Genomic DNA, 190,575 nt, shown 5'->3' on the forward strand with positions numbered 1-190,575 from the left:
CCGTATGCGGGAAACCCGCACGTACGGATCTGTGAGGGGTAGGGGGCGCAATCCATGATAGGAGAGGCCCCGCCTACTCGACCATTTTCGCGAACAGCCGCAGGCAGGAACTGGGATGTCGGATCGGTCGACCCCGAGAGTAACAAGGGCCATGGGTATGATTGCTTCATTATGGAAATCCGCCAAAAGTAAAAGGACCGGAGGCAAAGCCTCCGGTCTTTCTTAGATCGACTGTCCCGTCGCGAATAAGCGGGCGGAGAGGAGAGAACGATAGAAGAATGCCGGAGGCTGTCTGGAACGGCGCGAAACGGGAGGAATGACATTGGCTAATTTGAATAAGCAGCAAGAGGAATTGCCGACCGCGTCGGCGGAGGACGTCGAATTCAGCGAAGAAATGGCGGATTCGGATGACCGGGAAGCGGCGGAGCGCGCGGCGCAAGCGGATCGACGGGCCGAGGGGGATTAGCCGGTGGACATGCAAGCGCTGCATGCCGGATTCGAGACGCAAGACCAGGCCGAATCCGCCATTCGTAAGCTAGCCGCGCTTAGAAGCGACCGCTTTCGATTGTCCCGCGCTACCGCGGGGGAAGCGTTCGGGTCGGAAACGGACTTGGCCGACGCCAGCGCGGAATTCGCCGAGGAAATCGGGCTGACGGCGACCGGCTTCGCGGGCAACGCCATCGCTTTCACGCTGTCGGCCAACGTGCCGGACAAAGCGAGGGAACAAGCGAGAGCCGTTATCGAGCAAGCGGGCGGCCGCATACTGTAAATGGCGTTCGCGCATAGTGCATATCCACCCTGATCGTCGGGCATCGCGCCCTTAGCGCGATGCTTTTTATTTTTTGCCGGCTTCCTGTATAATGGGAGCATTACGGGCATGGAAGCATCAGGGGAGGAAATTCGGTTGCGCTGGCATGAATTGACCGTTCTTGCGACGGAGACGTCCCAAGAGATGGTAACGCATTACTTAACGGAGCTAGGGGCGGGAGGCGTCTCGGTAGAAGAAGCTTGGTCGGCGGACAAACCGCGGAACGACGCTTACGGAGAACTGCACGACACGCCGACTAACGATATTAGGCCGGGTTACGCGTTGTTCAAGGCGTATTTCTCGGAGGACACGGAAATGAAGCCGATCGCCGATCAATTGAAGGAGTTGCTAGTCGGCCTGCCGGAATTCGGCTACGATGCGGGAGAGTTCGCGATCTCGATCGGCGACGTGCACGAAGACGATTGGGCGGATGCTTGGAAGCAATACTTCAAGCCGGTGCCGATAACGGAGAGGCTGACGATCAAGCCGACGTGGGAGGACTACGAGCCGACCCGGGAAGGCGAGCTCATCATCGATATCGACCCGGGCATGGCGTTCGGCACGGGGACGCACCCGACGACATCGCTTTGCTTGAAGGCGCTCGATCGGGCCATCGACGGCGGAGAGACCGTCATCGACGTCGGCACAGGGTCCGGCGTGCTCGCGATCGGCGCGATGAAGCTCGGCGCTTCGAAGGTGCTGGCGCTCGATCTGGATCCGATGGCGGTAAAGGTGGCCGGCGAGAACGTCGCGCTGAACGGCTACGCGGACGACGTCGAGACGAAGCTGAGCGATCTGCTCGGCATTCTGAACGAAGGAAACGCGCGTCCGGATGACGGCGTCAAGCCGCCGGTCGATATCGTCGTCGCGAATATCCTCGCGGAAATCATTTTGTTGTTCATCGGGGACGTCATGGAAGTACTTAAGCCGGGCGGTATCTATATTACGTCGGGCATTTACAAGAACAAAGAGCTGATCGTGGAAGCGGGTCTGCTCGCCGCGGGCTTCGAAATTATCGAAGTGCTCCGCCAAGAAGAGTGGATCGCGTTCGTGGCCGGCAAACCTAAGGGGGATGGCTGATGGACATATTTTGGTTCAAGTTCGAGCATCTGCCTGTTATTATTTTAGTCATGCTCGTCGCGTTCAGCGTGCACGAATTCGCGCACGCTTGGACGGCCTGGAGATTCGGAGACGACACGGCCTACAACGAAGGCCGGGTTACGCTGAATCCGATGGCCCATCTCGATTGGATCGGGATGCTGTTCCTGCTCATCGGCGGCTTCGGTTGGGCGAAGCCGGTGCCGGTTCGCCGGAGCCGGTTCAAGAACCCGAAGTTCATGAGCATCGCCGTGTCAGCGGCCGGACCGATCAGCAATTTGCTGCTCGCTTTTCTGATGCTGTTCGTCTTGGAACTCCTTCATTCGATTAACGTCATCGATGGATTATCGGACCAGATGTGGATTTTCACCACGTATTGGATCACGATCAACTTGAGCTTGTTCTTATTTAATTTGATTCCGATTCCTCCTCTTGACGGTTACCGGATTATCGAAGAATTCCTGCCGGTCCGCTGGCGGATCAAAATCATGGAATATTCGCAATGGACGACGTTCATCTTCTTGCTCATCATTTTCATTCCGCAATTGCGCAACATGACGATCGGTCCTTTGCTCGATCAATGGTATCCGATTTTCGAAAATATGGTGCGGTTGTTGGACGCCTTGTTCGGCGGCAGCATGTTCTACGCAAGCTGAAAATGCCAGCATTGACTGGTGGCGCGGGCATCCGCGACGCGTTATGATAGAGGACGGAGCAACGACGGGAGGCTATACGGAAATGCAGCGTTATTTTGTGCCGGAGGCGCAGATGGGGGAGCATACCGTCACGCTCGAGGGCGACGACGCCAGGCATGCGGCCGCCGTCATGAGATCGAAGCCGGGAGACTGTTTCGTCGCCTGCGACGGAACGGGCCGCGACGTGCTCGCGAAGATCTCGTCGGTCGACAAGGAACTCGTTCGGGCGGAAATTATCGAACGGCTCGCGTCGAACGCGGAGATGGCTTGGCGGGTAACGGTCGCGCAAAGCCTCCCGAAGGGAGACAAGCTGGAGACGGTCATCCAGAAAGGAACCGAGGCGGGCGCGATCGCGTTCGTTCCGTTCCTGTCGAAGAGAACGGTCGTCCAATACGACGAACGCAAGGAAGCGAAACGGGTCGACAGGTGGCGCAAAATCGCAAAGGAAGCGGCGGAGCAAAGCCACCGCAGCGTCGTGCCGCGCATCGATTCCGTCGTTTCGTGGAAGGCTTTGTTGAAGTCGGCGGGTGAACAAGATCTCGTGCTGTTCTGCTACGAGGAAGAAGGACGCTCCGGGGGCGGATTGAAGAACGCGCTCTCGGCTTTCAAGGGAAGTTACGCGAAGCCGGACGCCCCGAAGGTGATGGTCGTCGTCGGACCCGAGGGCGGGTTCGATCCGAAGGAAGCCGACGAAGCGGCGGCGGCCGGCGCGATACCGATCGGGCTCGGAGCGAGAATATTGCGGACGGAGACGGCGGCGTTATACGCGCTCGCTTGCCTCGCTTACGAGTCCGGAGAGTTGGGAGGAAACTAGAACATGCCGAACGTGGCATTTTATACGCTGGGCTGCAAGGTCAACTTTTACGATACGGAAGCGATCTGGCAGCTGTTCAAGAACGAAGGCTACGAGCAGGTCGACTTCGAGCAGAAGGCCGACGTGTATTTGATCAATACGTGCACGGTCACGAACACGGGCGACAAGAAAAGCCGCCAAATCATCCGCAGAGCCGTGCGCCGCAACCCGGACGCCGTCATCGCGGTAACGGGCTGCTACGCGCAGACGTCTCCCGCGGAGATCATGGCCATTCCGGGCGTCGATCTCGTCATCGGCACGCAGGACCGGGAGAAGCTGATGTCGTTCGTAGGCGATATTCAAGCCGATCGCAAACCGGTCAACGCCGTCCGCAACATCATGAAGACGCGCGAATTCGAGGAACTCGACGTTCCCGACTTCTCTGAGCGCACGCGGGCGTTCCTCAAGATTCAAGAAGGCTGCAACAACTTCTGCACGTTCTGCATCATTCCGTGGTCGCGCGGACTGTCCCGCAGCCGCAAGCCGGAAAGCGTGCTGAACCAAGCCAGGCAGCTCGTCGAATCCGGCTACAAGGAAATCGTGCTGACGGGCATCCATACGGGCGGTTACGGGGACGATCTCGAGAACTACCGATTGGCGGATCTGTTGGCCGATCTCGATAAGATCGACGGGTTGGAGCGCATTCGGATCAGTTCCATCGAAGCGAGCCAGATCGACGAGAAGATGATCGCGGTTCTGAACGGCTCTCCGAAAATGTGCCGCCATCTGCACATTCCGCTTCAAGCGGGCGACGACGCGATCCTCAAGCGGATGCGCCGCAAATATACGACGGCGGAGTTCGCGGAGAAAATCCGCCTGCTTCACGAAGCGATGCCGGGCGTCGCCATTACGACCGACGTCATCGTCGGGTTCCCGGGCGAGACGGAAGAGCAGTTCGAGAACGGCTACAAGTTCATGGAACAGATGAAGTTCGCGGAAATGCACGTGTTCCCGTATTCCAAGCGGACGGGGACGCCGGCGGCGCGCATGGACGAACAAGTGGACGAGGAGCTGAAGCACGAGCGCGTGCATAAGCTGATCGAATTATCCGAGCGGATGCAGGCGGCGTACGGCCGCGAGTGGGTCGGCCGCGAGCTCGACGTCATTCCGGAGCGCGAAGCGAAGGGCGCGGAAGGCGAAGGGCTGCTTTCCGGGTACACCGACAACTACATTCAAGTCGTTTTCCGCGGAGACCCCTCCCTGATCGGCGCGTTGTGCCGCGTGCGGGTGACGGATTCCGGCGTCAACGAATGCAAGGGCGAGCTGCTCGAGGTGCTGGCCGCGGACAACCGCGGAACGGCCGAGACGTCCCGTCCGGTAGCGATGCAAGCATAAAGGCAACGGGCTAAAGATTTCACCGCCGGGGGATCGCGGGAGCGTTCCGCGCCTCCGGGGCGAAGTCTTTTTCCTATACATAGGCGCTCGAAAGGGGAAACGGACGATGCATCGGGAAATATCGGCGGGCGGAGTCGTATATAGAGTCAGGGAAGGCAAGACGGAGATTCAATTAATCAAAGACCGGTTCGGTCGGATGACGCTCGCGAAAGGGAAGATGGAGCCGGGCGAGACGATCGAGCAAACCGCGCTTCGGGAAATCGACGAGGAGACGGGCATAGCGGGACGAATCGTTGCTCCTCTCCAGGAAATCTCCTACGTCTACGATCACCGGGAACTGGGCCAAGTCCGCAAGGAAGTGCATTATTATTTGGTCGAGGCCGAAGAGGGACCGTTGCGCGCGCAGATCGAGGAGATCGCGGGCGTCGAATGGTACGAGCCTTCCGAGGCGTGGAGATTGCAGCGGGATTCGGGATACGATAATAACGACGAAGTGCTTCGGCTCGCTTACGAGAAGCTTGGGCTGGAAAGCGAGTAAAGAGGCGCGTTTCGAAAAAATGTTCCGAGGTGAAGCTCATGCGGGATAGGCATCCGTTTCCGGATTGGCATCCGGACGCGCAGCTCGCCCCTTATATCGATTATACGGTCGCGACCGCGGACGCCGGAGCGCGCGAGATCGCTTCCCGATGCGAGGAAGCGGCCGCTTTCGGCTTCCGCAGCGTCTGCGTTAACGGCGGATGGGTCCGATTATGCCGGGAGAGGCTGGGCGGCACCGGCGTGAAGGTGAGCGCGGCCGTCGGTTTTCCTCTCGGGGCGCAAGCGACGAGGGCGAAAGCGTTCGAAGCGGGCGCCGCCCTCGACGACGGCGCTTCGGAGATCGATATGGTCATGGCGATCGGCAAGCTGAAGGACGGGGACCGGGACGCGGTGGAGCGGGATATCGCCGCCGTCGTCCTCGCCGTGCAGGGAGGCGCCCTCGTGAAAGTCGTGTTGGAAACGGGGCTGCTGACGGACGAGGAGAAACGGCTCGCCGCGCGGATCGCGGAGGCGGCCGGCGCCGATTGCGTGCAGACGTCGACCGGGTTCGCGGGATCCGGGGCGAACGCCGGCGACGTCGCTCTGCTTCGGGGGGAGCTATCGGCCCGCATGGGCGTCAAGGCGGCGGGCGGCATTCGCACGGCGGATGCGGCGATCGCGTTGCTTCGGGCCGGAGCCGGGCGCATCGGCAGCAGCGCGGGCGTCGCCATCGTCAGCGGAATTTAGGCAGGTAGGCGATCGGGAGCGCGATGAGGGAACAAGCGACGTTAAAGATCGTCTGCGCGTGGGCGATCTGCGCGGACGGGTCCGTCGGTGCGATCCAGGCGGCGGCCGAATGAAGCGCGCCGACAAGCGGGAAGAACAGCAGCGCGCCGCCGACGTTCAACGCGAGCTGCGAGAGGGCGACGAAGCGGCCTCCTTTGCCGCCTCCGAGCGAGGCGACGAGGCCGGTGAAGCAGGTTCCGACGTTCGAGCCGAGGACGATGGCGATGCCGGCTTCCGGGCTCAGCGCGCCAGTTGCCGCGAGTCCCATGCTCATGGCGATGACGGCGGCGCTCGAATGGACGAGCGCGGTAAGCGCCGCCCCTCCGAGCAAGCCCCATATCCAGGCGTCGTTCGTGCGGTTCATGAGCATGTCGAAGGCGCCGTTGTCCCTCATGGCCGGGCCGATGCCTTGCAGCAGCTTGAAGCCGATCAGCAGCAGCGCGAATCCGCATAGGGCGACGGATATATAACGCAAGGAAAGGGCAAGACGAGGGGCGGATGATGAATCCCGGCCTTCGTTGAGCAAGTACGTCGCGAACCAGCCAGCGGCGCCGACGGCGAGCAACGGCAAGCCGTAGCGGTGAAGCTGCAAGCCCATGAGCTCCGTCGTGAAGCAGGTTCCCACGTTCGTGCCGAGGATGATGCCGAAGCTTCGGGGCAGCGACAGCAGGCCCGCGTTGACGAAGCCGATCGTCAAGACGGTGACGGCGGAGCTGCTCTGCAGTAGCGCGGAAGCTGCCGTTCCGACGGCGAAGCCGCGGATCGGGGTGGCGGTAGAGCGGGAGATCCAGGCGGCTAGCTTGCGGCCGGCCCAACGTTGCAGGGACGACTCTACCGCTTTCATGCCGGACAGGAGCAAAGCGAACCCGAGCAGGGAAGGGACGAGCAATTGAGCGAACATAAGGCGCACCTCCCCTAATGACTATGCGCGCTAAGGACAAGTTTATGAACGGAGAAGGAGTGGACGGCGAATGGGTAATCAAGCGGCGGTATGGTTGAACAAAGGAAGGCGGCCTCGGTTGGAGGAAGGCCATCCTTGGATATACGCGAGCGAAATCGCGAAGACGGAAGGCGAGGCGACGCCGGGCGATCTCGTGGAAGTGAGAGATCACCGCGGGCTGTATTTGGGGACGGGGTATTGGAATCCGGCCTCCCAGATGACCGTGCGGCTCGTGTCGTACGAGCCGCTGGAGAAGATGGATGCCGAATTTTTCAAGCGGCGTTTCGAACGCGCGGCCGTCCATCGTACCCGGTTTCTGGGGGATAGCGTCTCGTGCCGTCTCGTGTACGGGGAAGCGGATTTCGTTCCTGGCCTCGTCGTCGACCGGTTCGGGAACGTCTTGGTCGTCCAAGTGCTGACGTTAGGCATGGAAAACGCCAAGGAAGCGTGGCTCGAAGCGTTGATAGAAGTGTTCTCCCCGCAAGGCGTCTACGAGCGGAGCGACGTCGGCGTCCGCGTGCTGGAAGGGCTGGAAGAACGGACGGGCGTCCTGTACGGGGAATGTCCTCGGCATATCGAGATCGAGGAGAACGGGCTCAAAGTGCAAGTCGATATCGTAGGCGGACAGAAGACCGGCTACTTCTTCGACCAACGGGAAAACCGGGCGTCCATCGCCCCGCTGATCAAAGGCTGGGGAGCGCGCAGCGGCATCAAGCTCGAGGAACGAGAGACGGCGGAAGGCGGGATGGCGAAGGTGCCGGTGAACGCTAACGGCGGCTTGGTCACGTTCCCTTATTGGGACGGCGCGACCGTGCTAGAGTGCTTCGCCCATACGGGAAGCTTCACGTTGCACGCATGCGATTACGGGGCGAAGAAGGTGACGTGCCTCGACATCTCCGAGCACGCTTTGGAGACGGCCCGCCATAACGTCGCGATCAACGGCTTTACCGACCGCGTCGAATTCGTCGCGGCGGACGCGTTCGAATATTTGCGAGGCCAGGTTTCGGGACGCGACGAACGCCAAGCGAGGGCGAACGCCAAGGCGTCGGGCGCCAAGGTGGACACGTCCAAGCCGCTCGGTTCCGAAGGACGGACGTGGGACGTCATCATTCTCGATCCGCCGGCTTTCGCCAAGACGAAGAGAGCGGTCGAAGCCGCTTGCCGCGGGTATAAGGATATCAACCTGCAGGCGATGAAGCTGCTGAACGAGGGCGGATATCTCGTGACCGCGAGCTGCTCCTACCACGTTCGGCCGGAGCTGTTCCTCGAGACGATCCAGGAAGCGGCGAAAGACGCAGGCAAGATTATCCGCCGCGTCGAGTGGCGCGGGGCGGGCAAAGACCATCCGATGCTCGCCGGCGTGGAAGAAGGCCATTACTTGAAATTCGGCATTTTCGAGGTTCGCAGCCGCAAAGAATTGTAAGAACGGCAAATCGTTAAGAAAATGTTAGCGTTCGGCAAAGGAATTTCATCCCTCTCCGGTAACATTCCTAACGCCTTCGGATTACTTTTAGATCATAGGCAAGGAAACGGGAGGGATGTAGCATGGTGAACGAGGTCATCTTGTTCGGCAAAAGGGCGGTGCCGCTCGATAACCGGGCCAAGGCGCCGAGCAGCCGAAGCCGGTTCGACAGCCGGATGAGACTTCTGAAGAACGATTTGGATTTCCGGCGCCGCTGGAAACACGTCGCTTACGTCGAGCTATGGTCGGACGCAGCTATCTTCAAGTACGACGACGGCACGAAGTGGTATATGAATATTTCGTAAAGCAAAGCGCATCAATTCCGACAACCTGCAAAAGTGCAGTTTATTCGGTGAAAAATCGTCAAAACGACTCAACCTGCAAAAATGCAGTTTGCTGAGTCGAAATGGACTGTTTTGCTGGAAAAGCCGTAAACAACCTGCATATTTGCAGGTTGTCCTTGAACGTTGAATATACGAGCCAAACAACCTGCATATTTGCAGGTTGTTTGGCTTTTTCGTTAGCCATAGTAGCCCTCGAGCTTCTTTTATTCGTCGCCTTATCCAATTTGTGTCGTTTGAGCGAACGCCTGTGCGCCTAAGGGGCGCCTATGATACAATGGAAAAGTTGAGATTTTCGTCGGAAAAGATAGATTCAGAAGGAGGTGCGCTCCATGTCGCTCAGGCTGATCACGGGCCGTTCGGGCAGCGGAAAGACGACATTCGTATTGGACGAAATCAGGGAGAAGATCCGACGGGACCCGCTCGGACCTCCGCTCGTGCTGCTCGTTCCCGAGCAGGCGACGTTCCAAGCCGAATACGCGATGGCGACGACGCCCGGAATGACGGGCTTCATGAGGGCGCAGGTGCTAAGCTTCCGCAGGCTCGCTTTCCGGGTCATGCAGGAAACCGGCGGCGCCGCCGTCGTGCCGATCCACGACAACGGCAAAGCGATGCTCTTACATAAAGTTCTGGAGGCGCGCCGGGAAAGTTTGCGCCTGTACCGGGGAGGCAAGTCCGAGAACGGCTTGATTACGGGAATCAACGGGCTGCTGACGGAGATGAAGCGTTACGGCATCGACAGCCCGAAGCTGGCCGATCAAGCGGCCGCGGCGGCCCGCCGGGCTTCCGGCGACCCGCGGGCGGCGTTGCTCGCGGACAAGCTGCACGACTTGTCGCTCGTCTACGCGGACATGGAGAAGGAATTGTCCGGCCACTGGCTGGACGGGGAGGACATGCTCGGCTGGCTAGCCAAAGGAGCGGCGACGGCGCCGTTCCTCGAAGGCGCGGAAATCTGGGTCGACGGATTCCACGGCTTTACGCCGACCGAATTCGACGTCGTCGAAGCGCTTCTGCGCAAAGCGCCTCGGGTGAGCGTCGCGCTTTGCTTGGACCGATTTTATGCAGCGGGGGAAAGACCGGACGAACTGGAATTGTTCCATCCGACCGCGGAGACGTCCGCGCAGCTATGCGAAATGGCGGAAGCGACGGGAGCCGGCATCGAAGCGGCCGTCGAGTTGTCCTCCGAAGCCGGGGGCGCGGGTCCCCGATTCTCGAATAACGAGGCGCTAGCCTTCTTGGATCGCCATTGGAGCAATCGCCGGCGCTGGGACGAATCCGCCGGACCTCGGCCGGGATCGTCGGGCTTCGGTCTCTCCTTGCACGCGTCGGCGAACCGCCGGGCGGAGGCGGAAGCCGTCGCCCGCGACATGCTGTCGCGCGTCAAGGAGCAGGGCGGGCGCTGGCGCGATATGGCGGTGTTCGTCAGGAAAATGGACGACTACGCCGACTTGCTCGCCACCGTGTTCGGCGATTACGGCATTCCTTATTATTTGGACGGCAAAGCCGGCGTTTCCCACCATCCGTTCGTGGAGTTTATCCGTTCGGCGCTGGAATGCGTCACCGGAGGCTGGAAGGCGGAAACCCTGTTCCGCTGCGCGAAAACGGACTTGCTCGGCACGCCGGACCGGCGCGTAACCCGCGACGAGGTCGACCGGCTGGAGAACTACGCGCTCGCCGTCGGCATCGACGGCTGGCGCTGGCGATCCGAGCAATCGTGGCGGCCTTTGTTCCGGGGTGATCTGGAGGACGAACGAACGGCGGCGGACGACGAGCCCGACGAAGAGCATCGGAGGCTGATAGAAGTCCGGGACGCCCTTCTGAAGCCGTTGATCGCTCTTCAGGAGCGAATGGATCGCGCCGAATCCGTCAGGGAGCAATGCGAGAGCTTGTTCGACTTCATGGACGAGACCGGCTCGGCCGACATGCTGGAAAGCTGGGCGGAAAGCGACGCGGCGGAAGGCAAGCCGGGGAAATCGGCCGCGCATCGTCCGCTCTGGGACGCGGCGATGACGCTGCTGGATCAGCTCGTCGAGCTGATGGGCGACCACGCCGCGGACGCGCAGTTGTTCGCCGGGATGGTGGACGCGGGACTCGAAGAGCTCAAGTTGGGCGCGGTGCCGCCGACGCTGGACGGCGTGCTGGTCGGCAGCCCGGAGAGAACGCGTTCGGACCGCGTCCGGATCGTCTATTTGCTGGGCGCGAACGACGGCGTCATGCCGATGCGGATTCCCGAGAACGGCTTGCTTGCCGAAGAGGAAAGGGATAAGCTCGCGGCCTCGGGCATGAAAATGGCTCCCGGATCGCGCCGCAAGCTGCTGGACGAGCAGTTTTTGGCGTATTTGACGCTGACGACCGCTTCGGACCATTTGTGGATCAGCTACCCGATCGCCGACGAGGAAGGGCAAGGTCTGCTGCCCTCGGAGTGGATCGGCAAGCTGCGGAAGAGATTTCCGGGTATCCCGGTGCAAGCGGAGGCGGCGGAACCCGCGGAGACGCAGGGCGAGGCGGAGCAACTGAGCTTCGCCGTCAGACCCGGAAGGGCGATGACGCATCTTCTGGCGAGATTAAGAAGCTGGAAGCAGGGGGAAGCGCTCGCTCCCGGCTGGTGGACGGTATACAACTGGCTGGCGGGACGCGACGAATGGCGATCCAAGCTGTCCACGCTCATCTCGTCTTTGAATTATACGAACCAGGAAAAACCGCTATCGGCGGAAACGAGCCGGTTGCTTTACGGAGACAGGCTGCTGGCGAGCGTCTCGCGAATGGAGCGCTTCGTCGCGTGCCCGTTCCAGCACTTCGCTTCGCACGGGCTGAAGCTGCGGGAGCGGAAGCTGTTCCGGGTCGATGCGCCGGACATCGGCCAGTTGTTCCATGCGGCGCTACGACAAACGACGGAGAAGCTGTTCGCGGAAGGCCCGGCGGGGCTCGACGCCGCGCGTTGGCAGAGCGAGGCCGCCGCCGCGGTGGACAAGCTGCTACCTCGCGTCCAATCGCAAATTCTGCTGTCGACGCACCGCCATCAAGTGATGGCCCGCAAGCTGCGCGACATCGTGAAGCAAGCGTCGGCCGTGCTCGGCAACCATGCCGGGCTGTCCAGCTTCAAGCCCGTAGGGTTGGAGCTCGATTTCGGGCCGCAAGGGTTGCTGCCGCCGTTGTCCCTGGAGCTGGGAAACGGGCGATGGATGGACATCGCCGGCAAGATCGACCGCGTGGACGCGGCCGAATCTTCGGCGGGCTTGTTGCTGCGCATTATGGACTATAAGTCCAGCGCCATGAAGTTGAAGCTGGACGAAGTCGCCCACGGGCTATCGCTCCAGATGCTTACTTATTTGGACGTCGTCGTCACGCATGCCCCGCACTGGCTCGGCCGTCCGGCGGAACCGGCGGGAGTGCTCTATTTCCACGTGCAGAATCCGTTCCTGCATACGCCGAACGGCTTGCCCAAGGACGAGGCGCGCGAGGCGCTGCTGCGGCAATACCGGATGCAAGGTCTCTTGCTCTCTGACGGGGAGTCCGTCAAGCTGATGGACGAGTCGTTGAACCATAGCGGCAAATCCGTCGTCGTTCCCGTCGAATTCAAGAAGGACGGGACGTTCTCTGCGCGCTCGCAAGTGGCGACGCCTACCGAATGGGCGGTACTCAGAGGCTCGGTCCGCAAGCAAATCCGACGGATCGGCAAGCGGATTACCGAAGGCGACGTCGCCATCTCGCCTTACCGGCTGGATAAGCGAAGTCCTTGCACGTTTTGCGATTTCCGTCCGGTGTGCCATTTCGACAGCCAAGTCGAAGGCAATGCTTATCAGACTTTGAGAAAAACGACAGACCGAGACGAGTTGTGGAGACGGCTATCGGGCGAAAGCGAACAAGGGAGGGGAACCGAATGACCGGCATGACGGCGAACGAACGGCAGAGCGGTTGGCCCGGGAAGCCGGAAGGAAGCCGCTGGACGAACGAGCAATGGGCGGCGATTCAAGCGGACGGCTCCCATTTGCTCGTTGCCGCGGCGGCCGGCTCAGGCAAGACGGCGGTGCTCGTCGAGCGGATGATTACCCGGATCGCCGACGAGAACAAGCCTCTCGACGTCGACGCGATGCTCGTCGCCACGTTCACGAAAGCGGCGGCGGCGGAGATGAAGGAACGGATTCGCCACGCGCTCGAAGAAGCGCTCGAGAATCGCCCGGAATCGAAGCACCTGCGCAGGCAGATCGCGCTGCTGCCGCGGGCGGCGGTGACGACGTTGCATTCGTTCTGCCTCGAAGTGGTCGAACGGTACGCGCCGCTCATCGGGCTCGATCCCGGTTTCCGCATGGCGAACGAGACCGAAGCCGAGCTGCTGCGCATGGACACGCTCGACGAATTGTTCGAAGAGCGTTACGCGGAAGAAGGGGAAGAGGGGGCGCTCTCCTCTCTCGCCAACCGGTTCGGCGGAGAGAGGAGCGACGAGCCGCTGCATAAGCTCGTGCTGGAGCTTCACGAATTCGCGGGCAGCCATCCTTGGCCCGAGCATTGGCTCCGGATGCAAGCGGGGGAGTTCTCCCATGCGGAAGCGGACGCGTTGCTTCGCTCGCTATGGGTCGACACCCTTAGACGCGATGCCTCCTTGCTGCTGGACGGCACGATTCGCCTGCTGAAGGCGGCGCTGCGCGTCGCGCACGGCCCGGGAGGGCCGGAACCGTATATCGAGACGCTGTTCGCGGACATCGACGGACTCGAACGGGCGTCGGAGGCGTTGACCGGCGGAAATTGGGAAAGCTGGCAATCGGCGGTCGCGGGCATCTCGTTCGGCAGGCTGAAGCCTTGCAAAGGGGACGATTACGATTCCGCCTTGATCGACAGGGTCAAGAGCATGCGGGACAACGCCAAGAAGTCGGTCGCGAAGCTGTCGGAAGAATGGCTCGTCCGCTCTCCGGAGCAGTACGCGGCCGAGCTTCGCGCGCTCGCGCCGGATATGTCTCGTCTGTCGGAGCTGGCGGTCGCGTTCGGAGAACGTTACGAGCAGGCGAAGAGGGCCAAAGGCTTGCTCGATTTCGGAGATCTCGAGCACTACGCGCTGCGCATCTTGCGGGACGCATCTTCTACGCCCGAGCTTAGCGAGCCGTCTCTTGCGGCGTTAAGTTTCCGCGAGCGCTTCTCGGAAATCTATTTGGACGAATACCAGGATACGAACGAGGTGCAGGAAGCGATCGTCTCTCTGATCGCGCGCCGGGATCCCGGCAACGTGTTCATGGTCGGGGACGTTAAGCAAAGCATCTATCGGTTTCGTCTCGCCGAGCCCGGCTTGTTCCTGGGCAAATACAAAACATACGAAGCCTATTCGGACGAGAACGGAGACGGCTCGTCCGCGGGAACGCCGGCGCGATCGGACGCCGACGGATTGCGGATCGACCTCGCGCGCAACTTCCGAAGCCGAAGGGAAATCTTGAACGCGGTCAACCACGTCTTTCGGCTGATCATGAGGGAGCCCGTCGGCGAGATGGACTACGACGGCAGGGCGGAGTTGATCTACGGAGACGGGTATCCTTCCGATGCGGCGATTACAGCGTACGGAGCCCCGGCGACGGCATCGGCCGACAATCCTTACGCGGTGGAGATGATCGTGCTGGACGCCGCCGCGCCGGCGAAAGAAGATGGCGACTCGGCCGCATCGGCGGAGTCCGATGACGGTTCCGCGCAAGGGGAAGCGGCGGACGAGACGGAGGAACTCGAAGCGGCGCAATTGGAAGCCAGATGCATCGCGGACGAGATCCGCAAGCTGATCAAGGGCTCCGATGAAGGAGGACAACCGTTCGCCGTCTACGACGGCAAAGCGAAGCTGTACCGTCCCGCGCAATACCGCGATATCGTCATTCTGCTGCGGGCGGTATCGGCGCTCGCGCCGACGTTCCTCGACGAGCTGAAGGCCGCCGGCATTCCGGCTTACGCGGATTTGGCGACGGGGTATTTCGCGGCGACCGAGGTCGACGTCCTATTATCGTTGCTATCCGTCATCGACAATCCCCATCAAGACATTCCGCTGGCGGGCGTGCTTCGTTCCCCGATCGGCGGATTCGACGCGGAGGAACTCGCCCGCATCCGGCTCGCCCGGCGCGGCGGCTCGTTCTGGGAAGCGGTCAACGCCGCCGCGGCTTCGCCAGGCTCCGGCGAGCCGGAAAGGAAAATCGCCGCTTTCGTCGGCCGTCTCGAAAGCTGGCGCGATTTCGCCAGAAGGGAGCCGCTTGGCGACCTGCTATGGATGCTGTACCGCGAGACGGGTTATTACGATTTCGTCGGCGGCATGCCGGGCGGAGGCCAGCGGCAGGCGAACTTGAGGGCTCTCGTCAACCGGGCGGTGCAATACGAGCGCTCGTCCAGGTTCCGCGGGTTATTCCGGTTTTTGCGTTTCCTCGGAAGAATGAAGGATACCGGCGCGGATCTCGGCGCCGCCCGCGCGCTGGGGGAAAGCGAGAACGTCGTGCGCATCGTGTCCATCCATAGAAGCAAAGGGCTGGAGTTCCCCGTCGTGTTCGCGGCCGGTCTCGGCAGGAATTTCAACCGGCAGGATTTGAACGGCGCGTTCCTCAAGCATAAGAAGCTCGGCTTCGGGCCGAGAGTCGTCGAGGAAGACACGAGGGTGACTTACCCGACGTTGCCGCAGCTCGCCATCCGGCGCAAACTCGCCTCCGAGATGCTCGCGGAAGAGATGCGCGTCCTCTACGTGGCGCTGACGAGGCCGAAGGAAAAGCTGTTCCTCGTCGGAACGAGCAAGGACGCGGACAAGCAATTGGCGCAATGGAACGAAACCGCCGAAATGGCTGACGGGACTTTGCCGGCCCACGCGGTCGCGGCGGCAGGCAAATATTTCGACTGGCTGGGGCCGGCGGCGATGCTCGCGAGCGATTCGGATGATGCCGGGACAAGATGGATATGCCGCGTCGTCCGATCTTCGGAATACGCCCGGTCCGCGGCTCAAGGCGACACCGACGCGGCATCGGACGACCGCGAACGTTGGGACGCCGTGACGAAAGGCGAGCCGGTCGCATCGGGCGATGCCGTCGAGGCGTCGCGAATCGCGTCGGCGCTCTCCTGGCAATACGCCGACGTTCCCGCGACGCAGGTCGGCGCCAAGACGTCGGTCACCGCGCTGAAGAACAGAGAAGCGGCGCTCTATGTCGAACCGTTGCCCGATAATCCGGCGGAAGAACGAATGGCCGGGGAAGCGACTTCGGAAGACGGCGCGCCGGACCGGTTATCGACGTTCCGCTTGAGGCGTCCGCGCTTCATGTCGGAGAAGCGTCTGACCGCTGCCGAACGCGGCACCGCCTATCACTTGGCGATGCAGCATCTGCCTCTCGGTCCGGATTTCCGTTCGGAGCATGTGTCCGGCCTGTTGGACGGACTCGTGGAGCGTCGGATTCTGTCGGGAGAGCAGCGCCATGGCATCGATGATGCCTCGATCGCGGCATTCCGCGAATCGGCGCTGTGCGAACGGATGAGAGCGTCGGCCAAAGTGTGGAGGGAAGTTCCGTTCACGCTCGGGATGGACGCGGCCGACGCGTATCCGAAAGCGATGCCCTTCGGCAGCGGGGAGACGGTCATTATTCAAGGGGTCATCGATTGCCTTTTTGACGAGGACGGCGGACTCGTCCTCGTAGACTACAAGACGGACGAGCTTCGGGGCGGGGGCGCGAAGGAAGCGGCGGAGAAGCATCGTTTCCAAGTGGAGAAGTACGGCGAGGCGGTCGAGCGAATCGTAGGGAAACCGCTGAAGGAAGCCTACGTATATTTCTTCGACGGCGGCCAAGCCGTTCGGCTCGTTTGATTCATATTTATCGCAATTCGGGAGGAATCGCCATGGCTGACGAAACCAAAGCCAAAAGATCGTATACGGTGCCGGTGCTCCTCATCATGATGATGGTGATGATGACGCTGATCATCGTGTTTTATTCGAAAAACTTGCTGATCGGGCAAGCCCGCGAAACGGAAACGGGACAGCGGATCGCCGAGCGGTACGGATTCGCCGAGATGTTCGCGGATCGGCTGCAGGGCGGCGCGGAAGGCATGCTGAACGCCAAGACGACGGCCGACAAAGTGAAAGCCGCCGAATTGCTCGGGGGCGCTAAAGTCGCGGCGGGCGAAGCGATCGTCTTGTTCGCCGACGCGGATCGCCAAGCGACCGGACAATCCGCCGAAGAAGCGATCAAGCCTTACGCGGAAATCGCGAACCGGATTTTCGGCGAAGGAGGCGCGTTGGACGGCGTCGGCCAACGCGAAGGCGCGTTGACCGAACGACAAGTCGAAGCGTTGACGCTGGCTCGCGACGTCGCGGCTGACGTCCAGAAGAAACTCGGCGCCTATCGTCCGCTGACCGGAGAGGCCGGTTACCGCCAGATGGAAGCGGGCGGACAATGGATTCCGAGCGCGGCGGAGGCGGGCAAAGCTTATCTCGCATACGGCAAGTCTCGCTAAAGCGAATGGGCGCCGCTCCGAGGCGCCCATTTTCATCTTGCGTGTAGCCATTCGCCTATCCCAGCATATGCTGTTGGGGAAAGCGCCCAAGGAGGAATGGCTCATGGAAAAGACGAAACCTTCTCAGCCTGCGGCCCATCAGCCCAAGCAACCGAACCAGCCGGTCGTCCAGCCGACGGTCACGATGCCCGCGAAGATGCCGTATGCAATGCCCGCGAAGATGCCGTATGCAACGCAGGCAGCGATGCCGGCGGCGAAACCCGCGGCTTACAAAATATCGAAAGAGACGTGCCTTAGCCATATGCACCGTTACGTGGAAGTCCAAGGCTCGGACGGGTATTGCTACGACGGCATCGTCGAACACGTGGACGATGAATGGTTGTGCCTGGCAGTGCCGGGATCGGCGGACCACATGCGCTCTTTTTTCCCGGGCGCGGGCTTCGGGCCGTTCTATCCTTACCGCCCGAGACGCTTTAATCGCCTCGTGCTGCCGCTCGCGAGTCTCGTGGCGATTTCCCTGCTGCCATACTACTGGTGACCGGCGGAAGCCGATCCGGGCCTGCGGTCGCAGGCCCGTTTTCGTTGGCGGAAAATTGGACGGGCGCCATCCTTATCGGGTATGATGAACCTATATAACCGATACGATGAGGTGCCCCATGTCCGATTGCCTGTTCTGCAAAATCGTCGAAGGAACGATTCCCGCGCGCAAAGTATACGAAGACGACCGGGTCGTCGCGTTTCACGATATCCAGCCGCAAGCGCCGGTCCACTTGCTCGTCATCCCCAAAAAACACATCGCATCGATCAACGACGGAACGCCCGAGGATGTCGAGCTGCTCGGCCGAACGCTGCTTGCGGCGCAGCAAGTCGCCCGGGAAGCTGGACTCGCGGAGAATGGCTACCGGCTCGTGAACAATTGCGGCAAGGACTCCGGCCAAATCGTGTTCCATCTGCATTGGCACGTGCTCGGCGGCGAGAAACTCGGAGCGTTGAACGTGAAAAACAACGTTTCCGACAATTGAAAGCACGAGGAAAGCACGAGGAAAAACTTAGCTCGGACGTTTCGCAATTTTTCGTCCCGCCCAAGTTGACACTCCCTTTCCTCATCACCTATAATATAGTTTGATAACCGTGTTGGGTCTGTTGCGGAGGGAGGGAAAACAGGTGGCCGAAACAAAAGTTCGTAAAAATGAAACAATCGACGCTGCACTCCGCCGCTTTAAGCGTTCCATTGCCAAAGATGGCGTTCTCGCGGAAGTGAAGAAACGTAAACATTACGAGAAACCAAGCGTTAAGCGCAAGTTGAAATCCGAAGCTGCGCGCAAACGTAAGTACTAGGAGGAATCCGCACTCATGAATCTTGCGGACCGTTTGAACGAAGACATGAAACAGGCGATGAGGAACGGCGAGAAGTTCCGCCTTCAGACGATTCGCATGGTTCGCGCTTCGATCAAAAACCAAGAAATCGAGCTGCGCCGCCCGCTTGACGAGAATGAGACGCTTAGCGTTTTCAGTCGCGAGCTCAAGCAACGACGCGATTCTCAAGCCGACTTCGAAAGAGGCGGCCGGGACGACCTCGTGGCGACCGTAAAAGCAGAAATTGAGATCATCTCGGAATATCTCCCCCGACAGCTGACGGAAGAAGAAATCAAAGCTATAGTTGTACAGACCATGCAAGAGACCGGTGTCTCTTCTAAAGCTGAGCTAGGGAAATTGATGGGTGCCCTGATGCCTAAGGTAAAGGGAATCGCGGACGGCAAGCTCGTCAATGCGATCGTCCAACAATCTCTGCAATAATTCCGACGAACGACAGGCACTCCCCTCGGGGAGTGCTTTTTGCTTGTAACCCGAGTAGCTTGACTTCATAATGAATGGTAAATACTCTCAACGATGCGATTGCGCTGGAAGCGGCCGTGAAACGCCGAACCTCATGAAACGTATTACCGATCAAGTTGGAAAACGCGCAAGGAGGAGGGATGGGTTTTGAATCCAATGAAGACGCTTCGTAGCGCAAACAAGCGCCGGTCGAGATTTGCGAAGCCGTCGATATCGGTCATGCTGCCGGTTTTGCTGATGTTGTTCGGGCTCGCGGGCATCGCGCAGGCCGAAGGGAAGGCGTCCGAAGGTGCCGTTTACGTCGTGCCCGTGCAGCAGACGGTCCAAAGCGGGCTTGCGTCGTTCCTCGATCGCGCGCTGACGGAGGCGGAAGAGGCGAAAGCGTCGCTCGTCGTGCTCGATATCGATACGCCGGGCGGGAGGCTGGACACCGCGGAGCAGATCGGTAAGCGCATCCGCGAGAGCGCCGTTCCGACGCTGGCGTTCGTCAGCGGCAAAGCGGCGTCGGCGGGAGCGTACATCGCGCTGAACGCGGGCGATATCGCGATGGGGCCGGGGACGGTCATCGGGGCGGCGATGATCGTGGACGGCAACGGCGACCCCGTCGACAATCCGAAGCTCGTCTCGTTCTGGAGCGAAGAGATGAACGCGGCGGCGCAGTTGAACGGCAGGGATCCGAGCATCGCCGTCGGCATGGTCGACCCGAACCGGGTCGTCGAGATGAAAGCGATCGGGGAAACGAAGGAGAAAGGCCAGATCATCTCGCTTAGCGCGGACAAAGCGGCGAAGGTCGGATATGCCGACCACATCGCGAAGACGGCGGAAGAAGCGATCGCTTGGAAAGGATTGTCGGACAGGACGGTCGTCCATTTCGAGCCTTCCTTGGCGGAACGACTGGCGGCTTTCGTCACCGGCGCCGGCATCAGCACGTTGTTGCTCATCCTCGGCATCGCCGGCGTGGCGATCGAATTCCTCGTGCCGGGATTCGGCGCTCCGGGCATCCTAGGGTTGATCTCCTTCGGCTTGTATTTCTTCGGCCAGTCGATCGCCGGATTCGCGGGGATGGAATCGCTTGCCGTGTTCATCCTCGGCATCGTGCTGCTGATCTTGGAAGCGTTCGTGCCGAGCTTCGGCGTGCTCGGCCTCCTCGGCATAGCAGGCGTCGTGGCCGGCATCTCGATGGGGGCCTACGACACGGGCAACGCGCTCCGGTCTCTTGGCATCGCCGGGCTCGTCGCGATCGTTATCGTCGGGGTCGTCGCTTACGTATTCCGCAAGCGGGGAATATGGAACAAGTTCATTCTCAAGGAACAACTGACGACGGACAAGGGCTTCGTGCCCCAGCAGCCGAGAGAGCGCTGGATCGGGAGGGAAGGCGTTACCGCTTCGATGCTCCGGCCTTCCGGGCTGGCGGAAATCGGAGGCGAACGTCTCGACGTCATAACGACGGGCGAGTTCGTCGAGAACGGCAAACCCGTTCGCGTCGTCTCCGTAGACGGGACGAGAATCGTCGTGAAAGAAATTCGCGACTAACGAACGATACAATTAGAACCTTCGGAGGTTAACCATGGATAACGCGCAAATTCAATTGCTAGTCATTATCGCTTTGGCCGTCGTGGCCGTTTCCGTATTCCTCAGCTTCTTCCCGTTCATGCTCTGGATCTCGGCGCTCGCGTCCGGCGTCCGCATCAGCATTATCACGCTCGTCGCGATGCGTCTGCGCCGCGTCGTTCCAAGCCGGATCGTCAACCCGATGATCAAGGCGACGAAGGCGGGTCTCGGCCTGAACATCAACCAGCTTGAAAGCCACTTCCTCGCCGGCGGCAACGTCGACCGCGTCGTGAACGCGTTGATCGCCGCGCAACGCGCGGACATCCCGCTCGTGTTCGAGAGAGCGGCGGCGATCGATCTCGCCGGACGGGACGTTCTTCAAGCGGTGCAAATGAGCGTGAACCCGAAAGTCATCGAGACCCCCGTCGTATCGGCGGTCGCGAAGAACGGCATCGAAGTCAAAGTCAAAGCCCGCGTAACGGTCCGGGCAAACATCGACCGTTTGGTCGGCGGCGCCGGCGAGGAAACGGTGCTGGCCCGCGTCGCGGAAGGCATCGTCAGTACGAACGGCGCTTCGGAGACGCACAAGGACGTGCTCGAGCATCCCGATTTGATTTCCAAAACGGTCCTGAGCAAAGGGTTGGACGCGGGCACCGCGTTCGAAATCTTGTCGATCGATATCGCCGACGTCGATGTCGGCAAAAACATCGGCGCGCATTTGCAGACGGAGCAAGCCGAAGCCGACAAGCGCATCGCCCAGGCGAAAGCGGAAGAACGCCGCGCGATGGCGGTCGCGCATGAGCAGGAAATGAAAGCGCGCGTCGTCGAGATGCAGGCGAAGGTCGTCGAGGCGGAATCCGAAGTGCCTCTCGCGATGGCGGAAGCGCTGAAGAGCGGCAAGCTCGGCGTCATGGATTACATGAATTTGAAAAACATCGAAGCGGATACGCAGATGCGCGGCTCCATCGGCAAGCAAGGCGACGAGGGCGCCCAGAAGCCTTAAGCCGCCATCCGGAATCGGAGGCCTTCTCTGCCGGATAACGGACTTACGAGCAAGGAGGATGATGCATGGAGCAATTGATTTCGTTCGTGGCGCATAACTTTTATTTCGTGATTATCGTCGTCGGGGTCATCTACTCGATGTTTTTTCGTAAATCGCCGCTCGAGCGGAAGCCGAACCGGATGCCGGATTTCGGCGGGGCAGGGCGCCCCGCGCCTCAGCGGCAACGTCCCCCGGCGCAGCGGCCGGAGCAGACGCAGGCTTCCCGTCCGCCGGCTCCCCGCGAGCAGCCGCGTCCCGCGGCGGCTCCCGCGCGGGCGGACGTTCCCCTGTCGCAAGCGGCGTCCGTCGCCGCCGTCGTCGCGCCTCAAGGCCCGCAAACCGCGCCGCAAGCGCGCCGCGCGCAACCTCGGAGCCCCGCGGCGGCGTCGTCCGGGGTCCTCAGCCGGCAAGACTTGAAGCGCGCGATCGTCTGGGCGGAGATCGTCGGACCGCCGCGGGCGAGAAAACCATACGGAAAATAACGGCATAACCAAAAGCGAGTCCCCCGGGACTCGCTTTTTCGTTCTTTCTTTCCGAAGTCGCCGCGGGTTTTACGGAAGGCTTGACCGCCGATCGCTTCATAAAGGATGACTAAGGCGCATATGTTTTATCGTATAGGAGGGAGGACCGCCCAATGATGCGTGTAAGTCGGAAGCTGCGCAAATGGACCGCGACGATTCTCGACCTGCCGCAGGATGTGGTGCTGGACTTGCCGCGCATCACGATGATCGGGGGCCTTCAGGTAACGGTGGAAAACCACCGCGGGATCCTCCATTTCTCTCCGGACAATTTGCGGCTCGCGATGGACAACGGGGAAATGGAAGTGACGGGACAAAATTTGATCATCCGCAATATCGGCGCGGAGGAAGTATTCGTCGAAGGCAACATTTTAGGCGTTCAGCTGTTGGTCAAGGGAAAGAACAAGACGCCGGGATGAAGATGAATCTTCCCGGCGCGTTTTCCGCGCGTTCGCGGAGGACAAGCGGGGGTAGGGGGTAGCGGAGATGAAAGGAACATGGTTGGCCAACGTACGCGGCTACGTCGGCGTGAAGCTGATCGGGGGAGAGCCGGAGAAGTTCCTGAACGCGGCGACGGAGCAAAGGATCGGTCTGTGGAACATTTCGTTCGCGAAAGGCGGGGAGCTCAGCTTCGGCGTGACCGTGCCGGATTTCTTTAAGCTGCGGCCGTTGCTGCGGGACAGCGGGTGCCGCTCCCGCATCTTGTCCAAGCATGGGCTGCCGTTCCGAATGGCGAAGCTATCGAGGAGAAAAACGTTCGCGGCGGGCATGTTCGCGTTCGCGATCGCGCTTTTCGCGTTGTCCACGTTCGTCTGGAACGTCAAGATCGAAGGTAATTCCGCGATACCGCCGGAGAAAATACGGGCGGCGGCAAGGGAGGAAGGCCTATACGCGTTCCAATCGTCGTTCCGGCTGAAGAGCCCAGACGCGCTCGCGAAGAAGCTGGCGCTTCGGCTGCCTGAGGCGGCCTGGATCGGAGTGGACAAGCAAGGGACGACGGTCACGATTACGGTCGTCGATTCGACGCGTCCCGAGAAGAAGCCGCTCGTCGGTCCGAGTAACCTCGTCGCCTCCGACGACGCCGTCGTCACCCGCATTATCGCGGAGAGCGGCAGGCCGAAGGTAGAGCGCAACGACAGGGTGCGCAAGGGAGACGTTCTTATCTCCGGCTTCATCGGCAACGAAACGAACAATAAAGTCGTCTCGTCCAAGGGCAAAGTCATGGGACTCGTCTGGCACGAATATCGGATCGAGTCGCCTCTGGAGACGAAGACGAGAAATTATACGGGCACTTCCCAAGAGCGCAAGTTCCTCGTGATCGGCGGCCGCGCGCTGCAGATTTCCGGTTACCGCGGGGATACGTACGAGTTGTCCCGGACGCTCACGACGGTAAAGCGGGCGAAGCTATGGGACCGCTTGCTGCCCTTCGGGACGATGACCGAGCGGGAGCAGGAAGTGTCGGAAACCGGGAAGAAGCTGACGCCGGCGGAAGCGAAGGAAACGGGACTCGCTCAGGCGCGCGCGGAATTGCTGCTTAAGAGCGGTCCGGAAGCGTCGATCAAAGAGGAAAAAATTTTACACGAGCGTACCGAGAATGGTAAAGTGATGTTAACCGTGTATTTCGAAGTGGAACAATCGATAGCGGTCGAACGTCCGATAGGATAAGCGTTTTTCGAGCAGGGGGAATGAGTTTTTTTGACGGAGCTGAAAGCTTACACGACGATCCCGTTACGCAACGCGGCGGAAGGACTGGCGTTGTTCGGCCCGCAGGACGTGTTCCTGAGGCTGATCGAGAAAGAAACCGTTTCGCTGATTCATTCCAGGGAAGCGGAGATTCATATCGAAGGTCCGTCCGACGAGGTGCGCTCGCTAGAGCAGCTGTTCGAGACGCTCATCCAACTGATCCAAGACGGCATGCAGCTGTCGGAGCGCGACGTGCGCTACGCGCTGAAGCTGTCCCGGGAAATGAAAGCGGACGAGCTTCTTTCCTTGTTCAAAGGGGAAATCACGTCGACGTTCCGAGGCAAGCCGGTCATTCCGAAGACGCTCGGACAACGACACTACGTGACGACGATCCGTAAAAAAGATATCGTGCTCGGCATCGGACCCGCGGGCACGGGCAAGACGTACTTGGCCGTCATGTGCGCGGTCGCCGCGCTTAAGGGCGGCAAGGTGAAGCGAATCCTGCTCACCCGTCCCGCCGTCGAAGCCGGGGAAAGCCTGGGCTTCTTGCCGGGCGACATGCAAGAGAAGGTCGATCCGTATCTTCGTCCGCTGTACGACGCGCTGAACGACGCGCTTGGCGTCGAAGGCGTCGCTAAGGCGATGGAGCGCGGGCAGATCGAAATCGCGCCGCTCGCCTACATGAGGGGCAGAACGCTCGACGATTCGTTCGTCATTCTGGACGAAGCGCAGAACACGACGCCCGAGCAGATGAAAATGTTCCTGACTAGGCTCGGTTTCGGATCGCGCATGATCATCACGGGAGACGTCACCCAGATCGATTTGCCGAAGGGCAAAAAATCCGGGCTGATGGAAGCCGAACAAGTGCTCAAGAACATCGAAGAAATCGGCATCGTGTATTTTACCGATCAAGACGTCGTTCGCCATGCCCTCGTCCAGAAGATTATCTTGGCGTACAACGCGTTAAACGAACAATAACGATCAGGGAGGGGAGCGCCGGATGAGTCGTCGCAACAACGGCCAGGCCAGCCATCCATCGACCTTGACCCGGGCAGCGGCAGGATGGAAGCACAGCGCGGCGATGCGCTGGCTCCTGCTCCTGCTTTTTGTATTTTTGTTTTACTTCAGCCTGTCGTCCCGGCTCGTGCCGGAGACGTACGACATTACGCTTAACGGCAAGAGCGAGAAAGACATCCGGGCTCCCCGCCAAGCGGTCGACGACAAGGCGACGCTGCAGGCGCAGGAAGAAGCGGCGGACAAAGTCGGCTCCATCTATTCGATCGTGGCGCTTCGCAACGAGACGCTGATCGACGAAATATTCGCCCGGGTCGAAGAGTTGAATCAAGACGATCAAATTCTCGAAAGCGACAAAGTCGACATCTACCGCAGGGTCATTCCGGAGCGGGTGCAGCAGTACGTGTCCGCGTTCGTCGCGGCGAACAAAGGCAGCGAGACGTACTCCGCGGAATTGCTCGCCGAGATGGAGAAGGTCGTCTCCGCGCAAGCTTACGCCATTCCGGAGGAAACCTACTACAAGATTCCGAAGTTGACGTCCGACCAGATCGCGAGCATGCGCATCGTCGGGCGCGACATCGTGCGCAAGCTGACCGGCGAACCGCTCACCCAGGCCGAGACGGCCCGGACGAAGGTCGCGGAGCTCGTTAACGCGAGCTCGCTCGCGCTCAAGACGGAACGGGAGATCGTGCAGGAACTGGCGCGCATCTCGATCTTGCCGAACAAATTCTTCGACCGGAAGGCGACCGAAGACGCCGAAGTCGAAGCGAAGCAGAATACGACGCCCGTGCTCGTCATGCAAGGCGACGTCGTCGTCAAGGCGGGGCAGGTCATTACCCAAAGCCTCTACGAGAAGCTCGATGCCCTCGGCCTTCTGCAAGAACGCCAAAGCGATCTGCCGAAGCTCGGCGTGCTGCTGTTCGCCGTCATCTTTACGCTGGCGCTGTACGGATACGGGGAATTGACCGCCGCCGGCTCGCCGTCGGACAAACGGACGAACGTCCAGTGGGTCATGCTGCTGCTCATCTTCGCGCTGAATATTCTGTTCATGCATCTCGCGGCGTTGGCGCATAGCCAAGATTGGCCGTACGCCGGTTATTTGGCGCCGGTCGCCTTGGGCAGCATGCTCGTCACGCTATTGCTGGACTTCCATCTCGGTCTCGTCAGCTCGTTCCTGTTCACCCTTCTCGCGAGCATGATTCTGAATGTGGAGCAGGAGCATATTTTCGACTTCCATTACGGATTCGTGGCTGCGGTCGTCTCGTTCACCGCCGTGCTGGCGATTCACCGGGCGAGCCAGCGCTCGTCCATCCTAAAGGCGGGCATAATGGTCAGCCTGTTCGGTTCGGTGGCGGTGCTGGCGCTTATGCTCGTCGATCCGGAACCGAGCCGGGCCGCGCTCGTCCAGTCGGTCGGGTTCATGTTTTCCAGCGGCTTGCTGACCGCGGTGCTCGTCATCGGACTGATGCCGTTCTTTGAAGTAACGTTCGGCATCCTATCGGCGCTAAAGCTGGTCGAGCTGTCGAATCCGAACCATCCGCTGTTGCGCAAGCTGCTGACGGAGACGCCGGGCACGTACCATCACAGCCTGATGGTCGGCAACTTGTCGGAAGCGGCGGCGGAAGCGGTCGGCGCGAACGGCCTGCTCTGCCGCGTCGGTTCTTTCTATCACGACGTAGGCAAGACGAAAAGGCCGCTTTATTTTATCGAGAACCAGAACGGTTCCGGCAATCCCCACGACAAGCTTGATCCGAAGGTGAGCGCGTCGATCATTATCGCCCACGCGAAAGACGGCGCGGACATGCTGAAAGCCCATAAGCTTCCGAGGCCGATCAGGGATATCGCGGAGCAGCATCACGGCACGACGTTCTTGAAGTTTTTCTTCTACAAGGCGGCTAAGCTCGCGCAAGAAGCGGGAACGGACAACGAATGGACGGAAGACGATTTCCGTTATCCCGGGCCGAAGGCGCAATCGAAGGAAGCGGCCATCGTCGGCATCGCCGACTGCGTCGAGGCGGCCGTGCGCTCGCTTAATCATCCGACGGTCGAGCAGATCGAGGGCATCATCGGCAAGATTATTAAAGACAGGCTCGACGATAACCAATTCAACGAATGCGATCTGACGCTCCGGGAGCTCGATAAAATCGCCGAGACGCTCAAGGAAACGGTCATCGGCATGTTCCATTCGCGAATCGAGTATCCGGACGACAAGGAACTGAAAAAATTGAAAGAAGCGAAGGAGACCAAAGAATGACGTTAAGCCTGGAATGGATCGACGAACGCGAAGGGGGCGCAGGCCCTAAAGAAGAGAAGTGGATGGAGCTGTTGGAGCAGCTGCTCGCCATCGCAGGCAAGAAGGAAGAAGTGGAGACGGGCATCGTCACGCTGACGTTGACGGACGACGAGGGCATTCGCGAATTGAACCGCCAATACCGCGGCCTGGATAAGCCGACGGACGTTCTCTCCTTCTCCTTGATCGAAGGGGAAGAGCCGGAAATTCGGTTCGACGGCGAATACGAAGCGTCCGAGGAAGGCGAAGAGGAGTGGCACGACGAAGAGAAGGCGGGCAATCCGTATTCGGAACTGCTCGGCGACATCGTCATATCCGTTCCGCGGGCGGAAGCGCAAGCGGAGGAATACGGCCATAGCTTCGAGCGGGAACTCGGTTTTCTGTTCGTGCACGGCTTTCTGCACGTGATCGGTTACGACCACGGGGACGAAGCGCAGGAAAAGGAAATGTTCGCGAAACAGGAGCAAGTGCTGCTGGAAGCGGGACTGACGCGATGAGCGGCCGGCGCTCGAAGGAGCTTCGCTCTTTTCGCTGCGCCATGGAAGGCATCGCCGGCGCGGTGCGAAGCGAGGGACACGTTCGGTTCCATCTCGCCGCGACGATTCTGGTCGCCGCGGCCTCCGCTTGGCTGAAGGCGACGGCAACCGACTGGTTATGGATCTTGACGGCCGTCGCCGCCGTCTGGGTCGCGGAATTGTTCAATACGGCGCTAGAGCGGCTCGTCGACCTGGCTTCGCCGGGACAGCATCCTCTCGCGAAGGCGGCGAAGGATACGGCGGCCGGCGCCGTGCTGGTCGCGGCTTTGTACGCGGCGGCCGTCGGGGCGATCGTCCTCGGTCCGCCGCTATGGGACAAATGCATGGGCTAGGCGCTATTCGGGCCGATGCCGACAAGGACGGAGGAACGCGAAATGAGCTTCAGCGAGATCGAAGCCGGCTATTCGGCCGACAGGCTGCTGCAAGAAGCGAAGGAAGCCCGCTCGAAGGCTTACGTGCCTTATTCGGGCTTCGCCGTCGGCGCGGTCGCCGTAGATGGCGAAGGGCGGCTTCACCATGGCTGCAACGTCGAGAACGCGGCCTACGGACCGACGAATTGCGCGGAACGGACGGCGCTCTTCCGCGCGATCGCGGACGGCAGGCAGGCCGGGGAATTCAAGGCGATCGCCGTCATCGGCGAGACGGACGATCCGATCTCTCCTTGCGGCGTATGCCGTCAAGTGATGATCGAGCTGTGCGATCCGGACATGCCCGTCATACTCGGCAACATGAACGGAACGCATCGGGTAACGACGGTGTCGGAGTTGCTTCCGGGGGCGTTCTCTTCTCGGGATTTGAACAAATAGATAGTAAAATAGAAGCAATCGAAGCAAGCGAAGGAGTAGGTCTAAGCGATGCAAAAGAAAGGCTTCAAATCGGGCTTCGTCGCGATCGTCGGCCGGCCGAACGTCGGCAAGTCGACGCTGATGAACCAGGTGATCGGGCAGAAAATCGCGATCATGTCGGATAAGCCGCAGACGACGCGCAACAAAATCCACGGCGTGTATACGACGGACGACGTCCAGATCGTATTCCTCGATACGCCGGGCATTCATAAGCCGAACTCCAAGCTCGGCAATTACATGTTGAAAGCCGCCGAGAGCGCGTTAAACGAAGTCGAAGCGATCCTGTACTTGACCGACGTGTCCGAACCGATCGGCGGCGGAGACCGCTATATTATGGAGCAGCTGAAGAAGGTCAAGGACACGCCGGTCTTCCTCGTGCTCAATAAGATCGACAAGATCCATCCGGAGCAAATGCTTCCGGTCATCGAGAAGTTCCGCAAGCAAATGAACTTCGCCGAGATCGTTCCGGTATCCGCCATGAACGGCAACAATGTGAACGCGCTGCTGGATACGCTATCGAAATATTTGCACGAAGGCCCGATGTACTATCCGGCCGACCAACTGACGGATCATCCCGAGCAGTTCGTTTGCGCGGAGCTGATCCGGGAGAAGCTGCTGCAGCAGACGCGGGAGGAAGTGCCGCATTCGATCGCGGTCGAGATCGAGAGCATGAGCGTCGCCGAGAACGGCCTCGTCAACGTCGGCGCCGTCATCTACGTCGAGAGGGATTCCCAGAAGGGCATCATCATCGGCAAGAAAGGCGCGTTGCTGAAGGAAGTCGGCAGGCAGGCGCGCGCGGATATGGAGAAGCTTCTCGGTTCGAAGATTTTCCTGGAGCTTTGGGTGAAGGTCAACAAAGATTGGCGCAATCGCGATTCCTTGCTGAAGACGCTCGGGTATCGCGAAGAGTAAAGCCGGCGCCGCGACAAAATGTGTCAGGCATACCCCGCGTTCTCGGGTGGCATCCTATTCGGTGAAAGTGCAGTTCATTTTCGCCCGGAGAGGAAGAGGCGCAGTGCGGGATTTTACATGGCACGTGTTTAAGCAAACCGGCGATATCGAAGCATATTTGCTTTATAAAGAAATGCACAATCTCGGTGCCGCCGAGCTCGGCAGCTTGCCGGGCCCGGAAGACGACGAGGGGAATGTCGCGGACGAGGAATGATGGCCGTTGCTGTATCGAGTCGAAGGGTTGGTCATTCGCAGCACCGATTACGGAGAAGGAAACAAGATCGTTACCCTGCTTACGCCGGATTTCGGCAAGCAGGGCATTGTCGTGCGCGGAGCGAAGAAGCTGAAGAGCCGATACGGCTCGCTCGCGCAAGTATTTACATACGGAGATTATTCGTATTACAAGGGCGGAACGCTCGGGACGCTGAACAGCGGGGAAATCATCCGATCGTTTCATGAACTGAGACAGGGATTGGACGGGCCCGCCTACGCCGCCTATGCCGCCGAGCTGACGGACAGGGCGATCAACGACGACGAAGCGGCCGCTAATTTGTTTCACCAATTGCTCGCCTTCCAGTCGGCTCTCGCGGAAGGGAAAGATCCGCAGATCGTCGTTCGCGCATACGAGATGAAGGTCGTCGCGGCCGCGGGTTACGAGCCGAATCTGGACGAGTGCGCGGGTTGCGGCAAAAGCAACGTCGCTTTCCGTTTCAGTCCGCCAGCGGGCGGGGCGTTGTGCCATTCATGCGCTTACAGGGATCCCGGCGCGCTTGAGCTGGACGATGGCGCATGGCGCTTGCTTCGAATATTCGCCGGCATGGACATGAGAAGGCTGGGCAACGTCTCCGTGAAGGAAAGCACGAAGCTGCAGCTGCGGCTCGCGCTCCGTCGTTGGATGGATACGCACTTGGGACTGAACTTGAAGTCCCGCGGATTTCTGGATCAACTGGAGAAATACGGCGACATGCTTTCGCCCGACGTCGCCAGACCGGCGCCTCGAGTCAAACCGCAGCCGAGTCCGGACGAGGGTACGGACCGCTCCGACGACCCTTCCGTTTGACAGAGCGCGCCGGCATCGTATAGAATATTTTCATTATCAATATCGTCTCTGCGAAGGAGAAAGTCGCCGAACAACCGTGCGCTCAGCGAGCCGGGGATAGTGCAAGCCCGGAGGTTACGGATCGGCGAATGGCGCTCTGGAGGGATATCGCGATAGTTCGCGACAATCAAGGCGGGTTTCGGGGCTCGTCGGCTGCTGCCGGCGTCGCGTACGCGAAATCAAGTAGGGTGGAACCGCGGGAAACGATCGACTCCCGTCCCTATGTCTGCTTTAGGCAGACGTGGGACAGGAGTTTTTATGTTGTTCGGAAACACTCGGGTTCGTCAACGAAAAAGGAGCGAGATGGCAATGAACTTCCAGCAAATGACGCTTACGCTGCAGCAGTTCTGGGCGGAGCAAAACTGCATCGTCGTGCAGCCTTACGACACGGAGAAGGGCGCGGGCACTTTGAACCCTATGACGTTCTTGCGGGCAATCGGTCCCGAACCTTGGAACGTCGCTTACGTCGAGCCTTCCAGAAGGCCGGCCGACGGCCGCTACGGGGAAAACCCGAATCGCCTGTACCAGCATCACCAGTTCCAAGTGATCATGAAGCCGTCGCCGGACAATATCCAAGAGCTTTATCTGGAGAGTTTGAAACGATTGGGTATCGATCCGCTCGACCACGACATCCGGTTCGTCGAGGATAACTGGGAGCATCCCGGCCTAGGCGCTTGGGGTCTCGGCTGGGAAGTGTGGCTCGACGGCATGGAAGTGACGCAGTTTACGTACTTCCAGCAAATCGGAGGTATCGATTGCAATCCGGTTTCTGTCGAACTGACTTACGGCATGGAACGTCTTGCTTCTTACATTCAATCCAAAGAAAACGTGTTTGACCTGGAATGGGTTAACGGGGTTACTTATGGGGACGTCTTCAAGCAGCAAGAGTTTGAGCATTCCAAATATACGTTTGAAGTGTCTGACGCGCCGATGCTGTTCCAATTGTTCTCGACATACGAGGCGGAGTCCAAACGTGCTTTGGAGCAAAGCCTTGTCTACCCCGCTTACGATTACGCGCTGAAATGTTCCCATGCGTTTAACTTGCTGGATGCCCGCGGCGCGATCAGCGTTACGGAACGAACGGGATATATCGGACGGGTCAGAAACTTGACGCGAGCGGTAGCGGCAACGTATTTGAAAGAGCGCGAGCGGCTCGAATTTCCGCTTTTGAAGAAAGGGGCGGCGAACAATGGCTAAGGATTTGTTGCTGGAGATCGGCTTGGAGGAAGTGCCCGCCCGTTTCGTGAGGGCGGCGATGGAGCAATTGAAGGACAAGACGGAGAAGTGGCTTGCGGATAGCCGCATCGCCTATGCGGGCGTTCAAGCATTCGCGACGCCCCGCAGGCTCGCGGTGCTCGTCAGCCAAATCGCCGATAAGCAAGAGGACATCAGCGAAGAAGTCAAAGGACCGTCCCGGAAAATCGCCTATGACGAGAACGGCGAATTGACCAAGCCCGCGCTCGGTTTCGCCCGCAGCCAGGGTGTCGATCCCGCGACGTTGTTCATTCGCGAAGTGGCGAACGTCGAGTACTTGTTCGCGACGAAAAGCAGCGTCGGCGTCGAAACGGCGGGGCTGCTTCCGGAAGCGTTGCCGGCTCTCGTGACGTCGCTGACGTTCCCGAAAAACATGAGATGGGGCGACTACGAGCTTCGTTACGTCCGGCCGATCCGCTGGCTCGTCGCGCTGCACGGATCCGAAGTCGTGCCGTTCGAAATTACCGGCGTGAAAAGCGGCAACGTCACTCGCGGACACCGGTTCCTCGGCGGCGAGACGACGATCGGGAGACCGTCCGAATACGCGGCGAAGCTGCGCGAGCAGCATGTCGTCGCCGACGTGGCGGAACGCGAGAAAGCGATCGTCTCGGGAATCGAAAGCCTGGCCGGCGATAGAGGCTGGCATATCGCGGTGAAAGAGGACTTGCTCGAGGAAGTGCTCTTCCTCGTCGAGACGCCGACGGTGCTGTCCGGTTCGTTCGATCCGTCGTTCCTGAACATTCCGCAAGAGGTACTCATTACTTCGATGCGCGAGCATCAGCGTTACTTCCCGGTGCTCGACGGCGAAGGCAAGCTGCTGCCGCATTTCGTGACGGTGCGCAGCGGCGACGCCAGATCGCTGGACGTCGTCTCCCGAGGCAACGAGAAGGTGCTTCGCGCCCGCTTGTCCGACGCGAAGTTTTTCTACGAGGAAGACAAGAAGCTCGTCATCGCGGACGCGCTGGCGAAGCTCGAAAATATCGTGTATCACGAGGAACTCGGCACCGTCGCGGATAAAGTTCGCCGCATTCGCGGCGTCGCGGAGCGGATCGCCCGCCATCTTCGCGCGGACGAAGAGACGCTGGCGGACGTCGTCCGCACGGCCGACATCTGCAAGTTCGACCTCGTGTCGCAAATGGTGTACGAATTCCCTGAACTGCAAGGCATCATGGGTGAAGATTACGCCCGCAAAGCCGGCGAGCGGGAGTCGGTCGCCAAGGCGATCAACGAGCATTATTCCCCGCGTAACGCGGGCGACCGTCCGGCGGCCTCGCTCGTCGGGGCGATCGTCGGCATCGCCGACAAGCTCGATACGATCGCGGGATGCTTCTCGATCGGCATCATTCCGACCGGGTCGCAGGATCCTTACGCGCTTCGCCGCCAAGCGGCGGGCATCGTGAACACGCTGCTGGCCCACGAGCTGGAGATCACGCTGGAGGAACTGTTCGCGATGGGCCTTGAAGGACACGCGGCGCGCGGCCTGAAGCGGGAAGCGATCGACGTGACGAAAGACATGACGGAGTTTTTCTCCTTGCGCATCAAGAACGTGCTGTCGGACTTGTCGATCCGTTACGACGTGGTCGACGCCATTCTCGGTTCCGGCGTCAAGGACATCCGCCGCGCGGTGCTGCGGGCGCAGGCGCTGCAAGCCGTGCAAGAAGGAGAAGGCAAAGCCGACTTCCGACCGGCGGTCGAGGCGTTTAACCGGGTTTGCAATCTGGCGGCCAAAGCGGACGGCAAACAAGTCGACGCGAACCTGTTCGCCGATCCCGCGGAGAAAGCTTTGTACGAAGCTTGGCAGAACGCTCACGGGGAAATGCTCGAAGCCGCGGCGCAAGCGGACATGGCGGGCGCGCTGTCTTCCCTGTCCTCGTTGAAGGAACCGGTTTCCGTATTCTTCGAAGCGGTCATGGTCATGGCAGAAGACGAGGCGCTCCGCCGCAACCGGCTCGCGATTCTGGCGCTCGTCGCCGACGACGTCAAACAATTCGCGGACTTCTCCAAGTTGACGGGCTGAGCGAAGAGCCGGCCGGGAAGGGGCGAACCGAAATGACCCAAACTAGCGTAACGGTATACGTCGTATCCGATTCCGCCGGGGATACGGGCGAACTGGCTGTGCGGGCGGCCGCGGCCCAGTTCCATCCGCTCTCCGTCCACATCCGCAGGGCCGCTTTCATTCAGACGAAGGAAGGCATCGACGCCGTCCTCGCCGCCGCGAAGGCGGAACGCGGCATCGTCCTGTATACGCTCGTCATTCCTTTCCTCCGGGATTACATGGTCGAGCGGGCGCAGGCGGCGAGTTTGACGGCGATCGATCTGCTGGGCCCGTTGATCGATAACCTCGAGAAAACGTTGGGCCATCAGTCCCGGCACGAACCCGGGTTGAATCACGTGCTCGACGCCGACTATTTCCGCAAGGTGGAAGCGGTCGAGTTCGCCGTTCGTTACGACGACGCCCGCGACGTGACCGGCATCGCGAAGGCGGACATCGTTCTCGTCGGCGTATCGAGGACGTCCAAGACGCCGCTTTCAATGGTGCTCGCCCACAAAACGTATAAGGTGGCGAACGTGCCCCTTATTCCGGAACTGGTCCCTCCGAAGGAACTATATCTCGTTCCGCCGGAGAAGGTCGTCGGCCTGACGATCAACCCGGACTCGCTCAACGCGATCCGCAAGGAGCGGCTGAAGGCGCTCGGATTGCCGAATTCCGCGCCGTACGCGACGAACGAACGGATTCTCAAGGAATTGGAACACGCGAGGGCGGTCATGGACAAAATCGGATGCATCGTCATCGACGTCTCCAACAAGGCGGTCGAAGAAACGGCCAGCTTGATCATCGAGCATTTCCAGCGAGCTTAAGCGATCGATCGGAAAAGAGAACCGAAAGGTTCTCTTCTTGGTTTTCCCGAGCTCGCGTCGCGCCCGGAATAAGGGAGAATGAAATCGACGATGCTAGAAAGTAGCGCCAGTTGCGTCATGGGCACAGAGAACGATTATCTCTAATGAAAATAGGTCGAACGTCCGATAAAAGGATTATTAACCGCATGATTCGTCAAAATGTGAGCAATTTATGAACGATTGTCGAACGATGTAGGACATGCCCGCCTTCTTGGTGTATTCTGTAACACATTGAACTCGCGGAACGCCCGCCGGGCAAGGCGTTGCGAAGTGTTGCGCGGAGTTCCGTCCTCAAAGTCCGCCCGGCAGAAAAATTGATGGGCAAATGCAGGATTTCGGCTCCCGTTAGCGTATATAATATTACGGCAAACTTTGGGTGGATCGCGGGTGATGTCGATGGCTGTCCCACGTCTTCGCGTCGTGGTCGATGGCGACGCTTGTCCGGTTAAGGCGGAAATTGCCAGAACGGTAAGGGAATGCGGCGTTACGGCGCTGCTCGTGTCCAGTCACGCCCACTTCTTGCAGTCGGAGCCCTCCGTGGACGTCGTTACCGTCGACGCCAGTGATCAGGCCGCGGATTTATACATCGCGAACGTGCTGAAGAACAGCGATATTCTCGTTACCGGAGATTACGGGCTCGCGGCGCTCGGCCTCGCGAGAGGAGCGGCGGTGCTTACGCACAGGGGGAAGGAAATCCGGGAAGGCGACATCGAGGGCTTGCTCGAACAGCGTCATTTTTCGGCGCGAATGCGCCGGGGAGGCATGCGTACGAAGGGGCCGCGGGCGTTTACCGGAGAAGATCGCGAAAAGTTTCAACAAAAACTGACAAGTTTGCTGAGGGGGATGCAGGAGAATTCCGGCCTTTAGCGAAATGTATGAGGTGCGCGTAAACGGGCTGCGCCGGCGATGCCGGGACAATCCGTTTGCAAGGAAATCAGGTGAAAAGCATGATTAACGGAATGATCCCTCAACCGATCATCGACGAGGTGCTGCGGCGACACGATATCGCGGAAACCGTAGGCAAATACGTTCATTTGACGAAGAACGGGAAGTATTTGAAGGGCTTGTGTCCTTTTCATTCCGAGAAGACACCTTCTTTCACCGTAACCCCGGAAAAGCAAATCTATCATTGCTACGGTTGCGGCAAAGGCGGCAACGTCATCAAATTCGTCATGGAGATGGAAGGAGAATCGTTTCCGGAAGCCGTCAAGTCGCTGGCCGAGGAAGCGGGCATCCCCGTCACGTGGACGGCAGTGCCGGACGAGTCGTCGCCCCGGCAGAAAGAAAAGCACGCGCTTATCGAAGCGCACGCTTACAGCGCGAAGTTATACCATTATCTGCTTCAGAACATGGAAGTGGCGAAGCCGGCGAAAGCTTACTTGACTTCGCGGGGGTTCACGGACGCCCTGATCGAAGAATTCGGGCTCGGATACGCCCCGGCGAGATGGGATACGCTGACCCAGGCGCTCGAACGTAAAGGTTATGCCCTTGCAGAGATGGAAACGGGCGGACTGTTGTCGCGCAGGCAGGAAAGCGAAGGTTACGTCGATCGCTTCCGCGACCGGATCATGTTTCCGATCCATGACGCGAACGGACGCGAGATCGCGTTCGGGGGAAGGCTGATGACGGACGGCCAGCCCAAGTACTTGAACTCTCCGGAGACGCCGCTCTTTAACAAGAGCCGCACGCTGTACAGGCTCAGCCAAGCCCGACCGGCGATCCGGCGGACGAGGCAGGTCGTGCTTCTCGAAGGCTACGTCGACGTCATTAAAGCTTGGTCGGCCGGCGTTCATCAAGGCGTCGCCACGATGGGAACGGCGTTGACCGGCGAGCACGCGGCGCTGCTGAAGAGATTCGCCGACGAGGCGATCCTCTGCTACGACGGCGACGACGCGGGACAAGCCGCCGCGCATAAGAGCATTCCGATTCTGGAAGAGGCGGGTTTCCGCGTCAGGGTCGGCGTCCTGCCGAACCGGTTGGATCCGGACGAGTATATTTCGTCTTACGGGCCGGAGCCGTTCGTCAGGGAGATCATCGAAGGGGCCGTGTCCGCGGTCAAATTTCAGCTTATATATTTGAGGAAATCCCATATACTCCTAGAAGAAGATGGAAGGATTAGGTATTTGCGGGAGGCCGTCCGCCTCGTCGCAAGACGCGATTCTCCGACGGAACGGGAGTTGCTGCTGAAGGAATTGGCTCATGAGTTCGGCGTCTCGATCGATACGCTGAAGCAAGAGGCGGCGGACGTCAGGCAGCAGGAGAAATTGGGAAACGCAGGGGATATTCCGCCCGGATCGTGGAATAATGTATGGAATGAAAAAAAATCCGCGCCCAAGAACCCGCCGCTGGCTACGGCTAACTTCAGCGCGGAACGGCAGCTGCTCTCCTGGATGATGCTGAACAAGGAAACGGCGCAGCTCGTGGAACAACGGCTCGGAGATCGGTTTCATGTCGAGGATCACGCAGCTTTGGCTGCTTATTTATATGCATTTTACGCCCAGAACCATGATCCTGATGTCGGAAGGTTCGTCGCGACCCTGCAGGACGACCGGCTGGAACGCGCGGCTAGCGCCATCGCATTGATAGATATCCCGTATGGCGAACGGGAGCTTGAAGATTGCATCAGAACGATCGGCCGCGCTTCCCTGTCCAGGGAAGTCGAAAGGTTGACGGAAGAGCTGAATCGCGCTCAAAGAGAAGGCGATTACGCTCGGGCAACGCAAATGGGTATAGAGATTATCGCCCTGGAAAAGCAGCGTAAGCTATATTGAGCGCTGGGTTCAGGGAGGAGGGAGTCGGTAATGGCTAACGATCAACACACCGGACTTGAAACGGAACTGACGCTTGAACAGGTCAAAGCGCAGCTCATCGAACAAGGCAAGAAAAAATCTTCCTTGACCTATAAAGATATCATGGAGAAGCTGTCGCCCTTCGATCAGGATCCCGAGCAGATCGACGAGTTTTTCGAACAGCTGGCGGATATCGGGATCGAGGTGTCCAACGATCACGACGAGCTGGGCAGACACGGCAACGGAGAAGAGGAAGAACGCGACGAATTCAATTTCGACGACGACTTGTCTCTGCCTCCCGGCATTAAGATCAACGATCCCGTGCGGATGTACTTGAAGGAAATCGGACGGGTGCCGTTGCTCGGCGCGGACGACGAAGTCGAGCTGGCGAAAAAAATCGAGATCGGCGGACCGGACGGCGAGGAAGCGAAAAAAAGGCTGGCGGAAGCCAACCTTCGTCTGGTCGTCAGCATCGCGAAACGTTACGTCGGCCGCGGCATGCTGTTCTTGGATTTGATCCAAGAGGGCAATATGGGACTTCTGAAAGCCGTCGAGAAGTTCGATCACGACAAAGGCTTCAAGTTCAGTACGTACGCCACGTGGTGGATTCGCCAAGCGATTACGCGGGCGATCGCGGACCAAGCGAGAACGATCCGTATTCCCGTGCACATGGTCGAGACGATCAACAAGCTCATTCGCGTTTCCCGCCAACTGTTGCAAGAGCTCGGAAGAGAGCCTGCGCCGGAGGAAATCGCGGAGCAAATGGAGCTTAGCGTCGATAAAGTCCGCGAGATCATGAAGATCGCGCAAGAGCCGGTATCGCTCGAGACGCCGATCGGCGAAGAAGACGATTCCCATCTGGGCGACTTCATCGAGGACCAAGAAGCGCTCGCCCCGGCGGATGCCGCGGCGTACGAGCTTCTGAAGGAACAGCTCGAGGACGTATTGGACACGCTGACCGAACGCGAAGAGAACGTTCTTCGCTTGCGCTTCGGACTCGACGACGGCCGTACGCGCACGCTCGAGGAAGTGGGCAAGGTGTTCGGCGTCACTCGCGAACGGATTCGCCAAATCGAGGCGAAGGCGCTTCGTAAGCTGCGCCATCCGAGCCGCAGCAAACGCTTGAAGGATTTCTTGGAATAAGGCCGAAACCATATGGCGCTATTGAGACCTTTACCGTTACGGTTGAAGGTCTTTTTCTTCAAATGGCGCAAGGAGGCATGCCGGCATGGCCGATCCGAACGAAGAGAAACGCGATATGATCGTTAAGGAAATCGAATCATGGCGACGCAACAAGCTGTTGCCGGAGCAGTATTGCGACTTCTTGCAAAATATTTATTTGGATGATCTGAACGAACGTCCGCTCGGACCGATCGGGAACGCGGTGAAGAAAATCGGGCAAGCTTCGGGCAAGCAATGGCTTCTTTCTTTTGGAAGTTTTGCCTTGATTTGTGTTGTCGTACTTCATTTTAGCGCGTTTCACCCGCTATTGCAAATAGGGTTGACCGTCGCGGCGGCAGCGGCGCTGACCGTCATCGGAGCCCGTTTGCGCGAGTCGGCGCCGATTCGCGCTTGGCTGTCGACCGGCGCTGGCATGGCTTTCTTTGCCGGCGTCGGCTACGGCATCGTGGAGTTGAATGGCTGGCGATCCGAATCGGGAACCGAGTGGCTGATCGGCTGCTGCGCGTTCGTCTGGATCGCGAGCGGGTTAGCGTTGAAGTCGTCTATCCTGCAAGGGGGAGGTTGGCTCGCCGCCATTTCTTTGTATGCCTTGCTGCTGTCCAGCCACGTACCCGACCCGGGCATAGCGGAAGTTCAAGTGTTCTGGTTGCCTGCTTCCCTTCTTTTCGCATGGCTCAGTTGGTATTTGCACGTCAAGTTCAAGTCCGCGGGAGCGGTGCTGTTCGCGACGGCGCTCGTGTTATGGTTCATGCCCGAAGTCTATTCGGCCTTGTACGGAATCGGAGAGAAGTGGATTCAGGCGGAGATCGTCGCGAAAATACTCGTGGCGGGGCTAGGGATGTTCCGCTTAAGAAAACAATGGATGGAATGGGTTGCTTAAGATGAACGAGAATGAAACGAACGCGGCGGAACGCAAAGAACCGCCGAAGCTTTCGCGCAGGCTGACGGCGCTGGCCGAATGGGTGCCGCAGGGCGCTCGGTTCGCCGATATCGGAACGGACCATGCGCTTCTGCCGGTCTACCTGGCCACGAACGGCACGATCGTATACGCGGTCGCCGGGGATATTCACGACGGTCCCGTCGAAGCGGCAAGAAAGCAAGTGGCGGACGCGGGACTTAGCGATATCGTCTCCGTACGCAAAGGCGACGGACTCGCGGTGCTTAAACCGGACGAAGTGGATGCGGTGACGATCGCCGGCATGGGCGGCAGCTTGATGGCCCGCATTCTGGAACAAGGCAAAGACAAGCTGGGCGCGGCCAAGACGCTCGTGTTGTCCCCGCACGTGGCGGAAGAGGCGGTCAGGCGTTGGCTCGTGAAGCAAGGCTTCGTGTTGGACCGGGAGCAATTGCTCGAAGAAGATGGCGTGATCTACACGCTCCTTCGCGCGACGAAGGCAGAGGACGCGGAAGCCGCCGCCTTGGCCAACGGACGTCTATACGACGCCGGCAAGAAGGCTTCCGGCAACGAACGGATATCCGATTCGTTGCTCTACGATATGGGGCCGTTATTGCTTCAAGAAGCTTCGCCCGCGTTTTTCAAGAAGTGGGAACAGGAAATCTTGAAGCGGGAAAGAGTGATTTTGCAGTTAAAGCACGCGACCGCTCCCGAAGCGGCCGAGAAGGCGCGGGAATGGGAAGAGGACGTGCGGGAAATCCGGGAGGTGCTCTCTTGTTTGCGCGAGGAGAAAATATCATCCAACTGATGGAGCGTCTCGCTCCGAAGCACTACGCGGTGCCGGACGACAAGATCGGACTTCAAGTCGGTTCGGTCGCGAGGGAGATCCGCAAGGTGCTCGTCACGCTGGACGTGACGCAGGCGGTCGTCGAAGAAGCGAAGTCGCTGGGCGCGGAGCTGATTATCGCCCATCATGCCGTCATTTTCCGTCCGCTCGCCCATCTGAGAACAGATACGCCGTCCGGTGCTTTGACCGCGAACTTGATCAAGAACGACATCGCCGTCTACATTTCCCATACGAATCTGGATTCTGCCGACGGCGGCATCAACGATTGGATGGCGGATGCTCTCGAGTTAAACGGGCGGGACGTGCTGGAGGAAGTGCACACGGACCAACTATATAAGTTGGTCGTCTTCGTGCCCGAGTCCCACCATGAAGCCGTCAAGACGGCGCTGTTCAACGCCGGGGCGGGATGGACCGGCAATTATAGCCATTGCAGCTTCAACATCGAAGGGACTGGCACGTTCCTGCCGCGGGAAGGAAGCGACCCGTTCATCGGCAAGCAAGGTTCGTTGACCGAGACGAAAGAGATCCGGCTCGAGACGATCGTGCCGCTAAGCGTCAGGAAGAAGGCGATCGCCGCCATGCTGAAGGCGCATCCGTACGATGAGGTCACCTACGACTTGTACGCGATGGATCTGAAGGGGCGTTCGTTCGGTTTGGGCCGCGTCGGCAAGCTGTCCGAGCCGGAGACGCTCGATGAATTCGCGGATCGGGTCAAGAAGGCATTCGACGTTCCGTTCGTGCGCATCGTCGGGGACGGGGCGAAAAAAATCCGCAAAGTCGCGGTGCTCGGAGGATCGGGAGCCAAATACATGCGCCATGCGACTTTCGCGGGAGCGGACGTGCTCGTCACGGGAGACATCGACTTCCATACGGCTCAGGATGCGCTCGCGGCAGGAATGACGATTGTCGATCCGGGCCATCACGCCGAGAAAATCATGAAGCCGAACGTGGCGGAGTGGTTAACGGAGCAATTGGCGCGCCAAGGTTACAAGACGGAGGTCGTCGCTTCGGCGGTCGACACGGAACCGTTTCGCCTGAGATAACCAACATAACCATTGGATTCCGTTTGCAAGAACGACGGATCCGGGTTATACTACTCGTTGCTAACCGGAAGTTTGACAGACAATCGCTGGCGGCTTCGCGCCGCGAGAGGAAAGTCCGGGCTCCGCAGGGCAGAATGCTGGATAACGTCCAGTCGGCGCGAGTCGAAGGATAGGGCCACAGAAATGGACCGCCGATGGCTGCTTCGGCAGATCAGGCAAGGGTGGAACCGTGGTGTAAGAGACCACGAGGGGCACTGGCGACTTTGTCCCTGGTAAACCCCATTTGGAGCAAGACCTAGGAGAACGTGGGCAGCGATGCCAGCCCTTGCCCGGGGTGCGTTCGGGTTGGTCGCTTGAGCCCAGCAGCAATGTTGGGCCTAGAAAGATGATTGTCGCTTCCATACGTGGGAGGGCGCAAGCCCGTTACGACCACCGGAAGTACAGAACCCGGCTTACGGCAAGCTTCCCGGTTAACACAAATGAGCCGCAAACGACAAATCGCTTCCCTCTCGGCTATCGCTCGCGCGATAACGAAGGGAAGCGATTTTTTTGCGTTCCGATTTTTGCTCCCGTCAAGGTGCGGTCGCCGTCTGTAGTTTCTGCAGTTCCTTGCGGACCTGCTTCGGATAAAGCTGCAGCGATACGCTCGTACCGACCGCGGCTTGCAGCGCCGATCTAACGTCGATCTGGCCGTAGCCGAAGTCGTTGTCTTTGCCTTTCGTGCCGAGATCTTTGGCGGTGCGGCGAAGCAATTCCGCGATCTGCGCGTTCGTCAGGCTCGGCTTGGCGGACTTGACGAGCGAAGCGAGCGCCGCGACGTGCGGCGATGCCATCGACGTACCGGACAAGGCGGCGTATTGGCTTCCCGGATACGTGCTCGGGATGGACGTGCCGGGCGCCGCTACGTCGATATAGTCGCCGTAATTGGAATATTCGGCGCGCGTCTCGTCGGCGTCCGTGGCGGACACGCCGATCACTTCGGCGTAAGCGGCCGGATAACCGGGACGGTCGGTATTGTCGTTGCCGCTCGCGGCAACGATGACGACGCCGCGTTCGTAAGCGTATTTCAGCGCGTCGTGCAAAAATTCGGCTTCGGCATAGTTGCCCAAGCTCATGTTGATGACTTGGGCGCCGTGATCGGTCGCCCACAGAATGCCTTCCGCGACGGAATAAGTCGAGCCCGCCCCCGTGCTGTCGAGTACTTTGACCGGCATGATTTTCGTATACCATGTCATCCCGGCTACGCCTTCATTATTGTTGATTTCGGCGGCGATGATGCCGGCGACGTGCGTGCCGTGACCGACGTCGTCTTCCGGCGGAGCGGAAGGATCGACGATATTGACGCCTTCCACGATCCGTTCCTTCAAGTCCGGGTGGTCCGACTGCACGCCCGTGTCGAGCACGGCGACAACGACGTCCTTGCTGCCTTTGGTCACGTTCCAGCCGTTTACCGTCGCGATCTCGGGTAAGTTCCATTGATACTCGGAATAGAAAGTGTCGTTGGGAACGAATTCGGTTCCTCCTTCGGCCGCCGGCGTTTCTCCGTTCGTTAAATACATATAGTGAGGCTCGGCGTATTCGGGATTCCATTTTTCCTTGAAATAGGCTTTAAGGGCTTTTGTCTCGTGTTTCTTCGAACGAAACACGAACGTTCTGCCCGTATGGCGGACGACCGTCAGGTCCAGCTCCTTGCGGAGCTGAAGCAATTGCCGTTCCGTCGGAAGCTTGCGGAATTTAACGACGATTTCGTCCACGGCGTAGTGGCTCGCGTTGCCGTTGTCTTCGCCCTTGCGCACCGTAGTGTCTTTGTTCGTGCCCGGCGTGACGGACTCGATCCGGTACCTTCCTTCGGCCGGGTAAGGAACGATGCGAAGGTTGCGCCGTTGATGGCGCTCGACCGATTGAATGACGTTTGAGGAGACTAGCGCGACGAGCGAATGCCCGTTCTTCGCCTTGCGGGATAACGCGAAGTAACTTTTGCCGCCGTACTGGAACAACGGGGAAGAATATCCGGAAGAGGCGGCGTTCGGACCGACGGCGGTAGCTTGACGCCCGGCCAGCTGCCGCGCTTCCGCCAAATGAGGCTCGGCCGCTTTCATCAGTCCGGCGTCGACGGTTTTGTCCGACGCCTTATCCGTTTTGTTCCCGAAATTCCATTCGACGTATTCGATTTCCGGATGGGTCGTCAAGAGCGATTCGACGGAGCCGGGCTTGCCTCCGCCTCCCAGGAAGCGTTCGGCATCTCTTTCCACTTGCTTGCGCGATAACCTTTCGGTCGCCTTCATGTCTTGCGCGACGAGCTGCTGCTTGAAGCGGGTTTCGCGGCCGGCATCATGGCCGGCTTGCCGGTATTCGCGAACCGGCGAGGGCGAAGCGTCGGGTGCCGGGCGACCGGGCATCATTCTCGGAACAAAGGGAATGGCGAACAATACGGCGGCGACGGCGAACAACGTGCCGATCAACGTGTTACGGCGCAGGGCGGATCACTCCTTATGCCTTCGTCCGAAGGCGGTTCATTTCATTAGAATGAAGGGGGCGGGGGAAAAATATACGGTGCTATTTACCCTTGCCAGTACCTTTCCGGCTTGTTTTATGATACGATAGTGAAGGTTCTGCGTTCGAACAGCGGGACTATTTCGCTTTACAACCAAATTCAACCCATGGATAAGCTTCCGCGCTACGGAAAGGGGAACAATTATGCAAGCTAACAATATCAAGGCGCTTGCCGAGTCCAGCCGAGATAAACTTAAAACGGCGATCGAACCAATCGAACGGTTTCTGAACTACCACTCGCTGGAGCAGCTCGCCCAAGAGGACAATGCCGAGAGCGTCAGCTTCTACGCCGGACTGCTGTCCGACCTTCGCCACTTGCTCGTTTTTTCCGAAGTGGCCTACGAGAAACTGGGAGCGGTGCTCAGACGTCCGAACCTCGACGTCGAACTTGCCGAGCGCGCTTTGTACGACGTATACCATAACGGCGTCAATTCGTTCTTCTATCCGAAGAACGAATGCTATTCCGAAGACGGCCGCTACGCCTATACGGGTCAAGACGCGATCCGCTTCCGCGTGAAGCCGGTACGCGCCGCCCGCGACGTCATTCTCGGCATCTCCCGCGTGTACGAGGAGTTGCGCGACGATCTTTCTTACTACGAGAGCGACTACTTAACGCAGCGCCGCATGCATAGCCAATCCAAATAACAAAGCTGCCTGCAACCTCCACCCCCCTGTCCGCATACCCTCTCCGAAGGGGCGCACACTAGGACAGGGGGGTGATTTTATGCCGAATGGCGTAGCATGCAGCGTTAGCAATTGTTCGTATTGGAACCAAGGCAACCGTTGCGGGGCGAGAGAGATCGCCATCGAGATCGACGCGCACGCGAGCAACCAATGGAACGAAGAGTTCGCTTCGGAATTCGAGGCCCACAAAGACTCCGCGAATTCGTCGTCCGTCACTTGTTGCTTGACGTTTACTCCGAAAGGCGGCGACCGGGAAGATAGGTCCTAAGGACGAATCGCGCGAATGCTGTCGGGACTAGCCGGGTTTGGCCGGTTGTTGTACAATGGAAATATTCCATTATGACGACCGGGAGCTAAACGACGTGAACGTAACGACGGATCCGCGAATACTCAAGCAAATGCTTCTTACGCAGTGGACGACGGAATTAAACCCGCTTAGTTCCAAGTCCGTAGACGGTCAGAATAACGATACGGCCGGCCTTTTTCAAATGTTATTGAATCAATTGACGCTCGATTCTTCGTCGTTCCAGGCGGGAACGGACGGAGCGGCTCAAGCGTTATCCACGATCGGCTTGCCGAACGTGTCATGGAGCGGAGTGCTAGCCGGAGACAGCGGTTCAACCTCGGCATACGACGGCCTCATTTCGGCAGCAGGCGCGAAATACGGCGTGGATCCCGCGCTGATCAAAGGCGTCATTCAATCGGAATCTTCATTCAGGAGCGATGCCGTATCCTCGGCGGGAGCGAAAGGGCTAATGCAGCTGATGGACGACACGGCTCGCGGGCTCGGCGTATCGGATTCGTTCGATCCCGCGCAGAATATCGACGGGGGAACGAGATTTCTGTCGTATTTGCTTCGCAAATACGAAGGCAACGTCCAGACGGCGCTCGCCGCGTATAATGCGGGGCCCGGACGCGTCGACCGCCTCGGCATCGCGAACGATGCGGACATCGCATCCCATATGGACAAGTTGCCCGACGAGACGCAACGTTATATTCGCAAAGTACTGGATGCCGCGAGTCAATGGGGAGCGGGCGTCTGACGAGAAACGACCGTCGCTCGCCGTTCTTCGGAAAGCGGACTAACGGGATCATAACGGGTGGCTTCGGCCTGCTCGCGTATGATCCTTTTCTTTATATGGGGAAGGGAAGCGGAAATGAAAACCTATTATTTCGATCACAGCGCCTCTGCGCCGATGTGGCCTAAAGTCGTCGATACGATGACCGAGTTGATGAAGCTCCATTACTCGAACGCGTCTTCGTTGCATCGATCGGGCATCGAGGCATCGAAGCTCGCGGAGCGGGCAAGGGCGAGCGTCGCCGAACGGATGGGAGCGATGCCGCAGGAGGTCGTCTTCACGTCCGGCGGAACGGAAAGCAATAACTTGGCCTTGAAGGGACTCGTCGGCATATCGGCGAGAGCGACCAAACATATCGTCGTATCCGCCATCGAACACGCGTCGGTATTCGAATGCGCCCGCCAGCTTGAGGCGCAAGGCGTCCAATTAACGATCGTGCCCGTGGATCGAGAAGGCCGGGTCGACGTCGCGGAAGTCGTCAAGGCGATTCGCAAAAACACCGTTCTCGTCAGCGTCATGCACGTGAATAACGAGACGGGAGGGGTTCAGCCGATCGGCGAGATCGCCCGCGCGCTCGCCGAACATCCCCACGTCAAATTCCACGTCGACGGCGTGCAGGCGATCGGCAAAGTGCCGTTTTCATTCGCCGAATCCGGCGTACACTTGTATTCGGGCTCCGCTCATAAGTTCGGCGGGCCGAAAGGCACGGGCTTCCTTCTCGTCAAGGAGGGAGTCGAGCTGGCGCCGCTGTTCGGAGGAGGCTCGCACGAGCACGGCTTGAGAGCGGGCACGACTAACGTTCCCGCCGTCGTCGCGATGTCCCAAGCGCTTCGGCTGTCGCTGGAAAGCCTCGACGATAGACGCCTCCGCATGTTCGGTCTTAGGCGGAAGCTGCGCGACATCGTGGAAGGGATTCCCGAGCTATTATGGAACGGGATCGGCGTCGATCCGGATCGGGAGAACGACACCGCGCCGCACGTCGTCAACATCAGTTATCCGGGCATGAGGCCCGAAGTGCTGATCCACATGATGGAAGAGAACGGTATTCTCTTGTCGACCCAGTCGGCCTGTTCTTCCAAAAGCTTGAAGCCGAGCCGGGTATTGCTGGCCATGGGGCATGACGCCGACAGGGCATCCGGGGGTATACGAATCAGCTTCGGCGACGAGCATGAGGCAAACGACCTGGACGAGCTCGGGGAAAGATTAAAACAGGCGATCTCGCAATTGAAGGCGCTGGAGAAAAGGAGTCGGCCGGGATGAATTACGAATTGATAATCGTCCGCTTCGGGGAAATCACGATCAAAGGGCGCAACCGGAACCGGTTCGAGACGATGTTGCTCGATCAGATCAAAGTGGCGCTCAAGTCGCTGCCTTCGCTCGAATACGTGAGAAGCTACGCGCGGGTCTACATTCACTTGAACGGCGCAAGCTACGAGAAAGCGGCCGATAGGCTGAAAGACATCTACGGCATCGCTTCGTTCAGTCCCGTCATCCGCTCGGAGCATGGACTCGAGCAAATCCGCGAGCATTCTTTGCAATTAATCCGTCGGCTCGACAACGCGCCGGAGACGTTCAAGGTGAGCGTTCATCGCGGCTGGAAGCAGTATCCCCACGATTCGATCGAGATGAACCATCTCGTCGGCGCGCATATTCTCCGCAATACGCCCGGATTGAAGGTCGACGTTCGCCAGCCGGAAGTGGAGCTGAAAATCGATATTCAGCACGAAGCCGCTTACGTCTATTGCGAGAACGTGAAGGGGGCCGGCGGATTTCCGCTCGGCATGAACGGAAAAGGCATGCTCCTGCTGTCCGGGGGAATCGACAGCCCCGTTGCCGGCTGGATGGCGATGAAGCAAGGGTTGAGGATCGAAGCGGTCCATTTCCATAGCTATCCGTTTACTAGCGAGCAGGCCAAGGAAAAGGTCATCACCCTCGCTAGAAGGCTTGCTTATTACGGCGGCAAATTCCGCCTTCATCTCGTGCCGTTCACCGAGGTGCAGACGGCGATCGCGCAATCGGGCAACGATAGCCTGATTATTACCCTGATGCGACGCGCGATGTTGAAAATCACCGAGCGGCTGGCGGAACAGAACGGCGCGCTCGCGATCGTAACCGGGGATAGCCTCGGGCAAGTGGCCAGCCAAACGCTCGGAAGCATGAACGCCATCGGACGGGCGGCGTCGCTGCCGCTCCTGCGCCCGCTCGTCATGACGGACAAGATGGACATTATCGGCCTGGCGAAGCGGATCGGGACGTACGAGACGTCGATATTGCCGTTCGAGGATTGCTGCACGCTGTTCGTGCCGAAATCCCCGGCGACCAATCCGAGCGTGAAGCAGGTGGAGAAGATCGAAGCCGAATTGGGCGAACCGTATTCACGCTTGATCGAAGAGGCGATCGCTGGCACGGAAATCATGGATTTGAGGGAATCGGCGGAAGACGAGGAACGCAAATCCGAGGCGAAGACGGCGCCGGAAGACGATTGGTTCTAAGCGAAAGCGAACGAACAAAAGCCGCGAGACGCACTTCAGTGCGTTTCGCGGCTTTTGTTGACGACGAGCTTCTTCGGCGTCGACTGCCGTTCTCGTTCGTTTTTCAAGCGCTTCGCTTTGACGGCGTTCGTCCAGACGCCCGCGACGATGACGAGTACGACCATGGCGGAGATGAACGTCCAGGAGAGAGCCTCATTGTCCTTGAAGAAGCTTTCGAATTCCTCCGCTTGAGTAATCATTTTGGCCGCCGTATAGGCGAGCACGCCGGAACCCAAGTAAATGATGATCGGGAATTTCTCGATCAGCTTAATAAACAAAGTGCTGCCCCAAACGACGATCGGAATGCTGATGACCAATCCGAGCACGACGAGGAAATAATCTCCGTGCGCCGCTCCCGCCACGGCAATGACGTTGTCGAGACCCATCGCCGCGTCGGCGATGATGATCGTGCGCACTGCGCCCCACAGCGTCGACCCCGCATTGACTTCTCCATGGGGTTCTTCTTGTACGAGCAACTTATATGCGATCCATAGGAGAAGCACGCCTCCTACCGCCAATAGGAATGGAATCTTCAGCAGAGTCACGACGAGCATCGTTGCGACGATGCGAATGACGACCGCCCCGACCGTTCCCCACATGACCGCTTTCTTCTGCATTTCCTTCGGTAAGTTCCTGGCGGCCAATCCGATAACGATGGCATTATCGCCCGCGAGCAGCAAATCGATAAACACGATGGTCAATAGCAGCGACCAGAATTCCAAGCTCAGAACATCCCAGCCGAACACTTCCATGAGAGTCCCCCCCATTTATTGCGATTCGTTAGCGACTCACGGAGTAATACGTCCGAACTGTCATTAGGATTCAAAAAAATGCGTTCACATATCCGTTCCTGCTTGTACATAAATCTGGTAGGAGGGGGGATGCGAATGAACGCGGTGGAAACGTTGCTCGTATTTATGGAAATCGTCATGATCAACTTGCTGCTCAGCGGCGATAACGCTATCGTCATCGCGATGGCGGGAAGAAGACTGCCGCCGAATCAAAGAAGGAAAGCGGTATGGTGGGGAGCGGTCGCGGCGATCGCGCTCCGATGCTTGCTGACGCTCGGCGCGATCGCGCTGCTCAAAATTCCTTTCTTGCAAACCGCGGGATCGTTGCTGTTGTACGCGATCGCGCTTCAATTGCTGTTGGATAAACAGGAGCATTCGGCTTCGACGAAAGCGGCATCGACGCTTGCCGGGGCGGTGTGGACGATCGTCGTCGCGGACTTCGTGATGAGTCTCGACAACGTGCTTGCCGTCGCCGCCGTGGCGAAAGGAGATACGATCTTGCTGATCATCGGGATCGTCATGAGCATTCCGATCATCATTTGGGGCAGCTCGTTCATCATCCGGTTGCTCGACCGGTTTCCGGGTATGCTTTACCTTGGCGGAGGGCTGCTCGGCTATACGGCTTCCGAAATGCTGCTCGGCGATCCGGGATTGAAAGCGTTCAGCGAACGCCTGGCGCCGGAGGCGGAAAAGCTGTTCCCGCTTACAGCCGTAGCCGCTCTCATGATCGCGGCGCTATTGTTACGCAAAAGGAGCAGTGCGGGATGAATCGGGGGGACGCGGCTCGTCCTTCGCGCAGGCAAAATTTTGCTCCGCCGAACTAGTTTTTTCTCTCCGATTCCATTAAACTAATGAAAAAGGCGTCAAGTTCCGACAAAGGAATCAAGGCGTTCAGAGTTGGATGAAGCGGGGGAACTATCGTGAACAGACAATCCGCCGCAGTCGGGATTGGCGTCGCGGCTGTGGGATTGATCATTTTGTTAGGCAAGTTGGGCGTTTTCGCTTTTATCGGCTCGGTATTCTGGCCGTTGTTCATTCTGATCCCCGGCGTATTGCTTCACGTTCTCTACTTCGGCCGGATGGTTCCTTCGGTCACGCTGATTCCGGCGGGCACATTGACTGTCGTTTCGATCTTGCTGCTCATCGGCAATTGGTTCGGCTGGGGCCTAATGAAGGTTTTATGGCCGCTGTTTCCGTTCGCGATCGCCGTCGGCTTGTACGAATATCACGTATTCGGCTACGGTCGTTCGCGCCAAGTGTGGACCGCGGCCGTCGGACTGGCTTCGGTATCGATCGCGTTGTTCGCGATCATCCTGCTGTGGACATGGGGCATCTACTTGATCGCGGCCGCCCTCATCGGCATCGGAGCGTGGATCTTTATTCGCCGCCCAAGAAGCTGGAGATGAAAGGGTTGGCTTTTCGGCGCAAGTCACGTATAATAGAAGGGATGAAGATCGTGCGGGCTCTATGGTTCTCCGTAACGGATTTCGTACCAGGTCTTGTTAATCAACGTCGGCCTCGTGTCGGCGTTTTGTTTTGTGGATTTAGAGTACCCTAACGGTATCGGCGTTTCGCAGATCGCCAACGCGGGGAACGAGAGATAAATAAGGAGTGGAACTATGTTTCCGAGAGACAAAATTCGCAATATCGCCATCATCGCCCACGTTGACCATGGAAAGACGACGCTCGTCGACCAATTGCTTCGCCAATCCGGCACTTTCCGGGAGAACGAGCAACTGCAAGACCGCGCGATGGATTCCAACGATTTAGAAAGAGAACGCGGCATTACGATCCTGGCGAAAAACACGGCCGTTCAATACAAGGATCATTTGATCAACATCGTGGATACGCCCGGACACGCCGACTTCGGCGGAGAAGTGGAACGGATCATGAAGATGGTCGACGGCGTTCTTCTCGTCGTCGACGCGTTCGAAGGCTGCATGCCGCAAACGAAATTCGTTTTGCGCAAAGCGCTTCAACAAGGCTTAACGCCGGTCGTCGTCCTGAACAAAATCGATCGTCCCGCGGCCCGTCCGGCCGAAGTGGTGGACGAAGTGCTCGAGCTGTTCATCGAGCTCGAAGCTTCCGACGACCAGTTGGAATTCCCGGTCGTGTACGCGTCCGGTTTGAACGGCATCGCCGGCAACACGCCGGAAGACCTCCAACAAACGATGGAGCCGCTGTACGAGATGATTCTCGACCAAGTGCCTTCTCCTAAAGAAGACACGGAAGCTCCGCTTCAATTCCTCGTGACGTTGCTCGATTACAACGAATACATGGGCCGCATCGCGATCGGCCGCGTGAACCGCGGACGCATCGCCCAAGGCCAATCCGTTGCGGTCATCAACCGCGAAGGCCAAGTGAAGCAAGCCCGCATCGAGAAGCTGTTCGGCTTCCAAGGGCTGAAGCGGGTCGAAGTCGAAGAAGCGGCCGCGGGCGATATCGTCGCGATCGCGGGTCTTAAAGAAATCAATATCGGGGAAACGATCGCGGATCCGGCGAATCCGGAAGCGTTGCCGGTTCTCGCCATCGACGAGCCGACGCTGCAAATGACGTTCCTCGTCAACAACAGCCCGTTCGTCGGACGCGAAGGCAAATGGGTCACTTCCCGCAAGCTTCGCGAGCGTCTATTCAAGGAAATCGAGACTGACGTCAGCTTGAAAGTCGACGAAACCGAAAGCCCGGACATGTTCATCGTCAGCGGACGCGGAGAATTGCATCTCGGCATCCTGATCGAGAATATGCGCCGCGAAGGCTTCGAGATCCAAGTGTCCAAGCCGGAAGTCATTCTTAAAGTGATCGACGGCGTCAAAAGCGAGCCGATCGAACGCTTGCTGATCGACGTGCCGGAAGAAAGCATGGGCGCGGTCATGGAAAGCCTCGGCACGCGTAAAGCGGAAATGGTGAACATGATCAACAACGGTACGGGCCAAGTCCGCTTGGAATTCCTCATTCCGGCTCGCGGCTTGATTGGTTACCGCACGAACTTCCTTACGCTGACCCGCGGTTACGGCGTCATGAACCACGCGTTCGACAGCTACGGTCCGATGGTCGGCGGCCAAGTCGGCGGTCGTCACCAAGGCGTGCTGATCGCGAGCGAAACGGGCAAAACGACGATGTACGGCATGATGTCCGTCGAAGATCGCGGCATTTTGTTCTTGGAGCCTGGCCTTGACGTATACGAAGGCATGATCGTCGGCGAGCACACGCGCGATACCGACATAATCGTCAACATCTGCAAAGAAAAAGCGCTGAACAACATCCGTACGGCGAACAAAGAGGAAACGGTCAAGCTGAAGTCGCCGCGTCTCATGTCGCTCGAAGAAGCGCTCGAATATTTGAACGACGACGAGCTGTGCGAAATTACGCCGAAGAGCATTCGCCTTCGCAAAAAAGTGCTTAACAAAAGCGAACGCGACAGATACGAGAAGCAACGTCGCATGGCGGAATCCGGAGTCTAACCGCGAGGAGGGACTTTACCATGCAGGAATGGTTTCACGATCATGCGGTCATCGCTTACTTGTTGATCGTCGTCTGCACGGTCTATATTTTCAATACCGTCTTCCGGACGGGCAAGTTGCCCTTGGTCAAAGAAATCGCGGTGCACGTCGTGCTGGCGATCGGCTGCCTGGTGCTGCTCTTGTTGCAGCTCGACAAGCTTCCGATCATCCAATGCATGGCCGTCGCCGTCGCGATGATGGCGCTCTTGCGCATACGTCAAATGTACGACAAACGCAAAAATTATCGGCTGAAGAAAGCCGAGACGTCGCTCCATAAGCCCGTCGATCCGCAATAAGCGAACCGGCGGCTTGCTCGGAGCGGCAGCGGGGGCGACTTTTCCTTGGGAGAGGGGAAACGGCCGTGTCATTAATGGACGCGTTGTTTTATTGGCTGCAAATGAAATGGGTACTGGATGTTTTCCCCGAAGACGAGGCGGCTAAGGAAACCGCCCGCTTTTTCGCGCAGATTTTGTCGGAAGACCACGAATTGACCGAATTCGGCATCGAATCGGTCGACTCGGGCAAAGTCCATGTCGCGTACGCGAAGCGGGACGGCACTTCCCGTACCGTGTGGTTCGATCGGGAAGCCGTCGGACAATTGAGGCGCGACATGTTCGGGGATCGGGACGAACCCGAGGAAAAGGGCGGAGACGACGAGGAGGAAACGCATTGAGTCACGATACGCCATTGCCTTCCCGCGCGAAGAGCCGGCCCTCGGGGACGCCCAAAGCGTCCATGCCGAAGAAGCCGGGCAAAAAGATTCGATGGGGAAGGTTGATCGCCGTCGTCATCGTCGCGATTATCGTCGCCTTGGCCGGTTACGTCGCTTATTTGTATTTCGGATCGTACAAACCGAATTTGGCCAAAATCGCGAAACGCGAGGACGGCAAAAGTGCCAGCGCTCCGCTGACGAAGGAACAACGGGCCCAGGAAAAGCCGATCGCGATAGCGATTCTCGGCCTGGACAATCGTCCGGAGACGGGGAGCATGAACACGGACGTACTGATGGTCGCGGCGTTCAACCCGATTACGAAGACGGCGACCGTTATGTCCATTCCGCGCGACAGCGACTTGAACCTGGACGATTACAAGCGGCACAAAGCCAACGGATATTACGCGGCGTTCTATTCGCAAGCGCGCAAGAGCAAGGATTACGAGGGCGAAGCGATTCCGGCCTACGCGCGCGACCAGACGCGCAAAATGCTTTCCGAATTCGCCGGCATTCCGATCGACTATACGGCGGTTATCGACTTCCAAGGCTTCGTCGACGTCGTCGACGCGCTGAACGGAGTCAATGTCACGGTCGATAAGGACATGCGTTACGTCGATACGGCGGACGGTACGAATATCGACTTGACGAAGGGCGAGAAGACTCTGAACGGCGAACAGGCGCTCGGATTCGTTCGATACCGCAAGTCGAACCGCGGAACCGCGGAATCGAGCGATTTCGAACGTAACGAACGCCAAAGCCAAGTTCTCGGCGCGATCGCGGACCGGATGAAATCGTTTAGCAGCGTAACGAAGGTAGGCAAAGTGCTGGACGCCGTCGGGGACAACTTGAGAACCGATATTCCGGCCGCTCAGATCGAGAATATCATCAAGACTTACTTCGGCATCAACAGCTCGGACATTCGTTTTCTCCCGCTGACGGGCGAATGGAAAAGCCCTTACGTGATCTTGGATCAAGACCGGCTAGAGGAAGTCCGCCGCGCGCTTTCGGACGAACTGAGCCCGGCAGGGCGCCCCGCGGCGTCCGCAAGCGCGGCGGGTACTCCATCGGCATCCGCCATCGCCGAATAAACGCCCGCAACAAACAAAACTCCCGATCGAGCTCAGCGCTCTTTCGGGAGTTATTTTCGTTGTCGGGCGCCGCGGAGACGCATTCAGTGGAGTAGGGCGTTTCGCCACTGCTCGTAGGCATTCCAAGCGCCTCCGGAGTCCAGAGCGGCTTTGCACGCGTACAAGCCTTCCTCGACCGAATCGACTTTCTCCGCGAGGTGCAGGCGATAAGCGGAATTGAGCAGCACCTGGTGGAAGAATCCGAGTTCTCCGTCGCCTTTAAGCACGGCTTCGGCGGTCCGGATTTGCGAGGCGGGCGTCCATGCGACTTCGGGAACGGGAGTGTCGAGTCCCCACGTCTCCGGATCGACGACCTGCAGCGACGCCGTCCCGTCCTCTACGACGTACGTTCTCGTCGGGCGGTCGATGTGCAAGTCTTCGGATCCTTCCGTGCCTTGGACGATCAGGGCGCGGCGGTAAGCCAGCTTGGACATGAGCCGAGACAGCCGGTCGAATACCGTATTGTGGTATACGCCAAAAACCAAAAAAGGGGAGCTGCCGTAATCGATCAGCTTCTCCGCGCTGTTCAGCACCGTTCTCATGCCGAGCTGCTCGCGGATCGGGCGCAGTTCGAGCAGGGGCGGACACCATTGCTCCGCCGGGACGTACAGGACGCCGGTTTCTTTCGCGGCGCCTACGATCGTATCCTTTTCCAGCGAAGAAGGCCGAATGCCGATCTCGGTCAGCAGGTCGTGCAGCGTGATGCCCCATTTCGGAGGGAGGGACGCCATGCCGTGCAGCGTCACGGGAAGTCCCGCGGCGGCGAGCACGAACGCGGACGCGAACGTGGCGAAGAACGACTTCTTCCGACCGTCGTAGGGACCCGCCAGATCGATTCCGCCATGCTCGTACTCACGATAGGCGGCATTGCGGCATACATGGACGAATGCTTCGATTTCCTCTACGCTTTCCATTTTAATGCGTTCGGCGATGAAGAACGCGCCGACCTGCGCGGGCGTCGCCTTCTGATTCAATATTTGATCGGCCGCGTAAAGGGACTCCTCGTAAGTCAAATCGCGGGCCCCGCGTTTGCCTCGGCCGACTTCCTTCAGCAATGGGATCATTTTTTCTTCGCCCCTTTATCCTTGCTCTCTTGCAGCAATTGATACACTTTGACGATCGAGGTGGCGACGTCTACCATTCTTTTGCGTTCGTTCATCGCTTGCTTGCGAAGGATATCATAAGCTTCGGATTCCGTTACGTTCTTGATCTCGCATAGGATGCTCTTGGCCATGTCGACCCATTTGCGTTCTTCCAGCTTGCCGAGCAGCTGCTCGCGCTCGTTGTTCCATTGCCTGCGTTCCATGAACTGCTTGGCGCCGAAATGAAGGCCCCAGTGAAGCTCGTGGCCGCTCATGCGCGGGCCGAGCACGCCGTCGATCATTGTGTCGTCCTCGCACGCGTCGAGAGACTGGGAGGCGGTGAGTTCGTCGCACCACCATAATAATGGAAGAGGTTTCGCTTGCAGCAAAATTTTACCCCATGGCTTGATTGCCGACAGCGGCAAATGCAAGATCGCCGCATCGGCGGACGCGACCGTCAGCAGCGCTTGTTCCTTGTCATGGGTTCTGGAGACGATGTATCCGTTGGAGCGCAATACGAATTCCGGCGGCGGCGTCTCGGAATCGGAGAACGGCATAATATCCTTCGATTTCGTTTCATTATAGATAACCAATAATGATCGCATGTCGGGTTTCACCGCCTTCTGTCTTCGCTAATGTTACACAATCTTACGTAATTTTATATCACAGGACGATTCGGGCTGTCTATGTTCTTTTGCAATTTTAATGATGTTAGATATGTTGACACGTACGTTCAGATGAGGTATATTTTGAACAATAACCGATTTATTTATGACTTCATAAACGAGATACAACGGCGTATCTCTCCTGCGGCAATGAAGCCTGCTAACTCCTCGCGGATATTATCGTGGAGCTAAGCGGGCATTTGTGTTTTCCGACGTTGGTCGCACAGAAGAAGGGAGACGGAGAGAGATGGAGAGAGAGATGGAGAGAAAAAAGAAAAAACTCGTAATGGTAGGCAACGGAATGGCCGGAGTGAGGGCGATCGAGCATTTGCTCAAGCTCGCTCCCGACGCTTACGAAATTACGATTTTCGGCGCGGAGCCGCATCCGAACTATAATCGAATCATGTTATCGTCCGTTCTCGCGGGCGGAGCGGATATTAAAGACATCGTTCTGAACGACTGGGATTGGTACAAAGACAACGGGATCTGCCTTCACGCGGGCCACCGCGTCGAACGGATCGATACCGTTCGCCGGACGGTAACGTCGGATAAAGGGCTTACGGCCGAGTACGACTCCCTGCTTATCGCGACCGGTTCCGACGCCTTTATGCTTCCGTTGCCGGGGGCGGACAAAGAAGGAGTCATCGGCTTCAGGGATATCAAAGACTGCGAAACGATGATGGAGACGTCGAAGAAATACAAGAAGGCGATCGTGATCGGCGGCGGCTTGCTCGGTTTGGAAGCGGCTCGCGGATTGCTGAACCTCGGAATGGACGTCACGGTCGTCCATATCAATTCTTATATCATGAACCGGGAATTGGATCAGGCGGCCGGCTTGATGCTGCAGAAGGAGCTGGAGGAGCAAGGCATGAAGTTCCTCTTGCGTAAAAACAGCTCGGCGATCATCGGCAAGAAAAGGGTTACGGGGCTTGCGTTTACGGACGGTACGGAGGCGGAAGCCGATCTGATCGTCATGGCCGTCGGCATCCGCCCGAACGTCGCTCTTGGCGTCAAGGCGAACCTCGAAGTGAAACGCGGCATCGTCGTGAACGACTTCCTCGAGACGAGCGAAGAGAACATCTACGCGCTCGGGGAATGCGCGGAGCATCGCGGAATCACGTACGGATTGGTTGCTCCCCTGTACGAGCAAGGAGCGGTGCTGGCGAAGCGGCTGGCAGGCTTGGAGACGGCCGGCTATGCCGGTTCCGTGACGTCCACGAAGCTGAAAGTGTCCGGCGTCGACGTCTACTCCGCGGGCCGCTACGACGAGCCGGAAGGCTCCAGGTCGCTGAAGTACCAAGACGAGTTGGACGGCGTCTACAAGAAGCTCGTGCTCAGGGACGACAAGTTGATCGGCGCGGTGCTGTTCGGCGATACGGGCGACGGCGCGAAGCTATTCTCGATCATCAAGTCCGGAGAGTCGGTTAAGGGACGCGAGAAGGAGCTGCTTCTAGGCGCTCCCCTGGGCGCCGCCGGCGGATCGCAGGACGATCGCCTGGCAGCGATGGCCGACGACGAAATCGTCTGCGGCTGCAACGGCGTCACAAAGGCGGCGATCGGCGACGCGGTCGTGAACAAAGGCTGCACGAGTCTCGGGGAAATCAAGGCTTGCACGAAAGCTTCCGGTTCTTGCGGCGGATGCAAACCGCTCGTTGAAGGCTTGCTGACCTTGTACGCGGGCGACAACGCCAAAACCGCGGTCAAAGAAGGCATCTGCGGATGCACGACGCTCGATCGCGACGAGATCGTCGCCGAGATCAAGCGGATGGGATTGAAAACGGTCAAGGAAACGATGAACGTGCTCGGCTGGAGCAACGCCGAAGGGTGTACCAAATGCCGGCCTTCCTTGAATTATTATTTGGGCATGCTGTGGCCGGAAGAATACGCGGACGAGAAAGAGTCGCGGTTCACGAACGAGCGCTACCACGCGAACATTCAGAAGGACGGCACGTATTCGGTCGTTCCCCGCATCTACGGCGGCGTCACTTCGCCTTCGGAATTAAAGAAAATCGCCGAAGTCGCGGAGAAGTTCGACGTGCCGCTGGTGAAGTTCACGGGCGGGCAAAGGCTCGACTTGCTAGGCGTGAAGAAGGAAGACCTCCCGAAAATGTGGGAGGAGCTCGACATGCCTTCCGGCCATGCCTACGGCAAAATGCTTCGCACGGTCAAAACTTGCGTCGGTTCGACGTTCTGCCGGTTCGGCACGCAAGACGCGATCGGCATGGGCATTCGTCTGGAGAAAGAATTCGAACGAATGAACGCCCCGGCGAAAGTGAAGCTGGCCGTGTCCGGCTGTCCGCGGAATTGCGCGGAATCGACGATCAAGGATTTCGGCGTCGTCGCGATCGACGGCGGTTGGGAGCTGCACGTCGGAGGCAACGGAGGCGTGCACGTTAGGGCGACCGATTTGCTCTGCGTCGTGAAGACGGAAGACGAAGTCGTGGAATGGGCGGCCGCGTTCCTGCAGTATTACCGCGAAGAAGCGACGTGGGGCGAGAGGACGTCGCAATGGGTCGAGAGAGTCGGCATCGAAGCCGTGAAGAAGGGGCTCGAGAGCGCCGAAGAGCGCAAAGCGCTGTACGGCAGAATGCGGACTACGCTGGATAGAATTCCGGATCCTTGGAAAGAAATCGTCGCCGAGCCGGAACTTCGCAAAAATTTCGAACCGATCGCCGCTGCGCAAACGGTATCGCCATAAGAGGGGGAGATGCAGCATGAACAAAACAAAAGTACTCGTAGCCAACGTGAACGACATCGATCCCCTTGGCGCCCGTAAAATCCGGATCAAGGATACCGACATCGCCTTGTTCCGTTTATCGGACGGAGAGGTGCTCGCCGTCGAAAACAAATGCCCGCACAAGGGCGGACAGCTTTCGGAAGGAATGGTGTGCGGTAAAGTCGTCCACTGTCCGTTGCACGATTGGAGAATCGACCTTCGCAACGGGGAAGTGCAAAAGCCGGACGATGGATGCGTCAATACGTTCGAAGTCGAAGTCGACCCGGCTAGCGGATCCATTTACTTGAGCGTATAGACCGAACGGAGGGACGGATATGGACGACGCGAAGCCGAGCCGCGCGAAGCGCGCGAGGACGCCCGGAACCGTACGTATCGTCGGAGCCGGTCCGGGCGATCCGGAATTGATTACCGTAAAGGCGCTGCTGCGCATCCAGAAAGCCGACGTCATCTTGTACGACCGGTTGATCGACGATCGCCTTCTCGCGAACGCGAAGAAAGACGCGTTGCTCGTTTATTGCGGTAAAAGCCCCGGAGCGCACGCGATGCCGCAACAACGCATTCATCGTTTACTCGCGATGTACGCGGGAAGAGGGAAGGACGTCGTCCGGCTGAAGGGCGGCGATCCCTTCATCTTCGGACGAGGCGGGGAAGAGGCGCTCGCGATGGCGGAGCGGGGCATCCCGTACGAGATCGTGCCCGGTATCACGTCGGCGCTCGGTAGCGCCGCGGCGTCCGATATTCCCCTAACGCATCGCGGAGCGAGCGCATCGGTCGCGTTCGTGACGGGAAGCCGTTGCGCCGATCCATCGTCCGGTATACGTTGGGATCTGTTGGCGCACGGCGCCGATACGCTCGTCGTATACATGGGCATCTCCCATCTCGATACGATCCGCGGAGAGTTGCTATCGCACGGCAAAGCGGAGGATACGCCAGCGGCGATCGTCGAACAAGGGACGACGGACGAGCAACGAACGTTCGTCGGCACGCTCGCGACGATCGGAGACATCGCGCTGGAGATGGCCGTTCGCAATCCGGCTCTCATCGTCATCGGGGAATCGGTACGCGTCAGAGCGAGGCTTAGCGAGCTGTCGCGCCGTTCCGGCGCGGGACTAGGCAAGGATGCGTTGGAAAGCATGAACTCATATGCTATAATATAGCTAGCTACACCAAGTTCGAGGGGGGCTGCGGATGAGAGGAACGATAACCACTTGGACCGAAGCTTCGAACGAACGACTTGCGTCGACAATAGAGCCTCGCGCCGCTTGGATGTCCAAGCGTGCCTATGGCGTGCGGAAAAGCCCAGTGACTTTCACTGGGCTTTTTTTGTCCAACGATAGGGAAAAACGTCCCCGAGCCCGCCGATCGGAATCGATCAGCGGATGGCGGTCGGAGCAGGCGTTTCGCTCTGCCGTTTCGCCTTGCGGACGCTGTTAGCGCCGTAATTCTCGCCGGACATCGGCGGAATGACGTTTCGCGGAATTTGCGGGACGAGGCGTCCGACAATGTCGGCGAGTTCCTCTGCGAATCCGGCGATCGGCCGGCCGGCTCTCGTATCGGCGCGGATCTCCCGCAACCGCTGGGCCATGTCGATGTCCGCCGTAACGACGGCATCGATGCCGTAAGGATCTTTGCGGAACGCTTCGGCGACCGCGTACTTGATCGTTCCGACCTTCGAGCGCTCCATTTTCGAATCGACGTCGATGCCGACGACCGCGAACTTGCCGAACACGACGCAGTTGGCGCTTTTGACGCCTTCGACGCCGCGCGCAAGAGACTCCAGATGGGCGGACACTTGTTTCGGATTGCTTAGCGTCTTCTCGGTCGCGTTGCCGGCTTGTTGCGCCTGATAACGCACGCTCGAAGATTCCGGCGCGGACGATTTGCTGTTGTTGCCGCAGCCCGCAGGGCCGAGCGCAAGCGCGGAAAGCATGAGCGCGGCGGTCCCGCATGCGATCAACATAGATTGTTTCATTGCTGTTTCACCACCCTGGTTTGGAGGGATGCCCGTATTAGCCGACATGGCGACGGTTCGACGCCGGCGCGTTCGGCTGCCACAGAAAAGCTTGCGGTATCGTTAGTGTTCCCTGCCTTTCGAGAGCTATGTAATTCAAATCGCCGAACCTGGAGGGTCCCTCATGCGTAAAATTTATGTGCTGGACACGAACGTACTGTTGCATGATCCGCTCTCCTTGTTTTCCTTCGAGGACAACGAAGTCATTATTCCTTCCGTCGTGCTGGAAGAGATCGACTCCAAGAAAAGGCTGGCCGACGAAATCGGGCGCAACGCGCGGAACATTTCGCGGGAGCTTGACGGCATGCGGGCGCTCGGTCAGCTTCACGAGGGCGTGCGATTGCCGAACGGCGGATTGCTCAAGGTGGAAATGAATCATCGCCGCTTCGTGAAGGTTCAAGAATCGTTCGGGGAGATGACCAACGATAACCGAATACTCGCGGTGGCGCTGAATTACCATATCGAAGAACAAGAGAGCGGCAATCCCCGTCCCGTCATCATCGTCAGCAAGGACGTGCTCGTACGGGTGAAAGCGGACGTGTTGGGGATGCCGGCGCAGGATTACTTGTCCGACCAAATCGTATCCGTGCCGGACCAGTACGCGGGTCACTCGACGTTGCACGTGCATCCTTCGGTCATCGACGAGTTTTACTCGACGAGGTCGATCGGCGTGAATCAGCTCGGCCTGAAAGTTCAACTGCATCCGAACGAATTCGTCATCTTGCGCGACGAACTCGGGACGTCCAAGTCCGCTCTGTTGAAAGTGACGTCCGACGGTCATAAGCTCGAGCCGCTGCATATGAGCAACGATCCGGTGTGGGGCATTACCGCGAGGAACGCCCAGCAACGGATGGCGCTCGAACTGCTGCTGAACGACGAAATTCCCCTCGTGACGCTTACGGGGAGGGCGGGAACCGGCAAGACTCTGATCACTCTCGCCGCGGGTCTCATGAAAGTGGAAGACGAGCACAAGTTCAAGAAGCTGCTTATCGCGCGCCCCGTCGTGCCGATGGGTAAGGATATCGGCTATTTGCCCGGCGAGAAGGAAGAGAAGCTGCGTCCTTGGATGCAGCCGATCTACGACAACCTGGAGTTCCTGTTCGATACGAAGAAGTCGGGAGATCTCGATAAAATATTGATGGGAATGGGAAGCATTCAAGTGGAGGCGCTGACTTACATTCGGGGGAGGTCGATACCGGGTCAATTCATCATCATCGACGAAGCGCAGAACTTGAGCAAGCACGAAGTGAAAACGATCGTATCGCGCGTGGGGGAGAACAGCAAAATCGTGCTTCTCGGCGATCCCGAGCAAATCGACCATCCGTACTTGGATTCCCAAAGCAACGGATTGACCTATCTCGTGGAGCGCTTCAAGAAAGAAGGCATCAGCGGCCATGTCACCTTGGAGAAAGGCGAGCGTTCGAAGCTTGCACAACTGGCCACCGAAAGGTTATAACGCCGCCGGTAGAACTTCGTCCGCATGCGACGGCGCAGGCACCGCGAACGCCGCGGTCGTTTAATGAAAGAGCCATTCGACCGTGCAGCCGTAAGCGGAAGCGATGCGGACCGCAAGCTCGGACAACTGCCGGTCGATCGCGAATGCCGACGCGGCGGTTTCGGAACTTCCGTCGACGGAGGCGACAAGGTGTTCCCTCAATTGATGATAAGCCGGGACGGGTTCCGCTCCCGGCTTTGTCGCTTTTAAAGAAAAGACGGCCGTCAGCGCAAGATCGAGGAACGCGTTGCCGGCTTGCGAGGCGATGGCGTAATCGTCGTACAGCGATTCCCGACGCGTCCCTTCGAGCAGCAGCAGCAATTCGATAGGTTCCGCCAGCAGATCGCGGGCCGCCATACACTCCCTAGCGTAGAGGAAATGTCCTTCTTCGCCGAAGACGAGCATTTCGTTCGCCCGGTCGAACAACGGGACGTTCCTTCCGATAAGATCGACGGCATCCTCGAATTCGGCGGCGGCGCCACCGATCGGGAAAGTCGCCTCGAGCCCGTACAAACGCGTCCATTTCATTTCGTTGCCTCCAGTCGACAAAGTAGGGACGACGGCTACGAGAGAGCTCGTCCGCCGGGATAAAGCGCTTACGGAAAAAGCGAGACATCAACTCTCCGTCCTGTTATCATTAAAAAGACAGGTTAACGTTTAAGAGGAAATCAGGTGAAGCCTTGGCAAGACGCAAATCGGTTCTCGTCTTTCTTTTATTCGTTCTGATGGTGCTCGTTCTCTCGCCGTGGGCGAAGGCGCCTTCGCCGGAGCCGTCCGTCGCGACGTTCCATGTCGACGGCAAAGCCGAGGCGAACGACGATCCCGTCGTAACCCGGCCCGTATCCCGCCTCCGCGTCGAAGCGGCCATGACGGAGCCGCAATTCCGCGTGCTGCTCGGCGAGAACGAGCGGTTCTCGCTCAGCCACCCTGAAATTACGGTCGAGCTGACGCGCGTGGATCCCGAACGGGCCTACGATAGATATAAGGAAGCTTCCGCCATGAACGAGTCCGCCGACATCATGCTGTTCAACAACGAATGGGTCAAGCAGTTCGCCTCTTCCGGCTACTTGATTCCGACGGATCCCGCCTTCGTCGGCAAGGCGCTCGCAGAACAGTTCAACGCCTTAACGTCGCCGCTGAAGTGGAACGGCTTCCTGTGGGGCGTTCCGTTCGACATGGACCCGTACGTGCTGCTGTGGAACGACCGGCTTCTTCGCGAAGCGCTCGGTCCGGACGTCGCGTTGCCGCTTGCCCTCGAACAGTGGACCGCCTTGGCGGACAAGAGCGCGGCGTCTCCGACGCCGTACTCTTGGCTGGCCATCGACCGGGAAGATCCGTTGGCGTTGCTCGGCTGGCTCCAGAACGCCGGCGGGGAACGAAGCGACGGTCTGTGGGCCAAAGGAAGCGATCCTTGGGATTCCCCGGGAACGGGAGGCGCGCTGTCGTTGCTGGCGTCCCGGCTCTCGTACGTCCGATATCCCCTGGACGTCGCCGAGGCGATCGAATCGGTGAAGAGAGGGGAAGCGGCCGTCGCCGTCGTACCTTATTCGGACGCGTCGGAAGCGAACGCGGAGCCCCGCGGCTCCGCGGAAACCGAACTGGCGATCGACCATCAATCGTGGCGTATGCCATGGGTTTGGCCGCGCGGCCGAAGCTTCGTCGTATCGTCTTCCAGCGAATCCGAGGAAGCGGCTTACGTCTGGATCTCTGAAATGACGGGGGAGCAAACCCAGCTCGCGAACTTGGAGAAGCTGGGCAAGCTACCGGTATTCCGTACGATGTACGACAGCGATCGAGCGCTGTCCAACTTGCTTCCCGGTCGCAACGGGGCGAATTTCCCGAACCAAGCCCCGCTGTCCGCGGAGCCCGAATTGCCGGACGAATTGACGGCGTTAAGCGACATGTGGTCCCGACTGGCGGGGAGCGAGCTCACGCTCGATCAATGGAAAGAGCGGTGGAACGAAACGGCACAAGGCCGATCAGCCGCCGACGGCCAGTTGAACGACTAGTTTGCCGTCGTCCATGGACACGCTTTTCGCTTTGACGAATTTGACGAGCTTCTGCGGATAGAAGCCGAGGTCGAATTCGCGCTCGAGATCTTTTCTCGTCGTATCCGGAAGCTCGAGACCGTTGAACACGAGCTTGTCGACATGGAAGCGAATCGCGTTTTCGGGTTCGTTCTCGATTTCGTAGCGGCCTTGGATAAGCACCGTAATGTTCCCGTTGTCGCCTTCCATCGTGAGCAGCCCGTCGTCGAACTTGAACGCGAAGTCGTCGAAACGGCGGTCCTGAGAACGGAGAAACTCGTTTAGTTGGGCGTCCGTGATCGTCAGCTTCGCCTTGAAGCCGTTCGTCTCGAGAATGCCCGGCTTATCCTTGACGTAGTCGGGCAAGTTGCCCATCGCGTCCGCGAGCGCGCGGAAATGTTTTTTCACCTCGTAGATGCCGACGTTTTTCCAATAGGCGTTCAGTTCGTCCATCAGTTTGCGCAGCATGTCGGCATCGCCGCTCGAAGCGAGAGCCGCATCCACTTCCCGCTGAAGAGCCGCGATGCGCTCGCGCTGCCCGACGAGCTCCCGTTCGACGGAAGACAGGTCGTCTTTGTCTTGGCGCAGCCGGTCATACCCTTTTTTCAGTTTCCCGTATTCGGCCTGATAGCCGTTCATCGCGTTTTTGTCGGCTTGCACGATCATGTCCATCGTATCCCATACGTTGATCAGATCCGGAAGGGAATTCGCGTTCAATAAGGCGGACATCCAGAAATCCTTGTAGCCCATATAATAGGATCGGAGTACCCTTCCGGCTTTCTCGCGCTGGGCGGCGATCGCGATTTCCTGCTTGGCGAGGGTTGTCTCGCTTTCGTCGATCTGCTTCTGCGTCTGCGTCTTCAAGCCGGATATGCGTTCGATTTCCCGGTCCAGCTCGACGACGGACAAGCTCTTCTCGAGCAGCTTTCTCGTATTCTCGGGCATCGGTCCCGCGTGAACGGGAAACAGAGCGCCGGTTCTGGACATGAACAGCAGCGATACGATCGCCGCGATCGCGGCGAACGCGATTCGACGCATCGGAGTTCCTCCTCTCGGGCGCGCCGCCGAAGGCGTTCGGCTTGGAATGCTTTTGGAACAACCCCTATTATAATATGACGTCTCGATTCGGGGAAAGGTGCGGTAGGCATGGAAAAGAACAGGACCGAAACGCCGCTGGAGCCGGTATTGAAGCGATTGATCGCGAATAGCGACGTTCGCGGCCGGGCGGAAAACGGGGAGACGTTGTCCGCGATCCCCTTTCACCAGTATATGACGCATTGTCTCTATCATCCCGATTTCGGTTATTATCGTTCCGGCGCGGCGCGGGTCGGACGGGAAGGCGACTTCTATACGAGCGCTTTCGTCGGGGACGTCATGGGCGGCCAGCTCGCCTCGGAGCTGACGCGATTGGCGAAAGCCGAATTCCCGGGAGACAAGCTCGTTCGGGTGTTCGATTGGGGCGGGGGGACCGGCCGGCTGGCGAAACAGATGCTGGACGCCTGGGCGGCAATCCCCGAAGACGCCGGCCTCCGATTCCAATGTACGGTCGTGGACGGGAATCCGTCGCACCGGGAATCCGCCAGGGAAGCGTTGGCGCCCTACATCGTCGCCGGGTCTGCCGACGTTCTATCGGACTCGGAAGACGATAAGATCAACGGGCGATTCGCCTCCGGGCCCGTCATCGTCGTCGCCAACGAATTGATCGACGCGTTCCCGGTGCATCGCCTGACGTTGAGGCGCGGAGTAATAACGGAGCGTGGCGTCGCATACCGGGAGGGAGAAGGTTTCGTCCATTGCCTGATGGAGCTGACGGACGAACGCCTAAGAAAGAGACTGGGCGAATCGAAGGCGAAGCCGTCGGAAGGGCAATCTTTCGAAATGAACTTGGCGGCCGAAGCCTGGTTCGAATCGTTGTCGGACAGACTCGCTCGAGCGGACGCGAAAGCGCTCATCGTCTTCGTCGATTACGGGGACGAGACGGAGGAGTTGCTCGCCCCGCATCGAATGGACGGCACTTTGCTCGGCTATATGGGCCATCGCGCGCTGAATGATCCGTTCGCAAGGCCGGGGGAGCAGGACCTGACCGCGCACGTGGACTTCGGCGCCTTGCGGCGGGCGGCGGAACGGATCGGGTGGAAAGAACGATGGTACGGCACGCAGAAGCGGTTCCTCGTCGAATCCGGCGTCCTGGCGAAGCTTTCCGAACACGCGATCGCGGACCCGTTCCATCCGACAGTCCGGCGTAACCGCGCGATCCGGCAGCTGCTGCTATCGGATGGCATGAGCGAGCTGTTCAAGGTTCAAATTTTGTCCAACCGATAAACATAAAAGCGAAACCTCAAAAAGAGGCAGTCTCTCGTCCATGCGGACGGCGGGCTGCCTCTTTCTCCGTTGCGATATGTATCCGGCGGCCGGATATCGCTTGCGCTTGCGCGTTCGCGATTAAACCGGAATCCCCATCTCGAACACGGTCCAGTACGTGAAGCCGAGGAAGGCGAGAATCATGTATCCCCAGAACATCAGCATATACGTGCGTTCGGTGAAGTTCAGGTAGCCGAGCAAGAAGAAAACGGCCGTTTGCATGAAGAACAACATGGAAAATTCGAACATGTCGCCCGCAAACGCCATTAGGGCAATTACCAGTGTCCAGAAGCCGAGCACCCTAAACATTCGTGCCATCGTATAGTCCCCTCTCATACGCACAAGACGATTTCTAAAGCATATTATAACGGCTGGGCCATAACGTGTAAACCGACAACTCGTGACGAATCGGCAAACTTTTCAAGATGCCTGTAGCATGCCCGGCTTTCCGGATCGTATGCGTCGCAGCCGCGCGAAAGTCTCTCTTTCGGCGGTATTCTCCCTTCGGAAGGCGCGCTAACGTATAGTGAATCGAAAAATGGATATAAATAGAAGTATCCGATAGATTCTATGAATTCTACTACGGGCATAGGATGGAACAAAGCAGCAAAATATACGCGTATCGTAAGGAGGGAACCCCATGACGGCTGCAAGACAAGACGCATGGAGTCCGGATGACGACTTGATATTGGCAGAAGTCACGTTGCGTCATATCCGCGATGGCAGCACCCAGTTATCCGCATTCGAGGAAGTCGGCCAGCGTATTTCCCGCACTTCCGCGGCTTGCGGATTTCGATGGAACAGCTGCGTCCGCAAAAGGTACGACGAAGCCATCGGGCTCGCAAAGCAGCAACGCCAGAAACGGAATTATCTCAAGAAACAAGGGATATCCACGATCTCGGGCACGGAACGGCTCGTCGCGGAGGATACGGATAGCGGCAAAGCCGATCTTCTATCCGCCGAATCTTTGTCTTTGGAAGCGATTATCCGTTATTTGCGCCAATGGAAAGGCACCGTGCAAGAGATGAGCAAGCAAATTCGCCATCTGGAAAGAGAATTGAAAGAAAAAGAGGACCGGTTGAGCGAATTCAGGGAAATCAACGACAAGCTTTCCAAGGAAGTCAACGAGGTCCAGACGGACTACCAAGTCGTCAACGACGACTACAAAGCGCTCATCCGCATTATGGACCGCGCGCGCAGGCTCGCCTTCTTGACGGAGGAAGCGGAAGAAGACCGCGCGAGATTCAAGATGGACGCGAACGGCAATCTCGAACGAATCGAATAAAGCAAGGAAGCATGCGGCCCGCGGGGACTTTCCTCGCGGGTTTTGCTTTGGTATCGTAAGGTGACGCATAGTTGCCGCCGAAAGGCGGACGAAGGGGAGATAGATCACGATGGCGTGCGCTGCGGTCGCGGGAGCCGGATCGATGGGGTTGTTATTGGCGGCGAAACTGAACGCATCGGGCATCGCCTGCGAGTTATGGACGCGAACGGAGGAACAAGCGGAAGCGCTAGTGCGGGACGGGATTTCGCTGCAAGACGAGACGGGCGAAGAGTTGTCGCGCGTCGCCGTCAGGGCGATGCCGCTGGAGGAAGCCGCTACGGCGCGATCGGACGGACCGAAGGTCGTCTTCCTCGCGGTCAAGCAGACGGCTCTTAAGCCGCCGTTGCTGGCGCTTCTCGCCCGGGCCGTTCCAACGGACGGGACGATCGTCGCGCTTCAGAACGGCTTCGGGCATCTGGAGGCGCTGAAGGAAGCCCTTCCCGAGACGGAAGTCGTTCCGGCGGTGACGACGGAGGGAGCCCTTCGGAAGAGCGGTACGACCGTCAGCCATACCGGCAAAGGAGAGTTTCGCGTCGGGCTAGCGGACGAATCGGATCGACGATCGTCGGATCGGGTCGAAGCGATGCTGAAACAGGCAGGATTTACCGCGTTCGTGTCGAATGAGTGGGAAGAAGCTTTATTGCGGAAGCTTCTCGCGAACGCCGTCATTAACCCGTTGACGGCGATCTGGGGAGCTCGGAACGGACAACTGCTCGAATCTGAACGGAAGAAGGCGGTCATGAAGGCGCTGTTCCGGGAAACGTACGGCATTTTGCGGGGACGCAAGGAAATCGGCGAAGAGGACGAGCTATGGCGATCCGTTATGCGGGTATGCGAGAAGACCGCCGCCAATCGTTCTTCGATGCTTCAAGACGTGCTGGCGGGCCGCGAAACCGAGATCGATTACATCAACGGCGCGGTGTGCCGAATGGCCGAGGAGCAAGGTTTGCCTTCGCCCTGGAACGAGACGCTGACCGCGCTCGTGAAAGCCATACCTTAACGTAGGGGAGAGATTGTCGAATGGGCGCCATCTGGCATGCGTTAGTCCAATCATACGCGTTTATCGCGACGGTTCCGGTCATCCCGTTCCTGCTCGTCTATTTCGTAGGCGCCAGGGGCGGAGACCGCAAAGCCGCCGTTCGCCTCGCGATGGACGTCACGACGATTTTCCTGATCGGTTTCGTGGCGGGGGCGCTGAACACTCGCCTTCATTCGAATTTCAGCCTTTACTTCATTTTGCTTGTCATGCTGGTCGGAGGCGGGCTGATCGGCAACGCCCAGAACCGTCTGCGGGGCAAGGTGGATGCCGGGAAGCTCTTTCGGGCCGTATGGCGGCTCTCGTTTTTTTGCCTCGTTCCCGTCTATCTGCTCCTCATGCTTCTTGAAATCGTATTTCCCGCAAAAAGCGCCTAACGTACAAACAACTCGGCCCGGACGTAACGGGAATGGCCGACTTATACTTTTGACGTGTAATCTGTCGTTGTGTACAATCATTCTGATAGCACAATGACAGATCGGGGGAACGTTCCCTTTGAATATGACAACTTACGAAGAGTTGGATTTAAGAACGATCGCGGCAAAATACAGATCGGGAGACGAGTCCGTCGTCGGCTTGTTCGGCGGGCATCCCGAAGATCGGAAGGCGTGGGCGGCGAAAGCCGCGAAGCTTGACTCGGAGAGGGATTCCCGGGCAAGCCTGTCCGCCGTAGCCGACGCGATACGAGACTATCATTCGAAGCTTCCCGCTTCGGAAGAGACGGAACGCTCGCTCCGCAAGCTCGAAAGGGGCGACGCGCTCGTCGTCGTCGGCGGCCAGCAAGCCGGATTGTTCGGAGGCGCGCTTCTTATTTATTATAAGGCGCTGACCGTCATCCAAGCGGCCCGCGAAGCCGAGCTCGCGCTCGGAAGGCCCGTCGTTCCGGTATTCTGGATCGCGGGGGAAGACCACGATTACGACGAGGCGAACCACGTGAACGTGCTGTCCGCGGAAGGCGGCATCCGGCGCGTTCGCGTCGAGCGGCCGGACGGCCCGCGACTTGCGGTCAGCCGGACGCCCGTATCCTACGAGCAGTGGGAGTCGGCGCTTCAGGAATTGGCGGCGCAGTTGCCGGATACCGAATATAAGCCCGCGTTGCTGGAAAAGCTTCGCGCCCATTGCGCCGACGCCCCGACGCTCAGCCTAGCGTTCGCCAGACTGCTCGCGGATTGGTTCGGAAGCCAAGGGCTTCTGCTGCTCGACGCCGACGACGCCAAGCTTCGCGCGATCGAGGGGCCGATGTTCAAGCGGCTCATCGAACGGAACGGCGAATTGGAAGACGCTTTGAAGGTTGGAGAAAGACTTGTTCGGGAGCGCGGTTTCCCGTTACAGGCAGAGACGGCGCAAGGCGGGGCGAACTTGTTCCTGCATCACGAGCAGGGTAGGTTGTTGCTGTTCAAGGAAGGCGAAGCTTTCGCCGACCGTAAAGGCATCGTGAAGCTGCCGAAGGAAGAGATGACGGCCCAAGCCGCGGATTGTCCGGAGAAGCTGAGCACGAACGCGCTCACGCGCCCGCTCATGCAAGATTACGTGCTTCCCGTTCTCGCGGCGGTGCTCGGGCCTTCCGAGCTCGCGTACTGGGGCATTCTCGGGCCGGCTTTCGAGACGTTCGGCATGTCGATTCCGATTCTCGTGCCGCGCCAATCGTTTACGTACTTGGAGCCGGGCGTCATGAAGCTGATCGATAAGTTCGGATTGACGACCGTACAGGCGATGACCGAATGGGAAGAGCGGAAAGCGGAATGGCTCGCCCGTCAGGACGAGTGGCAGCTCGAGGAACGTTTCGCCGAAGTGAAACGGCAATTCGCGGAGCTATACGCGCCGATGATGGATACGGTGTCGTCCATCCTTCCTTCCTTGGCGAAGCTAGCCGAGACGAACCGCGATAAAATCATCGAGCAGATCTCTTATCTGGAATCGCGTTCGATAGATTCCGTCGCGAAGCGGCACGAAGCGTCGCTGAAGCAATGGGACCGTATTCGGCTGTCGTTGTCCCCGATGGACAAACCGCAGGAGCGGGTATATGGTACGATCCATTTCTTGAACCGATACGGTCCGGAATGGATGTCGCTATGGAACCGGGCGCCGTTCCAAGCGTCCGGCGGACACCGTCTCGCGGAAGGAATGCCCTGATGGTAATCAAAAAGTCCGATTTTGATCACGAAGCGCATTCACGGGGATTATTCGACGTCGAATCTTGAATTCAGCCGGGACTTCCGGTTCTCACGTAGGTTTGCCTACGCTCCGATCCTCATTCCCTAGCTTTATCCAACCTTCTCGGTGCTGAAAACCGAACTTTATGAAAATTAATTTTATAATAATTAGACATCAACGATACGGAGGAATTAATTAATGAAGACGCAATTGAACAGCATCGTGCGGGATCCGTCGCTGGCACCCGAAGGAAAATTGAAAATCGATTGGGTACAGGCGCATATGCCCGTGCTGAACGAGATCCGCAAGGAGTTCGAGCGCGATCAGCCTTTCAAAGGGCTGCGGGTTGCGATCTCCCTTCATCTCGAAGCGAAGACGGCTTATTTGGCCAAAGTGGTGCAAGCCGGAGGCGCGGAAGTCGTCATTACCGGCAGCAATCCGCTGTCCACGCAGGACGACGTATGCGCGGCGCTCGTCGAAGACGGCATCGCGGTGTACGCGAAATATAATCCGGACCCGCAGGAATACAAAGATCTGATGGTCAAGACGCTCGAGACGAAGCCCGATCTCATCATCGACGACGGCGGCGATCTCGTATCGATCTTGCATTCGGAGCGCCAGGACTTGCTGGCGCAAGTGCGAGGCGGCGCGGAAGAGACGACGACCGGCATCCTTCGCCTGAAGGCGATGGAGAAGGACGGCTCGTTGAAATTCCCGATGGTCGCGGTCAACGACGCTTACTGCAAATATTTATTCGATAACCGTTACGGAACCGGGCAATCGGTATGGGATGGCATCAACCGGACGACGAACCTCGTCGTCGCGGGCAAAACCGTCGTCGTGAACGGCTACGGCTGGTGCGGCAAAGGCGTCGCGATGCGGGCGAAAGGGCTCGGAGCGAACGTCGTCGTCACGGAAGTGGACGCGATCCGCGCCGTAGAAGCTTACATGGACGGCTTTACCGTATTGTCGATGGATGACGCGGCGAAAGTCGGCGAGTTCTTCGTGACGGTAACCGGCAATAAGGACGTCATTCGCGGCGCGCACATCGCGAACATGAAAGACGGCGCGATTCTGTCCAACGCCGGCCACTTCGATATCGAAGTGAATCTGGTCGAGCTGGCGGCCATGTCGGTGTCCAAACGCGTCGTGCGCCGCAACATCGAAGAGTACGTCCTGAAAGACGGACGCAAAATTTACGTTCTCGCCGAAGGAAGACTCGTCAACCTGGCGGCCGGCGACGGCCATCCGGCGGAAATCATGGACATGACTTTCGCGTTGCAGGCGATGGCGCTTCGTTACGTAAACGAGAATTACGAGAAAATCGGCAGCCAAGTCGTCAACGTGCCGTACGAGCTCGACGAGCTCGTCGCCCGCACGAAGCTGCAGTCCCTTGGCATTACGATAGATACGTTATCCGACGAACAGAAGGCTTACTTAGACAGCTGGGCTTCCCACTGAAGCCGACTGCCTGACGGATATAACAGAAATCCCGTTTCGCTTCGAGCGAACGGGATTTTTATTATTTTCGTATGCAATCGAAAGATTTCGTTAGAAGTTTTTCTTAGCGTAGGTAACAAATTCCACTTCTTTTGCGTTTAGGGTAGTAGAAAACGAAAAGGGGAGATTGGAATGAAAGAGACGACGGTCCGATCGATTCGCCGCACGATGCTTCTCGCCATTGCATTATTGCTTGCGCTGGGGCTTGCCGCTTGCAGCGGGTCCAACGACGATAGCGACAGCGGGAAAGCGGATGCGCCGATGGCGGATGCGATGGAGCTAAAGCAAGTGAACGGGGATCAAGCGAACGCGGCATTCTCGGAGGCTGCCCCCGCGGCGGAAGCCGCTGCTCCTGACCAGGAGGCGATGTCTTCCTCCGAACCGGTTGCTTCGGCGTCGACGACGGCCGCATCCGCTTCCGGCTCCGGCGAAGCCGGCACGGCCGGCATCGGCCAGATCGCGGACGCGAACGCAGGCTTCGACCGGAAAGTCATCTACAAGGCAAACCTCGTCATGAAGGTCGAACAGTTCAAAACCGCGGAAGTGCAGCTGACGGACTTGATCCATCTGTCCGGCGCTTACGTGCTGCAATTCTCCGATAGCCGCAACGTCGACGAGGTCGGCGCGACCTACGTCATCAAAGTGCCGTCCGAAGGGTTCTCGTCGTTCCTCGGCCGATTGCAGAAGATCAAGAGCTTGGACTTCCAGCGCCAAGTCGAAGGCAGCGACGTGACCGAAGAATACGTCGATCTCGCTTCGCGCCTGAAGGCGAAGCAGGTCGTCGAAGCGAGGCTGCTCGCCTTCATGGACAAGGCGACGAAAACCGACGATCTCGTCCGCTTCTCGAACGAGCTCGCCCAAGTACAGGAAGAAATCGAGCAGATCAAAGGAAGAGTCCGTTTCCTGGACCAGAACGTCGCGTTCTCCACGATCAGCCTGCGGCTCTACCAGGCGACAGGATTGGAACCGAAGACGGAAGTCAAGGAAGAAGAGAAGGACAAAGGCTTCGGCGACAAGCTTTCCGACGCGTTGTCGGGCAGCGCGAACGTGTTGCGCAAATTCGGCGAAGGCATCCTGATCGTGCTGGCCGCCTTGCTCCCCGTCCTGATCGTCGTCGCCGTCGTGGGCATTCCGGCCTACGTCGCCGTCCGTCGCCGTTCGGCGTCGCGGAAGCGTCTGTCGGAGGAGCGCCGGAAGTCATGGAACAACGCCGTTCCTCCGGCGGGGAACGCCGAACCGGACGCCCGGGACGACAATACCGGCATCGAGCGCAAAGAAGAAACGGAAGAGCCGGAAGACGGGGGTCGTTAATCCCCTAAAATATTTTTCGAAATCCTGCCCAAGCGGCAGGATTTTTATTTTATGGGGCGAATAATCATCATAAGTGGTCCAAAGTGGTGAAAAGTGGGTAAAGATGGGGGAGGTGTGGAGAGCTTATGTTTCTGGGGGAATTTCAGCACAGCATCGACGACAAGGGACGCATTACGATCCCGGCGAAATTCCGCGAAGCTCTCGGCACGGACTTTATCGTCACCCGCGGTTTGGACGGCTGCTTGTTCGTCTATCCCCGTTCGGAATGGACCCAGCTCGAACAGAAAATGAAAAGCTTGCCCTCCATGGCCGCCAACGCCAGGGCGTTCTCCAGGCTGTTGTTCGCCGGGGCGTCCGAATGCGAGTGGGATAAACAGGGAAGGGTAAACGTGCCCAGCCATTTGCGCGAATACGCCAAGCTGGACAAGGAATGCACCGTCATCGGCGTATCGAGCCGGATGGAGATTTGGGACAAGGCGACTTGGGAGGAATATTCCCGATCGTCCGCCGACTCCTTCAACGAGATCGCCGAGAAGCTCGTCGATTTCGATTTTAACTTCTAACGTACGAGTTCAAAAAGTTCGATTTTCAGCACCGAGAAGGTTGAAAGAAGCTAGGGAATGAGGATCGGAGCGTAGGCGAACCTACGTGAGAACCGGAAGTCCCGGCTGAATTCAAGATTCGATGCCGAATAGACTTCTTGAATCGCTTCGTGATCAAAATCGGACTTTTTGAACTACCTCTTTAAGCCGCTTACAACATCTGCAACCATACATAAACAAGAAAGACGGGCCCGAATCCGGGTGCCGGGAGGCAACAGCCATGTTTCACCACGTGACCGTATTGAAAGAACAATCCGTAGAGGCGCTCAACATTTCCCCGGACGGCGTATACGTCGACTGCACGCTCGGAGGCGCCGGGCATAGCGAATTGATCGCTTCCAAGCTCGGTCCGAACGGGCGTTTGATCGCCCTCGATCAGGACGACGCCGCACTTGCCAACGCTCGCGTGCGGCTTGCGCCTTACGGCAATATCGTGACGCTGGTGAAAAGCAACTTCCGGCACTTGAAGGCGGCGCTGCGTCAAGCGGGCGTCGAAGAGAAAGACGGCGTTCCGCAAGTCGACGGCATCTTGTTCGATCTCGGCGTATCCAGTCCGCAGCTCGACGAAGCCGACCGCGGCTTCAGCTATAACCACGACGCCGAATTGGACATGAGGATGGACCGGGACGAATCGCTTACCGCGAAAGAAATCGTCAACGAATGGGACGAACGGGAAATCTCGAACATCCTGAGAGATTACGGCGAAGAGAAATTCGCGAGGAAGATCGCTTCGAACATCGTCAAGGAACGGTCGAAGTCTCCCATCGAGACGACCGGCAGGCTGGCGGAGATCGTCAAATATTCGATTCCGGCGGCGACGAGGCGAACGGGGGGACATCCCGCCAAGCGTTCGTTCCAGGCGCTTCGCATCGCGGTCAACGATGAGCTCGGCGCTTTCCAAGACGCGCTCGACCAGACGATCGACTGCTTGAAGCCAGGGGGAAGGGCGGCGGTCATTACGTTCCACTCGCTCGAAGATCGCATATGCAAGACGACTTTCGCCAAGGAAGTCGCCAGCTGCAGCTGCCCTCCGGATTTTCCGTTATGCGTATGCGGCGGAGGCAACGGACGGCTCAGGCTCACGCCGCGCAAACCGATCTTGCCGACGGAAGAAGAATTGGAAGCGAACCCGAGGGCCCGTTCTTCCAAACTAAGAGTCGCAGAGAAGCTCTGAAAACAGAGCTCCCAATAAAACACAAACGAGAGAGGGGTACCGACAGATGGCATATTACGGAAACTTGGCTTTGCGCCCGGAACGGGTAGAAGAACGCGAACGCCGCGAACAGCCGGCCGTGCGCCGCGACCCGGTCAAATCGAAAGCCGTTCGGCGCCGCACGATTCCGATCGGCGAGAAGCTGCTGTATTTGGCCGCGGTCGCGGCCGTCGTGTTCGTCGCGAGTTTCGTTATTTTCCGCTATGCGCAAATCTATCAGATCAACGGCGAAGTGCAAGAGAAGAATCGCGCGATAGAGCTCGCGACGGAGCAGTCGAAGGAGCTTCAAAAGGAAGTCGAACGGCTGAGCGACCCTGAAAGATTTACGGCATGGGCAAGCGAAAAAGGGCTAGTGCCGATCGCGGGCAACGAGATCAAGGCGGCGGCCGGCAACGACGCCAACGCCGTCGCGATGAACCGATAGTCCGTCGGGAAAGTCGAGGGCAAAAGCATGACGAAAAGGATAAAGCTTCGGACGTTGCTGACGGGAGGGTTAATTACCCTCCTTTTTCTTGGTATTATCGTAAGAGTGTATTGGGTTCAGGTCGTGAAAGCCGATTTCTGGACAGAACAGGCGATGAAAACGTGGATCACGAGCGAAACGTTGCCGCAGGAGCGGGGCAAGCTGCTCGACCGGGACGGCAAAGTGCTGGCCGCCGACGCCCTCGCCTACACGGTGGCCGTCGGACCGAAGCGGATCGCCGAGCTCGAGAAGGACCACCCCGAGTGGAGATTGACGGACCAAATCGTCTCGAAGCTTCACGCGGTGCTCGGCACTTCGGAAGACGATCTTCGCAAGATGATCGCGTCGAAGAAAGATAACGGAGAACTGCGCGCTCAGCGGGAAATCCGGCCGGACGGCTGGAAAATCGACAAATCGGTCATGGACCGGTTGGCGGCGTTCCGGACGGAAATGCGCAAGCTGACCGGAGTCGACAACATCGGCTTGTATTTCATGAACGAGCAGAAGCGCTACTACCCGAACGACTCGCTCGCTTCCCATATTCTAGGTTACGAGGATAAGGAGGGCAACGCGATCGCCGGGCTCGAGAAGAAGCTCAACGATCAACTGAGCGGGACGCCGGGTTTCATGAAATACCAGAAGGACGGCGAACGCACGCAGCTGCCGAACGGACAGCTCGAATACAAGCAACCGGTGGACGGTAAGACGGTGACGCTGACGATCGACCTGGATATTCAATATTACATCGAAGAAGCTCTCCGGGCGGCCTTCGAAAAATACAAGCCGATCAGCATCACGGCCATCGCGGCGGATCCGTCTACGATGGAAATCTTGGGGATGGCGAGCTTGCCGGATTATAATCCGAACCTGTACTGGGAGAAGGCGAAAGACCAAGCGGCGTTCAGGGACAACAGCATCCAGTCGCTGTACGAGCCGGGCTCCACGTTCAAGATCGTGACGCTCGCCGCCGCGGTGCAAGAAGGGCTATTCAAGCCGGACGACAAATACAAGTCCGGGTCGATCAGCTTCAAGAACGTTCCGACGATCCGCGACCATAACGGATCGGGATGGGGCGAAATCTCGTACTTGGACGGGCTGAAGCATTCCAGTAACGTCGCGTTCGTTAAGCTCGGCTACGAGATGCTCGGCAAGGAGAAGCTCGTGAAATACATCAATAATTTCGGCTTCGGACAGAAAACGGGCATCGAGCTGCCTAACGAAGGTTCCCGTTCCGTCAATCTGCAATGGCCCAGCGACGTCGCCCGCGCGACGTTCGGCCAAGGCAGCGTGCTCGTCACGCCGATCCAGCAAGTGACGGCCGTCGCGGCCGTCGCGAACGGCGGGAAGCTGATGGTGCCGCATATCGTCAAGTCGATCAGCGATCCGGCCACGGGAGAGAAGCAAGTGACGGAACCGCAAGTCGTTCGGCAAGTGATCTCCGATGCGGCGTCCCGCCAAGTCGGCGAGTACCTCGAGACGGTCGTCAGCGACAAGGAAATCGGCACGGGCAAAAGCGCGTTCATTCCCGGTTATCGGATCGCGGGCAAGACGGGGACGGCGCAGAAGGTCGTCAAGAACGAGGAAACGGGCAAGAGCGAATATTCCAAAGACCGTTACGTCGTTTCCTTCATCGGTTACGCGCCGGTCGAGAATCCGAAGGTCGTCTTGTATATCGTCGTCGACGAGCCTCAAGTCGACAACGCGGGCGGCGGCGCGATCGCCGGGCCGATCTTCAAGGACATCATGGGCAAGTCGCTGAAGCATCTGGGCATTAAGCCGAATTTACCGAAGGAAGAGGAAGCGGGCAAAGCTTCCGGAACCCCGGAAAATACCGGAAATACCGACGACGTGACGGCGATTGTGCCGGACGTGACCGGAATGACCGTCGCGCAGGCGAAGGACCGGCTCAAGCAAGGCAAGTTCCCGGTCGGGGTGCACGGCAGTGGCTCGAAGGTGCTGCAGCAGCTGCCGAAGGCGGGAAGCGTGCTGCCGTCGACGCAACGGATTTATTTGCTGACGGACACGAAACCCGGCAACGTGCCCGAGCTGAAAGGGCTGAGCTTAAGAGACGCGATGGAAATGTGCATGCTGCTGAAGGTCGCGTTCACGGTCGAAGGCGAAGGTTACGTCGTCGGCCAGAAGGCCGTCAAGAACGCCGAAGGCAAATGGATTTTGCAAATCAAGCTCGCACCCGCGAACGAACCCGCGGCGTCTCCTTCGGAACCGCCCGATTTGGGTGCGTCCGAAGGGGCTTCGCCGGAAGGCTGAGGGCTTGTTCTAACCCCCTCGAAGCGGGAATAGTCTGGAACTAGGCGAAAGCACGTCCAGACGTTCCCTCGGAGGGGGTTTTTTCTTGTGAAAATTTCGCAGGTCACCGTTCGCAAAAGACTGTACGTCGCGCTCGTGTTCGCGGTGTTCGCGTTCGGAGCGCTCGTCGTCCGGTTAGGTTACGTGCAACTGGTCAAAGGGGAAGAGATCGCGAAGAAGGCCGAGGACTCGTGGCGGCGCAACATTCCGTTCCAGGCGAAGAGGGGCGAAATCGTCGACCGCAACGGCACGAAGCTCGCCTATAACGTGAGCGCGCCGACCGTCTACGCGATTCCGATCCAAGTCGTCGACAAGAGGGAGACGGCTCGCCGGCTCGCCGGACCGCTCGCCATGTCGGAGGACTCGTTGTTCAAGCTGCTGTCGAAGAGCGCGTCCAGCGTCGAGCTCAAGCCGGGAGGCCGCAAGCTGACCGAGGCGAAGGTGCAGGAGATCACCGCGCTGGAGTTGCCTGGCATCGTCGTGGCCGAAGACAACAAACGCTATTATCCGTTCGGCAATTTGGCCGCTCATGTTCTCGGGTTTACCGGCAGCTATAACCAAGGCCTCACCGGCTTGGAGCTTCGTTACGACAAGAGGCTGCTCGGAGCGAAAGGGAACATCTCCCAGTTGGTGGACGCGGCGGGACGCACAATGCCGAATTCGACGAACAAATTCGAAGCGCCGCAGGACGGGCTTACGTTGCAACTGACGATCGACCAGACGATCCAATCGATCGTCGAGCGGGAACTCGACCAGGCGATGCTGCAGTACCAGGCGAAAGACGTCATCGCGATCGCGATGAATCCGAACACCGGGGAAGTGCTGGCGATGGGCAGCCGTCCGACGTTCGAGCCGGATAAGTACCAGGAAGTGCCGACGGAAGTGTACAACCGCAACCTGCCGATCTGGATGACTTACGAGCCCGGATCGACGTTCAAGATCATTACGCTCGCCGCGGCTCTTCAGGAAGGCAAAGTCGACCTCGAGCACGAGCATTTCTACGATCCGGGCTCCATCGAGGTGGCGGGGGCGAAGCTACGTTGCTGGAAGCCGGGAGGACACGGCAGTCAGACGTTCCTCGAAGTCGTCGAGAACTCGTGCAACCCGGGATTCGTGCTGCTCGGCCAGCGGCTCGGCAAAGAAAAATTGTTTTCTTTTATTAGCGCGTTCGGGTTCGGCAAGAAGACCGGCATCGACTTGCAGGGCGAGGAGAACGGCATTATGTTCAAGCCGAGCCAGGTCGGCCCGGTAGAGCTCGCGACGACGGCTTTCGGCCAAGGCGTATCGGTCACGCCGATCCAGCAGATCGCCGCGGTATCGGCCGCGATCAACGGCGGAAAGCTGTATAAGCCGTTCGTCTCCCAATCGTGGATTCAACCGAACACCGGCCTCGTGCTCGAGCAGACGCAGCCCGAGCTTGTCCGGGAAGTGATCAGTCCGGAGACGTCCAAGAAAGTCCGGGAGGCGCTCGAGAAAGTCGTCGCCGAAGGAACGGGGGGCAAGGCGTTCCTCGACGGTTACCGCGTCGGAGGCAAGACGGGGACCGCCCAGAAGGTCGTGAACGGCCGCTACTCCCCGAACGAGCATATCGTGTCGTTCATCGGCTTCGCGCCGGCGGACGATCCGCAGCTCGTCGTCTACGTCGCCGTCGACAATCCGCAGGGCATCCAATTCGGGGGACTCGTCGCCGCCCCGATCGTACGCAACATCATGTCCGACGCGCTTCCGTACATGGGCATTCAACCTCGGAAAACGCAAGTGGACAAAAAATACAAACCTACCGATCTCGTCAAATACGTGACCGTTCCCAACCTCGTCGGCAAGACCGTATCGGATCTGTACGAGGACATGAACCAGAACTTCCAGCTGTCCGCTTCGGGCAGCGGCAGCACCGTTCTTCGCCAGGCTCCTGCCGCGGGAGCGAAGGTCGAGCAAGGCTCCGTCATCCGAATCTATTTGGGAGCGTCGGAGTAGCCGAGGCGAAGGCGCAGCATTAAAGTTTGTTCATCCTCTTGAATGAGAGGGAGTCGTTGGACCATAATGATGGTACGTTGTTCAAGAGAGTAGAGATCGTCTGGAGGCCGGTAGCCATGAAACTTAACGAATTATCGCAACAACTGCTCGTATGCCGGATCGTCGGCGATCCGTCCGTCGAGATCGGCTTGCTGCAATCGGACTCCCGCAAGGCATCGTCCGGCTGCTTGTTTTTCTGTTTGCCCGGATATAAGGTCGACGGGCACGATTACGCGCCCCAGGCGGTCGCGGCGGGCGCTTCGGCGCTCGTCGTGACGAAGGAGCTGCCGCTGGACGTTCCGCAGCTCGTCGTGCCGGACGCCCGGCAGGCGATGGCCCAGCTTGCCGACCGTTTCCACGGCAGGCCGTCCCATCGCTTGTTTCCCGTCGGCGTGACGGGAACGAACGGAAAGACGACGACGACCTATCTGATCGAGCGCATCTGGACGGACGCGGGCGTCGCGGCCGGCGTCATCGGCACGATCGAAGCGCGTTACGCCGGAGAGAGCGTACCGATGTCCGGCACGACGCCGGACGTGCTTCAATTGCAGGAGCTGTTCAAGGCGATGGTCGATGCGGGCACGGAGAGATGCGTCATGGAAGTGAGTTCCCACGCGCTGGAGCAAGGGCGCGTGAAGGGAACGAAGTTCCGGACGGCCGTCTTTACGAACTTGACGCAGGACCATCTCGACTACCATGTAACGATGGAAGCTTACCGGGACGCGAAAGGGTTGTTTTTCTCGCGGCTGGGCAACGCGTACGCCGAGCATCCTTCCGAACGGAGTTACGCGGTGCTGAACGCCGACGACGGCGCTTCCGCCGCGTTCGCGAAGCTGACGTCGGCCGAAGTCGTGACGTACGGCATCGAGAGCCCCGCCCACTTGAAGGCGACGAACGTGCGCATCTCCGCCGGCGGAACGTCGTTCGACTTGGAGACGTTCCGCGGCAACCGGAGCGTGAAGCTGCGGCTCGTCGGCAAGTTTAACGTCTACAACAGTTTAGCGGCGCTCGGCGCCGCCTTGTGCGAAGGCATCGGGCTGGACGAGGCGCTGCGGAGCCTCGAGAACATCGCCGGCGTGCCCGGTCGCGTCGAGCCGGTCGACGAAGGGCAGCCGTACGCCGTCGTCGTCGATTACGCGCATACGCCGGACGGCCTCGAGAACGTGCTGAACGCGGTCAAGGAGCTGGCGACCGGCGACGTGATCTGCGTCTTCGGCTGCGGCGGGGACCGCGACCGGACGAAGCGCCCGATCATGGGACGCATCGCCGCGCGGCTCGCCGACAAGGTGATCGTGACGAGCGATAACCCCAGGTCGGAGGATCCGCTAGCCATTCTGGCGGATATAGCGGAAGGTTTGAAAGCGGACGGCGTATCGCAGGACCGGTACGAGCTGGAGCCCAATAGGCGCGCCGCGATCGAAAAAGCGGTTGAAATGGCAAGCCCCGGCGATGTAGTATTGATTGCGGGGAAAGGGCACGAGACGTATCAGATCATCGGAGGAGTGACGCACGACTTCGATGACCGTCTCGTGGCGAAAGAAGCGATAAGGGGTCGAAGCTCGTGATGCAGGCAACGATACGGGACGTCGCGGCATGGGCCGGAGCCGTCGGAACCGTCGGAGATACCGGAGACGGAAGTCTCAGGCTCGCCGGCATATCCACGGACACGAGACGGATCAAGCCGGGACAGTTATTCGTTCCGCTCAGGGGCGAGAATTTCGACGGGCACGATTACGCGACGGCGGCGCGCGACGCGGGAGCGTCGGCCGCGCTATGGGACGAGAGAGTGCCGGTGCCGGCGGAGCTCGCGGACGGCGGATTTCCGCTCGTCCTCGTCGGCGATACGCTGACGGCGCTTCAGGCGCTCGCTTCCGGCTACGCGGGCACGCTGCGCGCGAAGGTCGTCGCCGTGACGGGAAGCAACGGCAAGACGACGACGAAAGATTTGATTTCCTCCGTGCTGTCCACCGCGCTGCGCGTGCACAAGACGGAAGGCAATTTCAATAATCATATCGGACTGCCTCTCACCCTCCTCGGCGCGCCCGCGGACACGGAAGCGCTCGTGCTGGAGATGGGGATGAGCGGCGAAGGGGAAATCGCGCTTCTCTCCGCGATAGGCCGGCCTGATATCGCGGTCGTGACCAACGTAGGGGAATCGCATCTGCTGCAGCTCGGCTCCAGGCGCAATATCGCCCGCGCGAAGCTCGAGATCGTAGACGGGCTCAAGCCGGGCGGCGCGCTCATCTATTACGGCGACGAGCCATTGCTTGCGGAGGAGCTTGCGGGCAAGAGACGAGCTGGCGGCTTTCGCGAGATCACGTTCGGGGAAGGCTCGGCCAACGATTGGAACGCGCGTTCCATCGCGGTTTCCGCCGAAGGCACGACTTTCGTCGCGGCGAATGCGGACGAAGCCGAGTTTACGTACGAGCTCCCCGTACCGGGCAAGCATAACGCGGTGAACGCGCTAGCGGCGATCGTCGTCGGCAAGCTTCTCGGCTTGTCGCCGGAAGACATCCGCGAAGGGCTGAAAAGCGCCAAGCTGACCGGCATGCGCATCGAGCGGAGCCGCGCCAAGAACGGCGCGATCATTCTGAACGACGCGTACAACGCGAGTCCGACTTCCGTCAGGGCGGCGATCGACCTCGTCGCGGGATTATCCGGCTACGGCAGGAAGTGGATCGCGCTGGGCGACATGCTCGAGCTCGGACCGGACGAATCGTCCTTGCACGCCGGCGTAGGCGCCTATGTGGATTCTACCAAGGCGGATGAAATACTTTTCTACGGACCTTTATCCAAAAACGGGTTCGAGGCGGCTTCGGCCAACTTCCCGGAGGGCGCGGCGAAACATTACGCGGACAAACATCAATTGGCTGACGAGCTGCTCGCCCGGGTACGACCGGACGATCTCGTGCTCGTCAAAGCATCCAGGGGTATGAAAATGGAAGAAATCGTAACGATTTTGCAGAAAGGGGACAGGGGGTAACGAAATGGACTACGCATCGATCTTCTGGACGCTAGGCGTCTCCTTCGTGCTCGCGGTATTGTTCGGGCCTCTGTTCATTCCGCTTCTGCGCAGGTTGAAATTCGGACAGCAGGTTCGCACCGACGGACCGGAAACGCATTTGAAAAAGACGGGAACCCCGACGATGGGCGGCATTATCATTCTGGTCGCGCTCACGCTCGCGTTCCTGAAGTTCGCCGACCGCGGACTGGAATACTGGGCGCTCATCACGGCTTGCCTCGGCTTCGGCCTCGTCGGTTTTCTGGACGATTATATCAAGATCGCATTCAAGCGCTCGCTCGGCTTGACCGCGAAGCAGAAGCTGTTCGGACAGCTGCTGTTCTCGGCCGTTTTTTGTTTTTTGCTCTATAAGATGGACCACAGCACCGTCGTCGGCATGCCGGGAACGGACTGGTCGGTCGATCTCGGCTGGGCGTATTATTTGCTCGTCGTCGTCATGTTCCTCGGTTCGACGAACGCCGTCAACTTCACGGACGGCCTTGACGGGCTTCTGTCCGGGACAAGCGCTTTGGCGTTCGGGGCGTTCGCGATCATCGCCGTGGAGGCGACGCAGCCGCAATCGGCCGTGTTCAGCGCGGCGGTCGTCGGAGCGGTTCTAGGTTTCCTCGTCTATAACGCGCATCCAGCGAAAATATTCATGGGCGACATCGGTTCACTCGGTCTTGGAGGCGGCATCGCGGCCGTCGCGATCCTGACGAAAACCGAGCTGCTTCTCGTCATTATCGGCGGCGTGTTCGTCATGGAAATGCTTTCGGTCATCATTCAAGTCATCTCTTTCAAAACGCGAGGCAAGCGGGTGTTCAAAATGAGCCCGATCCATCACCATTTCGAGCTGTCGGGATGGTCCGAGTGGCGCGTCGTGACGACGTTCTGGTTCGTCGGTTTGCTGCTCGCGGCGGCCGGCTTGCTATTGTTTAAGGCAAAGGGGCTATAGCGCAATGGAGCAATTGACATCGTACCGGGGGCGACGCGTCGTCGTTCTCGGCCTTGCAAGAAGCGGCGTGGCGGCCGCGAAGCTATTTCACGGCTTCGGCGCCGACGTCGTCGTTAACGACAAGAAAGAGCGGGATCAATGCCCCGAAGCCGACGAATTGACGGCTTTGGGCATTTCTGTTGTGTGCGGCCATCATCCTGACGATCTGGTCGGAACTGACACGGCGTTGCTCGTCAAGAACCCGGGCATCCCGTATTCGGCGCCTCCCGTCGTCGCCGCGCAGCGGTTCGGCGTCGAGATCGTCACGGAAGTCGAAGTGGCGGGCAAGTTGTCCCCGGCGCCGATCGTCGGCATTACGGGGTCCAACGGCAAGACGACGACGACGACGCTCACGGGCGTACTGCTAGAAGCGGCGGGCCTTAAGCCGCTCGTCGCCGGCAACATCGGGCGACCGCTCAGCGAAGCCTCGCTCGAGGTCGCCTCGGACGGCTGGCTCGTCGCCGAGCTGAGCAGCTTCCAACTGAAGGGAACGACCGATTTCCGGCCTCGGATCGCTTGCTTGCTGAACGTCGCGGAGACGCACTTGGATTACCATGGAACGATGGAAGATTACGTCGGCTCCAAGGCGAAAATATTCGATAACCAATCCGCGGACGATATCGCGGTGTACAACGAAGACGACGAAACGTGCCGAAAGGTTGCGCAAAACGCGAAAGCGCGTTTGTTGCCGTTCTCCGTGACGCGAAGCTTGACGAATGGCGTATGCATCGAACCGCCGTACGCGTCGACGAAGCCGGCCGAAGGCGAGCCCGAGCTTGAACGTTGGATCGTATACAAGGACATAGAGGGCAACGGGACACGTATTCTCCGCGTTGACGAGCTAGGCTTGCCGGGGCGGCACAATACGGCGAACGCGATCGCGGCGATCGCCATCGCGCTAGCGGCAGGTGCTGATCCGGAAGCGCTGATTGAGCCGCTTCGGGATTTCCGCGGGGTCGAGCACCGGCTCGAATTCGTCGGCACCTTCGGCGGCGTGAAATTTTACAACGATTCCAAGGCGACGAATCCGATGGCATCGACGATGTCGATCCTTTCGCTTCCGGCGCCGCTCGTGCTCGTCGCGGGTGGGCTCGACAGGGGCTCCGACTACATGGAGCTGCTGCCGATTTTCCGGGACAGGCTGAAGGGATTGGCCGCGATCGGGGAAACGCGGGAAAAACTCGGGCGCATCGCGGCTCTCGCCGGTTTAACGAACGTCGCAATCGTCGAACCTGAAGAGGACGCCGAGCGCACGTTGCGCCGTGCGGTGGCGGAAGCCGCCGCGATGGCCGGGCCGGGAGACATCGTGCTTCTGTCGCCTGCGTGCGCGAGCTGGGACATGTTCCCGTCCTATGAAGTACGGGGCCGCATTTTTAAGCAATCGGCGCATACGTTGTAAAAGGGGGCTCGTCCCCACTTTTGCATTCCGCGAGGTGTCCGGTTCATGGCTAAAACCCGTTCCGTTCCCGATTTATGGATGATCGCCGCCACGATAGGCATTCTGGCCATCGGCGTCGTCATGGTGTACAGCGCCAGCGCCGTTGCGGCGTTCCACGATTACGGGGACTCGTATTATTACGTCAAGAGGCAAGTCGTGTTCGGCGCGCTCGGCGTCGTCGCCATGTTCGTCACGATGAACGTGGATTATACGAGATGGCGCAAATGGGCGGTTCCCGGTTTGCTGATCTGCTTCGGTTTGCTCGTCATCGTGCTCATCCCGGGCGTAGGGGTGTGGCGCGGCGGCGCGAGAAGCTGGCTCGGCATCGGGTCTCTCGTCATTCAGCCGTCGGAGTTCACGAAGCTGGCGATGATTTTGTTCCTCGCCAAGTTCCTTTCGGAACGGCAAAACCATATCACTCATTTCACGAAAGGGCTATTGCCGCCATTGGCCATCCTCGGCGCCGCGTTCGGACTCATCATGCTGCAGCCGGATCTCGGCACGGGCATGGTCATGATCGGCGCTTCGCTGCTCGCGATTTACGTGTCCGGCGCGAGGCTTGCCCATCTCGGCGGGTTGGCGCTGCTGGGCGTCGCGGGCCTCGGCGCGTTAATCGCCGCGGCACCTTACAGGCTTCAGCGGATCACCGCTTTCCTCGATCCTTGGCAAGACCCGCTCGGCGCGGGCTACCAGTCGATCCAATCGTTGTACGCGATCGGACCGGGCGGCCTTGTCGGACTCGGTCTAGGCATGAGCCGTCAGAAATACAATTACTTGCCGGAGCCGCAAACCGACTTTATCTTCTCTATCTTGGCGGAAGAGCTTGGCTTCATCGGCGGTTCCTTGCTTATCTTGTTATTCCTGCTATTGATCTGGCGGGGGATGCGAACGGCGATCACGATTACCGATCCGTTCGGCAGCCTGCTCGCCACGGGCATCGTCGGCATTTTCGCCATTCAAGTGCTCATCAACGTCGGCGTCGTCATCGGCATGCTCCCGATCACGGGCGTGACGCTGCCTCTCGTCAGCTACGGAGGCTCGTCGCTGACGCTGCTGTTGACGGCGCTCGGCCTTTTGCTTAATTTATCCCGTTATTCGAGGTGACGAACATGCGTGTCGTGTTAACCGGAGGAGGCACCGGGGGCCATATTTACCCCGCGCTGGCCATCGGCCGGGAAATTTCGGAAAGAGAGCCCGGCTCTTCGACGCTTTACATCGGCTCCGGCCGAGGCTTGGAAGGCCGAATCGTTCCGGAACAAGGCATTCCGTTCGAAGCGGTGGAAATTACCGGGTTCCGGCGTTCTCTCTCTCTGGAGAACGTCCGGACCGTCTTGCGTTTTATGAAAGGCGTCAAGCGTTCCAAGGAACTGCTCAGGGCGTTCAAGCCGGACGTCGTCGTCGGCACAGGTGGATACGTGTGCGGACCGGTCGTGTACGCCGCGTCCAAGCTCGGCATTCCGACGCTCATTCACGAGCAGAATGTCGTGCCGGGTTTGACCAATAAGTTTTTGAGCCGCTACGTGGACGGCGTCGCTGTCAGCTTCGCGGAGTCGGTGCCGTTGTTCAAGCGATGCCCGGACGTCGTCCACGCGGGTAATCCGTGCGCGACGAGGGTGCTCGGCGCGGACAAGGAGGCGGGCTTCGAGTCGCTCGGCTTGAAGCCGGGAACGCCGTTCGTTCTCGTCGTCGGCGGTAGCGGTGGAGCTCGCGCGCTGAACGATGCGGTCGTTCAGATGGCGCCGCAGCTCGGCAAGCTGAACGGCGTCCATTACGTGTTCGTGACGGGAGAGCGCTTCTTCCGCGACGCGGAAGCCGTTATCAAGCGCCAGGCGTTGTCCGCGGCGGACCGCGTGACGGTGCTGCCGTACGTCGGCAATATGCCGGACGTGCTGGCCGCGGCGTCGTTGTTCGTCGGCCGGGCGGGCGCGTCCTTCCTCGCGGAAGTGACGTCCCTCGGCATTCCGTCCATTCTCGTCCCGTCGCCGAACGTGACGAACAATCACCAGGAAGCGAACGCGCGCAGCTTGTCTGACGCGGGAGCGGGCACGTTGATTCTGGAGCGGGACCTTACCGGCAACGTTCTTTTCGAGAAAATCGCAGGCATTATAAGCGACCCCGAGAAGAAGGAACGCATGGCGAAAGCCTCGCGTTCGCTGGGGATGCCGCGTTCGGCATCCGATATTTACGAGCAAATCGTCCGCATTCGCGGAAAGAGATAAAGCAATCGAGAGCAAGTTCCGAGAGGCGCCGCGAATAGGCGTTTGTCACCACCCTTGCCCGGACGTCATAAGATACAGCGTGATCGTGACGGCCGACCAGCGGCGGCGGCACCGACGGCTACGCGCAGCCCCGAAGGATTTCGTTAGGAGGATAATGCCATGCAGCAATTGGTCGCTGAGCTAGAACAAGCGCGAATCGGCCATGTGCGGATGAACGAACCGCTTGCCGGATATACGACGTGGAAGATCGGAGGCCCCGCGGATCTGTTTATCGTCCCGGACGACGAGAACGAACTCGCGGAGGCTTTACGGCTTTTGCGTCGCGAAGGCGTACCGTGGTGCATGCTCGGCAGAGGCTCCAATACGCTCGTGTCCGATAAGGGAATTCGGGGAGCCGTCATCAAGCTAGGCGACGGTTTCGACGAAGTGCGGTTCGAAGACGGTACGGTGGTTGCGGGAGCCTCGTATTCGTTTATCAAGCTGTCGGTCATGGCCGGCAAGGAAGGACTTACCGGTCTGGAATTCGCGGGGGGAATTCCCGGATCGGTAGGCGGCGCCGTGTACATGAACGCCGGCGCCCACGGTTCGGACGTATCATGTATCTTACAGTCGGCCGACGTCGTCTGGGAAGACGGAAGTCGAGAAACGCTCGGAAAAGCGGAGATGTCGTTTTCTTACCGGCATTCCGTGCTGCAGGAACGGAGGGGGATCGTGACCCGGGCGGTATTCGGACTCGAAGCCGGAGACCGCAAGGAGATCGCCGCGGCAATGGCGACCTACAAGGACAGACGCCGCAAAACCCAACCGCTGCAAATGGCCTGCGCTGGCAGCGTGTTCCGCAATCCGCCGAACGACCATGCCGCAAGGCTGATCGAAGCGGCCGGATTAAAGGGAATGCGCGAAGGCGCGGCCGAAGTATCGTCCGTGCACGCGAACTTCATCGTCAACCATGGCGGAGCGAAGGCCGAGGACGTCCTAGCCCTCATCCGACGAGTGCAATCCATCATCGAACAACGTAACGGAATTACGCTAATACCGGAGGTACTCTTGTTGGGTGAGCGGTAACCCGGAGGTGAAACCCTTGGACAATTTGGTGATTGAAGGCGGACAGCCGCTTTCGGGCACCATTCGTATCCACGGAGCCAAAAATGCCGCATTGCCGATTTTGGCCGCCAGTTTGCTCGCGGAAGGCAAAGTGACGATACGCAACGTGCCCCGTCTTCTCGACATCGAGGTGATGCTGGACATCTTGCGGGATCTCGGGTGCAAAGCCCGTCACGATGGGACGGTCGTTTCCGTCGACACGTCGCTTGCGACGTCGTCCCATATTCCGGAGACGATGATGAGGAAAATGCGTTCCTCGGTATTTCTCATGGGGCCGCTGCTCGCGCGCTTCGGGGAAGTACAGCTTTACCAGCCGGGCGGCTGCGCCATCGGCGAACGTAAAATCGATTTGCATCTGAGGGGTCTCGAAGCGCTCGGCGCGCATATCGAAGAAAAGGGCAGCAGAATCGTGTGCACGGCCCGGCGTTTGAGGGGGACCGAGATCAGCCTGGATTTCCCGAGCGTCGGCGCCACGGAGAACATGATGATGGCCGCCGTGCTGGCGAACGGACGGACGACGATCATCGGCGCCGCCAGGGAACCGGAAATTCAAGATCTGCAGCAGTTCCTGAACACGATGGGCGCGAAAGTGAGAGGCGCCGGCACTGACACGCTCACGATCGACGGCGTCGAGTCGCTCGGCGGTTGCGACTTCGAAGTGATTCCCGACCGCATCGTCAGCGGAACAGTCATGGTCGCCGCGGCGGCTTCGCGCGGAGACGTGACGCTCGAGAATACGCAACCCGCGCACTTGACTTCGCTCGTTCACATCCTTCGCAGGGCAGGTGTTCAAATCGAGTCGGGCAATGATATAATGAGAATCGTCTCGTCGAAGAGGCCGATCGCGGTAGATCGAATCGTAACGAGTCCGTATCCCGCGTTTCCGACCGATCTGCAGGCGCAAGTGATGACTTTGCTTTCGCTGGCCGACGGGGTGAGCGTCATGAAGGAAACGATTTTCGAAGGGCGTTTCAAGCACGTGGACGAATTGTGCCGCATGGGCGCCGACATTCGGGTCGACCTGAACAACGCATTCATACGCGGCGTTCCGGAATTGTACGGAACGACCGTCGAAGCGACGGATCTGCGGGCGGGCGCCGCGCTCGTCATCGCCGGATTGGCGGCCCAAGGCCGTACCGTCGTCGAGCAGGTGCATCATATCGATAGGGGCTACGACCGGATCGAAGAGATGTTCCGGTTGCTCGGAGGCAACATCACGCGCGAAGTGCATAAGAGCAAAGTATACAGCTAACGGCAAGCAAAAACGTCTCCGGCGTCTCTGGACATCGGAGAAGCTTTGCGGAGACCATACGGTTGAAACGTTCCCCGCCGCAGAACACATTCCGCGCGGGGATTTTTATGAGATCAATTCGGACAAGGGGGGGATGGAACGTGGCGGAGAAAATCCCGGCGTTAAAGAAGGAAGTCGTCGTTCCGCGTTCGCGAAGAGGGAAGAAGCTGCTCAGAATATTGATCGCGCTTGTGGCGATCGTGCTGATAGCCCTGTTCTTCCGTTCCCCGATGTCCAAAATCTCGGAAGTGCAAGTGTCGGGCACGAATTACGTCTCGGGCGAAGACGTAAAAAAATCGCTCGGCGCGGGTCCCGGCGATTCTTTCTTCTTTCCGGGTGTCGGGAAGTTAAAAAACAACATCTTGGCGCTCAAGCCGATCGAAAGCGTATCGATCTCCAAGCATTTTCCGGGCGTCGTGCGAGTCGAGGTCAAGGAGTATCCGCAAGTCGCCGTGCAGCTCGCGGAAGACGGGAAAGTGATCGCCGTTCTCGCGAACGGGACGGCGCTTCCGATTCCGGAAGGCAAGACGACGGACAAGCCGATCCTCTCGGGATGGAAGGCCGACGATCCGAATTTGGCCGAATTGTGCAATGCGTTGAGCGCGCTTCCGGCCTATTTGCTAGCGGACTTGTCCGAGATTCATCCGGACCCTTCCAACGCTTATCCGAAGCGGATCAAGCTGTACACGCGGTCCCGGTTCGAAGTGGTAACGGCAATCGACAAGTTGCAAGACAAGATTCCTTTTCTAAGCGATATCGTGCAAAATCGGGAGCCTGGAAAAATTATCATGTTGGATGCGGACAGTTATTTGCCTTATTCGGCGGAAAATGTTACAGACAGCGGTTCCGAAGCCGAGAAAGTTAAGGAAAAGGACTCTACTCAATAAACGAAAAGAATGCTAGAATTTCATTTATGGGCGAACCGGGAACCCTTCCGAGAGCGCGATCCGGAAACGGATACGAACATATAAAAAAATTGTAGAAAAAAGAGGGAAAACCTCGTACATGTGGAATAAGTAGAAGATGCATCCCTTGTACGCAGCCACTTTCATCGATTTACGGGAGGTGCCACCGGTTGAGCAACAACGACCTCATTGTCAGCCTGGATATCGGAACGTCGAAGATCCGGGTGATTATCGGGGAGATCAGCAACGGGGCCATTAACATCATTGGCGTTGGATCCGCGGATTCCGATGGGATCCGTAAAGGCGCCATTGTCGATATTGACCAAACCGTGCAGTCCATCCGCAACGCAGTCGACCACGCAGAACGCATGGTCGGCATCGGAATTAGCGAGGTTTACGTCGGGATATCCGGTAACCATATCGCCTTGCAAAGCAACCACGGCGTCGTCGCAGTCTCCAACGAAGATCGCGAGATCGGCGAAGAAGATATCGAACGCGTGCTGCAAGCGGCTAAAGTGGTCGCATTACCGCCTGAACGGGAAATCATCGGACTTGTCCCCAAGCAATTTTTAGTAGACGGACTCGCGGGGATCCAAGATCCGCGCGGCATGATCGGCGTAAGACTGGAAGTCGAATGCACGATCATTACCGGAACGAAAGCAGCCGTACATAACTTGATGAGATGCGTGGAGAAGGCGGGTCTACGTATATCGGGACTCATTTTGATGTCTCTCGCATCCGGTATGATGGCGCTGACGAAAGACGAGAAAATGATGGGTACGGTTCTCGCCGATATCGGCGCGGGATCGACCACGTTGGCGATTTTTGAAAGCGGCAGCCTGACCGCCGTGTCGACGCTGCCTATCGGCGGAGACTACGTAACCAGCGATATTTGTTACGGACTCAAAACGCAAACGGAACACGCTGAGAAGATTAAACTGAAGTACGGGTGCGCCCGTACGGACGATTCCGCCGAAGACGTGAAGTTCAAAGTCATGAGGGTCGGAAGCAACATGGAAAAGGAATTCTCCCAACTCGATCTCGCGAATATTATCGAGCCTCGCATGCAGGAGATTTTCCAAATGATTCGCCAAGAAGTGAAACGCCTCGGCTATCACGACAAGATCAACGGTTACGTGCTGACGGGCGGTTCTGTCTCCTTGCCGAGCGTGCTTCCGCTTGCCCAGATCGAATTGGAGTCCAACGTTCGCATCGCGGTTCCGGATTATATCGGCGTAAGAGATCCTTCTTTCAGCAGCGGGGTCGGCATGATTCAATACGTAACCAAATACGTACGGACACGCGGCGCGGTGGGAACCAAGCGAGCGACGAAGGCGAAAGTCGGAAACGCGAGCGCGGCACCCAAGCCTGGCATTGTTGAATGGTTCAAGAACATGTTCAAGGAATTCATTTAAGCCGCCGCATACGAGAGGAACCATTCATACGAAGCAAGGAGGAGTAAGCAATTATGTTGGAGTTTGATTTTGAAATGGAGCCTCTCGCGAAGATCAAAGTCATCGGTGTCGGTGGCGGCGGTAGCAACGCCGTTAACCGAATGATAGAGAACGGCGTCAAGGGAGTAGAGTTCATTACCGTTAACACGGATGCTCAAGCATTGCACTTGACGAAATCCGAGCAAAAGCTTCAAATCGGGGACAAGCTGACTCGCGGTCTCGGAGCGGGGGCGAATCCGGAGGTCGGGAAGAAAGCGGCCGAGGAGTCTCGAGAGTTTATTACGAATACGCTGAAGAGCGCGGACATGGTGTTCGTTACCGCTGGAATGGGCGGCGGAACCGGAACGGGCGCGGCGCCCGTTATCGCCGAATTGGCGAAAGAATGCGGTGCGCTTACCGTCGGCGTCGTCACCCGCCCGTTCACGTTCGAAGGCCGTAAACGTTCCGCTCAAGCGGATCTCGGCATCGAAGCTCTTAAAGAAAAAGTAGATACGCTGATCGTTATTCCGAACGACCGGTTGCTTGAGATCGTCGACAAGAAGACGCCGATGATGGAAGCTTTCCGCGAAGCGGATAATGTTTTGCGTCAAGCGGTACAAGGCATCTCCGACTTGATCGCCGTTCCCGGATTGATCAACCTCGACTTCGCCGACGTGAAGACGATCATGACGGAACGCGGCTCCGCCCTGATGGGCATCGGCCTCGCTTCCGGCGAGAATCGCGCGATGGACGCAGCCCGCAAGGCGATCATGAGCCCTTTGCTCGAGACGTCCATCGAAGGCGCACGCGGCATCATCATGAACATTACCGGAGGTTCCAACCTGAGCTTGTTCGAGGTCAACGAAGCGGCCGAGATCGTCATCTCCGCTTCCGATCCCGAAGTGAACATGATCTTCGGCGCGAGCATCGACGATAACATGAAGGACGAGATCAAAGTCACTGTTATCGCGACCGGTTTCGAGCACCGGAACTCGGCAAGACGCCCGTCCGTCGCGGCGTCGCATCCTCAACCGCAACAACAGCACGCGTCCGAACCTTCGATCTCGAACGACAACCGCCAATCGGGCGGAACGCTCCGTCCGTTCGGTAACCAGAACATGTCCAGCGATCAATTGGACATTCCGGCGTTCCTGCGCAACAAACCGAGAGATCGTTAATTCGGTCCTAACAAAAAGACTAGCCCCGACCCCTAATAATGGGATCGGGGCTTTTTTTGATCGACAAAAAAAGGCTTGGAAGGCCGGCAGGATTAGACAGACTCCGGATTTGAAAGCGATTATACTGGTTTCATCCATCCCGGGTGCTTAACGTTAAGAGATTCCGGGGCATGACGGATGGGGGCATTTCGATGACCGTCTATATCGATCTCGTATTTCTTAACAACTTGGCCGTAGACGCTTCCGTGTTGCTGCTGACGGCCAAGATGCGCCATCTGCACCCTTCCAGACTCCGCTTGTTTTCGTCTGCCCTACTAGGTGCATCGTACGCGGCGGCGATGTTCTTGGCCCACCTTCCTTACTTCTTTTCCTTAAGTGCGAAAGTCATCGTCTCGTTGGCTATGGTGTTCATCGCTTTCGGCTATGGCGGGCCTTTGCGTTTCGTACGGAACGTCGGCGCTTTCTACGCAGTTAGTTTCGGGACGTTGGGCGGCGTGATCGGCATCTCCTTCTTGCTGCAGTCCGCGGATTCCCCGTGGGGGGGCATGACCGTCACTTCCGGAGGCGGAATCGTGCTGACATGGCAATTGCAGTTGGGGCTTTACGCCGTTGCCTTGTTGTTGTCGATCTGGATATTGCGAAGCGCGTCGGAAACGAGGAAGAAGAGTCTCGAGCTGGACCAGCTAATCTGGGATATCGAAATTAGGATTGACGACGCAAAATGGCCAGTCAAAGCCTTGCTCGATACGGGGAACCGATTATACGATCCGTTGACGCGAACTCCCGTGTTGATCATGGAATCGGGAGTATGGGAAGATCAGCTTCCGGAAGGCTGGCACGATCGGCTCAAGAACGAATCGCCCGATCGGTTGCTGACGGACGCGACTACGGGAAGCGCGGCGGTCGATCAATGGAAGTGGGCGCACCGCATCCGGCTTGTTCCCTTCCGAGCGGTGAACGGATCTTCGAAGCTGATGCTGGCGATCAAGCCGGATTGCGTCCTGCTATCGCGGGAAGGACATCCCCCTATTCAAGTGAATCGCGTGCTTGTTGGGTTAGATGGAGGCACGATGTCATCAGAAGGCACTTATCGCGCCATCGTCCATCCGGACGTGGCCCAAGCCGGCGCAGAAGAGCCGGCTCCATCTCAACCTGCGTGACAGGAGGTTAGCAGAAATGCTCGTAAACCTGAAGTTAAAATCCCAGTTATCGTTGTATCGCCTGTTGTTCTGGTTAGGTTGGAAAAGCGAAGAAGTGTATTACATTGGGGGTAGCGAAGCGTTGCCTCCGCCCCTTACCCGCGAAGAAGAAGAATATTTGCTTGAGCGTCTTTCCACGGGAGATGCGGCGATCCGAGCGATGCTAATCGAACGGAATTTGCGTCTCGTCGTATATATCGCTCGCAAATTCGAGAACACCGGCATCCACATCGAGGATCTCGTCTCGATCGGCGCGATCGGCTTAATCAAAGCGGTCAATACGTTCGATCCGGACAAAAAGATCAAGCTGGCGACTTATGCTTCACGCTGCATTGAAAACGAGATTCTCATGTATTTACGACGCAACAGCAAAACCCGCACCGAAGTGTCTTTCGACGAACCGCTGAACATCGATTGGGACGGGAACGAGCTGTTGTTGTCCGATGTGCTCGGCACCGAGAACGATACGATTTATCGCAATATCGAAGAACAAGTCGATCGGAAGTTATTGCATAAGGCGCTTGACAAGCTGAGCGAAAGAGAGCGTACGATCATGGAACTCCGATTCGGTTTGGCGGACGGCGAAGAGAAGACGCAGAAGGACGTGGCGGACTTGCTCGGGATCTCGCAATCGTATATTTCTCGTCTTGAGAAACGCATTATTAAGAGGCTTCGGAAAGAATTCAACAAGATGGTTTAAGAGTTGAAAGAAAATTGGAGCAATTTTTCCAAGGGAATAAAAACCCCCTTCCCGGAGATACTTTACATTAATGCTGCTCCCCGGGAGGAATTGCCTTGACCCGCAACAAAGTGGAGATTTGTGGAGTGGACACCTCAAAGCTGCCCGTTCTGACTAACGCCGAAATGAGGGAACTATTTCTCGCTCTGCAAACCCGAGGAGAGATCTCGGCCAGGGAAAAATTGGTAAATGGCAACTTGCGGCTCGTGTTAAGCGTAATCCAGCGGTTCAATAATCGCGGGGAATACGTCGACGATTTGTTTCAGGTCGGCTGCATAGGCTTGATGAAGGCGATCGACAACTTCGATCTCAGCCAGAACGTTCGGTTCTCGACTTACGCCGTTCCGATGATCATCGGAGAGATTCGGCGGTATCTACGGGACAATAACCCGATTCGCGTGTCCCGCAGCTTACGCGATATCGCCTACAAAGCCTTGCAGGTTCGCGATCAGCTTACGAATCAACACTCGAGGGAACCGACCATTCTCGAAATATCGGAGGTTCTCAACGTTCCGAAGGAAGACATCGTCTTCGCCTTGGATGCGATCCAAGACCCGGTTTCCTTGTTCGAGCCGATTTACCACGACGGCGGCGATCCGATTTTCGTCATGGATCAGATCAGCGACGAACGGAACAAGGACATTCAGTGGATCGAAGAAATCGCTTTGCGGGAAGCGATGAGGAAATTAAACGATCGCGAAAAAATGATCTTGTCCATGCGCTTCTTCGAAGGCAAAACCCAAATGGAAGTCGCCGACGAAATCGGTATTTCGCAAGCACAAGTGTCCCGCCTCGAAAAGTCGGCCATTCAACAAATGCAAAAACACGTAAAAACATAGCAACGACCGCAAGAGGCGAACGGTTTATCGTTCGCCTCTTTACATGACCAAGCCTCAGTAATCAGCGGTACGAATCCATGGTAATAGAGCAAGCTAATCTACCTCACTCCCACCTCACTCCCACCTCACTCCCACCTCACTCCACTATCCCCCTCACTCAGGTTGACGAAGCTGTCTTTGTTTTCATTTTCAACTACGACCATTATCCCCTTGGCTAAGGTGCGTGAAGTGAATGTTTTCAAATTCCAACTCCGTCTATTATCCCCTTCGGTCAGGGGGGAGGGGGCGTGGGCGTGGACGTGGACGTGGACGGGGGATGGTAGCTAAGGTGGAGAGTAGGCAGAGCGGCAAGACGGCATAGTAGTAAGGTGGTAAGGAGGCATGAGGAGTACAGGGAGAGGAGAGAGGAGTCAGGAAATTTAGTAAGGCAATTAGTAAGGCGTTTAGCAATATAAATGCTGCTCGGGCCGAATCGATATCGAGTTTTTACACGGCCGTTCGGAGTAATCTCGCGTACTCGAGTTTGTTTCGAAGCGCGTTATTTTGACGTTGAATCAGCATGGGGTATGTTATCGTTCGCGTTGCGGAGCAAACGCCAAGCAACTTCTCGAAAGCGGAGATGCCGAGGTATGAACAGTTGTAGCTGAAGCAATATTGATCCAGATAGGCTTGCAGATGTTTGGGGCCAATACCATAAAAAGTACGATTAATCCAAGATGAAGCTTGGTTGGCGAGACGGATCAGCGTACGGTTGCGATTTCTGCTGAACTTCTGAACGACGACGGAAACATCGGTGACTGATCGGTCAACGTGTAGCTGCGTGAATAAGAAACCCGCATATGGAACGATGCGGTCATGGACTAAATGTTCTGCGGGCACTTGTTTGATTTTCAAATGAATCATTTCTTCGTTGCTATCGAGGCTACCGCCGACAAGCAGAGGTTGTTCTTGCGGATGTCGAAAGACAGTCGGGTTATGCGGATTTCCGTAAACGCCCCAATTGATTCGTACAGTACCCGTTAGAAGTTCTTCGGCATCCGACGCGGTCATGGCATGCCGGATTTTGTGGCAGATGAGCCACGCGGTTTTATAGGTCGTTCCGATGACGGAAGCGAGATGGGTCGCGCTCAGGCCTTGGGGAGCCGCGTGCAAATAAATAGCTTGGAACCATAGCCGGAGCGGCGTTCGAGTACGTTCCAGGATCGTGCCGGCTATTAGAGAGGTTTGGGCGTTACACGAGATGCATTCGAATAGCGGTATTTTGCGGGATCGAATCGGGTAGTAATGGCCGCAACCACAACGAGGACAGACGAATCCGTTAGGCCAACGGGAACGAAACAAAGTCTGGGCGCAGACGGCTTCGCTATAATAAATTTCACAAAATTGTTCAAACGTCATCATAAGGACATCACCGCCGACAGGAACATTTGTTCTCTTTTATTGTACTCGGGAATCAAGAAGAAATCAAGAATTTGGTAAAAATATGATTAAGAAATTCAGATTAATTTCACGTGCCTTTCCCTGCTCGAAGGGGATAATGGAGTCAGGCAATCGAAAAAAACAGTGCAATAGCCGCGCCTGAGCAAAAGGGATAATGGCCATAAGGGAGCCCGCGACGTTCATATTTCCAGCCAGGCTCATATATTGAGTAGTAGGGTTAAGAATGCCCGGTCGGCGGGAGGCGATGAGCTTGAAAATATCGGATTTCCAGACGAAGGACGTTATCAATATCGTGGACGGTAAAAAGCTCGGCCAAGTGAGCGATTTGGAGCTCGACTTGCGGCAGGGTAGGATCGATGCGATCGTTGTTCCGACGACGACGAGGTTGTTCGGCATGTTCGGCGGAGGGAACGAAGTGATCATTCCGTGGCGCAACATCGTGAAAATCGGGACAGACGTCGTGTTGGTTCGTCTGGACGACGCGAAAGTATACCGGCTAGAAGACGGGGAACAGCATTCTTCCGGAAGATAACCCCGTTATCGGGATGCTGGGGTTTTCTTCCGATCGATACAGGCCTGTGGTACACTTGTGACGGAGGTGTGGGCGGTGGATCCATTTCGAATGAACGGGCGGCAAACGGACGGCTCGCTCCTCATGCTGCAACATTGGAACGAGCGTTACGGCTTGACTGCGGGGTTTACGACTCGGCATGCCGGCAACGTCGCGCTCCACGTCGGGGACGACCCCGGAGCGGTCATCGGCCGAAGATCGGCGATCGCGGAAAGCCTCGGATGGACTTTCGAAGCCTTTACTTGCGCGGAGCAAGTCCATGGGTCGGACGTTCGAGTCATCGACCGTAAAGGCGCGGGAAGCGGACGCATGGACAGGGAGAGCGCCTGCCATCATACGGACGCGCTCGTCACGAACGAAGACGACGTCTTTCTGGCGATGTTTTACGCGGATTGCGTTCCATTATATTTCTACGACCCGGATACCGGGGCCATGGGCCTCGCTCACGCGGGATGGAAAGGGACCGTCGCGGATATCGTCGGCTCGACGGTATCCCGTATGAGCGACGTCTATGGGGCAAACCCGGCAAATATCGTCGCGGCGATCGGTCCTTCTATCGGGGCGTGCTGCTACGAGGTGGACGGGACGGTCCTTTCGCAAGTCATGCCCCTCGTTGCGGACGACCCGGCTACGGCAGCGATCGTCGTCCGTTCGGCCGAACGGAAGGGGCGTGCGATGCTCGACTTGAAACATTTAAACCGACATCTTATGATAAAAGCAGGAATTTTGCCGAGCGGCATCGAAGTTTCATCGTGGTGTACAAGCTGCCGTAACGATCTATTGTTCTCCCATCGCAAGGAGAACGGTACGACGGGACGGATGATGAGCTGGATCGGCAGGAAATCGAGGTGATCGTTTCGTGACGTTGCAACACCGTCTACGGGACGTGGAAGAGCGGCTGCGACAAGCCTGCTCGAGAAGCGGCAGACAACCAGAGAACATACAAATGATCGCGGTAACGAAGTACGTATCTGTCGCCACGGCGCAAGAGGCCGTACGGGCTGGCGTCACGCACGTCGGCGAGAATCGCTGGCCGGACGCGCGGCCTAAATGGGAAGCATTGAAGGATCAAGCCGTATTTCATTACATAGGCTCGCTCCAGACGAACAAAGTGAAGGACGTTATCGGCAAGTTCGACTACGTTCACTCGCTAGATCGCGAATCCCTTGCCGAAGCGATCAACGATCGCGCGGAGAAGCTCGGCATCGTCGTCCCGTGCCTGCTGCAGGTGAATGTGTCGGGAGAACAGTCGAAGCACGGATTGGCGCCCGAACAGGCGCTGCCTTTTCTCCACGGGCTTGGGAAGTACGATCGGATCCGTCCGGTCGGCTTGATGACGATGGCGCCTTACGAGAGCGAACCGGAAGAGACGAGACCCGTATTTCGGGCGCTCAGGCTGCTTCGGGACGAGCTCAACGGCAAGGCGATGACGACCGAACCGCTAACCGAATTGTCCATGGGCATGTCCAACGATTTCGAAGTCGCCGCTGAGGAAGGCGCGACGATGGTACGTTTGGGAACGGTATTGGTAGGGAAAGAAGAGATAGGAGTGGATTAACGATGGGCGTCATGAACAAGTTTTTGAATTATTTGGGCTTGCAGGAAGAGCAAGAACAAGAGCATGACCAAGACCGCGACAGATTCGTTGGCTTGGAAGAGCAAGAAAATGAAACGCCGTCCTTCGAAATGCGTAAACCAATAGCGAAGAACAACGTCGTCAGCATTCATTCCCAGAAAAACGCGCGAGTCGTGTTGAACGAGCCCCGTTCGTACGAAGAGGCGCAGGACATTGCGGATCAACTGAAATCCCGCCGTTCCGTCGTCGTAAACCTGCAGCGCGTCAGAAGGGACCAAGCGATTCGGATCGTCGATTTTCTGAGCGGTACCGTATACGCGCTTGGCGGACAAATTTCCAAAATCGGCCCTGATATTTTCCTATGCACGCCGGATTCGGTTGAAGTATCGGGAACGATCACGGAGATGCTGTCCGACGAAGCGGCCGACTATCCCAAAATGAGGTGACACCAGGTTGGATCAAGTCGAAAGTTATATTTGGTTGTTATATAACATCTATCGCACGCTGTTGATTATTTACGTTTTGATGTCTTGGCTTCCTTCCGTAAAGGAAAGCTACATCGGAGAACTGCTCGGCAAATTGGTAGAGCCTTACTTGAAGCCGTTCCGCAGAATCATTCCGCCTATTGGCGGCGTGCTCGACATCTCCCCGATCATCGCTTTCTTCGCGCTGCAGTTCGTGGCGCAAGGGTTGATTGCCGTGCTTAGAATGTTTGCCTAGTAAAACGACAGAGGTATACGATGCCGCATAACGAAATTTACGAGCATTTTCACCCGGATGAGAAATCATTCGTGGATCGCGCCTGGGAGTGGGTCGAACGAGCCGCCGAACGTCACGAGACGAAGCGGACGGATTTTCTCGACCCGCGCCAGGCGCATATTTTATTTACGCTTGCCAATAGGCACCCCGACGCCCAAGTGCATTTAAACGGCGGGGGGACCCATTCGGAGCGTCAAAGGGCGATCGTCGCCCCGGATTACAAAATGCTGGACGAAGAGGATATGGGAATCGTCGTGCTCGAGATCACTTCGGACGACCGTAAGATCGCCGATCTGGATCACGGGGATTATTTGGGAGCGCTCCTCGGCCTCGGCATCAAGAGGGAGAAAATCGGCGATCTGCACGTTAACGACGAAGGTTGCCACGTACTCATCGCGGAAGAAATATCCGGCTTTCTTACCGGACATATGAAACAGGCGCACAGGGTCGACGTTCGGACGAGCATTCTTCCGTTATCCGCGCTTCGCGAGACGAAGCAGGAGCTCGAAGATCAGGTGCTTTCCGTCGCCTCGATGCGACTCGACGGAATCGCCAGTGACGTTTTCAGGTTGAGCCGAACGAAAATACTGGCGCCGATCAAGGCGGGGCGATGCCGCGTAAGCTGGAAACCCGTCGAAGATCCGTCCCATTCGCTTAGAGTCGGCGACGTCGTCTCGATGAAAGGGTTCGGCCGGTTTAAGGTGCTGGACGTGGAAGGCGTGTCGAAAAGCGGAAGGCTTCGCGTTCGAATCGGCAAATTTGTATAACTTTCGAGAAGGATTTTTTCCCTTCCCGTCGAATTCAGTCAGTGAACGAGCTTCTTGGAACCCATGACTGTAGGAGGTGCGCCAATGCCATTGACGCCATTGGATATCCATAACAAAGAATTTGCCCGCCGAATTCGCGGATACGACGAAGATCAAGTAAACGAGTTTCTCGACCAGATCATCAAAGATTACGAAGCGATGATCCGGGAAAACAAAGAGCTTCAAAACACGGTCGCCGCGTCCCAGGACAAGCTCGGCCATTTCTCCAACATCGAAGAAACGCTGAGCAAGACGATCATCGTCGCGCAGGAAGCCGCCGACGAACTGAGAGGCAACGCCAAGAAGGAAGCCCAATTGATCGTCAAGGAAGCGGAGAAGAACGCCGACCGCATCATAAACGACGCATTGGCCAAGTCCCGTAAAGTCGCGCTCGAAGTCGAAGAACTGAAGAAGCAGGCCGCGATTTATCGAGCGCGGTTCCGCGCGCTCATCGAGACGCAAATGGAACTGCTGACGACGGACAACTGGGAGTCGTTGGAGGGCCGCGAACCGAAAGGAATCGAAGCGTAATCGCTCCGGTTTGACAAACGCGTCCGAAAGACATATAAATGAAGTACGATTATCGCTTATCGTCGCAGACGGGAACAGTAAGCGCGCGAAAGGTCTCAGAGAGTTGGCGGCAGGTGCGAGCCAACGGCCGGCGCACGCCGAACATCATCCCCGAGACGCTTCTTCGAACGCCGCCTCGACGCGCCGCTAGAAGGAGCCGGACGCTCGCCGTTATACGAGCTGGCCGAACCGTTCGGCCGCCAAGCGCCGTTCCGCCGGATACATGCCGGCAGGATGCGGAACAAGGGTGGTACCGCGAGCATGACTCGTCCCTTTCGGGGATGGGTCTTTTTGTTTTTTAACGAAGAAAGGATGAGGCGAAATGAAACGCGTGGACGTCAAAGAAAAAGCCAGAAGCCGCGAGCAACGCATTCTGGATCAATGGAGACTGGAGGATACGTTCCGCCGGTCAATCGAGAATAGGGAGGGGAAGCCGAATTTCGTCTTCTACGAAGGACCGCCTACGGCGAACGGCAAGCCGCATATCGGGCACGTGCTCGGGCGCGTCATTAAGGACTTCGTTAGCCGTTATAAGACGATGGCCGGCTATCGCGTCATCCGCAAAGCCGGTTGGGATACGCACGGGTTGCCGGTCGAGCTCGGCGTGGAGAAGCAACTCGGCATCTCCGGCAAGCAAGAAATCGAAAATTACGGCGTCGAGCCGTTTATCAAGAAATGCAAAGAGAGCGTGTTCGAGTACGAGCGCCAGTGGCGGGAACTGACGGAAGCGATTGCGTATTGGACCGATCTCGACGATCCGTACATTACCCTCGATAATAACTATATCCAAAGCGTATGGCATATTCTCGCGACGATTCACGAGAAGGGCTTGCTGTATCGCGGCCATCGCGTCAGCCCTTATTGCCCGTGCTGCCAGACGACGCTCAGCTCGCACGAAGTGGCCCAAGGCTACGAGGACGTCAAGGACTTGACCGCGACGGCCAAATTCAAGCTAAAGGAAAACGGAGAGTACGTGCTCGCTTGGACGACGACGCCTTGGACGTTGCCGGCGAACGTCGCGCTCGCCGTACATCCGGAGCTGGACTACGTCCGCGCGCGCCAGAACGGCGAAACGTACGTCGTGGCCGCCGCGCTTGCCGAGAAGGTCTTGAAGGGCGAATACGAAACGCTAGGCACGGTGAAGGGCCGCGATCTCGTCGGCCTCGAGTACGAGCCGATCTTCCCTTACGTCAAAGTCGATAACGCCTATCGGATCATCGACGCGGAATACGTCACGGACGCCAGCGGTACCGGCATCGTGCACATTTCCCCGGCGCACGGTGAGGACGATTACCGCGTTGCCCGCCAGCACGGCATCCCGATGCTGATGGTCGTGAACAACGCGGGCAAATACATCGACGAAGTGACGGATCTGGCCGGCCGGTTCGTGAAAGATTGCGACGTCGATATCGTCAAAATGCTTTCGGAAAAAGGGTTGCTGTTTCACAAGGAAAGAATGGAGCACAGCTATCCGTTCTGCTGGCGTTGCAAATCGCCGCTGCTCTACTACGCGACGGAAAGCTGGTTCATCAAAACGACGGCGGTCAAGGACCAACTGATCGAAAACAACAAATCGATCCAATGGTATCCGGAGCATCTGCGGGACGGCCGCTTCGGCAAGTTCCTCGACGATCTGGTCGATTGGAACATCAGTCGCAACCGTTACTGGGGAACGCCGCTTAACGTATGGACTTGCGAGAAGTGCGGCACGGAGAAGGCGCCTCACAGTATCGCCGAGCTTCGGGGGTTTGCCGTCGAAGACGTGCCGGAGACGATCGAGCTTCACAAACCTTACGTGGACGACATCCACCTTCGCTGCGATTGCGGCGGAACGATGAACCGCGCGTCCGAAGTGATCGACGTCTGGTTCGACAGCGGCTCGATGCCGTTCGCGCAATACTTCCACCCGTACGGCAACGAGGAGAAATTCCAAGAGCAGTATCCGGCTGACTTTATTTGCGAAGGCATCGATCAAACGCGCGGTTGGTTCTTCAGTTTGTTGGCGGTATCGACGTTATATAACGGCAAAGCCCCTTATAAGTCGGTCATCTCGACGGGACACGTCCTGGACGAGAACGGCCAGAAGATGAGCAAATCGAAGGGCAACGTCATCGATCCTTGGGAAATCATCGACGAGTTCGGAACCGACGCTTTCCGTTGGTCGTTGCTGGCGGACAGCGCTCCTTGGAACAGCAAACGATTCTCCAAGGGAATCGTCGGCGAAGCGAAATCGAAAGTGATCGACACGCTCGTCAACACGCACGCTTTCTTCGCTCTCTACGCCAACATCGACGGTTACGTCGCTTCGGAACACGACAAGGTGAATTCGGATAACAGATTGGACCGCTGGATCGTATCGCGATTGAACTCGCTCATCTCGGAAGTGACGAAAGGGCTGGAAGCGAACGACTTCCTCAACCCCGCCAAAGGCATCGAGACGTTCGTCGACGAGTTGTCGAATTGGTACGTCCGCCGTTCGCGCGACCGCTTCTGGGGAAGCGGCCTGACGGACGACAAACTCGCCGCATATCAGACGCTCGGAGACGTCTTGCTGACGCTGTCCAAGCTGGTCGCGCCTTACGCGCCGTTTGTCGCCGAAGATATTTACCGCAATCTCGGCGGTACGGGTAGCGTTCACTTGGCGGATTATCCTCAAGCCGACGCGGCGGCGATCGACGCGGGCTTGGAGCGGGAGATGGGCGCCGTGCGGAACATCGTCGAGCTTGCGCGCAACATCCGCAACGAGACGGGCCTTAAGACGCGCCAACCTTTGTCCGAGCTGCTCGTGTCGATGAGCGACAGCTTCGACCTCGGCGCGTACGAGGAAATCGTCAAAGACGAGATCAACGTCAAAGGCATAACGATCGTCGGCGACGACGGCGGGTTCGTCAATTTCAACCTGAAGCTGAACTTAAAAGTCGCGGGCAAAAAATTCGGCAAAAACGTCGGGCCGATCCAAAGCGCGTTCAAGGCGATGTCCGGTGACGAGACGAGAGCGATCGTACAATCGGGAACGTACGCGTTTGTCAGCCCGGAAGGGGAAACGCTGACGGTCGGACTCGATGAAATTCTCGTCGAGAAAGAAGCGAAAACCGGTTACGCGTCCGCTTCAGGCGGCGGCTTGACGGTCGCGCTGAACACGGAGATCACGCGGGAGCTCGAACAGGAAGGCTGGGTTCGCGAAGTAATCCGGGCCGTACAGGATACGCGCAAAAAACTCGACCTGCCGATCGAGAAAAGAATCGATCTGCTCCTCGACGCGGATACCGAGCTGGAAGAAGCGCTTCGCGCGTTCGATTCCGTCCTGAGGGATAACGTGCTCGTGAACGGCGTATCGTTCGGGAAAGCGGACGGCATGGAAAAGGCGCAAGTTGGAGATAAATCGTTCGGCGTCGCCATCGTATAATCGAACGGCGTTTTCGGCCCAAAACGCCCGCAAGCATAATTAGCGACGCTTCGGGTCAAACCTAATACGGATAACGAGAAAACGAGCTCTTGCTCCGTTTCGCGGTTTAGCGAAAGGGGAGAGCTCGTTTTGTCGCCTGAGGGGAGCGCGGTCGTGGGAGGATCAACCAACAGAAGAAATCCGAAAAAACGGGCCGAAAGAGCCGGCGGAAAGTCGCCATCCTCGGCGGGAGAAGCGTCCGCGGCGAACAATCGGCTCGCGGACGAGGCGCACGGGCTGAAAAAACAACTCGGCTACGTATCCGAACGACTGGAACGGCTGTCCGTGGATATGGAAAAGTCCCAGCTGCGGGATTACGTCAACCTGATGCATAAGCCTTGGCAATTGATATGGCGCAATTTGGTCGCGGGCGTATCCCGGGGGATCGGCATTACGATCGGATTTACTTTCTTCGCGGCGACGATCGTCTACGTGTTGCAGTTTCTCGGCGCGTTGAACTTGCCGATCGTCGGCGACTACATCGCGGACATCGTGCGCATCGTGCAACGGCAATTGGAAATCAACCCGCATTAAGCCTATAGGCGTTCAAATAATCGGCGTTTGGGAGTTCAACGGTCGTCTGCGTATTCGTCCGGTTCGAGCAGGTGATCGCCTTCGTCGTTAGCCAAGTAGCTTCGGTACGCCCGATTTCTAACGATCGAGACGTGATGTCCCGTAATATCGGTCGCGACGAAGCTCTCGAACGCTTCCACGAAGCCGTCGTTCTCGTCGGCCTCGATGGAGAGCGCGTCGTAATCGACGGCCCGGTTGCTCTCGGACATGTCGGGACCGTTGGAGGTGCCCCACGCTTCGACGATTTGCCATGCGTCCTCTCCGTCGAAGCCGATCTGGTCATCCCGTTCGTCGAGACTCGTACGGCCGAACGGAGGCGTCAGGAAGTCCTCTTCGGCCGGCCTGGCGTTCGACACGTCCTGGCGAGGCTCGTGCTCCACGCAGTAAATGGCGGTCGGCATCGCCTCGAGCCGTTCCGTCGGAATAAACTTGCCGCATGCCACGCAGATGCCGTACTCGCCCGTGTCCATGCGCTCCAGCGCGGCTTCGACGCGTTCGAGCCTGAACGCTTCCTTCTCGAGCAGGGCGATGTCTTTGCCGCGTTCGAACATTTCCGATCCTAAGTCCGCGGGATGGTTATCGATGCCAGACAGCTCGCCGGTCGAATCGCGCAATGACGCGGCCAGACCGAAGTGTCCGTTGTCGTTAACGCGATGTCGCAAATCGTCCCTTTCCTGCAACAACGTTTCCCGCAGCGCGCTGATTTTTTTCTGATCTATCGGAATCGTCAAGTTGCCCACTCCCTTTTTCGGTTCCATGACTGTAGTTTTCTCTGGGCCGTTCGGTTTTACGACCGCGGGGGAGCGGGCATGTATGGGGCATTTGTCGATATTTGCTTGCCTTGCGTGGACGGTGCTCGAACCGATATGATAGAATCAAACTCGCAGGAGAAACGCATGAAGGGCGGAACATTCGCATGCAACGTCGGATTTGGCCGGTTTGGGCCTACTATGCAGTGGCAATCGTCGTATTTCTGATCGATTTCGTCAGCAAGAAAATCGTGAGCAACAATATCGAGCAGGACAACGAAAGAATATCCATACTCGGGGATTTCTTCATCCTATCGCATATTCGAAACCGCGGCGCGGCATTCGGCATGCTGCAGGAGCAACGATTGTTTTTCCTCGTCATCACGATCGCCGTCGTCGCCGGCATTCTCTGGTATTTGCACCGTTCTTATCGCACGGGCAGCATGCTGTTGCTGTTCGCGCTGGCCATGATTTTGGGCGGAGCCGTCGGCAACTTTCTCGACCGCGCTCTTTTCGGAGAAGTCGTGGATTTCTTGCAATTTAATTTCGGTTCGTACACGTTTCCGATTTTCAACCTTGCCGATTCCGCCATCTGTATCGGAGTCGCCATCGTGATATTGGACTCGCTGCTTGCCATGAAACGGGAGAACAATCAGAATGGAAACGGAGAACATCCGCAAGAGCAACAATCCGTCTGAGTCCGAGGACAACGACGGTCGTTTCGAATGGATCGTCGGCGAGGGCCAGAAAGGCGAGCGCGCGGACAAGCATATCGCGGAAGCGTTGGCGGGGCAGTCCGTATCGCGGTCCCAAGTGCAGGAATGGATCCGCATAGGCGCGGTCAACGTCAACGGCAAGCCTGTCAAGTCGAACGCGAAGCTCGCTATCGGCGATCGCATCGAAGTCGAAATGCCGGAGCCGGAGCCGTTGGAGGCCTACCCGGAAAACATTCCGCTCGATGTCGTATTCGAGGATAAAGACGTTATCGTCATCAATAAGCCGAGAGGCATGGTCGTGCATCCGGCGGCGGGACACCCGAGCGGTACCGTCGTGAACGCGTTGCTGCACCATTGCAAGGACTTGTCCGGCATTAACGGAGTCATGCGCCCGGGCATCGTGCACCGGATCGACAAAGACACTTCCGGCTTGCTCATGGTCGCCAAAAACGATCTCGCCCACGCTTCGTTGGCGGAGCAGCTTAAAGAGCATACCGTCACGCGCAAATACGCGGCGATCGTCTTCGGCGTCATGCAACACGACAAGGGCACAGTGGACGCTCCGATAGGCCGCGCCAATCACGACCGCAAGCTTTACGTCGTCACGGAGAAGAACAGCAAGCATGCGGTGACGCACTTCGCCGTCACGGAGCGTTTCGACGAATATACGTTGCTCGAGCTGAAGCTGGAGACGGGACGTACGCATCAAATCCGCGTGCATATGAAGTACATCGGGTTCCCGCTCGTCGGAGACCCGGTATACGGAGGCAAAAGCGGCAGGACGCTCGGCATGGGCGGTCAAGCGCTTCACGCCGGCGTGCTCGGATTCGTGCATCCGCGCTCGGGAGAGTATATGGAATTCGCAGCGCCGATTCCGGAAGACATGGAGCATGCGCTCGGCGTTCTTCGGACAAGATAAGCCCAATCCCCGCCTCCTAGACGAGCGCGGGGATTTCTGCAAATGATGAGCGGAAAAATCCATGGCGGTCGGGCGCGAATTCCCTCATAGTTTGTAACATGGACAATTCATATTAAGATACACGAGGAGTGTCGTTAAGTGAGCGTAGAAAAATACCAATCCACTTTCATCCAAGAGCAATTCGCTAGCCGCATCGGCGGTTCCAACTACGGCAAAGACACGAACATCTATAAATTCGAGAAAATCAAACGGGCGAAAGCGGCCGCGCGCAAAGCGTTCCCTGACGTCGAACTGATCGACATGGGCGTTGGCGAGCCGGACGAAATGGCGGATGCGGGCATCGTTGCCAAATTGGCCGAAGAAGCGGCGAAACCGGAAAACCGCGGCTACGCGGACAACGGCATCGCGGAATTCAAAGAAGCCGCGGCTAAATACTTGAAAGAAGTGTTCTCCGTCGACGGCATCGACGCCGAAACGGAAGTGTTGCACACGATCGGCTCCAAGCCTGCGCTCGCGATGTTGCCGTCCGTGTTTATCAATCCGGGCGACGTAACGATCATGACGGTTCCCGGCTACCCGGTCATGGGCACGCACACGAAATACCTCGGCGGCGAAGTGTACAACATCAAGCTGACGAAGGAAAACAACTTCCTGCCGGATCTCGACGCCATTCCGGAAGACATCGCAGAGCGCGCGAAGCTGCTGTACCTGAACTACCCGAACAACCCGACGGGCGCCGCGGCTACGGCTGAATTCTTCGCTAAAGCCGTCGCATGGGCGAAGAAGTACAACGTCGTCGTCGTTCACGATGCGCCTTATGCCGCTTTAACCTACGACGGAGTGAAGCCGCTTAGCTTCCTTTCCGTACCGGGCGCGAAAGACGTCGGCGTCGAGCTGCACTCCTTGTCCAAATCTTACAACATGACCGGCTGGCGGATCGGCTTCATCGCGGGCAACCCGCTGATCGTTAAAGCGTTCGGAGACGTGAAAGACAACAACGACTCCGGCCAATTCATCGCCATCCAAAAGGCCGCGGCTTTCGGACTCGCGAACCCGCAAATCACGGAGGCGATCTCTGCGAAATATTCCCGCCGCCACAATATGCTGGTCGCGGCGCTGAACGAAATCGGCTTCAAAGCCGAGAAACCGAAAGGCTCCTTCTTCCTGTACGTGGAAGCGCCGAAAGGCATCGTCGGCGGACAACGCTTCGAGACGGCGGAAGACTTCTCGCAATACCTCATTCGCGAGAAATTGATCTCCACCGTGCCATGGGTCGACGCTGGCCATTTCGTGCGTTTCTCCGTGACGTTCATCGCCCAAGGCGAGGCGGAAGAAGCCCGCGTCATCGGCGAGATCAAACGCCGTCTGACGGACGTCCAATTCGAATTTTAATCGCATCGAATAGGGTTCGAAATTCTTGACACACCGTGTCGAACGTGGGATAATATTTGTTAATGAACGGGTACCTTTAAATCAGTCCAGAGAGACTGGCAAGGTGGCGCAGCGTTGACTCATATTCCGGTACGACCATCGGCATGCCGCGCGGATTTTATCCGCCAATCGGACATGTAGATCGGTCGCGCGATTCCGTGAATATCCTCATCTGACTGAATGCTCCTTGCGTATGTCGCAAGGAGCTTTTTTATTGCGAAAGTTCGCGATTATGTCTAGAAGGAGGTTCGAGATGTCAGAATCCCGCGTCATCATGGACGAATCCGCCATTCGGCGGGCGCTTACTCGCATCGCCCACGAGATGGTCGAGAAGAACAAGGGCATCCACGGCTGCGTGCTGATCGGCATCCGAACGAGAGGCGTCTACTTGGCCAGGCGCCTCGCGGAGCGAATCCTCGATATCGAGGGTCAACCGATCTCCGTAGGCGAGCTGGACATAACGCGCTATCGCGACGATAGGCCTTACACCGCGGAAGCGGCCGCACCGGACGAAGAGCTGAAGCGGCTCGTGAAGGATAAGAGAATCATCCTGATCGACGACGTTCTCTACACCGGCCGCACGATACGCGCGGCGCTGGACGCGCTCATGGATTGCGGCAGGCCGCAATCGATCCAATTGGCCGTCCTCGTCGACAGAGGCCACCGCGAACTGCCGATTCGGCCGGATTACGTCGGCAAGAACGTCCCGACGTCGCGGCACGAGCAGATCGAGGTGTCTCTCGAAGAAATCGACGACAACGACTTCGTCACGATATTGCATCCGCGAGAGGCGGAAGTCGGACAATAACTCAAAGCGTACCCACTTCAACGAACCTGAGTCCGTCGCACACAACCGAACACATACGAGCAGAGGAGGCGCTTGGGAAGATGTCCACTTGGATACTTAACGCAATGAAATGGAACCCGGAAACGGGCACGACCGAACGAAAGCACGTACGGGTTGAGGGCGGCGTCATCGCCGAATGGCGCGATGGCTCCGAGACGCCGAACATGGACGGCGCACAAGTCGTCGACGCGAAGGGCAAGCTAATCTCGCCGGGATTGATCGACATGCACGTGCATTTGCGCGAGCCGGGATTCGAATACAAGGAAGACATCGCCAGCGGAACGGCTTCCGCGGCGAAAGGCGGCTACACGACGATCGCGCCGATGCCGAACACGCGGCCGGTCATGGATACGCCTGACACGATCAAATACGTGCTGGACAAAGCGGCTACGGAAGGCGTCGTGCGCGTCCTCCCTTACGCGGCGATCACGAAGAACGAGCTGGGACGCGAATTGACGGATTTCGCCGCCTTGAAAGAAGCGGGAGCGATCGGCTTCACGGACGACGGCGTCGGCGTGCAGAACGCGCAAATGATGAAGAACGCGATGGCGCTCGCCCATTCGCTCGGCATGCCGGTTATCGCCCACTGCGAAGACGATTCGCTCGTCGAAGGCGCGGCGGTAACCGAAGGGGCGTTCTCCCGCAAGCACGGCTTAAAGGGCATTCCGAACGAATCGGAAGCGATTCACGTCGGACGCGACATTCTGCTGTCGGAAGCGACGGGCGTGCATTATCACGTTTGCCACGTCAGCACCGAACAGTCGATCCGGTTGATCCGGCTCGGCAAACAGATCGGCGTGAACGTCACGTCGGAAGTATGCCCTCACCACTTGTTGCTATCGGACGAAGACATTCCCGATAACATAGATACGAACTGGAAAATGAATCCTCCGCTTCGAACGCCGAAAGACGTCGAAGCTTGCATACAAGCGCTCGAGGAAGGAACGATTGATATTATCGTCACCGACCACGCGCCGCACAGCGAGGAAGAGAAAGCCCGCGGCATGGCGCGCGCGCCGTTCGGCATCGTCGGATTCGAAACGGCGTTCCCGCTGCTTTACACGAAGTTCGTGCGCACGGGACGTTGGACGCTCGACTTCCTGATCGGCAAAATGACGAGCAAGCCCGCGGAAATTTTTAAGCTACCCTACGGCACGCTAGCCGTCGGCGCTCCCGCCGATCTGACTCTGATCGATCTCGAAGGCGAACGCGAAGTCGATCCGGCATCGTTCCTCTCCAAAGGACGCAACACCCCGTTCGCGGGTTGGAAGTTATACGGCTGGCCAGTGCTGACGATGGTAGGCGGCAACGTGGTATGGACCGAAGAGAACGGCATTAACCGCTAAGGAGTGATTGGGATGCAAGCAAGATTACTGTTGGAAGACGGCACGTTGTTCACGGGCCAAAGTTTCGGCGCCGAAGGCGGTTCCGTCGGGGAAGTCGTGTTTAATACCGGGATTACCGGCTATCAAGAGGTGCTCTCCGATCCGTCCTATTGCGGCCAAATCGTCACGATGACGTATCCGCTTATCGGCAACTACGGCATTAACCGCGACGACTTCGAAAGCATTCGTCCATACATCCACGGCTTCGTCGTTCGTCGGCACGAGACCGTGCCGAGCAACTGGCGCGCGCAATACACGATCGATCATCTGTTGAAAGAATACGGCATCGTCGGAATCAGCGACATCGACACTCGCATGCTGACCCGCATTCTTCGCCAACACGGCACGATGAAGGGCATTCTGACGACCGGCGCCGAGAAAGTCGAAGAGTTGAAAGAGCGTCTTGACGCCTCTTCCTTGCTTCGCGACCAAGTCGCGCGTACATCGACGAAATCGCTGTTCTCCAGCCCGGGCGAAAAAGAACGGATCGTTCTGATCGACTACGGCGCGAAGAGCGGCATTCTGCGCGAGCTGACGAAACGCGGCTGCGACGTCGTCGTCGTCCCGCAAGACGCGACGGCGGAAGACATTCGCCGCTTGTCTCCGGACGGCATCCAGCTGTCCAATGGCCCGGGGGATCCGAAAGACGTGCCTCACGCGGTCGAAACGATCCGCGAGCTGATCGGCCAATATCCGATCTTCGGTATCTGCCTCGGACACCAATTGTTCGCCCTCGCTTGCGGCGCGGACACGGGAAAGCTGAAATTCGGCCACCGAGGCGGCAACCACCCGGTCAAGGAATTGGAATCCGGCCGTTGCTTCATCACGTCCCAGAACCACGGCTACACGGTCGTCGAAGAGTCGATCGCGGGAACGGAGCTTGAAGTGACTCATATCAACAACAACGATAAAACGATCGAAGGCTTGAAGCATAAGAAATATCCGGCCTTCACGGTGCAATACCATCCGGAAGCGGCTCCGGGACCGTACGACAACAGCTACTTGTTCGACCGGTTCCTGCAAATGATTAGAGACAACAAGATCGCCAACCCGGAACGTCCGCGGCAAGCCCAATTGTCGGAGACGCTGAGAGGAGAGCTGCAGTATGCCCAAAAATAATAAACTCAAAAAAATTCTCGTTATCGGCTCCGGCCCGATCGTCATCGGACAAGCGGCGGAATTCGACTACGCGGGCACGCAAGCTTGCCAAGCGCTGAAAGAAGAAGGCATCGAAGTCGTGCTGATCAACAGCAACCCGGCGACGATCATGACCGATACGAACATCGCGGACAAAGTATACATCGAACCGATCAACCTCGAGTTCGTCTCTCAAATTATCCGCCAAGAGCGTCCCGACGGCTTGCTGCCGACGCTAGGCGGCCAAACCGGCCTGAACATGGCCGTCGAACTCGCTCGCGCCGGCGTGCTGCAACAAGAGAACGTGAAGCTTCTCGGCACGCAGCTTGACGCGATCGAACGCGCGGAAGACCGCGACTTGTTCCGCGAATTGATGAGGGAGCTGGAACAACCGGTTCCGGAGAGCGACATCGTCACGACGGTCGAAGCGGCGGTAGACTTCGCGAACGGCCTAGGTTATCCCCTCATCGTTCGTCCCGCTTATACGCTGGGCGGCACGGGCGGAGGAATCGTCGCGAACGAAGATGAGCTTCGCGAAACGGTAGCGAACGGAATCCGCTACAGCCCGATCGGTCAGTGCTTGGTAGAGAAATCGATCGCCGGCATGAAAGAAGTCGAGTACGAAGTCATGCGCGACGCGAACGATAACTGCATCGTCGTCTGCAACATGGAGAACTTCGACCCGGTCGGCGTCCATACCGGCGACAGCATCGTCGTGGCGCCTAGCCAGACGTTGTCCGACCGCGAGTACCAAATGCTTCGTTCCGCGTCGCTCAAGATCATCCGCGCGCTGAACATCGAAGGCGGCTGCAACGTACAGTTCGCGCTCGACCCGCAAAGCTATCAATATTACGTCATCGAAGTCAACCCGCGCGTCAGCCGTTCTTCGGCGCTCGCTTCCAAAGCGACGGGCTACCCGATCGCGAAGATGGCCGCGAAAATCGCATGCGGCTACACGCTCGACGAGATCGTGAACCCGGTTACGGGCCAAACGTACGCTTGCTTCGAACCGACGCTGGACTACATCGTATCGAAAATCCCGCGCTGGCCGTTCGACAAGTTCACGTCGGCCAACCGCAAGCTCGGCACGCAAATGAAAGCGACCGGGGAAGTGATGGCGATCGGACGCACGTTCGAAGAGTCGATCCATAAAGCGGTTCGTTCCCTCGAAATCGGCGTTCATCGCATCTACTTGAAAGGCGCGAACGAGCTTTCCGACGAAGTACTCACGATCCGCCTCGTGAAACCGGACGACGAGCGCATGTTCCTGATCGCCGAAGCGTTCCGCCGTGGCTGGACGCTGCAGCACATTCAAGATTTGACGAACGTCGACTGGTGGTTCCTCGACAAGATCGAGCGGATCGTGCAGTTCGAGGACGTTATCCGCCGCGAGCCGGCGCTGGCGCCCGAGACGTTGTACAAAGCCAAACGCATGGGCTTCACCGACCGCGCGATCGCGGAACTTCGCGCCGAAGGCCACCCTGCGGCGGCTTTGACGAAAGAAGGCGACGTGCGCGCCCACCGACTGTCGCAAGGACTGAAGCCGGTTTACAAAATGGTAGACACGTGCGCCGCCGAGTTCGAAGCAACGACGCCTTACTACTACTCGACGTACGAGACGGAGAACGAAGTTCTTCCGAGCAAAAAAGAGAAAATTATCGTTCTCGGCTCCGGGCCGATCCGGATCGGCCAAGGCATCGAGTTCGATTACTCGACGGTCCACGCCGTCTGGGCGATCCGCAACGCGGGTTACGAAGCGGTCATCATCAATAACAACCCGGAGACGGTATCGACGGACTTCAGCACGTCGGACCGCCTGTACTTCGAGCCTTTGTTCTTCGAAGACGTCATGAACGTCATCGAAGAAGAGAAGCCGATCGGCGTTATCGTGCAATTCGGCGGCCAGACTGCGATCAACCTGGCGGCGCCGCTCTCCAAAGCCGGCGTACGCATTCTCGGTACGTCGCTCGAAAGCATCGACGAAGCCGAGAACCGCAAGAAGTTCGAAGCCTTGCTGAGCAAGCTGAACGTTCCTCAACCTAAAGGAACGACGGTCACTTCCGTCGGCGAAGCGGTCGGCGCGGCGCATGAGCTGGGCTACCCGGTTCTCGTTCGCCCGTCGTATGTCCTCGGCGGACGCGCGATGGAGATCGTATACTCCGACGAAGAGCTTCTCTCCTACATGGAAGTCGCGGTCAAAATCAATCCCGAACATCCGGTACTGATCGACCGCTACATGTTAGGCAAAGAAATCGAAGTCGACGCGATCTGCGACGGCGAGACGGTGCTTATCCCGGGCATCATGGAACACGTCGAAAGAGCGGGCGTTCACTCCGGCGACTCGATCGCCGTGTATCCGCCGCAATCGCTTTCGGACGATATCAAGCAACAAGCGATCGACATTACGATCAAGATCGCCAAAGAACTGAAAACGATCGGTCTCGTCAACATCCAGTTCGTCGTCTGGCAAGAGAAGGTGTACGTCATCGAGGTTAACCCTCGCTCGTCGCGTACGGTTCCTTTCCTCAGCAAGGTGACGAAAATCCCGATGGCGAACTTGGCGACCCAAGCGATCCTCGGCAAAAAACTGACGGACCTAGGCTACCAAGAAGGGCTGTGGCCTGAAGACGAATTCGTCTCGGTTAAAGTGCCGGTATTCTCCTTCGCGAAGCTGCGCCGCGTCGACCCGACGCTGACGCCGGAAATGAAATCGACCGGCGAAGTCATGGGACGCGATCGCTATTACGCGAAAGCCTTGTACAAAGGTCTCGTAGGCTCCGGCATGAAAATCCCGAATTCGGGATCGATCATCGCTACTGTCGCCGACAAAGACAAAGATGAAGCGATCGAAATTCTGAAGGGCTTCTACAACCTGGGCTATAAGCTGATGGCCACGGGCGGAACGGCCGACGCTCTCGAAGCGGCGGGCTTGAAAGTACGCCGCGTGAACAAGCTGTCCGACGGATCGCCGAACATTCTCGATCTGATCCGTACCGGCCAAGCGCAATTCGTCGTCAATACGCTGACGAAAGGCAAAACGCCGGAGAGAGACGGTTTCCGTATCCGCCGCGAAGCGGTAGAAAACGGCGTCGTGTGCTTGACGTCGCTCGATACGGTCAGCGCGCTGCTGAACATGCTGCAGGCGCTTCGCTTCTCCAGCGAGCCGATGCCGGCTTTCCAATCTTAATAAGCGTTAGGCGCCCGGTCCCCGAGCTTCAGGGGGATCGGGCTTCTATATGAAAAGAGCTCGAGGAGGAATATCGATGACCGTTTTGACGCGTGAGCAAGCGGCAAGCAAGATCATGGTGGCGCTGGACAAGCCCGATGCCGACGCGGCATTGGCGCTCGCCGCCGGCCTTCAGGGGGCGGGCTGCTGGATGAAGGTGGGGATGGAGCTGTTCTACGCGGCCGGTCCTTCCGTCGTCCGGGAGCTGAAAGCGAGAGGCTTCCGTATTTTTCTCGACGTGAAGATGCACGATATTCCGAACACCGTCCGCGGCGGGGCGCGCAGCATCGCCAGGCTCGGCGTGGATTTGTTTAACGTCCATGGCGCCGGCGGCGTCGCGATGATGAGAGCGGCCGCGGAAGGCGTAAAGGAAGCCGTCGAATCCGGCGATGCGGCGAGCGTGCCGATCGTCATCGCGGTTACGCAGTTGACGAGCACGAGCCAGTCGGTGCTGAATGAACAGATCGGCATCGCCGGTACGATCGAAGAAGCGGTCGTTCGCTACGCCCGGCAAGCCCGGGAAGCGGGACTGCAAGGCGTCGTCGCGTCGCCGTTGGAAGTTGCCGCGATCAAAGCCGCGTGCGGCGGCGACTTCCTGACGGTCACCCCGGGCATTCGGCCGGCATGGGCCGAGACCGGCGACCAATCGCGCATCACGACGCCGCGCGACGCGGTCGTCGGAGGCACGGATTATCTCGTGATCGGCCGTCCGATCTCGGGCGCGAGCAAACCGGCGGAGGCGCTGGACAACATTTTGAAGGAGATGACCGAATCATGAGCCAAATTACTTTGGAGCAACTTCCGTCCCATATCGCGGGCAACCTGTTGGAAATCGGCGCCGTAGCCTTGCGTCCGAACGAGCCGTTCACGTGGACTTCCGGCATCATTTCTCCGATCTATTGCGATAACCGTCTGACGATGAGTTATCCCGAGATCCGCGAAGCGATCGCGGAAGGCTTCGCGACGCTGATCCGCGAGCACTACCCGGACGCGGAAGTGATCGCGGGCACGGCGACCGCGGGTATTCCCCACGCCGCATGGGTGGCGCAGAAGCTGTGCTTGCCGATGGCCTATATCCGCGACAAAGCGAAGGGACACGGCAAACAAAATCAAATCGAAGGCCAGATCAAGGAAGGACAGAAGGTCGTCGTCATCGAGGATTTGATCTCGACGGGCGGCAGTTCTTTGAAGGCGGCTCTCGCGGTCATCGAAGCCGGAGCGGAAGTGCAGAGCGTGCTGGCGATCTTCACCTACCAGTTCGCGAAGGCGGAAGAAGCGTTCCGCGACGAGGGCATCGAGCTGCGTACGCTCTCCAACTACAGTGCGCTCGTAGACGAGGCGGTGCGCCGCGGTACGATTAGCGCGGACGACGTGAGCTTGCTTCAATCGTGGCGGGAAAGCCCGGAAACTTTCGGTAAATAACATAGTGAAATTATCCAAGACCTATGCTAGTATTGGTTCAAGAGAACCAATAAAGGGGTCTTCATATGCCGAACGAACTACTGGTGGCCCACTGTCCCGATTGCGGCAACGTATTCCAAAAGAACATACGCAACTTATGTTCCGACTGCGCTGTCCGGATGGACGAGCAGACTCAGGCGATCGAGCGTTATCTCGTTCGTAATCGGATGGCGAGCAACGAAGAATTGGCCGCGGCCGCTTCGATTTCGACACGCAAGCTGCGCAACTGGATCCGATCCGGCCGGCTTAACGTATTTCATTATCCGAACCTGATGGACGAATGCGATCTTTGCTCTTCTCCGATCCGCAAAGGGCATCTGTGCCATTCTTGCGCGGGAAGAATCAACGACGACATCGAGCGGACGTTCGAAAGGGAACGCGTGCAGAAAGAACGTTTGCGGGCGGCGAGCAGCTACATTTTCCGAAACTAGAAGTCCGCGCGAGCGCGGATCTACGAAAGCCCATTCTACGGCGATTAGCCGTTCGAATGGGCTTTTATTCGTTTATAAGACGCTCTGTCTATTATCCCTTTCGCTCAGGTTGCGGCCAGTGCAATCGTTGAGGAGAACGGCTCTAGCCACTATCCCTTTTGCTCAGGAAGGGGACGGGGTTACCGATTGTTGAAATGACTATGCCCACTATCCCCTTTACTCAGCCTAAAAAAGGGGGGAGGGGACTGTCGCCTCCATCGAGACTGATCAAGGGGGATAGTAACGCAAGGGAAGCGAGCATATGTACCTTCGAACAGTAGCCTGAGCTACGGGGATAGTGGCTATAGGGAATGGCGCGAATACCCCTCGAACCGCAACCTGAGCGAAGGGGATATTGGCGATAGCGATTCCCGCGGCGATGCCCCCGTACGTTTCCTGAGCGAGAGGGATAATGGCCCGACGAGACCACGGCAGTGTATTACTTGCCGCTTGCGCCGTTAACTTCTTTCAGCCACGAACGGATCGCCGCGTTGGGAACGTCGGACGCTTTCGGAATGGCGACCGGGTCGTCGGTCAGGCGATACTTCGTCTTCAGCGCTACGATGCGCGCCACGCTTTGGTCGATGCGGGCCTCGCTGATCCGGCCGGATCGCACGGCTTGCAGAAGCTTGTCGTAGACGGACTTCGCCGCGTCATAGCCGTGGGCGACGAGAAGGATGTCGCTGCCCGCTTCGACGGACTTGACCGCCGCTTCGGAGATGCCGTAATGGTCGGAGATCGCGCCCATCGTCAGGTCGTCCGTGATGACGACGCCGTCGTAACCGAGCGTGCCCCGCAATTGCTGGCCGATGATCACTTTAGAGAATGAGGCGGGAGCATCCGGATCGATTTTCGGAAACAAAATATGCGCGACCATGACGGCATCGGCATTATCGGCGATGGCGGCTTTGAACGGCACCCATTCCATCGCTTTGAGCTGCTTGGTCGTCTTATTGACGACGGGTAAGTCCAAGTGCGAATCCACCGCCGAATCCCCGTGACCGGGAAAATGCTTGACGACGCCGATCGTTCCGCCTTCCCGCAGTCCCTGCATGACCGCGAGTCCCATCCGGGTCACGACGTCGGCTTTATTGCCGAACGCCCGATTGCCGATGACGGGATTCTTCGGGTTGCTGTTGACGTCGAGCACGGGTGCGAAGTCGACGTTAATGCCAAGCATCGTCAGTTCTTCGGACAACAAAGCGCCCATCCGTTCGGCGAGCTCCGGTTGACCAGTCCGCCCGACTTTGGCAGCGTCCGGCATGGCGACGAAGTCGGCGGGCAGTCGGCTTACCCTTCCGCCTTCCTGGTCGACGCTGACGAACAGGGGTACGGGGCTATCCTCGTTCGCTTTTTTCAGTTCGTTAACGAATCTAGCCGAACCGGTCAACCCGGAAAAGTTGTTTTTAAACAAGATGACGCCGCCGACGCGTTGTTCGGCGATCATTTTGTTAGCGGAGGTATCGAGTTTCGTGCCTTCGACGCCCGCGAGGATCATCTGTCCGACTTTCATTTCCAGCGACATGCCGCGAACGATCGCTTCGACTTCTTCGCCGGGAACGGTTGCGCCGGCGGATGACGTCGGAGAAGGGGGCGTCGTTTCGGGCGTCGCGGTCGGCGTAGGCGAAGGAGGAGTTTCGGTCGGCGAGGCGGACGAATTGGAGGAAGCGGTCGGTTGGCTTGAGACGGACGCTTGCGGAAAGCCGTCCGGAGAAGCGTTCGAACAGGCGGCTGTTCCTAGTAGCAACGTCAAGCAGATGCCGAAGACGGCGAACGATAAGCGAAGTGGGTTGATCATAAGCGAAGAGCTGTCCTCCTTATGAAAAGACTCCCGGGTTTCCGTGAGGAAAACGCGGGAGTTCTGTGCGGATTAGACTTCGAACGAGCTTTTGAGAGAGACGATGCGGTTAAACACGAGGCGTTCCGGCGTCGTGTCTTTCGGATCGACGTTAAAGTAGCCGTGACGGAAAAATTGGTATTTGTCCCCGCCTTCGGACGATAACAAGCCTTTCTCGACGAAACCGTTCAACGTCTCGAGAGAGTTCGGGTTCAGGTGATCGAGGAACGACTGGCCTTCTTCCTCCACGTCGTCCGTGATGAGCGGCTCGTACAATCGGAACTGAGAGGGAACGGCGTTAGACGCTTCGACCCAGTGGATCGTTCCTTTGACTTTGCGGCCGGTAAAGCCGGAACCGCTCTTCGTCTCCGGATCGTACGTGCAACGGAGCTCGATCGCATTGCCGTCGGCGTCGCGGACGACTTCCTCGCACTTGATGAAATAGGCGTGCTTCAGGCGCACCTCGTTGCCGGGGAATAAGCGGAAATACTTCGGCGGCGGATTATCCATGTAATCGTCGCGCTCGATGTAGATTTCGCGGGAGAACGGAATTTGGCGATGTCCCATTTCGGGATTCTCCGAGTTATTCTCCGCGTCCAACCATTCGACTTGGCCCTCCGGATAGTTCGTGATGACGACCTTCAACGGCTGAAGGACGGCCATCGTGCGAAGAGCTTTGAGTTTCAGATCCTCGCGGATGAAATGCTCCAGCATCCGTTCGTCGACGACGCCGTAGCTCTTGGCGACGCCGATCTCGCGGCAGAACGCGCGGATCGCTTCCGGCGTATAGCCTTTCCGGCGAAGCCCGGAAATCGTCGGCATGCGCGGGTCGTCCCAGCCGTCGACGGCTTTCTCGTCCACGAGTTGCTTGAGCTTTCTTTTGCTCATGACGGTGTTCGTCAGGTTCAGGCGCGCGAACTCGTATTGGCGAGGCGTCCAAGGCATCTCGCATTCCCGGACGACCCAGTCGTAGAACGGGCGTTGGTCTTCGAATTCGAGCGTGCAGATCGAATGCGTCACGCCTTCGATCGCATCTTCGAGCGGGTGCGCGAACGCGTACATCGGGTAGATGCACCATTCGTTGCCCGTGTTGTGGTGATGGGCGTGAACGACGCGGTAAATGACCGGATCCCGCATGTTGATGTTCGGGGAACCCATGTCGATCTTCGCCCGCAGCACTTTCGTGCCGTCGGCGAATTCGCCTTCCTTCATGCGGCCGAACAGGTCGAGGTTCTCCTCGACGGAGCGGCCGCGGAACGGGCTTTCTTGGCCCGGGGCGGTCAGCGTGCCCCTCGACTCGCGGATTTGTTCGGCTGTCTGGTCATCGACGTAGGCGAGGCCTTTGCGAATGAGCCGTTCGGCGCGAGCGTACATTTCCCCGAAGTAGTCGGACGCGAAGAACAAGCCGTCCCACTCGAAGCCGAGCCACTCGACGTCCTTCTTGATCGATTCGACGTACTCGACGTCTTCCTTGACCGGGTTCGTATCGTCGAAACGCAAGTTCGTTCTTCCTTTGAACTCGTCGGCAAGCTCGAAGTTGAGGCAGATGGACTTCGCGTGCCCGATATGCAAGTAACCGTTGGGCTCGGGCGGGAAACGGGTAACGACTTCTTTCGTTCTCCCGGAGGCGAGATCCTCGGCCACGATGTTTTTGATGAAATTCGATGACGGCGTCTTAGTTTCCAAGCGAACCAACCTTCCTCACAGATCAAAGTATATCTTCTAATAATACACAAAACCGACCGTGCTTATAAAGGGCTAGAGCAAAAATTGGCGAAATGACGAATCGTGGACATAAAAAAATGATAAAGCGTTCATTTTGCCGTAACTTTTCTAATCAAAGTCTCGTTATAATCAAAGAAGAGATTGGTAAGGGAGGAAAAGGCATGCTGTCATGGTTGGGCCTGGGCTCGGCGGCGGAGGAAGAGATCGTTCAAGCCGAGAAGCCGGCGCGGGATACGGAGACGGCCGGTCTTGCCGCCCTCGGGGAGCCGCTGCTGACCGTCGGCAACGTGGAACGATCGTTCGACGTGGGAAGCCAGCAAATCCGCGTCCTGAAAGGGATCAACCTGAGCCTGTATCCGAAGCAGCTCATCATGTTGAGGGGAAGATCCGGCTCGGGCAAGACGACGCTCATGAACTTGATGGGAGGTCTAGATACGCCCACGAAAGGCGAAATATTTTTCAAAGGGCGACCGTTCCACAAATGGGATGACGACAAGCGCACGGAAGTGCGCAGGAAGGATATCGGCTTTATTTTCCAAGCGTACGCGCTCATGCCTCTATTATCCGCTTACGAGAACGTCGAGCTTTCGCTCCGCATGGCGAATACTCCCCGCGCGGAGTGGAAGCCGAGAATTACCGCTTGCCTCGATCTCGTCGGTTTGACGAAGCGGATGCACCATCGGCCGTTCGAGCTATCGGGGGGAGAGCAGCAACGGGTCGCGATCGCGAAGGCGATCGCCCATAAGCCCAGCCTCTTGCTCGCGGACGAGCCGACGGCGGAATTGGACAGCCAGATGGCCGCGCAAGTGATGCAAGTATTCAAGGAAGTCGTCGCCGCGGAGAACATGACGATCTGCATGACGACGCACGACCCTACGATTATGGAGGTAGCAGACCATGTCTATGAAATGGTGGACGGCGTATTCGTCGGCCAATAACACTAGCGTCGCCAAACGGAAAAACCGCAAAACCGCGACTCTGCTCGCCGCGTTGGCATTGTCCGTCGCGTTGACGGGATGCAGCCTGTTGCCGAGCGAACCGGAAGAAGAAGATTTGTCGGCGATCCAGCTTCCGAAAATTTCGGAAAAGCCGAAATACGACGTCGAATCGAAGACGTTGGAGACGACCGTTCAAGGCTCCGGCAAGATCATGTCCACGCAGGAGAAGTCGCTCTATTTTACGCTTGAAGGCAAGCGTCTCAAGAAATTGTACATACAGCCCGGAGCCGACGTGGAAGCCGGTCAGACGATCGCCGAGCTCGACGTCGACGACATGAAGAAACAATTGCGCAACCAGACGCTGGCGTTCAAGAAGACGGAACTGACGATGAAGCAGACGCTCCGCAACAAGGACGAGATGGACCCGATCGAATTCGAGCAGGCGATGCTCAGCTTCGAGGAATCGAAGCAGGCGCTCGCCGACATGCAAGAGGATATCGACAAAGCGGTGCTGGTCGCGCCGTTCTCCGGCAAAGTCGTCTCCCTACCGGTTCAGGAAGGCGCGCAGATCAAAGCTTACGATACGATCTGCATCGTGGCGAACCCGAGCAGCCTCGTCGTGGCGGCGAGCATATCGAAGGACGATCTCGCGAAGGTTGCGCTCGGTATGGAAGTGCGCGTCGACATCAATAGCGCCGGTCAAGTGAAAGGCAAAGTGAAGCAGCTCCCGATCCCGTCCGCGGACGGTCAGAACGGCAACGGCGGGAACGGCGGCCAAGGCAACAAGCCGGAAAGCATCAACGATTTTACGCTTATCGAAGTGGCGGACATGCCGAAGACGGTCGTGAGAGGTACGCCTTTGTCGGTATCCGTTATCGTCAATAGGAAGGAAAACGCGACGACGATTCCGCTCGCCGCGCTCCGGACGATCGGGGTTCGCACGTACGTGCAGGTGGCCGAGGCGGACGGCAGCAAACGCGAGGTAGACGTGGAAGTCGGCCAACAGACGTCGACGGACGCGGAAATCATCAGCGGGTTGACGCCGGGACAGAAAGTCGTAGGTCGTTAAGCGATGAACGCTCTCATTCGTTTTCTTTTTCGCAAAATGTGGAACACCCGCTGGATGACGCTGAGCACGCTCGCGGGTTTGCTTGTCGCGGTCGCTTTCACGACAAGCATTCCGATCTACGCGGACGGCGCATTGAAACGAGTCGTCTCCCAGTCGTTGCAAGACAACAGCGAAGGTCTTCCGGCGGGTTCGCTGCTCATTCGTTACCAATCGACGGACGGTCAAACCGACCTGGAAAGCTTCAAAGCCGTCGATAAGTATATTCGCCAAGACGTTCCCGCCGATATCGGATTCCCAGTCGAAGCCAGCCAGCGGAGCTTGACGCTTCGCAGCGCGGAAGTGTCGCCTGAGGATCCGAAGACGGTGGACGCGAGCCGTACGCGCAAGCTGACGCTCGCCGCGTTCAGCGGCCTCAAGGAGCAGACGGAAGTCGCCGGCGGCAAGTGGTTCGCGGACCGCGCCGAAGCGGACGGCACGCTGCAGGCGGTCATGATGGAGGAGGCGATGTTCCGCAACGACCTTCACGTCGGCGACGTGCTGCTGTATCCGGTTTCCGGAAGCGGAGACCGGAGCTTGCGCATCCAGATCGTCGGCTCCTTCAAGGCGCTCGACGAGAACAGCCCGTATTGGTACCAAGGGCTCGAAGGAACTCTGAACAACGTCTACATCGCGGACGACGCGTTCGTGGAGGACGTGTCGGCTAAGCTGAAACTCCCGATTCAAATGGCCGGTTGGTATGCGGCATACGATCTTCGGGAGATCAAGACGAGCCAGTTGTCCCCGTTAACGGGCAAGCTGAACCGCATCGATATCGAAGCATACAAGTTATTGAAAGAAACGCACGTCGAGCTGTCGTTCGCGGATATGCTCGGCGACTTCCGCCGCAGCAGCATCCAGCTCCAGACGTTGCTGTTCACGCTGGCGGCGCCGATGATCGCGATGGTGTTCTACTTCATCACGATGAACGCGCAGCAAGCGCTCGAGAAGCAACGTTCCGACATCGCGGTACTTCGCAGCCGCGGAGCGAGTACGAGACAGGTGTTCCTACTGTTCCTGCTGGAGGGCGCGCTGCTCGGCATCGTCGCGTTACTCGTCGGACCGTTCATCGGCTGGTTCATGGCCAAGAGCATCGGTTCGGCGAGCGGGTTCCTCGAGTTCGTCGACCGTAAGGCGATACCCGTCGGCTTCTCGACGGACGGCATTCTCGCCGGCCTGGCCGCCGTGCTCGTGGCGATCGGCGCGGCGCTCATCCCGGCTCTCGTGTTCACGCGCACGTCGATCGTCGACTACAAGAGACAGATCGCGAGGGGAGACCGCAAGCCGTTCTGGCAGAAATGGTTCCTCGACGTCATCTTGCTCGGCGTGGCCGGCTACGGCTGGTATTTGTTCAACGAACGGCAAATGGTCAGCTTCAAAACCGGCGTCACGACCGACCAACTGAACGTGCAGCCTTTCCTGTTCTTCGTTCCCGCCTTGAGCATCTTCGCGGCGGGGCTCGTGTTCCTGCGGTTGTTCCCGCTCATTCTGAAGCTGCTCAACGCGATCTGGAAACGGATCCTTCCGGTTCCGTTCTACTTGACGCTCACGCAATTATCCCGTTCGTCCAAATCGTACTATCCGTTGATGATCCTGCTCATTCTGACGCTCGGACTCGGCGTCTACAATTCTTCCGCCGCCCGCACGATCGGCCTGAACTCGGAAGAGCGTATCATTTACAAGTACGGCTCCGACGTCGTCGTGAAGACGGTGTGGGAAGGCCAAGCGGAGTATAAGCCCACGCAGCAGCAAGGTAATGGCGGCAACGGAGGCAACGGTGGAAATGGCGGCGGCAACGGAGGCGGGGGCAGTGGGGGGAACGGCGGCAACGGCGGGAACGGCGGCAACGGCGGGGGCCAAGGCTCGCGACCGACGCCGACCCGGATCAATTATAACGAGCCTCCGTTCGAAGTATTCCGTTCGTTGCCTGGCGTCGAGCATGCGGCCCGCGTCCTTCAGACGAAGAGCAGCTTGACCGTGTCCGGCAAGACGGCGGGTCAGACGACGATCATGGGCATCGACAACGTCGATTTCGCCCGCGTCGGATGGCTGCGCAAGGACATGTACAATATCAATCCTTACAAGTATTTGGCTTGGCTCGGCCAAGTGCCGGAAGGCGCGATCATCTCGTCCAACGTCGCCAAGAAATTCGATCTGAAGCGCGGAGATACGGTATCGACGGTCATTCAGGAGCAGCAGATCGAGTTCATCATACTCGATATCGTGTCGTATTGGCCGAGTTTGTACCCGGATCAAGCGCCGTTCCTGATCGCCAACTTGGATTACATTTACGATCAAGTGCCTCTTATCCCGTACGACGTCTGGCTGAAGATGGAGCCGAACGCGAAGACGGCGCCGATCATTCCGGCGCTGCAGGCGAAGGGCATCGAAATCGCGTCCATCGACGACATGAGAAGCGAGCTCGTCACGCAAAGCAAACACCCCGCGAGGGGCGGCGTGTTCGGCATTCTTAGTCTAGGCTTCCTCGTGACCGTTATCGTCTCGCTGTCCGGCTACGTGCTGTTCTGGTTCTTTAACCTGTCGCGCAGGGTCGTGCAGATCGGCATTCTGAGGGCGATGGGGCTTTCCCGCAAGCAACTGACGGGAATGCTGCTTCTCGAGCAGGTGTTCACCGCGGGCTTGTCGATCGGGCTCGGCATCGGTATCGGAAAAGTCACGAGTATTCTGTTCTTGCCTTTCCTGCAGACGACGGACAATTCCACCGATCAGGTGCCGCCGTTCAGGGTCATCTTCGAGGCAACCGACACGATGAGGCTGTACATCGTCGTCGCGGTCATGATGAGCATCGGCGTGGCGCTCTTGATTACCCATATCCGGCGCCTGAAGGTTCATCAAGCCGTCAAGCTGGGAGAAGAGAGGTAAACGATGATTCAATGCGAAGGGCTCGTCAAGATTTACAAAGCCGACGACTTGGAGGTCGTCGCCCTGCAAGGGCTGAACCTCTCCGTTAAGCCCGGCGAGATGATGGCGATTATCGGCAACAGCGGCAGCGGCAAGTCGACGCTGCTCAACATTCTCGGCGGGCTTGACCGTCCGTCCGCCGGGCAAGTAAGAGTCGGGCCGTGGAATCTGCTGAAGGTGGACGACGAAGCGCTCGTGAAATACAAGCGCGACACGGTCGGGTTCATCTGGCAGAACAATGCCCGCAACCTGCTTCCATTCTTGACCGCGCTCGAGAACGTCGAGATGCCGATGATGTTCTCCGGCAAGCTCGATAGGTCGTACGCCAAGCAACTGCTCGAGTGGGTCGGACTGAAGGAAAGGATGCACAACAAGCTGCAGCAGCTCTCGGGCGGCGAACAGCAACGCGTCGCGATCGCCATTTCCTTGGCGAATCGGCCGCAATTGCTGCTCGCCGACGAACCGACAGGCTCCGTCGATTCCAGGACGTCGGACATTATCATGGATATTTTCCGCAAGTTCAACAAGGAACTCGGGGTGACGATCGTTATCGTAACCCACGACTTGTCTCTCGCGGGCAAGGTCGACCGGGTCGTCGCCATCCGCGACGGACTGACGAGCACGGAATTCATCAAACGCAACCCGAACCTGGATTCGGCGGTTTCCCTGTCCGGCGGACAGACGCCGGAAGAAGCCCACGAAGCGTTCGTCGTCGTGGACAGGGTCGGCCGCCTGCAAATTCCGAAAGAGTATTTAAGCGCCTTGTCGATCGGCGATAAGGCGAGCATGGAGTTCGACGGAGACAAGATCGTCATCACGAAACCGAAATCATTGGAGGGGGACCAATCCGCATGAACAAGAAAAAGATGACCCGCAAATGGATATTGTCCGGAATGGCGCTGAGCTTGCTCGTGCCGACGCTGGCGGCGTGCAGCGCCGACAAGGGCAAGGATTCCGACGTCCGCCGGACGCTCCGCATCGGCACGATGTCCGGCAGCAAGCAAGACGAAGTCTGGTTCCGCCAGCAGTTCACGGACATGTTCGAGCTGACGCACGACGGCATAGACATCGAGATCGTACCGGCGATCGACTATACGGAAAATCAATTCGAAGACCAATCGAAGCAGCAAGAGCAGCCCGATCAGATGGAGAAGGTCAAAGCGATCATGACGGGCGCCAATCCGGTCGACGTTATGATTTTCGACATGAGCATGCTTTCGCCTCTCGTGAACGAGAACTTGCTGAAGCAGCTCGATCCGCTCATGAAGGAAGACGAGATCGACGCGAACGATTTCGTGCCGGCGGTCATCGACGGCATCAAGGAGCAAGGCAACAACTTCGTCTACGCGCTTACGCCGACGTTCACGCCTTCGGCCTTATACTATAATAAGAAGCTATTCCAGAAAGTCGGCGCGGAAGTGCCGAAAGACGGCATGAGCTGGGACGAAGTGTTTAATCTCGCGCGCAGGATGAAGTCGGGCACCGGCAAAGACGCGGTATTCGGCTTCAGCTTTAACCAATGGGGCGCAAGCGAGAGCTTCTGGGACGTGCAAAACTACGCGGCTCCGCTTCAACTGAAAATGTTCGACGACAAAGCGGAGACGATGACCGTCAACACGCCTCAGTGGGAAGCGGTATGGAAGTCGGTCGCGGACTTGTACAAAGACCACGTCACGCCGCGCCAGGAAGACATGAACGCGATGTACGAGCAACCGGCGGACGGTAAAGTCATCAACAATCCGTTCCAAGGTCAGCTGTTCCTGAACGGCAAAGTGGCCATGACGATCGGCGGCTACGACATGATCAACCAAATCGAGCAATTGAACAACAACGCCGATAAGTTAAAGCTGGAGAAGCTCGATTGGGACGTCGTCACCGTTCCGTTCCATGCTGGCCACGAAGGCGTCGGCGGTAGCATCTACTTGAACAATCTGTCAGGTGTCAACGCCAAAGCGGCGAATCCGGAAGACGCTTGGGAGTTCGTGAAATTCATGAACGGCAAGGAATGGTCGAAGCTGAAAGCCCGCAGCACGTACGAAATGCCGGCTCGCAAGGAATTCGTGAAAGTACGCGACGGCATGAACTACAACGTCGACGCGTTCACGAAAATGAAGCCGGCGCCGATGCTGCAATCTTCCCTTAAAGAGCAAAAGCTGTACCGCGACAAGCCGAACCTGTACATGGTGACGGAGCTCGGCAACCGGTTCTACGGCGAAGTGATCCAAGGCAAGAAGTCGGTCAAAGAAGCGTTGGCGGCTTGGGAGACGAAAGGCAACGACTTGCTGCAAAAAATCAAAACGAACCCGAAAGGCCAGATCGACGGCGTGTTCGACGACGTGTACGGCGGCGGCGACGGCGGCATTATCATCGACAAGCGCGCGGTGGAAGCGGCTGCGGGCGTGGGTTGAACGACGTCTAAGAGCACTGATCCTCTTTAACAGAACGAACCGCATCTCCCGTCGACGGGGGACGCGGTTCGTTTTTTTCGCGGGGAACGCGGGCATCCTATGATCATCCACGGTTTACACGAAAAGGAGATCGAGGAGGAACGATGATGAAATGGGTGTATTGGTCGAGGCTGTACGACAGCAAATTCCAGGCGGGGTGCTTGCTGCAGCGAATGGAACACGACAGCTGGGTGTTCGGGGTCGAGGTGCCCCGGGAAATCGAAGTATTCCGTTCGAAGAAAGGAAAATACGGCGTGCGTTACGTTCCTTGACGGAACCGGCGGCTTCGGGTGTTGGCTAGAAGCTCTTCCTGTGCTAAGCTGAGACGAGAATAGCGCAATGGAGGGGAACGTACATGAGCATGCGCAGAATGCCGTTATCCGCGGAGACGGCCGTGAAGCTGGCTGCTTACATGAAGGTGCCGCTCGAGCATCTGATGCATATGCCGCAGCATATTTTGCTTCAGAAGCTAGCGGAGATGGCGAAGTCGCAGACGGACGACGAACAGAAAAATTCGGAAAGCTCGGATAAAAAACAATAATATATGTTGACGGCTACCCGTCCGGTATAGTATATTATTCCTTGTCGCCAAATAAGCGCGACATGTTCAGATGACGCGGGGTGGAGCAGCCCGGTAGCTCGTCGGGCTCATAACCCGAAGGCCGCAGGTTCAAATCCTGCCCCCGCAACCAACCTTTTCTCTGGCCGAGATTAGGGCCTTTAGCTCAGTTGGTTAGAGCGGTCGGCTCATAACCGATTGGTCGGGGGTTCGAGTCCCTCAAGGCCCACCACGAGTTCTACGGTGATCTTGCATTTATACGGTTTCGCTTCGCTAGACCGATAGTCCATCATGCCGGGATGGCGGAATTGGCAGACGCACAGGACTTAAAATCCTGCGGTAGGTGACTACCGTACCGGTTCGACCCCGGTTCTCGGCACCACAACTTACTTTTACGAATCGAATCCTTTCTCACCCCGTCCGCCTCGCGCGGATAGCGGAGAGAAAGGATTTTTTGGTTTTTGTCACTACGTTATAACGACAAAGAACAGGGCCATCCCTTATCGGGATAGCCCTGTAAACGTCTCGCCGATTATTCCTTCACCGCGCCGATCGAGATGCCTTTCACGAAGTAGCGTTGCAGGAACGGATAAGCGATCAAGATCGGCAATGCGCCGATGAAGATTTGCGAAGCGCGGATCGTCCGCTGCGACATGTTGGCGACCATCGCCGCGTCGAATTTCGTCATGTCGGCTTGCACGATGATCGTCTGCATGAAGCTGGCGAGCGGAAGGTTTTCCGATTCTTTAATGTAGATCAGACCGTCGAAGTAGGCGTTCCAGTGGCCGACCATCGTGAACAAGGAAACGGTCGCGATCGCGGGCAGCGAGATCGGCAAGTAGATTGTCGCGAACGTTCGCAGGTGGCCGGCACCGTCGATGAAGGCGGCTTCCTCGAGATCTTTCGGCACGTTGCGGAAGAAGTTAAGGAGCAGAATGATATTGTACACGGCGACGAGTCCCGGCAGAATGAGCGCCAGCAGCGTATCCATCAGTCCGAGCTTTAGAATGAGGATGTAGCCGGGAACGAGACCGCCGTTGAACAGCATCGTGAACACGAAGTACCACATATAGACGTTGCGTCCGCGGAAGACGCACGTTTCTTTGGACAGCGCGTACGCGGCCGCGGTGTTGACGAGCAAGGCGAGGGCCGTGCCGAATACCGTCCGCTTGACGGATACCCATAGCGATGACAGGAAATTCGCGTTATCGAACGTTTTGGCGTATGCCTCGAAGGTGAATCCTTTGGGCCAGAACGTAACGAGCCCCGCGTTGGCGGGAGCCGTCGAGCTGAGCGAGACCATGAGCAGATGGAACATCGGCAACAAACAGCCGATCGCGATGAGCCCGAGCAAAGTATTATTCATGATGGTGAACAGCCGATACGGCAGCGTTTTGTGATACATGCGAGGACTCCCTTTCTAGAAGATGCGGTAACCGGCGAACCGGTTGGCCAGCCGGTAGGAGATGACGATCAGCACGAGACTGATCATCGACTTGAACATGCCGACCGCGGTCGCGAAGCTGAATTGACCGCTCAGAAGACCTTCCCGGTAGACGAACGTGTCGATGATGTCGCCTTGGCGATAGATCATCGGGCTGTACAAGTTGAACACTTGGTCGAAGTTGGCGTTCAGCACGTTGCCCAGCGCCAGCGTCGCGACGACGACGGCGATCGGCACGAGCGACGGCACGGTAATATACAGCGTTTGCTTCCAACGGCTCGCGCCGTCGACTTCGGCGGCTTCGTACAAGGAAGGGTTAATGCCGGCCAGCGCCGCCAGGAAGATGATCGTGTTAAAGCCGAATTCCTTCCACACGTCGCTGAACACGATCGTCAGCCGGAACCAAGCGCCGTCGCCGAGGAAGAAGATCGGCTTGATGCCGAACGCGTTCGACAGGAATTGGTTCACGAGCCCGGTCTGCGCGAGCACGTCGATCAGAATGCCGGACAGCGTCACCCAGCTAAGGAAGTGAGGCAAGTATACGAGCGTCTGGATCGCGCGCTTGTAGCCCATTTTCCGAACCTCGTTCAGCAGGAGCGCGAAGACGAAGGGAATGATCAGGTTCAGCACGATCTTCGAACCGGCGAACAGCAGCGTGTTCCACGTGATATGGATAAAATAATCGTTCTCGAACATGTAGCGGAAATGCTTCAGCCCGACCCACGGGGAGTGGGTGAATCCGAGCGCCGCCTTGTAATCCTGGAAGGCCATGACGATACCCGCCATCGGCACGTAGCAGAATACGAACACGAGCAGCGCGGCCGGCAGCACCATGAAATGAAGCATCCACGATTGCTTGCTGCCGAATGTTTTCGTCGCGCGCGACGAAGCCTTGATTGTCGGTTGTAATGCGGTTTTCGCGTCCATCGCTCTCTCCCGTTCCTGAAAATCTCATTTGTGTAACTCGTCGATCCCTGCTATTAATAGTATCAACAAGGACTTAGGGCGAACTATATGACTTTGTTAGGATCGATAGTGTTTTATTAGGAACGACTGCCGGGGGGAACGACGATGAAGCTTGGGAGAGGCATCGACTACGTCAATAATAAATACAAGGCGGGCTTCAGCTTCTTCACGAAGATGAACGCGCTCATTCTCGTCCTGTTCGTACCGGTTCTCCTTCTGTTCACTTATGCCAACAACGTCGCCTTCGGCGTCATCGGCAAGGAGCTGAAGGTGTCGAACATGAAGCAGCTCTCGTTCTTGTCGAGCCAGATCGACTCGCGGATTACGCAGGCGATGGATTTCGTCATGACGTTCTCGAAGGATCCCAACGTGCAGAAGTTCAACGGCCTCAACATCTGGGAAGACCGATACGACCGAATGCAGACGAAATACGTCATCCAAGAGAAAATGCGGCTGCAGTCGGGTTTGACGAACATTTGGCCGGTCCGTTACGCGGTGTTCTCCCAGCAGAACGAAGAGGCGCTGTCGAATTTCGAGACGGCGGTCGAATACGACGCCGATTACTTGAAGAGGAACATGACCGGCAGGTGGACGTACGGGGACGGGAAGGACGATTCGCGCGGCGATTCGAAAGCGTTTTACCGGTTTTACTCCGATTCTTACGGCCAGCAAGGGATTCTGACGGGGAGCAATCTGGTCGTCGTCGCGAGTTTCGGCCACGAGAACATTAAGAACATGCTCGATTCGTACAAAGCCGGCGGCCAAGGCGATCCGTTGTTCTACCACAAGGGAGATAAGCCGATCTTGAACAATACGGCGTCCGCGCCTCTGACGGACGAGCTCGTCGCCGTACTCGACAACGAAGCGTTCGGCGACACGATGCAGAAAGTCGTCAAGCTCGACGGCAAAAGCTATTTGGTCAGCGCGGTCAAATCCCCGCAGCTCGACTGGTACTTGGTCGATTACGTGCCGCTCGGGCATCTGCTCGGTCCGATGTCGTTCAGCCGCAACTTGTTCTACATGTCGATGATTTTGTTGCTCGTCCTCGGCTTCGTCGCGTCGGTGCTGCTATACCGGAACGTGCAACGTCCGATCCGCAAGTTGATCAAAGGTCTCCAAAGCGTGCAACGCGGCGATTTCGCCGTGCGGATCCGAGCGAGCACGAACAACGAATTCTCTTTCCTGTTCCACCGGTTCAACGATATGTCCCGGCAAATCCAGGAGCTCATCGAGAACGTGCTGAACGAGAAGCTCCGCGCCCGGGAAGCGAACCTTAAGCAGCTGCAGGCGCAGATCAACCCGCACTTCCTGTATAACTGCCTCGGTTATATTATCAACATGGCGCAGATGAAAGACGAGGAAGCGGTCGTCTCGATGGCGTACAACCTGAGCGCCTATTACCGTTATACGACGAGGATGGAGCGAGAGACGGCGACGCTGGACGAGGAGCTCAAGCTCATCGTCAACTACTTGGATATACAGAAGCTGCGCAACGGCAGAATCCGTTACGAGATCGACTTGCCGAAGGAAATGCTGTCGGAGAGCGTGCCGAGATTGCTGCTACAGCCGCTCGTCGAGAACGCGGTCATGCACGGCGTCGGCAAATCGTATTCGTCCGGCCGCATTACGATCAAAGGGGCGATGGACGGCGGCTGCCGCATCGTAACGATCGACGACGACGGCCCCGGCTTGCCGGAAGACGAGCTCGGGAAGCTGAACCGGACGATGCTGGAGCCGCTTCGGGAAGACATGGGCTGCGGTTTGTGGAATACGCATCAGAGGATCGTCAATCTCTTCGGGGAACGCTCGCATTTGCGATTCGCGTCCTCTCCGTTCGGAGGCTTCCGGGCGGAAATCGTATGGGAATACTATGCCGGCGAATCGCGTCCGGAGAATACTAAGAAGCTGGGGGACGATCGGCATGCAGATGATTATCGTTGACGACGAGGCGCACTGGGTAGACAACCTGTCCATGACGAAGCCTTGGCATAAGCTCGGCATCGAGCAAGTTCACAAAGCGTATTCCGCGCGGGAGGCGCTCCAACTGATCGAGACGAATCCGATCGACATCGTCATCTCGGACATCCTGATGCCGGAGATGTCGGGCTTGGAATTGATCGAACGGATACGGGAAAAGGACAGACGGATCAAGTGCATCATTTTGTCGGGACATTCCGATTTCGAATACGCGAAGCAAGCGGTGAAGCATCAGGCCGCCGATTACTTGCTCAAGCCCCCGACGGATCCGGAGCTGTTCGGCGCCGTGCAAGCGGCGATCGACGAGCTGAACGCGGAATGGGAAAGCGTCGGATCGCTGGAGCGAACGCTGTTCACGCTCCGGGAGAATTTACCCGTGCTCCGCGGCCAGCTGCTTCTCGACGGCTTGCGCGGCCAACGCTTGTCGTCCGGAGAGTGGGAGCGCAAGCTCGAGAGCTACGGCTTGCCGTTCCGCGAAGGGGAATGCGCGATGCTGCTCGTCCGGATGGAAGAGGAATTCGGACAGTACAAGAACAATGGGCAGCAGCTAATGGAATACGCGGTCATGAACATGGCCGAGGAAATCTTCGGGGAATACGCGAACGTATGGGGAGTCAAGGAGGATCACGGCTACTTGGCGTTCCTCCTTCAAGCGAACGACGAGAAGAAACGCGGAGGCGGAGCGGACGCGCTTCTGGAGAAGCTGGCGATGCAATTGGAGGCGAAGGCGAAGCAATTCCTGAAAGGCTCGCTGTCCGTCGTCATCGCGGACCGGTTCCGGTTCCCGGATGAACTGTCCGTCCGTTACCGCCAAGCGGTCGACTACTTCAGGCAAATCGTCGGCGACGAGAAGGAGTTCGTCATGCGCGCCTCCGACGCGCTCGGCCAAACGGAGCAGAAGCCGCTCGACGCGTTGTACATGCCGCCGACTCTGATCGGCCTGCTGGAAGTCGGGCGTTGGGACGCCGCCGGGCAGAAGATCGCCGACGTGTGCGCGGAACTCGACGACCATTGGTCGGAGTCGTGGGAGCACTGCATGGAAGCCGGATACGCGATCGCTTCGGCGTTCGCGTACGCGGCGCATCGTGGCGGCAAGACGCTGGCGGCGCTGATCGGCGACGACATGGAGGCGATGAGGAACGGAGAGGCGTTCGACTCGATCGGGAAGCTTCGGAAATGGGCGCTCGGCGCGCTGGACAAGCTGAAGACGGGAACGTCGAGCGACGTCAAAGATATCCGTTCGTCGTACGTGAGCAAAATCCAAGCGTACGCGGAGGCGAATCTCCATCTCGACGTGTCGCTTAGAGCGCTGGCGGAACACGTGAACCTGCACCCGACGCATCTGTCCAAAATCTACAAGATCGAAACGGGAGAAGGCATCAGCGATTACATCTCCTCCCTTCGCATGGAGCGCGCCTGCAGGCTGTTGCGGACGACTGACAAGAAGGTATACGAGATCAGCGCGGAGGTCGGGTATTTGGATCCCGCGTACTTCATCAAAGTGTTCAAGAAGCAGTACGACGTCACGCCGCAGGAATTCCGCGACGGACAGTAATCGCATAACAGACTCCTATCGAAACTAACAAAGTCCTATAGATGCCTCCCCCGCCCAGTTGGTAGAGTTACACATGTAGCAAACATACACCGTAGGGGGATAACGAGAATGGGTAATGCAAAAAAACCGTGGCTGATGCTTACGCTGGCCGCAACCGTCGCGCTCACGGCGTGCAGCTCGAATTCGAACGACAACGCTTCGCCTAGCGCAAGCGCCGCCGGTAGCGAGCCTGCGGCGACGAACGCGGCTCCGGCCGATCCGAACGCCGCCGATGCCGTATTCGCGAGAGGCAAATACGATCCGCCGATCGAGATCAGCACGATCATCATGCCCAAGAAATATACGAACGGAGACTCGAAAGAGAACAACGTTCACGATCGCTGGATGCTCGAACAATTGGGTTTGAAATACAAAGACACGTGGTATCCGGCAGGCAGCGACCAGTACAAGCAGAAGCTGCAGCTGGCGATCTCTTCCGGCGAGAAGCTTCCGGACTTCGTCATGGTGCCGACCGATGCCGTATTGACGAACCAACTGATCGAATCCGGACAGTTTCTGCCGATCGACGAGCTGTTCGACAAGTACGCGAACCAAACGTGGAAGGACCACGCCGCGCAACATCCGGAATTGTGGTATCCGTTCACGAAGGACGGCAAGAAGTGGAACCTTCCGATCATGGAATATACGGACAACGACGATACGCTGCTTTGGCTCCGCGAAGACTGGATGGAGAAGCTGAATCTCCAAGCGCCCAAGACGATCGCCGATCTGGAAAACATCATGGACCAGTTCAAAAACCATAATCCGGACGGGTTGAAGCCGAAAGACGTGTATCCGCTCGCGGTTTCCCTGAAAAACAACACGAACACGTGGATGGGCGGTCTCGATTGGCTGTTCGGCGCTTACGGCACCGTCGAGGAACAGTGGAACAAGGACGCGAACGGCAACCTGGAATACGGTTCCGTCAACCCGGGGGCGAAGCAAGCGCTCGCCAAGCTGCAGGAATGGATGGACAAAGGTTATATTCATCCGGACTCCGCGCTGTGGGACGAAGGCAAATCCGCGGAGATTTGGACGAAGGGCAACGCGGGCGTGCTTCCGGGCGCGAACTGGGTGCCGGACTGGCCGGCTCCGGACTTGCTCAAGAACGTCGCGGGCTCTAAATTCAAAGCTTATCCGGTTCCCGCGGGTCCGGACGGCAAAATGGGCACGAAATGGCAAAACTCCGGCGTCAACAGCAGCTTCATGATCAACAAGGACGCCGAACATCCGGAAGCGATCATCCTGTATTACAACTACTTGCTCGACAATCTGGCAAACCCGACCGTCGGCAGCAAATACGAATACGGCTTCGCGCAAGGCTACGATTGGGATATGATCGACGGCAAAGCGACGAGCAACAAGGACAAAATCAAAGACTTCAACAACGAATTCCCGTTTATTACCGGCCCGGCGCGTATTCCGGATCTGTACATGAAAACGCTAGTAAAGCTGGCGGACGGCGCTCAGCCGGAGACGCCTTACGAGAAGCAACTTGCGGAATTCCGCAAGCCGGAAAACTGGTACGCGGCGAAAGTCGTCATGTCGCAAATCGACATCCGCAAGCAAAACTATTTCACCGGCGCGGCAACGCCGACGATGATCGCCAAATGGAACTTGCTTCGCCAATCCGAGCAAGAGACGTTCAACAAAATCATCTACGGCAAGCTGCCTATCGACGCGTTCGACCAATTCGTCGCCAGCTGGAAAACGAACGGCGGCGATCAAGTGACGCAAGAAGTCAACGATTGGTTCAAGTCCGTATCGAGCGTGAAATAAAGAGGCGGATCGCAGTACTAGAAAAGTACTAGAGAAGTTCCCCGGAAGCGGGGAGCTTCTTTTTGCTATAATGGAGGTCTAAGGAAGGACGGGGATGCCACGATGCCGTTAGACGCGGATTGGGAACGGCTGCTCGCGAACGAGCGCGAACAGCCCTATTACGTTAAGCTGATGGACAGTTTGGAGAAAGAGTATGAGAGCGGAACGGTGTACCCGCCCCGTCCGGACGTGTTCCGGGCGCTCGAGCTCACGCCTTATCGCGACGTCAAGGTCGTCATTCTCGGGCAGGATCCGTACCACGGAAGCGAACAAGCCCACGGACTAAGTTTCTCCGTGCTGCCCGGCGTGAAGCTGCCTCCGTCGCTCAGGAATATATACAAGGAACTCCATGACGATATCGGTTGCAAGCCTCCCGGGCACGGATTTCTGGAGCATTGGGCGAAACAAGGGGTGCTGTTGCTGAACAGCGTGCTGACCGTCAGGGACGGGGAGGCGAATTCGCACCGCAGGCTCGGATGGGAGACGTTCACGGATCGGATCGTCGCCGCGTTGAACGAACGGGACGTTCCCGTCGCTTTCGTGCTGTGGGGCAAGCCGGCGCAGGTAAAAGGGCGGATGATCGACGAGACGCGGCATTTCGCGTTGCGCTCGGCGCATCCGAGCCCGTTGTCGGCGTATAACGGCTTCTGGGGCAGCAAGCCGTTCTCGAGATGCAACGCGTTCCTGAGGGAACGGGGGCTCGGCGAGATCGACTGGCGGTTGCCGGAGCTCGAGTTCGAGCTGTCGGCGGAACCGCTGGAGCTTCGGGCATGAGCGGCTCGGGCCGGTGGCTGACGCCGACCGGAGGTTATCTTCGCGGCTATTCGCATTCGCTGAATCCGTACGTCGGCTGCTCGTTCGGCTGCTCCTACTGCTATGTGCGGCGCATGCCGATCGGCCTGTTCCGCGGCGAACCGTGGGGGACGTGGGTCGACCTGAAAAAGGCGGATCCCGCCAAGCTCCGAGCGGAACTGAAGCGGGAGAAAGGGAAAGGACCGGTCACCGTATTCTTCTCGACGGCGACCGATCCGTATCAACCGCTTGAAGCGAGCGCCGGCGTCACGCGCGCGCTTCTCGGGGAGATGGCGGAGGAACCTCCGACTTTCGTGCTGCTGCAGACGAGAAGTCCGCTCGTCGCGAGGGATATCGACGCGCTGAGCCGGCTCGGAGATCGCGTAAGGGTCAGCATGACGGTGGAGACCGACGAGGAAGAAGTCAGGAGGGCATTCTCGCCGTCCGCGCCGCCTCTGGCCGCGAAATGGCGTGCGCTAAGGCAGCTTAGGGAAGCCGGCATCGATACGCAAATCGCGGTATCCCCGATATTGCCGCACTCGCCGACGTTCGCGGAGAAGCTGGCGGCCGCCGCTTCGCGCGTCGTCGTCGACGATTATTTCCGCGGGGACGGCAGCGGGGGCAAACGAAGCGCGGCGCTCGGAATGAGGGAGTTGCACGACAAAAACGGATGGATCGAGTGGTACGATCCATCCGTCGCGGATGATTTAGCAGACAAGTTGAAAGCGTTGATCGGGAACGATGCGGTCGGCGTCGGAGCGGACGGCTTCGCGCCTCCTCGCGTTATCGGCTAGCCGGAGCGGCGTCCGAGTAGATCGGGAATCCGGTCGAACCGTTCGGACCCGGATCGACGACGAGCTGCGGCTCGAGCGCGACTTTGTAGGAAGATGCCACATAGGTGACGACCTTCAATTCGGTAATGACTTGGGCATATATCTTGTCCGGATCGGGCTGAACGGCTTTGTATTGAATGTAGGCCGTGCCTCCGTCGAACTTGATGCCGGTAATGACGACGCCATAGCCCGCATGGGGCGCTTGGACGGACAATGTCACTTTCGTGACGGCGTCCGTTTCTTTTTCCGTCGTCAGCTGCGGATCGAACAGAACGGGCGGTTCCGGCTGCGGAATCGGTTTCGTATTCTGGATGAAGGCCGCCGTTCTGGCGATCATCGTCTTCGCTTGGGCGACGGTTACTTTGCTTTTCGGATAAAAGTAGCCTTTGCCGTCGAGCGTGACGATCTTGGCGATGAGCAATTTCTGGATGGCGTCCATCGACGTCTTGGAGATGAGCTTCGCGTCCTTGATGATTGCGAATATCTCGATCCAGGCGTAATCGCCTTTGTGGCTTAGCGCGCCGTACAACCAGACCGAGAATTGTTCTCTCGTGACTTTGGCGGCGGGGTCGATGTCTTTCGGTAAGCCGAGTCCGTTATGCTGGGCGATGATGAAGTCCCCCGCGTAAGGCGCGTTGTCTTTCACTTTCGTGAAATAATCGCTGGCTTTCGGTTCCTTGAAGAACCGGATGTCGTCGATGTTCAGCCCCAAGCCTTTCACGATCATCGTGACGGCCGTAGCCGCGTCGATCGTCGCTTTAGAGTCGTCGTTCCCGTGCTTGGCGGAACTATTGCTCGCGAACGCGGAACCGCTTAACGTCAAGCAGAAGGCGACGACGAGCGACAGAATGGCCATCGGTAATTTTCGTTTCGTTTTCATCAAAGTGATCTCCTCCTATTGCGACTATATCCATCGGATACTCTTTCAGACGCGCCATGGATGGGAAATGTTGCGAACGAATGTCTATGTACTCGCGTTCGGACGCGAGCTCTCCCCAAAAAAATCGCCAAGCCCGAAAGGACTTGGCGAGAAGAGCGCCGTCGCTTAGTAGCCTGCTTTCAAGATGATGACCAGCAGGATGTACAGAACAAGCACGATTGCAATCCCCGCTCCTATGCCAGCTACAGGGTAGCTCATTTGATCACCGCCATAAGTTTATTGTGATTATTCATCACCCGTATAGCTTATGACAGGATAAATGGAGGGTCAGTACAAACGCACAGACCGATCTATTTTTCCGCTCCTGCACAGAAAGGGAACCTTCCGATCATCGATTAACGACCGGGGGAACGACCGGGGGAACGACCGCCGGAACGACCGCCGGAGCGACCGCAAGTACGACCGCCGGAGCGACCGCAAGTACGACCGCCGGAGCGACCGCCGGAGCGACCGCCAGTACGACCGCCAGTGCGACCGCCAGTACGACCGCCAGTACGACCGCCAGTACGACCGCCAGTACGACCGCCGGTACGACCGCCGGAACGACCTCCAGTACGACCGCCAGTACGACCGCCGGTACGACCGCCGGTACGACCGCCGGTGCGACCGCCAGTACGACCGCCGGAACGACCGCCGGAACGACCGCCGGAACGACCGCCGGAACGACCTCCAGTACGACCGCCGGAACGACCGCCGGAACGACCGCCGGAACCGCCGAAGCCGGGGCCGAGAATGTTTGCTTCAAGACTGCCTTCCTCCGCCCCGTATACCGATGGGACGAAGTATTGATATTCCATGCTCACGCTACTACACCTCCCAATTATAGGGTTGGCATAGTGTAAGACGCTCGGACTGGCTCCGTCAGGGACAAGCGCGTGACGCCGGCGAAAATTGGCGTCTGCGTCGGATACAGATGACTGCGGTGCAGCGGCCTATTCGAACAACTCGTCCATGAGGCGATCGATATCGTTTTTACGCTCTTGCGTCCCGCGTTCGTCCAGGCGGACGATGCCATTCTCGACGACGACGGCGTCGCCGGGCTTCGCTTCGGACGGAAGATCGCTCCGCCGGAAATCGCATGTCGTGCCCGCGATCTCGATAACGGCGAGCTCCCCTTCGAAGCGATCGATTACGCCATGCTCCACTTACTTCACCTTCCTCATCGATATTGTTATCCCGTCGCTGACGGCGGTCACGGTTCCGTTTGCATCGGTCCTATATACGGCGACATGGTTCTCCTCGAGCCGGTTCAATACCGTTTCCGCAGGATGGCCGTATTGATTGCGGCCGACGCTGATGACAGCGTATGTCGGGGAGACGGCTTGGAGGAACGCCTCGCTCGTCGACGATACGGAGCCATGGTGACCGACCTTCAGCACGTCGGCTTTCAGCTCCGCGCCGGAGTCGGCCATGTCTTTCTCCGATTTTTTCTCGGCATCGCCGGTGAACAAGAACGACGTCGCGCCATAGGAGAGGCGCACGACCGCGCTCCAGTCGTTCAGATCATCGCCATAACCTTTGACCGGTCCGACGAAAACGGCTTCCACGCCTTCGAGAGGAAGCCGGACGCCGGCTTTCGCTTCCTTGATCGTCCGTCCTTCCTGCTTGACGGCGAGAAGAAAATCCTTGAACGTGTCGGTCGTATGCGATACTTTCGGCGCATAGACGGCTTTGACGTCGAACGCTTCGAGCACGGTGTCCAACCCGCCGATATGGTCCGCGTCCGGGTGGGTAGCGATCAGAATCTCCAAGTCGTCTACGTCGAATTGTTGCAAGTACGCGACCGCTTTGGCGCCGGCATCGTTCTTGCCGCCGTCGATCAGGATATCGTCGCCCGCGGCCGTCTTGATATAGGTCGAGTCACCTTGCCCGATATCGAGGAAATACACCGACAGCTTTCCCTTGGCGGGAGGCAGCAACGCTCCCGTTTGTGGAGCTTCGGCGGCATGCAGGGGGGACGGACTTCCGGCGGATTGCGCGCTTTCCCGTGCTCCTTGGGATTCCGTCGAGGGCAGATTGCCGCAAGCCGTTAACAGGGCGATGGAGAGTAAGGCCGGAACAACGCAACGTAAAGGTCCGAAGGACTTGGGATTCAGCATGAACATGTTGTAAGAGCTCCTCTGGTTGCGGAATATTGCCATTTTACATCGGGAAGCTTCTTAAGTCTAACGGCCGGGATTTTCCGAACGGTACGAAATGTTCCGCGGACTGGGCGAATCGGCAGGACATTCGGGACGGGCTGCGAATACCTTCGCCTTCCCGTCGCCAACTGGGCGAAAGTGGCATGACTATTATTGCATACTAGCAAGAAGAGCTCGACCGATAATGAACATTAAGATGGCCAATGGAAGGAAGAGAAAGAATAAAATTAAAGCAGGATCTTTCTTTTTAACTTCTACCCTGGACACTGCGTCATTGCGGCATCGACACGTTATTTCCGGAGATAGCTCGTAAGCATTGTTCGATTTCCTATAGTTCCCTTTCAGAACGTTTCTTTTTATCCCGCACCGGGAACATTCAAGTTCGAGGTTGCCGTTATTGGTAGCCAAATATTTCAAATGAAACCATCCTCCAATATTTCAAACTCGCGCACAGACATTATTCGACTCAAGTATACAATATTTAGGAGGGTTTGAATGGAGTTCAAGAAAACAAAAAGAGCCCTTGATTTCTCAAGGACTTGGTCGCTTATGTATGGTGATCTGAACAGGGATCGAACCTGTGACCCCTACCCTGTCAAGATAGTGCTCTCCCAGCTGAGCTATCAGATCATGTACCGTTTCGCTTACTTTATTTCGGCGGCGACAAGATATATAATACCAAGCTGGGCTGTCGAAGTCAACACTTTTCGTATAAGTTTTTCGATCTTTTCGAACCGGGGGATTGGCGCGAAAATTCTCGCAAGGAAGGGATGATTCCGCTACGGCGAACGTACATATGGAAGTAGCGGTAACCCTGCGGGAGGAACAACTCATGATGAGAGAAGCGGCCTTGCTGGCAATATGGCTGATCTGTCTATTCGGGTTGATCGGAGGCGTTCTTGCGGCGGTTGCCAGATTCGTGAAGCGGGATTCCATGAATTACGACAAGCGGTTTACGTGGGCGGCGTTCCCGTTATGGGGCCAAGGTCGGGGCGAAGGAACGCCGGACGTCGCGGAGCGGGAAGAGGCAAACTGAACGAACGCGTTCCGTCGAATAGCGAAAGGGAGACCGAGGGGGCGGCGGAACCGCGCCTTGGTCTCCCTTTATCGTATTACTCTTCTTCGTCCCATTTGCGGGAGTAAGCTTTCTTGGTCGCCCATAGGACGATCCAGATAAGCAGGGCGGCTATGATGCCTCCGATGATGAACGTGGCTAACACGCGGTGTCTTCCTTTCCGGCGAGGTATGCTCTAATCATACCGGATTCTCACTTCTTTGTTAAATCGTCCAAATCGTATATCGCGTGTTGCTCGAGGAAACGCATCGTTCCCGTACGTCCGACGAACTCCGGTTGGTCGTCGCCGTAATGCATCAAGTAGACGAATCGCTGGATATGGGCCGGCAAAGTTAGCAACTGGGGAAGGCAAGCATGGACGGCCCCCGGAGGATGCAATTGGCAATCATGGAAAATAACGTTGACGCCCCGATCGTTCACGAGCGATTCCAACAGGTCCGGATCGTACACCATGTCCCCCGAGTAGAAGAACGTCTCGTTCAGGAGCAACGAATAGCTAGCCTTGTTCGGGATGTGGCGCGTGAGCAGCAATTCGGCGCGCAACCCCGGCAGAAGTTCGTGCGGGACGCCTTCCGGAAGCGGCTTGACGTCGAAGTAATCGGCTAACGTATCGTCCGGATTTTGCTGCAGGCCGCCTTTCAGGGAATGTTCCCAAAGCGGATCGACGAGCGTGTCGGCGACATATAATAACGGCTTGCGGCCGTATAAGAATTTCATTTGGAAAGCGAATTCCTCGACGCCCCCGATATGGTCGGCGTGCATATGCGTAAGCAGCAACGCGTCGATATCGCCGAAGTTATAGCCAAGGTTGAATAGCGCTTTAGGAGCGGTAATCCCGCAATCGATCATCAGCTTTCGACCGTCGACCGTCAGCAAAGCGTTATTGTTGTCGAACGTTTTCGCGAAGGCGCTTCCCGTTCCCAGCATTTGAATTTTCACTAAGCTTCCCCCTACGCGTTGTGCGGAACCTACTCGTCAGTCGCTTTAACCAATGTACCATAATTTACCTCGCTAAGTAAGGAGGCATACGGAAAAAAGCCTTCGGATCGCAGTAGCGGCATGGGCGCCCGCCGCATAGGCTGTGAGGGAGTTACTCCCGCGTACAGCGCGAAGCGAAAGGAAGATTCCGATGGCAGCAGCGAAGGCGAGCAAGAAAAAGAAAAAAGCGCATTCCGAGACCGCGAGGCCGCAAATGAAGATCGTCACGTCCGAGACGTGCGCCGTATGCAAAACGCCTTGCACAAGAGGTCTGGATTATTTGGCCAGGATGAGCGAGCCCGGAGCCGTCGGAAACGGCGTTCCTTGCGTGCTTACGCTGCCCAAAGCCGCACCGCGGAAATAACGATTCCTCATTTCCCAGGCAAGCGCAAGCTTCGCCAGGAAGCGACAATGAAATTTTCTCCGTCCCCGCGCAACTTTCCGCTCCGTGGTCGGTATAACCAATTACAGACAAGGAACGCGAGTCGTTGAAGACGGAGGATGTTCATGATGAAAGTCCGTAAACTCGTTCTATTAACATTAGCCTTCAGTTTGATCTGGGGAAGCGTCGCTTATGCGGACACCGCGACCCAGAAGCTGCGGCTATGGATAAACAAGAAGTCCGAATCGACCGGCGTCGTCTCGATCGACAACAAGACTTACGTCTCGACCGAAGCTATCTCCGAGCGGTTGCAAGGGATCGTCATCAATGACGATAACAAGGTCGACATCTACAAGCCGAACGTCCACATGCTGACCAGCTACAGGGACGGAACGATTTTCGGCGACGTGCCGAAGGACAAGAAGTTGAAGTTCAATACGTTTATCCAAGTGGATTCGCTGAAGGTGGACATCAACGCGCTGAAGCTGACGATCGCGGATCCTTACGACGAAGAGACGCTCATCGAGTCCCGCAAGCTTGGCGACAGCGATTTTCCGGACAAGGAAGCTTTCTGGATTACGATGAAGGACATTTCTTACAGCTTCGATTCGGCCGGACCGTACAAGATCCGGTTCTGGGTGAAGCCGGTAGGGGAAACGTCTTACCAGGTCGTCTCCGAGAAAGTGATCAATTCCAAGTAATTTCATTACGTGCAAGGCCGCTGCGCGCTTAGGCGCTTAGCGGCTTTTTTGCGTTCTCGTGCGCAGCCCCCTCGAAATCGCAAGGATTCGAAGGAAATCGTAATTCCGTCTTGTATGATCCGATCGTGTAAGCGCTGTATAATCTGGTCGCAATCCAATTCAAGGGAAAGGAGAGCGACGTACGGACTGGATAAGAAAAACGGCCATTCATCTCCCTTCGAAAGGATGTTAAAGATGAAAAAAGGAGCAAAGCTTCTGTACGTGCTTCAATGTTTCCTGCTTTCGTGCATTTCCGCCGTTTCCTTCGGCGCGACGAGCGCAAGCGCCGCTAGCGCGACGCTGACTAACGACGTATTCTGGAAAGACACGTCGGGCAATCCGATCTATTCCCAAGGCGGCAACATTCTGAAAGTCGGCAATACGTATTATTGGTACGGGGTGAAATACAACGGCGCGGTCACTTACTACAACAACCCGAGCGCCAAAAACAGCGATACGAGCTTCGCCGCGGTCACGTGTTATTCGTCGACCGACCTAGTGAATTGGACGTTCCAGGGCAACGTGATTAACGGAGCGACGGACGGTTCGACTTGGGATGCGGACTGGCTGGGCAGGCTGGGCGTCGTATACAACGCGAATACGCAGAAGTACGTGCTGATCACGCAATACGCGGGACCGGCCGGCACCGGCACCGCTTTCGCGACGAGCAGCACGCCGACGGGAACGTTCGCGTTCCACCACGTGCAGACTTCCGTAACCAACGTCGTCAATAATTTGCCCGGCGACCAGTCCACCTTCGTGGACGACAACGGCAAAGCCTACTTGGTGTTCAGCAATGCGAACGGGCGAACCCACCTCTATGTCTCGGAGCTGAGAACTTCCGATTATTTGAACATCGAACCGGCGACGAACGTGTTCAACAGTTCGCTAGGCGGGCGCGAAGGCAACGCGATGTTCAAGAATAACGGCGTCTATTACCTCTGTTCATCCGACTTGCATGGATGGAACGCTTCCCAGACTTACTGCATAACGTCGACTTCGATTACCGGCCCGTATTCGTCGGAATTCGTCATGACCAACTCGGGGAAAGATTATTCGCACGTCACGCAAACGGGCTTCTTCATTAAAGTACAGGGAACGTCGGGGACGACGATTCTGTTCGCGGGGGACCGTTGGAGCGACTTCGCGGGCAACGGTATCGGCTATAACCAATGGATGCCGATCACTTTCAGCGGCACGACGCCGATCTTGAATTCTTTGAGCAAATTCAATTTGGATGCGGCGGCCGGTACGTGGAGCGTGGCCGCGGGCAACAACTACGTTATGAATCCGAGCTATGAAGCGGACCGCATCACGCTGACGACGCTGACGGGCTGGTCGAATTGGAAGAACGTCGCGACGGATCCGAACAGCAATATCTCTCCTGGACGCACGGGGAGATACTCGATGACGCAATACAGCGCGACGGCTTACAGCGCCAGCATGTACCAGAATATCAGCGGCCTTCCGAACGGAACGTACACGTTGAAGGCGTGGGTGAAGAGCGGAGGCGGTCAGTCGGTCGCCCAAATCTTCGTCAAAAACTACGGCGGCGCGGAAAAAAATTATGCGATTAATTCATCGCTCAGCGCATGGACGGAAGTGACGATATCGAATATCGCCGTCACCAACGGATCGGCCCAAATCGGCGTATACAGCGTCGCGAACGCGGGCAATTGGTTGAGGGTAGACGACTGGTCATTGACTAAGAACTAGACGGACGAAAAACGACAAACGGCAGCAGGGAGAGAAACTCCTTGCTGCCGTTTGTCGTTCGTTGATCTTATTTATTTGCCCGTAACGTTCTCCCGGCTGGAATGGATCGTCCACCGGTTGCCCGACGGGTGCGGGCATTTGGCATTTTCCAACTTCGCTTTGACGGCCATCAAGCAGCCGCACCATCGGCAAGTCGTGCCGAATTGAAACGATTCGCAGGAGCGGCAGGCGTCCATTCTTCTCTCATATTCGGCTTCCGTCGTCAGCTTTACGCTCTTGATCCCCGTCGCGGAGCCGAAGGCTTGCTCGATCTCCTCCGGCGTCATATGGACGGTAGCGGTACAACCTTTGCAATGCCAAACGTCCGTTCCGGTTGCTGCCATGCCGTTCACCGCCTACTCGATCGAGAGAACGACGACGGATTTGGCCGGCAGCTTGACGAAGAGCCGACCGTTCTCGACGCGGAAGTCGGAGAACTCGACAGGGCCGATTGCATCCGGCCGTTCGAACGTATTGTGCGTCTGCATCTCGCCGGAAGTGAGCGCCGTTCCCGTTACCCGTTCCGCTTTCATTCCGCGAATGTCGCAGCTAATCTCCGCCGAGTTCGCATGGTGAAGATTGCATAGCGAGAGGTGAAGCCGGCCGTTATCGTCGATAGATGCGGAGTGGCTGATCTGTTCGATCGCTTCGCCACCCATCTCGTAGACTGGACTTTCCAAGCTCGTCTCCACGTACCGGGCGTCTTGATGGACTTTGTACATGTTCAGCACGTGATACGTCGGCGTCAGTACCATGTCGGCGCCTTCCGTCAGAATGACCGCTTGAAGGACGTTGATGACCTGCGCGATGTTGGCCATCCTAACGCGGTCGCTATGCTTGTGGAAAATGTTCAGGTTAATGCCGGCGACAAGCGCGTCCCGCAGGGTGTTCTGCTGGTACAGGAAGCCGGGGTTCGTGCCTGGCTCTACGTCGTACCAAGTGCCCCATTCGTCGACGACGAGCGCCACTCTCTTCTCGGGATCGTATTTCGTCATGATCTCGTCGTGCTTGGCAAGCAGTTCGTCCATGAACAACGTTTTCTTGAGCGTGTTGAACCAAATCTGCTCGTCGAACTCCGTGGAAGAGCCTTTGGCGCTCCATACGCCGGTCGGAAGGGTGTAATAGTGCACGCTGATGCCGTCCATGTACGGACCCGCTTCGCGCATGAGCACTTCCATCCAATTGTAATTGTCTTCGTTCGGGCCGCAAGCGATTTTGAAAATTTTGTTGTCGCCGTAATTGCGAACGTAGGCGGCATATTGGCGGTACAGGTCCGCGTAATATTCGGGACGCATCTGTCCGCCGCAGCCCCAGTTCTCGTTGCCGACGCCGAAATAAGTCAGCTTCCACGGCTTGTCGCGGCCGTTCTCCTTGCGCCAGTCCGCCATCGGGGATTCGCCGTCGAACGTCATGTAATCGATCCACTCGGACATCTCGCGAACGGTCCCGCTCCCGACGTTGCCGGAAATGTACGGCTCGGTTCCGATCAATTCGCAAAACCGAAGAAATTCGTGCGTGCCGAAATGGTTGTTCTCGACGACGCCGCCCCAATGGATGTTCACCATCCGTTTGCGGTTTTCTCTCGGTCCGATGCCGTCCTTCCAGTTGTAGGCGTCGGCGAAGCAGCCTCCCGGCCAGCGTAGCACCGGGATGCGAAGCTCCCGGAGCGCTTCGATGACGTCGTTCCTCATCCCTTCCGTATTCGGAATGGGAGAATCCTCTCCGACCCATATCCCTTCGTAAATGCAACGTCCCAGATGCTCGGCGAAGTGCCCGTAAATGTTTCGGTCGATCTTGCTTTTGGCGGAGTCGGCGTGAATGACGAGAGTGGACATGATCTTATCTCCTCTTAGTTGAATTAATATAATTATAAATTGAATTACAATAATGCTAATCACATTATAAAAGACGATTTTCCATGAGGCAACACCGTTTTTGGAAAAAACGCGAGACTTGCGGCAAAGCTTCGAAAATCGAAGGAAATCATAAGTTTGCCTTGTATGCAGGGCGTCCGGTTCCTACTATAATGAGGGGACGAAGTCGCGACGCCCGAAGGAGGGATTCTCTTGAAGCTATTGATCGTGGACGACGAGAACCGGACGAGAGAATTGCTGCGGAATTACGTTCCGTGGGACGCCATCGGGATCGACGAAGTGGAAACGGCGAGGAACGGGCTTCATGCGTTGGAGCTCGCCTCCGAGCGGAAGCCGGATATCATCCTCTGCGACATCAGGATGCCCAAGTTGAACGGAATCGAATTCGCCCGGCAATATCGGAACATCGATCCGCGGTGCCCGGTGATTTTCTTGAGCGGATTTTCCGACAAGGAATACTTGAAATCGGCCATTCACTTGAAAGCGTTTACTTATATCGAGAAACCCGTCAATCTCGACGAAGTTCGCGAAGCGGTCGAATCGGCGATCGCGCAGCGACGCGAGGAAGTCAAAAGAAGGGAAGACGAACGGCAGCTTCAGGCGGGATTCGACCGCAGTCTGCCTTTCCTTCGCCAGGAGATGGTGCGCAAGCTCGTCGCCCATCCGGAAGCGCCGAACGTCGTCCCCGCCCTGCGCAGCAGGGATACGTTCCTGTTACCGCTGGAAGGACCTTATACGGTCGCGGTCGCGGCGCTGTATTGGAGTCCGGCGGATCTTCCCGAGGAGCCCGCCGTCACCCATGAAAGAATACTCGAGTCGATCTGCCGTCACCCGAAATTGACCTCGAGGATGTTGCTGGCGGGCTTCGATTCGCGGAACCATCTGGTGGTCGTGTTGCCGGGAGATTACCGGAGTTCTTACCGGGATGGCAGGGAAACGATCGAAGAGATCTCTTCGGAGCTGCGGGCGATCGCCGGGGACAAGATCGAACTGCGGCTCGGCATCGGGGAGGCCGCCCCGTCCCTGTCCGCCATTCCGGCGGCTTACAGGCTCGCTTCCCATGCGAGCGCGTATCAATATTACGGCAACGGCGCGCATCCCGTATTCGCCAACGCGCTTGGCGAGCACTTCGCCATCGAGCCGAATTGGGAAGAAGTACGCCTGATGCGCGACCAGCTCCGCAGGGGAGAGATCGCGGAGGCTAGACGGACGGTCGAACGATGGACGGTTTACGCTCGCGAACGGATGGATCTCGATATTTCCCGGTTAAAGGATACTTATTTTCAATTTCTCGTCGCGATTATGGAAACGGCCGTGCAATTAGGGGCGGCGGAGTTGTCCGAGGATACGGAGCGCCGTTACATGTGGAAGGAAATCGACCGCATTCCGAGCTTGGACGCGCTGGAGCGGTACGTGCTCGAATTCATGGAAGCGATGACCGGGCCGTCCGGCGACGATGAGGGCGCGGGAACCGGCAAAATGCGCGAAATCGTCCGCTACGTCCATGCGCATTTCCACGAGAAGGGCTTTACGATCCGCGAGATCGCCGATCACGTCCAATTCAGCGAAACTTACTTGTGCGCCTATTTCAAAAAACAAAACAAGCAGACGCTTAAGGAATATATTACGGATACGAGAATGAACAGGGCGAAGGAACTGCTCAGGGACGCGAACGTGAAGCTGTTCGAGGTGGCGATCCGAATCGGCATCTCGGACGCGAATTATTTCACGACGTTCTTCAAGCGGAACGCGGGCTGCACGCCTTCCGAATATAGGGAGCGTGCGGTCAAATGAGACGGGGACTGCAACGCTCGTTAAACTTGAGCATACGCTATAAGCTGTTCGCGTCCTACGTGCTCGTCATTATGATTCCGTTCTTGCTGCTGCTCTTCATCCATATTAACATGACGCAGAGGGAGAATAAGGAAGCGGCAGTTTACTCGTCGCACAAGATGCTGGACGAGACGAAGGCGTATTTGCAATACAAATCCGAGGCGATCGGGGAAGTGCTTAATTTCATCGCGTTTAACGAGCTCGTGCAAGCCGGCGTCGTCGCGGATTCGAAACCTTACGAAGACATCGACGTCTGGCACATGGACGCTTTGCAATTGTCCCGGCTGATCAATCAATTCCGGTATAACGACGATATCGATTCGATTCGGGTTTACATGAAGGACGGACTTGCAGGCGCCACGGAAAACGAAGACTTCCTGCTCATGTCCAAAGTCGAGTCCGAAGCTTGGTTTCGCCGGTTCGCTTCATCGAACTCGGCGTTCGCTTGGCTTCCTTCAACGGAGCTGGACGGAGGATCGGACAGCCGGGAGCTGACCGTGCTTCGCAAAGTGCCGAACGAGCACGATATCCGGCAATTCGACGGCATCGTGCGCGCGAGCGTCAAGCCATCCGCGATGCAATCGGTGCTGAACCACGCGATTTTGACGCCTAAGGCGGCCGCGGTCCTATTGAACAACGAAGGGGAGCTGCTCAGCAAATCCGACCAATTTCCGTATTCGGCTTCGCTCGTGAAAGAAATTCGCGATCTTTATTTCAGGATTAATGCCGGGGACTCCTATTACAACGACAACTATACGGTCGACGGAAGCCGGCATTTGCTCGGCGTTCAGGCGATCCCGCATACCGACATGATGGTGGCGCTCGTCGTACCCTACGCGGATATTTTGCAATCGAGCACGAAAGCGCGCAACCGGATCGTCTCGATCTTCTTGATCGTCGTGCCGTTCATGCTGCCGTTTTCTTTCTTCGTGGCCGCTTCCGCGACGAAACGGATACGCCGGCTGATCGTGCACGTCCGCAAAGTCAAGCACGGCCATTTCCAGCTCGCGCCGCTGCCGACGAACGAGGACGAGATCGGCGAACTGACGCACAACTTCAACGCCATGGTGCAGAATATGTCGGGTCTCATCGACGAGAAATACACGCTCGGCCGCGAGGTTAAGAATAAGGAACTCAAAGCGCTGCAAGCCCAAATCAATCCGCATTTCCTATACAATACACTCGATCTGATCAACGTCATGGCGATCGAATCGGACGCGCGCGACATTAAGCGCGTCGTGGACGAGCTGGCCGTTTTTTACAAGCTCAGCCTGTCGAACGGCAAAGAATACGTGACGCTCGAAAGCGAGCTGAAGCATATCGAAGCTTACGTTCGCATACAGAATATGCGCTTCGGGGACGGCATTCGCCTCGAGCTGGAGGTGTCGAGGGAACTGTACGATTGCGAGCTGCCGAAGATCTTGCTTCAACCGCTCGTCGAGAACGCGATTCTGCATGGTATTATGGAGAAAGACAGCGAGGAAGGGACGATTCGCGTGACGGCTTGGGCGGATAAAGATGACATCGTCATCGAGGTGGCGGACGACGGCGTCGGCATGGACGGGGAACGGCTCGCGTCGATACTCGTAGGCCCAAGCGGCAAAAGCGAACTCGGAGGTTACGGCGTTCGCAACATCGAAGAGCGTCTTCAGCTAAGCTATGGGTCGACGTACGGTTTGAAGTTCGAGAGCGCTCCGGGGGTCGGGACGCGCGCGCTGCTACGGCTTCCGGATCGAAAGACGGGTTGATGGCATGAAGGGGGTTATCCGGTTGATAAGGGGCAGGCCATTCCTGAAGCGGCTGTGGGCGTTCGCGATAACGGGCATGCTCGGATTGACGGCATGCTCCGGCGGCGGGGCCGGGAACGAAGGGACTTTCGATTCGGAGCACGCGAAAGAAGTGAAGCTGGTCGGTTATTTGCTCGGCGAAGCGCCGAAAGGAATGCCGGACGTGCTCGAAGCGTTGAACGCGAAGCTGAAAAAGGACATCAACGCGACGCTCGAGCTGAACTATATCGGTTGGAGCGACGTCGCGTCGAAATATCCGCTTCTGCTAGCGAGCGGGGAAAACGTCGATTTTATTTTCGCGGCGGACTGGAACTTCTACGTGACAGAGGCGACGAAAGGCGCCTTCCGGGCGCTCGATGCGGACATGCTCCGCAAGTTCATGCCCCGGCATATGGAGAAGCTGCCGCCCGGCGCGATCGAGGCGTCTTTCGTGAACGGCGCGTCGTATATGGTTCCGACCGCGTCTCCCGACCGCAAGGTGAACGTCGCTTTGTTCCGCAAAGACGTCATGGAGAAGGCCGGAATGACGGAAATCGCGAAGTTCTCGGAAATCGAGCCGTACTTGGCCGTCATTAAGAGGGATTACCCGAACATGATCCCGCTGAATCTGGATTCCCAATTCGATTTACCGACTCCCTACGGTTATTTGATGTCCGAGAAATTCGCGTGGTTCAATGCTCCGTTCGATTCCGGCGATCCGATGGCGCAAGGCGTCACGGCCGATAAAGAGAATCCTTCCGGAACGATGTACAGCATGACGGAAGAACCCTTGCTCGGATATCAGAAATTTGCGGCGGGCATCATGAAGAACTGGTACGACAAAGGGTATATCAACAAAAATCCTTACGCCAACAACGTGCGTTCCAAGGACAATTTCTGCAACGGCAAATCCGGCGTCGCGTTCGGCAATTCCATCGACATGATGAGCGTGTTCGCCTCCTGCAAGGAAAAAGGAATCGACGTCTATCCTTTTCCGATGTTATACCCGTCCGGCAAAACCTCGCAATCGAGCTGGCTGAACAACGGCGTCGCCATCGCCGCTTCCTCCAAAAATCCGGAGAGAACGCTCGAGGCGCTCGACTTGATCATGGAAGAGCCTTCATACGCGTATCTGGCCTACTTCGGCATCGAAGGGAAGAATTACGCGCTGTCGCCCGACGGCAAGATCGGGCTGCCGGAAGGCGTTACGTCGGAGGCGAACACGTACCCGCCGGATGCTTCGGGGTTCTGGTTCGTCAATAAGGATTTATTCAAGCCGCTTGCGACATGGACGGATTCATACGTCTCGCTGCAGCAACGAATAGCGGGTTATTTGGAGCCGACAATGTACTTGGGCTTCCTGTTCAATTCCGAAAGCGTGAAATCGGAGATTGCCCAGCTGAAGAACGTCTCGACGCAATACGCGCAGCCGATTTACATCGGCGCGGTCGAAGACGTCGACGCCGCTTTCGATACGCTCGCCGCGCGTTTGAAGCAAGCGGGCATCGACAAGGTGAAGGAAGAAGTCGAGAAGCAAGGAGCCGAGTTCATGGCGCGGACCCGATAAACGAAGATAGCGAATCCTCCCCCAAAAGCCTTTCCGGAAGCGATACTTCCGAAAGGCTTTTTTTGACGATTCAGAATGTATAAGTTTCACGCTTATCCATTTCTGAATCGTCTCCGCAAAGCTTCTTCAGCGCCCAGAGGACGCCGAAGGCGTTTTTGCTTGGTTTTTCCAACTTTCGTCGCTCCTGCCGCTTAGCATAGGTTTTCGAAGGTATTCGTAACTTTGTCCCGTATGGCCGTTTTCGGGCGTGTATTACGATAGACCTAGAGAACAACGGAGAGAAATTGACGGAGGTAATCGCATGAAAGATATTCGTTCGAATTGGCTGCTGTACCTGATGTTCGCGCCGGTCGCCATTTACTTTATCGTATTCGCTTATATCCCGATGACGGGGATCGTCATGGCGTTCGAGTCGTATACCCGCCAAGGCGGGATCTTCTTCAGCGAATGGGTCGGCTTCGATAACTTCCAGTATTTTTTCGCGTCGGGCAAAGCTTGGCTCGTCACTCGTAACACGCTCGTGTACAACGTGATTTTCCTAGGCAGCTATACGCTGATTTCTATCGTCGCCGCGATCTTCGTCTCGGAGATCCAGAGGAAGTGGTTCAAAAAGCTGAGCCAGACGCTGATGTTTCTACCTTACTTCATTTCATGGGTCACCGTGTCGGCTTTCGTATACAACTTCCTCAACTACGAGTACGGTATCGTGAACAAGCTGCTCGGCCGCTTTCACATGGAAGCCCTGGACATTTACTCGAACGCGAGTTACTGGTACTTGATCCTTCCTTTCTTGTACGTCTGGAAATGGGTTGGCTATGGAAGCGTGCTTTACTTGGCCGCGATCGTCGGCATCGACCAGGAAATCTACGAAGCGGCGACGATCGATGGGGCAAGCCGATTCCAGAAAATCAGGAGAATCACGATTCCGTTGCTGAAACCGACGATGATCATCTTGATTCTGCTTGGTCTCGGCCGGGTCATGAGAGGCGAATTCGATATGTTCTACCAGCTCATCGGCAACAATGGGCTGCTGATGGACGCGACCGATATTATCGACACGCTCGCGTTTCGCTCCTTGATGGGAGCCGCCGACTTCGGCATGGCTTCTTCCGTCGGCTTCTATCAATCGGTGCTGACGCTCGTCATTATATTGACGGCCAACTGGCTCGTCCGCAAATACGACAAAGATCAGGCGTTGTTCTGATCGTACGACTACCAAGAAAAGCAGGTGATCGACATGAAGAGTGCTATAGCCAACAACAAGCTTAATTCCGCTCCGGCCTTTACGGCTTTATCGTACGCGATCGTGACGTTAATCGCCCTCGTATGCGTTTTACCCTTTATCGTGCTCGTTTCCGGCGCGCTCTCTTCGGAGAGTTCCGTTCTTAAGGACGGTTACTGGTTTTGGCCGCGCGGTTTCTCCGTGGAGGCGTTCAAGTATATTTTCCGGTATCCCGAGGACGTGCTATCCGGCTACAAAGTATCGATCATCGTCACAGGCGTCGGCACGATTCTCTCCTTGTTCATCTCGACGATGGCCGCCTACGTGCTGAGTCGCAAGGAACTTCAACATCGCAATAAACTGGCGTTCTTCCTGTTCTTTACGACGCTGTTCAACGGCGGATTGGCTCCCTACTACATTTGGCTAAGTCGCAATCTGCATTTGACCAATACGTATTCTGTCCTGATTCTGGGCCCGATGTTTAACGTCTTGTACATTCTGATTTTACGCAGCTTCATCCGCGGTTCGGTTCCCGAGCCGCTCGTCGAATCGGCCAAGATTGACGGAGCGGGGGATCTGCGCATCTTCCTTCAGATGGTGCTTCCGTTAACGAAGCCGGCTCTCGCGTCGATCGGCGTATTCACGGCGCTCGCTTATTGGAACGATTGGTGGACGGCGATGATGTTTACGAACAAGGATGACTTGATTCCGTTACAATATTTGCTCTACAAAATGCTATCGTCGATCAATTTGTCGGCCGCGATGGCTCAGCATGTGACGAATCTGGACGCTCCGAAGGAAACGTTTAAGCTGGCGATGACGGTCATCGCGACGGGACCGATCCTGCTCGTCTTCCCGTTCGCCCAGAAGTACTTCGTGAGCGGCATTACGATCGGCGCCGTCAAAGGCTGATATAGGTTCCGTTTCCGGACGGAATTTATATAGATAAAGATTCGCCACCACAAAGGGAGGTACCTCAGTGAAAGTCATGAAAAAAAGCTTGTTCTCAGTAATGTCGATGTTAGTAATGCTCTCGTTGGTGCTCGCCGCGTGCGGCAATAACAACAACGCAAGCGAATCGCCAAGCGGCGCTTCCACCGGCAGCGCGGAGCCGTCGGCTACCGCTTCCGCTTCCGCATCGTCTCCGGAGTCGGCTGCGCCCGCGATCGACAATTCCAAGGAAGTGAAGCTCGTCGGATATTTGCTCGGCGAAGCGCCGAAAGGCATGCCGGACGTGATGGCCGCGCTGAACGAGAAACTGAAGAAAGACATTAACGCAACACTCGAAATCAACTATATCGGATGGGGAGACGTTGCGTCGAAATATCCGCTCATCCTCGCTTCCGGCGAAGATGTCGATTTCGTGTTCGCAGCAGATTGGAACTTTTATATTCCCGAAGCGAACAAGGGCTCGTTCAAGGAATTGACGCCTGATCTGCTCGAGCAATATATGCCGAAGTATTTCGCCAAGCAGGACCCGGCCGCTTATCAAGCCGCTCAAGTCAACGGCAAGCAATTCATGATTCCGACAACGACGCCGGATCGCAAAGTCGGTGTTATCGTCATCCGCAAGGACATCATGGACAAAGCGGGCTTAACGAATCCGACGAAAATGTCCGACCTCGAGCCTTATTTCGCGGAGATCAAAAAGGACTACCCGGACATGATTCCGCTCAACTTGGACTCGCAGTACGACTTGCCTGCACCGTTCGGCGCGTTGGTGCAGGAGAAGTTCGCTTACGCGGGCGCTCCGCAAGATTCCGGCGACCCGTCCTCCGTCGGCAACTACTCCGATCTGGAAGATGCTACGGGCAAAATCTTGAGCATCACCGACGAACCGGTTCAAAGTTCGTTCAAGTATGGCGCGGAAACAATGAAGAAGTGGTACGACGCGGGTTATGTCAACAAAAATCCGTACTCCAACAAAGTCCGTTCCAAAGACAACTTCTGCGAGGGTAAATCGGGCGTCGCTTTTGGGAACTCCGTCGATATCCAAGCTACGCTGGCATCGTGCAAAGATAAAGGGATCGAAACTTATATCATCCCTGTTTTGTCCCCGTCGGGCCATTCGCAGTCGAATAGCTGGCTGAATAACGGCATCGCCGTCGCCGCGAGTTCCAAAAACCCCGAGCGCGCCCTTCAAGCGCTCGATCTGATCATGGAAGACCAATCTTACGTGTACACAGCTTATTACGGTATCGAAGGCAAGAACTATGCCATTACAGCGGACGACAAGCTGACGCTGCCGGAAGGCGTTACGGCCGCCGACAATACGTATCCGCCGGACGCGGCAGGCTTCTGGTTCGTCGACAAAGACTACTTTAAGCCAAGCGTAAGCTGGACCGATTCGTACATCGAGCTGAACGACAAAATCAAAGGCTATTTGTTGCCTGCGACGTATCTCGGTTTCTCGTTCAACAACGATAAAGTGAAATCGGAAATAGCGAGCCTGAAAAACGTGTCGACGCAATACTTCATGCCGATGGCGATCGGAGCGGTTAAAGACGTCGATAAAGCGTTCGATACGTTGGCCTCGAAGATGAACTCCGCCGGAGTCGACAAAGTGAAGACGGAGCTTGAGACGCAAGCCGCCGCTTTCTTGGCCGCCAAAGGTCAATAGAAAACAATCGCAAAGCCGTCCCTTTCGTCATCGCGAGATGCCGGAGGGACGGCTTCTTATTATTTGTACGCGGGGAAGGGACATGGCCATTCGTGCGCTAACCCTTCGGCGTTCCCCGATAGGCGGACGGCGACAGGCCGATGATTTTCTTGAACAGCCGCGAGAAGTAGTACGGATCTTTGAACCCGAGCCCGTGGCAAACTTCCTTGACGCTAAGCTCGGAGAGGTCGAAAAGCTGGCAGGCGCGCCGCATCTGCATCCGGTGGAAGTAGTCGATCGGCGCGAAGCCGGTTTCGGCTTTGAACAGGGTGTTCAGATGCTGCTTGGATATTTGCGCATGCTGGGCAAGCTCGTCCAGCGAGAACGACAGCTCGAGATGTTCCGCCATGAATTTCATCGCATTCTCGATATAGGTTTTCTTGCGCGCATCGACTTTGCGCCCGGGAAGTAGACCGATCCCGCTTAGCAAATAGGCAATCGTCTGGGAGACGTGCGCAAGGTGGGGAACAGAGTACGATTTCGATGACAACGTATCGTAAATCTCATGAAAATGAAACACGAATTTCTCCGCTTCTCTATGAGACAGCGAGAGTGGCACATCGCTCGCTTCTATTCCCCGAACGTAATGCGGGGCCATCTCTCCCGAGAAATGAAACCAGTAAATACTCCATGGATTCGATTCGTCCGCTCCGTAGGCATGGGGGACGTCCGCCGGAAGAATGGCGAGTTCCCCTTCGCTCAGCTTGAACGAGGATCGGCTCTCGCCATTGCCCTTCGATATCCAGCCGGCACCTCCGATGCAGTAGATTAGGATGGAAGACTCGCATCCTCTTGCCCGCTCGAGATAATGATTGCGGGCTTTTGGATAATAACCGATGTCGGTCACGTACAATTGGCGAACGAGCGGATACTGCACCATCTCGCCCAGCAAATACGCCGGCAACACGATGATTTTCTCCGCCTCGAAGCCTTCTGCTTTTTTGAACATACCCATGGCTCCCGTTTTTGTATCTACAAGGACGATTGTAAACATAAATCAGAATATCGTCCATCATAAACAAGAAATCGTGAATTGTTCGAAGGCCCTCTCTTCGTTAAGGTAAGGGTAAGATCCTTATCAAGCTATCAGGAGTGACGATCATGACGAAATCCCCGTCCCGCGTACGCGTATGGGAAGAAACCGCGCACATTCCGACCTACGGCGTCGGCAAGCCGGACAAAAATCCGATGTTCCTGGAGAAGCGCGGCTATCAAGGCAGCTCGGGCAAAGTGTATCCGCACCCGGTCATCGATAAAATCGAGGACGAGAAAAAACCGCAGCCTTACCGGATGGTCATTCTCGAGAACGATTACTTGCGTATCGAGATGATGCCGGAGCTGGGAGGACGCATCTACCGGGCGATCGACCGAACGAACGACTACGATTTCGTCTACTATAATCAGGTGATCAAACCCGCCCTCGTCGGTCTGGCCGGACCGTGGATATCGGGAGGCATCGAGTTCAACTGGCCGCAGCATCACCGTCCGAACACGTACGGTCCCGTGGAGTGCCGCTTGACTAACAACGAAGACGGCAGCGCCACCGTGTGGATCAGCGAAATCGACCGCATGTACGGCACGAAGGTGACGGCGGGCTTCACGTTGCATCCCGGCAAAGCCTACTTGGAAATCTCCGCGCAGCTGTACAACCGGACGCCGGAGCCGCAGACGTTCCTTTGGTGGGCGAATCCGGCGGTCGCGGTCAACGACCATACGCAATCGGTATTTCCTCCCGACGTGACCGCCGTATTCGATCACGGGAAGCGGGACGTCTCCCGGTTCCCGATCGCGACGGGGACCTACTACAAGATGGATTATTCCGCGGGCGTCGACATTTCCCGATACAAGAACATTCCGGTGCCGACGTCATACATGGCGTACAAGTCGGATTACGATTTCGTCGGCGGCTACGATCACGCGGAGAAGGCGGGTCTTCTTCACGTGGCCAACCATCATATTTCTCCGGGCAAGAAACAATGGACGTGGGGCAACGGGGAATTCGGACAAGCGTGGGACCGGAATTTGACGGACGAGGACGGCCCGTATATAGAGCTCATGACCGGCGTCTACACGGACAACCAGCCGGATTTCACTTGGCTTCAGCCATACGAAGAGAAGTCGTTCAAGCAATATTTCATGCCGTACAAAGAGATCGGAGTCGTGAAGAACGCGACGATAGAAGCGGCGGTCAACCTGGAAATCGACGAAGCGGCCGGCACGGCGACGTTGTTCGCGTACGCGACTTCCGTATACGAGGGAGCGACGGTCGAACTCGTCGGCGCGGGCGCCTTGCTGTTCCGGGAGACGGTGTCGTTGTCGCCTCGCGATTCGTTCCGTACGACGGTCAAGCTGAACGGGAGCCTATTGCCGCATGACTTGACCGTCGCGGTGAAAGACGCGGCAGGCCGGATTCTCGTCGGATACGCGCCGAAGAAGCCGGAAATCGAAGAAGTGCCGGAGGCCGCCAAGGCGCTTCCGGATCCGGCCGAGCTCGCGACGAACGAGCAGCTCTACTTAGCGGGCCTTCACCTCGAGCAATACCGGCACGCGACGTTCGAACCGGAAGCCTATTATTCGGAAGGATTGAAGCGGGACGCAGGAGATATCCGGATCAACGTCGCTTATGGGACGTTGCTGCTTCGGCGGGGAATGTACGCGGAGAGCGAGAAGCATTTCCGCGCGGCGACGGCCAGACTGACTTGGCGCAATCCGAATCCGTACGACGGGGAAGCCTACTACCAGCTCGGCGTCTCGCTCAAGCTGCAAGGCCGGTTGGACGAAGCGTTCGCCGCCTTGTACAAGTCGGTCTGGTCCGCGGCATGGCAGGATAGCGGCTATTACGCGTTGGCGCAGATCGCGACGGAGAAGGGCTCTTACGCGGAAGCGCTAGAGCTCGCCGAGCGCTCTCTCGTCCGCAACTCCCGCAACTACAAGGCGCGCGACTTGAAGACGGCGTTGCTCCGCAAGCTGGATCGACGGGAAAAAGCGATCTCGTTCGCGCAGGAGACGATGCGGACGGACATCGCGGATTTCGGCGCTTATAACGAACTGAGGCTGGCTGCGGAAGAGGCCGGCGACGCGGCCGAAGCGCAAGCTCGGCTAGGGGAGTTGCTCATCTTGCTGCGGGGAGACCCGCACAACGCGCTGGCGCTCGCCGCGGACTATGCCGGAGCCGGATTGTTTGAAGAAGCGATCGGCGTGCTCGGTTTAATCGCGCCAAGCGATAAGGCGGACGCCTATCCGATCGTTCATTATGCGTTAGGTTATTTGTACGGGAAACTCGGCGACGCGTCGGTCTCCGCCAGACATCTTCTTGCCGGGCGCAACTCCTCGCCGGATTATTGCTTCCCGAACACGATGTTCGACTACGAGGTGTTGCAATACGCGGCGTCCGCGCAAGCGAACGATCCGAAAGCGAACTATTACCTCGGCAACTGGCTGTACGATAAGAAGAGGCATGCGGAAGCGATCGAGCGCTGGGAGCTCTCCCGCAAGCTCGATCCGGCTTTCCCGACCGCTCATCGGAACGCGGCTCTCGCCTATTACAATAAACTTGGCGACGCGGATAACGCCCGGTTGGCTCTGGAACAAGCGTTCGAGTGCGACCGGAGCGACGCCCGCGTGTTTTACGAGCTCGACCAGCTGTACAAGAAGATCGGCATGCCCCCGGAAGAACGGTTGGCAACGCTGGAGAACCATCGCGAACTCGTCGCGGCGCGGGACGATTTGTATTTGGAATACGTCACGCTGCATAATCGATTGGGACGCCACGGGCAAGCGGCCGAACTGCTGGCGGCGAGAATGTTCCATCCGTGGGAAGGCGGCGAAGGCAAAGCGACGGGGCAATACGTGCTATCCCATGTCGAGCTGGCGAAAGCGAGCTTATCGGAAGAGAAATTCGAACAAGCGGCCGAGCTGTTGCGGAAGGCGCTCGTATACCCCGATAATCTGGGGGAAGGGAAGCTGTCCGGCGCCCAGGAAAACAATATCTACTATTATCTCGGCTGCGCGTTCGAAGGATTGGGGCATGCCGAACAAGCGGAGGAAGCTTACCGGATCGCGTCGCAAGGACTCGAGGAACCGGCGAGCGCGATGTATTACAACGACCAGCCGCCGGATATGATTTATTATCAAGGGCTGGCTTGGCTGAAGCTGGGTAACGACCGCGAAGCGAAGAGACGCTTCAATAAGCTGGTCGACTACGCGGAGCGCCATCTGTTCGACGAGGTCAGGATCGATTACTTCGCCGTTTCGCTGCCGGACTTCCTCGTGTTCGAGGACGATCTGAACAAGCGCAACGAGATTCATTGCCGGTACATGAGGGGGCTCGGCCTGCTCGGTCTCGGGAACGGGGACGAGGCGTCCGCGGAACTCGAGCGCGCGCTAGGCCTGGACGGAAACCATCTCGGCGCGTTCATTCATCTAGAAGGAGCTGCGACATGATCAACTATCGCATTCGGGTCGAGAACGACCGAAAAAACATTTTCTCCGGCCATATCCATCTCGGCGGCTCCAACCCCTCCGGGGAGCGTATCGGCTTCACGAACTATTTCATGGAAAAGAACGGAGAGCCTTTCATCGGCGTCTGCGGCGAATTCCATTATTCCCGTTACGACGAACGTTATTGGGAAGACGAGATCGTGAAAATGAAAATGGGCGGCGTCAACATCGTCGCTACCTACGTTTTCTGGAATTTGCACGAGGAGGTCGAAGGGACGTTCGAATGGGGCGGCAACAAAGATTTGCGCCGCTTCGTCGAGCTGTGCGGCAAGCACGGCGTGTACGCCATCGTCCGTATCGGTCCATTCGATCACGGCGAGATCCGCAACGGGGGATTGCCGGACTGGTTGTTCGGCCGTCCGTTCGAGGTCCGCTCCAACGACGAAGGTTATTTGGCATACGCGAGACGGCTCTACGGAGAGATCGGCAAGCAACTGCAAGGTTTGTTGTACAAAGACGGAGGACCGATCATCGGCACCCAGATCGAGAACGAGCACAACCATTCGTCCGCGCAATGGGGCATGACGGTCGGCATCAACAATATGTGGCTGAACGGCGGCAGCGACGGCAACGCCCATATGTTGACGCTCAAGGAAATGGCGCTCGAAGCGGGCATCGATACGCCGATCTACACGTGTACGGGCTGGGGCGGCGCGACGACGCCGGTGCCGGACATGCTTCCGCTATGGGGCGGTTACGCCTACTGGCCGTGGATATATTACGAGACGGACCGGTTCGAGGACGTGAAGGAGCATCCGGCGACGCCGGAGTATATTTTCCGGGACAAGCACAATAACGCCATTCCGAAGAGCTACAACTTCGAGCCGTTCTATTCGCCGGAAGACTACCCGTACGCTTGCTGCGAGATGGGCGGGGGGATGGTGCAGTTTTACAAGTACCGTTTCGAGCTTCCGTATAAAAGCGTGCCGGCGATGACGGTCATGAAGGTCGCGGAAGGCTGCAATTTGCTCGGCTACTATATGTACCACGGAGGGACGAATCCGAAAGGGACGGTCAATCCTTATACGAACGATTTGGCGACGCCGAAGCTGAGTTACGATTTCAACGCGCCGATCGGCGAATTCGGTCAGGTCAGGGAGTCCTACAAGAGGACGAAGCTGCAGCATTACTTCTTCTCGGCGTTCGGGAGCACTTTCGCGCGGACGAAAACGATATTGCCGGGCGACACGTCCGGCATGGATCCGCACGACGTCGATACGCTTCGCTACGCGGTCCGTTCGCATGGCGGAGCGGGCTTCCTATTCCTGAACAACTTCCAGGACCACGTCGTCAATCGCGATTTGACCGGCTTCAACGTCAGTCTCGATTTGCCAGGCGAGACGATAACGATTCCGCGTGAAGGCGAACTCGCCATCGCCGCCGAAAGCTTCGCCATGTTGCCGTTTAACTTCGATTTGGGCGGCATCAAGCTGAAATACGCGACGACGCAGCTCGTAACGAAGCTCGACGTCGACGGCGAAACGTTCTATTTCTTCTGCATGCCGCAAGGCATAAAGGGCGAATACCGTTTACTGTCGCAAGATCTGGAATCGGTCGAAGTCGATCGCGGAACGGTCGAACGTTCCGAAGACTCGACGCTGATCGCGGTCGAAGCCGAACGGGATAGCTTAATCCGCCTGACGTCCGCCGGCGGTCGGAAAATCGCGATCTATACGATGACGGACGAGAGAAGCCTCGACTTCTGGAAAGTCGACGTCCGCGGGCGCGAACGCTTCGTCTTCTCGAACGCCAATCTGCTCGTGTCGGGGGACGAGATCAAGCTCGAATCGACCGAAGAGACGGACGTGACGTTCAGCGTGTTCCCGGATTTCGAGCGATCGTTCGGAACGGTAGAAGGCGCGGATGTGATCGGCCGCGCAACGGAAGGCTTGTTCGCGACGTACACGCTTCGAGCGCCTCGGAAGACGATCGGCTTCGCTTTCGAGAAGGTCAAGAAAGAGCGGGCCGTCCTGCGCTTCGAAGCGGGCTCGATGAACGGCGTCAAAGAAGCGCTGCTCCGCATCGATTATTCCGGCGATATCGGTTATGCGTTCATCGACGGCGATCTCGTCAACGATAACTTCTGCAACGGCACGACGTGGGAAATCGGATTGAAGCGGTTCGAGGAACGGCTCTTGGAGAAGGGGATGTACATTTACGTTTCCCCGATCCGCAAAGGGACGGTCGTGAACAGCAATACGACGATGGCGGGCTGGAACGAGACGGCCAAGGAGCTCATCGCCGACATCGCTTCGATCAGCGCCGTAACGGTCTACGAGATCGTCTTGAAAGCTTAGCGCAACGGAACGGCGGAAAGGGGGAGCGGAGATGGCCGCGGCGTCGCGCCAATGGAGCGTATACGAAGAGCAAGGGTATTTAGGCGTGTTGGGCGAAAACGAGCGGCTTGCCGTTCGTATCGTTCCCGCCAGAGGGGGCAAAATCGTCTCTCTCGTCGACAAGCGAACGGAGAGGGAATGGATTCACCGGACGGAACGGCCGTGGGAACCGCTACGGTACGGCATGAATTGGGGCGAAGGCGACCGGGGCGGTTGGGACGAGATGTTCCCGACGATCGATGCCTGTCCGTGTCCGGACGAACCATGGCGAGATGAGAGTTTCCCGGATCACGGCGAAGTATGGTGCATGCCTTGGCGGCACGCGATCGAGGAAGACGGCTTGCGGCTTGAAGTCGAAGGCGTACGGGTACCTTACCGGCTAAGTAAAAAAGTCTATCTCGATGCGGCGGGGTTGCGGATCGAGTACCGCCTCAGCAATCCGACGCCGCATTCATTCTCATATTTGTGGGCTGCCCATCCGCTGCTGCGCGTCAGTCCCGGCATGAGACTGTTGACGGAGCCCGAGCGCGGCCGGATTCAAGTCGCATATTCGCATCGGAATCGGCTCGGCGAGCCGTTAACGTTCGCTTCTTACCCCGAAGCGTCCGCCGCGGACGGCAAGAGCGTCGTGGACTTATCCGTCCTCGAAAGCGCGGAAAGCCGAGCCGCGGAGAAATACTATTTCGCCGATCCGTTACGCGAAGGGTACGCGGCCGTGGCCGATCCGGACGCCCATGAAGCTCTCGCCTTTCGTTTCTCCCCCGAGGATACGCCATATCTCGCGATTTGGGCGCATTACGGAGGGTTCGACGACTACACGTTCGCCGTCGAGCCGGCGTCCGGTTACATGGACAGCGTGCAGACGGCTCATCGGTTGGGCAAGGCGAAAAGGGTGGAAGGCGGTTCCGAGAATCGTTGGACGCTCTCGGTATCGCTCGTGTCCCTCGATTGACCCCCGATACCGGAAGTGATACGATACGTGAGAAGAACAATTCCAACGATTGAACGGAGGTTCGCCATGAGCGATCATATCCATGACGAAAACTGCGACCATGACCACGACGAAGCCGTGTTCATCGTAACGGACGAAGACGGCAACGAACACGAGATGGTGCTCGTGTATACATTCGAATCTAACGATCGTGCCTACGCCGTGCTTCTGGATCGCAACGATCCGGAAGACGACGGCGTTATTTTCCGCGTCGAGCAAGAAGGAGAAGACGAAGTTCTCGTCAATATCGAAGACGATCAGGAATGGGAAACGGTCATGCGTGTATATGAAGAGCTTGCCGCGCTGGAGAACGATAACGGCTAATCGCCCTTATCCGTCCCGCGATCCAAACCCAAAAAAGCAGCAATCGCCCTTCCTTCGGGAAGGCGGTTGCTGCTTTTTTCTATAAGGAACGAAATTACTTGCGAGGATTGAAATAAATGGTTCGGCCGTTAAACATTTCGACTTCCGCTTGGAGCTGCTTGCCGATCCATTTGCACAGTTCGTTCGCTTTCGCTTTATCCCCGTGCGTGGAGTCGTTCGGAAGAACAAGCTGAATGTAAGGGACGGAGACGCCTTCTTCTTCGCGCGAGCCGGTTCCGACGACGATGTAACGGTATTGCGGCGTTTGGCCTTTTAAGTAGAACCACTGGTCGTTCGCTTCGGGCTTGCTTTCGATCCGGTACGGGAACGCCGCTTCGGCGTAATCCCAGCCGAGCTGTCGGCCAGTGAGGGCCATTTGCTCGCGGTAACGCGACAGCTGTTCCTTCACCCCGTTCAAATCCACCTCGGCGACGGCCGAGCCTTGCACCAGCTTGATGAAAGCGCTTTGACTCATCGGTTCCACCTCCACGCCCATGATAGCATTTTCCCGTTTTTCTGGCAATTGCCAGGTTACGAGATGGCGGTTTCTTCCATGATGACTTTGACGTGGGTGACGGAGCGGTCCTCGGGACCTTTCACCGGCAAGCCGACCTCGAGATGATCGACGATGTAATCGATGTTTTCTTGCGAGATGACTTCTCCCGGGAGCAGGATCGGAATGCCCGGCGGATAGACGTAGATGAATTCCGCGATAATCCGGCCGGCCGACTCCTTGAACGCGACAAGCTCCGTTTCCCCGTAGAACGCGTCTCTCGGCGTGAGCGCGAGATGGGGGATTTCCGGGATTTTCACGACGAGCTCGCGGATTTCTTTGTTCTCCGAATGGTAGGCGTCCGACATCGCGTTCAGCGCGTCGATCAGAATGCCGATCGATTCCTCGTCGTCGCCCGGCGTGATCAGGCACAGGATATTGTACATGTCGCTCAGCTCGACTTCGAGCCGGTAATGCTCGCGTAGCCAGTTCTCCGCGTCGTAGCCGGTAATGCCGAGATGGCGGACGTGAATCGTCAGCTTCGTCGGATCGTAATCGTAAGTCGCTTCTTCTCCGAGCAGTTCCTCGCCGAAGCTGAACAGGCCGGGGATGCGGTTCACTTGCTCCCGGGCTTTCTTCGCGAAGGCGACCGTCCGCCCGGCGATTTCCTTGCCCCTGACGGCGAGCTGCCTGCGCGCCGTATCGAGCGAAGCGAGCAGCGGATACGACGTGGACGTCGTCGTCAGCAAGCTGAGAATCGTCTGCACGCGCTGCGTGTTGACGAGGCCTTTGCGGACGTTAAGAATGGAGCTTTGCGTCATCGAGCCGCCGAGCTTATGGACGCTTGTCGCGGCCATGTCGGCGCCCGCTTGCATCGCGGACAGCGGCAAGTCGTCGGAGAAATGGATCAGAGCGCCGTGCGCTTCGTCGACGAGAACCGGAACGTCGTATTCGTGGACGAGATCGACGATCTCCTTCAAGTTCGTGCATACGCCGTAATAGGTCGGGTTGATGACGAGCACGGCTGAGGCGTCGGGATGGCGCTCGAGCGCGCGGCGCACCGAACGGGTCGTGACGCCGTGGTCGATGCCGAGGTTCGTATCCCGCACGGGAGACAAGAACACGGGGCGAGCGCCCGTGAAGATAATCGCGGACAGAATCGATTTATGTACGTTGCGCGGGATGATGATTTTGTCGCCGTGTCCGCAGACGGACATGATCATCGCCATGATCGCCGTGCTCGTCCCTTGCACGGAGAAGAAGGTCGCGTCGGCGCCGAACGCGTCCGCGGCCAATTGCTGCGCATCCAGGATGACGCCGACCGGTTGATGCAAGTCGTCGAGCGGGGCAATGTTGATCAAATCGATATCGAGAACGTTCTGACCGATATATTCGCGGTATTCGGGATCCATGCCGGCGCCCTTCTTGTGGCCCGGAATGTGGAATTGTACGGGATTTTGCTTCGCGTGGGAACGCAGCGCGTCGAACAGCGGTGTGCGGTTGTGATCCAAAGTGAGGTTCCCTGCCTTCCATTAATGAGGTAGTTCAATATTTCCGACCGAAAATATTGAACGTTACGAGTATCAACATGAACTGTTGATTTTGTTTGAACTTAGGTCGTCCAAACAAGCATGAGTATAACAAATATGGGGGGGAAATCAACCGCATTTCCGCGCGCGCCCGGCCGGCGCCGCGTTACCGTCCCCCGGGCGCCCCGCAAGTTGTCACGAAAACGCCATCGGAACGCATTTGGAACGGGGCCCGCGATATGCTACCATCAGTCATATGACGTAATTCTACGAATCGAGAAGCTTCCATGAGTCAGAGGAGAGGACATTCACGTGAAAAGCAAATTAGCGATCGTAGGCCTTATGCTCTTTACGATTTTTATCGGATTCGGCATTATCATTCCCGTCTTGCCGCAGCTCGTGTCCGAAGCGAGCGGCGAGTCGGCGAACTGGCATACCGGGGCGATGCTGGCCATCTATTCCTTGATGAGTTTCCTGCTTAGCCCGGTTTGGGGCGGTTTATCGGAGAAGATCGGGCGGCGGCCCGTCATCATGGTCGGCGTTCTCGGATTCAGCATCAGCTTCCTGCTGTTCGGCTTGTCTGGAGACAATCTCGCGATCATGTACGCTTCGCGCATTCTAGGCGGCCTGTTCTCCGGCGCGGTCGTCTCTTGCATCGTCGCGTACGTCGCGGACATTACGACGGAGAAAGACCGGACGAAAGGGATGGCCGTCGTCGGCATGAGCATCGGGCTCGGCTTTACGTTCGGACCGGGCTTCGGCGGCTTGCTCAGCGAAGTGCAGATCCATACGCCTTTCTACGCGGCTGCCGCGCTGTCGTTCATCGTCTTCGTCGCGGCATGGCTCAAGCTGCCGGAATCGTTGCCGCCGGAAGCTCGCGCCGTCAAGGCGAACGCCGTCAAGACTTCGCGCTGGGCCGCTTTCCAAGGCGCGCTGAAGTCGCTGTACGTGCTCGCTTTCTTCGTGACGTTCTCGCTCGCGATTCTCGAGGCGACGCTTCAATTATACGGCATGGACAAGTTCGGCGTGACGCCGCTGCAGATCGGGATGATGTTCTTCTTCTGCGGCTTGGCCGGCGCGCTCGTGCAGGGCGGCTTCGTTCGCCGCAAAATCAAGAACGGGCAGGAGAGCCGCTATATCGCAATAGGGCTTGTCATCTCGGCGCTGGGCTTCTTCCTGCTTCTGACCGCGAGCAGCTGGGGAGTCGCGACCGTCTACCTGTGCGTGTTCGGCATCGGCAACTCTCTCATCAAGCCTTGCGTCACGTCGCTCATCACGCAGAAGACGACGGTAGGCCAAGGCATCGCTTCCGGACTGAGCTCCTCGATGGATAGCCTGGGCCGGATCGTCGGACCGGTGCTCGGCGCGGCGTTGCTCGGCGCGGCGGATTGGCTGCCGTTCGTCGCATCGGGCGCGTTGTCGCTCGCGGCGCTCGGCTTGCTGGCCCACTTTCGAAGCCGGGATGTCGCGAAGGCGACCGCCGCTTGATTCACCGCGACGCATCGTTAACGGAACTACGAAACAACCGATGGGGAAACCTTTCGGTTGTTTTTTTGCATGTTAGCCCTTTCATTCCCTGATGTTCATATTCCGTTCATATTCGTCCCTTATTCTTGGAAAGAAAGGGCGTCTAAGGCAGGATGTGGAATCAGACTTTAGTCTAGGTTCAAGTCCGGTCTGCAGTCGTTTTTCACGCGCGAGCGAAACCGTTATGCTAGATTACAGAAAATCATGGAGTGGAAGGGGAACTATTCTAGTGAAAAGTTTGATAAACGGAGCATTCCGCAACAAAGCGGCCATGATCGTCATCGTGGTGATGGTACTTGCGATGGGGATTCTGAGCTACACGAAATTGCCGAGGGAATTCCTGCCGGAGGCGGACAATCCGCAGGTGACCGTTTCGGTCATCGGACCGGGCTACGACGCGTCCTCGATGGACAGGGAAGTGACGGGGCCGCTGGAGCAGGCGCTCACCTCGATCAAAGGGAAGACGAACATCTTCTCCACGTCGGGAGACGGCTTCGGCCAAGTGAATCTGAACTTCGACCCGAACACGAACATGAAAGAGGCGAAGCTCGAAGTAGAGAAGGCGGTCGCCGCCGTCCAGCTTCCGGCCAACGTATCGCCGCCGTACGTCGTTCAGTTCAACACGTCGATGATCCCGATCTCGTTCCTTACGGCGACGTTCGCGGACGGCGTGACGGACGCGCAGAAGGAAAAGCTGGAACAGCAGCTGCTGGATGAGCTGAAATCGATCGACGGCGTCGGCACCGTTCAGATGTCCGGCAAATCGCAACCGAATATCACCGTCGTACCCGATCTCGACAAGCTGACGGCGAAGGGCGTCCCGCTTCAAGCGTTATACGGCGTGCTGCAAGGCCGCGACGCTTCCGCCTCCGTCGGCGAAAGCACGCTGGACGGCCAGATCGTCAACTTGAACGTCTCCGCGACGCTGAGCGACGTCGAGACGCTGAAAGAGCTGCCGGTCGCCCAAGGCGTGAAGCTCGGCGACGTCGCGACGGTCACGTACGACGATTCCAAAGAAAGCTTGTTCCGCATGAACGGCAAAGACGCGCTCGATTTCGTCATCTCCAAGGGCGCGAATTCCAACGCGGTCAAAGTCGGCAGCGAAGTCGAGAAAATCGTCAAGAAGTATAACGGCGATCCGAAATCGCAAATGAACTTGATCGTTTACATCAGTACGTCCGAGCAAGTCGTTCATTCCGTCAACAGCATGATCCGCGAAGTGCTCATCGGCGCGTTGCTCGCGACGATAGTCATCCTGATCTTCATGCGCAACGTCCGGGCGACGCTCGTTACGATCGTCTCGATTCCGCTGTCGCTCGCCATGACGCTCTACTTGCTCGATTTGTCTGGCATCACGCTGAACATTCTGACGCTCGGCGGCGTCGCGGTCGCGGTCGGCCGTCTCGTCGACGATAGCATCGTCGTTATCGAGAACATTTTCCGCAGGCTACAGAAAGAGAAGTTCTCCGTCGAAGTCGTCATCGACGCGACGAAAGAAGTGTCCCGCGCCATTACGTCGTCCACGCTGGCCACGATCTGCGTCTTCCTGCCGATCAGCCTGCTGAGGGGCGGACTGCAAGCGTTCTTGCTTCCGTTCGCGCTGACGATGACGTACGCGATGCTCTCGTCGCTGCTCGTCGCCGTGACGGTCATTCCGCTCATGAGCGCCGGCATGTTGAAGAACTCGACGATCAAAGAGCACATGCCTTCCCGCCGTTTCACGCGTTTCCTCGAATGGAACTTGAGATTCAAGTGGATTCCGATCGTCGTCGTCATCATGCTGCTGTTCGGATCGCTCGGCACGTACGTGGCGATGCCGAAAGGCGCGATCGATTCCTCGAGCGCGGAGAACGTCAGCGTGACGCTCGAATACAAGCCGGATACGCCGGTTGCGCAAGTGCTCGATAACGGAATGAAGCTGGAACAGTATTTGATGAAGCGCGACGACGTCGAGTGGGTCACGATGTCGAACGGCAATAGCGCCGACGCCGCCAAATACGGCGCGGTATCTTCCCCGACTCTCGTCTCGTACATGCTGAAAATGAAAGACGGCGCAGACGCCGAGAAGACGATGGAAGACATCAAGGCGCAATCTTCCAATTACCCGGGCGGCGAGATTACGCCGGGAACGGGAACGTTCCTGACCGGCGGCAGCTCGACGCAGATCATCGTCGACATTACGGGCGATGATCTGAACGCGATCGGCAAGACGGCCGAAGATGTGATGGCCAAGATCAAGCCGGTGAAAGACGTCTTGAAGGTCGAAAGCAACCAGCAAGAGAAGAAAACGGTATATACGCTGAAGGTCGACCCGGCGACGGCGAAAGCCGGAGACATCGCGCAGCAGCTGCAAGGCATGCTGAACGCGGTGCCGATCGGCACCGTCGCGATCGACAACCAATCGGTTCCGGTCATGTTGCAGCCCGTCATGAAGCCAGATTCCGAGAACGAATTGAACGGTCTGACCGTCATGACCGACGCGGGCCCGGCTCCCGTTTCCTCGATCGCCCAATGGGTGAAGGAAGAGAAAGCGACGTCGTACTACCATAAAGACGGCAAAAGCTACGTCCGCGTATCGGCTTCCGTCGAGCCGTCCCAGTTGTCCAAGGTCGGCAAGGAAATCGATAAGCAAGTGAAGGAAGTCAAAGCGCCGGAAGGCGTGGAAATCAACGTCGGCGGCGCGTCCGCCGACCAATCGGCCGACATGATGAGCCTGTTCTCGATGCTCATCGTCTCGATCGGCATCGTATACTTGATCATGGTATTCACGTTTAAGCTCATCAAGGCGCCGCTGGCAATCATCTTCTCGATCTTCTTCATTCCGATCGGCGCCGTTCTCGGCCTGATCGTGACCGGCATCTCGCCGGACTTCACGGCGATCTTCGGCGTCGTTATGCTCGTCGGCATCGTCGTTACGAACGCTATCGTGTTGATCGACCGGGTACGCCACAACGAAGTCGACAAGAACATGACGATTCGCGAAGCGTTGCTCGAAGCGGCCGGCATCCGGATGCGTCCGATTCTGATGACGGCGACCGCGACCGTAGGTGCGATGCTGCCGCTCGTGTTCAGCTCGGCGGAAAGCGGAAGCATCGTCTCCCAGAGCTTGGCGGTCGTCGTTATCGGCGGACTGATCGTCTCGACGCTGCTGACGCTCGTTATCGTCCCTTGCATCTACGAATTGTTCTACTTCCGCAAGTCCGCGCGTCAGCGCAAAGCCCTCGCGACGGCCATTCGCGAAGCGGCGGCGCAATAAGAAGCACGCAATGCAAGAAAAGGAGCTTGTTCCCGGCGTGGCCGGGCGCAAGCTCCTTTTTCCATAAAACTAAGCCATTCGATAAAGGGGAAGAAGCGTGCGGAACGTTTGTTCCGCCAGGCGCAGGAACGCTTCTCCGTCGGCCAGAATCGGGTCGCCCCGACGAATGTGGATGCCGCATGTCAGCTCCGACGCTTTGACCGTCTTCAACCGGTTCAGCAGGTCGGCCAGTTCCTCGTCGGACAGTTCTCCGTGTTTCAGGCCGGTCGGCACCATATGGTCTTTCGACCAGACGAAGTCGTCCGGAATCGACTTGCGCAACGAGCCGAGTTCGGTTAGCGCCCGTTCGGCGAACCGTTCTTTGCCCGGACATTCGTAGATGATCGCGAATTGGACGAAAACGTGCGTGGACCAAAGCCCGATTTGGAAATGGGGGTAAGCTTTGTAACCGCGCTTGTTGTTCGCGAAGGCGACCCAAGAGTCGTTCGGCGGATTGACCGTCCGGCGGGCGTGCTTGGCGACGTGCACGAACATCTCTTCGCCGGTCAGGGCGGCGAGCGAAGCCGACGCCGTCTCGCCTAAGGCGTGGAATTTCGGACGAACCCGATCGATGAGGGCTTCCATTCTGGCTTCGAGCCCTTCGATCTCGAACACTTCGAAGTCGCTATCGCGAAATCCGGCGAATCGGTTCGCCGGGGAATGAACGATGGTCATGACGATTTCTCCTCTTCCTTGTAAGGGAGTTCAAAAAGCCCGATTTTGAACGTTACAGAAAGTTAAAGTTCGCAATAATGATTAAGCGAAATGAATACTTTCTGTACTTAGAAAAACTTCCTCAATTCGCGGTCGCTCATCTTCGAGAGTCCTTCGGTAGAAGTTTTTCTTATCACGAAGTGAATCATGAAGCTTATTCGACATCGAATCTTGAATGCTGCACGGGACTTCCGGTTCTCACGTAGGTTTGCCTACGCTCCGATCCTCATTCCCTAGCTTCTTTCAACCTTCTCGGTGCTGAAAACCGGGCTTTTTGAACATTCACTTAAGTGGGCTTTTCTGAAAAGTGTACCATCCGGGGACAATGGTGGGCAAGCGCTTGCGGATTCCGTATTCTTGAGCAAAATTAGGAAGCAAAATAGTCAAGAAACCAAGTTGCCATAACATAAGATGGAGTATAAGATAGAAGTAAGCCACAATATTCAGACAATTCGGTCAATATCTCAAGCCATGCGAAACGCAGGAGGGGGGATGGCCGTGAACCGCAGCCATGAGGTGGAATATTGCAACCTGGAGCTTCGTTTCGACCGTCGCCAAATTCAGAATTTGATCCGGGAGCTCATCCAGGAAGGCTATTCCCTTTACTGGAACGAGAACGACCATCAATTCATCGTTTCCGTCCGCACGGGCCGCAAGCTGCTGAAGCTCAGGTTTCTCCGGGTACTCGGGCGCTACAAGCTCGTCGGGGATTACTTGGTCAAGGACGAGAAGCTGGCGCAATGGATCGAGAAGCTCATTAACAACTCCCGCGGCCACGCCGTCGTCAAAAGATTTCACGATCACCAGGTGCTCAGAATCGAGAACATTATGTTCGGCGAAATTATCCGTCTCGTGGAGGTGTCCGGCATGGAACATCGGATTATTTTTCAGAAGCGTCCCCAAGTGACGATAGAAGACATGGTTCAGGCGTTCAAGTCCAAAAGAGCCGAGCAGCGAGCGGGCGTTCTTCGCCTTGAAATCGACTACGAGCTCGCCGTTCTCCACGAAGCTATCGTGAACGGCCATACTGAGGCGATCGAAGAGAGCAAGACGAAGTTGAAGGGCATGCGCACGGAAATGCTGTTACTGGAGCTATGACTGAAGCAATGACAAGATAGATCGCGAATAAGAACGGAGCGCTCCTCGAGAGAGGGGCGCTCCGTTTTCCGCGTTAACGGGGATATGAATGGATTAGTTCGCTTGGGCGAATTCGAGCTCGATATGGACTTTGATCGCGTCGCCGACGAGCAGGCCGCCCGTTTCCAGCGCGGCGTTCCAAGTGAGGCCGAATTCGGAGCGGCTGATGACGCCGTCCGCGGCTACGCCGAGCTTCACGTTGCCCCACGGGTCTTTGGCCGGTCCGGAAATTTCCGCGTTCAGCGTGACCGATTTCGTGACGCCGGAGACCGTCAGGTCGCCCGTCAGCGCGTAGTCGTCTCCGCCTTTGGACGAAAGGGCGGTTTTCTTGAACGAAATTTGCGGGAATTGCTCCGCGTTGAAGAAGTCCGCGGATTTCAAGTGGCCGTCGCGGCCTTCGTCCTTCGTGTTGATGCTGTTTACGTCGATCGTGAGCGTCGCTTCCAGCGCGGACAAGTCGGATGGATCGGCGGATACCGTCGCGTCGAAATCGTTGAAGCTGCCCCGTACGTTCGTGATCATCATGTGGCGAACGCTGAAAGAAATTCCGCTGTGAGATTTATCTAATGCCCAGTTGCTTGCTGCCATTATATACAACTCCTTAATATTTTATATTTACTATTAAACAGTAAGTGAATTGCGATTGCAAGAAGAATTTTCCGGTTTTTGCGAATAACAAATGATGGTTTTCATCTCGGTTCAAAAAGAGTACAATAGTCTTATTGTGAAAATTTTGTATCAAAAGGATGAAGAAAAACATGTCGAAAGCTAACATTGGCGTCGTCGGTCTTGCGGTCATGGGACGCAACCTCGCGCTTAACATCGAGAGCCGCGGTTTCACCGTAGCGGTGTATAACCGCTCCCGCGAGAAAACGGACGATCTTCTGAGCACTGAAGGCAAAGGCAAAAATCTCGTCGGCGCGTTCTCCGTCGAAGAGTTCGTCGCTTCCCTCGAGAAGCCTCGTAAAATTCTGATCATGGTTCAAGCGGGCGCGGGCACGGATGCGACGATAGAGTCGCTCATCCCCCACTTGGACCAAGGCGATATTATCATCGACGGCGGCAACGCGTACTTCCCGGATACGCAACGCCGCAGCAAAGACTTGACCGCTCAAGGCTTCCACTTCATCGGAACGGGCGTGTCCGGCGGCGAAGAAGGCGCGCTGAAAGGCCCTTCCATTATGCCGGGCGGACCTGAAGAAGCTTACCGTCTCGTCGAGCCGATCTTGACGGGCATCTCCGCCAAAGTTAACGGCGACCCTTGCTGCACGTACATCGGACCGGACGGCGCCGGACACTACGTCAAAATGGTGCACAACGGCATCGAGTACGGCGATATGCAGCTCATCTGCGAAGCTTACCAATTGTTGAAGGACGTCGTCGGCGTATCGACGGAAGAACTTCACGAAATCTTCGGCGAATGGAACAAAGGCGAGCTCGACAGCTACCTAATCGAGATCACGACCGACATCTTCTCCCACAAGGACGAAGAAACGGGCAAACCGATGGTCGACGTCATTCTCGACTCCGCCGGCCAGAAGGGCACCGGGAAATGGACGAGTCAAAGCGCGCTCGACTTGGGCGTTCCTTTGTCCATCATTACGGAATCCGTCTTCGCGCGCTTCTTGTCCGCGATGAAGGAAGAGCGCGTCTCCGCGAGCAAAGTGCTCAAAGGACCGCAGACGAAGCCGTTCCAAGGCGACAAAACCGCCTTCATCGAGAGCGTGCGCAAAGCGCTGTTCGCGAGCAAAATCTGCTCTTACGCCCAAGGCTTCGCGCAAATGCGCGCCGCTTCCGAGGAGTACGGCTGGAATTTGCGCTACGGCGACATCGCGATGATTTTCCGCGGGGGTTGCATTATCCGCGCCCGTTTCCTGCAAAACATCAAGGACGCTTACGACCGCGAGCCGGAGCTTCGCAATCTGTTGTTGGACGAGTACTTCAAAGGCGTCGTGGAAGCTTACCAAGACGCGTGGCGCGAAGTCGTGTCTACGGCGATCGCTTACGGCGTTCCGGTGCCTTCGTTCGCGAGCGCGATCGCTTACTACGACAGCTACCGTTCCGAGCGTCTTCCGGCGAACCTGCTTCAGGCGCAACGCGACTACTTCGGCGCGCACACGTTCAAGCGCCTCGACAAAGAAGGCACGTTCCATCACAACTGGATCAACGGTTAATATCACCCTGCGGCGACAGTTCGCTTAGCATCTTGCGGAAGCAGGCGGTCTCTTGGCCGCTCGGGCTTCGCCGGTGCAAAAGCAACAAGGCCATATCCGCGAAGCAGGCAAAATGGGCAAGCAGCTGTGGCCGATCGAGCCCCGACCATTCGGGAGCTCTATCGGCCACTTTTTTCTTCACGAAGCCCAGCGCCCACAGAACGTCCTCCCGGCATAGCGGGTAAGAGGGATCGAGCAGTCGCTTGAGCGGTTGTTCGGGCTGGGGAGCGGAGCGTTTAAGGTCCAAAGCGCAACATCACCTTCGGGCTATGTATCGGAATGTTCCGTAGTTCCGTACACTATCAAAGTTACGGATAAACCGTTCGTTTTATACCTCGTAACCGATATGCTATGATAGATATTGCGTAAAAACACGAAATGGGGAACTTGCGTTGGAACAATTCGGCACAAGCCGCAACGTGGTCATCGTCGGGTTCATGGGTACGGGAAAATCGACGGTCAGCCGATTGCTCGCGGAGAAGCTCGGCTGGGATAGCAAGGACACGGACGAGGAAATCGAGCTAGCGGCGGGTAAAAGCATTAAAAGAATATTCGCGGAAGACGGGGAACAGGCTTTCAGGGATTTGGAAAGCCGCGTGCTGACAGAAGTGCTGAGCCGTCCGAACCAAGTGGTGGCGACGGGCGGAGGCGCGGCGTTGCGGGAAGAAAACCGGAGAACGATGCTGAAGGGCGGATGGGTCGTCGCTTTGACCGCGGATCGGCGGACGCTCGTGTCCAGGGTGACGAGCGCGGCCGCGGCGGGCACGCGTCCTCTTCTCGAGGGCGACGCGGAAGAACGCGTCGGCGCGCTGCTCGAAGCGAGGCGGCATGCCTACGACTTCGCGCAAGCGACGGTCGACACGTCCGAGCGCACCCCGCTAGAGCTGGCGGACCTTCTGGCCGGCTGGATGCCGGGACGTTAAGTCAAGGCAGTTGGTTCCAGGCGAGCATGCCGCCGACCATGTTGGCGACTTTGTAGCCTTGGGCGGACAAGTACTGGCAAGCTTGGTCGCTGCGGTAACCGCTCCGACAGATAAAGACGACCTCTTCGTCTTTCGGAATGTTGGCCAGCTGCTGCGGAATTTGTCCGAGCGGCAAGTGGACGGCGCCGGGAATCATGCCTTGCGCGACTTCTTCGTCCTCGCGCACGTCGATGAGACGGATGTTCTCTCCGGCGTCCAGTCGTGCTTTCAATTGTTCGACGCTAATCGTCGCATAATCGCTCATGTCAGCCAACCTCTCTATTCTGTAATCTTATTCATCATAAGAAACTGCGCATGGCGCTGTCAATTCGGAGGGAGACGGGCATGAAAATCGCGATCGGCATCGCGGCGGCGGGTTTCCTCGGCGCGCTCGCCCGTTACGGCATCGGGTCGATCCCGCTGAGCGGGGGAGCGGACTCGTTTCCGTGGGCAACGCTGTTCATCAATGCGTCCGGTTCTTTCTTGCTCGGATGGCTGACGGGAGCGTTGATTCGAGGGAAAACGTCGCCCGCGATCGCGGAAATCGCGGGAACCGGTTTTCTCGGCGCGTATACGACTTTCAGCGCGTTTAACGGGCAGCTCTGGCATATGCTCGGGCAAGGAGCGAACGGTCCCGCGGCTGCTTATTTGCTGCTTAGCGGCATCGGAGGCTGGTGGCTCGCGTCGGTCGGACTGGCGAGGGGAAGGGGCGAGCAAGCATGAGCCAATTCGGGATCGCCTGCCTCGTCGGGCTCGGCGGGGCAATCGGCGCGCTCGCGCGTTACGGCGCCAGCCGTGCGGCCGCGGCCAAGAAGAAGCCCGGTTTCTACGCGACGCTGGCCGTCAACTTGGCGGGGTCCTTCTTGATGGGACTCTTCATCGGCTGTCGGTTGGAAAGCGGCCATGCCGTTCTGTACGCGTTCGCCGGCACGGGCATTCTCGGCGGCTTGACGACGTATTCGACGTTAAACGTGCAGAAGGCGTCGCTGCTGCGAAGCGGAGCCAAGCGAACGCTGCTCTATTACGTCGCGGCGACCTACGCCGTCGGCTTCGGCCTGACCGCCCTTGGCGTCGCGATCGGCGACATGATGCTTACATAATGAAGTATAAGATTTGCTATTCCAATTTAACGAAAATCAAATAGATCGCTTTTTAGCACCGAGAAGGTTGAAAGAAGCTAGGGAATGAGGATCGGAGCGTAGGAGAACCTACGCGAGAACCGGAAGTTCCGGCTGAATTCAAGATTCGACGTCGAGTAGACATCCCGTACAGCATCGTGATCAAAACCGGACTTTTTGAATAACCACTCGATAAGAAATTCAAAAAGTTCGGTTTTCAGCACCGAGAAGGTTGAAAGAAGCTAAGGAATGAGGATCGGAGCGTAGGCAAACCTACGTGAGAACCGGAAGTCCCGGCTGAATTCAAGATTCGACGTCGAGTAGACATCCCGTACAGCATCGTGATCAAAACCGGACTTTTTGAATATCCACTAAATAGGAGCGTGTTTCGGAATGGATATGATCGTTACCCCGACAAGGAAGCTAAGCGGCGAAATTCAAGCGTTGTCCTCCAAAAACTATACGACCCGCTACTTGCTCGTGTCCGCGCTCGCGGAAGGCACGAGCACGATTTTGTATCCGGCGCACAGCGAAGACGGCGAAGCGATGCGCCGCTGTATTCGCGACCTGGGAGCGATCGTGGAAGAAGACGAGACGAAGATCGTCATTACCGGCTTCGGTCGCCATCCGCAACCGGCGAAAGAGCTGAATGTCGGCAACGCCGGCGCGGTACTGCGCTTCGTCATGTCGGTCGCGGCTCTGCTGCCGGAAGTCCGCTTCGTCAACGCATATCCGGAATCGCTCGGCAAGCGTCCGCACGACGATCTGATCGTGGCGCTGGAAAGCATGGGCGTGACGATCGAGCATAACAACGGCAGACTGCCGATGACGATCAAGGGCGGCAATCCGCGCGGCGGCAAAATCCAAGTGTCGGGCAACGTCAGCTCGCAATTCCTCAGCTCGTTGCTCTTCGTTACGCCGCTTCTCGACGAAGACAGCGAGATCGAAGTGTTGCACGACCTGAAATCCAAAGTCGTCATCGGCCAGACGCTCGAGGTGCTGCAACAGGCGGGCATCGTTATCGAAGCCTCCGACGACTTGATGCGTTATCGCATTCCGGGCAAGCAAAAATATAAAGCGCAAACGTATACGGTACAGGGCGACTATCCGGGTTCGGCGGCGATTCTCGCGGCCGCCGCGGTCACCGAGTCCGACGTCGTCGTCCACCGCTTGATGGAGAACAGCAAGCAAGGAGAACGCGCCGTCGTCGACGTGCTCAAAGCGATGAACGTGCCGCTGACGCACGAGAACGGCATCGTTCGCGTAAAAGGCAACGGCAAGCTGACCGCAGGCGAATTCGACGGGGACGAGTTCACCGACGGCGTGCTCGCGATGGTGGCCGCCGCCGTATTCGCGGAAGGGACTTCCCGTTTCTATAACGTCGAGAACTTGCGCTACAAGGAATGCGACCGCATTACCGACTACTTGGCGGAGCTCCGCAAAGCGGGCGCGAACGTGGAGGAGAAGAGGGACGAGATTATCGTCCACGGACGCCCGGAAGGCGTGGAAGGCGGCGTGGAGATCGACGCGCACTTCGACCACCGCGTCATTATGGCGCTGACGATCGTCGGCCTGCGTTCCGCAGCGCCGATCCGGATCAAGGACGCGCACCACGTCGCCAAGTCGTATCCGATCTACTTCGACCACTTGAAGGCGCTTGGCGCCCAAGTGGAATGGACAGAATAAGCCGGAAACGAAATCATAAGCCCATGCCAAGGAGGCGCTGAAGATGTCTTACACGCATCCGTCGCGAGACGAGATCAAGAGCATCCTGCAACAATCGAACACGATCGCCGTCGTCGGATTGTCCGACGATCCTTCCAAGACGTCGCACATGGTATCCGAGGCGATGCAGAAGAAGGGCTACCGGATTATTCCGGTCAACCCGAACGCATCGTCCATCCTCGGCGAGACGAGCTACCCTTCGCTGAAGGACGTTCCCGTTCCGATCGACATCGTGAACGTGTTCCGCCGTCCGGAGCATACGCCCCCGATCGCCCAAGAAGCGGTCGAGGTCGGTGCGAAGACGCTTTGGCTTCAACTCGGAATCGCGAACGAGGAGACGGCTTCGATCGCCCAAGCGGGCGGCTTGAACGTCATCATGGACCGCTGCATCAAGGTGGAGGATTCCATCCTTCTCCCTAAGGGTAAAGATAATTAATTAAACCATTCGAGCGGAACGAATCGCGTACGATGGGAAAATGACTTGGATGATCGGATAAAAGAGCATAGATGTATCTCCCGTAAGAGTTTACGTCCGCCTCTTGAAGCCCATTGCCCCCTTTGAGAATCGTTCAGGGCAATGGGCGGAAAGGAAGCGGCTGGAGGGAGATACATCGGCGCTCAAACCTGTGATCATCTTATTTTGTTTATATAGAGTTTTACGAGAGAGGAGGGAAAAAGAGTGTACGGAATCGGGTATCTGCAGCGGCTGGGACGGGCGATGATGCTTCCGATGACGGTGCTGCCCGCGGCGGCCATCTTCTTGATGCTGGCCCGCCTGCCGTGGGACGCGTTCGGCTGGGATCAAGCGCCGGAGCTGCTCAACGCGGCCGGCTTGGCGATTTTCCAATACATGCCGTACGTATTCGCGATCGGCATCGCCCTCGGCCTGTCGAACCAGACGGCGACGGCGGGGATGGCGGCGCTGACGGGCATGTTCATCTTCACGATCGTCACCCATACGTACGATCCGGACGGGGTGCAGCCTTCGATGTTCGCCGGCGCGGTCATCGGCGTCGCGTCCGGTTGGGCGCACGACCGCTTCAAGTCGTTCCAGCTGCCGGAGTTTCTGCAATTTCTAGGCGGATCGCGATTCGTGCCGCTCTTCATGAGCGTCGTGTCGCTCGGCTTCGCCTGGCTCATGATCGGCGTCGGGGAAGGTCTGAGAAGCTGGGCGGATTCCGCGGGCACGATCGTCAATTCCGCGGGCGGCTTCGGCATCTTCCTGTACGGCTTCCTGCATCGCATTCTCGTCGCTTTCGGCTTGCACCATCTCCTGAACAACGTATTCTGGTTCCAGATCGGTCAATATTCCACGCCGGACGGCGCCGTCTATTTCGGAGATATGCCGCGATTCTTCGCTGGCGATCCGACCGCCGGTTATTTCATGGCAGGCTTATACCCGACAATGATGTTCGCGCTGCCCGCCATCGCGTTCGCCATCATCCACGAGGCTCGCGAAGACTTAAAGCCGAAGACGAGCAAGCAGTTCCGGGTTGCCGCGCTCAGTTCCTTCCTGACGGGAGTCACCGAGCCGGTCGAATTCGCGTTCCTGTTCGTCGCGCCCTACTTGTTCATCATTCACGCGCTGTTGTCCGGCGGTATCATGTGGCTCGCGTACGAGCTCGACATCCGGCACGGGTTCACGTTCTCGGCCGGCGCCCTCGAATATCTCATCAATATGCCGCTCGCGAAGCACGGCTGGTGGTTGCTTCCGATCGGACTCGCCGTCGGCGCGCTCTATTACGTCGTGTTCCGCTGGAGCATCCGGCGATTCCAATTGGCGACGCCGGGCCGGGAGGACGCCACGAGACTGGACGACTGGGCGGGAGACATTCCTTATCGCGCTCCCCTTATTTTGCAGGCGCTCGGGGGCAAAGAAAACGTAGTCCGGCTGGAAGCGTGCATTACGCGGCTCAGGCTGACGCTCGACGACGACAGGCGGATCGACGCCCAGTCGCTTCGGCACTTGGGCGCGGCGGGAGTCATTCGTCTCGGCGCGGGCCACGTGCAAGTCGTGTTCGGCACGTTCTCGGAATTGATCCGCGAGGAAATCCATAAGCATATCCAGACCGACGTTCGCCAAATCCAGTTCCACTCGCCGGTGCAAGGCCGGATGATTCCGTTGGAGGAAGTCGACGACCCGATATTCGCGAAGCGGCTCGTCGGCCGCGGCGTCGCCTTCGTCCCGGACAAAGGAGAATTGGTGGCGCCGCTCCAGGCCAAGATCGTCCATATCCATCCGTCACTGCACGCGATCGGATTAGAGACGAAGGAGGGGCTGGAGGTGCTGCTGCACGTCGGCATTAACACCTCCCAGCTGGAAGGCAAAGGATTTACTTGTCTCGTCAAGATGGGCGACGAAGTCATGCCGGGGCAACCGCTTCTGAAATTCCATCTCCCGACGCTGAAGCTGCACGCGAAATCGCTGGAGACGCCGATGGTGATCACGAACAGCGATATCGTGAAGTCTTGGAGGTTCGCGCCGTACAAAGTCGTCAAGAAAGGCCAAGCGGCGGTCATGTCGGTCGTGTTGAAAGAGAGAGAGAACAAGGGGGCGGAGAAATGATTCAAGCTTTGGGGGCGTCTCAAGGGATCGCGATCGGCAAAGCGTTCGTTCTCCCGCATTGGGAATGGGAGCTGCCGGATCAGAAAATCGACGTGGCCGATCTGGCCAAGGAGTTCGACCGTCTGTACGAAGGAATCCGCCGGTCGAAGACGGAAATCAACCGGATGAAGACGGAGATGGACGAGGCGGTAGGCTCCGAGGAAGCGAGCATTTTCGACGCCCATCTCGCGATTCTGGAAGATCCCGTGTTCATGAACGAGATCCAAGGCATCATTCAGAGGCAATACAAAGTCGCCGAAGTCGCGGTCAAGGAAGCGATCGATCATTTCGTGACGATGTTCGACCTGCTGGACGACGAATATATGAAGGAACGCGCGCTGGACATTAAAGACGTCGGCAACAGGCTGCTCAAGCACTTGCTCGGAGTGCCGGAAATCGCGCTTCCGGAAGATACGCAACCGTTCGTGCTCGTCGTGCGGGAGCTGTCTCCTTCCCAACTCGTTCACTTGAAGCCCGAGCTCGTGCTCGGCATCGTGACGATGGTCGGCAGCCCGACGTCGCACGCGGCGATCATGGCGAGAGCGTTCGGCATCCCGATGCTGATGGGCGTGGAAGGGAAGCTGGAGCAACCGATCGCGACGGGAGAATTGCTTATCGTGGACGGAGAGACCGGACTTCTCCAGATCGATCCGTCCTCGGAAACGATCGGCCGCTACACCGAGATGCGCAAGCGTCAGACGGCGATGAAGGAACAACTGCTCCAGTTGGTCGAAGTGCCTCCGGTGACGCCGGACGGCGTTCACTTGACGCTGGCGGCCAACATCAGCTCGCTAAAGGAGCTCGACGCGGCTCTACATAACGGCGCGGACGGCGTCGGCCTGTTCCGGACGGAGTTCCTGTACATGGACAGAAGCCGTTTCCCGACGGAAGAGGAGCAATTCGAGACGTACCGCGCCGTCGCGCAGAAGCTGAAAGGTCGGACGCTGATCATCCGCACGCTCGATATCGGCGGGGATAAGCAGCTCGACTATTACGAGCTTCCGGAAGAGGAGAATCCGTTCCTCGGTTTCCGGGCGATCCGCTTCAGCCTGGAGCGCAAAGACTTGTTCAAGACTCAGCTTCGCGCCATTCTGCGGGCATCGGCATTCGGCGACGTACGGATCATGTATCCGCTCATTACGTCCGTGGACGAGGTGAGGGAAGCGAACGGCGTGCTCGCCGAGGCGAAAAAAGAGCTGGCTTACGAAGGCATCGAATATCGGGACGACGTGAAGGTCGGCATCATGATCGAGGTGCCCGCAGCGGTGGCCATCGCGGACCTGCTCGCGGAGGAAGCGTCGTTCTTCAGCATCGGTACGAACGACCTCATCCAGTTCACGCTTGCCGTCGACCGGATGAACGAGAAGATCAGCCACCTATACGAGCCGTTCCATCCGGCCATCCTGCGCATGATCCGGACGGTGGCGACCGCCGCCCAAAAGCGGGGCATTCCCGTCAGCGTCTGCGGCGAAGTGGCGGGCGACGTTAACGCGCTGCCGATCTGGCTCGGACTCGGCATCGAAGAGCTGAGCCTGTCCGCCCAAGCGATACTGCCGGTGAAGGAAAGCTTGCTTCGCACGAAAGCGTCCGATAGCCGTAAGCTGCTACAGGGGCTGTTCCGCTGCAAGACGGCCGCCGAAGTGAGGGCGCTCGCCGGCCAATTCAACGCGGAAGCGGCGCTCGCGCCGGGCAACGCCCGTCCGATCGTCTAGTTCCGCGCCGCCGAACGAACAGCCTCCTTGGCTTGGGCCAAGGAGGCTGACATTTGAATAGGGACTTGCTATCGGCGTCTTAGCGGCGACCGAACAGCAAGTCGCTGAACGCTTTTGCGTACGGCGGCAGATCGGGCGGCCTGCGAGCGGACACGATGTTGCCGTCGACGACGACCGCCTCGTCCAGCCACGTGGCGCCGGCGTTCTCCATGTCGTCGCGAATGCCGGGCGTCGAGGTGACCGTCCGTCCCTGCAGGATTCTCGCGGAGACGAGTACCCATCCGGCATGGCAGATTTGGCCGATCGGCTTGCGAGCTTCGTTCATGAGGCGCGTGAATTCGAGCACGCGGGCGTCCCGGCGGATTTTGTCCGGCGCCCAGCCTCCCGGCACGAGCAGTCCGTCGAACCGGTCCGCGTCGAGATCGTCGTAAGAAAGGTCGGCCACGGCGGGAACGCCGTATTTGCCGATATGCTTGCGACCTTTTTCCGGGCCGGCGTACAACACTTCGGCACCGTCCTCGCGCAACCGGTATACCGGGTACCAAAGCTCCAAATCTTCGAATTCGTCGTCCAGCAGGCAGACGACTCTTTTGATCGCTGTCATCGTTCGTCCCTCCGTTTCTCGTTCATCGTTCTATCGCGGGTCGCTCCAAGTCGATTCAATATTTTATTGTACCAAATGTCAGGCGCCGCCGAAACAAGCGATGCCGGGAGGGAACGACGTTATGAAAATCAAATTCCGATGGAGATACGTTCCCGCGCTCGCGTGCATGCTGACGATCTTCTTCACGTCCTCGCGCAGCGGGGACCAGCTGGACACCGTACTGCCGTGGGTGCAGAAGTGGCTTCCGGGCCTGGCCGATTTCAACCCGATGCATTACGTCGCTTATTTCGCGCTCGGGTTGACGTTCGCGTACGCGTTCGGCGCCAAGCTTTCGTCGACGTGGCCGGGGGCCATGCTGAACGTCGCTTTGTGCGCGCTCTACGGCGTCACGGACGAGTGGCACCAATCCTACGTCCCGATGCGCACGCCCGACCCGTCCGACTTGCTTCACGACGCGATCGGCGCCGCCGTCGCGGCCGTCTTGGTCCTGATCGCGCTGCGAAACGTCCGCGGCAGAGAAAGAGGTTCCAGAAATTACACGGGGGGCTCCGGAAGGATTTCATAGCCTCCGAAGCGAATAGGAGTAGGGAAAGCTCTTGCTTAAGGAGAGAAACCCTGGTGTCCAAACACTGTTCCTGCGGAGGCGCGATGAAGCTTATGCTCCGCACCGTCATTTTCGCGAAAAAAGTGAATATCAACAACGTGCCCGTATACAACTGCTCGGACTGCGGAAGGAACGACGTGTTTCCCGGCGTGAAGGAAGACGTCGGCAAGCTGGTCGGCCAGCTCGGCGCCGCACCGATCGCCAGAAGCATTTCGTTCGACGAAGTGCACGAATGGGCGGGCGTGCTATCGCAGGCGATGATCCGTTCCGAACCGCTGCAAGAGACGATGATCGCCCGCGCGGCGGAAGAGAGAATCAACGAGCTGCTCGATTTGCTGCTGCTCGCGACGTCGGTCGGAGACGACGCATGGAAAGCGGAAATCGAAGGCCGCCTGTCCCAGCTCAGCGCCCAATACATAATCTAGCTATCGTATACGATTCCGATCATCCGTCGGACGGGGGCCATCGCTCCCGTCTTTTTTGATCTCCCGCCTTCATTCTGTTACGATGAAAGAATAAGATGACGCATAAGGCATAAGGAGGAAAAACCATGATGGCGAAATTCAATCAACTGACGACTATGGAACAATGGGAGAACGCGCTGCAAGCTTCTTCCGGCAAGCCCCTTCTCGTATTCAAGCACAGCACGAGCTGCTCCGTCAGCGCGGGCGCCCACGAGGAGCTTTCGCACTTTATCGAGGACGCCAAGGCGGCGGACGTCGACTACGCGATCGTGCACGTCATCGAGGATCGTCCGGTCAGCAACGCGATCGCGGAGCGTCTGGGCATCAAGCATGCATCCCCTCAAGCGATTCTCGTAAAAGGCGGAGAGCCCGTTTGGAACGAGTCGCACTGGCGCATTACGTACGATTTCCTGTCGGAGAAGCTCGGCGCGAACGCGTAACCCTCTTTATCTCGACTCGCATACTGATTATCTCCCATGTCAGATTGCTAAACATGCGGATTTGTCGTATGATTACCTTAATCATCCATGATTGGACGACATTTTGCCGCCCAGTCACGAACATTGGAGCGAATCATTGTGACGGTAACCATTTATGATGTTGCTCGCGAGGCAGGCGTATCGATGGCGACGGTATCCCGCGTCGTCAACAACAATCCGAACGTCAAGCCGCAAACGCGGAAAAAAGTATACGAAGCGATAGAGCGTCTCGGCTATCGGCCGAACGCGGTCGCTCGCGGTCTCGCCAGCAAGAAAACGACGACCGTCGGCGTCGTCATTCCCGACATCGCGAATGCGATTTTCGCGGAAGTGGCGCGCGGCATCGAGGATATCGCCAACATGTATCACTATAATATCATTCTATGTAACGCGGACAAGCGCAAGGATAAGGAAATCCGCGTCATCAACACGCTATTGGAGAAGCAGGTCGACGGCTTGCTGTTCATGGGCGGCGCGGTGACGGACGAGCACGTCCAAGCGTTCAAGACGTCCAACGTTCCGATCGTGCTTTGCGCGACGAAGGACGAAAAGGGCGACATTCCTTCCGTCGACATCGATCACGAAGCGGCCGCGTTCGACGCGGTCAACCGTCTGATCGCCGAAGGCCACAAGGCGATCGCGATGATCAGCGGCACGTTGCAGGATCCGGCGAACGGATACGCCCGTTACCAAGGCTACAAGCGCGCGCTCGAAGAAGCGGGTATCCCTTACCGCGAAGATTACGTGCGGATCGGCAATTATAAATACGAGTCCGGCATCGAAGCGACGCAATATTTCCTCGATTTGTCCAACCGCCCTACCGCGATCTTCTCCGCGACGGACGAGATGGCGATCGGCTCGGTTCATTGCATTCAGGACGCGGGATTGTCCGTTCCGGAAGATTTGTCCGTCATCAGCGTAGACAACAGCCGCATCTCGTCGATGGTTCGTCCGTTGTTGACGACCGTCGCGCAGCCGATGTACGACATCGGCGCCGTGTCGATGAGGTTGCTCACGAAGCTGATGAAGAAGGAAACGGTAGAGAACGCGATCGTGACGCTGCCTCACGAGTTGATCGTGCGCAAGTCGGTCGGTTCGCCGAACGGCCGTTAGAAACGCGTTTTCGGAGCCCTGCTTCGGCGCCTCGGCGCTCGATGCGGGGTCTCTTTGCGAGTATACGCATTTACATCTGAAAGGATAGATCGAGATGACCTACGGTACGATCGGCATTATCGGAGCGATGCAGGAGGAGATCGAACTTCTGCTCGCGGGACTAGAAAATAAGGAAAGCGAGCGGCACGCCGGCATCGACTATCATCGCGGCGTATTTCATGGGAGGAAAGTCGTCTTGACTCGCTCAGGGGTCGGTAAAGTGAACGCGGCCGTGTGCACGCAAATCCTGATCGACCGGTTCGGGGCGGACGCGATTCTGTTTACGGGCGTGGCGGGGGCGGTAGATCCGGCGTTAAACATCGGCGATATCGTTATCTCCTCCAGCTGTTTGCAGCACGACGTGGACGTAACGGCTCTCGGATTCGCCCCGGGGGTCATTCCTTACCAGGATGTGTCCGAATATCCGGCCGAAGCGGGCTTGATCGCGCTAGCGGAAAGCGCCGGCGAGAAAGTGTATCCCGGCCGCTGCGCGACGGGCAAAGTGCTCTCGGGAGACCAATTCATCGCGGACCGCGGCGTCGTGAAGAAGCTTTACGAGGAGTTGGGCGGAGCCTGCACGGAGATGGAAGGGGCGTCCGTGGCGCAAGCGTGCCATATGAACGGCGTGCCGTACGTCGTCATCCGGTCGATGTCCGACAAAGCGGACGGTTCGGCGCACGTGAACTTCGCGGAGTTTACCGTCGAAGCGGCCAATCGTTCCTTCGCGATCGTCGCAGAAATCGTCAAAGGCTTATAAAATCAATAAGACCGCGGTGTTCCCCCGAAAAGGGGGACCGCGGTCTTTTTCGCGTTATTGCGCGCCTAGCCAAGTTAGGCACAACTAGCCGGTGAAAGTCCGGTCGAGGTAAGAGCCAAGTCGCCTCGTAGCTGACGGGCAGCTGGTGGAGAGAT

173 protein-coding genes, 4 tRNA genes, 1 other RNA gene, 1 pseudogene and 1 other annotated feature are annotated in these 190,575 nt (G+C 57.7%); of the genes and pseudogenes, 146 read left to right on the top strand and 33 right to left on the bottom strand.

Annotation, left to right across the window (positions count from 1 at the left end):
* The first annotated feature begins 322 nt into the window (after positions 1 to 322).
* From ACFPPD_RS00005 to deoC, 8 genes are all read left to right on the top strand, one after another.
* A complete protein-coding gene (locus ACFPPD_RS00005) occupies positions 323 to 466 on the top strand; it encodes a YfhD family protein (protein WP_378080944.1) in 144 nt (47 codons plus the stop codon).
* Between the two features lie 3 nt (positions 467 to 469).
* Entirely contained in the window at positions 470 to 769 is a 300-nt protein-coding gene (locus ACFPPD_RS00010; protein ID WP_209747434.1) for a hypothetical protein, read from the top strand.
* A 135-nt stretch (positions 770 to 904) separates the two neighbouring features.
* Positions 905 to 1,888, top strand: a complete 984-nt coding sequence (prmA, locus tag ACFPPD_RS00015) for a 50S ribosomal protein L11 methyltransferase (protein ID WP_209747756.1) — start codon at positions 905 to 907, stop codon at positions 1,886 to 1,888.
* Entirely contained in the window at positions 1,888 to 2,562 is a 675-nt protein-coding gene (locus tag ACFPPD_RS00020) for a site-2 protease family protein (RefSeq protein WP_209747436.1), read from the top strand. The genes prmA and ACFPPD_RS00020 overlap by 1 nt, the downstream gene beginning before the upstream one ends.
* 82 nt (positions 2,563 to 2,644) lie before the next feature.
* Positions 2,645 to 3,415, top strand: coding sequence for a 16S rRNA (uracil(1498)-N(3))-methyltransferase (locus ACFPPD_RS00025; RefSeq protein ID WP_209747438.1), 771 nt, complete (start codon positions 2,645 to 2,647; stop codon positions 3,413 to 3,415).
* A 3-nt stretch (positions 3,416 to 3,418) separates the two neighbouring features.
* Positions 3,419 to 4,789: a tRNA (N(6)-L-threonylcarbamoyladenosine(37)-C(2))-methylthiotransferase MtaB gene (gene mtaB, locus ACFPPD_RS00030; RefSeq protein ID WP_209747440.1), complete on the top strand. Its 1,371-nt coding sequence runs from the start codon at positions 3,419 to 3,421 to the stop codon at positions 4,787 to 4,789.
* A gap of 106 nt (positions 4,790 to 4,895) precedes the next feature.
* A complete protein-coding gene (locus ACFPPD_RS00035; RefSeq protein ID WP_209747442.1) occupies positions 4,896 to 5,327 on the top strand; it encodes an NUDIX hydrolase in 432 nt (143 codons plus the stop codon).
* A gap of 38 nt (positions 5,328 to 5,365) precedes the next feature.
* Positions 5,366 to 6,052 carry a deoxyribose-phosphate aldolase gene (deoC, locus tag ACFPPD_RS00040; protein WP_209747445.1) on the top strand — a complete coding sequence of 229 codons (687 nt, stop codon included), beginning with the start codon at positions 5,366 to 5,368 and terminating at the stop codon, positions 6,050 to 6,052.
* Here the strand turns inward: deoC and ACFPPD_RS00045 are convergent.
* Positions 6,039 to 6,992 carry a Na/Pi cotransporter family protein gene (locus ACFPPD_RS00045; RefSeq protein WP_209747447.1) on the bottom strand — a complete coding sequence of 318 codons (954 nt, stop codon included), beginning with the start codon at positions 6,990 to 6,992 and terminating at the stop codon, positions 6,039 to 6,041. The two genes, deoC and ACFPPD_RS00045, sit on opposite strands and share 14 nt — an antisense overlap.
* Before the next feature lie 70 nt (positions 6,993 to 7,062).
* Here ACFPPD_RS00045 and ACFPPD_RS00050 point away from each other — a divergent pair, with 70 nt between their 5' ends.
* The 32 genes from ACFPPD_RS00050 to rnpB all read left to right on the top strand — a co-directional run bounded on the left by ACFPPD_RS00050 (position 7,063) and on the right by rnpB (position 42,022).
* Entirely contained in the window at positions 7,063 to 8,454 is a 1,392-nt protein-coding gene (locus ACFPPD_RS00050; RefSeq protein WP_209747449.1) for a class I SAM-dependent rRNA methyltransferase, read from the top strand.
* 122 nt (positions 8,455 to 8,576) lie between these two features.
* The gene (locus ACFPPD_RS00055; protein WP_209747451.1) at positions 8,577 to 8,798 is read left to right on the top strand and encodes a hypothetical protein; all 222 of its coding nucleotides are present in this window, start codon (positions 8,577 to 8,579) and stop codon (positions 8,796 to 8,798) included.
* A 368-nt stretch (positions 8,799 to 9,166) separates the two neighbouring features.
* Positions 9,167 to 12,718, top strand: coding sequence for a helicase-exonuclease AddAB subunit AddB (addB, locus tag ACFPPD_RS00060; RefSeq protein ID WP_209747453.1), 3,552 nt, complete (start codon positions 9,167 to 9,169; stop codon positions 12,716 to 12,718).
* Positions 12,715 to 16,632: a helicase-exonuclease AddAB subunit AddA gene (gene addA / locus ACFPPD_RS00065; protein WP_209747455.1), complete on the top strand. Its 3,918-nt coding sequence runs from the start codon at positions 12,715 to 12,717 to the stop codon at positions 16,630 to 16,632. The genes addB and addA overlap by 4 nt, the downstream gene beginning before the upstream one ends.
* A gap of 32 nt (positions 16,633 to 16,664) precedes the next feature.
* Positions 16,665 to 17,279: a hypothetical protein gene (locus ACFPPD_RS00070; protein ID WP_209747457.1), complete on the top strand. Its 615-nt coding sequence runs from the start codon at positions 16,665 to 16,667 to the stop codon at positions 17,277 to 17,279.
* Between the two features lie 103 nt (positions 17,280 to 17,382).
* On the top strand, positions 17,383 to 17,817 hold the full coding sequence (locus tag ACFPPD_RS00075; RefSeq protein WP_378080951.1) for a hypothetical protein: 435 nt from the start codon (positions 17,383 to 17,385) through the stop codon (positions 17,815 to 17,817).
* A gap of 118 nt (positions 17,818 to 17,935) precedes the next feature.
* A complete protein-coding gene (locus tag ACFPPD_RS00080; RefSeq protein WP_209747459.1) occupies positions 17,936 to 18,301 on the top strand; it encodes a histidine triad nucleotide-binding protein in 366 nt (121 codons plus the stop codon).
* Between the two features lie 142 nt (positions 18,302 to 18,443).
* A complete protein-coding gene (gene rpsU, locus ACFPPD_RS00085) occupies positions 18,444 to 18,617 on the top strand; it encodes a 30S ribosomal protein S21 (protein WP_094041673.1) in 174 nt (57 codons plus the stop codon).
* 15 nt (positions 18,618 to 18,632) lie between these two features.
* Positions 18,633 to 19,076 carry a GatB/YqeY domain-containing protein gene (locus tag ACFPPD_RS00090; RefSeq protein WP_209747460.1) on the top strand — a complete coding sequence of 148 codons (444 nt, stop codon included), beginning with the start codon at positions 18,633 to 18,635 and terminating at the stop codon, positions 19,074 to 19,076.
* Positions 19,077 to 19,271: 195 nt separating this feature from the next.
* Positions 19,272 to 20,648: an NfeD family protein gene (locus ACFPPD_RS00095; RefSeq protein WP_209747761.1), complete on the top strand. Its 1,377-nt coding sequence runs from the start codon at positions 19,272 to 19,274 to the stop codon at positions 20,646 to 20,648.
* Positions 20,649 to 20,682: 34 nt separating this feature from the next.
* A complete protein-coding gene (floA, locus tag ACFPPD_RS00100; RefSeq protein ID WP_209747464.1) occupies positions 20,683 to 21,669 on the top strand; it encodes a flotillin-like protein FloA in 987 nt (328 codons plus the stop codon).
* Between the two features lie 65 nt (positions 21,670 to 21,734).
* Positions 21,735 to 22,190: a hypothetical protein gene (locus ACFPPD_RS00105; protein ID WP_209747466.1), complete on the top strand. Its 456-nt coding sequence runs from the start codon at positions 21,735 to 21,737 to the stop codon at positions 22,188 to 22,190.
* A 152-nt stretch (positions 22,191 to 22,342) separates the two neighbouring features.
* A complete protein-coding gene (gene yqfC, locus ACFPPD_RS00110) occupies positions 22,343 to 22,645 on the top strand; it encodes a sporulation protein YqfC (RefSeq protein WP_209747468.1) in 303 nt (100 codons plus the stop codon).
* 67 nt (positions 22,646 to 22,712) lie between these two features.
* On the top strand, positions 22,713 to 23,891 hold the full coding sequence (gene yqfD, locus ACFPPD_RS00115) for a sporulation protein YqfD (RefSeq protein WP_209747470.1): 1,179 nt from the start codon (positions 22,713 to 22,715) through the stop codon (positions 23,889 to 23,891).
* Between the two features lie 30 nt (positions 23,892 to 23,921).
* Positions 23,922 to 24,887 carry a PhoH family protein gene (locus ACFPPD_RS00120; RefSeq protein ID WP_209747472.1) on the top strand — a complete coding sequence of 322 codons (966 nt, stop codon included), beginning with the start codon at positions 23,922 to 23,924 and terminating at the stop codon, positions 24,885 to 24,887.
* Between the two features lie 22 nt (positions 24,888 to 24,909).
* A complete protein-coding gene (locus ACFPPD_RS00125) occupies positions 24,910 to 27,177 on the top strand; it encodes an HD family phosphohydrolase (RefSeq protein ID WP_209747474.1) in 2,268 nt (755 codons plus the stop codon).
* On the top strand, positions 27,174 to 27,710 hold the full coding sequence (gene ybeY, locus ACFPPD_RS00130) for an rRNA maturation RNase YbeY (protein WP_209747476.1): 537 nt from the start codon (positions 27,174 to 27,176) through the stop codon (positions 27,708 to 27,710). The genes ACFPPD_RS00125 and ybeY overlap by 4 nt, the downstream gene beginning before the upstream one ends.
* The gene (locus ACFPPD_RS00135) at positions 27,707 to 28,081 is read left to right on the top strand and encodes a diacylglycerol kinase family protein (RefSeq protein ID WP_209747478.1); all 375 of its coding nucleotides are present in this window, start codon (positions 27,707 to 27,709) and stop codon (positions 28,079 to 28,081) included. Before ybeY ends, ACFPPD_RS00135 begins: the two co-directional genes overlap by 4 nt.
* Positions 28,082 to 28,123: 42 nt before the next feature.
* Entirely contained in the window at positions 28,124 to 28,555 is a 432-nt protein-coding gene (locus ACFPPD_RS00140) for a cytidine deaminase (RefSeq protein WP_209747480.1), read from the top strand.
* Between the two features lie 48 nt (positions 28,556 to 28,603).
* Positions 28,604 to 29,506 carry a GTPase Era gene (era, locus tag ACFPPD_RS00145; RefSeq protein ID WP_209747482.1) on the top strand — a complete coding sequence of 301 codons (903 nt, stop codon included), beginning with the start codon at positions 28,604 to 28,606 and terminating at the stop codon, positions 29,504 to 29,506.
* 103 nt (positions 29,507 to 29,609) lie between these two features.
* The gene (locus ACFPPD_RS00150) at positions 29,610 to 29,759 is read left to right on the top strand and encodes a YqzL family protein (RefSeq protein ID WP_209747484.1); all 150 of its coding nucleotides are present in this window, start codon (positions 29,610 to 29,612) and stop codon (positions 29,757 to 29,759) included.
* Positions 29,760 to 29,765: 6 nt separating this feature from the next.
* Positions 29,766 to 30,605: a DNA repair protein RecO gene (recO, locus tag ACFPPD_RS00155; RefSeq protein ID WP_209747487.1), complete on the top strand. Its 840-nt coding sequence runs from the start codon at positions 29,766 to 29,768 to the stop codon at positions 30,603 to 30,605.
* Between the two features lie 348 nt (positions 30,606 to 30,953).
* Positions 30,954 to 31,841: a glycine--tRNA ligase subunit alpha gene (glyQ, locus tag ACFPPD_RS00160; protein ID WP_209747490.1), complete on the top strand. Its 888-nt coding sequence runs from the start codon at positions 30,954 to 30,956 to the stop codon at positions 31,839 to 31,841.
* Positions 31,834 to 33,915, top strand: a complete 2,082-nt coding sequence (glyS, locus tag ACFPPD_RS00165; protein ID WP_209747492.1) for a glycine--tRNA ligase subunit beta — start codon at positions 31,834 to 31,836, stop codon at positions 33,913 to 33,915. Before glyQ ends, glyS begins: the two co-directional genes overlap by 8 nt.
* A 32-nt stretch (positions 33,916 to 33,947) precedes the next feature.
* Positions 33,948 to 34,757 carry a pyruvate, water dikinase regulatory protein gene (locus ACFPPD_RS00170; protein ID WP_209747494.1) on the top strand — a complete coding sequence of 270 codons (810 nt, stop codon included), beginning with the start codon at positions 33,948 to 33,950 and terminating at the stop codon, positions 34,755 to 34,757.
* A gap of 429 nt (positions 34,758 to 35,186) precedes the next feature.
* Positions 35,187 to 35,663 (top strand): YaiI/YqxD family protein, encoded by a 477-nt coding sequence (locus tag ACFPPD_RS00175; RefSeq protein ID WP_378080959.1) that lies wholly within the window; start codon positions 35,187 to 35,189, stop codon positions 35,661 to 35,663.
* Between the two features lie 80 nt (positions 35,664 to 35,743).
* A complete protein-coding gene (gene dnaG / locus ACFPPD_RS00180; RefSeq protein ID WP_209747765.1) occupies positions 35,744 to 37,567 on the top strand; it encodes a DNA primase in 1,824 nt (607 codons plus the stop codon).
* A 30-nt stretch (positions 37,568 to 37,597) separates the two neighbouring features.
* Entirely contained in the window at positions 37,598 to 38,728 is a 1,131-nt protein-coding gene (gene rpoD / locus ACFPPD_RS00185; RefSeq protein WP_209747496.1) for an RNA polymerase sigma factor RpoD, read from the top strand.
* An 85-nt stretch (positions 38,729 to 38,813) separates the two neighbouring features.
* Positions 38,814 to 39,647: a hypothetical protein gene (locus tag ACFPPD_RS00190; protein WP_209747498.1), complete on the top strand. Its 834-nt coding sequence runs from the start codon at positions 38,814 to 38,816 to the stop codon at positions 39,645 to 39,647.
* A 1-nt stretch (position 39,648) separates the two neighbouring features.
* Positions 39,649 to 40,470 (top strand): tRNA (adenine(22)-N(1))-methyltransferase, encoded by an 822-nt coding sequence (locus ACFPPD_RS00195; protein WP_209747500.1) that lies wholly within the window; start codon positions 39,649 to 39,651, stop codon positions 40,468 to 40,470.
* Positions 40,437 to 41,552 carry a Nif3-like dinuclear metal center hexameric protein gene (locus ACFPPD_RS00200; RefSeq protein WP_209747503.1) on the top strand — a complete coding sequence of 372 codons (1,116 nt, stop codon included), beginning with the start codon at positions 40,437 to 40,439 and terminating at the stop codon, positions 41,550 to 41,552. The genes ACFPPD_RS00195 and ACFPPD_RS00200 overlap by 34 nt, the downstream gene beginning before the upstream one ends.
* A 67-nt stretch (positions 41,553 to 41,619) precedes the next feature.
* Positions 41,620 to 42,022, top strand: an RNA gene (gene rnpB, locus ACFPPD_RS00205) — RNase P RNA component class A.
* Positions 42,023 to 42,124: 102 nt separating this feature from the next.
* On the opposite strand, the gene ACFPPD_RS00210 is transcribed toward rnpB, so the two are convergent.
* Positions 42,125 to 44,014, bottom strand: coding sequence for a S8 family peptidase (locus ACFPPD_RS00210; RefSeq protein WP_378080962.1), 1,890 nt, complete (start codon positions 44,012 to 44,014; stop codon positions 42,125 to 42,127).
* A gap of 235 nt (positions 44,015 to 44,249) precedes the next feature.
* Between ACFPPD_RS00210 and ACFPPD_RS00215 the strand changes: the two genes are divergently transcribed.
* From ACFPPD_RS00215 to thiI, 5 genes are all read left to right on the top strand, one after another.
* Positions 44,250 to 44,750, top strand: coding sequence for a YpuI family protein (locus ACFPPD_RS00215; protein WP_209747505.1), 501 nt, complete (start codon positions 44,250 to 44,252; stop codon positions 44,748 to 44,750).
* Between the two features lie 79 nt (positions 44,751 to 44,829).
* Positions 44,830 to 45,057 (top strand): DUF1540 domain-containing protein, encoded by a 228-nt coding sequence (locus ACFPPD_RS00220; RefSeq protein WP_209747507.1) that lies wholly within the window; start codon positions 44,830 to 44,832, stop codon positions 45,055 to 45,057.
* 94 nt (positions 45,058 to 45,151) lie between these two features.
* On the top strand, positions 45,152 to 45,832 hold the full coding sequence (locus tag ACFPPD_RS00225; RefSeq protein WP_378080964.1) for a lytic transglycosylase domain-containing protein: 681 nt from the start codon (positions 45,152 to 45,154) through the stop codon (positions 45,830 to 45,832).
* A 114-nt stretch (positions 45,833 to 45,946) separates the two neighbouring features.
* Entirely contained in the window at positions 45,947 to 47,128 is a 1,182-nt protein-coding gene (locus ACFPPD_RS00230) for a cysteine desulfurase family protein (RefSeq protein ID WP_209747509.1), read from the top strand.
* Complete coding sequence (gene thiI, locus ACFPPD_RS00235; RefSeq protein WP_209747511.1) at positions 47,125 to 48,360, top strand: tRNA uracil 4-sulfurtransferase ThiI; 1,236 nt, start codon at positions 47,125 to 47,127, stop codon at positions 48,358 to 48,360. The genes ACFPPD_RS00230 and thiI overlap by 4 nt, the downstream gene beginning before the upstream one ends.
* 35 nt (positions 48,361 to 48,395) lie before the next feature.
* Here the strand turns inward: thiI and ACFPPD_RS00240 are convergent, their stop codons facing one another.
* The gene (locus ACFPPD_RS00240; protein WP_209747513.1) at positions 48,396 to 49,151 is read right to left on the bottom strand and encodes a TerC family protein; all 756 of its coding nucleotides are present in this window, start codon (positions 49,149 to 49,151) and stop codon (positions 48,396 to 48,398) included.
* Between the two features lie 135 nt (positions 49,152 to 49,286).
* Here ACFPPD_RS00240 and ACFPPD_RS00245 point away from each other — a divergent pair, with 135 nt between their 5' ends.
* From ACFPPD_RS00245 to ACFPPD_RS00270, 6 genes are all read left to right on the top strand, one after another.
* Entirely contained in the window at positions 49,287 to 49,958 is a 672-nt protein-coding gene (locus ACFPPD_RS00245) for a TerC family protein (RefSeq protein ID WP_209747515.1), read from the top strand.
* A 152-nt stretch (positions 49,959 to 50,110) separates the two neighbouring features.
* Positions 50,111 to 50,596 carry a hypothetical protein gene (locus ACFPPD_RS00250; protein WP_209747517.1) on the top strand — a complete coding sequence of 162 codons (486 nt, stop codon included), beginning with the start codon at positions 50,111 to 50,113 and terminating at the stop codon, positions 50,594 to 50,596.
* A gap of 213 nt (positions 50,597 to 50,809) precedes the next feature.
* Entirely contained in the window at positions 50,810 to 52,651 is a 1,842-nt protein-coding gene (gene typA / locus ACFPPD_RS00255; protein ID WP_209747519.1) for a translational GTPase TypA, read from the top strand.
* Positions 52,652 to 52,671: 20 nt separating this feature from the next.
* On the top strand, positions 52,672 to 52,986 hold the full coding sequence (locus ACFPPD_RS00260; protein ID WP_209747521.1) for a YlaH-like family protein: 315 nt from the start codon (positions 52,672 to 52,674) through the stop codon (positions 52,984 to 52,986).
* Between the two features lie 65 nt (positions 52,987 to 53,051).
* A complete protein-coding gene (locus tag ACFPPD_RS00265) occupies positions 53,052 to 53,363 on the top strand; it encodes a hypothetical protein (RefSeq protein WP_209747524.1) in 312 nt (103 codons plus the stop codon).
* A complete protein-coding gene (locus ACFPPD_RS00270) occupies positions 53,360 to 54,490 on the top strand; it encodes an LCP family protein (RefSeq protein WP_209747527.1) in 1,131 nt (376 codons plus the stop codon). The genes ACFPPD_RS00265 and ACFPPD_RS00270 overlap by 4 nt, the downstream gene beginning before the upstream one ends.
* 83 nt (positions 54,491 to 54,573) lie before the next feature.
* Here ACFPPD_RS00270 and ACFPPD_RS00275 read toward each other — a convergent pair whose 3' ends face one another.
* Together ACFPPD_RS00275 and ACFPPD_RS00280 are read right to left on the bottom strand one after the other, a co-directional pair.
* On the bottom strand, positions 54,574 to 55,593 hold the full coding sequence (locus ACFPPD_RS00275; protein ID WP_209747529.1) for an anthranilate phosphoribosyltransferase: 1,020 nt from the start codon (positions 55,591 to 55,593) through the stop codon (positions 54,574 to 54,576).
* Positions 55,590 to 56,216 (bottom strand): ANTAR domain-containing response regulator, encoded by a 627-nt coding sequence (locus tag ACFPPD_RS00280; RefSeq protein WP_209747531.1) that lies wholly within the window; start codon positions 56,214 to 56,216, stop codon positions 55,590 to 55,592. The genes ACFPPD_RS00275 and ACFPPD_RS00280 overlap by 4 nt, the downstream gene beginning before the upstream one ends.
* A 307-nt stretch (positions 56,217 to 56,523) precedes the next feature.
* On the opposite strand from ACFPPD_RS00280, the gene nirB reads away from it, so the two are divergent.
* From nirB to cobA, 3 genes are read left to right on the top strand one after another with little or no spacing between them, the layout of a single operon-like run.
* Positions 56,524 to 58,974 carry a nitrite reductase large subunit NirB gene (nirB, locus tag ACFPPD_RS00285; protein WP_378080968.1) on the top strand — a complete coding sequence of 817 codons (2,451 nt, stop codon included), beginning with the start codon at positions 56,524 to 56,526 and terminating at the stop codon, positions 58,972 to 58,974.
* 16 nt (positions 58,975 to 58,990) lie between these two features.
* A complete protein-coding gene (gene nirD / locus ACFPPD_RS00290; RefSeq protein ID WP_209747533.1) occupies positions 58,991 to 59,308 on the top strand; it encodes a nitrite reductase small subunit NirD in 318 nt (105 codons plus the stop codon).
* 19 nt (positions 59,309 to 59,327) lie between these two features.
* A complete protein-coding gene (gene cobA, locus ACFPPD_RS00295; protein WP_209747535.1) occupies positions 59,328 to 60,170 on the top strand; it encodes a uroporphyrinogen-III C-methyltransferase in 843 nt (280 codons plus the stop codon).
* Between the two features lie 215 nt (positions 60,171 to 60,385).
* Here cobA and ACFPPD_RS00300 read toward each other — a convergent pair whose 3' ends face one another.
* Entirely contained in the window at positions 60,386 to 60,985 is a 600-nt protein-coding gene (locus ACFPPD_RS00300; RefSeq protein WP_378080971.1) for a YhcN/YlaJ family sporulation lipoprotein, read from the bottom strand.
* Positions 60,986 to 61,148: 163 nt separating this feature from the next.
* Between ACFPPD_RS00300 and ACFPPD_RS00305 the strand changes: the two genes are divergently transcribed.
* On the top strand, positions 61,149 to 62,480 hold the full coding sequence (locus tag ACFPPD_RS00305) for a PhoH family protein (RefSeq protein ID WP_209747537.1): 1,332 nt from the start codon (positions 61,149 to 61,151) through the stop codon (positions 62,478 to 62,480).
* A 60-nt stretch (positions 62,481 to 62,540) separates the two neighbouring features.
* Here ACFPPD_RS00305 and ACFPPD_RS00310 read toward each other — a convergent pair whose 3' ends face one another.
* Positions 62,541 to 63,047, bottom strand: a complete 507-nt coding sequence (locus tag ACFPPD_RS00310) for a hypothetical protein (protein ID WP_209747539.1) — start codon at positions 63,045 to 63,047, stop codon at positions 62,541 to 62,543.
* Between the two features lie 152 nt (positions 63,048 to 63,199).
* Here ACFPPD_RS00310 and ACFPPD_RS00315 point away from each other — a divergent pair, with 152 nt between their 5' ends.
* Positions 63,200 to 64,528 carry an extracellular solute-binding protein gene (locus tag ACFPPD_RS00315; protein ID WP_209747541.1) on the top strand — a complete coding sequence of 443 codons (1,329 nt, stop codon included), beginning with the start codon at positions 63,200 to 63,202 and terminating at the stop codon, positions 64,526 to 64,528.
* Here the strand turns inward: ACFPPD_RS00315 and ACFPPD_RS00320 are convergent.
* Positions 64,499 to 65,584: a coiled-coil domain-containing protein gene (locus ACFPPD_RS00320; protein ID WP_209747543.1), complete on the bottom strand. Its 1,086-nt coding sequence runs from the start codon at positions 65,582 to 65,584 to the stop codon at positions 64,499 to 64,501. The genes ACFPPD_RS00315 and ACFPPD_RS00320 overlap by 30 nt on opposite strands.
* Positions 65,585 to 65,692: 108 nt before the next feature.
* Between ACFPPD_RS00320 and ACFPPD_RS00325 the strand changes: the two genes are divergently transcribed.
* The gene (locus ACFPPD_RS00325) at positions 65,693 to 66,868 is read left to right on the top strand and encodes a class I SAM-dependent methyltransferase (protein ID WP_209747545.1); all 1,176 of its coding nucleotides are present in this window, start codon (positions 65,693 to 65,695) and stop codon (positions 66,866 to 66,868) included.
* Positions 66,869 to 66,988: 120 nt separating this feature from the next.
* Here the strand turns inward: ACFPPD_RS00325 and ACFPPD_RS00330 are convergent, their stop codons facing one another.
* Positions 66,989 to 67,225 carry a DUF2626 family protein gene (locus ACFPPD_RS00330; protein WP_209747546.1) on the bottom strand — a complete coding sequence of 79 codons (237 nt, stop codon included), beginning with the start codon at positions 67,223 to 67,225 and terminating at the stop codon, positions 66,989 to 66,991.
* A gap of 322 nt (positions 67,226 to 67,547) precedes the next feature.
* On the opposite strand from ACFPPD_RS00330, the gene ACFPPD_RS00335 reads away from it, so the two are divergent.
* The 25 genes from ACFPPD_RS00335 to sigG all read left to right on the top strand — a co-directional run bounded on the left by ACFPPD_RS00335 (position 67,548) and on the right by sigG (position 97,170).
* The gene (locus ACFPPD_RS00335; protein ID WP_209747549.1) at positions 67,548 to 68,192 is read left to right on the top strand and encodes an RsfA family transcriptional regulator; all 645 of its coding nucleotides are present in this window, start codon (positions 67,548 to 67,550) and stop codon (positions 68,190 to 68,192) included.
* A 109-nt stretch (positions 68,193 to 68,301) separates the two neighbouring features.
* Positions 68,302 to 69,231 carry a ketopantoate reductase family protein gene (locus ACFPPD_RS00340; RefSeq protein ID WP_209747551.1) on the top strand — a complete coding sequence of 310 codons (930 nt, stop codon included), beginning with the start codon at positions 68,302 to 68,304 and terminating at the stop codon, positions 69,229 to 69,231.
* Between the two features lie 20 nt (positions 69,232 to 69,251).
* A complete protein-coding gene (locus tag ACFPPD_RS00345) occupies positions 69,252 to 69,644 on the top strand; it encodes a DUF3397 domain-containing protein (protein ID WP_209747552.1) in 393 nt (130 codons plus the stop codon).
* A gap of 124 nt (positions 69,645 to 69,768) precedes the next feature.
* Entirely contained in the window at positions 69,769 to 71,400 is a 1,632-nt protein-coding gene (gene bshC / locus ACFPPD_RS00350; RefSeq protein ID WP_378081019.1) for a bacillithiol biosynthesis cysteine-adding enzyme BshC, read from the top strand.
* 219 nt (positions 71,401 to 71,619) lie between these two features.
* A complete protein-coding gene (locus ACFPPD_RS00355; protein ID WP_209747557.1) occupies positions 71,620 to 72,882 on the top strand; it encodes an adenosylhomocysteinase in 1,263 nt (420 codons plus the stop codon).
* A gap of 171 nt (positions 72,883 to 73,053) precedes the next feature.
* Positions 73,054 to 74,232, top strand: coding sequence for a DUF4349 domain-containing protein (locus ACFPPD_RS00360; RefSeq protein WP_209747559.1), 1,179 nt, complete (start codon positions 73,054 to 73,056; stop codon positions 74,230 to 74,232).
* Positions 74,233 to 74,357: 125 nt separating this feature from the next.
* Entirely contained in the window at positions 74,358 to 74,795 is a 438-nt protein-coding gene (mraZ, locus tag ACFPPD_RS00365; protein ID WP_209747561.1) for a division/cell wall cluster transcriptional repressor MraZ, read from the top strand.
* Positions 74,796 to 75,054: 259 nt separating this feature from the next.
* Positions 75,055 to 76,008, top strand: coding sequence for a 16S rRNA (cytosine(1402)-N(4))-methyltransferase RsmH (gene rsmH / locus ACFPPD_RS00370; protein WP_209747563.1), 954 nt, complete (start codon positions 75,055 to 75,057; stop codon positions 76,006 to 76,008).
* A 46-nt stretch (positions 76,009 to 76,054) separates the two neighbouring features.
* Positions 76,055 to 76,471: a cell division protein FtsL gene (gene ftsL / locus ACFPPD_RS00375; protein ID WP_209747565.1), complete on the top strand. Its 417-nt coding sequence runs from the start codon at positions 76,055 to 76,057 to the stop codon at positions 76,469 to 76,471.
* Positions 76,472 to 76,498: 27 nt separating this feature from the next.
* On the top strand, positions 76,499 to 78,778 hold the full coding sequence (locus ACFPPD_RS00380) for a penicillin-binding transpeptidase domain-containing protein (RefSeq protein WP_209747568.1): 2,280 nt from the start codon (positions 76,499 to 76,501) through the stop codon (positions 78,776 to 78,778).
* A gap of 87 nt (positions 78,779 to 78,865) precedes the next feature.
* Positions 78,866 to 80,791, top strand: a complete 1,926-nt coding sequence (locus ACFPPD_RS00385; RefSeq protein WP_209747570.1) for a stage V sporulation protein D — start codon at positions 78,866 to 78,868, stop codon at positions 80,789 to 80,791.
* A 116-nt stretch (positions 80,792 to 80,907) separates the two neighbouring features.
* Positions 80,908 to 82,395, top strand: coding sequence for a UDP-N-acetylmuramoyl-L-alanyl-D-glutamate--2,6-diaminopimelate ligase (locus ACFPPD_RS00390; protein WP_209747572.1), 1,488 nt, complete (start codon positions 80,908 to 80,910; stop codon positions 82,393 to 82,395).
* Positions 82,395 to 83,813, top strand: coding sequence for a UDP-N-acetylmuramoyl-tripeptide--D-alanyl-D-alanine ligase (locus ACFPPD_RS00395; protein WP_378081021.1), 1,419 nt, complete (start codon positions 82,395 to 82,397; stop codon positions 83,811 to 83,813). The genes ACFPPD_RS00390 and ACFPPD_RS00395 overlap by 1 nt, the downstream gene beginning before the upstream one ends.
* A 4-nt stretch (positions 83,814 to 83,817) precedes the next feature.
* Positions 83,818 to 84,786 (top strand): phospho-N-acetylmuramoyl-pentapeptide-transferase, encoded by a 969-nt coding sequence (mraY, locus tag ACFPPD_RS00400; RefSeq protein ID WP_209747576.1) that lies wholly within the window; start codon positions 83,818 to 83,820, stop codon positions 84,784 to 84,786.
* Positions 84,787 to 84,790: 4 nt separating this feature from the next.
* Positions 84,791 to 86,224 (top strand): UDP-N-acetylmuramoyl-L-alanine--D-glutamate ligase, encoded by a 1,434-nt coding sequence (gene murD, locus ACFPPD_RS00405; RefSeq protein WP_209747578.1) that lies wholly within the window; start codon positions 84,791 to 84,793, stop codon positions 86,222 to 86,224.
* A gap of 45 nt (positions 86,225 to 86,269) precedes the next feature.
* Positions 86,270 to 87,367, top strand: coding sequence for a stage V sporulation protein E (spoVE, locus tag ACFPPD_RS00410; RefSeq protein WP_209747580.1), 1,098 nt, complete (start codon positions 86,270 to 86,272; stop codon positions 87,365 to 87,367).
* A 5-nt stretch (positions 87,368 to 87,372) separates the two neighbouring features.
* Positions 87,373 to 88,482, top strand: coding sequence for an undecaprenyldiphospho-muramoylpentapeptide beta-N-acetylglucosaminyltransferase (murG, locus tag ACFPPD_RS00415; RefSeq protein WP_209747582.1), 1,110 nt, complete (start codon positions 87,373 to 87,375; stop codon positions 88,480 to 88,482).
* 159 nt (positions 88,483 to 88,641) lie between these two features.
* Positions 88,642 to 89,547, top strand: a complete 906-nt coding sequence (gene murB, locus ACFPPD_RS00420; RefSeq protein ID WP_209747584.1) for a UDP-N-acetylmuramate dehydrogenase — start codon at positions 88,642 to 88,644, stop codon at positions 89,545 to 89,547.
* A 16-nt stretch (positions 89,548 to 89,563) separates the two neighbouring features.
* A complete protein-coding gene (gene murA / locus ACFPPD_RS00425) occupies positions 89,564 to 90,838 on the top strand; it encodes a UDP-N-acetylglucosamine 1-carboxyvinyltransferase (RefSeq protein WP_209747586.1) in 1,275 nt (424 codons plus the stop codon).
* Positions 90,839 to 90,978: 140 nt separating this feature from the next.
* Entirely contained in the window at positions 90,979 to 91,764 is a 786-nt protein-coding gene (locus ACFPPD_RS00430) for a cell division protein FtsQ/DivIB (protein ID WP_209747588.1), read from the top strand.
* A gap of 188 nt (positions 91,765 to 91,952) precedes the next feature.
* Positions 91,953 to 93,197: a cell division protein FtsA gene (gene ftsA / locus ACFPPD_RS00435; protein ID WP_209747590.1), complete on the top strand. Its 1,245-nt coding sequence runs from the start codon at positions 91,953 to 91,955 to the stop codon at positions 93,195 to 93,197.
* Between the two features lie 53 nt (positions 93,198 to 93,250).
* The gene (gene ftsZ / locus ACFPPD_RS00440; protein ID WP_209747592.1) at positions 93,251 to 94,393 is read left to right on the top strand and encodes a cell division protein FtsZ; all 1,143 of its coding nucleotides are present in this window, start codon (positions 93,251 to 93,253) and stop codon (positions 94,391 to 94,393) included.
* 170 nt (positions 94,394 to 94,563) lie between these two features.
* Positions 94,564 to 95,553, top strand: coding sequence for a sigma-E processing peptidase SpoIIGA (gene spoIIGA / locus ACFPPD_RS00445; protein WP_209747594.1), 990 nt, complete (start codon positions 94,564 to 94,566; stop codon positions 95,551 to 95,553).
* A 16-nt stretch (positions 95,554 to 95,569) separates the two neighbouring features.
* A complete protein-coding gene (gene sigE / locus ACFPPD_RS00450; RefSeq protein WP_209747596.1) occupies positions 95,570 to 96,292 on the top strand; it encodes an RNA polymerase sporulation sigma factor SigE in 723 nt (240 codons plus the stop codon).
* A gap of 95 nt (positions 96,293 to 96,387) precedes the next feature.
* Positions 96,388 to 97,170, top strand: a complete 783-nt coding sequence (gene sigG / locus ACFPPD_RS00455; RefSeq protein WP_209747597.1) for an RNA polymerase sporulation sigma factor SigG — start codon at positions 96,388 to 96,390, stop codon at positions 97,168 to 97,170.
* Positions 97,171 to 97,656: 486 nt separating this feature from the next.
* Here sigG and ACFPPD_RS00460 read toward each other — a convergent pair whose 3' ends face one another.
* Positions 97,657 to 98,220: a hypothetical protein gene (locus tag ACFPPD_RS00460; RefSeq protein ID WP_378081027.1), complete on the bottom strand. Its 564-nt coding sequence runs from the start codon at positions 98,218 to 98,220 to the stop codon at positions 97,657 to 97,659.
* Positions 98,221 to 98,406: 186 nt separating this feature from the next.
* A pseudogene (locus tag ACFPPD_RS00465) lies at positions 98,407 to 98,571 on the bottom strand (transposase); the annotation flags it as partial.
* Positions 98,572 to 98,860: 289 nt separating this feature from the next.
* On the opposite strand from ACFPPD_RS00465, the gene ACFPPD_RS00470 reads away from it, so the two are divergent.
* The 9 genes from ACFPPD_RS00470 to ACFPPD_RS00510 all read left to right on the top strand — a co-directional run bounded on the left by ACFPPD_RS00470 (position 98,861) and on the right by ACFPPD_RS00510 (position 106,871).
* Complete coding sequence (locus ACFPPD_RS00470) at positions 98,861 to 99,142, top strand: YlmC/YmxH family sporulation protein (RefSeq protein ID WP_209747602.1); 282 nt, start codon at positions 98,861 to 98,863, stop codon at positions 99,140 to 99,142.
* A gap of 75 nt (positions 99,143 to 99,217) precedes the next feature.
* Positions 99,218 to 100,033: a peptidoglycan editing factor PgeF gene (pgeF, locus tag ACFPPD_RS00475; protein WP_209747604.1), complete on the top strand. Its 816-nt coding sequence runs from the start codon at positions 99,218 to 99,220 to the stop codon at positions 100,031 to 100,033.
* 7 nt (positions 100,034 to 100,040) lie between these two features.
* Positions 100,041 to 100,739, top strand: a complete 699-nt coding sequence (locus ACFPPD_RS00480) for a YggS family pyridoxal phosphate-dependent enzyme (protein WP_209747606.1) — start codon at positions 100,041 to 100,043, stop codon at positions 100,737 to 100,739.
* A gap of 2 nt (positions 100,740 to 100,741) precedes the next feature.
* Positions 100,742 to 101,203: a cell division protein SepF gene (locus ACFPPD_RS00485; protein ID WP_209747609.1), complete on the top strand. Its 462-nt coding sequence runs from the start codon at positions 100,742 to 100,744 to the stop codon at positions 101,201 to 101,203.
* A gap of 7 nt (positions 101,204 to 101,210) precedes the next feature.
* The gene (locus tag ACFPPD_RS00490; protein WP_209747611.1) at positions 101,211 to 101,477 is read left to right on the top strand and encodes a YggT family protein; all 267 of its coding nucleotides are present in this window, start codon (positions 101,211 to 101,213) and stop codon (positions 101,475 to 101,477) included.
* A 20-nt stretch (positions 101,478 to 101,497) separates the two neighbouring features.
* Positions 101,498 to 102,283, top strand: a complete 786-nt coding sequence (locus ACFPPD_RS00495; protein ID WP_209747613.1) for a YlmH family RNA-binding protein — start codon at positions 101,498 to 101,500, stop codon at positions 102,281 to 102,283.
* An 84-nt stretch (positions 102,284 to 102,367) separates the two neighbouring features.
* Positions 102,368 to 102,853 (top strand): DivIVA domain-containing protein, encoded by a 486-nt coding sequence (locus ACFPPD_RS00500; RefSeq protein WP_209747615.1) that lies wholly within the window; start codon positions 102,368 to 102,370, stop codon positions 102,851 to 102,853.
* A 56-nt stretch (positions 102,854 to 102,909) separates the two neighbouring features.
* Positions 102,910 to 103,169 (top strand) — a binding site (T-box leader).
* 45 nt (positions 103,170 to 103,214) lie between these two features.
* Entirely contained in the window at positions 103,215 to 106,298 is a 3,084-nt protein-coding gene (ileS, locus tag ACFPPD_RS00505; protein ID WP_209747617.1) for an isoleucine--tRNA ligase, read from the top strand.
* 276 nt (positions 106,299 to 106,574) lie between these two features.
* The gene (locus ACFPPD_RS00510; protein ID WP_209747776.1) at positions 106,575 to 106,871 is read left to right on the top strand and encodes a DUF5665 domain-containing protein; all 297 of its coding nucleotides are present in this window, start codon (positions 106,575 to 106,577) and stop codon (positions 106,869 to 106,871) included.
* 35 nt (positions 106,872 to 106,906) lie between these two features.
* Here ACFPPD_RS00510 and ACFPPD_RS00515 read toward each other — a convergent pair whose 3' ends face one another.
* Positions 106,907 to 107,668, bottom strand: coding sequence for a TraR/DksA C4-type zinc finger protein (locus ACFPPD_RS00515; RefSeq protein WP_209747619.1), 762 nt, complete (start codon positions 107,666 to 107,668; stop codon positions 106,907 to 106,909).
* Between the two features lie 158 nt (positions 107,669 to 107,826).
* Between ACFPPD_RS00515 and lspA the strand changes: the two genes are divergently transcribed.
* The 10 genes from lspA to ACFPPD_RS00565 all read left to right on the top strand — a co-directional run bounded on the left by lspA (position 107,827) and on the right by ACFPPD_RS00565 (position 119,212).
* Positions 107,827 to 108,357, top strand: a complete 531-nt coding sequence (gene lspA / locus ACFPPD_RS00520) for a signal peptidase II (protein WP_209747621.1) — start codon at positions 107,827 to 107,829, stop codon at positions 108,355 to 108,357.
* Positions 108,317 to 109,294: an RluA family pseudouridine synthase gene (locus ACFPPD_RS00525; protein ID WP_209747623.1), complete on the top strand. Its 978-nt coding sequence runs from the start codon at positions 108,317 to 108,319 to the stop codon at positions 109,292 to 109,294. The genes lspA and ACFPPD_RS00525 overlap by 41 nt, the downstream gene beginning before the upstream one ends.
* 138 nt (positions 109,295 to 109,432) lie before the next feature.
* Positions 109,433 to 110,686, top strand: a complete 1,254-nt coding sequence (locus ACFPPD_RS00530) for an LL-diaminopimelate aminotransferase (protein WP_209747625.1) — start codon at positions 109,433 to 109,435, stop codon at positions 110,684 to 110,686.
* Positions 110,687 to 110,978: 292 nt separating this feature from the next.
* A complete protein-coding gene (gene pyrR / locus ACFPPD_RS00535; protein WP_209747627.1) occupies positions 110,979 to 111,533 on the top strand; it encodes a bifunctional pyr operon transcriptional regulator/uracil phosphoribosyltransferase PyrR in 555 nt (184 codons plus the stop codon).
* Between the two features lie 80 nt (positions 111,534 to 111,613).
* A complete protein-coding gene (locus ACFPPD_RS00540) occupies positions 111,614 to 112,918 on the top strand; it encodes a dihydroorotase (RefSeq protein WP_209747629.1) in 1,305 nt (434 codons plus the stop codon).
* A 12-nt stretch (positions 112,919 to 112,930) separates the two neighbouring features.
* Positions 112,931 to 114,076, top strand: coding sequence for a carbamoyl phosphate synthase small subunit (locus ACFPPD_RS00545; protein ID WP_209747631.1), 1,146 nt, complete (start codon positions 112,931 to 112,933; stop codon positions 114,074 to 114,076).
* On the top strand, positions 114,063 to 117,281 hold the full coding sequence (carB, locus tag ACFPPD_RS00550; protein ID WP_209747633.1) for a carbamoyl-phosphate synthase large subunit: 3,219 nt from the start codon (positions 114,063 to 114,065) through the stop codon (positions 117,279 to 117,281). The genes ACFPPD_RS00545 and carB overlap by 14 nt, the downstream gene beginning before the upstream one ends.
* 76 nt (positions 117,282 to 117,357) lie before the next feature.
* On the top strand, positions 117,358 to 118,098 hold the full coding sequence (gene pyrF / locus ACFPPD_RS00555) for an orotidine-5'-phosphate decarboxylase (protein WP_209747635.1): 741 nt from the start codon (positions 117,358 to 117,360) through the stop codon (positions 118,096 to 118,098).
* Positions 118,095 to 118,742 carry an orotate phosphoribosyltransferase gene (gene pyrE, locus ACFPPD_RS00560; protein WP_209747637.1) on the top strand — a complete coding sequence of 216 codons (648 nt, stop codon included), beginning with the start codon at positions 118,095 to 118,097 and terminating at the stop codon, positions 118,740 to 118,742. The genes pyrF and pyrE overlap by 4 nt, the downstream gene beginning before the upstream one ends.
* Before the next feature lie 65 nt (positions 118,743 to 118,807).
* Entirely contained in the window at positions 118,808 to 119,212 is a 405-nt protein-coding gene (locus ACFPPD_RS00565) for a hypothetical protein (protein ID WP_209747639.1), read from the top strand.
* Positions 119,213 to 119,690: 478 nt separating this feature from the next.
* On the opposite strand, the gene nagZ is transcribed toward ACFPPD_RS00565, so the two are convergent.
* Positions 119,691 to 121,049: a beta-N-acetylhexosaminidase gene (gene nagZ / locus ACFPPD_RS00570; RefSeq protein ID WP_378080990.1), complete on the bottom strand. Its 1,359-nt coding sequence runs from the start codon at positions 121,047 to 121,049 to the stop codon at positions 119,691 to 119,693.
* Between the two features lie 72 nt (positions 121,050 to 121,121).
* The gene (locus ACFPPD_RS00575; RefSeq protein ID WP_378080992.1) at positions 121,122 to 122,783 is read right to left on the bottom strand and encodes a glutamine--tRNA ligase/YqeY domain fusion protein; all 1,662 of its coding nucleotides are present in this window, start codon (positions 122,781 to 122,783) and stop codon (positions 121,122 to 121,124) included.
* Between the two features lie 191 nt (positions 122,784 to 122,974).
* On the opposite strand from ACFPPD_RS00575, the gene ACFPPD_RS00580 reads away from it, so the two are divergent.
* The 10 genes from ACFPPD_RS00580 to ACFPPD_RS00625 all read left to right on the top strand — a co-directional run bounded on the left by ACFPPD_RS00580 (position 122,975) and on the right by ACFPPD_RS00625 (position 131,166).
* Entirely contained in the window at positions 122,975 to 123,751 is a 777-nt protein-coding gene (locus tag ACFPPD_RS00580) for an ABC transporter ATP-binding protein (protein ID WP_209747644.1), read from the top strand.
* Positions 123,711 to 124,820 carry an efflux RND transporter periplasmic adaptor subunit gene (locus ACFPPD_RS00585; protein WP_209747646.1) on the top strand — a complete coding sequence of 370 codons (1,110 nt, stop codon included), beginning with the start codon at positions 123,711 to 123,713 and terminating at the stop codon, positions 124,818 to 124,820. The genes ACFPPD_RS00580 and ACFPPD_RS00585 overlap by 41 nt, the downstream gene beginning before the upstream one ends.
* Positions 124,821 to 124,823: 3 nt before the next feature.
* Positions 124,824 to 127,739 (top strand): ABC transporter permease, encoded by a 2,916-nt coding sequence (locus ACFPPD_RS00590; protein WP_209747648.1) that lies wholly within the window; start codon positions 124,824 to 124,826, stop codon positions 127,737 to 127,739.
* Between the two features lie 3 nt (positions 127,740 to 127,742).
* The gene (locus ACFPPD_RS00595; RefSeq protein WP_209747650.1) at positions 127,743 to 128,633 is read left to right on the top strand and encodes an ABC transporter ATP-binding protein; all 891 of its coding nucleotides are present in this window, start codon (positions 127,743 to 127,745) and stop codon (positions 128,631 to 128,633) included.
* Entirely contained in the window at positions 128,630 to 130,186 is a 1,557-nt protein-coding gene (locus ACFPPD_RS00600) for an ABC transporter substrate-binding protein (protein ID WP_209747652.1), read from the top strand. Before ACFPPD_RS00595 ends, ACFPPD_RS00600 begins: the two co-directional genes overlap by 4 nt.
* A 146-nt stretch (positions 130,187 to 130,332) precedes the next feature.
* Positions 130,333 to 130,497, top strand: coding sequence for a hypothetical protein (locus tag ACFPPD_RS00605; protein ID WP_209747654.1), 165 nt, complete (start codon positions 130,333 to 130,335; stop codon positions 130,495 to 130,497).
* A gap of 89 nt (positions 130,498 to 130,586) precedes the next feature.
* Positions 130,587 to 130,766 carry a YycC family protein gene (locus ACFPPD_RS00610; RefSeq protein WP_209747780.1) on the top strand — a complete coding sequence of 60 codons (180 nt, stop codon included), beginning with the start codon at positions 130,587 to 130,589 and terminating at the stop codon, positions 130,764 to 130,766.
* Positions 130,767 to 130,840: 74 nt separating this feature from the next.
* Positions 130,841 to 130,917, top strand: a tRNA-Met gene (locus ACFPPD_RS00615).
* 22 nt (positions 130,918 to 130,939) lie between these two features.
* Positions 130,940 to 131,016: transfer RNA gene (locus ACFPPD_RS00620), tRNA-Ile, on the top strand.
* A 61-nt stretch (positions 131,017 to 131,077) separates the two neighbouring features.
* Positions 131,078 to 131,166, top strand: a tRNA-Leu gene (locus ACFPPD_RS00625).
* 150 nt (positions 131,167 to 131,316) lie between these two features.
* Here the strand turns inward: ACFPPD_RS00625 and ACFPPD_RS00630 are convergent.
* Positions 131,317 to 132,189, bottom strand: a complete 873-nt coding sequence (locus ACFPPD_RS00630) for a carbohydrate ABC transporter permease (RefSeq protein WP_209747656.1) — start codon at positions 132,187 to 132,189, stop codon at positions 131,317 to 131,319.
* Positions 132,190 to 132,204: 15 nt separating this feature from the next.
* Positions 132,205 to 133,074: an ABC transporter permease gene (locus ACFPPD_RS00635; protein WP_378081023.1), complete on the bottom strand. Its 870-nt coding sequence runs from the start codon at positions 133,072 to 133,074 to the stop codon at positions 132,205 to 132,207.
* 225 nt (positions 133,075 to 133,299) lie between these two features.
* Between ACFPPD_RS00635 and ACFPPD_RS00640 the strand changes: the two genes are divergently transcribed.
* From ACFPPD_RS00640 to ACFPPD_RS00660, 5 genes are all read left to right on the top strand, one after another.
* Positions 133,300 to 135,135 carry a sensor histidine kinase gene (locus tag ACFPPD_RS00640; RefSeq protein ID WP_378080995.1) on the top strand — a complete coding sequence of 612 codons (1,836 nt, stop codon included), beginning with the start codon at positions 133,300 to 133,302 and terminating at the stop codon, positions 135,133 to 135,135.
* Positions 135,116 to 136,726, top strand: coding sequence for a response regulator transcription factor (locus ACFPPD_RS00645; RefSeq protein ID WP_209747660.1), 1,611 nt, complete (start codon positions 135,116 to 135,118; stop codon positions 136,724 to 136,726). The genes ACFPPD_RS00640 and ACFPPD_RS00645 overlap by 20 nt, the downstream gene beginning before the upstream one ends.
* Before the next feature lie 108 nt (positions 136,727 to 136,834).
* Positions 136,835 to 138,544: a type 2 periplasmic-binding domain-containing protein gene (locus ACFPPD_RS00650; RefSeq protein WP_209747663.1), complete on the top strand. Its 1,710-nt coding sequence runs from the start codon at positions 136,835 to 136,837 to the stop codon at positions 138,542 to 138,544.
* A 102-nt stretch (positions 138,545 to 138,646) separates the two neighbouring features.
* Complete coding sequence (locus ACFPPD_RS00655) at positions 138,647 to 139,357, top strand: uracil-DNA glycosylase (RefSeq protein ID WP_209747665.1); 711 nt, start codon at positions 138,647 to 138,649, stop codon at positions 139,355 to 139,357.
* Entirely contained in the window at positions 139,354 to 140,169 is an 816-nt protein-coding gene (locus ACFPPD_RS00660) for an SPL family radical SAM protein (protein ID WP_209747667.1), read from the top strand. The genes ACFPPD_RS00655 and ACFPPD_RS00660 overlap by 4 nt, the downstream gene beginning before the upstream one ends.
* On the opposite strand, the gene ACFPPD_RS00665 is transcribed toward ACFPPD_RS00660, so the two are convergent.
* The 6 genes from ACFPPD_RS00665 to ACFPPD_RS00690 form a co-directional block, all read right to left on the bottom strand.
* Positions 140,159 to 141,088: a protease complex subunit PrcB family protein gene (locus ACFPPD_RS00665; RefSeq protein WP_209747669.1), complete on the bottom strand. Its 930-nt coding sequence runs from the start codon at positions 141,086 to 141,088 to the stop codon at positions 140,159 to 140,161. The genes ACFPPD_RS00660 and ACFPPD_RS00665 overlap by 11 nt on opposite strands.
* A 165-nt stretch (positions 141,089 to 141,253) precedes the next feature.
* Positions 141,254 to 141,346, bottom strand: coding sequence for a sporulation protein YjcZ (locus ACFPPD_RS00670; protein WP_209747671.1), 93 nt, complete (start codon positions 141,344 to 141,346; stop codon positions 141,254 to 141,256).
* A 130-nt stretch (positions 141,347 to 141,476) separates the two neighbouring features.
* Entirely contained in the window at positions 141,477 to 141,893 is a 417-nt protein-coding gene (locus ACFPPD_RS00675) for a hypothetical protein (protein ID WP_209747673.1), read from the bottom strand.
* A gap of 187 nt (positions 141,894 to 142,080) precedes the next feature.
* Positions 142,081 to 142,293 carry a DUF3006 domain-containing protein gene (locus ACFPPD_RS00680; RefSeq protein WP_209747675.1) on the bottom strand — a complete coding sequence of 71 codons (213 nt, stop codon included), beginning with the start codon at positions 142,291 to 142,293 and terminating at the stop codon, positions 142,081 to 142,083.
* Positions 142,294 to 143,253 (bottom strand): ComEC/Rec2 family competence protein, encoded by a 960-nt coding sequence (locus tag ACFPPD_RS00685; protein ID WP_378080999.1) that lies wholly within the window; start codon positions 143,251 to 143,253, stop codon positions 142,294 to 142,296.
* A 590-nt stretch (positions 143,254 to 143,843) separates the two neighbouring features.
* A tRNA-Val gene (locus ACFPPD_RS00690) sits at positions 143,844 to 143,919 on the bottom strand.
* A 202-nt stretch (positions 143,920 to 144,121) separates the two neighbouring features.
* On the opposite strand from ACFPPD_RS00690, the gene ACFPPD_RS00695 reads away from it, so the two are divergent.
* A complete protein-coding gene (locus tag ACFPPD_RS00695; protein ID WP_209747677.1) occupies positions 144,122 to 144,325 on the top strand; it encodes a hypothetical protein in 204 nt (67 codons plus the stop codon).
* A gap of 231 nt (positions 144,326 to 144,556) precedes the next feature.
* Here ACFPPD_RS00695 and ACFPPD_RS00700 read toward each other — a convergent pair whose 3' ends face one another.
* Positions 144,557 to 145,303 (bottom strand): MBL fold metallo-hydrolase, encoded by a 747-nt coding sequence (locus ACFPPD_RS00700; RefSeq protein ID WP_378081001.1) that lies wholly within the window; start codon positions 145,301 to 145,303, stop codon positions 144,557 to 144,559.
* Positions 145,304 to 145,493: 190 nt separating this feature from the next.
* Between ACFPPD_RS00700 and ACFPPD_RS00705 the strand changes: the two genes are divergently transcribed.
* From ACFPPD_RS00705 to ACFPPD_RS00715, 3 genes are all read left to right on the top strand, one after another.
* Complete coding sequence (locus ACFPPD_RS00705; RefSeq protein WP_209747680.1) at positions 145,494 to 145,706, top strand: hypothetical protein; 213 nt, start codon at positions 145,494 to 145,496, stop codon at positions 145,704 to 145,706.
* 146 nt (positions 145,707 to 145,852) lie between these two features.
* Positions 145,853 to 146,425 carry a copper amine oxidase gene (locus ACFPPD_RS00710; RefSeq protein ID WP_209747682.1) on the top strand — a complete coding sequence of 191 codons (573 nt, stop codon included), beginning with the start codon at positions 145,853 to 145,855 and terminating at the stop codon, positions 146,423 to 146,425.
* 234 nt (positions 146,426 to 146,659) lie between these two features.
* Positions 146,660 to 148,180: a family 43 glycosylhydrolase gene (locus tag ACFPPD_RS00715; RefSeq protein ID WP_209747684.1), complete on the top strand. Its 1,521-nt coding sequence runs from the start codon at positions 146,660 to 146,662 to the stop codon at positions 148,178 to 148,180.
* A gap of 71 nt (positions 148,181 to 148,251) precedes the next feature.
* Here ACFPPD_RS00715 and ACFPPD_RS00720 read toward each other — a convergent pair whose 3' ends face one another.
* Both ACFPPD_RS00720 and ACFPPD_RS00725 read right to left on the bottom strand, forming a co-directional pair.
* On the bottom strand, positions 148,252 to 148,563 hold the full coding sequence (locus ACFPPD_RS00720) for a DUF6171 family protein (protein ID WP_209747686.1): 312 nt from the start codon (positions 148,561 to 148,563) through the stop codon (positions 148,252 to 148,254).
* Positions 148,564 to 148,575: 12 nt separating this feature from the next.
* A complete protein-coding gene (locus ACFPPD_RS00725; protein ID WP_209747688.1) occupies positions 148,576 to 150,054 on the bottom strand; it encodes an alpha-N-arabinofuranosidase in 1,479 nt (492 codons plus the stop codon).
* A gap of 231 nt (positions 150,055 to 150,285) precedes the next feature.
* Here ACFPPD_RS00725 and ACFPPD_RS00730 point away from each other — a divergent pair, with 231 nt between their 5' ends.
* The 6 genes from ACFPPD_RS00730 to ACFPPD_RS00755 all read left to right on the top strand — a co-directional run bounded on the left by ACFPPD_RS00730 (position 150,286) and on the right by ACFPPD_RS00755 (position 159,101).
* Positions 150,286 to 151,887: a response regulator gene (locus ACFPPD_RS00730; protein WP_209747690.1), complete on the top strand. Its 1,602-nt coding sequence runs from the start codon at positions 150,286 to 150,288 to the stop codon at positions 151,885 to 151,887.
* The gene (locus ACFPPD_RS00735; protein WP_209747692.1) at positions 151,884 to 153,674 is read left to right on the top strand and encodes a cache domain-containing sensor histidine kinase; all 1,791 of its coding nucleotides are present in this window, start codon (positions 151,884 to 151,886) and stop codon (positions 153,672 to 153,674) included. Before ACFPPD_RS00730 ends, ACFPPD_RS00735 begins: the two co-directional genes overlap by 4 nt.
* A 22-nt stretch (positions 153,675 to 153,696) precedes the next feature.
* On the top strand, positions 153,697 to 155,259 hold the full coding sequence (locus tag ACFPPD_RS00740) for an ABC transporter substrate-binding protein (RefSeq protein ID WP_378081004.1): 1,563 nt from the start codon (positions 153,697 to 153,699) through the stop codon (positions 155,257 to 155,259).
* A 301-nt stretch (positions 155,260 to 155,560) separates the two neighbouring features.
* Positions 155,561 to 156,463 carry an ABC transporter permease gene (locus ACFPPD_RS00745; RefSeq protein WP_209747696.1) on the top strand — a complete coding sequence of 301 codons (903 nt, stop codon included), beginning with the start codon at positions 155,561 to 155,563 and terminating at the stop codon, positions 156,461 to 156,463.
* 33 nt (positions 156,464 to 156,496) lie between these two features.
* A complete protein-coding gene (locus ACFPPD_RS00750) occupies positions 156,497 to 157,393 on the top strand; it encodes a carbohydrate ABC transporter permease (RefSeq protein WP_209747698.1) in 897 nt (298 codons plus the stop codon).
* A gap of 76 nt (positions 157,394 to 157,469) precedes the next feature.
* A complete protein-coding gene (locus ACFPPD_RS00755) occupies positions 157,470 to 159,101 on the top strand; it encodes a DUF3502 domain-containing protein (protein WP_209747788.1) in 1,632 nt (543 codons plus the stop codon).
* Positions 159,102 to 159,198: 97 nt separating this feature from the next.
* On the opposite strand, the gene ACFPPD_RS00760 is transcribed toward ACFPPD_RS00755, so the two are convergent.
* On the bottom strand, positions 159,199 to 160,089 hold the full coding sequence (locus ACFPPD_RS00760) for an AraC family transcriptional regulator (protein WP_209747701.1): 891 nt from the start codon (positions 160,087 to 160,089) through the stop codon (positions 159,199 to 159,201).
* A gap of 152 nt (positions 160,090 to 160,241) precedes the next feature.
* Between ACFPPD_RS00760 and ACFPPD_RS00765 the strand changes: the two genes are divergently transcribed.
* The 4 genes from ACFPPD_RS00765 (at position 160,242) to ACFPPD_RS00780 (ending at position 167,291) form a co-directional block, all read left to right on the top strand.
* On the top strand, positions 160,242 to 163,583 hold the full coding sequence (locus ACFPPD_RS00765; RefSeq protein ID WP_209747703.1) for a DUF5107 domain-containing protein: 3,342 nt from the start codon (positions 160,242 to 160,244) through the stop codon (positions 163,581 to 163,583).
* Positions 163,580 to 165,937, top strand: a complete 2,358-nt coding sequence (locus ACFPPD_RS00770; RefSeq protein ID WP_209747705.1) for a beta-galactosidase — start codon at positions 163,580 to 163,582, stop codon at positions 165,935 to 165,937. The genes ACFPPD_RS00765 and ACFPPD_RS00770 overlap by 4 nt, the downstream gene beginning before the upstream one ends.
* A gap of 31 nt (positions 165,938 to 165,968) precedes the next feature.
* Positions 165,969 to 166,928, top strand: a complete 960-nt coding sequence (locus tag ACFPPD_RS00775; protein WP_209747707.1) for an aldose epimerase family protein — start codon at positions 165,969 to 165,971, stop codon at positions 166,926 to 166,928.
* Positions 166,929 to 166,994: 66 nt separating this feature from the next.
* Positions 166,995 to 167,291: a DUF1292 domain-containing protein gene (locus ACFPPD_RS00780; protein WP_209747709.1), complete on the top strand. Its 297-nt coding sequence runs from the start codon at positions 166,995 to 166,997 to the stop codon at positions 167,289 to 167,291.
* A gap of 94 nt (positions 167,292 to 167,385) precedes the next feature.
* Here the strand turns inward: ACFPPD_RS00780 and ACFPPD_RS00785 are convergent, their stop codons facing one another.
* Positions 167,386 to 167,805 (bottom strand): DUF1885 family protein, encoded by a 420-nt coding sequence (locus ACFPPD_RS00785; protein ID WP_209747711.1) that lies wholly within the window; start codon positions 167,803 to 167,805, stop codon positions 167,386 to 167,388.
* Between the two features lie 56 nt (positions 167,806 to 167,861).
* Entirely contained in the window at positions 167,862 to 169,334 is a 1,473-nt protein-coding gene (locus ACFPPD_RS00790) for an aminotransferase class I/II-fold pyridoxal phosphate-dependent enzyme (RefSeq protein ID WP_209747713.1), read from the bottom strand.
* Between the two features lie 330 nt (positions 169,335 to 169,664).
* Here ACFPPD_RS00790 and ACFPPD_RS00795 point away from each other — a divergent pair, with 330 nt between their 5' ends.
* Together ACFPPD_RS00795 and ACFPPD_RS00800 are read left to right on the top strand one after the other, a co-directional pair.
* Positions 169,665 to 170,840: an MFS transporter gene (locus tag ACFPPD_RS00795; RefSeq protein WP_209747715.1), complete on the top strand. Its 1,176-nt coding sequence runs from the start codon at positions 169,665 to 169,667 to the stop codon at positions 170,838 to 170,840.
* Between the two features lie 268 nt (positions 170,841 to 171,108).
* Complete coding sequence (locus ACFPPD_RS00800; RefSeq protein WP_378081007.1) at positions 171,109 to 174,135, top strand: efflux RND transporter permease subunit; 3,027 nt, start codon at positions 171,109 to 171,111, stop codon at positions 174,133 to 174,135.
* Between the two features lie 69 nt (positions 174,136 to 174,204).
* Here ACFPPD_RS00800 and ACFPPD_RS00805 read toward each other — a convergent pair whose 3' ends face one another.
* Entirely contained in the window at positions 174,205 to 174,849 is a 645-nt protein-coding gene (locus ACFPPD_RS00805; RefSeq protein WP_209747720.1) for a YktB family protein, read from the bottom strand.
* 537 nt (positions 174,850 to 175,386) lie between these two features.
* Between ACFPPD_RS00805 and ACFPPD_RS00810 the strand changes: the two genes are divergently transcribed.
* Complete coding sequence (locus tag ACFPPD_RS00810) at positions 175,387 to 175,986, top strand: hypothetical protein (RefSeq protein ID WP_209747722.1); 600 nt, start codon at positions 175,387 to 175,389, stop codon at positions 175,984 to 175,986.
* Positions 175,987 to 176,079: 93 nt separating this feature from the next.
* On the opposite strand, the gene ACFPPD_RS00815 is transcribed toward ACFPPD_RS00810, so the two are convergent.
* Positions 176,080 to 176,613: a YceI family protein gene (locus ACFPPD_RS00815; RefSeq protein WP_209747724.1), complete on the bottom strand. Its 534-nt coding sequence runs from the start codon at positions 176,611 to 176,613 to the stop codon at positions 176,080 to 176,082.
* Positions 176,614 to 176,783: 170 nt separating this feature from the next.
* Between ACFPPD_RS00815 and gndA the strand changes: the two genes are divergently transcribed.
* Positions 176,784 to 178,199, top strand: coding sequence for an NADP-dependent phosphogluconate dehydrogenase (gene gndA, locus ACFPPD_RS00820; RefSeq protein WP_209747726.1), 1,416 nt, complete (start codon positions 176,784 to 176,786; stop codon positions 178,197 to 178,199).
* Here the strand turns inward: gndA and ACFPPD_RS00825 are convergent.
* Complete coding sequence (locus ACFPPD_RS00825) at positions 178,189 to 178,485, bottom strand: hypothetical protein (RefSeq protein WP_209747728.1); 297 nt, start codon at positions 178,483 to 178,485, stop codon at positions 178,189 to 178,191. The genes gndA and ACFPPD_RS00825 overlap by 11 nt on opposite strands.
* Before the next feature lie 145 nt (positions 178,486 to 178,630).
* Here ACFPPD_RS00825 and ACFPPD_RS00830 point away from each other — a divergent pair, with 145 nt between their 5' ends.
* Positions 178,631 to 179,161, top strand: coding sequence for a shikimate kinase (locus ACFPPD_RS00830; protein WP_378081011.1), 531 nt, complete (start codon positions 178,631 to 178,633; stop codon positions 179,159 to 179,161).
* A 1-nt stretch (position 179,162) separates the two neighbouring features.
* Here the strand turns inward: ACFPPD_RS00830 and ACFPPD_RS00835 are convergent, their stop codons facing one another.
* The gene (locus ACFPPD_RS00835) at positions 179,163 to 179,465 is read right to left on the bottom strand and encodes a rhodanese-like domain-containing protein (protein ID WP_209747730.1); all 303 of its coding nucleotides are present in this window, start codon (positions 179,463 to 179,465) and stop codon (positions 179,163 to 179,165) included.
* A gap of 80 nt (positions 179,466 to 179,545) precedes the next feature.
* On the opposite strand from ACFPPD_RS00835, the gene ACFPPD_RS00840 reads away from it, so the two are divergent.
* The 6 genes from ACFPPD_RS00840 to ptsP all read left to right on the top strand — a co-directional run bounded on the left by ACFPPD_RS00840 (position 179,546) and on the right by ptsP (position 186,360).
* A complete protein-coding gene (locus ACFPPD_RS00840) occupies positions 179,546 to 179,923 on the top strand; it encodes a fluoride efflux transporter FluC (protein ID WP_209747732.1) in 378 nt (125 codons plus the stop codon).
* Complete coding sequence (locus tag ACFPPD_RS00845; protein WP_209747734.1) at positions 179,920 to 180,300, top strand: fluoride efflux transporter FluC; 381 nt, start codon at positions 179,920 to 179,922, stop codon at positions 180,298 to 180,300. The genes ACFPPD_RS00840 and ACFPPD_RS00845 overlap by 4 nt, the downstream gene beginning before the upstream one ends.
* Before the next feature lie 411 nt (positions 180,301 to 180,711).
* Positions 180,712 to 182,004, top strand: a complete 1,293-nt coding sequence (gene aroA, locus ACFPPD_RS00850; protein WP_209747736.1) for a 3-phosphoshikimate 1-carboxyvinyltransferase — start codon at positions 180,712 to 180,714, stop codon at positions 182,002 to 182,004.
* Positions 182,005 to 182,047: 43 nt separating this feature from the next.
* Complete coding sequence (locus tag ACFPPD_RS00855) at positions 182,048 to 182,479, top strand: CoA-binding protein (protein WP_209747738.1); 432 nt, start codon at positions 182,048 to 182,050, stop codon at positions 182,477 to 182,479.
* 282 nt (positions 182,480 to 182,761) lie between these two features.
* The gene (locus ACFPPD_RS00860) at positions 182,762 to 184,609 is read left to right on the top strand and encodes a glucose PTS transporter subunit IIA (RefSeq protein WP_378081025.1); all 1,848 of its coding nucleotides are present in this window, start codon (positions 182,762 to 182,764) and stop codon (positions 184,607 to 184,609) included.
* Positions 184,606 to 186,360, top strand: a complete 1,755-nt coding sequence (gene ptsP, locus ACFPPD_RS00865; protein ID WP_209747743.1) for a phosphoenolpyruvate--protein phosphotransferase — start codon at positions 184,606 to 184,608, stop codon at positions 186,358 to 186,360. The genes ACFPPD_RS00860 and ptsP overlap by 4 nt, the downstream gene beginning before the upstream one ends.
* A 79-nt stretch (positions 186,361 to 186,439) precedes the next feature.
* On the opposite strand, the gene ACFPPD_RS00870 is transcribed toward ptsP, so the two are convergent.
* Positions 186,440 to 186,964, bottom strand: a complete 525-nt coding sequence (locus tag ACFPPD_RS00870) for a type 1 glutamine amidotransferase domain-containing protein (RefSeq protein ID WP_209747745.1) — start codon at positions 186,962 to 186,964, stop codon at positions 186,440 to 186,442.
* Between the two features lie 121 nt (positions 186,965 to 187,085).
* Between ACFPPD_RS00870 and ACFPPD_RS00875 the strand changes: the two genes are divergently transcribed.
* The 5 genes from ACFPPD_RS00875 (at position 187,086) to ACFPPD_RS00895 (ending at position 190,420) form a co-directional block, all read left to right on the top strand.
* Positions 187,086 to 187,529, top strand: coding sequence for a VanZ family protein (locus ACFPPD_RS00875; RefSeq protein ID WP_209747748.1), 444 nt, complete (start codon positions 187,086 to 187,088; stop codon positions 187,527 to 187,529).
* Between the two features lie 53 nt (positions 187,530 to 187,582).
* Positions 187,583 to 187,993 (top strand): TraR/DksA C4-type zinc finger protein, encoded by a 411-nt coding sequence (locus ACFPPD_RS00880; RefSeq protein WP_209747750.1) that lies wholly within the window; start codon positions 187,583 to 187,585, stop codon positions 187,991 to 187,993.
* 125 nt (positions 187,994 to 188,118) lie between these two features.
* A complete protein-coding gene (ytxJ, locus tag ACFPPD_RS00885) occupies positions 188,119 to 188,472 on the top strand; it encodes a bacillithiol system redox-active protein YtxJ (protein ID WP_378081015.1) in 354 nt (117 codons plus the stop codon).
* 138 nt (positions 188,473 to 188,610) lie between these two features.
* Positions 188,611 to 189,624 carry a catabolite control protein A gene (gene ccpA, locus ACFPPD_RS00890; RefSeq protein ID WP_209747752.1) on the top strand — a complete coding sequence of 338 codons (1,014 nt, stop codon included), beginning with the start codon at positions 188,611 to 188,613 and terminating at the stop codon, positions 189,622 to 189,624.
* A 94-nt stretch (positions 189,625 to 189,718) separates the two neighbouring features.
* Positions 189,719 to 190,420: a 5'-methylthioadenosine/adenosylhomocysteine nucleosidase gene (locus tag ACFPPD_RS00895; protein WP_209747754.1), complete on the top strand. Its 702-nt coding sequence runs from the start codon at positions 189,719 to 189,721 to the stop codon at positions 190,418 to 190,420.
* Positions 190,421 to 190,575 lie beyond the last annotated feature (155 nt).

The organism is Cohnella suwonensis, assembly GCF_042655365.1.
In the GTDB taxonomy this organism is placed as follows: domain Bacteria; phylum Bacillota; class Bacilli; order Paenibacillales; family Paenibacillaceae; genus Cohnella; species Cohnella suwonensis.

Excerpts from the sequence above, each read along its gene's own strand:
- ftsZ (WP_209747592.1), top strand. The coding sequence starts at position 93,251 with ATGTTGGAGTTTGATTTTGAAATGGAGCCTCTCGCGAAGATCAAAGTC.
- pyrE (WP_209747637.1), top strand. The coding sequence starts at position 118,095 with ATGAGCCAAATTACTTTGGAGCAACTTCCGTCCCATATCGCGGGCAAC.
- ACFPPD_RS00685 (WP_378080999.1), bottom strand. The coding sequence starts at position 143,253 with ATGTTCATGCTGAATCCCAAGTCCTTCGGACCTTTACGTTGCGTTGTT.
- ACFPPD_RS00855 (WP_209747738.1), top strand. The coding sequence starts at position 182,048 with ATGTCTTACACGCATCCGTCGCGAGACGAGATCAAGAGCATCCTGCAA.
- ACFPPD_RS00215 (WP_209747505.1), top strand. The coding sequence starts at position 44,250 with ATGCAAGCTAACAATATCAAGGCGCTTGCCGAGTCCAGCCGAGATAAA.
- ACFPPD_RS00585 (WP_209747646.1), top strand. The coding sequence starts at position 123,711 with ATGTCTATGAAATGGTGGACGGCGTATTCGTCGGCCAATAACACTAGC.
- ACFPPD_RS00635 (WP_378081023.1), bottom strand. The coding sequence starts at position 133,074 with ATGCTTCATTTCATGGTGCTGCCGGCCGCGCTGCTCGTGTTCGTATTC.
- ACFPPD_RS00050 (WP_209747449.1), top strand. The coding sequence starts at position 7,063 with ATGGGTAATCAAGCGGCGGTATGGTTGAACAAAGGAAGGCGGCCTCGG.
- ACFPPD_RS00665 (WP_209747669.1), bottom strand. The coding sequence starts at position 141,088 with ATGAAAACGAAACGAAAATTACCGATGGCCATTCTGTCGCTCGTCGTC.
- ACFPPD_RS00395 (WP_378081021.1), top strand. The coding sequence starts at position 82,395 with ATGCAGGCAACGATACGGGACGTCGCGGCATGGGCCGGAGCCGTCGGA.
- ACFPPD_RS00725 (WP_209747688.1), bottom strand. The coding sequence starts at position 150,054 with ATGTCCACTCTCGTCATTCACGCCGACTCCGCCAAAAGCAAGATCGAC.
- ACFPPD_RS00275 (WP_209747529.1), bottom strand. The coding sequence starts at position 55,593 with ATGATCCCATTGCTGAAGGAAGTCGGCCGAGGCAAACGCGGGGCCCGC.
- spoIIGA (WP_209747594.1), top strand. The coding sequence starts at position 94,564 with ATGACGGATGGGGGCATTTCGATGACCGTCTATATCGATCTCGTATTT.
- ACFPPD_RS00840 (WP_209747732.1), top strand. The coding sequence starts at position 179,546 with ATGAAAATCGCGATCGGCATCGCGGCGGCGGGTTTCCTCGGCGCGCTC.
- ACFPPD_RS00340 (WP_209747551.1), top strand. The coding sequence starts at position 68,302 with ATGGCGTGCGCTGCGGTCGCGGGAGCCGGATCGATGGGGTTGTTATTG.
- rpoD (WP_209747496.1), top strand. The coding sequence starts at position 37,598 with ATGGCTAACGATCAACACACCGGACTTGAAACGGAACTGACGCTTGAA.
- ACFPPD_RS00070 (WP_209747457.1), top strand. The coding sequence starts at position 16,665 with ATGGCTGACGAAACCAAAGCCAAAAGATCGTATACGGTGCCGGTGCTC.
- ACFPPD_RS00875 (WP_209747748.1), top strand. The coding sequence starts at position 187,086 with ATGAAAATCAAATTCCGATGGAGATACGTTCCCGCGCTCGCGTGCATG.
- ACFPPD_RS00750 (WP_209747698.1), top strand. The coding sequence starts at position 156,497 with ATGAAGAGTGCTATAGCCAACAACAAGCTTAATTCCGCTCCGGCCTTT.
- spoVE (WP_209747580.1), top strand. The coding sequence starts at position 86,270 with ATGGCTAAAACCCGTTCCGTTCCCGATTTATGGATGATCGCCGCCACG.
- ACFPPD_RS00630 (WP_209747656.1), bottom strand. The coding sequence starts at position 132,189 with ATGTATCACAAAACGCTGCCGTATCGGCTGTTCACCATCATGAATAAT.
- ACFPPD_RS00230 (WP_209747509.1), top strand. The coding sequence starts at position 45,947 with ATGAAAACCTATTATTTCGATCACAGCGCCTCTGCGCCGATGTGGCCT.
- murD (WP_209747578.1), top strand. The coding sequence starts at position 84,791 with ATGGAGCAATTGACATCGTACCGGGGGCGACGCGTCGTCGTTCTCGGC.
- sigE (WP_209747596.1), top strand. The coding sequence starts at position 95,570 with ATGCTCGTAAACCTGAAGTTAAAATCCCAGTTATCGTTGTATCGCCTG.
- ACFPPD_RS00090 (WP_209747460.1), top strand. The coding sequence starts at position 18,633 with ATGAATCTTGCGGACCGTTTGAACGAAGACATGAAACAGGCGATGAGG.
- ACFPPD_RS00640 (WP_378080995.1), top strand. The coding sequence starts at position 133,300 with ATGAAGCTTGGGAGAGGCATCGACTACGTCAATAATAAATACAAGGCG.
- ACFPPD_RS00310 (WP_209747539.1), bottom strand. The coding sequence starts at position 63,047 with ATGAAATGGACGCGTTTGTACGGGCTCGAGGCGACTTTCCCGATCGGT.
- ACFPPD_RS00695 (WP_209747677.1), top strand. The coding sequence starts at position 144,122 with ATGATGAGAGAAGCGGCCTTGCTGGCAATATGGCTGATCTGTCTATTC.
- ACFPPD_RS00240 (WP_209747513.1), bottom strand. The coding sequence starts at position 49,151 with ATGGAAGTGTTCGGCTGGGATGTTCTGAGCTTGGAATTCTGGTCGCTG.
- ACFPPD_RS00805 (WP_209747720.1), bottom strand. The coding sequence starts at position 174,849 with ATGACCATCGTTCATTCCCCGGCGAACCGATTCGCCGGATTTCGCGAT.
- pyrF (WP_209747635.1), top strand. The coding sequence starts at position 117,358 with ATGACCGTTTTGACGCGTGAGCAAGCGGCAAGCAAGATCATGGTGGCG.
- ACFPPD_RS00195 (WP_209747500.1), top strand. The coding sequence starts at position 39,649 with ATGAACGAGAATGAAACGAACGCGGCGGAACGCAAAGAACCGCCGAAG.
- ACFPPD_RS00720 (WP_209747686.1), bottom strand. The coding sequence starts at position 148,563 with ATGGCAGCAACCGGAACGGACGTTTGGCATTGCAAAGGTTGTACCGCT.
- ACFPPD_RS00020 (WP_209747436.1), top strand. The coding sequence starts at position 1,888 with ATGGACATATTTTGGTTCAAGTTCGAGCATCTGCCTGTTATTATTTTA.
- murG (WP_209747582.1), top strand. The coding sequence starts at position 87,373 with ATGCGTGTCGTGTTAACCGGAGGAGGCACCGGGGGCCATATTTACCCC.
- ACFPPD_RS00355 (WP_209747557.1), top strand. The coding sequence starts at position 71,620 with ATGAAGACGCAATTGAACAGCATCGTGCGGGATCCGTCGCTGGCACCC.
- ACFPPD_RS00080 (WP_209747459.1), top strand. The coding sequence starts at position 17,936 with ATGTCCGATTGCCTGTTCTGCAAAATCGTCGAAGGAACGATTCCCGCG.
- ACFPPD_RS00025 (WP_209747438.1), top strand. The coding sequence starts at position 2,645 with ATGCAGCGTTATTTTGTGCCGGAGGCGCAGATGGGGGAGCATACCGTC.
- ACFPPD_RS00600 (WP_209747652.1), top strand. The coding sequence starts at position 128,630 with ATGAACAAGAAAAAGATGACCCGCAAATGGATATTGTCCGGAATGGCG.
- ACFPPD_RS00770 (WP_209747705.1), top strand. The coding sequence starts at position 163,580 with ATGATCAACTATCGCATTCGGGTCGAGAACGACCGAAAAAACATTTTC.
- ACFPPD_RS00760 (WP_209747701.1), bottom strand. The coding sequence starts at position 160,089 with ATGTTCAAAAAAGCAGAAGGCTTCGAGGCGGAGAAAATCATCGTGTTG.
- ACFPPD_RS00670 (WP_209747671.1), bottom strand. The coding sequence starts at position 141,346 with ATGAGCTACCCTGTAGCTGGCATAGGAGCGGGGATTGCAATCGTGCTT.
- ACFPPD_RS00895 (WP_209747754.1), top strand. The coding sequence starts at position 189,719 with ATGACCTACGGTACGATCGGCATTATCGGAGCGATGCAGGAGGAGATC.
- ACFPPD_RS00735 (WP_209747692.1), top strand. The coding sequence starts at position 151,884 with ATGAGACGGGGACTGCAACGCTCGTTAAACTTGAGCATACGCTATAAG.
- ytxJ (WP_378081015.1), top strand. The coding sequence starts at position 188,119 with ATGATGGCGAAATTCAATCAACTGACGACTATGGAACAATGGGAGAAC.
- addA (WP_209747455.1), top strand. The coding sequence starts at position 12,715 with ATGACCGGCATGACGGCGAACGAACGGCAGAGCGGTTGGCCCGGGAAG.
- ACFPPD_RS00220 (WP_209747507.1), top strand. The coding sequence starts at position 44,830 with ATGCCGAATGGCGTAGCATGCAGCGTTAGCAATTGTTCGTATTGGAAC.
- ACFPPD_RS00610 (WP_209747780.1), top strand. The coding sequence starts at position 130,587 with ATGCGCAGAATGCCGTTATCCGCGGAGACGGCCGTGAAGCTGGCTGCT.
- cobA (WP_209747535.1), top strand. The coding sequence starts at position 59,328 with ATGGACGACGCGAAGCCGAGCCGCGCGAAGCGCGCGAGGACGCCCGGA.
- ACFPPD_RS00835 (WP_209747730.1), bottom strand. The coding sequence starts at position 179,465 with ATGAGCGATTATGCGACGATTAGCGTCGAACAATTGAAAGCACGACTG.
- ACFPPD_RS00540 (WP_209747629.1), top strand. The coding sequence starts at position 111,614 with ATGTCCACTTGGATACTTAACGCAATGAAATGGAACCCGGAAACGGGC.
- ACFPPD_RS00105 (WP_209747466.1), top strand. The coding sequence starts at position 21,735 with ATGGAGCAATTGATTTCGTTCGTGGCGCATAACTTTTATTTCGTGATT.
- glyS (WP_209747492.1), top strand. The coding sequence starts at position 31,834 with ATGGCTAAGGATTTGTTGCTGGAGATCGGCTTGGAGGAAGTGCCCGCC.
- ACFPPD_RS00260 (WP_209747521.1), top strand. The coding sequence starts at position 52,672 with ATGCAGGAATGGTTTCACGATCATGCGGTCATCGCTTACTTGTTGATC.
- murB (WP_209747584.1), top strand. The coding sequence starts at position 88,642 with ATGCAGCAATTGGTCGCTGAGCTAGAACAAGCGCGAATCGGCCATGTG.
- ACFPPD_RS00035 (WP_209747442.1), top strand. The coding sequence starts at position 4,896 with ATGCATCGGGAAATATCGGCGGGCGGAGTCGTATATAGAGTCAGGGAA.
- ACFPPD_RS00745 (WP_209747696.1), top strand. The coding sequence starts at position 155,561 with ATGAAAGATATTCGTTCGAATTGGCTGCTGTACCTGATGTTCGCGCCG.
- mraZ (WP_209747561.1), top strand. The coding sequence starts at position 74,358 with ATGTTTCTGGGGGAATTTCAGCACAGCATCGACGACAAGGGACGCATT.
- ACFPPD_RS00580 (WP_209747644.1), top strand. The coding sequence starts at position 122,975 with ATGCTGTCATGGTTGGGCCTGGGCTCGGCGGCGGAGGAAGAGATCGTT.
- ACFPPD_RS00645 (WP_209747660.1), top strand. The coding sequence starts at position 135,116 with ATGCAGATGATTATCGTTGACGACGAGGCGCACTGGGTAGACAACCTG.
- ACFPPD_RS00045 (WP_209747447.1), bottom strand. The coding sequence starts at position 6,992 with ATGTTCGCTCAATTGCTCGTCCCTTCCCTGCTCGGGTTCGCTTTGCTC.
- ybeY (WP_209747476.1), top strand. The coding sequence starts at position 27,174 with ATGACGTTAAGCCTGGAATGGATCGACGAACGCGAAGGGGGCGCAGGC.
- floA (WP_209747464.1), top strand. The coding sequence starts at position 20,683 with ATGGATAACGCGCAAATTCAATTGCTAGTCATTATCGCTTTGGCCGTC.
- ACFPPD_RS00780 (WP_209747709.1), top strand. The coding sequence starts at position 166,995 with ATGAGCGATCATATCCATGACGAAAACTGCGACCATGACCACGACGAA.
- era (WP_209747482.1), top strand. The coding sequence starts at position 28,604 with ATGCAAAAGAAAGGCTTCAAATCGGGCTTCGTCGCGATCGTCGGCCGG.
- carB (WP_209747633.1), top strand. The coding sequence starts at position 114,063 with ATGCCCAAAAATAATAAACTCAAAAAAATTCTCGTTATCGGCTCCGGC.
- ACFPPD_RS00595 (WP_209747650.1), top strand. The coding sequence starts at position 127,743 with ATGATTCAATGCGAAGGGCTCGTCAAGATTTACAAAGCCGACGACTTG.
- ACFPPD_RS00765 (WP_209747703.1), top strand. The coding sequence starts at position 160,242 with ATGACGAAATCCCCGTCCCGCGTACGCGTATGGGAAGAAACCGCGCAC.
- ACFPPD_RS00325 (WP_209747545.1), top strand. The coding sequence starts at position 65,693 with ATGGAAAAGAACAGGACCGAAACGCCGCTGGAGCCGGTATTGAAGCGA.
- ACFPPD_RS00135 (WP_209747478.1), top strand. The coding sequence starts at position 27,707 with ATGAGCGGCCGGCGCTCGAAGGAGCTTCGCTCTTTTCGCTGCGCCATG.
- ACFPPD_RS00095 (WP_209747761.1), top strand. The coding sequence starts at position 19,272 with ATGAAGACGCTTCGTAGCGCAAACAAGCGCCGGTCGAGATTTGCGAAG.
- ACFPPD_RS00860 (WP_378081025.1), top strand. The coding sequence starts at position 182,762 with ATGATGCTTCCGATGACGGTGCTGCCCGCGGCGGCCATCTTCTTGATG.
- ACFPPD_RS00300 (WP_378080971.1), bottom strand. The coding sequence starts at position 60,985 with ATGAAACAATCTATGTTGATCGCATGCGGGACCGCCGCGCTCATGCTT.
- ACFPPD_RS00345 (WP_209747552.1), top strand. The coding sequence starts at position 69,252 with ATGGGCGCCATCTGGCATGCGTTAGTCCAATCATACGCGTTTATCGCG.
- ileS (WP_209747617.1), top strand. The coding sequence starts at position 103,215 with ATGAAACGCGTGGACGTCAAAGAAAAAGCCAGAAGCCGCGAGCAACGC.
- rsmH (WP_209747563.1), top strand. The coding sequence starts at position 75,055 with ATGTTTCACCACGTGACCGTATTGAAAGAACAATCCGTAGAGGCGCTC.
- typA (WP_209747519.1), top strand. The coding sequence starts at position 50,810 with ATGTTTCCGAGAGACAAAATTCGCAATATCGCCATCATCGCCCACGTT.
- addB (WP_209747453.1), top strand. The coding sequence starts at position 9,167 with ATGTCGCTCAGGCTGATCACGGGCCGTTCGGGCAGCGGAAAGACGACA.
- nirB (WP_378080968.1), top strand. The coding sequence starts at position 56,524 with ATGGAGAGAGAGATGGAGAGAAAAAAGAAAAAACTCGTAATGGTAGGC.
- pyrR (WP_209747627.1), top strand. The coding sequence starts at position 110,979 with ATGTCAGAATCCCGCGTCATCATGGACGAATCCGCCATTCGGCGGGCG.
- ACFPPD_RS00075 (WP_378080951.1), top strand. The coding sequence starts at position 17,383 with ATGGAAAAGACGAAACCTTCTCAGCCTGCGGCCCATCAGCCCAAGCAA.
- ACFPPD_RS00305 (WP_209747537.1), top strand. The coding sequence starts at position 61,149 with ATGCGTAAAATTTATGTGCTGGACACGAACGTACTGTTGCATGATCCG.
- nirD (WP_209747533.1), top strand. The coding sequence starts at position 58,991 with ATGAACAAAACAAAAGTACTCGTAGCCAACGTGAACGACATCGATCCC.
- ACFPPD_RS00660 (WP_209747667.1), top strand. The coding sequence starts at position 139,354 with ATGAGCGGCTCGGGCCGGTGGCTGACGCCGACCGGAGGTTATCTTCGC.
- ACFPPD_RS00485 (WP_209747609.1), top strand. The coding sequence starts at position 100,742 with ATGGGCGTCATGAACAAGTTTTTGAATTATTTGGGCTTGCAGGAAGAG.
- thiI (WP_209747511.1), top strand. The coding sequence starts at position 47,125 with ATGAATTACGAATTGATAATCGTCCGCTTCGGGGAAATCACGATCAAA.
- ACFPPD_RS00605 (WP_209747654.1), top strand. The coding sequence starts at position 130,333 with ATGAAATGGGTGTATTGGTCGAGGCTGTACGACAGCAAATTCCAGGCG.
- ACFPPD_RS00500 (WP_209747615.1), top strand. The coding sequence starts at position 102,368 with ATGCCATTGACGCCATTGGATATCCATAACAAAGAATTTGCCCGCCGA.
- ACFPPD_RS00545 (WP_209747631.1), top strand. The coding sequence starts at position 112,931 with ATGCAAGCAAGATTACTGTTGGAAGACGGCACGTTGTTCACGGGCCAA.
- mraY (WP_209747576.1), top strand. The coding sequence starts at position 83,818 with ATGGACTACGCATCGATCTTCTGGACGCTAGGCGTCTCCTTCGTGCTC.
- nagZ (WP_378080990.1), bottom strand. The coding sequence starts at position 121,049 with ATGATCAACCCACTTCGCTTATCGTTCGCCGTCTTCGGCATCTGCTTG.
- ACFPPD_RS00815 (WP_209747724.1), bottom strand. The coding sequence starts at position 176,613 with ATGGCAGCAAGCAACTGGGCATTAGATAAATCTCACAGCGGAATTTCT.
- ACFPPD_RS00715 (WP_209747684.1), top strand. The coding sequence starts at position 146,660 with ATGAAAAAAGGAGCAAAGCTTCTGTACGTGCTTCAATGTTTCCTGCTT.
- ACFPPD_RS00245 (WP_209747515.1), top strand. The coding sequence starts at position 49,287 with ATGAACGCGGTGGAAACGTTGCTCGTATTTATGGAAATCGTCATGATC.
- gndA (WP_209747726.1), top strand. The coding sequence starts at position 176,784 with ATGTCGAAAGCTAACATTGGCGTCGTCGGTCTTGCGGTCATGGGACGC.
- dnaG (WP_209747765.1), top strand. The coding sequence starts at position 35,744 with ATGATTAACGGAATGATCCCTCAACCGATCATCGACGAGGTGCTGCGG.
- ACFPPD_RS00330 (WP_209747546.1), bottom strand. The coding sequence starts at position 67,225 with ATGGCACGAATGTTTAGGGTGCTCGGCTTCTGGACACTGGTAATTGCC.
- ACFPPD_RS00650 (WP_209747663.1), top strand. The coding sequence starts at position 136,835 with ATGGGTAATGCAAAAAAACCGTGGCTGATGCTTACGCTGGCCGCAACC.
- mtaB (WP_209747440.1), top strand. The coding sequence starts at position 3,419 with ATGCCGAACGTGGCATTTTATACGCTGGGCTGCAAGGTCAACTTTTAC.
- ACFPPD_RS00190 (WP_209747498.1), top strand. The coding sequence starts at position 38,814 with ATGGCCGATCCGAACGAAGAGAAACGCGATATGATCGTTAAGGAAATC.
- ACFPPD_RS00515 (WP_209747619.1), bottom strand. The coding sequence starts at position 107,668 with ATGGAACCGAAAAAGGGAGTGGGCAACTTGACGATTCCGATAGATCAG.
- bshC (WP_378081019.1), top strand. The coding sequence starts at position 69,769 with ATGACAACTTACGAAGAGTTGGATTTAAGAACGATCGCGGCAAAATAC.
- ACFPPD_RS00175 (WP_378080959.1), top strand. The coding sequence starts at position 35,187 with ATGTCGATGGCTGTCCCACGTCTTCGCGTCGTGGTCGATGGCGACGCT.
- ACFPPD_RS00360 (WP_209747559.1), top strand. The coding sequence starts at position 73,054 with ATGAAAGAGACGACGGTCCGATCGATTCGCCGCACGATGCTTCTCGCC.
- yqfC (WP_209747468.1), top strand. The coding sequence starts at position 22,343 with ATGATGCGTGTAAGTCGGAAGCTGCGCAAATGGACCGCGACGATTCTC.
- ACFPPD_RS00320 (WP_209747543.1), bottom strand. The coding sequence starts at position 65,584 with ATGCGTCGAATCGCGTTCGCCGCGATCGCGGCGATCGTATCGCTGCTG.
- ACFPPD_RS00775 (WP_209747707.1), top strand. The coding sequence starts at position 165,969 with ATGGCCGCGGCGTCGCGCCAATGGAGCGTATACGAAGAGCAAGGGTAT.
- ACFPPD_RS00380 (WP_209747568.1), top strand. The coding sequence starts at position 76,499 with ATGACGAAAAGGATAAAGCTTCGGACGTTGCTGACGGGAGGGTTAATT.
- ACFPPD_RS00710 (WP_209747682.1), top strand. The coding sequence starts at position 145,853 with ATGAAAGTCCGTAAACTCGTTCTATTAACATTAGCCTTCAGTTTGATC.
- ACFPPD_RS00785 (WP_209747711.1), bottom strand. The coding sequence starts at position 167,805 with ATGAGTCAAAGCGCTTTCATCAAGCTGGTGCAAGGCTCGGCCGTCGCC.
- ACFPPD_RS00170 (WP_209747494.1), top strand. The coding sequence starts at position 33,948 with ATGACCCAAACTAGCGTAACGGTATACGTCGTATCCGATTCCGCCGGG.
- glyQ (WP_209747490.1), top strand. The coding sequence starts at position 30,954 with ATGAACTTCCAGCAAATGACGCTTACGCTGCAGCAGTTCTGGGCGGAG.
- ACFPPD_RS00125 (WP_209747474.1), top strand. The coding sequence starts at position 24,910 with ATGAGTCGTCGCAACAACGGCCAGGCCAGCCATCCATCGACCTTGACC.
- ACFPPD_RS00590 (WP_209747648.1), top strand. The coding sequence starts at position 124,824 with ATGAACGCTCTCATTCGTTTTCTTTTTCGCAAAATGTGGAACACCCGC.
- ACFPPD_RS00845 (WP_209747734.1), top strand. The coding sequence starts at position 179,920 with ATGAGCCAATTCGGGATCGCCTGCCTCGTCGGGCTCGGCGGGGCAATC.
- ACFPPD_RS00655 (WP_209747665.1), top strand. The coding sequence starts at position 138,647 with ATGCCGTTAGACGCGGATTGGGAACGGCTGCTCGCGAACGAGCGCGAA.
- ACFPPD_RS00460 (WP_378081027.1), bottom strand. The coding sequence starts at position 98,220 with ATGACCGCGTCGGATGCCGAAGAACTTCTAACGGGTACTGTACGAATC.
- ACFPPD_RS00140 (WP_209747480.1), top strand. The coding sequence starts at position 28,124 with ATGAGCTTCAGCGAGATCGAAGCCGGCTATTCGGCCGACAGGCTGCTG.
- ACFPPD_RS00755 (WP_209747788.1), top strand. The coding sequence starts at position 157,470 with ATGAAAAAAAGCTTGTTCTCAGTAATGTCGATGTTAGTAATGCTCTCG.
- ACFPPD_RS00055 (WP_209747451.1), top strand. The coding sequence starts at position 8,577 with ATGGTGAACGAGGTCATCTTGTTCGGCAAAAGGGCGGTGCCGCTCGAT.
- ACFPPD_RS00495 (WP_209747613.1), top strand. The coding sequence starts at position 101,498 with ATGCCGCATAACGAAATTTACGAGCATTTTCACCCGGATGAGAAATCA.
- ACFPPD_RS00870 (WP_209747745.1), bottom strand. The coding sequence starts at position 186,964 with ATGACAGCGATCAAAAGAGTCGTCTGCCTGCTGGACGACGAATTCGAA.
- ACFPPD_RS00705 (WP_209747680.1), top strand. The coding sequence starts at position 145,494 with ATGGCAGCAGCGAAGGCGAGCAAGAAAAAGAAAAAAGCGCATTCCGAG.
- ACFPPD_RS00390 (WP_209747572.1), top strand. The coding sequence starts at position 80,908 with ATGAAACTTAACGAATTATCGCAACAACTGCTCGTATGCCGGATCGTC.
- ftsL (WP_209747565.1), top strand. The coding sequence starts at position 76,055 with ATGGCATATTACGGAAACTTGGCTTTGCGCCCGGAACGGGTAGAAGAA.
- ACFPPD_RS00565 (WP_209747639.1), top strand. The coding sequence starts at position 118,808 with ATGCCGAACGAACTACTGGTGGCCCACTGTCCCGATTGCGGCAACGTA.
- ACFPPD_RS00280 (WP_209747531.1), bottom strand. The coding sequence starts at position 56,216 with ATGCGATCATTATTGGTTATCTATAATGAAACGAAATCGAAGGATATT.
- deoC (WP_209747445.1), top strand. The coding sequence starts at position 5,366 with ATGCGGGATAGGCATCCGTTTCCGGATTGGCATCCGGACGCGCAGCTC.
- yqfD (WP_209747470.1), top strand. The coding sequence starts at position 22,713 with ATGAAAGGAACATGGTTGGCCAACGTACGCGGCTACGTCGGCGTGAAG.
- lspA (WP_209747621.1), top strand. The coding sequence starts at position 107,827 with ATGCAACGTCGGATTTGGCCGGTTTGGGCCTACTATGCAGTGGCAATC.
- ptsP (WP_209747743.1), top strand. The coding sequence starts at position 184,606 with ATGATTCAAGCTTTGGGGGCGTCTCAAGGGATCGCGATCGGCAAAGCG.
- ACFPPD_RS00525 (WP_209747623.1), top strand. The coding sequence starts at position 108,317 with ATGGAAACGGAGAACATCCGCAAGAGCAACAATCCGTCTGAGTCCGAG.
- aroA (WP_209747736.1), top strand. The coding sequence starts at position 180,712 with ATGGATATGATCGTTACCCCGACAAGGAAGCTAAGCGGCGAAATTCAA.
- ACFPPD_RS00335 (WP_209747549.1), top strand. The coding sequence starts at position 67,548 with ATGACGGCTGCAAGACAAGACGCATGGAGTCCGGATGACGACTTGATA.